Raw genomic sequence first — 230,686 nt, forward strand, 5'->3', positions numbered from 1 at the left:
CACCGTTTCGGTTTTATCTGATTCGCGAGAATCAATAGATGCTGAGCCTTCAAAGTCCCCACTAGAAGACCCAACGATCCGATCATCAAAAGAACGACGAGGAAGTGACTGCACTTTCTCACCGACAACAATGGAATCGGCAGAGTGAGCCGAAAAACGGAGTCGAAAAGTTAATAACGGTGCATCTCGTTTTGCCGTATGTCCCGGTTCTGCTGAGATGTAACGATTGTGCTGCCTGCGGGGGTGAGGTGGGGTCTGTCTTGACCTCCGGTCCGCTGCGCTGCTATCGAGAGAATCCAACGACGCGCTCCGACGTGTTTCCATTGGCTAACGTTTGATAGCAACTTAGCGATGCTTGACTGGTACAACCCTTCCCTTCACCGCCCTGCCTGCTGGACCGCAATACTAATCACAGTATTGTTGGCCGGTTGTCGCAGCGATCCACATCGCGATCTGTATGAAGATCAGATGGCGAGCGAGATTCGCGTGCTGGAGGATCAGTTGTACGAAGCGGACTATGAGAACAAAGTTCTGCGGAATCGATTGTCGCGCAGCGAAGCAAAATCTTCCCATTCGTCGAAGCAACACTCCTCTGCAGATCCTCAGACCGACTGGGGGATCGCCGACGTCTTACCAAAATCTGGTAAAAAATCTTCTAAATCCGATGAATCGGCTGAAGATCTTGGGGCGACTTTATTGACACCTCCGGGTGGGCTGCCCGATCAAACCGATCGCGATGAGATTAACGACCGCCGTATCGAAACGCCGGGTCGACGGGATGAAGAGATGCCTGGCCCGTCATCCGGTCTTGAGCCACCTAGTTTGGATTCGCTTGATTTTCCTGATGTTGATTTGGGCGAACCGATTCCGCCGCCAGGTCCTGACGCACCACCCGAGCCTCCCATGGGCCAGATTCCATTGCCGAGTCTGAATCCACCGGAATTGCCCGAACCCGTTGCCCTATCGATCAATCCTGTTTTCTCCGGAGGCCACAACTTTGATAGTGATCCCGAAGTGGATGGCGTTTATTTGGTGATTCAGTTTGTCGATGACGATGGCAAAGTCCTTGATTTGAGTGACATGGATATCGATGCCGATCTGTCGGTCGTCTTGCTGGATAGTGAAGCCGAAGGAGACGATCAAACAACTCAGATTGGTCGCTGGGAATTCTCAGCCGAAGAGATCGCTGCGATGCGACGAAGTTCGGTTCAGGACGGAATTCATGTCGCGATTCGCTGGGACGAAAAGCATCCCAGCGGAGACCAAATTGCCGCCTTCGTACGGTTGGCAAACGGGGACGTAAAATTAGAAGGCGAGTCACGCCTCAGTTTGGTCGGAAAAGGCCAAATCGCCGGCTGGGCACCGCGAGGCAAAGAAGCGACCAAAAAGAAGTAGCCGATTGTCGCCTTTCGCGCCGCGACGTGCGATAAATAAGTTGCGAGTAAGGTCGCAGTCAGCCGAGTTCTGAACTCGCTACGGCAGCGAGGATCCGGGAACTCGGCCTGCAGTCCCTTGCTTACGCAGCGGGTTGGGATTTTTGTCGCTTGTCACGCCACGGCAATCCGCCAGCTTATAAATCGCACCACCCCCGCGAAAGGCAACACACTAAGCTCGCGTGAGCTTCGTGATCCGGCCCGTTGACACCCATTCCGCGACATAGATATTGCCGTCGGCATCGAAGCAGGCATCGTGTGGATGGACGAATTTGCCTTCTTCCCAGCGGCTTTCGTCGCTACGGATTGCAAACCCTTTTGATTTTTCTTTATCGGTCAGAATTCGTTGGCGATCTTCGCCAAGCGTCGCCACGGTATTGAAGTCACCGTCCAACAGGGAAACACGCGCGACCAGTTCCGGGATCATCAGCAGGTCGCCGTGGGTATCGGCGTTTGCGGGCAGCCCGAAACCGTCAATCGTGCGTTGGTGTTTTTCGTCCATGTCAAAGGTTTGCAGGCGATTACTGGCTCGGTCGCAGACAACCAGCAGTGGCGATTCTGGATTGCGTTCGTCCAGCCACAGCCCGTGAGGCGTTTGGAACTTGCCCGGTTCTTTGCCGGGGCCGCCAAAGCTGGAGACCCATTTTCCATCCGCGTCGTAACGGTGGATATAGAAACTGCCGTATCCGTCAGCGAGATAGAAACCGCCATCGGGTAGGAATGCAAAATTGGTCGGCAGGAAGCGATCGCGTCCCCATATCTTTTGAGGATTGGCTGCTTCGGCTTCGGCGTAGTGTTCGCTTTGAATTGGGGCGTATTGTTGCCAGACAATTTCGCCCTTGGTAGTCAATTTGGCGATCGTTTTTGCCTGCTGGTAAGCCGCCACATAGAGGAACGTTTCGCTGCCTTCTTGGCGGGCTTCAATTCCGTGCCCTCCTCCCTGAAACATTTGACCGAAGGCTCGGACGAACTTGCCCTCAGCATCGAAGACGAATATGGAGGGATGGTCTGGTTCGGAGGCCATTCCTTCATGAATAATGTAGACCAAGCCATCGGGAGCCACCGCGACGTTATGAGTCGTCTGCCAACGGAAAGAATCAGGCAGCTGCGCCCACTGGTGATTAAAGTGAAACTGGTGGTCTCCGCTGCCGGTTATCTGTTGGGCTGCGGTTCGTTTGCTGGTCAGGATTGCGGGGCCAGCAGCGGCAACGACGGCAGTTGAGTGGATGAATTGGCGGCGAGAAATGGACATGGTGGCGAGTTTCCCTGGATTGCGATAACTTTTCGGTTCCGCAGGCGTGCGGGTCGGTTACGCAAAGCCTATCAGAGGCCAGATCGAAATCCAAATTCGCGAATCGTTAAACAAAAGCAAAGTAATGGCCAACGACTTGCAGCCGAATGAATCTTTTCCACCGTTCGGTCTCTACCGGATCTTGGCCGTTTCTCCTCAGGTAGCGGTCGGGGATCCGGCTAAGAATGTTGAATATCTATGGCAAGCAATCGAAGGCCAACCGCAGGTCGATCTTGTGCTCTACCCCGAATTGGCCATCACCGGGTATAGCTGTGGCGATCTGTTCGCACAGGATGCGCTTTTAGATGCCGCCGTTGAAGCCCTTTTTGAACTAGCGGAAAAGACCGCCCATCTGGATTCACTGATTGTCGTTGGTCTGCCCATTCAGGTTCAGACATCGCTGATGAATGTTGCGGCGGTGATCCAAAAAGGGAAACTGCTAGGAATGGTCCCCAAGCAATTCCTGCCGACCTACGGGGAATTCTACGAAGGGCGATGGTTCCGCGCAGCCGATGGGTCGGAGCCCGATACGTTGACAGTGAACAACACTTCGATCCCGTTTGGACGCGATCTGTTGTTCCGGCATGGAGACGCCGTGCTGGGAATCGAAATCTGTGAAGACCTTTGGACACCGCTGCCGCCCAGTAGCTTCCAAGCCGTTGCGGGGGCAAACGTGTTGTTGAACTTGTCCGCAAGCAACGAGGTCATCGGCAAAGCGAAGTGGCGACGCGATCTTGTGACCAGCCAATCGGGACGATGTGTGGCCGCGTATGCGTATGCGAGTGCAGGACCTACCGAATCGACGACCGACCTTGTCTTCGGCGGGGCCTGCTTGATCGCCGAAAATGGTCAGGTACTGGCGGAATCGCGTCGAGTCGGTGACGGTGGTCCGATCTGGAAAGGGGCGGCTCATGTGATTGCCGATGTGGATTTGCAGCGGATTCAACATGACCGCCGAGTGCTCAGTTCCTTTGATGATGGGCGCAGTCGCTTGACGCATCCCTATCGAACGATCGAAGCGACGGGCAACCGAAAACCCTCTTGCGACGACCTACCCTTGCGTGAGATCGTTTCCCAGCCGTTTGTTCCGGCGGATCTGGCGGACCGTGAAGAACGCTGTGCAGAGATCTTCGGAATTCAGACCGCAGGTTTGGCGAAACGGGTTAGTCGCCTGCCCGAATCGCTACCGTTGATCATCGGCGTTTCCGGAGGCCTTGATAGTACGCTCGCGTTGTTGGTGGCGGTTCAAGCTTGTGATCAGTACGGTTGGTCGCGAAAGCGAATCCATGGTTTGACGATGCCCGGTTTCGGGACCACGGTGCAGACCGAAGAGAACGCGGTTCGCTTGATGGACGAACTGGGGATTGCGACTGAGCGGATTGATATTCGGTCGCTTTGCCTGCAGTCATTCCGGGCCCTGCAGCATAAACCCCTCGGGATTGAAATCGATGATTCGACCACGATCGATTCGCTGCAATCCGAGTTGCAGAAAACCCCTGCGGATGCAAATGATTTGGTGTTCGAAAACGTTCAAGCTCGTATTCGAACGTTTTTGTTGATGAGCCGCGGGTTCGTTTTGGGAACGGGCGATTTGTCGGAACAGGCTCTTGGCTGGAGTACGTACAACGGCGACCACATGTCGATGTACAACGTCAATACTTCAATCCCCAAAACGCTGGTTCGCTATTTGGTAAGGTTCGCCGCCGATCATATGGTGGACGATACCGCGTCGGATTTATTGCATGACATCGCCGATACGCCCATCTCACCAGAATTGCTTCCGCCGGGCGAAGACGGACAGATTCGGCAGCAAACCGAAGACAAAATAGGTCCGTACGAACTGCACGACTTCTTTTTGTATAACGTCATCCGAAACGGATTCTCCCCCGAGAAGATTCGTTACCTAGCGGCCCACGCAGAGTTTTCGGAGGCCTACAGCGAAACGCAAATCGAGGAGGCTTTGCAAACCTTTTATCGCCGGTTCTTTGCCAGTCAGTTCAAACGGAGCTGCGTACCGGATGGTCCCAAAGTTGGTTCGGTCAGTCTTTCGCCAAGAGGAGATTGGCGGATGCCAAGCGACGCAGACCAAGGACCGCATCGCTAGGAAAGCGTTTGGACCGCGTCCCAAGCGAGCTCCGATGAAGAATTTTTAACGGCTAAACGGCCATCGACGATGGCTGACCCCGGCCCAAGGCTTGGCCGAAAGGGCGCAGCGCTGGCAGGTTCAGCTGCGAAAAGGCTCGGATGCGAGAAAGGCTCCGTGCCTGGCGGCACGGAGGACGTTTTGATTCCCAGCGTATGGAGCATACGCCTAGAATTGTGAACCTAACGCAGAGGCGGCTTATGCCGCGACCCGTCCAGCCTGTTGGTAAAATTCGCCGATTTGCTTGACGACCGTTTGCTGTTCGGCTTCGGTCAGTTCGGGGAACATTGGCAGGTTGAGGATTTCGGCACAGGCGGCGTCGGTTTCCGGCAACGAGACTTTTGCGAAAGATTCGTTGCGATAACATTCCTGTTTATGAACGGGAATGGGGTAGTAGATCTCGGTGCCGATGTTTCGTTCACTGAGGAACGCTCGCAGCGCGTCGCGGCGGCCTCCGCCGACTCGGATGCTGTACTGGTTCCAGACGTGGTAGCTATTTTCGGAAGCGACTGGCGATTGGATCTGATCGCTATCGACGACGTCTTTTAGCAGTCGGGAGTAGCGGTCTGCGTTTGCCTGACGTTTGCGAATGGCTTCGGGAAGCTGCGCAAATTTGACTCGCAATACAGCGGCTTGGAAAGAATCTAAACGGCTGTTGATTCCGACAACCTGGTGGTAATAGCGAGGCCGCATGCCGTGGCCGGCGAACAATCGCAAGCGGTCGGCGGTCGCGGGGTCATTGGCGCTTAACATTCCGCCGTCGCCCATGCCGCCAAGATTTTTAGTCGGGTAGAAACTGAAGCAACCGACGGTTCCCCAGCTTCCGGCCGGACGGCTGTGGTAGGCTGCCCCAATTGATTGTGCAGCGTCTTCGATCACAGGAATGTTGTGCTGTGCAGCGGTTTTGCAAATCCGATCGATTTCGGCACATTGCCCAAATAGATGGACTGGGATGATCGCTTTGGTCCGCGGTGTGATCGCCGCTTCAATCGCGGCAGGATCAACATTGAAGGTGTCTGGACGAATGTCCACAAAGACCGGGGTCGCACCAACTCGGGTAATGCAGCTGACCGAGGCAAAAAAGGTGAAACTGGGAACGATGACTTCATCGCCAGGGCCGATGTTCAGCGCTAACAAGGCCAGCAGCAGGGCGTCGCTGCCAGAGGCACACCCGATTGCATGGTCGACCTGAGAAAATGAAGCAATCTCTTCTTCTAACTGAGTAACATCCGGGCCAAAGAGGAATCGACCGCTGTCGACAACCTCCTGTAGCGCTTCCAGAAAAGCTTCTCGCAGCGGAGTATTTCCTCTAGCTACATCCAGAAGTGGTACGCTTGTCGTTCCATCAGACATGTGAATCCCCTTGCCAATCCATGGCTAGCAGACATTTTATTGGTGAATATTGCCAAGTCGGAATACCGAGGCGAGTGAACATTACGCGTTTGGTCCCCTTCCGGTCAAGATCAGCCTTGTCGACCGCCTGTCCGTTGCCGCATATCATGATGGCTCTCCCTAAAACCCCCTTCCCTGGAGTCTTAAACGTGTCTCGATTTTCTCTGGTTTCCCTGCCTTGCGTGAGTGGTTCGTTGCGGACATCGCTCACCGCGTTTGCTGTCGTGTTTTTTGCGGCCTTAGGATGGGGGCAAGCCGAGGAGACTCAAGAGGAAAAGAAGGCCCCTCCCGTGGGGGTGCTTGCTCCGAGCGGAGATGCCGTGGCGATGACTCCCGAAGTTAAAGCGGCCATCGCCCCGTTGTTTAAGCGAATTCGTGACGCCAAAACCAATCGCGTGGTCGCCGAAATGGAATTGACGGCCGCGATCAATGGAGAGCCGGTTGAAACGCAGGCGGGCACTTATCAGATCGTTTCGGCAGGACCCAACCGGGTCTCCGCCATCTTGAAGACGACCGACGAAGAAATGCAGATGGTTGCCGATGGCGAGAAACTTTATTTCGCTCCCCTCGCTACCGCCTACGTCGAAGCAAAGTTGCCCAAATCGTTAGACGCGTTGGCCAGCGATGTGAACACGCCGTTTGGCCCTTTTCCCGAATACATCCTGTCGCTCTCTTTGGCTGGCGTTGACGCTTTTCCCGCATTCTTCCGAACCGCAGGCGGGATGGGAATCAGTGACGGGGAGCGTGAAGAATTGCCCGGGACTCAGCGAATTCATATCCGCCGTGGCGACGGCGTGGTGATTGATTTGTGGGTCCAGAATAAAGAAGAAGCCTCGCCGGTTCGGTTGTCCGTTGATATGACGGGCATGCTGCAAAGGATGAACAATGCCAATATCCCCGAAGGGTTCACCTATGTTTTGACGGTCAATTTTAAACGTTGGGAAGTCGGGGCTGAAGTGAAGGATGAGATGTTCCAGTTCAAACCGAATGCGGATGCCGAAAAATTTGATTCGCTGGACGCGTTGATCGCCTCTCTCTCGGGCGTCCTCGATCCCAGCAGTTTGGTCGGGACTCCCGCTCCAGAATTCACGACCGAGGGTTTGGATGGAAAGCCATTTGATCTCAAGCAGCATCGCGATAAACAGATTGTTGTGCTCGATTTTTGGGCGACTTGGTGCGGCCCCTGTGTCCAAGCACTTCCTAAAATCATCGAAGTCACCAATCAGTTTGCCGATAAGGATGTCGCCTTTTACGCGGTCAACATCGGCGAAGAGAAAACGCGAATCAATGACTTCCTTAAACAACACAATATCGCGCCATCGGTGCTGTTTGATTTGGAGGGGGAAATCGCTCGAGCCTACGGCGCCAACGCGATCCCACAAACGGTTATCATCGGAAAAGATGGGCGAATCGAAGCGATTCACGTCGGGTTCAATGAAATTGAAGCACTCGCCAAAGAATTGACGGCGGAACTGGAAACCCTTGCTGCCGGAAAACATCTGGCAGAAAAAGGCGAAGCGGGTGAAGCCGCTAACCCACCGGCCGCTGAATAACAGCGATGCTTTGTTGGACCCTCACATCGCATGCGGGGTCGCCAACGAATTGTTTTTGCTTGTGCTGTATTGCTTGTTCTAATTGCAAAGAGATTGCCGTGGCTAAGAAAATGGGAATCACGACGGCGGCTGGGTTTTCTCGCCGTTTTGGAACAGGCCATAAAGCGGGTGCAGATACTTTGATGTTGCTTATGGCTGAGGCCAAAAGTGGGTCGACACGGCACCGGCAAGCGATGTTGAATTTGATCGAAGGATTAAAAGAAGGACAGACGCTTTCCAAATCGATGCGTGCCGAGAACGGCTATTTCCCCAAACTAATGGTCTCCATGATGGAGGTCGGAGAACTGACGGGACGCCTGGAGCGAACGATGGCAATGGTCGCCGACCATTACGAACACCGCGTAAAAATGCGGCGGCAATTTTTAACCTGGATCGCTTGGCCGTTGATTCAATTGCTTGCCGGGGTGTTTGTGATTGCGATGTTAATCGTGATCCTGGGCGTCCTGAAACCGGCCGGCGGCGGGGAAATGCTGGATTTCACCGGATTGGGCCTGCGTGGGTTTTCGGGGGCTGCGATCTTCCTGTTTTTCGTGGGCCTGTTCTTCGCCGGAATCGCCGGGATCGTTATTGCCATCCGCAAGAATTTCCTCGGCTGCCATAACTTGATCCCGTTGTTCTATATGATTCCTGTTCTAGGACCGGCAATTCGGACAATCACTTTGGCAAAGTTTTGCTGGGTGCTGTCGCTGACTTTGGATACAGGGCTGGATGCGATTCGGTCGGTGAAGTTGGCACTCGATAGCACCGGTAGCGATTACTATCGCGGCGGGATTAAGCCGGCGACCGACGCAATCCAAAAAGGTCAAAGCCTTTCCAAATCGCTGCGAGCCGCGGACGTTTTGCCGGATGAGTTTTTGGTTCAGGTCGAAGTCGCCGAGCTATCGGGGACGGACGCTGAATCGATCGGTTCGCTTGCCGTCGAATACGATGGCAAGGCAAAGATGGCAATTAAAACGCTTAGTGGCATCTTGTCAGGGGTGATTTGGCTTCTGGTGATCGTCGTGTTTGTTGTCATGATCATGAACATGTTGATCAATATTAACAGTTTCCGAAACGATGCCCTGCAGCCTATTTAGTGTCGCCTTCTTTTAGGAAAGCGAGCAAGTCGGCAAACGCTTGGTCCTGCAGCAGGTCGGCGAAGTTGGCCGGCATGAGCGAGCGACCGGTTGGTTTTTGGAATTCGATCTCCTTTTTGGAAAGGGTTTGCACCTTTCCTGCTCCATCGATTAAACGAACTTGGTTTTCGCTTTCCTCTTGAATCAGACCGACCAGTACGCGGCCATCTAGCGTTAGAAAACTGGTGGTTAGAAAGGCTTTGTCAACATTTCGGTTTGGTGTCAGGATGTCTTCGAAAAGTCTCTCCTGCGGCCGCACGATCGCTCCATCCAGTTGAGGCCCCAGGACGGTTCCCGTGCCTCGCAATTGATGGCAGGCGGCACAGTGCTGTTTGAATAGTGGTTCGCCAGCCAGTGGGTCGCCTTGCAGTCCTTGGATCGTTTCCATACGCTCCATGAACGCTAGGTTTGACTCCGATTCACTCGATTGACCGCGCGTGTGCAACGCTTGTGCGATCGCTTTTTGAGGATCTTTTAAACGTGGTTCCAGTGCGGACCAGACTTCTGGATTGGCGAACACCTGAGCTGTCAGCGAACCGGCGTCCCCCATCTGTAAAATTCTCTCCGTGGAACCTCCCTCTTGGACCCATCGCAAAGCAAACAGAGTTTGCCCCGCTGTGCTTTGGTTTGCGGTGATTTCTCGGCAAACCTTGTCCATGGTTTCGGAATCGTTTTGCAATATCAAAGGCAAGCTGGCAGGCGTTGTCCATTGAATGGCCCATGGCGAGGACGGGGCGACTGCGTCTGCTGAATGGGTCAAGACTGCCTGTAACAACGCTTCAAGGACCAGCCGCGGGTCCTTGCTCGTCTGCATCTGTGAAATGGCGCGAGCGATGGATAGGCGAAAAAGTGGCGGGTAGTTGGGCTCTTCTAAGGCCGCCTGCAGCGTCGCCAGTTGGGCTTGGTTGTTGTCGGTGGAGGCGGACCGTACCATCCACTGCAGGTCGGTTTGAAACGTTTCTAAAGTATTAAAAGTGTTCAGCCAGGCTGGACGGAAGTCCCCTACCGCAAACCATGCATAGGCGTTGCCGGAATCTCCGTCGATTGCCTCGATTTGGACCATGCGGCCGGCTAGCGAGTGAGTGTCCCAGCGTACCTTTTGGGCGATGTCGCTACGCGGAGGATAGGCCTGTTCCAGGACTTCATTTGTATCGGCGTCGACCAAGCGAATTTCGTTCAGACGGTGTGCAGGTTTTGCCGGCGGACCACGATGCCCGGCAATCAAGAATTCGATCATATCGGGAGCCGCAAAGGGGCCGGTCGCCTGGATTCCTGTGTAGGATTCACCAAAAGGGATACTGCTGCTGACCCGCACGGAATCTCCGCTGGCGTTTTGCCGCGGCTGAACCGGCCAGTGGGTTCCGCGGTCACTGTGCCAGAATACAGGTGGATGTGAAGACAGTAGTGAGCGTTCCTCGCGGTGAATCGCCCAGCGATGCTTTGCCAGTTTGCCCGACCACGTCCTCAGTTCGGGTGCGGGAATGGATTGTCCAGAATCGATCGTGTTCCAGATCAAATCCAACCACTCTTCTTGCAGTGCCCAGTCCTCTCCCGCGATTCGCTGAGCGACTTGCACGCAATCGGCCAACCGATCGGAAGTTGCGTTTTCGGCGACTTGTCGAAACAGGTTTCGCGTCCGTTTGTTGACAGGGGCGGCCGCTAAGTAATCCAAGAGTAATGCCGCAGCGTCGGAGGTATCGACCGCTGGTAAAATGTTTGCCAGAGCGTCTTTTTCGGTCGCGGTTAGTTGATCGAGCCAAGGGTATCCCTTTTCTTGATCGCTGGAATCCTTCAATCGACTTGCCACTGCAATCCGCACGCTTTGTCGACCAACATGATCGGCTCTATCCAATTGATGCAGGCGTTTTAAGAGGGCGGGAACGTCATTTAGGTCTCCGTGCTCTCCAAGACGTTCGGCAGCCAAGCGAGCCAAGTGCGGGTTGGAATCTTTTAGGTATTCTCTTGCCAGAAGAGCGATTTGATTCGATCCCTCAGCAGCCTGTAAGTTCGCCATTTGCTGGCGAGCAATCTTGTTGTCTTGTGCCGAATCGCTGGTTGGCGTGGAGGCCGTCTTAGAATCACCGACGTATCGAATCTGCCATATCCGCCCACTGGTTCGGTCGCGACCGGGATGTTCAAGAGGGACTTCGTAGTGTCCGATGATGCGGTTGTAAAAGTCGGCAACGACGATCTGGTTTTGTGGGCCGATTTGGATATCAACCGGTCGAAACCAAGGGTCGTCGGAGGTCAGGAAATCGGGCAACTCTATCCCCACGGCGGTTGCGCCGCGGTATTCGATGGCATTTCGATTTAGACGGCTGGTCATCACGTTGCCACTGATCATTTGCCCGCGAAGTGGCACTATTGGCGAATCGGGTGAGATGTACGCGATCCCTGAAATGGCGGTACTGCCATGCAGGTGATCGACCATCGGAGGCAGGAAACCCAGACCATCATGCGGCCTGCCGAAACTTGGATAGTAGGCGCCTTTGACCAGTTGAGTGATTGGCTTGCTGTGGCAATCGGCGGTATAGAAATAACCCCAGTCGTCCTGGGTCATCCCAAATGGATTGACTTGCCCATGCGTGTATTGCTCCACACGGCTGCCATCCGCTTTGAAGCGAAAAGTGTTGCCTGAAATCAGGGTAATCGATTCGCCGTCCGTTCCCGCAATCGTCGATTGATTGTTGAATCCGTGGCAGGCATAGATCCAGCCATCGTTGCCATCGCGAAGTGCATTGACCATCCCGTGAGTATCGCGTGTTGTATCAAATGGTCCCAAGACGATTTCGCGTTTATCGCATCGGCCGTCTCCGTCGGTATCGCGCAGGTACCACAGATTGGGAATGCTAAAGCAGAGGCATCCGTCGCCGTATGGCAGGACACCGATTGGAATGTTTAGGCCGTCGGCAAACGTGGTTTTACGGTCCGCCGTCCCGTCGCCGTTGGTATCTTCTAGGATCACCACCGCGTCCGCCGTTTGTTCCGCTTCTTGGTCCGGATTCGTTGACGGATAGGGGTAGAGCGAACTTTGAGTCACCCACAGTCGGCCTCGTTTATCGAAGGCCATGTTCAGCGGTTTGGCGATCTGAGGCTCTGCAGCAAACAGATTGATTTCGAAGCCTGCCGGAAGGTGAAACCCAGCTTGTTCCTCCGCCGGGGAGCGCCAAGGGGTGTCGCGCACGCCCAGTCCATAGCTGGCGGCAGGCTGTGCGGGTTCCGCTGCAGCGGAAGTGTTTGCGTGAGCTTGCTCGGACTGAGCCGTGGTTGAATGACACCAAGCGAGCGAAAGGAACAGGCTGGCAAGCAACACAAACAGAGGAGGGACGTGCATGTGAAGAGACTCAAGGATCGCGGATCAAAAAGGCGGGAGTAGCAAAACCACGCACCTTATTGTAACTCCCTTGGAGTCGCAGATTGTCCATCCGCAAAACTCCCAACCCGCTCTCTCGATGCAACTTTTGCGAGGAGCGTGAAATTGATTGTTGACGCATTGCCGGTTCGTCCACGCTCTGGCGAGCGTCGCTACGGTGCTCACGTAGCTGCCGTCGCCTCGTAGCCGCGTCTCTCCGAGACGTGTGATTTATAAGTAAGCGATTTGCAGCTCTCCAAATGGAATCGGCCCCATGCCAGCTTGCCTGGCATGAAGCAAAGATTTGAAGTTAGATCAGCTGTCATATGTTTCAAATAACTCCGGCCTGCGGTTCGGCTTGCCGCTTTCAGCGGCAAGCCGAACCGCAGGCGATACGCTGAGGGTAACCGCTTCTAATTTCAAATCTCTCGTTCCTGTCGGATAAACCGACAAGGGGACGCTGCGCCAGGACGTTTAGTTAGTCAATGTTTGCCACACCACTGCATTCCGCTAGGAAACCGCTAAATCATAAATCGCCCCGTCTCTCCGAGACGGGGGCCTGTAAGCACCCAGCCGCTAAGGCTGTTTAGCCTTTCGCTCCGCACAAAAACGCTCCGCGATGCAACTTTTGCGAGGAGCGTGAAAACGATTGTTGACGGATTGCCGGTCGATCCACGCTCTGGCGAGCGTAGCTACGGCGGCACTCGCCGGGCTGCCGAATCCGCTACGCCTGGAACAGCTTGAGCGTTTCCTGGGAGACCGTTTCGTCGATCAACGCGACCACGATATCGCCGGGGATCAGTTGGTCGGACGCTTTGGGGACTTTGACAAAACCGTCTCGGTCAATCGCTGCGACCAAGCAGTTGCCCGAAAGAGGAAGATCGCAGAGTGGTTTCCCGCTGACCTCGGAGTTTTCCAGAATTTCTAGCTCGTAGACGCCAATCGACCCGTTGGGCAATTTGCTGTGGCTGATCACGGATCCTTCGTGCAGGTGGCCGAGGATCTGCCGGGCGGCGACGTCGCGTTCACTGACCGCGAGGTCGATCCCCAGTTTTTCCACCACGTTTGCGTAGTCCGCACGTCCGACGACCGAGAGGACATGCTTGGCCCCTAATTCTCGAGCTTCGACGCAGGCCATGATGTTGTTTTCGTCGTTGCCGGTGCACGCGACAAACCAATCGGCTTTACCGGCTCCTTCGTCCTCCAGAATCATGCGACGATTTGCACTCGCGTGAAGGACGGTGATGTTTTTCAATTGAGTGCTGAGGTAGTCGCAGCGCTCGGCGTCTTTTTCTAGCAGGATCACGTGGAAGTGATGTTCGCCCAGAGATTGGGCCAAGTGGTATCCTGTTTCGCCTCCGCCGGCGATCATGATCACTTGCTTGCGCGGAAAACGTTTCTCTCGATCGAACAGGTCGTGGGCATCGGCAACGTCGCCTGGCATGCCGATCAGGCTGATCTGGTCACCCGCGCGAGGTTCGTCCCCTGCACTGGCGATCCACATCCGGTTTTCTCGTGAAATCGATCCGACGCGAACTCCGCTGGGAAGTTTAAGGTCGCTCAGTTTTGTGCCGACGGCCGGGGCGGATGCGGCGACTTCGATTTCGTAAACGACCAGTTGCCCACGGGCGAAGTTTTCCAGGGGAATGGCTCCTGGATTACGAATCGTTCTAGCCAGTTCGGTCGCCGACAACTGCTCCAGGCTAAGCAAGCGGTCGATTCCGAAGTGACGTTGGTAATCGAACGTGCTGAGGTCTCGGAATGCCGGGGCGTAGACTCGTGCGACCGTCCGGCGGGCTCCTAAAGCCTTTGCCATGCTGGCCGCGACGATATTGACTTCGTCCTCTCCGGTCAAAGCTAAGCAGATGTCCGAAGCCGCCACGCCGCATTGAAACAAGACGGTGCTTTGCGACGCATTTCCTTGGACGGCACGTACATCCAGTTCGGCGTTGATACGACGAACGTTTTCTGCATTTTGGTCGACAACCGTTACGCTGTGTCCCTGCCGGCAGAGGATGTCGGCAACCCAGGTTCCGACGGTGCCAGCACCCAGAATCATGACGTGCATTTAGGAAACCAAATAGCCGATGCCAAGAAGGATTAAGAAAATAACGCCCATGAAACTGGTGATCCAATACGCCGTATAAGCGGCGTGTTTAAGGATCAATGTCATGTCTTCATGCCGCGTCGCTCCGTAGACGAGCGAAATCGAAACCAGCAATGGGAGGTAGTACAGCAGGTACGTCGGGGAGATCGACATCATGAGGACTTCTCCGTTGAATTAGGGCTTGGGGTCTCGTCTTCGTCCTTCGCGGCTTTTTTCTTGCGGCCGCTGATCGGGGTCGATAGCGGGCCGGAACAGGCATCGTAGATCACCAGGATATTTAAGATCCCCGCGATCATTGTGTACCAAGTCCCCATTTCGTAGCCTGCCCCTTGGCGTGCGTACCATGCGGACACTTCGTCAGCCGATTGTTCCATAACCGGGCGGCGTGGGGGGGCCATCAATCCTCCAAACAGAGGTTTCCAGTCAGGGTCGGTGGCGTAACTGAGCGGGCTTCGTACGCCGTCGCCAAACTGTTGGGTGGCGTTTTTCATCCGGTAGCCCTCGATCAGGGCGGGCATCGCAATCGCACCGGCGCCCAGTTGGCAAACGTAATGCCAGCGTTTGTCGCCAGGAATCCATGATGCGTAAACCACGTGGGCTCCACCGACGATAAACCCGACCACGTAGGTGGTCAGGATGCAGGCCATGTAGAGGACGCCTTTTGCATAGCGTTTTTGATAAAAGTGCCCTGCCCCTGGGAATAGCCAAGCCAGGATGCCCGCAACAGCAGGATTGCGGAGGTCGATCGGAATTCCGTCAACCTCTATCTTGCTCGGATCGGTTTGCGACATCGGTTTTAAGGGGCTCTGAGGGGGGTGGCGGGAGTCATTTACCTCGCCCATCTTAGCGAAACAGCCGATTGGGGCTAGATCAGCGGAAAATAGTCGCGGTTCGCTAGGAAAGTGCGGGTGAATCTCCAGTAGATATTAGAGCGAAAACCGACAGTCCAAAAAACGACAGCCCGTTTTATAAAGGGGCGCAGCCCAAGCGATTGCGAGAACACTCTCTCAGGCGTTTGCCCTTACTATCGTGTTTCGACCGGCATCAGGCGATCTTGGCCTGGTTCTGCCACTTCGCTGGGCTCTTCTTCGACCGGACAGGCAAACGCTCGCTTTTGACCTTGCAGCAGGATGACCAGCCCTATCGCAGAAGTGGCTCCGAAAATCGCGATGATTGGCAATTGGTCTTCCGGTGACGCAGCACTGATCCCGGTCGAAATGATCGCTCCGGCCCCCAGCTGAAAAAAGCCCAGCAGGGCCGAGGCACTACCGGCGTTCTTGCTGAACGGGCCAATCGCCAATGCCGCAGCATTCGGGTTGGTGATCCCAATGCAGCCCAAGAACCCAAGCATCATAGCCAGGGTTCCCGCCAGTCCCAGGATTCCCGCAAGACTCCCCGCCAGAAACAACAGGGCAAATGCGACTTGGGCCGTGAGGAACCAACGGAACAGTTGTTCGCTGGAGTAGCGGCGAAGGAGAAGCACGTTCACTTGGCTGGCCCCGATAAATCCTGCTGCCAGAAACGCAAAGATCAAACTGTAGGTGGTGCCTCCGACGCCGAACCCGTCCATAAATAAAATGGGGGACCCCGCCACATACGTGAACAAGCCAGCGAACGAAAATGCACCGGCTCCGGCATAGGTAGAAAATCGTGGGTGCCGAAAAATCGACCAATATTCGGCAAAGATCGGTCCGGGCCTAAGCACAATGTCAGGGTCGGGCGTGTGCCCCTCGGGAAGGAGTGTCAAAACCAAAGCCAAAATGCCTGCGACGATTAACGCCAACGCATAAAACGCCGATTGCCAGCCTGCAAACTGAATGATTAGGCTGCCGATTGTCGGAGCCAGCAGCGGGGAAACCGCGATGAACAGAAATAGGCGGGACAACACGCGAGCCGCTTGATTGCGTGGGAAGAAGTCACGCACCATTGCGATCGAAGCTACCTGAGCGACACATCCCCCCAAGCCTTGGATGAAACGCAGCCCAATCAATGCGTTGATGTTGGGGGCAAACGCACAGCCTAACGAGGCGATCACAAACAGGCTTAACCCAAACGTCAGCGGCTTCTTGCGTCCGAATCGGTCAAGCAAAGGTCCGTAGATGATCTGCCCAAGTGCCAACCCCGTGAAGTAACTGGATAGAGTCAGCGCGATGGTGGTGCTGGGGACGCCAAATTCGGCTGCAAGTTCGGGAAACGCGGGCAGGTAGACATCAATTGCAAACGGACTGACGACACTTAAGGCCCCAAGCAGCGAAATAATAAACAGATCGGATCGTTTGGCGGGCAACTTCGGTACCTGTATTTTAGCTGCGAAAGAAGCAAACGATGGCGATGAACGGGCAACCGCTGGCAAGTCCGTAACGTATTTGGAAACCGCCTATGCAGGTAGAGGGCCGAATCGAATAACATGACGGTTGCTTTTAATGTTCAAATCACCATCCCCGCCCACCAATCCATCCGATCCCCCAGGTCACCATGTCGCAGTTCAAGCTGAGTAACCTTATTGCCGCAACCTATACCCCGCTGAATGCGGATGGTCGCTTAAATCTTCAGCAGGTAGGGCCGTTGGTGGAGCATCTGCTCGGTAGCGGAGTCACGGGGCTGTACGTCTGCGGCAGCACCGGAGAAGGGATGTCGCTCAGCTGTGAAGATCGCCGATCGGTGACCGATGCCTTCGTCACCGCGGCTGCCGGCCGAGTCCCCGTGATCGTTCAGGTGGGGCACAATAGCCTTGACGATGCCAAGCAGTTGGCAGCCCATGCACAACAGGTCGGCGCCGACGCGATTTCCGCGACCTGCCCTTCCTATTTCAAAGTCGGAACGGTTGGCGGGTTGGTCGACAGCATGGCCGAAGTCGCGTCAGGAGCCCCGGAACTTCCTTTCTACTATTACCACATTCCGATGCTGACCGGATCCAAGATCGACATGGTTCCGTTTTTGACCGAAGGGGTCGCACGGATCCCGAATCTGGTCGGACTGAAATATACCGACACCGCGCTGCATGAGTTCCAGGAGTGCTTTGAGTTGCAGGATGGGCGATTCGATGTGGTGTGGGGCTGCGATGAAATGTTGTTGGGCGCCTTAGCAACAGGAGCGCAAGCGGCGATCGGCAGTACCTATAACATCGCCGCACCGTTGTATGCCCGCCTGATCGAAGCATTCGAAAAAGGAGATCTGCAGGAAGCCCGTCGTCTACAGGGGCTGTCGATCCAAATGATCCGCACCATCAACCTGTACCCCTTTCATCCCGCGATGAAAGCTGTCCTTAAAATGAAAGGCATCGACGTAGGAGGCTGCCGGTTACCTCAAGGAAAATTGACTGCGGAAGAAGCCAAGTCCCTGCAAAGCAAACTTCAGTCGATAGGCTTCTTCGATTGGTCCTAAAATAGGACAAGCGATTGGTGTCCCGGCCAGGGAAACCCCTTTCCTCATAGCCACCCCAAGAACCCCGTAGCTACCTTCGCCAGAAGGTGGACCTGCGAGGTTTTCCACGCTCTGGCGATCCTCACTGCGAGATCTTGCGGACTCCGGTTACCATAGTTGCTTGGGCCGTTTGGCTCCTTGTTGCTGAAGAAGTTCAAAAAAATGCCAAACCTGTTAGTGGTCGTCTTTCAATGGCTGGCACCAATCGGAGAGTCCAAAACCGCGTCTGGCATGATCGGTCTCGCGGCATTTCCCGAAACCAACCGCTCAAACCCTGGTAAACGCACCATGCATTCAACAGCCTTACTTGTTCCTTTCCTACTGTTCGCCACTGCTGCGTTGGCACAGCATCCGCAGATCCCGGTGGGCCCAAATGCGGACCTTGGTGGCGTTCTTCTCATGCCAGCTGGCGACGAGTGGAATCGCGATGTGTCAAAAGACCCGGTCGATCCACGAAGCGACGCCATCATTGCCAAGATCGGTGCTCAGACGAGGCTGCATGAAGACTTCGGTCTGATCTGGAAGGGGGCGCCGGGCGGCATCCCGTATTACGTGGTCAGCGGTGACCAGCCCAAGGTGCCCGTGGCGTTTGCCTATGCGGGCGAAAGTGATCCAGGACCCTATCCCATTCCGCCAAATGCTCCTATCGAGGGCGGCCCGGAAGGGGCTGGCGACCGTCATGTGATTGTCCTGGACAAAGATAACTGGCGTCTTTACGAGATGTTTCACGCGTTCCCCATCGACGGCGGTAAGTCTTGGAAAGCGAGTAGTGGTGCGATATTTGATCTGAAAGATCTGAAGCCGCGTCCCGCAGGCTGGACTAGCGCCGATGCTGCAGGGTTGCCGATCCTGCCTGGCCTGGCTCGCTACGATGAACTTTGTGTGAAAAAGAAGTTGACGCACGCGTTGCGATTTACAGTGAAAAAGTCTCGCCGCGCCTACGTTTTCCCGGCCTCCCATTTCGCGAGCAAACACAACGATCCAGATTTGCCCCCCATGGGCATGAGAGTGCGACTGAAAGCGGATTTTGACACTTCCAAGTTCAGCGGCCCGGCGCGAGTACTCCTCGAAGGATTAAAAACGTACGGCATGATTCTGGCCGACAACGGTGGCGACTGGTTTGTCAGCGGCGCTCCCGACGATCGCTGGGTGCATGATGAACTGACCCCAATTCGGCAAGTCAAAGGCAGCGACTTCGAAGTCGTAAAAATGGGGCCGATGACGATGCGGTAGAGTTTTTTCACATGAAAAGCACTACCTTTGATTTTTCTTGCCAAACTCAACGTCTGTGAACTCCATGTCCCACCTGCTCGCACCAAAACGAATCATCGCGTACCACTTGCGCGGTGTGGCAGCGGTCTGTTGTCTGCTGTTTCTTCTTTGTCTGGGCATAGGTCAACAAAGTCTTGCCGCAGCCCCACCGGTATGGCAGCCTTTCGGTCCCGGTGGTGGCGGCTGGATCGAGGATGTCGTGTCCCATCCAACGAATCCACAGGAAGTCTGGGCGATGACGGATCTGAGCGGCTTGTTTCGCTCGCAGGATGCCGGCGTGACGTGGCGGAAGATGTCTTCGGACGTCGAGCGTGGTGTGGTGGCTCGGAAGCAGATCGTCTCGCATAACCGGCAGTTTGCCATTGATCCCACCGAGCCGAACCGAATGTACTGGGGTGTGTGCGGCATGATCTGGAGTAGTCAGGACGGCGGTGTGAGTTGGCAGGCCTCGTATGGCAATCCGCCTGCTCCGGGGAATGACAAGCGGACCGGCGTCGGTCACGCGATGACGGTCGCGAATGATGGGACGGTATTCGCGCTCGATCATGAAAGTGTGTTGCGTACGTCCCGCGATCACGGCGCAACTTGGAGTGAACTAACCAAGCCGCCGGTGGCACAGAATAGCAGCGACACGCCCGCGTTTCCTTTTTGCCTTGCCGATGGCACGTTATGCGTCGCCTGTCGCCCATCCGCGGGGCTCGCGGTTTCTAACGATGGTGGCAATTCTTGGTCAACCAAGCTTGCGACCAGCATTATCCTGAATGCATGTGCCGCACCCGCGGGCACCGGGCATGATGGCACGCTCTATGCGTTTGATTCCACGGGACGACTGCATCGCAGCGAAGATAGTGGCAAAACATTTGTCGTGATCAAAGAGACCCGGCATCAATGGAAACCCGGGCTCCGCTTCGCCGGAGGCTTGGCGGTTTCCAAATCAGGCAAGGTCATGCTCTGGGCGCTCGGCGAGACGGTGGTGAGTATGGATTGGGGGGAATCATGGACTCGGCATCGTATCGAAACAAATTGGCAGCGAGGCAGTTACGCTGGCATGAATCGGTATGCCTCGCCGGAAGGCAAGTGCAGTGCGCTCGCGGTCACTGCCGATGGAAACGTTTGGTTGAAGTGCGACAGCTCGTTGATGTGTCGGAGCACGGACGATGGTGTGAGCTGGACGGGTAGCACCGAAGGGCTGCAAGTGCTCTGCTATTTCCAAGGTGCCGCCGTGAGTCCCCATTCCCCGCACCAAGCCATGGTCGCAGCCTTAGATCAAGGTGTCTTCAAAACCAGTGACGACGGCAAGTCCTGGCAACCAATGCGAATTCAACCGGAGTGGTGGGATGACAAGTGGCAGAATCACGACGGTAGCGTCGTTAAAGCTCACCCGACGAAGCCGGAGACTTGGTTCGCCATCATCCATGGCCATGGCGGCACTCGGCATCCCCGTTTACATCGTACCGATGATGGTGGCGAATCCTGGCGTCTCGTTCTTGATGTGAAAAAAAAGTTCGGCGGCGATTGGGGTAGATGGCTGAGTGATGCCGAGATGGGGGATCTCTGCTTCGATCCCATAAACCCCAATATCATCTATCTGTCTAATTACCAGCTTGGTGTCTTGCGGAGCGAAGACGGTGGCGCGACGTGGGTTCATACGCTCAAGGCAAAGAACGGGCTCAACCTGGTGACCTCCCCGAGCGGGCAGCATGTTTATCTGCAATGCCTGAAACGTAACGGACTTTATGCCAGTCACGATCGTGGTCTGACCTGGGGCATCACTTATGCCGCAGATGGAGTCGACGGTCTTGCTCATCACCCAACGGATGAGAGCACGCTCTTTGTCAACGATGGACAGCACGAGAATTACTGGAGCTACAAGGGGCAGCGGCCCTCGAAGCTGCTCAAAAGCACTGACGCAGGGAAGACTTGGAATGAGCTCGCCCGGCTGGACGGCGGTCCACTCTACGTCGATCCCGTGAAGCCCAGCGTAATGCTAACCAGCACACTGCATGGACGCGGAATTCTGCGCAGTACGGATGGGGGAATGACGTGGCACGAATTTCACTTCGACGCCCCCAGTCACACGACACGCGGCTTCACTTACGGCGGCCTGCCCGGCAGCGTGCTGTACCACATGTTTGGGAACATGGCACGAACAACACAGCTTTATAAATGATCCGGTAGAGCTAGTGATCGCGCACGATTCAGCCGTTTGAAACTGGTGTTGGCTAGTTCGAAATTCTCAGAATTTTGGCTTTTGTTCGCGACGTCTGATCGGTGTGCGTGATGGTGTTGAAGCCCAGCAGTTCTTCGCGGTTTCGGCTCTTGTTCTGGATCGTTCCCCTGAGCGGGGGGCGGGAAAAGCGGCCATCGAGAATTGCCTGATTCCTCTCGAATCTCGGTGAATATCTGTTTTCTTTGGCCCTCGGCGTCTGCCAATCTCGCACTGCGGTACGTAGAGGCTCCCTTCGTGGGGGATCGCTAATCGAGTTCGACAGCTTGATTCGTTACGTTGTATCCCTGGTAGTCCTGGTTGCACTGCTTGGTTGACGATTGACCGAATTTTCAAATCACATCACCCAACCTGAAGGAACTCCAAGATGATCCATCGCTTCAAGCCGAGGCTTTTGACTCTGTCCTTGATGCTCGGTTTGCTCTCCTTCGGTTCTGGCTGCGGGCCGAGAGGCGAAACGATCCCTCAAAAGGTCGTTCAGGCAGTGAATCCCGATCACTTTGTCGAGGAAAGCTTGGTCGAGCCGATTCGGAAGGAGATGCGGACACTCAGTGACGGGAGCCAAGCGGAATGTTATGTGATCACCACCAAAGCCGTTCCTCCGGATCATCCGCTCGGTCCATGGGCACCCAAACACGTGACCGATGGCGAGGATAAAGGGGGTATTTGGATCAAGGATGGGCACGTCTACAACGTTTCTGGTGAATTTGTCGCTCACCTGGATGAGCTTTACGATGATCCTGAATGGAATTTGGTGCGGGAAGATGGAAGCATAAAAGTGACCGATACGGAAGAGGCTTTCAACTTGGCCGCGCGACCGAACGTTGATCCTCGTTACGAAAATTACGCGGTCGAGTGTCCGCCGGATGTGGTTGAGTGGAAGAGCTACCACAACGTGTACGTGATTCCAGTGAGCCCGGTTTATCGATCGGTCACGACCGATTTCCATCGGGTCGGCGACGGACATTCCCCAGTTGGAGTCGCGTTCAACGGCGTCAAGTACGATCCGCCAGCACCGATTCACATGATCATCAAAGCTCACACGATCGCGCCGTTTGATCATTCAGGCGGACACGTCAATCCACACGCCGGGTACCACTACCATGCTGCCACGGGGAAGACCAAAGAGATCGAGCAGTCGGACGGGCACTCACCATTGATCGGATATGCGCTGGATGGTTTTGGCATCTACGCTCACTTGGACACCGTCGGCAAGGAGCCAGAAGGCCTGGACGAGTGCAGCGGGCACTACGACGACGTTCGCGGCTACCACTATCACGCCGGTGCAGCAGGAGACAACCAAATCATCGGTGCGTTTCGAGGTATCGCAGGATCCGCCGAAATCGTCAAACCGAAGTGAGCCCACAGAAAAGGGGTCAGGAGCGAATGGCACTTAATCCGCGTAAGTCCTATGCTTCACCGGGTTTGTAGTCGTGGCGTGGTTTCTGCATGATCTTTGGCCGTCGCTTGAGCACCCTGGGTTCGTAGCGATCCGGACGGTTGCCGACGACGTGCTGCAAGCAGCAGCGATACAGCACTTCGCACAGTTCATCAACGTTACTGATCAGACCCAGCACCGGCAGCATGTCCGACACCGTCGTGAGCGTTGACTTGAAACTGATTTGCCAAGGTTGCACGTCGCCCTCTATCGCGACCTCGGCCATCACGCCGCGGATCAGATTGTAGGCGAGCATGTGCGCACGAATCTCGTTGCGAACGCGATGCGGTTTCTTGCAGCGCAGATGTTCCATTTGCATGATCGTCTTGAGGCTTCGCAGATTCAGCTCTGCTTGCCATCGCCTGCGAAACAGAGTTGCGATATCTTCTTTGGTGTAGTTAGTGTCATCCAAAAGCGACGTGTGAACGATGATCTCGCGTGTTCGAAATCCTGTGTTGGCAATACGAATCTTGATCTCGCGAATCGTGATGAAGTCGGGATACGTTTTGTACTCCTCGACGCTCATCCAAGCCGGGCGTAATGGCTTAGCGATTTGGATTGAGTGGTCGTCTTTTCCGTATCGAATGCCGGTCCGAAAGTCGCTCCTGCGCATTGGATGTTTACGAACGACTACATGCCCGTCGCGCTGCATGACTCGCGCCATTTCGAACCACCCCGCATACGCGCGATCGGCAAGGAAAACGTCGGTTTCTTCAATGATTTGATCGATCTGCCGAAATAGACTCACTTCGTGGGTGAGCTTGCCTTTGTACCGTCCCGTCGCCATCTCCAGTACGACTCCAGTGGACAAAGCGAACAAGACAACGCCGCGCAGGATCGGGAATCCACAGCCTGGTGCTTGGCTGGAAAGTTGCGGGTATTCGGCCTGGTTGTCACGCGTGTTCGCCATCGTGACGGTCGCACCATCGGCGGTGATCACTCGGTGTCCTAACCACAGCCAATGATTAGGAGCCTTGGCTTCGATTGCCTGTCCGCTGGACGTTACCAGGCGATGCATCGCAGACTCGTCGAGTTTGTCACGGGCGATGCAGTATGCACCGGTCTGCGCCGAGCATGATCGTTGACGATTGGCGACTCGATAGGTGATCAGCTTGGTGACTGCCGAGACACAACCATGGTGGATGCTCATTACTTGCGATAAAAACACCCACAGGGTCACCGAGGTGTTGTAAACTCGAGCCGCGTCCAGAATCGAGGTTGCCTCACCAAAGGCCGACGCGATAGTCTCTTTGGAGAGAAGGGACGCGAAGTACAAGTCGCCGCACTGGCGAGCGTGATGGACTCGATTGCGAAACGAATCAAACGATTGATAGCACACAGGGGGCTTCCTTGCTTGATGTGTTTGGGAGGTTAGATATCCAAACTCATCGCAGGTGAAGCCCCTTGCTGTCAATCGATGCTAACGCCTGACGTACCAACAACTTGTCGCGGATTAAGTGCCATTCGGGTCAGGCCTCTTTGATTTGACCGGTTTATCTGTCTTGCACGCAACCTCATGCCGTCGCGTTCGCGACTCTTAAGGTGCTAGGGGGCATGTTCCTGGGACTTGCGTCCCAGGCTTTCGCATGCCGTCGCGTTCGCGACTGTGCCCTTTCGAAGAGAATTGTATTCGTGGTGAATAAGTGCTTCGCCCATATCACCCACAAATTCTTCTGAGGAGGCCATTTTTATTGTTTGTCGATAGGTTGAACGCAACGCTTTGCGAGCCGAAGCTGCTTTCTCTATGGCCGATTTCGCGGCTTCCCAACTGGGGCGATCGAGTCAACGAGCCGCTTACGCAATCCGAGCTCGATGCGGTTCGTTTGTCAGCGCAGCGAGGAAGACTGCTGGGCGATGAAGGCTGGGTAAATACCATTGCCAGACGGCTCAAACTCGAATCAACAATGCGCCCCCGAGGCCGGCCAAGAGTCCGTTTTCCCAAGCAATCTCAAAACAAAGAGGCCTGACCCCTTTGATCGCACCCGAATGGGCTACCTGCTGTCGTTCCTGCCGGGACTGGTGCGCTCGGAAGATGGGAGCTGAACTTGGTTGGTTTGTATAGCGCAGCTTGCGAGTGGATGATGGCATTCGCGTAATTGGTGTGATTCGCGGGCAGGATGTCTGAGCTCCATTGCTGCCGCCCCGCGGGGGTTTTGGTGGGCTTCGGGGTGGACTCACGCCACGGCCAACCTGCTGTGATCCCTGCCGGGACTTGGACGCAAGGGCTGGCTAATTCTGTCGTCGCTTTTCGACTTTGGTTTGTATCCTCGGTGCTGTTGGGACTTGCGTCCCAGGCTCTATCCTGCCATGGCTTCGCCATTGTGCGGTTTGCGAGCTGGTTAGCCAGTGGCCAAATCTAAGATCAGAAAAGTGGGCAGGACTCTTTTGCGTTGGTTCTGCGAATTGCCACGGTTCAATGCGTGGTAGATCGCGTTTGCCTCGTCATTGTGTTTGGGGCTTGGTGTTTTTTTAGGGATAGAAGGCCAGGGGGGATTCCGCAAAGAGTTGTGCCCCTTTTCCTGGCCACCGATAGTTGTTACTTGCAATTTAGTTCGTCAAAACAGACAATCAATTTCCCATCCACTCATCCCTTCAAGAAAATGCAATCATGCAGAATCGCTGCTCTGCGACGCATCGTCGGATCAATGGACGCTCCGAATTTTGCGGCAAAATCCGTCATGACTTTCGCTCTTCAGGATTCTGGAAAACCATGAATCACGTTTTCACGAGTATCGTCTTCTGCTTGCTTTTTGCAACCAATGGTCTGGACGTGTGGGCGGAACCGCCGAGTCCCCAAACTACTGTTGCAGAGGATTTGCCTGCAGCGTCTCAAAAAGCGCATGTGAAAGGTGACGGTGGCTTAAGCTTGACGTCGCAGAAACCGAACATTGTGCTAATCATGGCAGATGATCTCGGCTACGGCGATCTTGGTTGTTATGGTCAGAAATTGATTTCGACGCCGCGAATTGATCAATTGGCCGCCAGCGGAATGCGGTTTACTCAAGCCTATGCGGGTGCGCCCGTTTGCACCGCATCTCGAAGCGTCCTGATGACAGGTCTGCACAACGGACACACCCCTGCTCGGGATAACGTGCCACACTACAGCACCTACTTTCAGGAGGACGACGTCACGATTGCAGAAGTCCTCAAGCCTGCCGGTTATCGCTGCGGCGGAGTGGGCAAATGGTCGCTGGGAGATGCCGGGTCCGTGGGCAGAGCGACTCATCAAGGGTTTGATTCCTGGTTCGGTTATCTCAATCAGGACCACGCCCACTATTACTACCCAGAATACCTCGACGATGACGACGGCAGGTTTGAGCTGACCGGTAACGCGGCTTCAAGAGAACACTACAGCCATGACCTTCTGACCGATCGCGCCCTCCAGTTCATCCGGGAATCTCAAGCCAGTCCGTTCTTCCTGTATGTCGCGTGGACGTTGCCACATTTCGCTGCCAAAGATGAAGACCCTGACGGCCTTACCGTTCCCACGACAGCTCCCTACTCCGACCGAGACTGGGATGAGCGTTCCAAGAAGTATGCCGCCATGATAAACATGCTGGACAGCGATGTGGGTCGAATCCTGGACCTGCTTAGTGAACTGGAACTCGACGAGAACACCTTGGTCATCTTCACCAGCGACCATGGTGGCCATTGGTCTGTGCCCAAACCACTCAAAACAAATGGGGCGCTTCGTGGTTACAAACGGGACCTGACCGAAGGTGGCATTCGCGTTCCCTTTATCGCGCGCTGGACCGGAACCATTTCCGCCAACCAAACCAATCAGGAAGTGATTGCGTTTCAAGATATGTTGCCGACCTTCGCGGAATTGGCCGACGTAAGTCCGCCGCAGGGCATTGATGGGATTTCCGTCGTGGATGTCATGGAGGGCAAAAAACTCGATTCGACGCGTGAGTTTCTCTATTGGGATTACGGGCACTGCCGAGCCCGTTACGATCAGGCGGTTCGCTGGAAAGATTGGAAGGGAATTCGGCAGGGAGCGGGAAGTGATCTCCAGCTCTACGATCTCGCGAGCGATGTCTCTGAATCCCACAACATCGCTGCGAACCATCCCGAAATTGTGCGGCGGATCGAAGCCATGATGGAGGGCGCTGTGACGCCCAGCGAGCGATACCCCATCGGAAAACGATACCGCGGCGGACCACTGTGGACTCGCGAAAAATGATTGGCTCGACAAATCGCCTCGGCATCCCCATCCTGATTTCAGCATACGCATGCTAATGCGGGTCACCTGGGTGCGGTTGGCTTCGTTCTTTGGGACGCCGAAAACGTGTAGAGAACTGGGGCTTGTCTCGGATCATCTCTTACTGAGTTCTGCCTGGAGGTTGGAAAAGCAACGATTGCGAAATCGCTGAGCCCGTGATATCTTCCCGGCCATGCTACTCATTCACTCGATCCATCCGGTATTTCCAGTCTTCGAGGTACTCACGGCGCCAGTTGCTGACGGTTTTGGCTCCAGCCCGGTTGCTGGTGGATAGGCTGGGATCGGGGTTATCGGTCCAGTAGTCCTTACCGTGCCCGGTTGCTACAAACGCGCCGCCCCAATGCGGCGATGTGGGGTCATCGGGGTTGCCGCGAAGCAAATACAAGAATGACGGCGTATCACCCATCTTGATATCGTGTTTCTTCTTAAAAAATAAATCTCCAAGCGATCCGTGTCCCTTCACATTTTGTTGGATGAAACTTAGGTTGCCCCAGTCGTCGTCCTGCAGTCCGCCCATGTACATGCCTCGGAATGAAGTGTCGCTCTCGATCCACCACAAATCAGTATGATTCTTGAACAGATAATCTCGCGCTGCTGAGTCTTGCGATGTGTTCCAGGAGCCGATCGAATAAACGCGGATATGGCTTTTGATCGAGGGATCGTCATGGATTGCCTGAGCCACGTCGGTGATGCTTCCCCACACGAGAATCCACAGCGGCCGTTTATCCGCTGCATGCGCCCGCTGGATAATCCAGCGCGAGCCGTCCGTTGGTTCGCTCCAACCTTTTTGCGATGCTTTGTCGAGCGCGCCCTGCTTCACGACGCTACGCAACGCATCCGCAGCGGGGTAGGCTTTCGAGTGGCTTTTCAGATGCGAGTAGTCGTTGGCATAGGCATCGATCACTTCCAATATGTGCTTGGCACGCCCGGCTTCAGGCGGAGATGAAATCAAGCCCTCCACATCAATGACGTCAGCGTAGAGAAGCAGATGTATTAACGATTGAAAGTCGTCCGGATCGGAACCGCCAATATCCGACGAAATAACGACACGCGGCCGGTCGCCGCTCAAGGCGCCGCCCGGCGGTGAGGCTGACACCGACGCGGCAAAATGAATTGCGATAACAAAAAGAAAAGTCAGCAAAGCGGTCAGATGATTCAGGTTGGTCTTCAATGCAAGCTCCTTGATGCGGTTTCTATCTGCGTCTGCTTCCTGCAGAATAGTGTTAATGACGGGACAATCCCATCCGTCAGATTGATAAAGCCCAGACTCGTGGGGGGACTTCATGGACAGTGCATTCGTCGGAATGTTCTTCGACCAAAGCACCGTCATTTTGGAGGTGAATCTTCGTGTCTGAGCTGTCGAAACGTAGCATGGCATTGGCGAGTTTCGCTTCATAAATAGCATCGTCCATTCTCTATCCGTTCCCCTTCGGGGCTGGCGGAGAAGGATCGAGTGGGGGAAGCATTCAGGTAGCTGCCAGTTGTTGTATCGATGTTGTACCGACCGGGACGAGTCCGACAGAAACAAACAAGAGTCGCCTGAGCGGAAATCGTCAACTTATTTATCGCACGTCCCGGGGAGTCAGGCTACGGTTGTGGGGTGTCTCGGACGATGCGGAATCCGGTGTAGACGCTGGCGTCGGCCGCTTCGGCATAGGTGCGGGTCGAACTGCGAACGGCGGCTGGAGCACATGTCCATGCTCCGCCCCGAATCACTCGCCAGTCACCGTACTTGTGCTGATCCGTTTTTTCGGTGAAGTGCGGATCACGAACCAACACGTCGTCACGCTGTTGCCGCGGAACGCCGTCAAAATAACTTTCATATAAGCCACCGGACCAGCGGTCGCTGCACCACTCCCAAACATTGCCGTGCATGTCGTGCAGGCCCCAGGCGTTGGCGCGGTAGCTGCCAACCGCGGCCGTAAACACCACTCCATCGCCTTGGTTTTCGTCTAGTTTGACGGCGCGTTGATAGCGAGTCGTGCCGGGCTGAGCGGCTTCCAACGCTGCGTCGGCCACGTTGGCGTGTTGGTAAGCTTCGTCGGGGTCTTGTCCCCACGAATACCATGTCGAAGTCCCACCGCGACAGGCGTATTCCCATTCGGCTTCGGTCGGAAGTCGGTACGTGGCGGACTCTTTGGCCGATAACCACTGGCAGAACGCCTGAGCATCGTTCCAGCTGACGACGACGACCGGGTGTTGATCGCTTTGCGGGAATCCGGGCGACTGCCAGGTGATCTCGGCCGACTTATGAAAGCGGTCGACATAATCCTTCTCGTCCGGAAAGCATCCAAGCCCCCCGTCGCTGCGTTCCGCATCGGTCTGGTAATCGGTCGCTTCCACGAACTCGCGAAACTGAGCCACGGTGACTTCGCGGGCACCGATTTCAAACGACCGGCTGATCGCCACACGTTGCGGCGGAGTTTCCGCGTTGAAGTTCTGGCTGGTGCTGTAGCGGTGCGCCAAATGGAAGCGGTGGTCGCGGCCATTACGGTTGTCGAAACCTCGCATGTATTCACCCGCGGGGATTCGCACCATCTGCATCCCCAACGCGTTGGCTTTGCTCGGTTTGCCAGCGTCGTCGGCGGTGGCACGCGAAACTGCAAGCGATACCGTCAGCGGCGCAAGCAGCACGACGATAAAGGGAAGAGCAAGTTTGGGAAATTTCATCAAACCACCAGTTCTCCGATCGTTCCTCGACTGTCTTGGAACGGCCCTTCGACGGTGACGCCCATCTTTTCCAGCATCGTTTGCCACAAGCTGGACAGGGGCGTGTTGTCGTTCAGTTTGAGATGCGTTTGGTGGCGTATGCCCAGTCCGCTGCCGCCGGACAGTACGGTTGGCAATTGATCTTTGCTGTGGCCGATCCCCATACCGCTGGAGAAGCCCAGCATGGTGTGATCAAGCAGGGTGCCGTCGCCGTCGCGGATCGAGGCCAGGCGGTCGAGGAAATACCGCCAGTGCTGCATATAGATCGTGTCGACCTTGGCAAGTTCTTCCAGGTTCTTGGGATCGTTGCCGTGGTGAGTTAATTCATGGTAGCCCTTGTTAACGCCAAATTCCGGGTAGACGCCGCCGGCCAGTTCGGTGCGGACGACATACGAAACGACGCGTGTCGAATCGGTTTGATACGCCAGTGCGATCAGGTCGTACATCAGTTTGCCGTAGGTGTCGTAGACAAATTTGCCGTTGCCTTCGGGAGCCACCACGTGTTCGTAATCGCCGTAGCCTTTCAAGTCGGGTTGTGGTTTGGGCCGGTCTTGCCAAGCGATTTCACGACTCAGCGTCTGTTCGACTTCACGGATCGAATGGAAGTACTGGTCCAACTGGTGGCGATCGGCTTGGCCTAGCTTTCCTGTCAGCTGATGGGCATCGGACAACACGGCATCCAGGACACTGCGGCGCTGACGAAATTCGTCACTTTGTTGCGCTTTTTGTTGTTCGCTGGCCGGGCGGAACAACTGGTTGAAGACGGCTTGTGGGTCGTTCTCGGCGGCCAGCGGAACGCCTTGCCCGTTCCAAGAGATGGTGGCCAGGATCTGGCTGCCGAATCCTGTGCCGCGTTTGACGGACAACTGCAGCGAGGGGAACCGCGTCTGTTTTCCATGCAGCTTTGCAGCCAGTTGATCGGGCGAGATGCTTTGCTTTTCTCCGATCGCGATCGAGGTTGCAAAGGGATAGGCACCGCCGTGTCCACCGCCTTTTTCGAGGCAGGTTCCCGACAGCACTGTAAAGTCGCCGCGGTGCGGTTCCAGCGGCGTCAAAATCCGCGACAGCTTGGCGTCGTTGCCGTAACCCTGCGGGTAAAACTGCCGCATGTTCATTCCGGTACCGAAATAGAACATGCCCATGCGAGGCACGGCCTTCGGCGTTTCCGTTGCCGCTCGCGCCGTTCGCGGCAACATGGCTTCCAGCCAAGGCAGGGTCAGACAGGTACCCGCTCCACGAAGAAACGTCCGACGTTTGAGCGGCTGAAATTTTAAAATGTTCATTTGGTCGCGAACACCTTGCTGGTAACGAGGGACTTGATCAGCGTATGGAAAGTGTCGTCGCCGCGGGCCATCGTGTCGGTGGCCCGGGAGAGCGTTGCGTCGTCGGATGGTTCGATCGGTCGACCCAACGCATAGATCAGCAGTTTCTCCGCCAAGGCTCGGCGAAACCGATCGTCTTGTTCGAGCAAATGTGCGCGGAATTCGACGAAGCTCTGAAATTCGGCTCCGTTGGGCAACCGTCCGCTGGGATCGATCGCCGGCCGGTCGCCACCGCGGAAGTTTTCGCCGTCTTGCAGTTCACGCCAGGCACCGATGACATTGAAATTTTCCAAAGCCAATCCGTAGGGGTCGAGCGAACGGTGGCAGATCGCACAGGCATCGATCTGTTGATGTTGTATCAGGCGTTCGCGAACCGTCAGGTTTTGCCCTCGAATGTTCGGCTCGATCTCGCCCACATTGGGAGGCGGCGGGTCCGGCGGATCGTTAAAAAGAACTTCGCGAACATACATAGCGCGAGCAATCGGTTTGGTGCGTCTGCCATCTGAACCGGCCTGATGAACTCCCGCCATCGCCAGCAAGCCACCGCGAGGTGAATCGGCGGGAAGAGGGACCCGACGAAACGCATCACCGTTTACGCCGTCGATCCCGTAGTGTCGGGCCAAGCGTTTATTGATCACCACAAAGTCAGAATCGATGAAGTTTCGTACGCTCAGCTGTTCCTGCAAAATTGTACGGAAGAATTCGAGCGGCTCGCGCACGACCGCGTCGCTGAGCGCCTCGTCGTACTCGCGATAAAGGTATTCGGCCGGCGTGAAGGACAGGAAAGTGTCGGTCCGTAACCACTGCCGTGCGAAGCCATCGACAAAACGTTCGGCCTTCGGGTCGGCCAACATCCGATCCACTTGGGCTGAAAGTGTGGCCGCATCATTCAAACGGTTCCGCCTGGCCAGTTCAAACAGCTCGGCGTCCGGCATCGAACTCCACAAGAAGTAAGAAAGCCGGGAAGCCAGTTCGTAATCGTTTAGGGGCCGAGGAGGTGAGGTCCGGGCAGCGGTGGCGTGGTTCGCTTCGACGATGTACAGGAACTTGGGCGACGTGAGTGTCGTGGCCAAGCCGACACGGATGGCTTCGTGAAACGATTCGCCCTGTTCCAATTCCGTAGCGACGACTTGCAGGATGGGGTCGGTCTCCTCGGGTGCAATCGGCCGTCGCCAGGCGAGAGGCAACAGGCGGGCGTAGATCGCTCGCGCATACTCAAGGTCCTCGGTCGCATCGTCACCGCGGAACAGGACTTTGGTGTGGCTTTGGGGTGGCCACTGATCATACAGCGGACCCTCGACTTCCAGATAATCCAGAAACGCACGGGGGTATGTCGATACATCCAGCTTGTCCGGATCCGGCGTCGAGCGATCCCCGCTCCAGCCCTCGGCGACTTTGCGTCCGTTGATCCGCAGGACCTCGGCGAAATCGCCTGTTTTGCCCAGTTCCGAGTTGCGTCGGATAAAGTTTTCACCTGGCCGTTGGCTCATGTGTAGACCGGTAGCATTCAGGAGCTTTACGCTCAGCTCGCCGCCCAGCGTATCGCGGGGGACGACGACCGAATAATCTTGCGGCTGATCGATGGGAGCCGTGATATCGACTTCCATGATTGCTTCCATCGCATCGTCGGGGTGGCTTTGCGTGACTCGCAGCCGTGGCGGCTGGCCGTCGGCTCCGGGGACCCCCCCAGCGCGGAGCGTAAAGCGATAGAAGCCGTTGGTCGGGGCGACGTTATTGCCACGCTGGCCGGGGTAGTTCAGCAAGCCGAACGAGCGTGTGTTACCTTCGATCAGTTCCAGCCCACCGGGTACGGGAGTCATTCCTAGGCGTCGGACCAAGTAGCGAATCGCGCGGCTGTCCGCGATATCTTCGAACTCCAGTCGCATCGTTTCGGTGGGGTATTCCGGCGGACCGTCCACGATTGCGCGGTCGGCGATGCGACGGGCAACGCGGTAGTAGTTGGTCATCAAGGAGGGATCGAGCAGCAGAGCCGAGCTGACTTTGTCAAACCCTTCTGCGGTGCCTTCCGGTGGCAGCACATCCAAGGGGCTTTCCCCGACGGGGAATTTCATCGACAACAGATCGGCGACGCTGTGCGTGTATTCGCGCCGATTCAGCCGTCGCATTAGCACTCGTCCGCCCGTGCTGCGTTGAGCATGTTCGGCGGCTCGCAGTTGCGCGGCGATCCAGACCGATACCTGTTCGATGGCTGCAGCGGGAAGTTGTGGCTCGTCGGCGGGAGGCATTTCTCCCAGGTGGATCATGTTCCGCACTTCGATCCAGGCCGCCGCATTGTCACGACGGCTGAAGTCGGCGGTCAGTTCGTCGACTCGCAGCTTCCCCTGAGCCTCCTGCGGCCCGTGACAGTCCATGCAGTACTGCTTCAGGAGCGGCGCGATTTCGTCGTCGAACGTGGTCGCGAATGCCGCGGGAGTGCACAGCAACGCGGCAGCTACGAAGAGGATTCGATCGAGCATCGTGAAAGCTGGATTCAGGTAGGAATATAAATAGCACGAATTCGGGTACCCGGAGGTATCGTCAGTATAGCCCAGGGGAGTTGCTGAGATGAGCTAATCACCCGTCCGGTGTGGACATCTTGCGTAGCTTGCCAGAACGCGTTCACCCCAGGTTCCGTACCACGTATAACCACCGCGGCGTTCGCTGCCGATCTCTTGGAGGTCGTATTTCACCCCGCCATCGCCATCGCGGTCGCTGCAGCCCGAAGGTTTATCAAGGGGTGCGTTCCGATTCCGGGAGGTGGGCAAGGTCTGCCAGTTTGCCGAACATGATTCGATCGGAGGAGCCGCCGTGGTCGCTTTGGGAAATGGTCAGCCAGATCGTGCCTTCGTGTTCATGGCACGTGGGGGATTGGAAGGACTGGGAAGTTTCGAAGCGATACTTGCGTTCCCATGTTTTGCAATCTCGCGAGACGTCCAAGTTGAAGACGCTGCGGTAGCACCCTTCGATCCGCGTTGCCTCCTGCCAGCCGAGGTAATGGACGCCGCTGAATTGATCGAAGGTGGGCTTGGAATAGAGGCCCTTCTGCATGAAGGGCCTTTCTTTGGCCACGTCCCAGGTGGTGCCATCCTGGCGGTTGGATCGCTGCTGTGGGCATCCAAGTCCCCAGAGAGTTCTGGGAGTTCTGAGAGGTCGTCAGTTGCCTGCGTAACTGGTGTCCGTTAGATAGTTGAAATCCGACGCTGAATCCTCGCGAAGTTGGGGCCACCCACTTTTCAGAAGCGACGCCAAGTTTGCCTGACGGTTATTTGCTGCATTTCGAAATCGGGCGTTTTCAATCGTTGGGTGGCCCCAGATTTCAGCCCCAGGTTTCCAGGTCGGATAGACGGCTTCACTGACTGCTCAGATCGGACCCCCGGAGCACTCATGACTAGGAGCGAATCCACTCGGGCTATCTTCGGCCTGACCGTCTTTGGAAACACCCCGTTTTTGATTCCAGCCGAGGTCGCTGCTGCGCCGACATGGGAGAATCGGATCCGAATCAGCCCGATGATCGGTGACCGCATTCTGTGAGGAGCGGATCGAAGCCTGGGGCAACCGTACTTGTCGAGGTCGTCGCTCATTTGGTCGGGAACGTCTCTTCGGAAAGTTAATGCGAGGGAATGGCGTTTTGGGAATCGCTACTGGATGTATTCGTTCGCCGGATGTGTGCAGGGCAAAGTTGTTTTCAGCAATTCAGTCGCATCACCTGTTGTCCTGTCGGTTCATGCAATTTCTCTTCCATCAGTGTGAATCCACACTTCGCATAAAAACCACGGCCAATCGTGTTTGAAACAAAGACTTCGACTTCGAGTTCTTCGTGTAGGGCTTTTGCCTTTTCCATCAGCGACGTACCAACTCCCGTTCTCTGAATCGAGGGGTGGACGAAGATGGCACCGATTTCGTTGCCAATTAGTGCAATGAAGCCAATGACTTGACCCTCGCTCTCGAACACCCATGTGTCGGCGATGGGAAGATAGACGTTGGGTATGTTCTCTCGTTCCGATGCAAGGAACTCTTGCGTCAAGAAGGGATGAGCGAGCTCGGATGCGGCCGCCCAAGTTTCCAGTAGGTCGTTCAGGTCACTTGCTTCGTATTTCCGTATCATGCATGACCTTTGTTGAATCGAATCGGCTGTCCAGTTAGAACATGACAAGGAGTTGCGTAACAGGTTCACGTTTTAGAAGCGAACCTTTTTGCCGCTGGTGCATTTATGCTGGTTCTGACTGTTTCGGTTCGATCATTGGAGGGTAGCAAAATGATCTCGCCTTCTGAAACCGCTTTTGCAAAGGGCGACAAAACGAGATCCGTTCTGATGCCGAAATCAGTGTGGGAATCTCTGATGGCTCTTCGTGATGATGCACCATTAGATGCACCCGTTTTTAGCAGCCGCAAGAAGGGACATCTCTGCGAGTCAGCCGTTTGGCGAGTTGTAAAAACGGCGACGAAACGTGCTGGGATTCCAAAGGAAGTAAGTTGCCATTGGTTTCGTCATGCACATGCGAGTCATGCCTAGGATCGTGGTGCTCCGATTCACTTGGTTCAGGCAACGCTAGGTCATAGCAGCGTTGCGACAACTGGAAAATATTTGCACGCACGGCCATCAGATTCCAGCGGCAATTACCTTCCGCTCGGTTAACACTCGCTTGATTTCCAGAACAAATCAATCCCTTTCTGGAGATCAACATGAATCAAACGACTTCCATCGCTGACGGAAATATTCTAGCCGTCAAATCAGCCGCTCAAGATGCAAATGCCGTTCAGAATGCGGTTAATTTAATCGCCATTATTGGCTGCTTCCACCGTCACCTCCTTGCCCTTCGACAAAGTGGCTTGAATGACGATGATCTCAACAATCATCCGGTCTCACTTGCCTTTGTCAGCAAGCTCAACAGCTTGTGCCGGATGAAAATTGAACGAGAGATGGCGGCATTTTCGGCCATCGACAGAATCGCTGAAGGTAAGTCCGTCGAGTACGAAGTGCTCCCGCTCTAACACCCGCTCGTTCCTCCGCAACAGCAATACAACTTTTGTAATGGAACATCGGGCAATCTGCATGGCCACGACCTGACCGGGGTTTCCGACCGACGCATAGACGGGCATGAACATAATGACGTTTCAAGACTGGCTGGCGATTCGGGAAGGGTTGTGGCCGGGCGACGACAAGGCAGTGGAAGGTTTGTCGAAGTTGCCCCAGCCCAAACCAAAGAAACTACCGCCACGCAAGCCGCTCACGCAGGTGGTAAGTCCGGGCAAGCCACAGGTGCGTCCCGTGCTGCCGAAGCTTTCAATCGGACCAATGAAAAACGGACGACCATGATGGTCGCCCGCTTTGATGTTTTCTTCTTTGCTTGGTCCGATGCGTTAGGTAGTTGCGAGTTGCTTCTGCTCACGACGGCGGCGACGAGCGGTACCGACACAGGCGACACAAGCACCGATGCCGAACAAAGCGAGGGATGAGGGTTCAGGAACGGCTGCGGTAGATAAACGCAGGTTTGGTCCCAACGCTCCAATTATTCCTGTTGTTCCTGTACCTGTACCTGTGAAATTTGGCATAGTTAACGTAAGCCCATTACCGAAGTGCTGAATGGGAACACCAAAGACAATCCCACTAATAGTGGTCGCTGTTGCGGGGAACCGGAGGAGGTCACCGCCGGTCGAATTGGGTTGTACACCACCGATTACATAATCACCCAAACCTAAGTTTAGAGTCGCTATATCCGTTATCAACCAATTTCCGAATCCGCTGGTTGACGGTTCGATGGTTGATCCGTTCGAAACGAAGGTAGAAGCAAGCAGAGAGCCACCTCCTGTCCACAGCCCAACTTCATGAGGGCTGTTTAATCCATCCCCCCCCTCGTCCCACCAGGCCAATCCATCCACCGCTACCGGGGCAGTGACCGAGAATGTGAACCCGACGGTGTAGTCACCGGCGCCAAACATTGTTGAGCCTCCGGCGAAATCAAGGATGACCCCCGCCTGCACCTGCCCCGCCGTGGCGATCAGCACCGTCACGCACGCCACCGCCAATTGAATTGTTCGCATCATCTCGCTTCTCCTTGTTGTAGGTCTAGGAAGTTGGCCCGCTCCAGATCCGGCACCGGTGGCGTCCCCTCCTGGGGAGGTACTCTGCCATGCGGTGGGGTGGGGGTAAGCGTCCAACCGGAAAAATCCGCAAAATCTTCCAGCCCTGCGAAACTGTCCCAACAGCAGAGAAAAGTGTAGAGACTCTAGCCGAGGAGTCCGCAACGAAGCTACAGCACTGCGAGGCACTGCCCGATGAAGGCGTTCTCCCAACCGAGTTTGAGCACGTCGATGTCGAGTAACACCCGCTGGTGAATCATCAGAGCCGACAACACTGGCCGCAACAGCATTCACAAGCGAGTTAGATCAACAATGACACCAATCGAAGCATACGAATACGCATCAAGCTGGGGATCTTTCGCGAGAAGTGGCGACCCCGGTGCTTGCATGTACGGATTTAATTCAGACTGTCGCCCTCAATCCGAAGAACATCGTCAAGACGTTATCAATTGCATGAAAACATGCCGATTGAACGTCGTCGAACGACCCGAGAATTTTGACGACGATGAACTCGAAAAGATGGATGCCTTCGTCGAATTCATCAGCAAAAGAAACGGCAAAGGCAAATCCGCTGGATCGTTCATCACCGAAATTGGCCTTTGCGGATCGGGCACTTGCTGTACCCATGGCGGCAATGATCTGGAAGGCGAAATGCTTTCGGATACGAACGACTGCAATCGTTCAGGTGATGCCGAACTCGCTTGCAAATATATCCTTGACAACTACAAGCCCGAATTCCGAATCGAGCGGCGAGTCGGCGACGTTTATCAAAATGTCATTGCCTCCAAAGAGGAAAAGCTTCAAGTGTGTCGTGAAATCTACGGTGGAAGTGATACCAATTTCAACGATGAAGATAACGCAAATCTTTATCTGGTCTGGGCGGCTGCTTCCGATCTGGAAGCAATGCAAGAGGCGAAATAACACCCGCTTGAAAAACAACAACAGAGCCAAGGTTAACCCCTTGGCTTTTTTCTTAAACACACAACGGGGAAAGCAATGAGCAAGCGGTTATTTAGTTTAGGGAAAATTGTTGCAACGCCCGGTGCCTTGGAATTTCTGGAACGTCATCTGCTCGCTTCTAAGTCGCTTGAGCACTTCAAGCGGAGCGCTTTGCCCAAGTGAAGCTCAGTTGATACTAGCCAGATGTCGCCGTAGGGTTGCTTCCCTGTATGGCAACTCAATCTCTGGCAATGGCACACGACTTACAGAAAAGCCGTGTTCATTCAATGGCTCAATCGGAATTCTCTGACGTTGAACAAGCTCCTGTAGTAGCCACTCAGGACGTTCGTCTAAGACTGGATTTGGAATCGGGACAGGACTTATTCCCTTCCTCAGATTGTCTGCAACGGCGTTGCTGCTGTCGTTCCATCGCCCCCAGAAATCAAACACTTCCTTGAGTTGCTGCTTCACCCTGTCAACGTCCACGGACGACCATGAGCGGTTGAACATGACCACCCGATTGTCGCTTCTTGTTCCGACTCTTGCAGACTGGCGACCGTGTATATCTCGGTAGGTGCCCTTGCTCTGCCTGCTCATTTTGTCACTCCCCCTAGGCCGGTTCCGAATCGTTGCTTGTAGCAACAAAAACGAGGGCTGGTTTTCAGGTAAAGCAGGCGTAATTGCGGTAAGTGCAACAAAAAAGCCACGTTACGAAAATCGTAACGTGGCTTAAAGTGGAGGATAACGGACTTGAACAATCAGCAAAAACGCAGTGTTTGAGCAACATCCAGGGTAGCGCGGCACGAAATGCGGCACGATTCGACAGTGAAGCCGCCGAATTGCTGACCATTTGGGCATCTCTAAACCACGAGCAACGTGCCGACCTGCTGGCGGTCGCCCGTGGGCTGACATCACGTCAGCGGACGTAGGCTGCTCGATTACCACGGCGTGTTGGCGCTGCGTCCTGCCAACACGTCGGACACCACCCAGGACGCACACGGAGACTGCACGATGAACAAACCCGTCCACGTCACCCACACTGACATCGAGTCTTTCGCTGCGTGCGATCCGATGGACAACTCGCCCGGCGATGCGTGCCTCCTGACCACAATCGGTAGCGTCGAGGTGTCCGCGATCCCCACCGCCGATCATCGCGGCCTGATGGTGACGATCGAGGAACCGCTGGAACGAGTGCTCGAGCTTGGATTGAATCATCCGATTGCGATCCGCAATGCCGTCTACGCAGTCGTCAACGCAGTCGTCAACGCTATTGGTGAATCACTGCAGTTCTCAGGGATGGGAGCTGACGATGACGTGCCGCCCTGGTACGAGTTTGAGGCGTTGACGCAGTGGAATGACGACTGAGCCAACCTTTGGGATGCTGGACGTGACGTAGCCGCCTGGGACGCGTGAGCATGGCCCAGAGTGGCGACTGGCTGACCTGACATGTTGACATGGCCATTCGATGACATCGTGTCAGTAGATCGACCGGGCAATCATTGACGCCATGTCAGTAAGCGACGAGGCGTTGCCGGGAATTGTCGTTCGGAAACGATAGAAAGCTCGAACGGTCGGAATCGCCTGGGTAAGCGAGCAAAGTCTTCGCGGCGTCTTGGCTGATGCGAAACTAGAACGGCCCAGTGTCGCACCAAGCGGCCTGCGGATCTCGATTGAGTCCCTGCGGCCGGTTGAAGAGTTGTCGTTGCCTCGGCCCGGTGCGAACCGCCGTGTCGTCTGCGACTTCATCAACACCTTCCAGGAGCCACTTCAGTTTGCGGGGAATCTTGGGAAACGAGCGGCAGTCATTCGCTGACATCATGTCAGTGGATCTCGCCAGGGGGCCCCATCGCGACAGGGATTTTGACCGACGGTCGGCTGTTAATACCATGACAGTAGGTAGTTACCTTCTGTATCGCTCGTGAAAAATTTTAAAAAACACGCACGTAAGCATAGCCTCAAAGCCACTGCTAGCCAGACGACAAGAGCCGCAGGCGTCGCCGATCCAAGGCAACTGCACAGACAGTTCTGTCAACGAGTCAGTGAATCGCTAACTCCCTGTCGCCAAGTCAGTTTCGCGTCTATGTACGCAAGCCTTTTACACCTTGTATGGTGATGAGCAGGCAATGAGCATCACCTCGAAGCGTATGAACCCGACCTGACTCGCCAGTCGTATTGGCATCGCTCACCGCTTTCGGCTGGATAGAGCCGGACACGATTCAGCGCTTCCCATCCACCGAGCAGACCAAATTTGCGACACGGAGGAGTTATCCTCCCAATCTCTTTCAGATGCAAACCGGGGCAGCACTAGAACGGTGCAGAGCTTTTCACGTGTCCTAAGTCATTTGAGTCCGAACGAACTTTTTTGCTGATCCGGTCTATGAAACAGTTGGATCTTCAACCGTCATATGATGGCAGGACGGCGGAACGAATTAGAGCCGCCTTATGACTTATGACTCGAAGGGCGAGCAAATCGCCACCTATTGATCTGATCGCTTATCGTGACACTGTTCACCCGTCTTTTCCGGGCTTTTGCAAGACACGACTCGTCGTTGGCTTACATCGTCCTGAGCCATAAGCAACTCAGACAAAACGCTGCCATAACGTTTAGCTACAGGGGCAGTACGATTACGTATGCCCTCACCAGCAAGAATACGAATAACTTGGTTTCCATTACTCATTTAGCTTTTCCACGTTTTTGCATCCTCGAATCCGCATCAGCAACAACAGCAAGCACGGTACCAAGATAGTCCGAGAACGCTTTCATTGAAAGCGTATCGGGGCCGGAAAACCTTCTCTTTAGCGAACTAACGTACAAAATACCGACAGTTTGCTTTTGCTTTCTATCCACTACGTTAACCGGTGCGACCATCAAAAACTTTACATCCGGCAGCCCATCTGTCTTCGTTGGATGCCATATTTCATCTTCGATCGCGGTCGGTATATCGGGGATCAGGAAGACGCCCTGAGCGTCCTTCTCCCTAATTGCCTTTGCTAAACCTGCGCTGACGGGAACCGGTTCCGAGTTAGTCTTTCGGGATTTTTCAAATCCTGTTGACCTCGCCACGGTCGTGAAATTCTCGCCACTTTGGTCAAGTAATCGCAGCGCGCACCGAGTCGAGTCATCCGCAAACTGGTGCCGATATATTGCCGCAATTTGGTTTACAAATTCATTTAGAACTCGCTGCAACGCGTCACCGCGAGCTCTTTTGGACGCTTTGACATCCGTCAAATTCGGCAGTTCATCTCGAAACTCGTGGCAAATCGCATGTAAGCGTTCGCTGCATCGAATGTAACGAAGGAAGAAGATGCGAGTAATCCATAGGCACGCAATTAAGCCTGCCCCCACCAGTACGATTGTTAGGGCCGCATGCCAATTCATCCATTTCAATGCCGCAGCGGCAAAAATCAACTTACCAGAAAATAAGCTGAACAATCCACGGTAGCGAGTGAGCATACCCACTAAACCCGCGATCCAGGTCTTGTCAGGATCAATAGTTCGAACATGCTGGGGGCGCTTACTTGGTTTAGGCTGCGGCCACACGGAAACCTCCTGGCAAATTGAAAAAAAATACACGGGAACAACAAGTCTGAATACACCCCTAGCTCCTGCCTGCCGAAGGAGCAAACCTCCGTTTTCTCAATTTGCTGCACATATCTGTTTTCGCATAGTTCGCCTTTGACCAATGCCTCCGTTTCAAATTCCAGAGCATGTCAGCGCTCCTTTCGTTGAATTCCACGTTTCGCCAAGGTGGAGAGGATTTCCACATAGCTCTCTGCGGATAAACCTCCTGAAACATGTCCCTGCAGATTTCGTGACATCGTGTCATCAGAGCCTTTCCGCTGCCGAACCTGCCACGTACTGCCCGGTAGCTTGGGGGTCCTTTGGGGGGTACCTTATGTGGTCCGGGTGTCTGCCAATTGGCCTTTGGCAGACGTAAAACAAGACAGATCGTGGGGGCGTCCTACCAGGCACCTCACCTCTGTCCCACCCGGTGTTACCTGGTAGGAACGCACGAAATGGCACACCCTGACGCATCCGCTCCACGTTCGCCCAACTTTCATTTCCTCACAAAAGTCGATCCGCTCTTGGCCGATTTGGGCTTAAGGGCCGAGCGGTATGCGCTAGAAGACCCAGTGACGGCCATTATGAAGGTGCGGCAGCTGGGTGAGTTGTTGGCCCAGTCCGTGGCGGCAAAATATGGCATCGACACGACCGTCGATTCGCGTCCCAAGGATCAACGTACGCTCCTTGACGAGTTGTTCCGGTCCCGCGCGTTGCCAGCAGACATCAACAACCTCTTTCACGAGATCCGGAAAGAGGGCAACCAAGCCATTCATGCAATCAAAGGAGACCAGGGGCGGGCGATCACGGTCCTGCGTTACGCCCGGCAGGCGGCCGTATGGTTTTTTCGAACGCACTTCGACCGTGCGGCTAAGCTTGGACCGTTTGTGCCGCCACTGCCGAAATCGGACACGTCCGATGAATTGAAACGTGAAATCGCTCGGCTGGAAAAGGAGTACGAAAATGCTTCGGCCGCTCTGGAGCGTTTGAAAGACCAAGCTGCGGACGAACAGCAATTACGCCAGCTAGCCGAGGATGACCGCAAGCGAGCCTTTCAGGATCTCGATGCCGCGATGTCACTCGTTGAAGAGGAATTCTCGGCTACGCAGGCACGGATCACGGAACTGGAGAACCGACTGGCCGAGACTTCTCAGACAGCCAAGCCGACTCAGTCTGAAACCCAACAGATGGTCGAAACCGGCCAGCAAGTGGCCGACGAAGTGCTCTCGGAGGCAGACACTCGAGAGCTGATCGACATTCAACTACGAGAGGCCGGTTGGATCGTTGATTCCAAAAACCTTCGCTACAGCAAAGGAACACGCCCGCAAAAGAATAAAAACACCGCCATCGCGGAGTGGCCCACGTCCAGCGGCCCGGCGGACTACGTGCTGTTCATCGGTTTGGCCCCAGTCGCCATCGTCGAAGCGAAACGGAAAAACATCGACGTTGCTGGCGCTATCGCTCAAGCCAGACGATACAGCGGGGACTTCGTCATTCAGGGCACTGACATCGTGTCACCTGGCGGACCTTGGGGAGACTGTAAAGTCCCATTCCTGTTCTCGACGAACGGGCGTGGCTATCTGAAACAACTCAAAACCAAGAGTGGCGTCTGGTTCCTCGATTCACGACGCTCCACCAATCTCCCGCGTCCATTGGTCAGTTGGTACACCCCGGAGGGTTTGGGGCAACTGCTCTCTCAGGACATCGACGAAGCCGAGCAACGGCTGCAGGTGGAATCTACCGGGTACCTTCCGCTTCGCTTCTACCAAGAAGAGGCCGTCAAGGCAGTCGAGAGGGCCATTTCCGACGGCGAACGAGAAATGCTGCTCGCGATGGCAACCGGTACGGGCAAAACGAGGACGTGCATAGGCATCTGCTATCGACTGATCAAAGCCAAGCGTTTTCGACGAATCCTGTTTCTTGTCGACCGAACCAGCCTGGGCGAACAAACGTCCGACGCGCTCCATGATCTGCGCATAGAGAACAATCAGACATTCGCGGACATCTACGACGTGAAGGAACTGGGGGACCTAACCCCCGACCAAGACACCAAATTCCATATCGCCACTATCCAAGCGATGGTCAAACGGGTCTTGGGATCTGATGACACGGTGTCAGCTTTACCAGTGGACCAATACGACTGCATCGTCGTTGACGAATGCCACCGGGGCTATAGCCTCGATCAGGAACTAAGCGACAGCGAACTCGGCTTCCGTGACGAAACGGACTACATCTCGAAGTACTCCCGTATCCTTGAGTACTTCGATGCCGTCAAAATCGGGCTGACGGCGACCCCGGCTGTCCACACGACCGAAATCTTCGGTGGCACCAGCGGCATGCCGATCTACCAATACAGCTATCGACAAGCGGTTCTCGATGGCTATCTGGTGGATCACGAACCACCGCTGCAGATCAAAACCAGGTTGGCGCAGGATGGCATTCAGTTCCAAGTCAACGAAGAGGTCGCCGTCTATGACAACCAAAAACAGCAGCTTGAACTATTCAATACCCCCGATGAAATCGTCCTAGAAATCGACAGTTTCAATCGCAAAGTCGTCAACGAGAACTTCAACCGGGTGATCTGTAGGGAACTTGCCAAGCACATCGACCCCAGCTTGCCTGGAAAAACGCTTGTCTTCTGCGTTAGCGACATGCATGCAGATATGGTCGTTTCGGAACTGAATGCTGCTTTCAAGGAGCAGTATGGCGAAATTGAAAACCAAGCTGTTTTAAAGATCACCGGCAAGGCCCATAAACCGCTCCAGTTGATCCGCCGGTTCAAAAACGAACGGTATCCAAGTGTCGTCGTGACAGTCGATTTGCTGACCACCGGGATCGACGTTCCCGAGATTTGCAATCTTGTCTTCCTACGACGCGTCCGGAGTCGTATTCTCTACGACCAAATGCTCGGACGAGGCACAAGGCTTTGCTCTAGCCTTCACGGGCTCAACGATGATAAATCCTGCTTTCATATCTTCGACTGCGTCGAACTCTATTCGTCGCTGAAGTCTTACACCGATATGCAGGCAGTCGTCACGAATCCCAACATATCGTTCAGCCAACTGCTGGACGAACTGGCCAGCGTCACCACTGACGAGCATCGTCAAACCATTAAAGAACAATTGATCGCCAAACTTCAACGAAAAAAACGGTCCCTGAAAGGCAGCAGGGCGCAGGTTTTAGAAGAAAAATCGGGCAAGAACCCCGAATCGTTGATCGAGCAGATTCAAAAGGCAACGCCCGATGAAATCGTGGAATGGTTTGCCGACAAAACCAACGTGGTCGAATTCCTCGACCAGAAGGCAGGCGGGGGCGGTACCCGTTTCTTCGTTTCCGAGCACGAAGATGAAGTCGTGTCAGTCGAATCAGGCTTCGGCAAAGGCAACCAGCGGCCCAAAGACTACCTGGAAGAGTTTCGCGAATTCGTCACGGGGCACCAAAATGACATCGCGGCAATCAAGCTGTGTGCGACCCGCCCCAGGGACCTGACACGGCAAACCCTCAAAGAACTGCAGATCGAACTCGACAAGCAGGGTTTCAGCGAAACGCGTTTACGGGTTGCCTGGCGAGAAACCAAAAATGTCGAAATTGCCGCGACGATCATCGGCTACATCCGAAACGCGATTCTTCAGGCCCCGCTGGAGCCCTTCGAAGATCGTGTCAACAAAGCCATGACCGCGTTGCTGACATCGCGTCAGTGGACTCAGCCGCAACGAAAATGGCTCGATCGGATCGGCAAGCAGTTCAAAGAGAACACGCTTGTAGACCGAGACGCATTCAATCAAGGGCAATTCAGAGAACACGGGGGCTTTGATCGCCTGAACAAGGTTTTCGACGGTAAACTCGTCGAATTACTCGGCCAGATCACCGATGAGATCTGGGGGCTTGCTGCCTAGCCAGCTTCCACGGTCCCCTGCCACTACCCTTCCACATGACATCGTGTCACCCCAACAAGCGTAAATGAATACCCAAGAAATTGTCGCCAAGCTCTGGAGCATGTGCCACGTCCTCCGCGACGATGGCATCACCTATCAGGCCTACGTCACCGAACTGACGTACCTGCTGTTTTTGAAAATGATGAAGGAGACTGGCCAGGAAAGCCAACTTCCCAGTGGTTATCGCTGGGACGACCTCCACAGTCGCGAAGGGGTCGAGCAACTGAACTTCTACCGTGAACTGTTGGTTCATCTTGGCACTCAGCCCACCGGACGTGTTCAGGCCATCTTCAACAATGCCAACTCGTCACTGAAGAAGCCCAAGAACCTTCTTAAACTTGTCACCGACATCGATGCATTGGATTGGTACAGCGCCCGAACCGAGGGACTGGGCGACCTGTACGAAGGATTGCTGGAAAAGAACGCCAGCGAGAAGAAATCGGGCGCAGGCCAGTACTTCACGCCGCGGCCCCTGATCGAGTGCATGGTCAACTGCATCAAACCTCAGCCGGGCGAGATCATTCAGGATCCGGCGGCCGGCACTGGCGGCTTCTTGACTCACGCGGACCGCTACATCAAAGCGAACACCGACGACCTGTTTGACCTGGACGAGCAGCAGCAGCATTTCCAGAAGCACGACGCGTATCACGCCGTCGAACTGGTCGACGACACTCAGCGTCTGTTCCTAATGAACGTCATGTTGCATGGCATGGATGGGAACTACGTCTCCGGCGACACCATGGGCTCGGCCGGTCAGCAACTCCCTGACGCCGACCTGATCCTCTCGAACCCTCCTTTCGGCACCAAGAAAGGTGGTGGGATCACGCGAGACGACTTCACCTACCCGACCAGCAACAAACAACTCTGCTTCCTCCAGCATATCTATCGCGGTCTAAAGCCGGGAGGTCGTGCGGCAGTCGTCCTGCCGGACAACGTGCTGTTCGAGGAAGGCGTGGGCACGAGAATCCGCGTTGACCTGATGGACAAATGCAACCTGCACACAATCCTTCGGCTCCCGACCGGCATTTTTTACGCGCAGGGCGTGAAGACGAACGTGCTGTTCTTCACACGGGGCCAAACCGACACTGGCAACACGAAGAAAACCTGGATCTATGACCTGCGGACTAACGTCCCCGTCTTCGGCAAGCGGACACCCCTGACACTGGGTCACTTCACCGAGTTCGAGAAGTGCTACGGCAAGAAAGCGGACGGCAGCAGCAAGCGAACCGAGAAGACCGGCGGAAAGAAAATTTGCCCCGCCATCAATAAAGACGACACGATCGACGAAGGCGAAAACAGTCGTTTTCGACTCTTCACGCGAGACTTCGTGCGAGAACGAGGCGACAACTTGGACATCAGTTGGCTGAAGGACGACAGCGGCGGCGGTTCGGGCGATGAGCTTGCCGAGCCAGCCGAGATCGCAGCAATGATCCGCGAACGCCTGAGCGGGGCGCTCGCCGAGATGGACGCCCTGACCGAACTGTTGGAGCCAACCAAATGAGCCAACCACATTCCCTTAGCCCTCCCCTTGAACTGCAGGTCGCTAGCCGCCTGTACACCCCTGTTTGCCAACCCTCAAACCTACCGACAATATGGGGGCGAGAATGAGCCACCTGAATGATGAAGTATTGTCACCAAGCAATTCGGTCGAGGTCGCACGAAACGGCGCTAAGGGTGCCAGTGGAGATGCGTTGCCGGATGGCTGGGAGTGGGCGACATTGAAAGAGATCGTTAAGTCGATCACGTATGGCCATACCGCGTCGGCCTGCCATGAGCCAGTCGGCCCTCGTTTCTTGCGAATCACAGACATTCAGGGTGGTGGAGTTGACTGGAGCTCTGTGCCCTACTGCGAATGTGACGAGGTTAAAAAGTACGGGTTAAAGAACGGTGACATTGTGATCGCCCGAACAGGAGCTACGACAGGAAAGAATTTTCTTATTGGCGACCTCGGCGAACCGAGTGTTTTTGCCTCCTACCTGATTCGTCTTGAGACATTGGAAGATTTCTCAGCGGAGTTTCTCAGCAAATTCATGCAGACGCCGTACTATTGGCAACAAATAACGACGGTCAGCAAAGGGTCTGCTCAACCTGGCGCGAATGCGACAATCCTCTCTAAGTTAGCGATTCCCGTTGCCCCTCTCGCCGAACAGTCACGGATCGTATCGGCGATCGAGTCGCTTCAATCGCGTAGTTCGCGAGCTCGGGAATTGCTTTCGGAAGTCGGGCCGCTGATCGGTCAGCTTCGTCAGAGTGTGCTGCGAGATGCTTTCAGTGGGAAGCTGACTGCCGACTGGCGGCGGCAGAATCCCGCCCCCTCCGGTGAAACGGCCCGCGAACTTCTCCTCCGCATCCGCACCGAGCGAAAAGAACGCTGGCAATCCGAGCAGCTAGCCAAGTACGAAGCCAAAGGCAAACAGCCCCCCAAAAACTGGCAGGACAAGTACAAAGAACCCGATCCAGTAGATGAGTCAGATCTGCCTGAACTGCCGGACGGTTGGTGCTGGGCGCGGTTTGAAGAAGTCCTCGAAGAACTACGTAATGGTCTGTCACCCAAGCCAAAAGAAACTCCGCCGGGGATTCCAATCCTCCGTATCAACAGCGTCCGGGCAAGAACCGTCACGCTCGATGAAGTCCGGTACCTCGACGGAGCGGAGGAATCACTCCCAGTGTACCGACTTCGGGACGGGGACCTGCTTTTCACCCGTTACAACGGAAGCATCGACTTGCTCGGAGTCTGCGGGATGGTGCGCGACCTAAACGAAAAAGAACTGCTCTATCCGGACAAACTTATGCGGGTGCGATTTGGACACGATCTAATCCTGCCTGAGTTCATCGAGCTTTATTTCGCGGCTCCCGATGCCCGCAACCGAGTTACCGAAAAGGCAAAGACTACTTCCGGCCAACAAGGCGTTTCCGGCGGCGACATCAAGGGGCAACCGATTGCGATCGCACCAGTTGAGGAACAGCGAGAGGTCGTTCGGCGAGTTTGCGAAATGATGGAACGCATAAACGAGTTGGAGAATGGTTTAGCCTCAATTGAATCGTCGCTGACGGAACTGGATCAATCCATCCTCTCGAAAGCGTTCCGCGGCGAGTTGGTCCCGCAGGACCCGAGTGACGAACCGGCCTCCGAACTCCTCGCCCGCATCCGCAAACAACGCCAAGCCACCAAAACCAAACCCAACTGACAACGCGTCACCTGCCGTGCCTCGCATCCCAGGTTTTCAGATCGTCACTTATCACCGTGAACCTGAGAAGCCTTCGATCGCTGGGGCCCTGGTAGCCAAACAGAAACCTTTTTCAAGCAATTCCGAAAGGTGAGACGGCTAGCTCCCGTCGCGGCTGGCGAATGTCATAGTCCCATAGCTGTGGCCTTCGCCTGCCCGCCTTTCAGCAAACTATGGGGTTCCGCGATGACCCAAATTGATCCGACCATCGACTGGAATGCGGTACGGTCCTCTGCCTATGAATGCTTGGACGCGACCTGGAATCTGGGGTGCTGGGCAGATCGAGCACTAGATGACGACGACCAGAAACACCCAACACTACTGCACTTGGAGGTGATAACGAGAGCCGCAACCACTTTCAAAAAGTCATCTCTTGTTCTTCTCCCAGGGTTCCCCGGGGCGTCTAGTGATTCCGGAAAGTACTCACCCATCTTCGATGCAATCCAACTGGCGACGGCGAGTATCGAGTCTAAACCCATTTCCTGGTTCTCCGAAGTAGCGTTTGCCTCCGCGCACGAAGCCGCATTTGAATTACTGCGGCGGGCGTTGATCCGGGTTGAAGACACAATACATGCTATAGGGCTTTCTGGCATCGCAGAGATTGAAGATTTCACTGGTGCTACCCTTCGAGCAATCCTTAGGGCAATCAGCTCATCTTCCGTTTCTCAACCGGCTCTTTCCTCCATTGAGGTGAATCAGCTGCGTGCCTGGATTGATCGGGAATGGGCGGCAGTCGTTAGATTCGGTGACACTGACGTGGTGACAGTGAATGGCCATTGCGGTTGTCGCGTAGACAATCCCGAGCCGAATGAGACGGAAACCATCATAGGAGTGTCGCTCCACGATGCGATGATGCATCTCGACGATGACGCCGAGGCGGCGAGCGCAGAAGTGAAGCGGTTTTCTAAATCAACGCACGAGGCGCCAGAACGCGTAGGCAAATGCCCCCATGACGGTCGCAGATATCTACACAAAGTCGATGATTTAGTTCGATGCATGAAAAATTTCTACGGGTTGAATTCTAGCGAAACCAAACGATTGAGAGCATTCCTGAAGACGAAAACGCGAGAACCATTGACAAAGTAGTTCGATGTTGTTCGACCTAGTTCGAGCAGCCTAGCCGTATGGTTTGATGAACCCATCGTTTCGATACTCACTCGATGGATTACCTCATGAACGCATACGTTCTCGAAATACTCTTTCCGACCGGATGGCGTCGGTCAGGCGAATTGCATTGGCGTTACGCCGACGCAACAGAGGCCGCAACTGTCGCCGTCTACCAGTCCGCTGCTCGTGCTGCCCGCGTCCTTCCGGTCCATGTCCTGGCAAACGATGTATTTAGCATCGAACGTCCTGCCAGCACCGGTATCGCTGACATGGAGGACCTAAGCGATGAGTAGCATTGAGATTCTTACAGCGTTATCCGATGACGACCGCGCGTCGATCATCACCGGCGTCGTCGCGGCTATCAGGCCGCTGCTCGATACCCGCCTTGAGCTGGTTTTCGCTGACACGGTGTCAGTGATTGGGGGCGTCAGTCCGGCAACGCTTGATCGGCTTCGAAAGTCGTGGCAACTGCTATCGGTCAAGACCGGGAACCGTCGGCTTTGTCGGGCTGCTGCGGTCATTGCTACCCCAGAGTCGATGAACATGGAGGGCAGTGGAAATGCGTAGCACTTCTGCAATTCAGCCGCAGTTACTCAGCGAACATGATGCGGCGAAATGGCTGGGCATCTGTCAACGGACGCTCTGGGGACTTAGGGCAACCGGCGAGATTCCGCACGTCCGGTTAGGCCGAGCGATCCGCTACGACGTGGCGGACCTATTGCAATTCGTGGCCCAAAACAAAAAAAGGGGTGTCGATCATGAATGATCGAGCAAAAGTGGAAACGTTGCCACCCACCTCAACGATAGCTCTATCATCGCTTGTGGTTGACGAACGCTTTCAGTCGCGTGCAACGATGGACCCCGACGCGATCGCTGAGTACGTCGAGGCGATACGCACGAAGAAATGCTGGCCGTTCCCACCGATCAAAGTGGTTTCCCAGTTCGTCGTCGATGGGTTCCATCGTGTCGAAGCGGCCAAGCAGGTAATCGCTGACACGGCGGCACCGGCAGTGCTACGCAAGTCGCTGCAGAGCATTTCGTGCGAGCGTGTACCCGTCGAGACAGTAAGCGACGACGTGCCCGCCGTGGCCTTGCGTCATGCATTAGCAGCGAACCAGACGCATGGGTTGAAGCGAACCAGCGAAGATAAGCGACGATCGGTTGAATTGGCGATTAGGCAATGGCCCGACGAATCGAACCGCGCGATTGCCAAGCTGACAGGGACGAGCCACACGTTTGTTGCGACCGTGCGCGGTTATCCGGAAGTGGCAACGTTGCCACCCTCAGAATCGCTGTGTCTTGCAATTCAAGCGCTCAGTGTGGGCCAAGGTCTGGAATGTTTTCATTACGACGACCAAGGCGAACTAATTGGGAACACCGTGATTGCTTACTTAAATCCAGACGATCCCTTTCATTGCTTCCAGGTCGCCGACTGGAACGGCCGACAAATTGCCTTTTCCCAATGGGGAAGCATTAATCGCGTACTTTGGGCGTTACGTCAACTGCGGTCTGAGCTAGAGGCAATGGAATTTGAACTCACGGAAAACGCCAGACCGTTGATGGAAATGGCGTACAAAAGATGGCGGGCCACATCACCCAACAAAAGTCGGGAGGCCGGCACATGATCCGACACTCCCGAAAAATTGGTGACGATGCGACCCGTCGACCAAATGATAACAACTCGGAACGCCAAGCCAAGACCATCAACCTGTTGATTGATGTGAATGTCAATTTGGATCTTAGCGGGTTTGGTGTCATCACCGGAACGATGTTTGCGAACATCCGGCAGGAGGTGACCGATGACAAATGACACGAAGTCAGCTAGCCCGCTGTCACGTAGGCTCATCCGCGGTTCGACTGCCTTCGACAAGATCGTCAACGGAATCAAGCAAGGCAAGAAAGACAAGCTGTTTGACTGCGGTTATGCACTACGCGGAATCGAGATTGGTCCTGGCATCCTGACCCTTATCGGGGCACCTCCAGGTCGAGGCAAAACTGCCTTGACGATGCAGGCGACCTACGAAGCGGTCCAGCGTGAACCCGGGTTACATGCGGTTGTCGCGTCACTAGAAGTGACAGAGGAAACCCTCATAAAACGCAGGATCGCGAAAGAAATCGGAGTATCGTTCGAGGCAGTCAGATTCAACAGGCTGACAGATCGTCAGCGAAGTAAGATCGCTGGGCTGAGCAAATTTCGCGAGATGTTGGACTCGATCGACTTCGTACCGGAGTCGGCTTGTGGGCTTGGCGATCTGAAGACGCTAATGACCGACAGAGTGAAACCGGGACTGTTGGTTCTTGACTACATCCAGCTATTCGGAAGCGAGATGGACGACCCCAAAGCAAGGGCCGCGTTGACCATGGCGACCGCACGTCGCTTCTGTGCGGAAGGCTGGGCCGTCGTGGCGGTGTCGGCATTCAGCCGGAATCAGAGCATCAGCGGACGTTCACGCACCAAAGGAGCCAGTCTTGAGTCCTTTCGCGATTCGTCTGCGATCGAATACTCGGGAGCCGCTGCCTACGCACTCGATGAAGCGTCGAACTGCAAAGGAGTCGACCCGCCGCCGATTCGGCAGATGAGTCTTCGGTGTTTGAAGAATCGCAATGGAGAATGCAGACACATCAACCTGTGGTTCAACGGGCCACAGCTGTCATTTTCTCGGGACGAACCAGACACTGACACAGTGTCAGCGAACAGCAGTCCGTCAGAGTCGCAAGGAGGTGTGTTTTGAGCCGTGCGAAACCACATCCGAGATCGAACAAGGGAAAGTCTGCCAAGCGCTGGGCCACTGGAGATACGCTCTCTGACCTAGTGCTGCCAACACTTCCCAAGCCGTCTCACTGTGCGATTCTCTTGGTGTGCTGGTTACATGCGAAGATTGGCGACGATGGCAAGACGATCTTTGATCTAACGAAGGAGCAGATTGCCACACGTTGCGGACTAAAAGAATCGACTGTCAAAGGACTCCTCCGAGAACTCGAAACCGGTGGCGTGATTCGCACGCGGAAGGATGGGTGTAACCAGGGTGGACGATCACTGGGTTCCGAGCGGATGATCACCTTTGAGCCATACCAGGAACCAACCAAAGGGGGGCGCCAGTGACCCCGTTTGCAGCAAGAAAAGGGGTGCGCCAGTGCTCCGGAACAGGTGCGCCAGTGCTCCGAAACAGGTGCGCCCAGGGTACCCCTCTCAATGTCAATGTCATTGCGTCACGACATTCGTGGTCGCTGCGCTACGAACGCCTTACGCTTACGAATCCACGAGATACTTGGATGGACGATCGTTGATCGGCACGAGTGCGAGGTGGACTAGTGATCCGGCACTCGCGCGGCGCAGTGCTGTTCTCCAACGGCGCGAATAACCACCTGGCAGCAGCGCTGACGATTGAAGGCGTGAAGTGCTTTGCCGGGTGAAGTGCCACCCCAGATGTACGTCCCGCACTGTCACGATGTCAGTACCGACCACACTAAAACCACTCACGTTCGCTTGCCTTGCGCGGCGATCAACACATACAGTAACTGTGCCGCGGCTAGGACCGTACATCCGAAAGCCAGCTTCCCGAACTGGCCTGCCGTGGCGATTTTTCATTCGGGACAAAGACGGGAGTTGAATCAATGGCATCTATTGGCAATGACGCTGGCGGGCGCAAACGTATTCTGTTCTACGCTCCATGCGGAGCACGCAAGACGATCCGGCTGGGCAAATGCTCGAAGAGTCATGCGGTCACGATGAAGACACGAACCGAACAGTTGTTGGCCGCAACGATCACGGGTGAGATGAGTCGCGATCTATCGTTTTGGGTTGCCGAGTTGCATCCGGCCACGCGAAGCAAGTTTGAAGCGGTGGGACTTCTGGAGTCACTGGATCCGGAGCCGGGTAGCGAGGAAGTGTCGACGACTTTGGACGCTTTTCTTGCGGACTTCATGGATCGACGTGGACCGCGCATGAAACCAGCGACACGGGTTGTCTGGGGGCAGGTGATGGCGTTGCTGCGGGAATACCTTCCCCAAGAAATCTTGCTTCGTGACGTGACGACCGGTCACGCGAAGCAATTCGTCGAGAGTCTTCGTGAGCGAGGCCTGGCATCGACGACAATATACAAGCGGGTTGGATTTGCCCGTCAGTTCTTCGAGGACGCATTGGACTGGGAATTGATCGAGCGGAATCCGTTTGCGAAGGTGACAACGCGTCAGTCATCGAAGAAGTCCAATGTCCATGTGCCGATGGAGACAATCAGCAAGGTGTTGCGTCACTGTGACGAGACTTGGACGCTGATCGTGATGCTGAGCCGGATCGGTGGGTTACGCTGTCCGAGTGAAACGCTATCGCTAAGGTGGGGAGATATCGACTGGGAGGCCGATCGAATGCACGTTCCCGAATGTAAGGTCGAGCATCACGAGGGGCGAGGTATTCGCGAGGTGCCGCTGTTCCGCGAGTTGCGTTCGTTGCTGGAGGTTACTTTCAAGGCTGCCACGATCGAGGGCAAATATCCATCACCTGATGCCTTTGTCGTCGACAAGCCCGCGTATCGGGCTGCCGCAAAGCGACCGGGCGGATGGGCTAACGCGAATCTGCGGACGCAGTATTTGAAGATTATCGAGCGTGCGAAGGTCGAGCCGTGGAAGCGTCTGTTCCATTCGATGCGTGCCAGTCGTGAAACCGACCTGCTGGCTGAGGGCTATCCAAAGCACGTCGTCTGTGCGTGGATGGGCAATTCGGTCGCGGTTGCTGACAAGCATTACAACCTTGTCACCGAGGCTGACTTCCAGAGAGCAGCCGGGCTCACTGACAGCGCGGCACCAAATGCGGCACGATCGGCCGGAAAAGCGGCACGAAATCCGGCACCGCAAGAAGCACGCACCGAGCACGCAGGAAACGAAAAAAGCCCGTCTTTTCCAAGTTCAAACAGCGTTGAACGCGAAGAAAACGGGCTTTCCGAAGTGGAGGATAACGGACTTGAACCGATGACCTCCTGCATGCCATGCAGGCGCTCTCCCAACTGAGCTAATCCCCCTTAAGGTCGACCAAATGTTAGCAGTCGGCTGCCTGGGTCGTCAAGCGTCCTTCGGTTCTGATTTTGCGGGTTTTACCGGAACTTGGTGAATGGGGCTGCGGAGACTATTCTGCCTCTACGCACTCTGTTTTGTTTTCTTTCGTTATTGGATAGCGGTTACATGAATCCCACGGCCCCCGATTCGGATGTCCAGGTCGGTGCTGGCCGTGCAAAACGCATCGCGATGACTCTGGTTAAATTTGCGATTCCTGCAGCAATCCTAGCGTTTTTGCTGTGGAAAATCACTCCAGAGCAGTGGGAACAATTGACTTCGCAGCCGAAAAACTACCCGCTTTTGGCCGCTGCCCTGCTGGTCGCCTTGGCGGCGATGTCTCTTTCGTTCGTCCGCTGGTGCGTCCTGGTTCGCTGCCAAGGCATTCCACTATCGATGTTGGAGGCGTTTCGGCTGGGGGCAATCGGCTATCTGTTTAGTTTTGTTTCCGCTGGCAGTGTTGGTGGAGATCTGTTTAAAGCGATTTTTCTGGCTCGCCGTAGTCCTGGTAAGCGGGTCGAGGCGGTCGCTTCGGTGGTTGTCGACCGTGGATCGGGGTTGTACGGATTGGTGCTGATCGTCTGCGTCGCCTTGCTGGTGACGGCTCCCCATGCCGAAGGGGAGGACGCCGAGCGACTGCAAAGTATCGGACGTATCTCCACAGGGTTGCTGCTTGTTGGCAGTGTCGTGTTGGCAGGCCTGGTGCTGGGAGGCAAACCGATCGACCGGATGCTAAAGTGGTTGGAATCGTTGCCTGGAGTGGGAGCCGTCGTCGCTCGCGTCGCGGAACCACTCCGGTCTTTTCATGCTCACCCCTGGGGATTTTTGCTGTCGCTGGTGATGAGTGTTGGAGTCCAGTCGATGATGGCGATCAGCATGTATTTAATCTGCCGTGGGATGTATTCGGCTGAGGCGAATCCACCGACTTTGGTCGAGCATTTTGTGATCGTTCCCGTCGGCATGTTGGCTTCGGCAATCCCGATCGCCCCGGGGGGGATGGGAGTTCTGGAAGCAATTATCGATTGGATGTATCGCGTCGTTCCGCTTGTGCCGACTCAGGCTTCTGGAACCGTCGTGGCCCTCGTCTTTGAAATTGTCAAAATCGCAATGGCCGTTTTAGGGGTTCTGTTCTACTGGACCGCTGGGCGTGAAATCAAACGTTCACTTGAAGCGGCTGAACAAGAGGCGTTGGCGGCCGAGCAAGCGTCCGAAAACGATGGCGAACCGGCAGCGGAGTAAGGACTGAAGCACTCGCTGCGGCGTCGCTACGTTCGCCAGCGCGTGGTCAAGTGAGCATTCTCTCCGTTTGGTGACGGTAGCTGCGATTGTTGGGACGCGATCTGACCGGTTATTTCTCCCAAATTCCCTACGCCGTTCTCGCTGGCGTCCGTTCCTGAAACGGATGTCCCATTTGTCGAAATGAAGCCTCGGCGATTTTCGGCTTGGATGTTATAACGGTTCTCGCAAATCTTTGGTTTGTTTGTACTTCGTTTATGTTTGAGTGAATGTCATGGATGTTGCGTTATCATCAAAGTGTCTTCCTATCTTTGATCGAACGGAAATGCGGTATGGAGCGGTGCTCGCTAAGGACGGTGATGTTGAGGTTCATTTCATTGGAGACCAGGGAGCACGCGGGGTTGTGGTCGGAGCTGGCTCAGGGGGTGACGACGTCACGGTGGCCGTCAGCTTTGCAGAATTAGAAGAAGCCAGCCTCCTGGGGGTCTACTGCGAGTGTTCCTTCTTCCGAAACGAAGCTGGTTGTAGGCACCTCTGGGCATTCTTGAAAACTATCGAAAGCAAAGTCGATCTTTCGTTTCCTTTGGGCTTAGAGTTTTTTGAAGCAGAGCTTTGGGAAATTGAACAAGGGAAACCCTTTAGCCAATCTAAAAACCGGAATTCTAATCCGACCAAGATGGCTCCTTGGCGGCAGCAGTTGCTAAGCATCTCGCATTCATTGGCCAGGAGTCATGACCACGAGCAAGTGGATCGTTGTGCGGAAATCTTTGCTCAAAGTCAAACATGGTTTGTGATCAATTTAGCGAAGCAGGTTGATTCTCCAACGCTTCGTCTCCGGGTGTTTCGTAGCACTCGAAAAAAGAATGGCGAGTGGGGCAAGTTAAAGCCGCAGTCGATAAGCTTGGAGGATTATTCGTCGTTGCCCGATCCGGCCGAACGGGCAGCGTTTGAATTGTTAGAGGCGGATTCAGGTTACTCCAGCGGATACTATTCTCGGTTCACCGCCAGAAGTGAGTTTGCGCTGCGTGAAGGAGTTGCCGCATCTGCGATGGAAGCTTTGGCGGCGACCGGACGGTTGGTCTGGACGTTGGACGCATCTGGCAGTCCCGTCGACCCGCAAGTTGTACGCTGGGATTCGGGAGCAGATTATCGGCTGACCGTTGCGATTGAACCGCACACGGGTGACGATGGTAAAAATCGAATCCGAGCACGCCCCTTTTTGCAAAGAGCCGAAGACGAGCAGGCGGTTGCGATTTCGGATGTGCTGGCCGCTACGGATGACGGAATCCTGCTGCTTGCCGATAGGGCCTGTACGGTGGACGCCAAGCAAGCGTCCGCGATTCGTCGTTGGCAATCGGTCGGGACGATCGAAGTACCGCAGAGAAGTCTATTGACTCTGCTGGATGAAGCCGTCAAGTGGACCGGTCTGAAGTTGCAATTGGATCCTGAATTGGATGTGACGGATAGCACGCCCGTGCCGCGGCCTTCGGTGCGACTGTCTAGCCAGGCTGGAAGTGCAAACTGGTTGGAAGCCCGTTTAGAAATGATCTATGGCGATGTTTCTTTCGACTATCAATCGAACGAAGGTTCTAATTGGGATCGGTCCACGAAAAGTTTGGTTCAGCGAGATCACCAAGCCGAAGATGCGTGGTTGGAGTCTTTGGACCCAAGTCATTTTCGCTTTAGTGGATTGGGAACGCTGGAGATTGCTCGTAGGCATTTGCCGGAATTGGTGCGTCACTTGACCCAAGCGGGTTGGCAGGTGACCGCCGATGGAAATGTCGTCCGCCGCGCGGGCAGTTTTAATGTCTCGGTGGAGTCGGGGCAGGATTGGTTCGACCTGAATGCGTCGGCCGATTTTGATGGGCAATCGGCTTCATTGCCCGAACTGCTTGCGGCTTTGAAGAAAGGCCAAGACTTTGTCGTGCTAGACGACGGGTCGCATGGAATGTTGCCTGAAGAGTGGCTTTCCAAGTTTGTTGGTTATGACAAAACGGGTGAAGTCGATGAGGATTCGATTCGCTTCGGAAAGAACCAAGCGCTGTTGCTGGATGCCCTGCTGTCTGACCAAGAAGATGTCTGTTTCGATCGTGCTTTTCAGGCGTGGTGCGACAAACTGAATTCATTCTCGGGGATCGGTCCCGCAGCCGCTCCAGAAGGGTTTCAGGGTGAGCTTCGCGAGTACCAACAGTTGGGGCTGGGGTGGTTCCACTTCCTGCAGGATTTCTGCTTGGGAGGCTGCTTGGCCGACGATATGGGGCTGGGCAAAACGATCCAGGTCCTGGCGATGTTGGAAGAGCGGCGAGCCAGCGGGAACGCTGCTTCTCCGTCATTGATCGTGGTCCCCCGCAGCCTGATTGTGAACTGGCTGGAGGAAGCGAAGAAGTTCGCACCGCAGTTGCGTGTGTTGGACTACACGGGGACGGACCGTGCATCGCTGGCCGATCAGTTCAAAGATGCGGACGCGATCGTGACGACTTACGGCACGCTTCGAAACGATATCGTTGATCTTCGTGAACACCCATTCGATTACATGATTTTGGACGAAGCCCAAGCGATCAAGAACCCTCAATCACAGGCGTCCAAAGCCTGCCGGTTGGTTCGGTCCGAGCATCGTCTGGCGATGACCGGGACCCCGGTTGAAAACCACTTGGGGGATTTGTGGTCAATCTTTGAATTCCTGAACCCCGGAATGCTTGGTCATACGGTCGGTTCGGTCTTCGCAAATGTGGACTCCGATGACAGCGAACGCTTAGCCCATGTCGCCAGTTCGCTTCGTCCTTTCATCTTGCGGCGTACGAAAGAGCAAGTGCTGACCGAGCTGCCAGAGAAAACCGAGCAAACTCTGTACTGCGACATGGAACCGAAGCAGCGGAAACTGTACAAGGAACTGCGTGATCATTACCGCGATCGCTTGGCCAGTAAAATCAAACAAGATGGTTTGGCAAAAAGTAAGATTCAAGTCCTTGAGGCGTTGTTGCGATTGCGACAGACCGCCTGTGATCCGCGGTTGGTGAACCCTGAATCGCCTATCAAAGGGGCGAAAATTGCTCGCTTGATGGAGCAGTTAGAAGAGGTGGTTTCCGAAGGGCACAAGGCGTTGGTCTTTTCACAGTTCACGTCGCTGCTGTCTCTGGTTCGTCAAGAGATCGACCAGCGGGGTTGGACCTACGAGTACCTTGACGGAAAAACCCAGAAGCGAGGCGACCGCGTCAAACACTTTCAAGAGGATGCCGATTGCCCGCTGTTCCTGATCAGCCTGAAAGCGGGTGGACATGGTTTGAATCTAACAGCTGCCGATTACGTTTTCATTCTTGACCCTTGGTGGAATCCCGCCGTCGAGGCTCAGGCGATCGATCGCGCCCACCGCATGGGGCAGACGAAGCCAGTTGTCGCGTACCGAATGATTTGTCGTGAAACCGTCGAAGAAAAAATCGTCGATCTGCAGACCTCTAAAAAGAAGTTAGCCGACGCGATCATTTCACAACAGAAGAGTTTGGTAAGTGATCTGACGAGCGATGATTTGCGAATGCTGTTCGAGTAGGCCTGCTTACTTTTTATACCATTCCAGGTAACGATCCAGTTTCAGTTTTTTTCTGGCACTGTCGCTGGTCATGTAGCGGACGCTTCCAAAGATCGGCCGTTTCGGCCCCCAGGCTCGATCGTAGCGACCCAGAGTCCAAAAGATCCCGCTGTAGGAATTCGGGTCGCGACCATCCAGTGCGTACTTGTTGTTCAGTTCCACCATGATCGCCAAGGCTTCGCGTGGATGCTGGGTCCAGTGGAGGATTTTCTTGCCCCATAACATTCGCAAGTAATTGTGAATGATCCCTTCTTGCCTCAGTTGTCGTTGGGCAGCGTTCCAGAGTTCATCATGGGTCTGAGCCGTTTCGAATTCTTCCAGTGTGTACAAGTAAGGGCGTGGATCGTCAGCATGTTCATCGAGTGTTTTTAGGGCCCAGTTCGGTAGGGTTTCGTACTGGTCATAGGTGTCGGGGTGCCGGTGGGTCATGTTGAATCCCATTTCTCGCCAGGTGACGACTTGATCCAGATAGGCTTCAGCCGCTTCGGACGTTCCCCAGAAACCACGATTCTTGCCGTTCGCTTCAGATAGTTTGGAGGGATTCCAGTCTTCTGCATCGAGGACGTCCGCAACCACCTGGTGTGCCGAGATGTGTCCAAAATGAAAGTAGGGGCTTAGCCCTGATGATGTTTCGGGCTGGTCGGGGTGGTTGCGATTGTCCGCATAGCCAGCGATCGATTTTTTGAGGAACCGATGTAAGTGCTTGTTCGCGTTTCGGAAACCGCCGGCGATTTTGCTGGGAGCTACCGAATGATCGATCGGGATCGATTGGAGCCCGCCGCTTGCGAGGAGTTTAGGAATATCGGCTGGGGGCCATCGTTTTTGAATTTTGCTTAATGCGTCTGGTTCTAATTTTGGCAGTTGTTTCCGCAGCAGCGGGTTCGGAGATGGCATGTGGGCAAGGTGATCAACGATCGTTTTCTGCATCCATCTTCGGTAGCTGTGCGCTACGGTAAACGTCCTTTCGGCGACGCTCAGCGGCATCACTCCATTGCTGTCCACTAATTCGAGCGATACCGGGGTCCGGTCCGCAACCGTTTTGATCAATGTGGGAAGGAAAAATGAGGGGTAATCATCCGTGATGACGGTGCAAGCTCGTTCTGCAAGCTTATGGAAGAGAGGCGTTCCCTTCCCCGGGGTTGGTTCGACGTATGGATAGTAGGTCACCGGTCGGTCGGCGAATGCCTTCTGGTTGTCACGCATCCCTTCGATGATAAAGCGGTGCATGCGGTCATTGGCCCAGCGGTACCGTGCTCGCAGTGGCTCAAAGATAACCAGTGGTTTTTTAAGTTGGCTGGCTTGCTGGACCGCGTGTTCCAAGGCGAAATTCCAGCCAGGGCGACGAAATGCGACCATCCAGTAAAGGACGTATTCGCCATCTGGGTTCAAACCTTTTGAGTTGGCGAGCCGTATACGAACTGCAGGGGTCTTCATCAATCTTCGTTATAAAGGTAAGGATGTGGGGCCGGTTGCTGAGGCAGTCCGTATCGAAATGACACCGGGAGCGATTTTTTCTTCTGCCGGCGTACCTGAAAGTTCAACCTACAAACCTTATTCTAGAGCCCTGCCAATTCCCCTCTGTGGCGAACCTCTTTGATTTCTCGGATATTTAGTTTCTCATGCCCAAACGTCGTCGCTGGAATTGCTTGCTGTGGGGACCGTTATTGCTGATTGCAGCGGTTGCGGTGTTGTATGTCGTGGGGACCTCGTTGTGGTTGTCTTGGGGATCCAAATCCTACGCCCCTCGGTTTGCGGACCTCATGATTCCTCGATTGATTGATTTGGTCGTTCTGGGATGGCTCTTTTGGATAAGTTCTGCAATCGGCAGTTTCCTGAATGTGGTCGCTTATCGGCTGCCTTTAGGGCGAGGTGTCGGCGGTTTTTCCGGTTGCCCTTACTGTCAGGCTCCGATCGCGGCTCGCGATAATATTCCTCTGTTCGGGTGGTTGGCGCTGCGGGGGCGTTGCCGGACCTGTCATTTGCCGATCGCTAGCCGGTATCCGATTGTGGAGACGGCCGTAGGGTTATCGATGTCGCTGGTCGGGGTGATGGAGCTGTACCTTGGCGGGGTTAATTTGCCGTACGTCACGACGCATGGTTTTTCGTTTGGGATCGCTCATCTGCCCAATGTTTGGTCTGAACCGTTTGCGATTGGGATCTACCATATGTTGGCCGTTGCTTGTTCGTGGGCTGTGGGGTTGATTCGCGTCGATAGCGTTCGCTTGCCTGGTCGGTTGATTGGGTGGTGTTTTGCGATTGTTGCTTTGCCCATTTTGGTTTGGCCACCCCTGCAGATTGTTTCCTGGCAGGTCGATGTGGAGTCAGGCTGGCAGGCGGGCGGTTACGTGTCAGCGATGCTGCGAATTGTGACAGGGTTGGCCGCCGCCGGAGTACTCAGTCGAGCGCTTGGTCGTTCTTTAACCCCTGCCGCTGATATCAAGCTGGATCCGCTTGGTAAGCAGACGGTTCGCCTATTAGATTTGATTGTGATCATGGCGCTGCCCGGGATGGTGGTCGGTTGGCAGGCGTTGTTTGGGGTAACCTTTTTGGCTTGTCTGATCGCGATTTATCTGCGGCGTTATTTACCGACGCGAGACGGATTGGCGCGCTTTGCCGTCGCGATGCCTGTCGCTCTTTGTTTGCAGTTGGCTGGCTGGCGATGGCTGGATGGAAGTCCCTACTGGCCTGGGACCCATGCGCTTCCAATCGTGATGATTGTTAGTTTCTTCGCCGTTTTGGTCTGCGGGCTATGGCTTCGAAATCGCCCCGCGCCGCCTCAGCGGGTGGGCCTGCAAAGCGACACGATCACTGCAGAAGCCGAGCAGGAAAAGGAGTCCAGCGGCGAATCGGTCTGATTCTGTCGCCTTTCGCTCGGGACGTGAAGTTTATAGGTGACCGTTTCAACCCTGCCCATCGGAGTCTGAGTGCAGTGCTTTTAGCCCAGCGGGCGGCAGATACTTGCCGTTGGCGTAAGCCAACGGAAACCTAGCGAGCGTACGCATTAAGCCCAGCGGGCGACAGACAAGGATGGTTCTGTCGCCCGCTGGGCTTTCCTTTTTGCGTTACCCACTCCGGCGGCTCGCGCCGCCGGCAAGTATCTGCCGCCCTCCGGGCTACGTGATCACTCGGCCCCATGTAGGATCGTCAACTGCTGCAAACCCTTCGTTTATCGATTTCAACCCTGCCCATCGGAGTCTGAGTGCAGTGCTTTTAGCCCAGCGGGCGACAGATACTTGCCGTTGGCGTAAGCCAACGGAAGCCTAGCGAGCGTGCGCATGAAAGCCCAGCGGGCGACAGACAAGGATGGTTCTGTCGCCCGCTGGGCTTTCCTTTTCGCGATCCCCGCTCCGGCGGCTCGCGCCGCCGGCAAGTATCTGCCGCCCTCCGGGCTACGTGTTCACTCGGCCCACGGTAGACCCGTTAACTGCTGCAACCCCTTCGTTTATAGATTTCACATCCCCCGCGATAGAACGCTCACAGGAAAGCGTTCCGGACGGACGGTTAGGCGATAATGTCGTGAACGATTTCGCCGTAGACGTTGGTTAGACGGAAATCGCGGCCGCCATATCGGTAGGTCAGCTTGGTATGGTCGATGCCCAGCAAATGGAGGATCGTGGCGTGGAAGTCATGCAGGTGGATGGCCCCTTCGACGGCCTTGTAACCAAGGTCATCGGTTTTGCCGTACGTCAGCCCCCCTTGAACGCCTCCGCCTGCCATCCACGCGGTATAGCCGTCGGCGTTGTGGTCACGGCCGATGGTTTCCTTGCCGGATAGAATCTGGGTTTCAGGGGTGCGACCGAATTCGCCTGTCCAGACGACAAGGGTGTCGTCTAGCATTCCTCGTTCGGCTAGGTCAGCCAGCAACGCCGCAATCGGTTTGTCGATCGTTTCGGCTTTGGGTTTGAACTTGTCCAGATTGCTGTGATGGTCCCAGCCACTTGAGTGGACTTCGACAAACCGCACGCCCGATTCGACCAATCGGCGAGCAAGTAAACATTGGCGGCCAAAATCATCCGTGTTTTTTGTGTTGACTCCGTATCGGTCCAGGGTCCCTTGTGTTTCCTGTTCGATGTCAAGGACTTGAGGGACCGCTTGCTGCATGCGTTCACTAAGCGCTAACGAATCGATCACGCCTTGGGCTTCGGTCGTTTGGTCTAGCAGTTGTTGGTTCATCATCTGCGCCAAATCCAGAGCCTGTCGCGCTGCGTCCGGGGATTGAAGATTTCCCGGTGTCAGGTTCTGCAGGTTTGCACCCTTGATCCCCTGCCCGTCCCAGCCCAGGCGAGTCGCTTGGTAGCTGCTAGGCAAAAAGGCGCTGCCGTAGTTCGAGGGCCCACCAAAGGTTCGTGTCGGTTTGATGGTGAAGAAGCCGGGGAGATTTTGGTTCTCGGTTCCCAGCCCATACAGCACCCAGGACCCGAGTGACGGGCGTTGGAATTGGAATTCGCCGGTATGCAGCAGTGGGATCGCCAGCGGGTGAGCGCGGCTGTTCGTCTGCATGGCGTTTAGCATGCATAGTTGGTCGGTCTGTTTGGCTAGGTGTGGAAAGGCTTCGGAAACCCACATTCCACTTTCGCCATGCTGAGCGAAATCAAGCAGAGGGCCAAGCAGTTTCTTTTTGCTCTTCCCCTGCTTTCCGTTCGCTTTCCTTAGTTCCGGTTTGTATTCGAAGGATTCGAATTGCGAAGGACCGCCGTTGATAAACAGGAAAATCACCCGCTTTGCCCGCGGGGTGAAGTGAGGTTGCTTTGGCGAGAGCAGACCGGCATCGCTTGAGGATGGGGTCATGCCGGTTGCCATTAGCGATCCCATTGCACAGGAACCGACCTTAAGCCATTGCCGACGGGAAGCGAGTGACGCCGAGGAGGGATTGGTCATGACGGAACGCTGGGTGAAAGGAATGTTGTGGGCAGTGGGTGACTGTCAGTATCAATGAATGTCAACTAAGTATCGGAACTCAGCCGTTGTGAATAGCGTTTGAAACCAAGCGGCCCACGCCGTGTTTTCTGCGTCGCTTTCCGTATCCTCTTGTGCAGCGGTACGGATTTGATTCACCAACGCCAAGGCTGCGGTGGCTTCCTGCGGATGTGGTTCACGGCCGAGAGACCACAACATTGCAAGCCGCACCCGCTGCGCATCATCCGACACGTTGGACGTGGCAAGTAAACGCTTGGCGGCCGCCTGTGATTGTTGGTTAACGAATGGCGAATTGCGGAGGTAAAGGGCCTGAGCCGGTACGTTGGTGACGCTCCGTTTGCCGCTTACCAAGCTGGGGGAAGGGAAATCAAACAGGTCGAAGATCTCGGGCACATAATCGCGGACAACCGGCAGGTAGACGCTGCGATGCTGGCTGTCAGGTTGGATTTTGGCGGTTGGGATTCCGCGGACCATTTGGTCGCCAAGTCCCGTTACGGTGGAGCCGGCGGGTCGATCGTTTTTCAGTTCGCCACTGACTTGCAGGATCGCGTCGCGAATCACCTCGGCTTCCAGTCGCCGTGGGGTTGCACGCCAGTAGGTTTTGTTGATCGGATCGATCTGCACGTTGTCTGGGTCTTTGTAGCTGCTTAGTTGGTAGGTTCGGCTAAGCATGATCGATCGAATGATCTGTTTTACCGACCAGCCGTTTTCCATGAACTCAAGAGCCAGGTGATCAAGTAGTTCTTGGTTCACTGGGGTTTGGCCGATCAAGCCAAAATTGTCGACGCTGGAAACAAGTCCGCGGCCAAGCAAGTGATGCCAGGTCCGGTTCACCATGACCCGTGCGGTCAACGGATTTTTTGGGCTCGCGATCGCCTTGGCCATTTCCAATCGCCCGCTATGTTCGGGTGGGATGTCAAGCGAAGCCAGGTGTGGAATCGCGGTCAAGAAGTTGCGAGGTACCGATTCCCCTTGATCACGATAGTTGCCTCGGATCGCTACCTTTGTGTCGGCCGGTTTGCTGCGATCGCGGGCACTCATCGCATAAGCTGGACGTGGAGGTTTATTGGCCTTGTTTTCTGCAATCTGTTTTTCGATCGCGGCCGTTTCTTCTTTTAGTTTGGCGGCGTTTGCTTTAGCTGTTTGAAAAGCGGCGGTCGCTTCTTCCAGTCCTTTGGTCGCTTCGGCCGTTGGGCCTGTTTCTAATGTTGAAGTTTCTGTTTTAACCAGTTTATCCGCGGTCGCCTGTTTCTCGGACGCGACTTTTTCCGCTTCGGTTGCTTTGGTTCGTTCTGCTTTTTTTGTCGCCAAAGACTTTTGTAGCTCGGCCAGTGCAGCGGCGTGTTTTTCGGCGGCCGCGTGTTTGGCTTTGCCGTTTTCACCGATGGGGATAAGGTCGGTTGGGTTGTTGCTGTATTTCTGTTTGATCGTCCCGTACAGCGGTTCGGTGCTGAGGAAAATCCCTGCCAGCGCGTAGTAGTCGGTCGTTGGGATGGGATCGAATTTGTGGTCATGGCAGCGTGCACAGGCAACGGTCATCGCCTGAGTTGCGCGAAAGACCGTGTCGATTTGATCGTCAACAATGTCCATTCGGAATCCCGTGCCACTTGAATTGTGACGTTTGGGGCCGAAGGAAAGGATGCTGGAAGCGATTTGCCGTTCCGTTAGCAGTTCCTCCGATTCGTTGCCTGTGGGAGGGATTAAATCGCCCGCAATCTGTTCGATCAAAAAAGTGTCGTAAGGTTTGTCGCGATTGAAAGAATCGATGACGTAGTTGCGATAGGGCCATGCGTGGGGGTAGGTGAAATTGAACTCCATTCCGCTTGATTCAGCGAAGCGGACAATGTCCAGCCAATGCCGTCCCCAACGTTCGCCGAACTGAGGCGATTGCAGTAATTCGTCGACGAGTGTGGCAATCGGTTCTGGATTGTCGCCAGTGGCGAACCGCTGGATCTGTTCGGGTAGTGGAGGAAGTCCAACCAGATCGAAGGTCATGCGGCGGACCAATGTTTGGCGGTTGGCGTCCTCGACGGGATGAACGCCTTCGCTTTCCATTTTGGCCAGCGTCCATTTATCGATTGCGGTGCGAGGCCAATCCGCATTCTTAACCGTCGGTGGCTCCGCTCGCAGTGGTGTTTGAAATGACCAGTGCTTTCGGCCTTCGGCAAGCCGTTCTTCTTTCGCCGTAGGCCCATCGTCGCGGCGAGTATCAGGGGCTCCCAGGCGAATCCATTCGGTGAAAGCCGCGATGGTTTCGTCGCTTAGCTTTTCATCGGGAGGCATCGGAGAGACGTCTTCGTCTTGCCGGATCATCTGCAGCAGTAGGCTTTTGTCGGGATCGTGAGGGATGATGACCGGTCCCGAATCCCCGCCGCGCATCATCCCTGTGGGCGAATCGAGCTCAAGGCCCACAGCAATATCCTCAGCGTCCTTGGCATGGCACTCGTAACAGTGTTTGGCCAAAGCGGGGGCGATCTGTTTTTCAAAGAGAGCTTGACCTGCATCGGAATCGGCAGCAGGGTCAGCGCCCCAGGCGGGAGACCAACCGACGATTGTCAGGAGTGCAGTTAAATAAATCCAGCGTCCCATGGTCTTATGGACTCATTGAAGTGGGAGAGTGGTGCGCGATGAAAATAACAACGAAAATCGGACTGCGGTGAACCATCCAAAGGAGGGTTTACCACCCGTTTCGAAGCAGCGTCTGAGGTGGGAATTCAAGGTGGGGAGACTCGCAGAAACCGTTCGCGACGCCACAAAGTGAGCGATAATCAAGAAAACGGTAAGCGCAAGCCTGCACCCAGACTACCGTTTGCAGGCGATGGTGTCAAATTTCGCCACGGTCAGAAGGCTCGCCAAAAGCCGGGGAGAGTGAATGATTAAGTGTCGCTTTTCGCGGGGACGTCGATTTTAGAAGTGCCGGATTTCGGTAGGGGGTACTTTCCCGTCAGAACGTAAATGGCTTTAGCGCAAGGATCCTGCTCGACGCGTAAGTTTGGAAGTTGTGCTATTCCGAGTTGGCTACTTTGCTCCCGCTAGCACTGCGTCCCCTCGTCGGTTTACCCGACAGGAACGAAAGATTTGAAATTAGAAGCGGTCAGCCTCAGCGTATCGTCTCTGGTTCGGCTTGCCGCTGAAAGCGGCAAGCCGAACCAGAGACGGGAGTTGTTCAATGCATGTGTTCTAATTTCAAATCTTTGCTTCATGCCAGGCAAGCTGGCATGGGGCCGATTCTGTATGGAGGCCTGCGAGCACTCGCTTGCCCTAGGGCGTCACGGTAATGTTGGGACCGGATTCAAGCTGCACACTTATCTGTTTGCAGGGCTGGGTTTGAAGCCATTTTACAATCGGTCCCGCTTCTTTTTCAAAATCTTGTGGCGACCAATTTAGATAAAATGTCGAATCCGTTTGCCGCAGGGTCAAATCTTTAAGCTGAAGATTGGCCTGCGCTAATGCCTGTGCATCGGACATCAATTTTGCGGCAACCGCTTCGGATTCGGTTGTGCACTTGAGCGTAATCGTCGGAGGTTGCGAGTTATCTCGATCGGCGAACGGCAACGTGTTGGGCGTCACGAAAACATCCGTCGTCAATTTGAGCGGAACAGGTAGTCCCACGTCATAGGTAAGTTCAACGAAATAGGCGGTCCAGCCTGCGGATGGCTCGTCGACGCTGCCCAGGTACGAACCGTCGGGTTGGGCGGTAAGTCGCTTGCTAGTGTACTTGGGACCAAATGTTTCCAGTCTGAAGTCACGGGCTTCCGGGTTGGTTGCTTGCCACAATCGTACTTCTGTCGGCGCATCGTCTGGAGAAACCTTGATCACTCCGTCGCTTGTCACCTGCCAGGAAAACTGCGGTCGCTCCCGATCGGCGACGATCATTGCATAGAAAGCAATGACGGATTCTAAAGCGTCGCTGTCATCCATGCTGTGATCTGTGTTGGGAACGTACCGCAAGTGTTTTTCGCCTTGCAGTTCGGCAAAATAGAACTGCGACGAATCGGGCAGAAAGAACTGATCGCCAGCTGCGTTGAGAATCAGCTTGGGCATTGTTAATCGATGACGATAAAAGTATGGATCGACCAGCTGCAGCAGTTCGTCCATCCGCGGGTCATCCATTTTCTGCATGATGTTGTGCTGGACGTAGTCGCCAATCGAAGGTGCCCAGTAGCCGTACGCGGCAAAGTGATGACGCAATGATTTGTTGGCATCGAGCACATCGATAACGATGGGGATGATGGCGACAACCCGATCATCAACGGCACCGGTCAGCCAGGTCGTCCAACCGCGTTTCGAGGCTCCTGCGACCACGAACCGATTGACGTCGTGATCGCCTATTTGCTTGGCCACCGCCGTAATCGTGTCCATCGCTCGGGCGGCGCTCTTGACCATTGCATTGCGCGCGAGCCAGCGGCTTTCCCCTGTTTTCATGAACTGTGCCCAGGTGTAACCGATCAGGTCGTCCTCTTTCCTCTCGACGCCGTCGCCATGAAAGACTAACCGTTGATTGGGAACCATCCGCAATTCTGTCACAACGGTTCCGGTCGCCTCGGCGATCTTAATGGTTTCCGAAGAGGCTGATGTAGGTGGCTGGCCACCGTTGCGGCCTCCGGCAATCATCAGGAATCCAATATCGGATCGCACTTTATCTGGGATCACAATAGTGACCCAGTGTTGCCATTTGGGCCGATCGACTTCCTTTGGGGTTAGCCAAGTTTGTGAAACCATGTCGACAACGACGGTCGTCGTGTTTTCGTTTTTGGTCGTGCTGACGATGTTCCATTCAAACGCAGCGTCCGGTTTCTGGACGTAAAGGTCCAAGTCGGTTTGAGCGGGAAGTGCGGTGTGCGAAGGTGTCGCAGCCTGTCCGCTCAGCGCTTCCTGGCCAAATGTCGGAATGCTGCCAGCAAGTCCCGCCAGTGCGACGCAGCATGCCGAGAAAATCATCTTCAGAGGAGGTGTCATTTAGTGAAACACTTAAGTGTGATTGGATTTGTTGCATGGGCTAACATCACGCGGTCAGCCACCCGGGTGCCTCGGCTGCCTAAAGCGCATAGGGAGGCAGCGTGGTCGTCGTTTCATCGATGACTGCGGATAGGGACGTAGCAGCTTTCGACGCATACTTTCCCTTCAGTAAGTCTGGTCCCGGTTCCGCGGTGCCCATCATGATTTCAGTCTGAGTCGGTTTCTTCGAATCATCCGGCCACCGCACGGTCACAATGTACTTGCCGGGGGCAATCCCCGGATTCATGTCTGAAACCAGCGAGAAAGTTCCCGAGGCGTCCGCAACTCCTGTCGCCGTGGACTGCTCAGGGTTTTCCGAGTGGAACATAATCACGGCTCCGGCAGCCGGTTTTCCTTTGACCGTAATGGAGCCGGTAACGGGCAGCAGGCCGTGCGAATCACCGCAGCCTACGAGACTGCATAAAAGCAGAAGGCCGAGGGACGATCCGTTTCGAAAGAATCGAGCAATACTATTCGTTAGCATATAAGAATCCCAAGTAAAATATTTGAACTCCAGCACGCTTCGGCATAACGCTGCTAAACGAAGTGACAGCGTTGTGCGTGGCGCACGCTTACATCTTTCCCCAGCGAGCGGGATTTCCGTTGCGGGTATTGAATTGGCCCGAGTTCCGTCGGGCCAATGAAGTGGGGCCCTAGTCCAGCGATACGACCTCGCCACCGTCGCGGGTTACCAAGCTGCCAAACACGGTGGCCGAGGTGGTTTCCGAAACAAATCGCACCGAGCCATCGCCCAGCACCACTTGGACTCCGCCGGGGTGAAACGCGTACAAACCGTTAAGGTTGTAGACGTTGATTGCCGAGCATCCCGGTTGCTCGGGGTCCGCGATTGATGCTCCGCTATAGCCGCGCAGTTGCCTGGCAATGTTCTGATCACCGTAGTATGAATTTAAAGTCAGTCCGCCATCCAGAAGGGTGCTGCCCGGCGTGCTTTTGTTTCGGAAGTACAGTTTTTGGCGGCCTGCTTGTTCGCCGAAAAGAATCGTGTTGGATAGGCCGTCGGTCACTTCGCTCATTTTGATAGACCACTTACGTTCGAGGTCTGTCGATCCGAGCATGCCATTGTTCGTAGAAACGTCTGGCATCCCCGCGCAAACTGCAAGGGTTCGATGCAGTCCGCGAATTGGCGAATAGTCTGTTCTCGGCGCGTTAAAGGATCCGCCCGGCAACCCGATCGATTCGAAATAAGTACCGTAATCTCCAGGGGGATCGCCCGGCGTGGATGGGCAGAGGTAAGCCGTTACAGGCGTGAAAGCACCAGGGTCCAATGTCCCCCACGGTGCGGGCATGTTGATCGGATCAAGATAAGATCGTTTAGGGTCGTACAGGTCGTAAAGGCTTTTCTGCTCGAGGTACGGCAGCAGGTGAAGCAGGGGGCCATGGGCTGCGTTTTGTCCAAGCGGATTAGGGGGGCTTGGGTAGTCTGCCGCTGCAATGTCTTTGCCCCAAGCCGGCATGTATTTAAAGGTGGACTCGTGATTGTGGATGGCCAATCCCATTTGTTTGAGATTGTTGGAGCACTGCATTCGACGAGCGGCCTCTCGTGCCGCTTGCACTGCCGGAAGAAGTAGCCCTACAAGAACTCCGATGATCGCGATCACGACCAACAACTCGACAAGCGTGAACCCAAACCTTCTACGATTATGCGTCAGGGGAAGCATCTGGAAACCTTTCGAAAAGCAACGGGAAAAGCATTGAATTGAAAAGCGCAGGAATTAGCTGCCGACACGCGACCTCCGATGCGCCGCGATGGTCATATCATACCAAGCGTAGGTCTCGGTCAGGCAATTTGCTCACTGCTCCAGAACATTAAATACAAAACACTACACAAAGTACTCTGAATACTCATAAATGCGTTTGGTATATGCAGGTTTGGTTAAGAATGTGTTTTGAAGAGTGTGCAAATGAATAGGTTCGTGTTCGTCCCAATCGCTAATTAGGACGATTGAGCCTTCTCGTTTTGCGACGAGGACTTGGCAGTAAAAGTTGTGGGACAGGTTCTTGCGTCTGTGTTCTGGCGTTTGCGAAGTCAACCGATCGACGGGCTTTGGCGAAGTGAGTTGTTTCGTGGGCCTTGCCGCTCCGTTGAATCAATTTGCTGCTTCAGCGGTTTGCAGTTGAATTGCCGTTGGCGCAAAGTATTGGAACCGTTCGCGAACGTGATCCCATTGCAATGTGTTTGTTCCGTTGGTCTTTGTTTGGTGGTTTAGCGATGTGCTTTGTCTGCGATAAAGTGAATGGCCTCTCCGCTACGGATCGTTAGCTTTATCTTTAATGTGTCCTTGTCGGACACGGTTTGGTTGCGGATGGCGACGTGGGTTCGTGTTTTGACTTTCGGATCGTGTTGGTATCGCCTTGCGGTGTAGTGGTTGCTGGACCCGAGGAAGTCCAGTGGTACTTCGATCGTTCGCGGTTGGTCACCGTTCATGGCTCCAAGGAACCAATTGTTCCCGCTCCGCCTGGCGATCACGGCGAATTCGCCAATGGCACCTTGGAGTACTTTTGTTTCATCCCATGCTGCGGGAAGTTCACGGTAGAATTCCAGTTCAGGCTCCTGGCCGATGATCCCTTGCCCGCTGGTTGGGCCATTGGGTTTGGATGCACTGGGGCGATCGTACCAATAGAGAAACTGCCACGGGCTGTAAAAACAGACGCCTTTAGCCAGTTGGTAGGCGTGGTTCGCGTTGCGGGTGACGCGGTTGTTGAAATAGCAGATCGTGTGGTCGCCCGGGCCCGCAATCATTCGCGTGAATAGGATACGCAACGTTTGCTCGTTGGAGGGAGCCGTCTCGTCGCCTCCGATTCCTTCCTGGGTCATCAGGTTCGGGTAGGTTCGTTCGTATCCGGTGGGGCGATACTCGTCATGGATGTCGACCATCAGTTGATGGTCTGCCGCTTTGCGGACAGCGTCATGTAACCATGTCGTCCATTCTTGCGAGCCCACGTTGACGAACCCGTATTTGACTCCCGCGATGCCCCATTCTTGGTACAGGTCGAGCACTTGGTCCAGCTGTTTTTCTAGGCTTCGTCGGTTGACATAAACGATGATTCCAATCCCTTGCGCTTTGCCGTATTCGATCACGCCGCGCAGGTCGAGCGGGCCAGCGGAGCGTTTTGGATCCAATGTCACGGTGGTTGCATCGGACGAATCGTCGTACTCATGTCCGTACCAGCCTGCATCGAATTCAACGTATTGCAATCCGTTGGCGACAGCAAAGTCGATGCACGCTTTCCCGCCGGTCGTGGTTAGCGTCACTTCGCGAATCACTTTGCCGGGACGGATCCAGTCAGTCTGTTCGATCGCACACGGATCGTTCAGGTTTAATGTTAGGAAATTATTGTTCAGCAACTGTGCAGGTGAATCGGCGACCATCACATACCGCCATGGCGTCGTTACGGTTTCGTCGCATTCGACCTTGCTTGCCAATTGAGCTTGCAATGCGTTTTCGGCATTGTCGATTGGCTGTAATCGCATGCGGGCATAATCGACCAGCCGCGCTTCGCCGATTGCAATATAGGAATCTGAATCCGCTGCCAGTACCAGCGGCCGTTCACAGTTACTTTTTACGTTTTGCAAATCGGTCTGTTGATAGATCCCCTGTGCCGTGTAAACAGGCCAGCATGGATGGTTTCCGGTGAACCGAAATTCCGTTAGTTCCTGTTCGATCACAAAGGGTCCCAGGCCTGCTTGCTTGGGGACGTGGTAGGCGAAAGCGACCCCTTCGTTGTAAGCTCGAACGCGGATGGTCAGGCGCCGCGGAGGAACTTGCGTATCGATCAGGTCGATTTCTGCTTGTCGGTAATGATCACGTACCGAGGCGCGTTCTCCGTAGACCGTTTTCCACGTTTCGTCATGCTCGGTGTTGCGGATGGCAACCACACGAAAATCGTGATCAAGGTCCGGTGCATCTTGTAATCTTAGCCCTAGCCGCGAGTCGGCGATGATCGTCTTCCCCGCCGCTTGAACCGTGTATTGCAAGAGTCCTTCCGAGCTATCGATTTGAAGGCTCAGTCGGCCGTCCGGAGAACGAACTTCGATTTGCTGCGCTGGTGTTGCCGTTTGAGCCTGTGTGGCCGACGCGTGCGAGGCGAACAGCCCGCAGACGATAATCCATGCAGTTACAAGACCAGCGCCATGCATATGAAAACCTATCGTTGCAAGATGGGGAATGGAAAGTCGCCTTTCACCACAAAGGTAAAAGGCGATCCGTATGCTTTTGTCCGTTCGAACCAAATGTTTTTGGTTTCGAAACCGGATTTACTCAGTGATTTCAAAAGGAGCTAGTTCGTTGTCTTCGGCTGAGGAGACCGTAATCTCCAACCCTGATTTTTCGAAATCGGAGTACTTCGCGGGGACAAAACTCTTTTCGGTCACACTGCCAGGTTCGCGGATTTCGCTTACCACGTTGCCGGAGCTGTCGACCATAACCGTTTTCTTGACCGCTACGCGGTGCGATCCTTCGGTCAGGCCATCACCGGCGTCAAACGTCATCGCCTCAAAACGTCCTTCGGCATCGGTTACCGCGGATCCGGCTTTCCCTTTGGGGTCGGTTGGCTGAAAAGTGACGGTTGCCTGTTCGAGGGGTTTGCCATTCAGGATGACTTGACCGGAGACGGGATAGACGGGAGGGCGATCGCGAGTCCAGCGATCACCGCCACCATCACAACCAACGGACCAAGCCAATGGCGCGACCAGCATCAGCAACCCGGCAAGCCGGGGGATTGCAAACTTCGACATCAAAAAACCTTGTAAAATAAATCGCGAATGGGATAAGGAGCAGGCTTACAACTGATTCACTTCGCCACCGTCGCGAGATCCCAGGGCACCCCAAACGCCGTAGGGCGAAGGTCCCGAATTGGTGCCGGGCAACGAGAGGTTTCCGGTATCGATCGTTTCTGCGATAAAGCGAACCGAACCGTCTGCGAGCACCACTTGGACGCCACTTGGGTGACGGCTGGCGGAGGTGTAGATGCCTGCACCGGCTTGTGAGCTGCAGGTTGCTTGGTTGGGTGGAAGGACGGTTGTGACTGCACAATAGCCAGGCCGTCCATCCTGCCAGCGTTGACCATGGCAACGAAATTGTGCAATCACGCTTCCGGAGGTGTACTGGTTGTTTACAAGGTACGCACGGCAAGCGAGCGGATCCGTCGTCGAATTCCCCACTGCGCGTCCAAGTCGCGCGCTGTTGGGGGCGACAATGATTTCGGACATCGCAAGCGTGTTGCTTAAGCCGTCCGTGATTGAGTTGAAGCCGAGGTAGCTTAGGTATCCAAACAGTCCACGCATGTTCTGGTCGGCGCGGCTGGAGTCGACCGAAATCGCATAGTTGTCACCCATGTTTAAACCGTAGTTCAAAGGTGAGTACATGGCGTTTCGGTCGGGACCCGTCGATGAGAAAAGTCCATCCGATGGGCAGACCAGCGGAGAAATTTCGCCGACATAACCTGAGTTGGCATTGCTATGCCAAGCATGGTAGCCACCGCTGGTGATCTGATCGTAGCGAGGTTGCTGTTCCATGTACGGTAGCATCCCCACAAAAGCGCTCCAGCGAGGTACTCCGGTTGCACTGCCGCCGGTCCAGTTCGGGCCACCTTGGCGAGCCGGCATGGCATGGTACGTGTCGTGGTAATTGTGCAACGCGATTCCGTGTTGCTTTAAATTGTTTCCGCAACTCATCCGGCGAGCGGCTTCACGCGCGGCCTGGACGGCTGGCAATAATAAACCAACCAAGACGCCGATAATGGCGATCACAACCAATAGTTCGACCAAGGTAAAACCGCTGCGTTGTCGCGGTTGGATCGGTCGGTCTTCCGTTTTGTGTTTGCAGAACATCTGCGATAACCCCTGTAAATAAATGAAACTAAAAGAATGGCGTAAGCCGATCGCTAGAAAGCCGCAGTCCAATCCGGTGAAGGCGCGCGTGCACTGCCCAATTACGAAGGCAAACGCTACCTGCGAGTGGATTGACTGGAGTGGGTGTTGCTTCTGGTAGGTGCAGTCAGCTTCGGATGTTGCATGGGGAAAGGAACTGAAAGAGGGTCGTTGAACCCCCTCCCGCGTTTTAAAGGATACTCCGCCCTTAATAGGTGGTCAAATGGGTGTAATTGCCCGCAAGCGGGAGAAGCACGGATTTCCCTCACGATTTGCGGTAAGAATTACCAGAGCGAGAAATCGCAAAATCAGTGGAAACATGACCTGCAAGTGGGAAAAGAGCTTCCCAGAAAGGGGCGTGGAGCTGGCTGGGGGGCGCGGTGGATCGCGGTCGACCGGTCCTGAGCTATCACACTCCTCCGCGATGGTCCCAGCGCTACTGCAGCGTCTGTGCGGTTTGGACCAGTTCGATGAACTCTTTGCGGAGTCCCCAGGGATCTTCGCCGAGAGCCGATTCAGCGACCTCTTGGACGGTGGAGAGCGTCCACTCCCCTGCGTGCGGGCTGTTGCGTAGGAGCATGCCAAAACTGGCGACGGCCGCGGCGAACTGGAAATCCGTGTCGCAGGCGGCAAATTCGCTGGTTTGGTTACTGACAGCGATTTCCTGCAGCGTGCTTTCATCCGAATCGGGAAGTTTGTAACGAAGTTTTAACGTTAGCAGTTCGCCCGACTTTGCATCCGACGTCGCTTCACTTGGCTGTTGGTATTTCAGGGGGCCAGCGTCCGGAAGGTCGGCAATGGTATCGGCGCCGGCAGGAATGATTTCGTACAGAGCGGTGACGGTATGCCCTGCACCGATTTCGCCAGCATCCTTTTTGTCGTCGTTAAAGTCCTCGCTGTTTAGCATCCGGTTTTCGTAGCCGATCAAGCGGTAGGCGGCGACTTCTTGTGGATTGAATTCGACTTGGATTTTGACATCCTTGGCGATCGTCACCAGCGTACCGGATAGCTGCTGAACGAGGACTTTGCGCGCTTCGTTGATCGTATCGATGAAGGCGTAGTTTCCATTGCCACGGCCACTGATCTGTTCCATCATCGAATCGTTGAAATTGCCCATTCCAAATCCGAGAACGGTTAATTCAATCCCGCTGGCCGATTCGGTTTCGACAAGGTCCAGCATCTGGTCGGTGCCAGTTCGGCCGACATTAAAATCGCCGTCGCTGCAGAGGATGACTCGATTGGTTCCTTCCTCGGCAAAATGTTCGCGAGCCACTTTGTAGGCAAGTTCCAGGCCTTCGCCTCCGTTGGTGCTACCACCCGCTTTTAGTCGCGACAGCGCGTTCAGGATTGTGTCCGCTTGGTCGGCGGGAGTGCTGTCTAGGACAAGTCCTGCCGCTCCGGCGTAGGCTACGATGGCGACGCGGTCCTTCGATCCCAGTTCGCCCAGCAGTAGGCGAAGCCCGCGTTGCAGCAGTGGCAATTTGTTTGGAGCGTTCATCGACCCGGAAGCGTCGACCAAGAGGACCAGATTGCTCTCGGGGCGTTTGCTGTTGCTGATTTCCCGACCCTTGATCGCAAACCGAGCCAGGTAGTGTTCAGGATTCCAGGGGCACTTTGCGAGTGTCACTTGGGTTGCAAAAGGATCGTCAGCTTTCTTGCCGGGGGCTTCGTATTGATAGTCGAAGTAATTCACCAATTCCTCGATGCGGACCGAATCGGGGCGAGGAAGGCGATGGTGATCGAGCAGGAATTGACGGACTTTGCTGTAAGAGGCGGTGTCTACGTCGATTGAAAAGGTGCTTAGCGGGTGATCGGTAACTCGCTGAAACGCGTTTTCTGTGATCTTGTCATATTTGTCGCCGCCTTGCCCTGCCCCTGTGCCTTCGTCGGGTGCAGCCATTCCAGCTGCGTCCATTCCAGGCTCGTTTAAGACGTTGGCCGAAGGATAGTCTTGCGTCTCCAAATCTGAATCCGCCGGCGACCCTTCCGTGGCAATTTTGGCAGGTTCGCTCCGACCACAGCCGATTGCAAGCAATAACATCAACACGCTCGCACCGGCCAATATCTTTTGTGACCGGGGAAATGGACGTGTGCTCATGGATCGTCTCCGACGTCAGGCTGGATTGTGACAAGGCCCTCGCATTACGCGATGATATCGTGGATCGGGGTGCCGTGGTCAATTTCTAGCCGTTTTCGTCCTGGGATTTCTAGCTTTCTTGAATCCAACCCCAGCTGATGCATGATCGTGGCATGGACATCGGTCACGTAATGCCGGTCTTCGACAGCATGGAATCCGATCTCGTCGGTGGCTCCGTGCACAACGCCTCGTTTCAGTCCGCCTCCGGCCATCCAGACGGTGAACCCAAAGATGTGATGGTCGCGGCCGTCAGCACCTTGAGAGCCCGGTGTGCGTCCGAATTCCGTGGCGAATACCACCAGCGTTTCGTCCAGCAGGCCTCGTCTTTGCAGGTCGGCCAGCAACCCGCCAATCGGTTGATCGACGGCCAGGGAGTGTTTGGTGTGGTTTGCTTTTAGGCCACCATGAGCATCCCAGGCTCCGGCCCCTCCGCCGCCATGCTGGATCTGGATGAATCGGACGCCTCGTTCCACCAAGCGGCGGGCGGCAAGAAGTTGCATTGCAAAATCTTTGCAGTGCGGTTTGTCGATCCCGTAAAGGGCTTTCGTTTCGGCGGTCTCTTGCGAAAAATCGACGACCTCAGGGACCGATTTCTGCATTCGGAAGGCAAGTTCATACGACGCGATTCGAGCCTCCATCGCTGGGTCGGCCGGGAACGCTTTCCCGCGATGAGCGTTTAATTGCTCCAGCAGTCCTTTGCCAATCGCCCTTGCTTCGGGCGGAAAATCTTTTTCCGGTTGGCTGTAATCCAAAGGATTGTTCGGATCGATTCGCAGTGGGACGGCATCATGCGATGGCCCTAGGTAGTGCCCGTCCCGTTTGTTCCAGTACTCGCGTTTACCGATTGATATGAATTGAGGCAAGTTGTCGTTCAGCGATCCCAGACCGTAGTGGACCCATGCCCCAAGTGTTGGGAAATCGCCATCGTTGCGATGTCGTCCGGAATGAAACTGAGTCTGCGCACCGTGGTTGCTGTCGGTCGTCCACATCGAACGAACGATCGCGAGGTTATCGGCTTGGCTGGCGACATGAGGGAACCAGTCGCTGATTTCGATTCCGCTTTCGCCATGTTTTTTGAAACCGACTTGCAGCGGGTAAAGTTTGTTGCGTTGGTTGCCGTTTCCGTCGGGCGCAACCAAGCGTTCCAAAGCAAGTTTCTTAGGGTCTTGAGTATCTGCAAACGGCGTTTCCTGGATCGTTTTGCCGCCATACTTGGTAAGCATCGGTTTGGGGTCAAAGCTTTCCATTTGGCTGACCCCGCCGTTCATGAACAACCAAATCACATTTTTGGCTTTGGGAGCAAAGTGAGGTTGCCCGGTGGGGGGAGACCAGTTGGTTGAAGCCCCCTGGCTATCCTGTTCAAGTAGAGCGGCAAGCGCGACCGCCGAGAGGCCTTTCCCGATGTCGGCGAGGAAGCGACGGCGTGGTTGTTGAGGAAGGAGCATTTCGGAAATCCGTAGGGTGCAAATAGTTGATCGCGAGGGTTCAGTAGCCTTCACTCTCCTAGGTCAAGGAAGGTGAAGAGCGTGCTGTATTCAGTCTTTGCGCTACTTTCGTGGAGCGAAAGGCGACTCTCTGGGCTCGGGTGTCCTGTTTATCTCAGCGTGACAAAGTCGTTGTGATTGATCAGTACCCAAACAAGGCGAGCTCGAGCCTTTTCGGCCGAGCCTTCGGGCAAGGCTTGCCATGATTCGAGGGCCGCTTCGCTGGCTTCGATTTCATTTGAATCGGCGTCGATCCCGAGGACTTGCTGGAACGCTTTGTTGATGAAATCGGCCGGTTTGTCTTCGGGTTGGCTTAACTTTTGAGCGATTTTTTCCGCTGCTGATAAAACAAATTCGCTGTTGCTAAGTGCCAACGCCTGTTGCGGCACGATGCTCTGTTCGCGTAAGTAGCAATCGGTGACCAAAGCTTCATCGAACATGGTTAAGAACAACGCGCGTTGGTTGTTCGAATGAAAGAAGTAAAGGCTTCGGCGTTTCGATTTCTCTTGCTGGGCAGCGGGGATCGAAGGCCCGCCGATGGTTGCGTCCAGGTCCCCGGCAAGCGACAAGATCGAATCGCGTAGCACTTGCGATTCCAGCCGGATTGAACTTCGTCGCCACCAATACTGGTTGTCAGGGTCGATGGCAAGGTTCGCTTCGGCGCCCGCAACGGTCGACTGCATGCGGTAGGTGGAAGACTGCACGATCAGGCGGTGGAGGTGCTTCATACTCCAGCCGCTATCGATCAGTTCACTAGCCAGCCAGTTAAGCAGTTGTGGATTTTTCGGAGCCGATCCATTGCGACCGAAATCGAACATGCTGGCGACCAGTGGATCGCCAAAGTGGCGAGCCCAGATGTGGTTGGCAGCGACTCGAGCGGTTAGCGGGTTGCGGGAGTCGGTGATCCAGTTGGCAAGCGCCGTTCGCCGCCCGCTGCTGGTGGCTGGGAACGCGATGGGGGGATCGTCTTTCCCGGTGTGCTGGAATCGGGTCGGGGTCCAGCGAGCTCCAGGGATCGGGGTGACCTTAGCGTCCGCTTTGATCTCTTCTGTAAGCGCGGCTTCCGCTTGCTTAACGGCCTTCTCTTTTTCCGTCTGCTTTTTGGTCAACGCCTCTTTTTTGTCTTCGCTGGCTTTGGCAAGTTGACCCTGGGCATTCAGTAAGGCGATTTTTGCTTCCAGTAGTTGAACCTGTTGTTCTGAGCGAATCGCATTCGATCGATTTTCTTTCAGGGTTTCCTCGCTGGCGTTGTCCCACTGGCTTTGCAGGTAGGCGATTCGCAGTTTCAGTGAGGCATACTGAGCCTCCGCCAACGATGCGGCCAGCACGGCACTTTCTGAATCAGGCGACGCTTCCAGTTTCGCAATCGCTTGTTGCTGTTTGGTTTCGGCGGCCTTTAGGTAGTTTTCCTGCACCCAGTTTCGGCGGTTTGGCTGCCACGCTTCGGGAGGAAGTTCGACCGTTTGGATCGGTGGAACCTCCGCAGCTGAATCCATGCCTGTTAGGAATTCTGGCATTCCGGGGGCGATGACCGTCGATTTGTCAGGGTTCCCCTCTTCGCCGCGAATAAGGCGGTAGGTCGGTGCGTCTTGGATCGCATCAAAGGCTCGGGGGATTCCGTCCTTGCTGAAGTCGGTCTCTCCGGGGACCATGTCTAAACGGACTTGGTAGGGTTCGAAGAAGGCGCGCAGTTTGTAATATTCGACCTGGGTGATTGGGTCGTATTTGTGGTCGTGGCATTTTGCACAGTTAAAGGTCAAGCCCAGGAAACCCTTGCCGACATGTTCAACGGTTTCTTCCATCCATTGGTTTCGATTGAATAGAAAAAAGTTGCGAGCCAAATAGCCCGACGCGCGAAGCGATTCGATGTCGTTCGGTTGCAGTTCGTCGGCTGCCAACATCAACCGGACCATTTCGTCGTACGGTTTGTCTTCATTCAGGGATTCAACGATCCAGTCGCGCCAGTGCCACATATGTCGTTGGCTGTTTCGTAGCTGTGCGTTTAGTCCCCACCAGTCACTAAAACGCCATACATCCATCCAGTGCCGACCCCATCGCTCGCCGTGCCGAGGATCGTTTAGCAATTGTTCGGTCGCCGCTTGGTACCATTCGTCGTCGGAGTCTTGGGAATGACGTTCGAATTCCTCTGCGGTTGGGGGCAGCCCAATCAGGTCCATGTAAAGCCGACGAATCAGCGCCGTCCGCGAAGCTTCGGGTTGTGGTTTGAGCCCATGCTTTTCGTGGCCCGCTGCTACAAAACTATCGATCGGATTTCGCACCCAGGATGTATTGGCAACCTCAGGAATCGGTGGGCGGGTGATCGGTTGAAAGGCCCAGTGGCTTTCGGGGTCGGCTTCGGGTTGTTCGTTTTCAGGAGCCTTGGCCCCTGCTTGAATCCAGTCCTTTAGCCACTGCAGGTGTTCGGCGGTGAGTGGTTCGCCCTCGTGTTCTGGAGGCATGCGCTCGCTGACGTCGGCGGTCGAGACCCGTTCGATAAGTGTGCTGTCAGTCGCGTCGCCCGCGGTGATGATCCCGCCGTCCAGCATCTGAGCAACCGTGTCGACTCTTAGGCCCGCTTCGTCCTTGAGTGCGCCGTGGCAAGAGAAGCAGCGTTCCCTTAGCAACGGTTTGATCTTGGTTTGGTAGAGCTCCGAGGGATCGGCTGCACCGCTCGGGAGGGAGCACGTGGCAGCCGCGATCAGCAGGATCACACGGGTAGCGGTGGGAAGGTGGGTACGCTTTAGCACTGGCTTTTTCTTTGTTGGTTGATGGAGGGACGCTGCCAACAATTGCACACCAGGAGCGGATGCTCCGTGGCGGCCGGAAAGGTGGGGAAGTCTGTGCAGGAATTCACAAGGCGGGAAACTTCATTCTAGTCGATGGAAGTCCTATCGGCATGTAAAAAAATAGGATTTAGTCTTCGCTGGGGACGCGTTTGTGTCGGGGGCCTGCGGTCGTTGAACGTATTTGGCTGAGGATCGGGTGGTTGTTGCAAATATGGTGAGAAAGCGATTTTCTTGCTTCCCGCCAGTCTTTGTTTATCAACGCATTCAAGATGGATTGGTGTTGCCGAACGGTTTCTGTCGCTGCGGCTTCGTCGTGATCTTCCCACTGAAACAGCAGTTGGTAATACCGGCCCTGTCGCTCGAAAAAATCACGTATGTATTGGTTGCCCGCTGTGGTTATTAGGTATCCGTGCAGGGATTCGTCCACCGTCGGGCGATCGCCGCTTGATTTTGCAAGCGAGTTGGCTGCAAGCATCTTTTTAAGGACTTGCGTTTCCAGTTTGTCTTTCGCTAGGTCCAGCGCCTTTCGCTCAAGAACCTCACGCACTTCGATAAAGTCTTGAAGGTCCTCTTGCCGGAATGGTCGCAGTAGCCAGCCATGGCGAGGAATATGGTCAAGCATCCCCTCTCCGGCCAAGCGATGGAAGATGTGTCGGATCGCGGATCGGCTGATGTCGTATTTCTCCGCACTCAGTTCTTCGCGAAGGTAGATCGAATCCCCTTGCAGGCTTTGCTGGACCAGGTCGTTGGCGATTTCCTGGTAGTAGTCCCTGGGAGGTGTCGGTAGTTCGACCTCGCTCCGGCCTTGGGCAGACGTCTGCGGAGTCGTCGCAGGGGCTAGTCGCCGATTGGCTCCCTTTTTCAGTAACCCTTCCTCCAGCAGTTCCGCGATCGCGGTGCGGACCGGAGTGAAGCTGACTTGGTAGTGTCCGGCCAACGAGCCGAGCGTCAGCGGCATCGGTAAGGCTTTGCCCGATCGAAGCCGGGCTGCTAAATCGTCTTTGATGTAATTTGCGATCGACATGTCTCCAGTATAGTTGTCTTTGTTGCCAAAGGCAAGTATCTTGGTGCCAAAGTCAAATCTTGCTTCGAGGAAGTGATGCCGCGGTGCGATGTCTCTTGCGTACAGTTTGTCCCCTTTCGCTCCGCGAGAGAGCGTTCAATAAAGCTGTTTTTGCGGAGTGAAAGGCGACAATCGCGAAACCGACAGCCCGTCACGCGGCGGGGTGAGGATTTGCGTTCAGGATAAAACAACGACTGAAATTAAAATTAGAACAACAGCCCGGATGGGTTAGAACTGCATGAAAATTACTGGGATCGAAACGGTTGTCTGTCACGCTCGGATGCGGAACTGGGTGTTCGTAAAAGTTCTTACCGATCAGCCGGGATTGTTTGGCTGGGGGGAAGCGACTTTGGAGTGGCACACTCGCGGAGTGGTTGGTGCCATCGAAGATTTGGCCGAGCTGGTCGTTGGCGAGGATCCGACGCGAGTCGAGCATCTTTGGCAGATGATGTGGCGTCAGCATTTCTGGCACGGCAGCGGAGTTGTTCGTTCGACAGCCATCGCGGGAATCGATTTGGCGCTGTGGGACATAGTGGGCAAGTTGCACGGAGTCCCCTGCCATCAGTTGTGGGGCGGGCGAGTGCGTGATTCGATTCGGTTGTATTGCCATCTTGGTGGCGGGAATCTGGACAGTTTTTATTCCACGCCTGTCGATAATGCGAAACGTTTTGCCGAATTGGCGTCGGAAGCGGTCAGTGAGGGCTTCTCGGCTTTTAAGTCGATGGCGGTCCCCCCCACAATGCCTCTGGAAGGTTTGCAGGCCGTCAAGTCTGCCGAAAGCTGCGTCGCCGCGATGCGAGACGCGGTTGGCGACGACATCGACATCATGGTCGATTGTCACGCACGTCCTTCGCCAGCGATGGGAATGCGTTTTGCCAAGGTGTTAGATCCTTACGGACTTTATTTCTTGGAAGAGCCCTGTTGGCCGGAAAGTATTGAAAGTTTGGCGGCCATCAATGCGGCCGTGACCACTCCGATCGCCACGGGTGAGCGGATGACCCATTTGGCTGCCTTCCGCGATTTGTTTGCGGCCCGCGGTTGCGAAATTTGCCAGCTTGATTTGACTCACTGCGGTGGATTTACTGAAGCTCGACGGATTGCGGCCCTTGCCGATGCCTATCGCATCGCCCTTGCACCGCACAATCCACAGGGGCCCGTTAGTACGGCTGCGTCGATTGAATTTGGTTTCTCGCAGCCCTCTTACATTATCTGTGAATCGGTTCATAGCGATGTTCCCTGGCGAGAAGAAATTGTCCAGGAAGGGTTTGTCGTCGACGCCGCCACACGTACGGTTGCCCCCAACACCCGTCCTGGGCTGGGGATTTCGATCGACGAAGATGCCGTAAAGAAGTATCCGTTTCAACAGGAGGTTCCGCAGCGAGTCTTTTATCGCGATGGAGCCGTCGGTGACTGGTAAGACAAACCTTATGCCTCAACCCAAAGTATTTGCCCACGCTGCGTTTCGTGGTCAGTTCGGTGTCGCCCGTGTGGATATAACGCCTCCGGTCGGCGTCTATGCACGCAACTGGGGCGCCGCCAAACACGACGTTGCGGAGTCGATTCACCGTCCTTTGAATTTGACCGCAATGGTTCTCTCGGAATCGGCAGACAGCTATCCGTTGGTTCTCTTGGATGCGGACTTGGGCTGGTGGAAAACGCCGCAGACTTTTCGCTCTTTTCAGACATCTCTGCTGGAGAGGTTGCAGCTATTGCCGTCGCAGTTGCTGTTCGCGCTTTCTCATACCCATGCCGGACCGCCATTGATGGAGGTCGACCCCTCGTTGCCGGGCAGCGAACCGTTGCAGGCCTGGATGGATGGGTTGCTCGATTCAGCGGTCACGGTTGTACGTGAGGCTTTGGACGCCAGTCAGCCTGCAAACCTTGAATGGCACGTCGGCAAGTGTGAACTGGCGAATGTCCGTGACCTCCGTGATCCCCAAGATGGGAATGATCGGTATCTGTGTGGATTCGATCCCGAGGGAAAACCTGACGATACGCTGTTGGTTGGACGCGTGACGGATCCAGCTGGTAAGACGCTGGCGACGCTGGTCAATTACGCCTGCCATCCAACCACCTTAGCCGCAGAGAATCGAGCCATTTCGCCCGATTATGTTGGAGCGATGCGCGAAACAATTCAGGATGTAACCGGAGCCCCCGCATTGTTTTTGCTTGGTGCGTGTGGGGAATTGGCTCCCCGTTATCAATACGTTGGGGACCCTGAGGTCGCTGACCGTCATGGACGACAGCTAGGGTTCGCCGCTTTGGCAACGTTGTCCGATATGGAACCTCCAGGAACCGAATTAGCCTTTGCGGAAGCTCTTGAATCAGGGGCTCCGTTGGCTATTTGGAAGCACCGTCCTGGGACCCCTTCAGCGAAACTTCGCGTCATCCAGCGGTCGGTTGAATTACCGCTAAAGGATTGGCCTTCGGCTGAGGAACTTGAGGATCAACGTGTCGCCTGTACGGATCGTGCGTTGGAAGAACGCTTAAGGCGAAGACGCGACATTCGCCGCAGTGTCGGCAATGGATCGGTATTTAGTCTGCCCATTTACTGCTGGCAGTTTGGGGATGCGGTGTTGGTCGGTTGCTGTTGCGAGCCCTATTCCTGCTTGCAGCAAGAGCTGCGAAAGCGTTTTCAGGGAACGACGGTTGTGGTGATGAATTTGGTTAACGGATCGCTGGGGTATTTGCCCCCTGCCCCGTTGTACGATCAAGATATTTACCCTGTCTGGCAGACTCCGTTTGAACGTGGGTCTTTGGAACTAGTTATTCAAGCGATGACGGGAGTGGTCGAAGATGTGCTCAGCCAGTAATCAAATCTTGCAAGGCGTTTTGCCTGTTTTACAGACGCCTTTCACCGAGGAAGGAGAAATCGATTTTCCGGTGTTGAGTGCGGAAATCGATTGGGCTTTCCAGACGGGAGCCGATGGAGTGGTCGTCGCGATGGTAAGCGAGATCCTGCGGATCGGTTATCGAGGCCGTCGGGAGTTGGCCGAACAGGTCTGCCAGATGGTCGGGGATCGTGGGACCGTGGTCATCAGTGTGGGCGCCGAAAGTACTGCGGAAGCGGTTGGGTTTGCAAAACATGCAGAATCGATTGGGGCCACTGCCCTGATGGCGATTCCCCCGGTCGCTACCTCCTTGGGGGCGGAGGCAAGCCGTGCCTATTTCGCGGCAATCGCAAACAGTGTTTCGATCCCCTTGGTCGTGCAGGATGCGTCGGGGTATGTGGGCGCGTCGATCGACCTGTCTGTCTACCTTGATCTGCTAAAAGAGTTTGGTGCGGAGCGAATTCTGTTTAAGCCCGAAGCAAGTCCGTTGGGCCCGAATCTGTCAAAGCTTCGCGATGCAACGTCGGGGAGTGCACGGATCTTTGAAGGTTCCGGTGGCATTCACTTGGTGGACTGCTACCGTCGAGGCATTGTCGGGACGATGCCAGGCACCGATTTGTTAGACGGGATCGTTGCCCTCTGGAAAGCGCTGCAGGAGGGTGATGAGGATCGGATCTATTCGCTGTCGTTGCCGATCAGTGGTTTAGTAGCCCTGCAGTTGCAGGCAGGATTGGATGGGTTTTTGGCGATTGAAAAATATCTGTTGAAGCGACGAGGCCTGTTCCCAAACACCTTGCAGGTTCAACCGGTCGCTTGGGAGTTAGACGAGGAGACGCAGGCGGAAGTCGATCGCTTGTATGCTCGTATGCAGGCAAGTCTTTAAATGGCAACGCCGGCCACCCAAATTCGATATCGTGCACTCGCTTGGCTGGCCGTTGCGGCAGCCCTTGCCTACCTTTGCCGGAGTGCCGTGGGGGTCGCCGAAAGTACGATCCGCGCCGACCTGGGTTACAGTTTGACGCAGTCGGGCTGGTTCATGGGGGCTTTCTTCTGGACCTATTCGCTATTCCAGGTTCCCAGTGGATGGCTGTCCGAACGATTGGGAACTCGGATTGCGCTCAGCCTGTTCGCATTCATGTGGTCACTGGCAACTTTTGGGATCGGAGTCGCTCCGCTGTTCTGGTTGTTGATTGTTGCTCAGTTGGTCATGGGGGTCGCTCAGGCCGGAATCTTTCCCGCTTCGTGTAATTCCATTGGGCACTGGATGCCGCTGGGGCAGCGATCGACCGCCTGCGGGATATTGGCAGCGGGGATGCAGCTTGGGGCAATTATTGCCAGCGGGCTGACCGGGTTGTTGCTCGCCCCTTTGGGGTGGAGATTTGTTTTTGTCGGCTATGCCATTCCAAGCGTTTTATGGACCGTCGGTTTCTATCTGCGGTTCCGTGATCAGCCTGCCGACGATCCACGCGTCAACGATGCCGAACGAGCGTTGATCGGGCCCGAACGAGCGACCGCCAAGAGCCCCGAGAATCAAGTCCAGCTGAGTGAGTGGAGCGAACTGCTGGCGATCATTCGTTCGCCGGTGATGTGGTGGCTGTGTGGGCAACAGATTTGCCGCGGGTCGGGGTACATGTTCTTCGCAAGTTGGTTTCCCACGTTTCTGCAGGAGACTCGCGGAGTTTCTGTTAGCGAGTCCGGGTATTTGCAAGGCTTGGTGCTGGCAGGAACACTGGGTGGCAGCTTATTGGGCGGAACGCTTACGGATTGGATTTGGCGCAAGACCGGTAGCCTGCGGCTTAGCCGGAGCGGAGTTGGAGCAACGTTTTTGGCCGCCTGTGCGATCCTGATTTTAGCCGCGTGGTTTGTTCAAAACGCAATGTTGGCCGTTGTTCTGTTGGCGCTAGGTTCCTTTTTGGCCGCACTGGCAGGTCCCTGTGCCTTTGCAGCAACGATCGATATTGGAGGCGCAAAGGTTCCTCAGGTCTTTGGCGTTATGAACATGACAGGAAACTTTGCAGCGGCCGCTTGTCCCGTACTGGTCGGTTTGCTCTTCCAGTGGACCGCAAACTGGAATTTGGTGCTGTTGTTGTTTGCTGCCGTCTACCTCACCGGAGCAATCTGCTGGGTGTTCGTAAACCCGAAGAAACATATCGATGCGTCGCTGTAACCTTGTTGCCGTGACCTTAGGGTAGGTCGCGACTAAACGATTTCGCAAAGCACGTTTGCGAGACGTTCGTATTGGTCCACTTGGTTGTAGATCTGGGCGGAAATGCGGAAGCATGGCAGTCCGCTGGATAGCTTGAAAACCGGGACTTCGATCTGGTGCTGGTAAAACAATTTGCGTTGCAACGAGACTGCATCGGCTGGACAGAAGGAAGCAGCAACTGGCAGCGGGATGGTTGCCAGGCTGCCCAGCATTTCTGAGGGGGCGGGAGAGGAAACGTTCAGTTTCTGCAGCAGCTGTTCTCGGCCGGCGAGGACTAGTTCGTGATTTGTCTGTTGCAGTCCACTTAGCCCTCTCGGATGTAAGCTTGTTATGAAATCGATCGCCGTTGGTAGGCTGAGGACCGGCGAAGGGTCGTAGGTCCCCGTCCAGGCAAATTCACTCTCGAAGCGAGACTGGGACTCGGTATCGGCGTTGGCTCCGTGGCTGATGATCGCCGGCCGAACCTCTTCTTGAAATTCAGGTTTCACGTGAAGAAATCCGGATGCCTTCGGCGCGCACAGCCATTTGTGATTGTTGGCCGTATAGTAGTCTGCGTTGATTTGCTGAAGATCGACCGAGAGCATTCCAGGGGCGTGTGCACCATCGACTAGAACTCGGATGCCGTCGCGATGGGCTCGCCGAACCAGTTCGTCGACGGGGAACACCAGTCCCGTTGAACTTGTGACATGGTCGACCACAAGCAACCGAGTCCGTTCGCTGAACATCGATTCGATCGACGCGACGACTTGCTCTGGCGATTCGACAGGGAACGGGATTTCTGCGACCTTAACGACGGCTCCAAAACGTTCGGCTGCAAAGCGAATCGCATTGTTGCATGCGTTGTAACCATGACTGGTGATCACCACTTCGTCGTTCTTCTCAAAGGGAAACGACCGGACCACTGCATTGACGCCTTCGGTAGCGTTGCGGATCAAGGCAATGTCTTTGGCGGGGGCGTTGATCAGTGCTTGTAAAACAGAACGAACGTGTAGAAGTTTTGTCAGCAGCGTGCGCTCGGGCGCCAGGAAATCGATAGGGTCTTTTTCAAGAAGGTCAATCCAGTCTCTTTGAGCGTTTAGGACGACCGTCGGGCATGCCCCAAACGACCCGTGATTAAGGAAATCGATGCGAGGGTTTAATCCCCAGTGTTGTAGGTTGGATTCAGGCATCGTGTGCAGTGCTTTAAGGAAGGGGGCATCGGCGTTCGCTCCGCGCTGGACGCTGTTCGTCTAGCCTGTTTTGGTGCGTGCGGTCAGGTTTTTGGGGGAGATGCCATAGACCCGTTTAAAGGCTCGCGAAAACTGAAACGCGTCCGCGAATTCCATTTGTTGAGCGACCTCTTTAACCAACATCTCTTCGTTCATCAATAGGCCGGCCGCGTAGTTCATTTTTCTTCGTAAGAGGTATTGGTAGGCGCCGAAGTCGGCAAACCGTTTGAATAATCGCGAGAGGTAAACTGGCGTTACATCGGTCTGAGCTGCGATCTGCTGGATGGTATGGAGGGCGAGGAAGTTCTCGTCGATATGGCGACGGATTCTCTCGTACGTTGCATACGACCGGGGGCGATCGTTCCCTTCTTGGGTGCGCGATTGTTTGATCTTTAAGAAGAGTAGTTCGGTGATCGTTTCGCAGATGCGGCTCGCTTGGCTCCCTTCGCTGGAGGCCTCTCGAAGCAGGATTTCAAACAGGTCGGTCAGGTGGTGCGGCGAATGGATGGCGATCGGTTGATGGGCATGCTGACTGGTTAACAATCCTGATTCTTTAAGGAGCCCTACGACACCCGTTCCGACAAAATCTAGATAGTATTTTCGCATCCCGTTGGTCGCTTGATTGCGAATGGAGTGCGAGGTTCTGGGGCCGTAAGAAAAGAGCGACCCAACCGATAAAGGGTATTCCTTGTTTTCGACGGTCAGCGTCCCCTCCCCCTCGGCGACCAATTCGATCGCATAATAAGGGAAATCGGTCCGTTCGACGAAATAGTCCGGACGCATCCGTTCGACACCGCCACAGACGATCGCCAGCGGTAACTTGCGATTTGGGTTCAGGTTCAGAAAGAACCGCCGCGCTTCGGTGACCTGCTGGGACACAAAAGCCGGAAGGGGGGCCGGAGGCTGGCTGTTGCTCATGTGTTAAGGTTAATAATTGACATGCAGAAGTCAACTCCAGCTATTCGTTGTGGTCTTCTTCCCCGGCACAATAGAGGAGCGGATTCAAGGAAACGATTTTGGTCCTCGCCGGCGATGCGAGCGGTCTGGTGCGTGAGAATCGCCGTGCGGAAGGACTCTCGCCCTGCCGCGAAGGGGGTGGGTGCGGGATTCGTTTTGTGCGATTTGCTGGAGGACCTGCACGCCAGGGGGCGGGCTTGCCAACCGAACATTCTATTCTCTTCTTAAGGCCTGATACCGATGGAAAAACGACCTCTTGGCAATACCGGTATGGAACTCACGAAGCTCTCTTTTGGAGCCTCTTCGTTGGGGCAGGAGTTCCGTAGCGTTGATTTGAACGAAGCGCTTAAGTCCGTCCGCGTTGCCCTTGATTCGGGAATGAACTTCATCGACACCGCAGCCTATTACGGTCGCGGAATGAGTGAAGTGCTGTTGGGGCAAGTGCTTCCAGACGTTCCACGCGATCAGTACTACCTGGGAACCAAGCTTGGGCGTTTTGCGCCAAAGCATTTCGATTTCAGCCCACGCCGCGTTGAAGAAAGTATCGATATCTCGCTTGAGCGGATGAAGCTGGACTACTTGGATATCGCTTTGTTGCACGACATTGAATTTGTCGATGTCGACCGGGTGATTGAAGAAACGTTGCCCGCACTGCGGAAGGAAAAAGAAAAAGGAAAGGTTCGCTTCATTGGGGTTAGCGGCTATCCCATGAAGATCTTTAAGGAGGTTTTGGCGAAAGCAGATATCGACGTGTTGTTGACCTACAATCACTACACCCTGCAGAACGACATGGCGACCGAGTTGGTTCCCCTTTGCAAAGAGAAGGGAGTTGGGCTGATGAATGGGGCTCCGTTTGCAGCGCGCCTGTTGACGAACGCACCGCTTCCCGAGTGGCACAAGGCGACGCCTCAGGTTCGCGAACTGGCGAAAAAAGCGGCTGAGCACTGTGCTGGTAAGGGCGTCGATATCGCTCAGTTGGCCTTGCAGTTCACGATCGCGAATCCGGACTTTGCAACCTGCGTGACCGGTTCAGCGAATCCGCAGCGAATTCAGCAGTGGGTGGAATGGGCCGCATTGCCACTCGATGAGCAATTGCTGTCCGAAGTTCAGGCGATTCTCCAGCCTGTTCACAACTGGTTCCATATTGAAGGACGCCCCGAGAACAACGATACGCCCGCAAAGGTGTGAGGCCGCGGTTTAGTGATTTCGTCGAATCGCGACAAACGCTAAATCTATGGCTGGCCTGCGCGTTTTAGTGCAAGCATCAAAAATCGATCCAATCCATTTACCGAATGAAAAGTGAGTAGTAAGCGATGAACGATAAACAGAAGTGTGTGACTCTTGGGCTGGCTCCTAGTTTTGGTTTTGGGGACCGGATTGGTTTGGCGACGCCGGGGCATGTGGAGGCGATGAAACGGTCGGGCAACGGGATCCTGCCGATCTATCCTCAGCAGTCGATTCGCGAAATGACACGCACTCAGCGTTCCGCACAGGATGTCATGGACGACGCGATGAATGGAGCCGCGGCAGCCGGTTGGGATGGGCCGATCGGAGCCGATGCGGATCACTTGAAAACGTCGCAGGACGTCGATGTTACCGCAGCGGTCGGGTTCACCTTCTTTACGATTGACCCTTCCGACGATGTTGATCAGAAAGCGGACGACTATGACGAAGCAACCCTGCGAGAAAAATTTGCGGCGGATCGAGAATCGTCGCCTTGGTTCGATAGCTATTTGGGTAAAACGATTTCCTTGCCCAGTGGAGCGACCATCGAACTAGATGAGCAGTCTTGCATGCGAGCGGCTGTTAAATATGGACCAGCGATCGAACGTGCGCTCGGCTTGGGTGAGTACATCAAATCGGTTCACGTAAAAAAAGGAGCCGACTACGAAATCGAATTGTCGGTCGATGAAACCGATCAACCAACAACGCTTGCCGAACATTACATCATCGCCGATCAGTGCATTCAGGGCGGAATGAAGTTGGTTAGTCTGGCTCCACGCTTCATTGGCGAATTGGAAAAGGGAGTCGATTACAAGGGAGACGTCGATGCCTTGGAGGCTTCCTTGAACGACCACGCGGCGATCGCTGAACTGTTGGGCCCGTATAAATTAAGCCTTCACTCGGGATCGGACAAAGTGTCGATGTATGGAGCTTTGGCTCGGGCAACGAAAGGACGCTTTCATGTGAAAACGGCCGGAACAAGTTATCTGGAAGCGCTCCGTGTGGTTGCACGGCACGATGAAGCGTTGTTTCGCAAAATTGTTCAGTTCGGACGGCAGCACTACGATGTCGACAAAGCGACCTACCATGTTTCGGCGACAAACGATGCGGTCCCCGCCGATGATGGGCTGGACGCGAAGCGTTTAGAACAGGTTTACCTCGAGTGCTGGGCGGATGTTCCGCAAGGCAAAGGTTTTACCGAGCCCGGACGTCAGATTCTGCACTGCACCTTTGGTTCGACGCTAACCGATCCAGAACTCGGCCCCGCAGTCCGAAGTGTTCTGGAATCGCACCCTGATACCTATACCGAAGTTCTGGCCGATCATTTCAGTCGACACTTGGAAGCGTTGACTGCAGGTATGTAAACTGGCAATTGGTTTTCGCACGATCGCAATCGATCGTGCGGCCCTATTCACCAGGGTGATGATTCTTTGTGAGGCCGCAGCCAACGTGGCTATAACTGTGAGATTACAAATGTCTACGAAAATGGTTGAAATGATCGACCAAATCAATGCGTTGAGGATTGTGCCTGTCGTTACGATTCCTAACGTTGATGTCGCCGGCCGGATGGCCGATGCACTTTGTCAGGGAGGGCTTCCCTGTGCGGAAATAACTTTGCGTACCGAGGCGGGGTTGGCCGCGATTCAGGAGTTGTCGGACCGGCCAGCCTTTTTGGTGGGAGCGGGGACCGTGCATAACGCTGAACAGGCCCAGCAAGCGGTGGATGCAGGAGCCGATTTTATTGTCGCGCCTGGATTCAATCCGAAAACGGTTCGTTGGTGCTTGGACAATGATGTGCTGGTCATCCCGGGGATTTCATCTCCGACCGATTTGGAGATGGCCTTGGAGTTCGGTCTGAATGTGGTCAAGTTTTTTCCCGCCGAAGCGCTTGGCGGGGTACCGATGTTAAAAGCACTATCGGGTCCCTACCCTGGCATGAAATTCATGCCTACCGGAGGAATTCGGCAAGACAATCTGCGTGAGTACCTTGATCTGCCTCAAGTCATCGCTTGTGGTGGTAGTTGGATGGTGGCGGAGGCGTATTTGGCTAAGGGCCGATTTGAATCGATCGTCGATCGGACGACCGAAGCTGTTTTGTTAGCGCGAAATGGTAGACCTTCGGACTTGTAAATAAAGCGATTGCCCGGGCCGATTAAGATGATGAATGATCGCTCTCGATTCATACCTTCTTTTGAGTGTTTTCTTATGAGTGTTAAAACGCGTTCCCGGAACCTGCTGTGGACAAGCGGACTGCTCGTATTGATTATCGCTAAGGGACAGGTGTTTGCTGAGGATTCGACAAGTTCCTCTGCGGTCAACAAGCCGAACATTCTTTACATCATGTCCGATGATCATGCTGCTCATGCAATCTCGGCTTACGGTGGGCGACTGGCGGAGGTTGCTCCGACTCCGAATATTGATCGCCTTGCCAAAGAGGGGGCGCTTTTTCAAAACGCCTTCTGCACGAATTCGATCTGTTCGCCTTCGCGTGCATGCGTCTTGACCGGCCAATACGATCACATCAACGGCGCTTTTGATTTGGGAGGCAAGGTCGATCCGGGCAAGCAGATGCTTGCCATTCAAATGGGCAAGGCTGGGTACCAGACCGCAATGATCGGCAAGTGGCACCTCAAGTCAGAGCCCGCTGATTTTGATTACTACTGCGTCCTGCCTGGGCAAGGTAAATACCATAGCCCTGAATTCCGAGTTCGCGGCGATCAGGAGTGGGGAAAAAATACCGTTCAGTATGAAGGCCAGCATTCGACCGATGCGATCACGGACATAACGATTGAATGGCTGCAGGAAGGACGTGATCAAGAGAAGCCGTTCTTCTTGATGCATCACTACAAAGCGCCGCACGATTACTTCGATAACGCGGAACGGTATGAGTCCTATCTGGCAGACGTCGCCATTCCCGAACCCGAAACTCTCTGGACGCGAGACCCGAAATTTGGATCGCTGGCAACTCGTGGAGCCTACAACGAACTGGTCCCTCACATCGGGACTTCGATCGGGGGGCGGAATCCAAGGCGTTCTTACCTGCAGGATTTGCCGACATTGTATCCCGCGGAATTTCCGCTGAACTTTGATCCCGCAAACCACACGGCCGAAGAGAATACGCGTTTGGCCTACAACGCTTATCTCAAAAAATACCTTCGCTGCGTCAAGGGAATTGATGACAATTTGGGGCGGTTGTTCGCTCATCTAGAAAAGACGGGTGAGCTGGATAATACGATCATTATCTACACCGGTGACCAAGGTTTCATGTTAGGCGAGCATGATTATCAAGATAAACGTTGGATGTACGAAGAATCCCAGCGGATGCCGTTTCTGGTCCGGTATCCCGCAGCGATCCCCGCGGGCCAACGTTTGGACAGCATTATCGAAAACGTTGATTACGGACCGATGATGCTCGATTTTGCGGGAGCCGATATCCCGCAGGACGTACAAGGACGTTCTTTTCGCAAGCTATTGGAAACGGGCAAGGAGCCAGCTGATTGGAAGCAGGAGGCATACTACCGCTACTGGATGCATATGGCTCATCATGACAATCCTGGGCATGTTGGAATCCGCACCAAGACTCATAAGCTGATCTATTTCTACGGTTGTAACTATGACGGTGGCTATCAGACTCCGCCCGGCTGGGAGCTGTATGATTTGGTCAATGATCCGTTTGAAACACAAAACCTATTTGCTGATCCAGAACAGCAAGATCTGGTTCAAGAATTGAAGGCCCGCTTGGCAGCGACCCGGTTGCGGGTCGGCGACGATGGTTCCCACTACCCCAAGTGTGAAGCGGTGTTGCAAGAATTTTGGGACTACGATGCCGCCGACCAAGCCAAGGCTAAAGAGTTGTCGCATCAGTTCCTGAAGCGTCGCCTGCAGGAACTGAAAGAGGGCAAGCGAAACGTGCGAACGATTCACGGCCAATAGCGGCGGTTTACTTAAGCCAGGTCGAGAAGTGTTCGCACATCATGCCGTTCAACGTTTGCGCCAACGCCGGGTCGTATCGAGGACCGATATCGCGCATGAATGCATGCTCGCCATTCACTTCGTGCCATGAGAACGAAGTTTCGGCAGCGGTCATCGTGTCGTAAATCAGCCGTCGACCTTCCATCGGAATGTGCGGGTCTTGTCGGCCCCAAATCATCATCATTTCGGCTTTGATTTCTGAAATCCTAGCCAGCGTGTTGTCGGCCATCCCTTTGCCTAGGCTGCCCTTGTGGATGTCGGTGGCATAGAAGCAGACGGCTGCTTCGACCTCTGGATTCATCGCGGCACGGAACGCGAGGTGGCCTCCTAAGCAGATACCGACCGCTCCTGTTCGTCCGGTGCAGCCTGGGTCTTCCTTGAAGAAATCGATGACCGCTCTCGCGTCGGCATCGTAATGGGCCAGTTCTTTGGTCGTCTTTAAATCGTTCCCGCGTTCGGTCCCTACCGGATCATACGCGAACGCTTCTCCCGGTTCGGCGAACTCGTGATAGACGTCCGGGACCGCGACCAAGAAACCATGGCCGGCGATCATCGCTGCCGTCCGAGCGATCGGTTCAGTCATCTGGTAGATCTCGGCGAACAAGATCACGCCTGGGAATCGACCTTCACGTTGAGGCCGAAACAGGTGCGTTCGCATCGGTCCACTGGCGGTAGGCAGGTCTACGTGGGAGAGAGGTTGGATTCGCATTCTAAAGTGGTTTTGAAACGAGTTTGAAAGGAAAGAGAGCAGGCGTAGACGAACGCCTGGCTAGTAGGGGCAGTTTTGCCCGAAATCGAATGAAGGTGCTGAATCCTTGCAATCGACTGTCGGTTTACGCTGCCGTTGCCGCGCGGCGATTGGCGAAGCTGTTAACTGGGAAGTTTTGTAGCTCCCGCACATGGAAGTGATTTATGAAAGCGTTCTTCTACGCAGCAAAGCTTGGCAGCATCTATTTCTATTTCTTTTTCTTGCTTGCCGCCTTTTGGCTCACTGGTTTCCATTGAGGTTTTGCCTCAGGTTGTAGGGCAAGTTGTGCGCGGAGTGCGGTAACGGTTTGCGGATTGTCCGCAGCGATGTTTTTGGTTTCCAGTGGATCCAATTGGTAGTCGTATAGTTCGACTTCGGCCGTTTCTGGGCCTGCCGCGGCGACTTTCCATTCGACCATTCGGTATCGCGGACCTCGAATGGCTCGTCCGATTTTCCCGCCACGCGGGTAGACGTGAGTCACATAGGGGCGAGCGTCGTCGCTGGGAGATTGAACCACATTTGCAAAGCTAAGCCCGTCGATCGAATCCGGTTGTGGCAGACCCGCTAGCTCGCACAAGGTCGGGTAAATGTCAACGGTTTCGACCATCGCATCGGTTTTGACTCCGCTGGCCTTTCCAGGGGCGGCAACGATTAAGGGGATCTTCGCGGCCTGTTCATAGTTCGTATGTTTGCACCACATTCCGTGGTCCCCAAGATGCCAGCCATGATCGCCCCATAGGACCACCACCGTGTTTTCGCTCAGTTCCAATTGATCGAGCGCGGAAAGGACGCGTCCGATTTGAGCATCCACATAACTGGTCGCCGCGTAGTAGCCATGGATCAAGTGACGAGTGGTCTTGGCGTCCACTTTTTTAAGGCCTTGCATGTCACTGTAATTCATCAGTTCCCCACCACGAGTCCCTGCGAAACTGGGGGCATCGACCGGAGCTACCTTTACTTCGGGCATCGGCAGTTGGTTTGGGTCAAACAGATCCCAGTACTTTTTAGGGGCGACGAACGGAAGGTGCGGTTTCGCAAAACCGACGGCTAGGAAGAAGGGTTGGTCTTCGTCTTTTTGGTAAGCTTCCAGGCGGCGGATCGCTTCGGCTGCGATCACTCCATCGCGGTACGTATCGTCTGGGACATCGGCAGATTCGGTGGAGGGCCCACGTTTCTTTCCCTTCGCGTCCGGTTTTATCGCGGCAACGTTTTCAGGATCTGCATAACTGACCGCTTTGCCTCGCCAAAACGGCGTGCTCCATGACCGTTTGTCATCAATGTTCCCATGACCGATATGGTAGATTTTTCCCAGGCCTGCAGCATGATAGCCAGCCTTCTTAAATCGCTCCGTCATCGTGATCGCATCGGGGGCAGCTTTTCGAAAATGAGTTGGCAGGTCGTAGACTCCGATCGTTTGTGGACGTAGTCCGGTCATCAGGGAGTTACGGCTTGGGGCGCAGACTGCTTGGTTGCAGTAGGCTTTTTCGAATAGCACTCCACGCTGTGCCAATGCATCGATGTTTGGGGTTAGCGCTGCGGAGTCACCATAGCATCCAAGCGTTGGTTTTAAATCGTCCACGCAAATCAGCAACACATTGGGCTTTGCGGCTTCAAGATTCTGGGGCACCAGAGCGAGAAGCATCGCGATGAAGAAGATCGCTGGAGTCGGATTCATGAGAAGCATTCCGCGTGAGGTTTGGTGAATGAGGGGCAATACGCGAGGGGGCCGGGGGTCGGAAGCGAGTCGTCTTGAACGAAACAAGCGGTAATCGTAGTCGCGAAAAAGAGAGGCTTCACGCCACTATATTAGCTGGAAATGGAACTCAGCCGGGAGGCCTGAGGCGTACACGCTAAAACGTTGCCCTTGCCCCAATCAACGCCGTTTCAAAAAACGCGTGCTCCGGTGTGACGAATCCGGTGTTAGCGGGCGGCGTCCGCGGTCGCTTGTTTGTGTTCCAGGCGGCGTCGGTTGTAGGCGGCGATCGTTTCCTTTCGCCGTAGGACACCAAGGATTGTTTGCGGGTCTTCGGGGGCGACAACCGGTAATTCGTCGATGTTCAGCGAAGTGAATCTTGAAAGCGCCGTATTCAGGTCGTCTTGCGGCGTGATCGTGATCACCGGGGTGCTCATCACATCTCGAGCATTCGCGATTTCCCAGATAACATCATCGTATAGGTAGGAACGGACGTCATCGGAAGAAAAGATGCCGACCAACTTCTCCTGTTTATCGACCACGGGAAAGTATCGCTGCGACGTCTTTGCCAGCAGGTGAACGATTTCGTTTAGGCTGGTCGATTCTTGGATCATCCGCAGTTTGCGATGATGCTGGTAGACATCTTCTACGATCATTCCTTCCAGCACATCAACGATAAAGTCGCCCCGGTGGGCTGGCGAATCCAGTCGGGTCGGCACCTGCTTGGCGTATAGGGTCCAGGGACGCATCATCAGAAAGCAAAGCGTCGATACCCACATGGTCGGCAACAGTAGTTGGTAGTTCCCGGTCATCTCGGTCACCATCAAAATGGTCGAGAACGGGGCTCGCGCACAGCCCGCAAAAAAGCCGGCCATTCCCACCACGGAAAAGGCGGCGGGTTGGGTTACGAAGTAAGGTGCAATCCCCTGCAGCGTCTTGCCAACCGCCCCACCAATGCAGCCGCCGATCACGAGCGACGGGCCAAAGACGCCCCCGGAACCCCCGGAACCGATCGTCAGCGAAGTTGTCAGCATTTTGATAAATGCGACAGCCAGTAACGTTGAAATCGCGATCTTCTCGGGCGCCGAAAACGCGGATTGCAGCATCCCGTAGCCGCCGCTGAGCACGGTCAATAATTGGGGGTTCTTGCCGCCCGAATAATAAAGTCCAAGGCCGACCAAGCCGGCGAGGAATGCACCGGTCGCCGTTTTGACGTACAGAGGAAGACGGATGTTCTGGAATCCTTGCTGGATCCAGTTATACGATTTGATGTAGAGGACGCCGGCTGCGACCAAGACCAACGCCAGCAGGCCGTAGGGAATCAGCTCGAGTGGCGAATTGAAAACGAACTGAACTTCATCGCCAAAAACCGGCACAAATCGAATTTCCGGTGGAAGCGAAAAACAGAAGACCGAGTAAGCGATTGTCGATGCGACCGCCGCTGGAATGATCACGTCCGATTCGAACTCGGCGTCGCGGTACAGGATTTCTCCGGCAAATAACGCGCCGGCTAGTGGAGCTCGGAAAATGGCTCCGACGCCCGCGCCCATTCCGGTGGCCAATAGGATTCGTCGGTCGCGGTCGGATAGGTGTAACCGTTTCGCAAGCCAGGAACCGATTCCCGCACCGATTTGAGCAATCGGGCCTTCTCGGCCCCCGGATCCGCCGGTACCCAAAGTGATCGACGCCGTGATGATTTTGACGATCGGGATCCGCGTCGCGATATCTCCACGCTTATTGTGGTAGGCATCGATCGTCGCATCGGTTCCCGGACCAGCGGCCTCGGGAGCAAACCGCCAAGTGAGCCAGCCGGCGACCAGTCCGCCAAGGGTTAGGACTGCCAGTAGGCCAAGCGGGGCCAGTTCGCCTTCGACATCGGGCAGTGGTGAATACTGTGCTTCGGCCTCGGTCATGATGAATCCGGCCGCCCGATTCAGTGCGAAGTGCTGGGCAGTGCTAATCATCGTTTCAAACAGAATCGCCGCCAGCCCCGCGAGCAACCCGATCAGCATCGCCAGCAGCATCCATTTTCCCGCGGCTGGCATATGAAAGCTACGCATCGATTGATTCCTGTCGTTCCCCTACTCCGATTATTCAGAATCTTTGGGGACGTTTTTGGATCTCCCTGTGATCGGGATGGATAAGGATGTTTTGAGGATAAGCCAAACGGGAACGCCTGCCTACCGACGGCCCCCGCGCAGCTAAGTTCGATTGGAAAGGTTGCCCGTTTCATCTAAACAGCCATTTTTTTTCCGCCAGCCAAGAAAAGCCAAGCGCGGTCGGTTAGAATCGATATCCCACCCAAATTTCCTACGGGACCTTCCAGCAAGAGGATTCTAATGCTCCCTCCAAGTCGTCGATCGTTTCTCAAGTCCGCTTCGATTGCAGGTGCCGCAGTTGCCCTGCCCGCTCTTCAATATTCACGCGTTTATGGAGCCAATAGTCGGCTAAGAATCGCCAGTGTTGGAACCGGCGGAAAGGGCTGGAGCGATTTAAACGGAGTCGCGGCCAGTCCTGAAGTCGATGTGGTGGGGCTCTGTAATATCGATTCATCGAAGGCCCATCTTGGGCAGGCCGCCGAAAAGTATAGCGCTGCCCGTACCTATGCAGATTGGCGAAAACTGTTAGACGAATCCAAAGACATTGATGGGGTAATGGTTTCGACCCCGGACTTCATGCATGCTCCGATTTCGCTGGCTGCAATGCAGTTGGGGAAACATGTTTTTTGCCAAAAACCGCTGACACACACCGTTTTTGAAGCTCGCCAAATGCAATTGGCAGCCAAAAAATACAAATCGGTTACACAGATGTGTAATCAAATTCAATCGCATTCGGCTTATCGAACCGCGGTGAACATCGTGCACACCGGTTTGATTGGGAAAGTCAAAGAAGTGCACTCTTGGCAATCGGGTTCGCCCAGTTGGCCAAGGCATATCCCACGTCCAGCCGGCAGCGATCCTGTGCCTGCGAGTGTCGATTGGGATTTGTGGCAAGGGGTTGCCGCAGAACGTCCCTACAAAGCTGGGATGTACCACGCCTTTCAGTGGCGCGGTTGGCAGGATTACGGTACCGGTCAATTAGGTGACTTCGGATGTCATATTCTTGATCCTGTCTTCAAGTCGTTGAAGTTGGGCTCTCCTAAGAAATTGACGGCTCAGGCACCGGGGCTGTTCCCTGAAACTTGGACCGACTGGGCCACCGTCCATTACACTTTCCCCGGAACCGAATATACCGTGGGCGACGACTTGTCTGTCACGTGGTATGACGGAGTTGGTGTGCGGCCACCTCGCGAGAAGTTGGCAGGGATTCCTGAAGGCTACAAACTGCCAGGTGCCGGTTCCGTATTGATTGGCGAAAAAGGGACATTGGTGATCCCTCACGTCGCGATGCCCAAGGTCTTCCCCGAAGCCAGTTTCCCAGCCGACAAGGTTCCTGTCGTCGAAGGTGTTGATCACTACACGCAGTGGGCCGACGCCTGCCGCGGAGTGGGCGAGACCACCTCGCACTTCGATTACGCTGGTCCACTTACCGAAACCGTATTGCTGGGCACGATCGGCATCCGATTCCCAGAGCAGGAATTGGAGTGGAATGGTGAAAAAATGGAAATCACCAACTTCCCACAAGGCCAGGCATACATCACCAAGCCTTATCGCAAGGGCTGGGAACCAACCTGGATCGCCTAGCACGTTCAGTACTAAGCCAAGCGTTCACGGTTTCCAAGGGAACCGTGAACGGTAGGTACCGGGACGTACGGTAAACAAGTTGCCAGCGAGTGACGCGATGACTTCACCCTCTCTTTTTAGGGAGGGGTGAATCTGCCAGCGGAAAAGATAGGGCTAGAAAACCACTCGCATCTTGCCAAACCGTCAACAATTCGTGTGCGGCCGAAACCAGCACACAGATATCGTAGGCACGGCGATCAAGTTTGCGGAGAACGTATTACTTACTTTGCGTTTGCACGTTTTGAGCGGCGACGCGCTCCACAAGCCGCAATTCCCATCACGCTCAAAATAGCCAGCGAAGTCGGTTCAGGAACCGTAGCCGCAGAGACTGCTAGGTTTTCGACGGCAATGAATGTTTCTCCGGTGGTAGCAGAATCAAATAACGGGGTGCCACCGGTGACCACTGAGGAATAGTCACCGCCGAAATAGTCAATTCCCGCGGTTAGTGGGTTGGGATAGATTTCGGCCGCATTGGCTTTCCAGGCAGTAGTTTTGGCGGGGTCAGCTGGGGCCGTTAACCGCATATTGCTTCCAAGCTTTTCAAGAATTTTGTTTATCGTTAGGTTCTCGGCAGGAGCGTTAAAGCCTTCGCCGATCAAATAAACGTTTCCACCAGCATTGAAGAAATCAGCAATCAGTGAAATTTCTGAATTGCTGAATAGCCCGTCTCCACCGGCAACCACCCAGTCTTGACCCGACGGGATTCCACTCGCCAAAGAGCCTTCGGTAAAATTAGCTGCACCCGCTGCGGCAATCATTTTGTTTTGAGTTTCGCCCACGTAAGACGTTAGGCCTGCGGGGCTGGCAAAAACTTTTTGTCCACCAAACATATTGGCATAGAAGTCTTCTAGATTGCTGCCGGAATCGTCTAAATTACTATCCCCGCTAAGGACAATCAGTCCTGCTTGGCTTGTCGAAGCCGCCAGCATCAAGATGCCTGTCAAAAGGACATGCGCATATCTCATACTATTCTCCTGTTCAGTTGTGGTGAAAGTCTGTTAGCGTTTCTTGCCCACATACCCCATCTTCTGCCGACTTGTAATCCTACCCCTGCCGGTGGGCGGTTGTAAGTGCCCATCTGACAGGTTGAGTTAAAGAAGGCGCCCTTCTGTTTAGCGAGTGAACTCGCTTCTTTGACTAGTTCTTGAAGGCTTAAAAGGGGGGCTTTGGTTGCGAATGCCGCCATAAGGTTGATTAGGTTGGCAAAACTTTATCGCTTGACTATCCGGTGTCTAGGCGTAGCGACAATATGGAGGCAGCGGAACCGAGGGGAGAGACAGGCCCAAGTCACTTCAGTTTTCTCTTTGGTTGGGAAGACGCTTGGTCAGCCCGTTGAGCTGCTAGCTTTTGATTTCCTCGGAAGGGGGCAAACGGTTGGTGGATCGTCCGGGCGGACGCCATGAGTTGGATTCTAGTTTGATCCCCAGCGGAGGGGCATTCTCTGGTCTGTGGATGAACCATTTTGCGAACAAGCTAAACCGTGCTTCTGTAGAAGCTGATTCGTGACAGACCGATAGCGGGGGGAGGGCTGGCACATCGCGGGCCCTGTTGCTATTGATCTCTGCCGGAAGGCGATTTCCCAAATTTGTAAAGCGAAACCTAATGCGATCTCTTGCCATTTAGCGTCATGCGACTATTTGTTAGCAGAGGGTTGATCGCGGCAAGTGGCGGGTTAAGTTAGGCAGTAAGGAACGTTCGGGATCCCCCGAAATGACTGTTTCCCTGCCTTTACCCCCACCTACCTATAGGGTCTCCCACCTATGATCTTTAAGTCACTCGCTGTTGCTGGCTTGTTAACTTGCATGGTCACTCAGACCGCGTCCGCCGGCTTTATTTTGTACAATATTCGCAACGGAGCTTCGGGCGCCGCGGGGGTCAGCGGGCTTCCCAATGGACCGTACGATATTGCAATCACCGAAGGAGGACAAAAAGTTGGCCTTGGATCTTCGGACATCGATGGTTCCAAGCTGAAGAACATTGGCAACCTGGCAATCACACGGACAGACGATAGGACTGGTATGGCAGCGGGCCCTTTCTCCGCGCCTTACCTGAATTTTTGGATTACCGACGGAACGAACTACGCCGTCGTAGCCAACGAGCCTTCCAATGCAGCGTTTCAGCCACTTTTCAATAACGGCTACGACTTGACCTTTGCCGATCTCGCTGACAAGACCGCAAAGGTCTTTGAGAACGCCGACACATCTTGGTTGCCCAATAATGGCGTCGGGCTGACTTTCGCCGACCTGGGGGAATTGGTCATTCAAGCTCCTACCATCGCTGAATTAGGCGTCGGTTGGGCCGGACTTGGTACTGGGGCACCTCGTGAGCTAGGAACCAATGTTGCATACGGTGTGAACTGGATATTCGGGGACACTTTGGAAAATTATGTTTCCGGGGGCCCAGGGTATGCAGTCAGCAGCCCTAGTGTCACGGCTGCTGTTCCTGAGCCCAGTTCATTGGTGATCGCCTGCTGCGGATTGGTAGCTGCCGGCGTGAGTTTTCGCCGACGCAAGCGTGCTGCCGTCGCAGCGGTTTAGTCGTTGCAAGGAATCGTAGAAGCCCGTCTCAGTACGGCCTGTCGATTTAATCCAAAGCGGCGAAAGATTGTAGCCTTTCGCTCCGCAACGGCGTAGCGTTAATTAGCGTAGTGGACGAGGCAACGAGTCCTGCAAAACGGGACTCGTTGCCTCGTCCACTACGCCAGCAATGAACTTCTAGCGTGGGAGGCTTGTCGAGCTCACGGCCTGAGTATTTTCTCCGAGTCTCCGAGTCTCCGAGTCTCCGAGTCTCCGAGTCTCCGAGTCTCCGAGTCTCCGAGTCTCCGAGTCTCCGAGTCTCCGAGTCTCCGAGTCTCCGTGTCTCCGTGTCTCCGTGTCTCCGTGTCTCCGTGTCTCCGTGTCTCCGTGTCTCCTAATCATCCAGCAACCTGATCCGCTTTACGTCTTAACCCCCAGCTTTCTGCTCGATCATCAGCTTGATCATGGCCCTGCAGAAATCGGGGAGGTCGTCGGGGCGGCGACTGCTGATGTGATGCCCGTCGACGACGACGCTTGCGTCTTCGAATAGGCCGCCGGCGTTGATCAGGTCGTCTTTGATTCCAGGAGACCCCGTGACTCGGACTCCGCGGTAAACGTTCGCACTGATTGGGATCCAGCCACCGTGGCAGATCGCTGCGATCGGCTTTTTCTGCTGATCGAACTCTTGGACCAGGCTTAAGACTTTCGGGGCTCTGCGGAGTTTGTCTGGCATGAAGCCACCGGGGACAAGCAACGCGTCAAAGTCTGTCGATTCACATTCCGCGATCGCGACATCCGATTCGCATGGATACCCGTTCTTGCCGGCGTAGGTTTGGTTCTTGGCGGGGCCAGCAACGGTGACGCTACAGCCCTCTTCGATCAAGCGTAGCTTGGGATACCAGAGTTCAAGGTCTTCATAGATTTCGCCCACGAAGGCAAGGACTCGGCAGCCCGCTAAACGTAGGTCTGTTTCGGTATTGGTCATCGATTTTCTTGTTTTCTAGTGCTAGTCAATGCGGGCTGGAACTGATTAACAGCCTTCCGCTTGGTCGATGATTATAGGCCGGGATCGCGGCGAGGGGATTTGTAAGAAAAAACGCCAGCGGTCGCTGTTTCACGCATCAATACAATGCCTGCCGAATCCGTCCACCGTGGAAGGCAGCAATCAATAAGTGACGGTTTCCGAGTGAGGTTACAAATCAGCGACGCGCCTCGTGCCCCCGCTACAGTAATGGAGCGAGAACCACCGTCTGGCGAGGGTGGTGAGGTAGCTACGCTCGCCAGAGCGTGGACAGGCGGCAATGCGTCACGGGTAAATTTCACGTCCTCCCCGCAAAAGGTCGCTCGACGCTCGCGGCAACTCACACCGTAATCATTATCTCGGTTAGACTATCCGCAATGGGTTTGGCGGAAGCATTTTTGAATACATCACACAGTCGTCGAGGGCTTAGAGCATGGTTGGTTTAGGGATTGGTTTGGGCGTCGTCGTCGTCTTTGTGCTAATGATGGTGATGTACGGTGTCGGCGTATTCAACACACTGGTCTCGCTGCGGGAAAGGTACAAAAATGCGTTTTCTCAAATCGAAGTGCAGCTTAAACGGCGATATGACCTGATCCCCAACCTGGTCGACACCGCAAAGGGGTACATGAAGCACGAGTCCGAGACTCTTGAGAACGTCATCAAGGCCCGAAACGCGGCATCGGGTGCCGTTCAGGCGGCCAGCGCCGCACCTGGTGACCCGGATGCCATGAAGGGGTTGATGGGGGCCGAGACGGCTTTGTCGGGGGCAATGAGCAAGTTCAGTGTCGTGATGGAAGCCTATCCGGACCTCAAGGCCAACGAAAACATGATGCAGCTTTCCGAGGAACTGACCAGTACCGAAAACAAAGTCGCGTTCGCTCGCCAGGGCTATAACGACGCGGTCACCAGCTACAACGTGGCTCGGCAAAAGTTCCCTGCGATCGTGTTTGCATCGATGTTTGGACATCCTGAGAATGCCGAGCTCCTTGAATTCAAGGATAGTGCTGAGTTCCAGGCAGCTCCCAAGGTATCTTTCTAGCCCATCCTCTTTTGAAATGGACAGGCAAATTTGTCGAGTGAATTCCTTGGAACTGGGTTTCTGACGAGATGGACTTTTTTGAACACCAGGATCGGGCGCGCCGAAATTCCAAGAAGCTCACTTTCCTGTTCATTCTGGCTGTGATTGGAGTTGTCCTCTCGGTCTACGTACTGCTTGGCCTCGCGGTCACAGGGTACAACGTCAAGATGGCCGATCAGGATAAGAACATTGACCTGATCGCGTTGCTTACCAACTGGCAAATCCTGCTGACGGTTGGGGGAGGCACGTTGTTACTGGTCGGGGGGGCAAGTGCCTATCGCATTTCGTCGTTGCAAGGAGGCGGACAGGTTGTCGCTTCCAGTCTGGGTGGACGTCCCCTACAGCAATCCACCACCGACCGTGACGAACGTCGCGTGTTAAATGTGGTTGAGGAAATGGCAATCGCTTCTGGGATTCCGGTCCCTCCCGTATTCCTGCTGGAAGAAGAGGGGATCAACGCTTTCGCGGCCGGTTATACCCCACAAGATGCCGTCATTGGCGTGACACGAGGGTGCGTGCAGACCATGACCCGCGACGAACTTCAGGGGGTGATGGCCCACGAGTTCAGTCATATTCTTAATGGTGACATGCGGATGAACATCCGCATGATTGGCTACATCTACGGCATCATGGTCATTGGATTTATCGGCTGGCAAGTTTTCCGCATCGCCCTCTATTCGGGAGGATCGCGGCGAAACAATAAGGATTCCAGTCCGATCCCGCTGATCGTGATCGGTGGTGGGCTGATTGCGATTGGGGCCATTGGAGTCTTTTTCGGAAACTGGATCAAAGCATCCTTCAGCCGGCAACGTGAATTCCTGGCGGATGCATCGGCGGTTCAGTTCACCCGTAACCCGCATGGGATTGCTGGTGCATTGATGCAGATCGGCGCCAGTCCCGTTCATGGTGAAATCAAAAATCCCGCCGCTCCCGAGTTCAGCCACATGTATTTCGCCACCGGCGCGACCACGATGTTCTCTGGCTTGTTCGCGACGCACCCGCCACTCGAACAACGAATCCTGCGCATCGAGCCTCGCTGGGATGGCAAATTCCCGAAGAGACGAAGTCCAAAATCGGTGGTCGCTGCATCCGATGCGAGTGCCGAGAAAGAAGAATCAAGGAAAAAGAAAATCGCAAAAGGAGTGACCATTCTGGCTGGTATTGAAGCGATCGGGCAACCGACGCCTTCGCACCTGTCGCTGGCACATAAGTTGATTTCTGAAATCCCCGACGCAATCAAAGAAGCAAGCCGTAACCCGTACGGTGCGCGAGCGGTTTTGTATGCGTTGCTGCTGAATCGGGAGCCCGTTGCCCGGCGGCAGCAATTGGCGCAGCTTGAACAGCACGCGGAACGTGGTTTAGCAAAAATGACCGAAGCCATTGCGGCGGAAATTTCGAAACTGGATGAGCAGCATCGCTTGCCGCTGGTCGACATGACGTTGGGGGCGCTCAAGTCACTCTCGCCAACTCAGTACAATGGGTTCATGGCCAATCTGGACGTTTTAATCAAAGCGGATAACAAGATTGAGCTTTTTGAATGGGTCGTGGTTCGCGTTGTCCATCATCATCTGGGGCCACCTGATCGCTCGCGGCCTAAGTACCACTCGCTGGAAAAAGTCTCCGCTCAATGCAGCATGTTGCTCTCTTCGCTGGCTTGGGCCGGTCAAGGCGAACCCGCTGCAGTCCAATCCGCCTTTGACGCGGGGGCTAACGCGCTGAACGTCTCTGGTTTGACGCTCCTACCGCCAGATAAAATGAGGCTTTCGGAATTGGGGAAGGCGCTGGACGTTCTGGACCTTGTCGACATGAGTCTGAAAAAGTCGTTGATCCAGGCATGTGCAGAGTGCATCGTTGCCGACCATCAAGTCACGGCTGGCGAAGCCGAGTTGATGCGGGCGATCGCCGACTCGTTCGGCTGCCCGATGCCACCGTTGTTTCCGCCCGGTTCATGATTTGATTATGGGAAATTACGGTGACTTTGTTAGCGTCTTAGCCGAGCCGACGCTGCAAAAATCGATGGCGTTAAATAACGTGTCTGATGGTAAGCGTCATTCGGCTCAGCGCCCGTTTCACCGAGGTATTTACTGAATGCTGCCTTACGTCGTTCCCATGCTCGCGTTCCTGCTGGTCCTTCAACTGGAAGGGGTTGCACCTGCGGATTTCGCCTTGTTGCTGTACGTGCTGCGTGTAGTGGCTCCGGTCGGAGCTTTGGCATACTTTTGGTCCCAAGGCTGCTATCGCGAATTGCGATTGAAGTTGAGTTGGATGACAGTAAGCGATCTGCTTGTCGGGGTGGCATTGGCCGCGATGTGGATTCTGCCTTACGTGTTGTTTCCGCAGCTTAGGCCTAGTGGTGCGGATGCCGAATTCGATCCAACGATGTTCGGCGTCGCTTGGGTATCGTGGGTTCTGGCGTTGCGAATGATCGGCTATGCGATGGTCACGCCGGTAATGGAAGAACTTTTCATGCGCAGCTTCGTGATGCGTTACGCCGATGTTTACGACGGCGACCAGGATTTTCGCAAGCTGCCCCTGGCGAGGTTTACCTGGCGCAGCTTCATCGTGGTGGTCGTCGTCTTTATGGGCACGCACATGATGTGGGAGTGGTGGGTCATGTTGCCGTGGGCCGTACTGACGAACCTGTGGTTCTATTATCGAAAAGATCTGTTCGCGATCATCGTGGTTCACGCCGCGACCAATGCTTCGATCCTGCTGGCGGCAATCTTTGCCAGCGACCTGTTCTCTGACGGCGTTGGCGGCAAGCTGTCTCTTTGGTTCCTCGTGTAAGACCGATGATCTGTTTTCCCGGGTCGGCCGGGGCGGCCACTAACTTGTGTAGCCAAAGGCCGTACAATAGGAGTGTTTGTTGCTACGGAAGAAGCGGGAAATATCGGTCGTCGCTACACTCGCCAGAGCGTGGAATCCACCTTCTGGCGAAGGTAGCTGCGTTTTAGATCCGACACTTGGATTCTGCTCCTTCCTCGCTGACATTCATTCGTTCCAAGTCCCCTTTTGGATCCAGGCCATGCCCTGCCAGCACCTACAAGAATTGTTTGATCTGTGTAAGAAACACGATTTGCACATCGCCGGTCGCGATGCGGTGAAGATCGTGTGCCGACAATGCGAACAGCAAGAGGTCTGCCCATCGTCATTGACCGATGGCGAGCAGGTCATCACCGAGATTCGGCAACCGATGGCGAGCCGAACGACCGATACAAAAACGGTTTCGGGCGACTCTTGATTCTTCGTTCTGGCATACGGTTCGGCAGCTTGGGCCGCTTCGGTTGAAGCCGTGCAGAATTCGTATGTGGCGAACTTTCAAGGCAGTTCATCGAACGTGTAGAACCGTAATCCCCGTTCCTTGGCTTTGCTGAAGAGACGGGCGAGCGCTTCGGGAGTCACGAAATTGCCGGTGCCCGTTTCAGAAATGCCGTGCGCGTACAGCACGATGATCTCTCGATTCTTTGCGGCTCGTTCAAACGCTCCGTCTATCTGCGCGTACGTGCGATCGGGCTGCGATGGCGTGTGGTCGATGCCCTTGCCGTAAAGGCACCCACGTTCAGCGATTTCTGCTGCCGGGACAAAAAATGTGTTGTCTTCACTTAAGCGTTTGTCGGCAGCGATATTCTTGCCCGTTCGCAAGTGCCGAAACACTTTCAGCAGTGCCTCGTCCGTCGCGGCATTGTTGCGGCTCATCGGATATGCAAACGATACCGGAGCGACGTCTGCTGCCTTGAATTCTTTCAGCTGCGGATGGATTTCACGATGTAGAAAAGCTTCCGGCGAGGCCTCTTTGAAATACTCAACCGCTTTTAGATGATTGACACTGTGCGACCCGATCGCATGCCCGTGATCCCTCAGTTGTTGAATCGTGTCTCGGGCTCGGGCATCGATTGTACCGCTGATGAAGAACGTCGCTTTGACTCCATATTCGTCGAACAATGGCAACGCCTTGATCCAGTCCTTGAAGTTGCGGTCATCGAAGGTCATCACGACACCCCCTTCGGTTAACGTCTTTGGCGTACGCGAAAGACGTTGATTCGATGTCGGCGGCGCATCGTCGCCTGCATAGGCAGGCGTCGATAGAACGGCCACTACCAGAGCCCAAGCGAATCGATGCACCAGGATGTCCTTCAACGGTTTACGACTTCACGCCGATGTTGATATAAGCGTGAACGTGCGGGGCGCCGCGGAAATGCCAAACCAATGACGGGCCTTCGACTCGCCAAATATCCCAGACGCGGTCATCGTCGATGTCCTCTTCTTGATAGAAGGCCATGTGCAGCTGATCCATTCCTCCACTGCTTTTCAGGATCTCCATCACCTCATCCACGTCGTCTTCTCGATAGGGCGCCAGCAAGACCTTTAGAGTCGATTCGACCAGCTCTTTTTGGTCACTGGCAAGTTTGTTGACGGCGATCCCTGGAAAATGGCCGCTAGGTCCTTGCAGTTGCACGGCCGATTCTTTGGGAGCCTTCGTTTGCAGTGCCAGTTTGGCTTGATCGGCATCCAGAGCCTGGAAAACTTTATTCGTCTGCTGGGTTTGGTAATAGAAGAGGTTGTCAGACGGAACTTCTTCGCCATGCCCATAAACAATCGGGCCGCCGAAGGCCGCTTTGTCGACTCGGTTGCCGTCGGCTCGCATCGTGAGGTGCCGTCCGGTCATTTCAAATTGGAACTGGTCGGTGCCCGGTTCGCCAAACAAGGCGAAGCTGTAGTTTTCCATACCGGCGTCGTCTTCATCCATCTGTCGGATCAAACGTTGGTAACCATCTGCGGAAGTGATGTTGCGCACGATCTGGTCGATCAGCGTTCGCTGTTGCTTGGAGAAAAGATCGTCCCCAATGGTCGCTTTGGTGATGTGCCAGTTCGGATTGATTTTACGACGGTCGGCATGATCAAACGGTCGCCAGACGATTTCTTTCTGTTTATCTGAGAGCGAGCCGTACAGTTCTGCGACGAAGGTCTCGGCTGAGGTTTCAGGCGATCCTGCGGAATGAGCAAACCGAGCGTCGAAGAGGCCGACTGAGGCAACCCCCGCGGCGACGGTTCCACCAAGTTTAACAAAGTCTCGCCGAGCAACTCGCTGGCCATCGGGACGATTCATGTTCATCGTAAAGCTCATAGAGGGAGTGAGGGAGGATCATGGCGGGCACCGCCAAAAAGTAACGGTCGAATCACTCCAACTTACCAAATCCGCCAGCAGCACACACGATTTTGCAGATTTCGGGTCGACCGGAGGCTGCTGTTAGGTAGGAGGCCGCTATCGTAGGCCAGCGTCTGGATTGGGGAGCCGCAAGGAGGTTAGCCGGCCGACGCGGGTTTTGATGTTGCGCTTTTGGGAGTTGGCTACTTAGCTTCCGCCGGGCTTGTCCCGGTCTGGGGCAACACCTGGCAGCTACCCCCATGCCTCTTTGCGATTTGGGGCTGCGGAGAAGCGGCCATGGTCCGGGAAAGTTTTTAAGTTCACCGCCTTTGTGTTTCTCTTGGCATTTATGGCTAAAAAAACACATGCCTGGCCAGTGTTGCGTTTTAAAGCGATCGCAATAAGCAATGACAGAAAACGTGACCGATGGGTCTTCCTTTCCCCTCTTCTTGATTTAGGGGCTTGGGTCCGTCACATTAGGGGACTCTTCTTCGCTGCGCTACAGGGGCTGTTCGTATGCTGGCTAGACTTAAAACTTACACGTTGCTGGGGATCGAGGCGATTCCGGTGGATGTGGAGGTCGATCTCTCTCCGGCCGCATTGCCAAAAACGATCCTGGTCGGCTTGCCAGATGCCGCGGTCAAAGAAAGTGCTCATCGCGTGGAGCGGGCCTTGGTGAACAGCGGTTTTGTTCGGCCTCAGGATCGAGTGGTTATCAACCTTGCTCCGGGTGACTTGCAGAAACAAGCAGCTGGTTTTGATCTGCCGATATCCTTGGGCGTCCTGGCTGGCAGCGGGCAATTGCAATCGGATCTGTTTGATGACTATGCGGTGATCGGTGAGCTTGCACTGGAGGGTCACACGAGACCTGTCAAAGGAGCTTTGTCGGTCGCGATCGAAGCGGCGAAGCAGGCAGGGCTGCGAGGGTTGGTTGTCCCTACCGCAAACGCATCGGAAGCGGCGGTGGTAGAAGACATCGATGTGATTGCCGTCGACACACTGGCCCAAGCGGTCGGGTTCTTTTCGGGTGAATTGCCGCTCGATCCAACTCCAAGTCGAATCCAGCAGTTGTTCGCGGAACTCTCGCAGTACGATCTCGATTTCGGTGACGTCCGAGGCCAAGAGATGGGTAAGCGAGCCCTCACGCTAGCCGCCGCTGGAAGGCACAATTTATTGATGTTGTAGCCAGTTTGCCTTCGCTAGCGGAGGTCGTGTATCTTGTACCAGACGCCAACTGTCTGCAATAATGCTTTAATTTCTCCTACTGCAGTCGCCGACTCAGGCATAGAATGCCCCGCAACCTCAAAAATGTAAAAGTCTGCTTCATTCACTCGTCGTACATCAAAGACATTAGGGTGTTTCTTAAGGCGATTCATCAAGGCAAGCCGTTTTGTTTTGCTAACTTTCGTAAGATCAACTTCAAACTGACAATAGGGTTTGGTCGATGTCATTTCATCGTGTTCAATTGACATGCCTAATGCACTTGCAAGTGTGGCAGGCCGGTTTACCTTAGCGTCCGAAAGTTTCCGTATCATCTGTAGCATTTCATCGATTTTGTCTTCCTCAGTTCGTTCAGGTGGGCTGACTTCTTCGTCAGGCTTGCTTGGCACTGCCTTGATTTGCACTTCCAATTTTTTCCACCAAATTTCAAACGCGTCTCTTAGCCGCTCGGGTTCTAAACCGGTTCCGTCCGGCAGTTCATTATTTATCGTCTGCACTAGTGAAAGCGTATCTTCTCTCGTTGAGTTTGTGTGTTGAAATTGTCCTAGCGGCTGTGAAATATCTGACGGTTCTAATTCGTGCAGGTAGGTGCAAACGTATGCGGATGACAATTTCGACAATGCGCCTGCCTCAAATAAAATCCAGGGTGCATTCAAATTCTCCGGTGTTAAACAAATGATGCCCACGGCTGCCGTCTCAAGTTCTTTAGCTATCTGCACGTTGCCCCGCGCCCCCTTCAAAATGTCCTGGGATGATATAAACGGACTCACAGATTGGATTACGCTCGGCAACCAATCTCGTAGGGCCGTAGCAATATGTTTGCTCCGTGCTCCAGACCAACTAATAAAGATTTTCACTCTTGTTACTCCAGGTGGTGTGTGATTGTTCAACTATAGCACACCAATATCTGACAAATTACTGTATTTCTTCAATTGCTTCCTGCTTTAAACTCCTCCCAAAGACCATTCAGGTCCGGCAACGTCCGCTCCACCGACATGCCCTTGCCGTCCTCGCCCCGCAGCACAGCTTTGCCGGTCGCAAGGCTGCCAGGTGGCACCAGGTCCTGTCTCTCGCCCGTCCTAAACCGCACCCGGCAAAACCGGCCCTCCCGCGACATGCGACGGCCCAGGACGTACTGCGCAAACCCCTTGGCTTGCTTGCGTGGCTTCAAGTCCAGCTCGTCTATCAATTCACCAATCCTGTCCACCTCGTCCCAGTCTGTGGAGCGTCGCGCATGTTGGCGACGGGGGCCGCGTGGCCCGTCCGTTACCTCGCCAGGCACCATGCCGCCATGCAGGCCTTTGTCGTAGGCAGCGGCAAAGCCGACGGGATAGATGGTGATTGTGTCGACAAATTCCCTCAGGTGGGCGTTTAGTTTAGCCCGTACGTCAGTTGCGTCGTCTGGCGCAATTGCAGCCCGCAAGGTGGCAATGTCTGCCTGCCACCGCTTTAGCGTCGTGGCGGTAGCGGTCAGGCGGTCTAACGCTGCCTTGTCGGTCGCAATCTGCGTTTCTATGACCGATTGCTCCGTCTCTAGTGCCACGGCCCTTTCCTCGTATTTATCACGCATCGTCTGGGACGGCGTGCGGGCAATTTGTTCGACCAAATTGTCTAATTGCTGCTTGGACTCGCCAAGTTTTGCCTGTCCAGCACTGATTCGCTGCTGCAGTGCCTTTGACTCCGACGACTTGGCCTTGTTGTCTGGCAGCACGTCAGCAGGTCGCAGCAGGTGGCAGTTGTCCAGCACGCACGTCAGCACCTCGTCATAGCGGACGCTATGGTAAGGGCAGCCCAGTTGCCGCCGTGCCCCGTCACAAACCAGCCCAGGTTTGGACCGCTTGCCCTTGTCCGTGTAGTGCATGGCACGGCCGCAATAGCCGCAGACAACAAGGTGCCGTAGTACGTTGCTAAACCGTCCTGTCCGTCCACCTTTCCCACGATTAGTGTCAAGTTTCTTCTTGACCGCAAAGAAAAGCTCCTCGCTCACTACCGCTGGGTAATACCCCTTTATTGGTTCGCCGACCGGCTTGCGGGGGCCGTCTCGCTTCACATGCGGCTGGTACTCGCCAATCACTGCCCGGTTGTTAAGTATCTTTTTGATGTAGCTGCTGCGCCAGCCGTTCCCCTGCTTGCCTGCTGCCTGGTCTGCGCGACGTACGGGTGGTGGTGACCATGTCGCGGTTTTGTTCATCTGCCGTTCTATTTCACCATTGCCTAGCCCGTCTCGCTTCATCTCAAAAATGCGTTCAATGGTCTTCGCTGCCTCGGGGATTAATGCAAACCTCGTCCCGTTGTCCGCAGTTGTCAGCCAAGCGGGGGCGCGCGACGTGACCATTTTCCCAGTCTGCCTGGCGTCGTCAAACGCCCGGTTCCGCGACGCCTGGATCAGGTCTGACTTGCGTTTCGACTCCGCTTGTCCGCGCTGGATGCCAAACAGCAATTTTATCCATGCAATATCGTCCTTGTTGCCTGGCGCAAAAGTGTCCTCAGGTTCAATTGTTTGCAGCGTAATCCCGTTGTCCCATAACTTAAAGCAGATCTCCTTCAGCACCTTGTCTGTTTCCTCGCGGCTCAAGCGGTCAATATTCTCGACCAATAGGATGCTTCCCCGTGGCACTTTGCCCGCTTCGATGTCATGCAAGAAACGTCCTAAGTGCCCTTTTTTTCGGTGGGTTCCGCTGTAACCAGATAGCCCTCGGTCAGTTTGCGTTTCGTATAGTGTCAGCTTGTTTCGTGCTAGCCAGCTTGCAGCCAGCTGCTCCTGGCGTTTTTCGCTGCTGCCAAACTCCTGCTCTGGCGTGCTGAACCGTAAGTAGCTGTAGACGCGCGGCTTGGCCTTAGATGCTGCCATCAATGTCACCCTGTCAAAAAAGTGTCACCCGTTAAGAAGTAGAAGGGGGCGGCTGGCCTGTCCGGGTGACGGGCAGTAAACGGCCCCACGCGGGTAATTAGTCCGCGTGGTGCCGCCCCCAGGGCTACAGGCGTGTTAGCCTGTCTGCGTCCAGTCGATCGCTGCCATAACCAACGGTCCGTCGTCGCGGCTGTGCTGGGCTGCCTGCTGGCTGTTGTGGACTTGGCCAGCGTCGGCATGCCCGTAGCCCCAGTCTGGCAGCAGCAGCGGTGCCTCGTCCGACTGGCCGCGTACGTTGGCAACCACCTCGTCTAGCTCGCCTGCTGCGTCTGCATGCCCATCGGCTCGCATTGCATAGGCAGCCCCTTCCAGGTAGTCAGCAACCAGGGGCGTGCTGCTGCCCAGGTTGCCGTGTGGCTGCGGTTGCTGTTGCGGCCAGCTGCTTGGTGCGACAACGGGCATCGCGTCGTGGCTGGCCCCCTGGTGGCTGCTGCAGCCACAGCCGTTGTTGGTCGGTGGACCAAAATCCATCGTTGGCATCAGTAGCGGGCTTTCGTCGTAGTCCATTTCGCTTTCCTTGTTCATCTGTAAAAGGCCGCAACCGTCAACAACCGCACACGCGCCCTTGCCTGTTACCAGCAGGGCTAGGTGGTCGGGTCGAAAGTTGGTGGCCACTTTGGTAAAACCAGCGTTCCCCTGTCCGCCATAGTTGGCTGAGGGGGCTGGTACGTTGTCTGTAAACAGACCAGTGCTCACTTCCATAGGCTTGCCTTGCTCCAATGCCGTCAGTACCGACGGGGCAAGCTGCCGTAGTCGCTCAACCTCCAGCCAGGCCTCCGCACGCAACTTCCGGTGGTCCCAGTGGGCGTTTCGGATCATGCCCACGGTTTGGGACGTTCCTACCTCAGCAACCGCCACCGGCACGCCACCTATTGCTGGGTGGCCGACCGTCACTGGCACGCCGTTCCACTGCCCCGGTCGCTTGGCAAGTTCTTCCTTGGTGTAAAGCAGCGCGCCGCCGCTGCCCTTGTGGACGCCAGGCACCAACATTGCCACCGGGGCAACCAGGTAATCCTTGCCGCCTTCGGTCGCTTGACGGACGTATTGGTTGTGGACGTTGTGGGTGATGGTTTCCATCTGCTTGGCCTTGGGTTGGTTTAGACTTTGATGTTAGATAGTTCGGTCTTGTAGGCCTCTTCTGCGGCTGCCCGCTTTGCCTCTGCTTTGGCCTGTTCTGCTGCGTCGGCCCGCGTCATGCCTCTGGCTGCCAAGTCCGCGTCCTCTAGCGCCACCTCAGCAGCCGCAAGTGCCTTATTGCTCGCCCGCACCGCATCCCTGGCAGCGGTCAACCTGGCAATGTTGTCAGCTGGGTCAGGGTGCGTGCCTGGGTTGTGGGTAAGCGACTCCTTCAGGTCATCAAACGCTTGCGTCTGGCGCTTGACGGCCAGGCGGTGGTATTGGCAAATGTTGGCGTAGCGCTCGCGGTCGTCCTCGGGTGGCGGTTCCATTTGTCCAAATCCGTAACGCTCATATTCCCGCCTTGCCCCCGTCGCGTAATAAAGCCACGTTCCCCCGCCATCAACTGGTTTGCCATTTTCCTGTTCAAACCATTCGATTCGTGCCTGTGCTTGGGCCTGGGCTGGGTTTTGGTTTGGCAACATCTCATTTCACCTTTGGTTAATTGATCTTCGGTCTAAAACATCGCGCCGACTAGGCGTACTGGCTTACTGGTCACAGCGGCAACGCCTGCCACCACGTTTGCTAGGTCGTCGTGGCCGCCGCGTGGGTGGTCAATAATGTCTTTCCCGCCAGCACGCGTCCGGCGTTCCAGGCTGGCCAGTTGGTCCAGCAACTTCGCTTGGTCCAACAGCTCAACGCAACCACTGCAAAGCAGCGGCAGCAGCTCGGTGTAAAGACCTGACTTCGGCTGCTCGGCGCGTTTGTAGCGGATGCCGTTACGGGTAAAGGCGGACGACACAAACTCCGCAGCGTAATTGTCACCTGTGACGCGCCTGCAGCCGTAGCGGCGTAGGTCTACGGCCATTGCGTCAACGACTGCCGACGGGTTAAAGGGTGGAGACCAGCTGCGTGCATAATCAATCACCACGTTCTGCTGTTCTTTGTGGGCAATCGCTAAAGCGGCGTCATCACCACGCCCACCAGACATATCAACAAAGGCCGTGTATTTCGTGCCCTTTCTAGGCATCCGCTCACTGCAGCCCTCGATTACCAGTGGGTCTAGTACGGCCCTGGTAATGTAGTCCGCAACATCATCTCGCCATTCGCCTAAGTACTCGCTCCGTGCTGCGTGCTTATCCTCAGCAAGGGCCGTTACCACCACGTGCTCGGGCAGTGTCGGGTTCATCGTCCGGCTGCTTGCGTTCCATACCAACACCTGCCCCTTCGGGTTTGCATGGTGGCGGACGTACTGTTGCCAACACCACCCTTTGCGTGCGTATGGGCTGCTAATGCAGACCAGTTTGCCCCCGGTGGTTGCCAAGGCAGGCCGGATCGCTCGCATCAGCTCCGTATCCGTTCTGCTGCGTGTCTCGGCATCAGTGCCAAAAAAACAAGCCTCATCAACCACCGCAGCTAGTAGCGTGTACCCGCGTATCGTTCGGTAGTCGCCCGCCAAGATTTCGATGCGTGTGCCGCACCGCAAGGAGAAGCCGCTTTTTGTCTCCCTCTCCAGTTCCCGCTTAAACAGCGGCGTTTCAAATATCGCCCGGCAGTAGTCGCGCACGATGCGACCCTGGGCCATCGTCGGTGCCACCACCGGCACAACCCCACGTTCCCCGGGTGCCAGTCGCGTGTAGTGACCAGCCAGCACCGCCTCGTATGCCGCCACCGTGGCGGCTATGCGGGACTTGCCGCTACGTCGGCCTGTTAAAAACAGGGCCGCATCGAAGCCACCAGGCGGCAGCGTGTTGACGTTGCGCCCCGTGCAGTCGGCAACAATGTGGCGTGCGGTCCTGTTGACGACCGGCAGGCCGTACAGCGTCCGCAGGGCGGCCAGCCAAGGCTGCCAGCTGGCCAAGTCCGTACCGATAAAGCTGCCAAGCAGTTGCGGGTCTTTGATTGCCTCGATGATGTTCATGCTTGGCGCTCGGCAAGGTAGGTTTGCAAGTCGGTGGTGTCCTTAATGACGCGTTCCAGGCCCAGGGTTCGCAGCAGCCCCAGCAAGGCGTTCGACATTTGGGTATACACGCCGTGGTCAAAGGCCCCGGTCTCCGCTGCCGTGCATTCCATCGTTTCAAGTTGTACGCTCATAAACACAGCCCGCTGGCATAGTAACTCCTTCTGGTAGCTGTCGGCCCCGGTGTCGTCCGCCAGCGTCTGGTAACGGTGGCGTACCTCCTTCGCAATGCCCGTGCGACCATCAATCATTTCCCAAAAACGTGGGACGAAAGTGGCCGGGACAGCAATCTCTTTCAGTCGTTCCGGTCGGCGTTTGGCCATGGTGTCTTGGTGGTGTCGTGGTGTAACTGGGTGGCAGTTGGTCGGTAGTCGTAGTGTGACCAGGGGCGTTCTAGGCGAAGTCACGGGGGAAGGTCAAACCTCTCAGGACCTGATTCCGGGCATTTAGGCAAAACTATTTTGTAGCAGCCAAGTATCGGGCCACCGTGGCCCGTGACACGCCCATAGCAGCGGCCACCTCGTGCTGCGTTAGCCCTTTGTTGCTTAGCCGCCTGGCCTTGGTGGGGCTGGCTTTGCGGTGGCCTGGCTTGGTCCCCTTGTACTTACCTTGGGCCTTGGCAACCTGGATGCCCGCTGCCTGCCGTTCGCGTCGTAGCTCCTGCTCCATCTGCGCGACACCAAGCAGCACAGCTGCAATCATTTGTCCCACCGTGCCGCTAAAGTCCAGCTGCTGGCCGACGGACACTAACCGTATGCCTGCCTTGGCCCAGTCGGTGATGGTGTCTATGCCGTCACGCATGGACCGACTTAGCCTGTCCAGCTTGTAGACCACCACCGTGCCCACCGTGCCGCTAAACACGTCCTGCTGCAGCTGCTTAAAGCCGGGCCGGTCCAGGTGGTCGCCTGTGTCCTGGTCGACGTACCAGCGCACAGCGTCCGCGTGGTGGCCGTGGTTGTTTAGCCACTGTTGGACCACGGCGCGCTGGCCCGCTTCGTTTTGGCCTGTGGTCGATACGCGGATGTAGACTGCGATTAGTTTTGCCATTGCTCTTGTCCTCTGGGGCAGGTGTTTGTTCGCGACGTGACCAAACAGGGTACAGCTCAGATGCAACAAGAAGCTAGCCCTCCGGGGCCCTGGTATTTGCTAGGGTTTTGCAGGTCCTGGGCGTCTGGGTGCAGGGCGACCCTATTTGCTACCAGGGCAGGTGGTGGGCTGCTGTCGGTGGCAGGCATTTGCGGGTAGGGGCAAAAACCGCATCAAGGGCGGGGGCTGTTCCTCGGGCCCCTCTGGGCCCCTGTGTTGCTTGTCGCCTGTTACCCGTGACGGGATGTGGGTGGTGCTAGGGGTTACCAGCTACGCATTGGCGGGTGTGCTACGTGGTGGCAGTTGGATTTGTTGCCGCCTATTCATCGCGTGTTGTGCGCTGCTAGCTACGCGTTGGTGGTGGTGCCTGTTACTGGTGGCGCGTGTGCAGTCATTGCGGGGCAAGTTCCAATCGGTGATAATCCGCTGCAACCGTTATCGCCCGTTATCCCTGCGGCGGTGGGGACAGTTACCATTTATGCCAACGAAGGAACTTGAATGACAAACCCGGCCAGAGCGTCAACACAATACGGTGATTGCGCTGGAACGATTTGTGTGGATGGATTCAACGGACTTACTATCTTCGATCTAATCGAATCCTCGGCAGCACCAAAGGGCTACTGGCCGGTCGGACTTCGCATTTATGGATGGGGGACCGAAGGACGTGATAGGGATGGCCAACCACCGAAGCTTTCCGCAAAAGTACTCTGCGTTGACACAGACCAGGTCGGGACTGGCCCCGACAAAATCCTTAATTATTGTCGCAATAACCCGGAGCTTCATACGTTTGAATTCGACGCAGAGATTGACATTCTTAAACTCCTGTCGCAGCTAAAGCGATTGGACATCGTCCTGTTGTCCAGGGTTGTTGAGGATGCTGAAGTCAGGATCCAGCCGGTTCAAGATTAACAGCGACGCGCACCGCTACCGGCTACGCGTTGCAGGCTGTGTACCGGCAACCACGGCCGGGCTGCCGGCCGGCGGTCTAGCTATAGCCCTGTCTCGTTGCGCTCGACGCCGTCTCGCGGCCGTTCGGGGCTGCCCTGGTGTCATCAGACCCTCGGGCTGCTTGGTGGCGTCCTGGGGCCAATAAAAAAACCGCGGCGGTGGTGGTCCGTTGCGGGGCGTGGTGGTGGCATTATGCGTTGTTAAAAAAGTCCGCAAACCGGGCTTGGTTGTCACCGTAGGCCAACCGCTCCAACCAACGGGCCCTGGTGTTGGCGTACTGGACCCGGTCAATGTCAAATTCCAACGCAGGCCCAATACCGCCCACGTAGTCGTCTCCCAGGTACATCAATAGGTAGTCGCCCTTGGCTGTCGCCTTGGTGTAGCGGGTGTGGTGGATGTGTCCCTGGTGCTCTGGGAACATTGGACACCACCGCAGGCTAGGGCCGTCGCCGTCGTCAGGTAGCCATTTTGCAGCGGCAAGCCAAAAGTCCCCGCTGACAGGCCGCAGCAGGCCCAGCACCGCGCCACCGTCTAGCAGCTTTGTTAGTAGTTCATCCGTATTCATTTGTTCTAGATTCCAATTGGTTGCAAGGTTGGCAAAAGTAAAAGCCCGCCCCGGTAGGTCCGGCGCGGGCTTGGTCGTGGTGTCGGTTGGTGGCGGCGGTTACGCGATGGCGTCGGCAGCCAGGCCCAAAAAGCCACGGGCAGCGTGGTGGGCGTTCTTTAAGCAAAACTTCGACTCCACCGGGTTTGGCTTCCCGTAGGCCGCATCCAGCTCCGCAACCATTGCGTCTGTAACGCCTGCCGCTAACCCGTGCTTGGCAACGACGACGCCCGCAAGGTAGGGCCGCGTCCGCATAGGTCGGACGCCGGGCAGGCTGGGTGGCCCTTCGTTGGGTGGTGTCTGCCTAGGTGCGGGGGCGGTGGTGTCGTCGGTCGTTGCGGCTACCTTGGGGTTTTTGCCAGCCTTGTCCTTGGCGGTGTAAAAGGCCTTGGCCGCGTGGGCGTCGTCAAAGGTTTTAGTACGTCGCTGCCCTTTGCTTCCCCAGTCGTAGCTCACGCTCACGGTGGGGTCTGGTGTCGCTAGTGGTTTCTTCTTTCCCATCAGTCTTGGTCCTTGGCAGGTGGTTTAACCTGGGCAGCTGGGTTGCTGTCCACTGCATTGACTCTAGACAGCATCTGGTGCGGGAGCAACTCGATGAACCGGAGCAGGCGGCTGGTTTCTGGGATAAAGTTTTTGGGGGCGTGCGGCTGGTAAGGACGGGGCATGTGGCTAAGTAGCCAGGGCAGCCAGGGCAGCCAGGGCAGCCAGGACACTAGGGGTTTACACAATGCGCCCAACGTGCGGCTATTGGCGTTTCGCGTTGCAATTTACTGCACTAATTGTGCTGGTGGCCCTCGGCGATAGGTGAAAATGGCGCACCCCAGCGACGGACCGTCGACTCTGGCTTTCCTAGCACCCTCGCAATTTGCCGGTTACCCATTCCAGCCAATCGCATCCACCTTACCTTTGGCTCTGCCTCCAGTCGCTCACGTTTCTTGCTTCCTGGTTTCGATTTGCGTGGCCGCCCGCCGCTACCACCTTTCGCGGCTTGCCCAATTTGTGACAAATGGCGATTCTCTTCTTTTGCGCTAGCACGCGGCTCAAGGTGTGTGACCAGCGTGACGCCATCAGCTATGTGCATTAGACCCGCTAAAGTGTCTTCATCAGCTTGGACGTGCTGGCAGGTACGCGCGCCAAAGCCAGGCTGGCGTACAAACCGGTTTGGTGTGACAGCCAGTAACACAGCGTCATGGTGCTTTGCCAGTGCAACCGACGAGCGTAACGACGACAGGTCCACGCCGCTGCCAATGCGTTTGTCTACGGCAACAACCTTGCCGCCCACCGTAGTGACTTGTGCGCGCAGATAGGTTTCGTGGTCGTCCAGGTGGCTCTTCTGTCCAGCGGTGCTGACCCGCAAACGCAATACAACCTGCATGCCGGGTTGGATAAAAGTAAACGGTTTAATCGGCGTGCTAGCAGCCCTCGCCAGTAGAGCACGCTGGCGTCGTGCAGGGTTGCGGCGTCCGCGTTTCGGTTTGATTGTATTCATAAATTCCCAATGTGTTGCGACTTGGGCAGCCCCGGCCGTCCGGCGCATTGGGACACGCGGACGGCCGGGGCAAGGTGGGGGATCAGTCCCACAAACCCATAGTCGGTCAGTATTAGCTATCGTCGGTAATTGTCAATTCAATGGGGGCATGACTGGGGCCAAAGCCGGTGCAGGCAAACTGGCGACAACCTGCTGATGATCGGGCCGCCAGGGAGCGGAAAAACGATGTTGGCGAAGCGATTGCCGACGGTTCTGCCGGAATTGGTAGCCGGTGAGTCGATCGAAACGACTCGAATCTATAGTGCGATTGGGCAGTTGCCCGCCGGTCAGCCGTTGCTTGCCAGACGGCCCTTCCGCAGCCCTCATCATACGATCAGTGATGCCGGCTTGGTCGGCGGAGGCAGTCCACCATCGCCGGGAGAAATATCGAAAGCGCACAACGGGATCCTTTTCTTGGATGAACTACCCGAATTTAACCGCAAGACGTTGGAGGTGATGCGTCAGCCTTTAGAGGATGGAGTCGTTACGATCAGTCGAGCGCTTCGAAGCACGACGTTCCCAAAGGACTTGCCAACTCTTGCGATACAGGAACCGCCCACGCTGGGAACGATTCGGCACGGAAGTAAATCACCCCGCCCCGTAGCTTGTGCGACGACCGCTTGCCGCATGGAACCCGCTCGATGTCAACGTCAACCCGCTCGATAAACTGCCCTAGCATCTCGGCCAATACAGGGGGATCGTATTCGGTGCCCACGATGGCCTCCAGTCGATCAAGCCAACGGATAGCGGAATCAATGCGTTCCTCTGCCCGTGCAATCTGCTCTGCGGCTGGGGCGGTTGTTTTTGCCAGTCGGTCGGTCAGCGTGTCGCGTTCGTCTTGGATCGTCCTAACCCGCTTCTCGACCAATGGTCGCAAGTCTTCGGACGTCGATAACATCGCGTTGACTGCCTGCTCAAGCTCGCCCTCTGTCTCTGCCAGTCTTTGCCGGTCGGCTGCGCGGTTGCGCTCAATGTCCCCGCTGCCTTCTAGCAAGATTTCCCGCATCTGGTCTTTGATGGCTTCACGCTCAGCGGAGCCGAAAAACTTATCAATGAACTCGGTACGGATCGCTTTAAGGATTTCCCCTAAAACCAAATCCTCCTTAACGGTTCGCCGCTCGCATGTCCCCCGACTGTTCTGGTAGTCGATGCAGATATAGCGTTTCACATTCTCGCCCTTGGCAGACGTACCGCAAAGACGCGAGCCGCAATTCTTGCAAAACAGCAACCCGGTCAGTGCGTAACGGTTTTTCGACTTCGGGCCGGTCATGTTCTTGTTCTTGGCTTTGCGTTGATGGCATCGGTCGAATAACTCTTGGCTTACCAATGGCTCGTGACAATTCGTGATAACCGACCACTCGCTTTCCGGTCGGTTGATGCGGTCCCCACTAGGGGAGCCGTACGGCAGATACTTCGATGCGGTCGACTTTCCGTAGGCGAGATGTCCCCGGTAAACAACATTGTTCACGGTGTGCCGTATGGACTGCTGCTGCCAGTTGTTCCCCCGTCGCGTCTTGACTCCCTGCGATGTCAACCACGCCGCGATTTCACGATAGGATTTCCCTGCCGCGTATTGCTCGAAAATGGCCTTCAATATTCGGACTTCCGATGGCTTGGCGGGAATCAGCTTGCCGGTCTCGCTGTCGACTTCATAGCCAAACGGAGCAAAGCCACGGGTCCAGCGTCCCAGTTTCTCAACTCGGTCTTGTCCACGGCGGACGTTTGCGGATAAGTCGCGTAGATACTGCGCCTTGCCCATCTGGCTTGCCATGTAGCCAAGTTGCCCCGTCAACGTCGTCCAGTCGATGGCCCCGGCGGTGGTTGTGACAAGGCTAACTCCTGCGCTGCGTAGCGGCTCGATCCACTTACCGGCTTCAATAAGATCGAACCGGCCGAACCTGTCTTGGTCCCAGCATAGGATAGCTTCAAACTTTCGCGTTGAACCGTCCGCAATCATGCGACGGAAACCGGCCCGCTTCTCGGTATTATTGCCACTTACCCCCAAGTCCTCGTAAGTCGCAACGATTTCATAACCATGCTCGATGGCAAGTTTCGCGATTGCTTCACGCTGCTGCTCTGGGCTCGTTTCCTGCTTGTCCGTTGACATGCGGACGTAAGACGCTGCCGGTGTTTGCTTCGGCTTTGCGACCATGCGACACTCACTTTCTCGGTAGTGGTGATTGATTCTCGAAAATTAAATAGGGCAACCAGTCGAGAAACTGGCTTTCGGCATGGGTAATTAGTCCGCGCCTAGCCCAGCTTTAGTTATCGCTAAGCCGGGCGTAAAAAGCAAGTAAAGCAACCGCCTGTCTAGGCACTAGCGGAGCCAGTGTCAACTTCTCAGGCCGATGAAAACAACGGGAGTCGCACAGAAGGGGCATCGGGACCATAAAAAAAGCCAAGCTTTCGAAAGCTTGGCTTTGGATCGAACGTGACTGCAACCAAAAAGGCTGTAGTTAAAGTGTGCGCACATTTGATTGCCCTTGACCGCGTCTCAATCGTCGCACGTGATGTTCAGCATGGCGTAGATAATCCGTCGTCAGAGAGCGTCCCCCCAACGACGAACTACCTCTGAGCAATCCAAAAGTGCGTACGCCCTCACCCGCTTCGATTTGTTGGATGCAGGGTCCGGGGTGACGTTGAGATGGGCTTTAATCCCATCTTCCTCAACGAACCTTGCTTGAAAGCCGCTATTTTTAACATCTTGATAAAGCAGCCTTATTATCCCATATGGCTGCGGCCCCCACTTTTTGCTCGCATACTCAAGTGCTGCATCCGCATCGTGTTTACGCTCCAAGAAAGCAGAGAACGGATTTTTCTTGTAGTAGTTGGAGGCAGCATTATTTCGATCCTTAGACCAAAAGTTGGAATTGGTAACTATCCAAATCAGATGATCTTTAAGATCAGGCTCCTCTCCCTGGACGCACACTCAGTCACCGCCCCGTTACCCAAGAAATTAGCGAATTCACCTTCTGGTCATCTTCAATCGTAATCTCGCCTTCAACAGGCTCAGCCCCATTTCGATCCCAGCAAATATAAACCGGCTGGCCGTTAGCTATGTCGAATTCAATCTCAAGGCTTCGGTCGTCAACGTGCCACTCGAGCTGGACGCCCCCGTCAGAGGTTGGATTCGCTTTTGGCACGGGATAGCTCACAGAGCGTCGGCAAAACATCTTAGCGTAGCTAATGCAGTCACTATTCACTGCGGAAGCGCCCTGGCCATCCCAGTTTTCATCCATTGCCTGGATTTCATCTAGCCGCCTTGCAAGCTCTTCTTCTGCGCATTGGTCATAAAAGCTACCGCCCGACAACCAATTTGGTTCAGCCGCTTGCGGGGCAGTCTGGGTAATTCTTTCGGTGGTTGTTTCTGGCATATATGTGGTCCCTTTGTTTCTGCACTTTCTCTATTTAAACTCAAGAGTCCAAGCTTCTTCGAGAAGTGTCCTTAATTCTAAAACTGCGTTCGGAAAATACTCTGCAGCATCGGCAAGCATTCTTGCGTCCGTGCCTAGCACTTCGCGATTTCCAGTCGCTTTAGTCATTCTATCAAACTGTTCCAAGCCAATTGTCTGGCTTATCCCTTCACCAACTTCGAATTTAAGTCCGATTGTTCTTTTTGCGACTTTCTTCCCCCCCACATCAGAAGGAAGTTTTCTTAAAGGAGGGATACTGCCTTCAGCAATAGTGCTTTGATAGCCCACGTTTGCGCCCATCGCAAAAACAGGCGTCTCCGGGAGTGTACGCAAAATCTTCGCAAGCACGTTACCGCAGTTAAAATCTGAATCATGAGTGGAAACCTCGATCCGATGAGGTTCGAGCGTCAACCACGCCCCCCCCAAGTTTACTCGGAAGCCGGGGCGAGCAAGCGCAAATTCAATGTTCCCTGGCTCTTTCTTTGCAACGCCACACCGCACTATCCAAGGAGGAGTGAAAATGTGAATATTGAAAGTGCCGATAGCCACCGCATTCGCAGAATCAAAGACGAACGGGTTCACGATCTTGCCAAGCTTTGTGATTGGGGATGGAAACTAGTGTGGGTATCCCGGAATAGGATAGACCATGTTCATGCCAACGGGTTCACTCTGCGAATTTTTGCAAATGTTACGAAAAATGCAAGGCAGCGCCAATCGGATTCCGCTGGGAGGTGCAACCGGATAAGTGTCGCTTGTGTGGGAACTACCCTCTGGTTATCGGCGTAGTTCCTACCGAAGTTCTTGCTAAAACAGTCATTCATTCTACTTAAAGCAAAAAGCAGTGACGGTTCTGTCATAAATGAGTTACTTTTACTGGCATATTGGTAAAGTTTCCCCTAGTCGGAGGAACTCTCAATCTAGTTACCATCCAGCCAAATGCCAGAAACTTGCCCCGGTATCTTGCTCGACACTGAGTTCGTTTGAGTCTGCTTAGAATCTCTTTTGTCTCACAGGCTTTTCTATCTCGACTGTTTTTTTGGCAGGCAGCTAGCAAATTGGCGACGCTCGGGATTTTCAATAGTCATGCTCGACTCAGTTCCCGACAGCCAGCGACTTGTGTGGAGCGGACTTAAGTGACCCTGAACCAACGTGAAGGGCAATGAAAAAACAGCCGATCCAAAACGATAGCCAGGGGGCAGGCTGACCTACGAATCAAAACCGGCTGCATTATCCAGTCTAACGGGGGGATGGATGCGAATGCAAACCTATTAATCGCAATCGTCTGTATCGGTGTCGACAACGGGAACGGCAACCGGGGCTGCATACGATACGCGAGAACCGCCGCACCATCGCCTAGCACGCTCCGACTCGGTCCAGGTCGCCCTAATAGCTGCGGCTCGTTCTGCGATCTCCTCGGGCGTCGGAACTTTCGCCGGGGTGAAATCGCGGCGGTGCCCCTTCTGCTCGGTCGATGATTCGCTTGCCAACTTGAATACCAGCCTTGCGGAAATAAGAAAAGGCAACCGGCCCGCCGCCCCAAGGGGATTAGCACGACGGACCAGCCACCGGGTAGGATCACTCTGCCAACGCCTTAGCCTGGATGGCCTCATCGTTCTTCGTGAGTCTCTGGATTTCAGCTTGGCATGCGGCATGGACGAATTGCCAGTCTCCGAGCTTCACCGTCGCGATCGATTTATCTTCGGCGGCTGGAATCCTGCGGCGAATGTGATCCTCTGCAAGCGATAGATTGTGTGCGTTTATATCGACGCACCGCTTTGCTTCTGCTAGAGCGATTTGCGCTGCCTTCATTTGCAGCGAATTTAATAGCCGTGCTTGCCGCGTCTTAGCGGAAGCTAGGTCAACCAACTTGCTCTTGTCGGCGGCGGTCAACGCAACCGCCATCGTGATTGCTGAGATCTGCTTTGCTATTGGCCGCTTGGAACGCTTGTTGGCTTCGCAACGGATTTCAAGTTGTGTGTTCAAGTCCGCCAACGCCTGCAAAATCTCGCCTCTCCGCTGCATCGCCTTACTTGTCGATGTCTTGCCAATCAGCAATGCGTCAACGTGCTGTTCGTCCAGCTTGTCCAGTTCGCTTTGCAATTCATCAGCGGCGGCGGAATGCTCGGCGGCGGCTGCGTCGCTGTCTGCATCAAGCCTCTTGGCAATATCTTCAAGTTCGCGAAGTCGTTCCTTCTTAACCTCGGTTTCGGCAAGTTTTCGCTTTAGCTCCTGGCGATGTGCTTCGCGACGTTCTTCGTCGATTGTGTATAGATTGGCGTTCATTCTTGTCCTCTCATTAGTTGTTTGATTTCGTCGCCCGTGACTCTTCCATGAATAAATAGACGCTTTGCAATCCGAACGATTGCGGCTTCGTGATCCCGAACGATTTCAGCAGCAACTCGGCGGGCAAGTTTGATTCGCCGTTCCCATTGCTCTGGGTACTGTTCCACGCCACCGATAGCCCATTCTGCTAGCGATCGGTCGTCGCTTTTTGCCGTGCGCAACCCGCCTTCCACGTCAGCGAAACCACACGACCAGACGAAACTCCGGTCTGTGCCCTCGGGAAATTCGGCGGTTGCGATGTCCTGATAGCTCGCCTGCGGTGTGTCGGGCGCTTCGTGATCTGCTGCCAACGACTCCGCTGCTGGTCCTGCGGCAACCATGAAGGCGTGAGAATCCGGCGACAACTCATCGACGTGAGCCAAGCCGCCATCCGCTACTAGCAAGATTCCACCGACGCGACCGCCAAGGATAATCCCCGCTGTTCCATGCCCAGACTCGTGGAGGCAGATGGTGAATCGTTCGTCACTACGGTTGATAGTCATAATCGCAATCGTCCTCCCAAGGTTTGTTTTGTTCGCGCTCGGCGGCGGCTGCGGCGGTGTCATTCATCCTGTTAAAGAATGCGTCCCAATCGAACTCCTCTTCTGGCTCGACGGGGGCAAACTGCGATTCGCGATTCCGTAGATACTCGATGCCTTGGGCCGTAAGTGGCTCGCCGCCCATACCGATGTCTGCCTTGATTTTGGCCTTTGCGGGTGCGTGAATCTCAACCGTCCCGCTTCCGCCTTGAACGTGCTTGATTGGCGGGTAGTGGCCGTTGACCGCCTTAAACTGCTCGGGGGACTGCAAGGTTGATGTCCCGTTAAGCTTCTCGGGCGGCTGTGCCTGGGCGTCTCCGGTGATTCCGCGAATCTTGTTTTTCAGTCGTTGAAACATCTGTCTTCCTTTCGTGTTTGAAACTCGGGTGTAATATAGTGACCGCGCTACCTGTTCCTGCCAAATCCTGGCAAAGCATCCTCTGGCGGCTCGATCGAAGCTATAAATCTGCCACTGCATGACCTGCAGACGCATCTGCGTGTAACGCTCCCATCACCTTCGGCTTGCGAGCGAATGATAATCGGCTTGGTCGTCAAGCAGTTTGGGCAAGCGACCGCTTGCACGAACACGATTGGACATTCCGACCAACCTGGCGTTGTGTTGTTTTTCATCGTGTTGCCTTAGCGGTTGATGGATTCGCGAAGTAGATCGTCGATGTACTTTTGGGATCGCCACGGACCAAGCGTTAAAAGCCAACGAGTAATTCGCTTGTAGCAGTAGCTCCCGTCGCTGCCCGGCATACCCTTTCGGATCCAATCGGATACGGTGCTGCGCTCGACTCCAAACGCCCTTGCAACATCGGCTTGTGTGCTCAGGCGAAACCTGTCGTCTGTGGAGCCCTCAGCGGTCGCCTGTCGCGTCGTGGCGGGCTTCGGGCGTTCGGTCTTTGGTGATGCCTTGCGCGCCGTCCTGGGGGCGGTGCGGGGCTTGTTTGGCTTGGCTGTCATGTTGTTGTGTTGGTCCGGATCAAATAGCTGGTGTGTAAAAGTATTGGAGTGGGTAGGTTGGCACCTGCGTAAATAGCTTTTTCCTAGGACCCGCATGTGGGGGATAGGTACGGCATGGACTAGCCTCCTGTCGCCCTGCCTAACGCATTGTCTGCCGTCCGCGACTCAGTTGTCGCCGCCACTCCGTTGCGTGCGTGTGCGTGGCTGTGCGTCGCTGCTCGGTTCTGTCTTAGGCGTGGTCTCGATGTTAATGCAGGTCAAGTGGTAGCCTCGAAGCGCTGCCTTCAGCCATCTGCGAAGTCCTCTCAAAGTCTTCTTGTGATCGGCCCCCTGTTCTGGCCTCAAGTGAATGATGTAAGTGATTCTGTCGTCCATGGGTCTGTCCTTTTTCCTGTGTTCTTTATGTCAACGTCTACACAACCTCTTAAATCCCTGGTTTTTTGGGGGTTATGTAGACGTAGACGCCTGACCGACTCGTAAAACTCGCTTTGGTGCTCCGCCTTGTTCGCCCGGCTCGTAGGTATGCCATGCCGCTATCCTCGCCCGCACCATTTGGGTTCCGATCTCATTCGCTGCGTCAGTGTTCACAATTGAACGCTGTCCTTGAACCAGTTCTCGCATGGTGCATTCCCCGTTCTTGGTGCGAGTGATCCAGTCGGCCAGCGCTCGGAGCTCCCTGGTTGCATCGTCGTCGTCGATCGTGGCGTATAGACGCGACGCTTCGAATTTGAACCATTCCACCAACCCGATAGCGTCCTGCATCGTCGAAGCGTCTACCGCAACCTCGATGTCATCGCCAGCGTTTACCTGTTTGACGATATGAATCAACAGCGCCAGTCGTGGAACGTATCCCAGCAGTTTCGACCATGCGGCTGCAGAGTCTCCGGTAAGCTCCGATTGCTCTTGATGGTGGTAATTGAAGAACGTGATGAACTCTCGCTTTGCAGTCGCATCCAAGCCGATGTAATGCGGTTCCGATACGCCGTCTGCAAACTGGATCCCTTGCAACGAAAGGAACAAACGGTCAACCGCCTGCTGTGTCGACTCGCTGACTTCTTCGTCCGTCCAGAACTGCGACTTTCTTGGCGGGGAAGCGATAAGAAAACGACTTGCCATCCCTGACGCGCGATGTTCTCGCCCCATCGCTTTCGCCAAGACGGACGGCTGAATCCCGCCGGTGATCGAAACCAAAGCCGTCTCGACAAACGTCGGTCGTGTTCCCTCGCCCTTTCGGTCAACGGTCATCGACTCGCCGTCGAACATGCTCAACCAGTGCGCTTCGTCCGCACCCTGCGACGACTTGTAAGCGTTGAATCCTCCAAGCCATCCTGACAGTTCATCCCGCTGCAACAGTAGCCCTCTCGGGTTCTGCTGTAACAACGGTGCAAGTGCCTCGACGGTCGTATCGCTTACCACCACTCGCTCCGGCTGCGGATATTCCGGCTGCTCTGGTGGCGGTTCGCTCGACTTTGAACGCTTGTGTTCCTTGATAGCTGCGTCGTACTGCTGTTTCTCTTGTTCGTAGCCATCCAACGCGACCGAATGTTCGTCAAGCATCGCCTTTTGTTGTCGCTGAATCGGTCCCTTCGCGACCTTGAACGCCGGGGACTTTGCGGTCCCGCTCTCACCGACAATCATGGTCCAGATACAGGCAGGAGGCGTCCAACCTTTTTTGACTACGATTCTCGCTGTGTTGCCGATCGTCGCGCCGACACAGCTTAGAAGCGGCAGTGCAACGAAAGACTCATCGCAACCGATCGCCTTTGCCCCCTCGGTCACCAATTCACGCAAGGGGCTCGGCAGCTTGTGGGCCGGGAAAAGCTGGTAAGCGTCTCGCTGCACGGCAGGCTCCGGTTCAGGTTCATCAAAGGAACCATCGCGAAGGTACCGCTTGATAGGTTCGGCATGCGGCTTTAGCTTTCGGTGCCAATCTTCCGCTATGCTGCCACCCAGCTTCAATGCTTTACCATCCAACTCGAACGTCACTCCGTCCGCCTCTGCCGCGTTCATTGCAGCCATCGCTTTCCTTATAGCGTCCATGTGGGAGCCTCCTGCGTCATCGAATTAGCGGCTCGCAGCATCGACAGGTTTATCTGTCGGACGGCAAGGTCTGCTGGACGGATCTCTTCGACAGTCCCGGTCTTTCGCAGCATGCCGGGGAAATAGATGTCCCTGTATGGCATTGGCAGAGAGAGCTCTAGAAAGTCCTCGGCAGTGATCTCGCCAGCGACATTAGATGTGGCGGTCATGTTGGCGATGTGAACGTCGATGTTCTCGCCGAAAACCTCGATGTATCTATCGGCATGGGTGACAATCAAAACTTTTTGTCGTTGCTGACGTTTGGGTGCAAGCCAATTTTTCGGCTTGCCTGCCTGCGTTCGATCGTCCATAATCTCTGTGTTCCTTGTCTGTCTGACTTGTGAAAAATGATGCCGGTTGTCGTCGGCTGAAAACTCGAAAGCGTCCTCAGTTACTAGCTGCAGGGCGTTTTTCGTTGTGCGGCTGTCGCAAGGCTTGGCCCTCTCGCGGCTGCTTCGGTCAGTAGCCTGCGGATGCTCTCCGCTGTGGTAGGCGATGTCATTTACTCACCTCCGTCTCTTGCGGAAGTGACAGCAACAACACCGCGATTGCTCGGGCCTGTTCTTTGGTGATGGCTCCGCTCATTTCGGTCCCCCGTTTGGCTTGGTCGGCCTAGTGAACCGAATAACGATGCCAAACTGCTTTTCAAGCAGCCGCTTTGTCGATTCAAGCAGCGGCTTATCGCCAGCGACATGGGCAGCGTTCGCCACAGCAACTAGCGAACTTGGTGAAGTGTTTCCTTGTGACATTGCAACCTCCTATTGGTTACTAATGCACCGAACCGGACATGCAACCGGACATGTCCGCGCATAAAAAAACCGTTTCCTCTAGAGAAAACAGTTAAAAAGTTTTTTTAGGGGTGACAGTGTGCGCCGCTATGTCCGCTTTTCGCGAAGGCTTTTTTTCGCTTCTTCCTTGGCAGATTGCAGCGCTTTCCACGTTGCTAATCGCCTGACAGTCCGTTCGTTGACATCAAGCAACTCAGCCCATTCCTTTGCCGTAAATTCCCTCCGTCGCGGATCTGCGTCCAGTAAAACCAGCATGCGTTCATCCGCCGTGCCGAAGGTGCCTTCCGTCTCCTTTTCATCGTCCCCGTTCGGGTAGCCGCCCCTGGTGCTTTCGTTAGCCCGTCTCGCAATCGCCCATGACTTGATCGACTCAGCCACCCGATTGTAATCGGCGAGGCTGAGCGACTCACCTACATTTGCTCCGCTCGCGAGCGCGGCGGCTCGCCACTCGGTGTGATGACCAAGCGGCGGCAGTCCCGTCAGCGCGGTCCACTCTCTATTCTGCCTTCGGTGTAGGTCAGCAAGCCTTGGGTCGCTCGCCATCGTGCCGTTCATGTAGTCGCCATGACTGGTGATGAACTTCAGTTGTGATTCCTGTGATTCAAGGGGGTCGTTTTTCGCCAGTCCAGCGAAAGCTTTAATTTCCTCAGTGATCCAGGGGAAAACATCGCGGAAGATTTCTAGTCGTTTTCGCCAGATTGCTTTACTTTGCGTTCGATACAATTCTGTGTACTGGGCCTGCTGCTGGTCCGTTGCTTTCTGCCGCTCTTTCATCGTCTCACCTTTCGAAAAACGGGGTTCGGTCCGACCGTCGCGGTGAGATGCGAAAGCCGAACCGAACGCGCGGGTAATTAATCCGCTCCCGGTGTTGATGGCTGACAACTCGCCAGCCTATGAACCCAATAGTAAGTCTACGATGCAACCGTTAGGCTGCCAACGCTACGGTAAACCGTATAGCAAATGCTGGTTTGCTGTGTTCGTTAAGTTGGCAAGTCGGCACCTGCTGACTTCATGTTAATCGCCGCTGCGAATCCGTGTCCCTGCGGGTACCGAAGTGATCCAAGGCGGAGTTGTAATTGCACTCCGCCTCAGATTGAACGCTACATGGGAAAGATCTCGGGACCGCTCATGGACCGGATCGATATCCATATTGAAGTCCCTGCGGTTCCTTTTGAAGAATTGTCCAATGGTTCAAAAGGGACGGACAGCGAAACGATGCGAGTCCAAGTCAATCAAGCGCGCGAGATTCAGGCGGAGCGGTTTAATAAATCGGTGACGCGTTACAACGCGCTGATGAGTAGCCGTGATGTGCGGCGGCACTGTGCGCTTGACCGGACATGCCAAAATCTGCTGCGGCATTCCGTCGAAGAGATGGGCTTAAGTGCAAGAGCCCATGACAAGATCCTCCGAGTCGCTCGGACCATCGCTGATATGGAAGCAAGCGAAGCGATCACAGAGCCTCACCTGCAAGAAGCCGTCAACTATCGAACGCTCGACCGCGATCTTTGGACGTAGGGACGAGCGGTATTTGAGTGTCGTCCTTCGCTCCGCGAAAGTAGCGCATGGGCGCGTTCTTTCGTTGGGGGCGTGCGATTTACAAGCGGAAGGTTTGCAAGCGAGGGCAGGCCCCATGCCAGCTTGTCTGGCATGAAGCCAAGATTTGAAATTAGTTCGCATGCCCTCAAAAGCACGCAACCGGATCGAATTGCCGCCGCAGGCGGCAATTCGATCCGGTTGCGATAGCCTGGGGGTAACCTACCTCTAATCTCAAATCTTGCGTTCCTGTCGGGCGAGCCGCCGAGGGGGCGTGGTGTTCGGACGTCAGCACGGCTGCCAGTTGCAGCCTCCCGCGGCAAGCCTGGAAACGAAACTTGCGGTATCGAAACCGGTTGCTGCTTACGTCGTGGCGACTAAGCGGCTCTTCTTTGGTTGGCGCTGTAGTGCTGGTTGTCTTGGTAAAGATGTTCGCGGGTTGGGGGCATGCCGGAGGGTTCTTTCTTGGCCTGCTTTTCTACTAGGACTTGGTAGAGTCGAGCTCCTCCGTTTTTGAAGGCTAGCGAACAACCGGTTAGGTAAAGCAACCACATGCGGTACTTCTCTTCGCCCACGAATCCGATCGCCTCTTCACGGCGTTCGTGCAGGCGTTGGCTCCATAGTTTGCAGGTTTGCATGTAATGGTTTCGCCAGCCTTCGACGTCGGCGACTTCGAATCCGTTGCACTCCAGCGACTGGATCATGTGTCCCACGTGGTCCAGTTCACCACCCGGGAAGATGTACTTGTTTAGCAGTCGGCGTTCGGCGTTTTGGCGGCGGAACTTTTTCATTGTTTCCTTCGCCGGTCTGGTGATTCCATGCAGCATGAAGAGCCCGTGTTTGGGCATCAAGCTGTTGACTCGCTGCACGAAGCCGTTGAGGTTGTCGATGCCGATGTGTTCGTACATGCCAATCGATGCGACTTTGTCGAACTGCCCTTCCAGGTCTGCGTAGTCTTTCAGTTCGACCGTGACTTGTCTTTCAAGACCTTGTTCACGAATCTTGTTTTCGGTGTAGCTGACTTGGTTTTCCGCTAGGGTGACTCCGTGCGCCTTTACGCCGTAGTGTTTCGCGGCGTGGCAGAGCAGGCTTCCCCAGCCGAAGCCGATGTCCAGAAAAGTCTCGCCCGGTTTTAGCTGCAGCTTGCGACAGATCATGTCCAGTTTGTCGAACTGCGCTTGCTCCAGCGAGTTGTCCCAGTCGGTGAAGTAGCCGCAGGTGTAAACCATTTCTTTGTCGAGGAACAATTCGTAAAAATCGTTGCTGACGTCGTAATGGAATTGAATGAAGTCCTTGTTTTCGGCTTTTTCTCGTTTTCGGCCGGTGATGTCCCCTTGGTACTCGTGGTCGACATCGACGTTCTTGGCCGATTCAAACAGAAACGGAAGCAGCGAACGAAAAAGCGTTGACTTGCGAATGTTCCTCGAACGTTTGCGGGAATCGCGAACGTAGAGCGCTTCGATGAATGTATGTAGGTCCGCACCGTGGAAGCCGATGTGGCCTCGGGCGTAATGCTTTAGCAGGTTTTCGGGCGTGGGGCGGCGGACGAGTGATCCGATCACTCCCGGACCACTGATTGAGAGATGCAGGTTCGGGTCGACGTTTTCTCCCAATGGGATCATTCGGCCGTCCCATAGTTTGACCGAGACGCGACTGTTCAATTGACCGGCGAGTTGTTCGATCAAGTGCTGTGCGGCTGAGAGTTGTTTTTCGCTGCGACGGTCGCGTCCGAACATGGTGAGGTTCCGTGTGTCTGACCGCTTTGGCAGTCGCTGGGAATGTTGGCCGGGAAAATTTCCAGGGGTTTCTTCTTCTCGATTGGTGGAAATCGATGGATTCCCCTCCTTTAGCAGGGGGCGGCGGCAGAACGCAATATCGATTCTGAATCCCAGGTTTTTGAAAAGAATCGAAATTAAGCCGTAGACAGTTATCCCGAAACGAAGTTTAATGTTTATCGACCGATGGTCGATAAATAGCCGACCGGTGGTTGGTAATCCTTTGAGCTGTTGTGGAGAAAGGAAAATCATGGGGTGGCAGCGAGCCAGGCAACCGGAGCAAAAGAACGCGCGGATCGCAAGTATTTTGCTAGCTGCGGGCGAATTGTTTGATGAGCGCGAGGTGACGGAGGTTTCGATGCGGGACATCGCAGCACGCGCCGGCATGGGGAAAGCCAGCCTGTACCACTATTTCAAGACAAAGGAAGAGGTTTTCCTTGCGATGCATGGCGACGAGCTAGTCCTCTGGCTAGAGAGCCTGGAGCGTCGTCTGGGCCGAATGCGATCTCCGACGCCTAAGCGAGTCGCCGCGGCACTTGTCAAAGAGCTGCGGGATCGGCCTCGGTTTTGTCGGCTGATGGCGATCCTTTCGTCGGTTCTGGAACGGAACTTGTCCGATCAGGCGATCGCGGATTTCAAAGAATCGTTGCTGATACCAAAAGAGCGATTTGTGGCTGGGATCCAGCAGGCCTTGCCTGCCCTAACGGATCGTGAAGCACGAGATTTTCTCTTTCAACACCATGCCGTCGTCGCGGGAATGCGGCCCATTGCCTATCCAACCGAGCAGATGGCGGCGGTTCTAGAAGAGCCAGAATACAAAGATTTTCGGATCGATTTTTTTGGTTTGCTGGAGCAAACATTTATGAAATTGTTACAGGGATCTGTGGAGGATTCGGTTCGTGGAAAATAAACATCGAAAACAAGTCCGATCAGGCATGGTTCATGGACTGTGGATTCCCATTTTGGGTGGGTTGCTGGCGCAAAGTATCGGGTGCAGTAAACCGGTGCGTGAATTCCCGCCGAAGGCTCCACAACCTGTGACGGTGATGTCATTGGAAAAACGTTTGCCGCCGGTCTCCTATTTCGCTTCGGGAAGCGTCAAATCGTGGAAGAACGAAAAGATCGGCTTCGAGGTATCCGGACGGGTTCAATGGGTTTTGGAGCCTGGTCAGGACATCGACGGCCGAGTCTATGACGCGGACAAAAATCTGATTCAGAAGGGGACTCCTCTGGCTCAGATCGATCCGGCCCACTACGTCATCGCGGTGAAATCGGCCAAGGCGAATCTTGAGATGGCCGAAGCGAAACGGGATTCGCTGAAAATCCGCCTCGAAGAGTCTTTGGTAGCTGACGTGCAATCGGCCGAAGCCGAACTGGAGCTTGCAGGAATTGAATTCGAGCGAGTCAAAGGACTGAAGGAGCAAAACGCGATTTCACAGGCTCAGTTCGACCAAGCCCGGATCCTGCAGAAGACTCGTCAGGCGGCTTTGCGTTCATTGGATGCGAGCAAGCGGCAAACAGAGACGGAACTGAAGTCGGCGGCAGCCGAAATCGAGGCTGCCAAACAAGCTTTGCTGGATGCGGAACGGGATGTGGAAAACACCACCTTGTATGGTTCCTATCAGGGACAGATATCCGAGGTGATGGTCGTTCCCGGGAGCGTGGTGAATGCCGGGGACCCTATCTTAACTTTGCAGATGACCAATCCCATTAAGGTTGAGGTGGAGTTGTCGTCGCAGCAGTCTAGGCAGCTTCGTCGCCGTCGTGGTTTGCCGGCCTCTTTCCGGTTGCCCGATGGATCGATGCGGCACGAAAATGCGTTTGTGTACAGCATGGATTCAAGTGCGGATCCGACCACGCGGACATTCACGATGACTCTGCTGATGCTGAATGAGAAATCGAGCACTTTAGGATCGACGGCGGAGGCTCCTATGGGAGCCGTTTACTCCGAGGATATTTGGCCCCTGAAATTGAATCGCATGATGGGGACCCCTGAAAATGTGGTCCTGGTCGAGGAGCAATCGATTGTGCATGAAGGGGACCAGACCTTCGTTTACTTGGTGACCAATACGACGCGGAGGGATCTGTTTCCGGAGGTCTTGAAAGTTCGCAAGCAGATGTTGGAGGAGTTAGATCTGCGTGTGCCGTTTCTTGGTAACTGGTTTTTCCGATCGGTCCAATTCAAAGACGATGATGGGAAAACGATGCCGGTCGACGAGGACTGGATCTATGTCGGCACCTTGGAGGGAGGCGAAGAGACACTGGCACATTGGGACGGCGAATCGGTGGTCTTGAACAGCCACGCCCAGTGGATGCACCGCCCCGGAGATTTGGTTGCCGTGAATTTGGCAAGCGACCAAGCTGAGGAAGGTTTTTACGTCCCTATTGAAGCGATTTACGAAGAAGCCGAACAATGCTACGTGTTCGCGATCCAAGATGGGAAAGTAAAACGTTTGCGAGTCGATCGCCAAGGGACCAAGAATTTGGATGCGGGAGCTTTGTTTGAAATTCGGTCCCCGGAACTGGTCAGCGGAATGGAGATCGTTGTTGGCGGAATCCACTTTTTGCGCGATGACCAACCGGTGCGAGTGATCGCCAAATTCGACGCGAGTTCGCTGGAGCCTACCCAAGTCGCTACGGAGGCACTGTAACGCAATGTCCTTGCCCGCAATCGCAGTAAAGTATCGGCCCATTGTCCTTTCCGTCGTGGTCTTGGCCATGGTTTGGGGAGGGATCACCTATCTGACCATTTCACGGCGTGAAGATCCTGAATTCACGATCCGGGTTTGCGTCGTGTCGACCACGTGGCCGGGAGCTCCGGCCGAAACGGTCGAGGAATTGGTGACCGACAAGATCGAACAGGAACTGATCAGTATTGAAGAGGTCAAGTTGACTCGGTCGACGACGGTGACCGGTCAGTCAACGATCTTTGTCGAGCTGGAGGATAATGTTTCACCGGCCGACATTCAGAACGTCTGGGACAAAGTTCGAGCTCGAGTCAATTTGGTCTCGATGCCGTCCAGTTCGGTTCGTCCGATTGTGAATGACGAGTTTGGGGATACGTCCGTTCTATTGTTGGCGGTCCATCAAACGCCTTCTCATCAGCGTGAGCAGATTCGCGAAGAAGATCTGTATGCACCCCGGCAGTTAGAAATTTATGCGGAAACCCTGCAAGATTCACTGCGTCTGTTGCCCGGGGTTGCCAAGGTGGAGATGTTTGGCGAGTTAAACGAAGCGATTTATATCGAAACCGATTTGGCGAACTGGTCGCAGCTGAAACTGACAACGGCTGAATTGGAATCTTTGGCTAGGGATCGCAACATCATTGAAGCGGGGGGCGAGCTGGATACAAAATCGGGCCATTATGCGGTGCAGATCGGCGGCGAATTTAATGCCGTGCGCGAGATCAATCAGATTGCCAGTACGGTCCGAACGGCGGGCGGAGACAACAGCGTTCCCCTTTCGGAACTGGGGCTGGCGGTGACTCGATCGGTAGAAAGCCCTGCCAGCTACATCTGCCGCTATGGAGAGACAACGGGTAGCACTCCCGCAGTGATGCTGGGGATCACGATGAAGTCGGGTGCGAATATTATCGACGTTTGCCAAGCGGCTAGGGATCGCGTCAATGAACTGACCGAAGTGTCGCAGCAGTTGCCACCCGATATCGCGGTGACGCCGGTTTCCGATCAATCCGAAAGCGTTGCGAAAAAGATTAGCGATGTGATTGTGAACGTGATTGAAGCGGTTCTGATTGTGGTGATCGTGGTCTACATCGTGGTCGGATTTAGGACCTCGTTTGTGATGGCTGCCAACATTCCAATTGTGGTGGTAATCGCGATCGGTATGATCACGATCGCCGGAGTTGAACTGGAGCAAATTTCACTGGCGGCATTGATCATTTCACTTGGTCTGTTGGTCGACAATGCGGTCCAGGTCTGTGATCAGGCTCGTACGAATCAGATGGCTGGGATGAAGCCCTACGCAGCGGCAATCGAAGGAGCCAATACCTTGGCGATTCCGATGTTGGTGGGAACCCTGACAACGATGGCCGCTTTTGTGCCGATGTTGTTTGCCTTGGAGGGGGGCGGCAAGGAATACGTTTACAGTTTGCCGGTTACCGTTTCGACGACGTTGGCGCTCAGTTGGCTGTTGGCGATGACCTTGTGTGTCATTCTTGCGGGGATGATCATTCGCGCACCTCGCGAGGGTCAGCATGGTTCGCCGGTTGTCGATTTGTTCTCGCGAATGGCGCGTCCGAAATTCTTGCCGCAAGCGTGGGGCCGCAGCAAAGGAACGGACGTTCATCACGAGAATCTTGCTTTCCGGATTTATGGTCGTTTAGGCCATCTTGCGGTTCGTTGGAAATGGGGGACTTTGGTGGCAACCCTCGGGTTGTTGGTTGCAATTATGACCCTGCCGGTCAGTTCCGAATTCTTTCCTGATGCGGATGGGACTCAGTTCGCTGTTAAGGTTGTGCTTCCTGAAACGGCAACCATTGAACAGACCGATCAGACGGCAAAGAAAGTCGAGGAGATTATTCGTCGTTTGAGTACCGAAGGCGACGGCGCGGAGCGACTGCGATGTTATCGAACGATGGTTGGAGGAGGCGCATCACGCTGGCATCTGGGCTGGGAACCTGAACCGAAGAATCGGGCCTTTGCGGAGATTCTTGTCGCCACGACCGGAACTGCGGTGACCAAAGAGTATGCCCAGCGCGTTCGAGAAGTGGCGGAACGCGGTGACCCCGAATTGGGCCTGAGCCCGATTGTGGGGGCTCGGGTCGTTCCTGTTCGATTGGCGCTTGGGCCACCCGCTGATCCATTGGTCTTTCGGATTTCGGGTTCTGGGTTCGCGGACCCGGTGGTGCTTCGCTCGGCGGCAAAACGCCTGAAGCGGATCGTCAACGATCAACCCGAAACCTGGGATGTGAATGATTCCTGGGGAGGCGACGGGTTTCAGGTTCGTGTGCGTGTCGATCCTGATCGAGCGGTGTTGGCAGGGGTTACCAATTCTCAGGTCGCGAAGACCTTGCATTCGTACTATTCGGGCCTGCGTTTGACCACCTTTCGCGAAGGGGATCATGAAGTGCCGATCTATTTCCGCTTGAAGGAAAGTCAGCGGCAGACGGTTGGTGGGTTGCAGGAGTCCTTTGTTGAAGGGGATCGTGGCAAGGTTCCGTTGGCGTCCTTGGCCGATTTGGATGCAACCTTTCAACTGGCTCGGATCGAACGACGCAATATGAATCGAACCATTGAGGTCAGTTCGCAGATGGAGCCGGGAGTGACGGGGAATGATGTCGTCTCTCGAGTGCTGCGGTCGAACGAAATGAAATCGCTGGAGGACAATCTTCCCAACGGATACTGGATCGAACCGGGGGGTGCGTTCGAGGAGAGTGCGAAAGCGGGCGGGCAGATGATGACTTCGTTTGCGACCTCGTTTGTGTTGATCGTGTTGTGTCTGATCTTTCAGTACAACGGTTGGGCGAAGCCGTTAATCATTTTGTCGACGCTTCCGCTGGCACTTGTAGGTGCTTGGCTGGGATTGTTCTTGTTTGACAAGTCCCTTGGATTTATGCCGCAGTTGGGGATTCTTGCTTTGTTCGGGATCGTTTTGAACACCGCGATTATCTTTGTTGAATTCGCCGACATTCTGATTGCTGAGCGAGTCGGTAAGAAAGCCGTTGAGGGGACGGCGGGCGGACCCTGCGGCGGTCTGACCGTTGGGGAGTTCCGAAGTTGTTTGATCGATGCAGGGAAGCAACGGATGTTGCCCATTTTTCTAACGACCGCAACCACCGTCGGTGGGCTGATTCCATTGGCCCTGAGTGGTGGGCCGCTCTGGGAAGGGCTGGCCTGGTGCATGATTGTCGGGTTACTGTTCACAACCGTTTTGACGCTGTTTGTTGTCCCTGTCTTCTACGCGATTCTGGTCGAGTCCTTGGGGGTCAGTCCGGTCGCGTTAAGCTCGGTGCATGACTAGCCGTTTGTTCAGTGGATTTGGGGGAGGGATCTTAGTGGCGGGGCGAAAAACGGTTAGTTGAACGGGCGGGGGGTATGGACTATTCTGATTGGGAATGTGCGGGCTGGTATAACTAGGAAGTCTGCGAAGATTTAGTCCCGTCTGTGTCACAAGTAATTGGATCCATGAAACGGAATAAGCAAATGAGACGTCGTCCACTACGTGCTGAAGCCCTGGAAAATCGCAACCTTTTGGCCGCTGGATTTGGCATCGAGCACAATTTCGTTGCCCCGGAAGACGTTGATGGCAGTGGCGGAGTGACCCCTACGGACGCTCTTCGAGTCATCAACGGTTTGAACCAGCAGGTCCGTGGGGCTCAGGGTGAGTCGCTTGGAGAGGGCGGGATGATCGACGTGAATGCCGATGGCATGGCAACCCCGAGTGACGCATTGTCCGTCATTCAGTACCTGAATCGCTACGGCATCGACGCGGAAAGCTTCGCCAGTACGGTCAATCTTGGCGATCGAATTGAGCACTTAGAATCAGCGCTCGAATCGGCTAGTTTGCCCGTCTGGATGGGCCTTGAACGTGCACAGAGTGTTTTGGATGGATTGCGTGAAGGGATCCTTCCTGAATTGAACCAGTCGCTGCGCTCGGAGGTTTTGCAAGGGTTAAGAGTGGCTGGGGTGCAGGACGAACTGGCTGGCGTGCTGTCTGCACTTGAGTCGGCAGGAATCGATCTTCCCGGGCTTCGTGATGCCATCACCGATTTAACTGGAGCTGTCTCCGGCGGAAGCAGTGGTTCGGATGACTCAGCCGGTAGCTCGGATTACCCAGCCGATGGTGAGGGGTATCCAATCGGTAGTGATCATCCTGGCTGGGGGATTGTGTATTGTTTGAAGACTGGGAATCCGGTTGCACCTGATGTTGGGGGGGACACTGGTTCTGGATCCGAAGATTCCGGCTCGAGTGATTCCGGGGATCAGGGTTCCAGTGATGAAGGAAGCCAGGATGACAGTTCCAGCAACCCACTCGATTTGAATGAGATTCTATCTGGCAGTTTGTCGAAAGCTCTGAGTGCCATCGAAGGGGCCATTGGGGGAAGTGTTCTTGGTCAGTTGGAAGGTTTGGTAAATCGTTTGGGTTCAGTTGCCGGCTCTTCCAGCCCGATCGATTCGGCTTTGGATCAGATTTTTGGCGACAATGATTCGGTCCAAGAAGTCCTGTCATCCCTTCCTGATAGTTTGGACCGGATCGGCGATCAGATCGCCGACGCGGTGGATCAAGGAATCTTCAGCAACCTAGACGACGTCGTCGATCAGGTGGCCGCAGCAAACGCTCGAACCGAGGCTATTTTGCAATCGGTCGGCAGCTTAACCGGCGACATTGGATCGGTATTGGATTTCGATCTGGATGATTTGATTGCTTCGCTCCAAAATTCGGATTTGGATATTGACGATTTGGTGGCGGAAGCCGAATCGCTATACGGCCAGTTCATTGATTTCTTGGAAAACGCAGGCGTTTCATCGGAAACGATCCAAGTCGTTACCAATAGCCTGGAAAATGCTCTAGAGCATTTGGCCGGTCAGCTTCCCTATGGTTTGCTTGATCAGATCTTGGGTAATCAATCGCCGCAAACCGCGTAGGCGATTTTAAGTAGAGTGGTTTTTCCATATGAAAAATGAGGGCTTGCACCAAAGTGCAAGCCCTCATTCGTTGAATCACCCATTTGCGCGCCGTTTGGGTAGCCGTTACGCGTTTAGGTTTTCCGTCACGTTGGTGCGGTAGGCGGCGACGGCTGGTAGCAGTCCAGCCATTGCCGCGAGGCCCAAGATAAGCGGCAGGATGTATAGCTCGTAGGTTGACGTCGTAAATAGTCCGGGACGAACGCCGGTTTGGGCTTCGATGGTGCCCCCAGCAATCCAGATCCCTACGTGGGCAAGCAGCCATCCGCAGGCACCACCGATGGTTGCGATCAGTAAGCTTTCCACCAAGATGACTCCGGTAACGGTGTCACGTCTGGCTCCCAGAGCCCGCATGACCGCGATATCTTTTTTGCGGTCATTCATCGAATTGTAGATGCTGACCAGAACGCCTACGGCGGCAACCACGCAGGTGATGATGGTAATAACCATCAGGGCTTTCAGCAGCGGCGCGACGATCAGTTCCATCAGTTTCGTGATCTCGGCGATCGGTGCAGCGGCTTGGGCATAGATATCTTCGTTGATTAGGTTCTGCATTTGGGGGCCGTAGAGCGGCATGCCCGTTCGGACCAGAATGCTTGTTACTTCTCGGTTGCGGATGGGGAGCGGTTTGAATTTTGGAGTGCCTTCGGTAACAACTTCTTCGCCGTCGGCCACCACGACTTCCTGGTCTTTGGAATCGTCGACGGCTGCGACCACTTCGGCTTCCGCTTCGTCCTCTTCCATTGGCTTGGCATGTCCGTCCATCAGGTAGAAACCTTCTAGGTTGACAAAAGCCGCCCGGTCGTTGGGGGTGCCCGTCGGTTTCATGACTCCGACGATGGTGAAGCCCAGATCGTGTCCGTGCCCGCTTGGGTCACCGTGTGTAGGGAAGAATTGGTCGCCGACACCGACTTTCATTTCTTCTGCAACGCGTGAGCCGACAACCGCTTCGAAGTAGCCATTTTCTTCCGAGTTGTATTCGAAGGGGCGGCCTGCTTGGAATTCGAATTCTTGGTCAACGTCCAGGCCGTGCCGCAGGTCCGCAAAGAATTGTGGGGTGGTGCCGACGACTCGGAATTGACCGAAGTAATCTCCCAAGGCAAGCGGGATCGCGAACCCACCACGCACATAAGCGCTGAAGGCTCCGTCTCGCTCGCCAAGTTCAGCCGGCCCGCCGTAGAGTGCAACCTGTTCGGCCCGCTGTTCTTTGGTCATGAATTCCATGTACTGCGTGTAGGGCAGATTTTCGATCGGTTGGCTGAGGTAGTAGACCGAATTGAGAGTTAGCTGCAGCGGGCTGCCTTCTGCGCCAACGACCAGGTTGTAGCCGACCGATGCGTTCCTTTGGAACGCATCGGAAACGATCCCGTAGACCGCCAAGACGGCGACCGTCAACGCGACGCCAAGGGCGAGCGAGAGGGTGGTCAAAATGCTGGAAAGCGAGCGTTGCTGGAAATTACGCCAGGCGATTTGAAGAATATTCATGACTGAGATGCTCCGGTCGCTGCAGCGAATGCAACGTTAATGTCAGCGAGATTTTCCACTCGATCAAATTGGTTGGCGACCTCCATCGAGTGGGTCACCAGCAGCAACGCGACCTCTTCGTCTTGGCAGGTCTGACGGATGAGGTCGATCACTTGTTGTTGGCTGGCGGGGTCGACGTTCGCGGTCGGTTCGTCAGCGAGCAGAAGTTTGGGTTTGGACGAGAGGGCTCGCGCGATTGCGACGCGTTGCTGTTGGCCAACGGATAATTGAGCCGGTCGATGGTTTTCTCTGTCGGACAAACCAACGCGATTGAGTAGTTCACGAGCGCGGCCGATGTCGTGTCGTCCGCTGGCGAACGACATTCCCAAGCGAACGTTTTCCAGCGCCGTAAAACCAGGTAGAAGATTGAAGGTTTGGAAAACGTAGCCCAACATCGCGGCGCGGTATCGATCACGTCCCGCTTCGCTTAACTCGGTCAGTTCGATATCGCCGACACGGACGGATCCTGCATCCGCGGTCGTCAGTCCTGCAATGACATGCAGCAGAGTCGTTTTGCCGCCGCCGCTACGTCCGATCAGGACCGCCTGTTCGGCTGCCGCGATCGCGTAATGAGGGATATCCAGCACTGGCATGCGACCACCGCCGGGTTGGTCAAACGACTTTTTAAGTCCGTTGATGTTGAGCATCGGATCGATGGGAGTTTAGGTGGGGGGATGGTAGCGGCGAGAGGCCACTCGGTTAGGCGTTTCGTTTTTTCCGCGATGCCACTAGGTGGCTTGCGGCGTGTTGATTGTCGCCTTTCGCTCCGCGAAAGAACGCTCCCTTAAAGCTACTTTCGCGAAGCGAAAAGCGATAATCTTTCTCCGCTTTCGATTAAGTCAACAAGCCGCTTACGCGGTCCTGCTGGCAAGCAAATAAACGGCTGCCTATCGCCGCCGCATTGCACGTTGGAGGCCCCGTTGGGTGTCTCGTTCTTTAATCGTTTGTCGTTTGTCGTGCAGTTGTTTCCCTTTGGCCAATCCCATCACGCATTTCGCGATCCCACGTGCATTGAAGTACACACGCAGCGGAATCAGGGTAAGTCCTCGTTCTTTGGCTTTGACCGCAAAGGCTTCTCGTTCGCGGCTGTGAAGCAACAGTTTGCGTGGGCGACGCGGGTCGTGGTTCCACATTCCAGCGTTGGCATAGTGGCTGATGTCGGCGCCGATCAGCCACAGTTCATTTTTTTGGAAACGAATGTAGGCTTCATCCAGCGAAAGCTTGCCATCTCGCATCGCTTTAACCTCGCTGCCCATCAAGATCATCCCACATTCAAGGGAATCGATGATCTCGTAGCGATGTCTCGCTTTTCGATTCTCCGAGACAATGGTGGTTGTCGGCTGCTGGCTGGAAGCCTTCCCTTTTTTGCCACTGGAAGCGGACTTCTTTGTGCGATTCTTTTTTGGCATCGGGAGGAATGTCTGGAGCACGGATCAAAGGGACAAACAATCGATTGTAGCTGCCGTGGCACGGTTCGCCGACATCCCTCACTACGGAGGCTTGTCGGGGGTGGTTCGGTTTTTCTTTAATCGGCCTGTTTTGGTGTTCCTTTGAGTTGCCCGGAGGCCCACCCTTCGAGTTTATGGTTTGGGAGGTTACACTTATGCTTAGGAAAATTGTTTAATTCCTGCTGATTTTTCTTTTGACTGCTCCTTTCACGCCGAGAAATCAATGGCTTTTCGTTTGCCAGTGGTAGCCGAACCTGAAATGCCCGCCGGGACAACGACTTCCGCTTCCGGGCGGTTGCCGCGTTGGTTGAAACGCCCTGTTCCCAAAGGAAACCTGAATCATAAAACGTCAGGTTTGCTGGAGGAATTGCGTTTGGAGACGGTGTGCGAGAACGCAAAATGCCCCAATCGGATGGAGTGTTACAGTCAGCAGACCGCCACTTTCATGATTCTAGGCAACGTTTGCACGCGGCCATGTGGTTTTTGTGCCGTGCATCGTGGACGTCCTCCGCAGTTGCCTGAAGCGGACGAACCGGAACGGGTTGCCGAGGCCGCCTATCGACTGGGGCTGAAGCACGTCGTGATCACAAGTGTGACACGCGATGATTTGCCCGATGGGGGGGCTGAGCATTTTTACCAGTGCATTCTGGCGGTTCGTGAACGGACCGGAGCAAGCGTGGAAGTTTTGACTCCCGATTTCGTGCAGTGCAAACCCTCACTGGACCGCGTGATCGAAGCGGTTCCTGAAGTATTTAATCACAATATGGAAACCGTCCCCCGTCTATACCGTCGGGTTCGTGGCCCCAAGAGTGATTACGCCTGGACGCTGCGGATGTTGCAGCACGTTCGAGAATTGAATCCTGTTGTCAAAACCAAAAGCGGATTGATGCTGGGATTGGGAGAAGAACGAGGCGAATTGTTAGACGCTCTGGCTGATTTGCGAGAGAACAATGTCGATTTCCTGACGCTCGGACAATATTTGCAGCCCGGCGAGAAATATTTGCCAGTGGTTCGCTATGTTCCACCCGAAGAATTTGAAGAACTAGGCGATATCGCCAAGCAAATGGGCTTCAAAAAGGTTGCGAGTGGGCCTTTTGTACGAAGCAGTTACCATGCTCGTGACATGGCGGAGACCGAGTAGCACAATTGCGCCGCTTCCCTTGAGTGCCCGGGCGGTTTATCCTAGCCGATTGGGCCTGTCAAGTTTTTTGTACGGTATTTTGTGTCGCGGCCCACCGGGACTGGCGATGAGCGAATTCCTTCTGCACTACAAACGGCCGGACCCAGCCACATGGGTCTACCTCTCGTCATTTCTGACGATTGGGCTGTTTTTCGTTTTCCATCGCTTCTGGAGCATCCGTAATCTCGACATCTTGTTGCTGATCATGTTGGCACCAGGGTTGTTGATGGTTTATGGCGGACGCCGAGACGCCTTCCATGCCAGTGAACTGGTCGCCGCTGTGGAAGGATTGGAAGCCGGGCGTGAAGAGGCGGCGATGCTGCCGCCGGGGGAAACCCCGTTGAGGGAAGTGGATGATTTGGTCATCGCTTCCGAGTCCCAGGAGATGTCGGTTGAGCTGCCAGGGACCGAATCGCCAATGGTCGCCCCTCGCGGGACGATGCTTGAAAACGCAGAACGCGTGAGAGCCTTAAGCGATCAATTGGAATTGTTCGGTGAGCATGAAGCAGGAAACCGGCTGCAGCTGCGCGGATTTATTTGGCTGCTGGGAATCGAGATGCTGATCCTGCTGCGGTTGCTGCTTGATTCTGCAATGGTCCGGCGCCCTCTGCTGGCCCCTAATCTGACGACCGGCGGGTTGTTTTTTATCGGTGGATCGCTGCTGGTGTTTTTGATGGCCAACGTGGTCACAAGTACTGCTAGGCAGCAGCGGGAATTAGGCCCAGAGATGAGTCCCGCTGGTTATCCGCTGATCCAGGCGCTGCCAGCGCTTCCAATCCGAGCGGACGCTTATGAACGTTTGGACGCGCCGATCACTTCTGAGTTACTGGCGTCCAGCGAACCGCCCTCGATCTCTTCATCCGTGTTGGCTCGGGTGCTGGTGATCTTGGCCCATATTGCGGTTTTGGTAGGGATTGTGTTGATCGGCTATCGCCACTTCGGAAACCTACGTGCTGGAGCGGGGTGTGCGCTTTTGTATTTGCTGTTGCCTTATACCGCTCAGATGACCGGGAGGGTGGACCATGTCCTGCCGGCGGCAATGTTGGTTTGGGCGGTCTTGTTCTATCGGCGACCGCTTGTTGCTGGGATCTTTCTGGGGCTGGCTGCTGGCTTGGTTTATTACCCGCTGTTTCTCTTGCCGTTGTGGATCGGTTTCTATTGGCAACGTGGACGAAAGCGGTTCATTGGGGGCGTGGCGATAACGATCGGTTCGCTGATGTTATGTCTGACGCTGGGCGGATGGTCGGACCTTGGTGACCGAGTTCAACAGATGTTTGGGTTGTGGTTACCACGTAGTGAAAATCTGCTGGGCGTTTGGGGGCTGGGGTGGTTCCCGATCTGGCGACTACCGGTTCTGGTTGCGTTCTTGTTGCTGTCCGGTTTTTATGCCGTTTGGCCGGCTCAGAAGAATCTGGGGACGCTGATTAGTTGCTCGGCAGCGTTGATGGTGGCGTCCCAGTTTTGGCATGGTTATGGAGGAGGGATGTATATCGCTTGGTTCCTTCCCTTGTTGTTGCTGACAATCTTCCGTCCCAATTTGGAAGATCGAGTCGCCCTGAAAGTAATCGGTGGAGCAAGCGTTTCTAGCAATCGTCGAATATCAGACTCACAGATCGAGGCCGCGTAGGTGGACAACAAGGAAGTTTCTGCATCAGCTATTTCTGGCTGTCAGGCAGCCATGCAACGTTATGAAGACCGCTTGCAGGTCCTGCAGGAGTCGCGTGAAGCCTGTAAGCAGGTCGATCGCCGTTGGCATATCGCTCGTTTGTTGGCTTTCTTTTCGGCGCTGGGGTGCCTGTTTTTCGGGTATGTCAGCGAAGGCTTGGCCCCTTTGGTTTGGATCGGTTGGGGATCGGTGATCGCCTTCTTGGTCATCATCACCCTTCATCAACGGGTGCGTGATGAATTAGAAGAGATTCGTCGAGCTCGTTCGATTGTTCGGCGTTTGCTGTCGCGTTTGCAGCGTCGCTGGGATCGACTGCCTCTTTGGGAACCGAGCGAATCGTGGATGGAATCCCATGGCGTTTCGGCCGATGTCGCCGACGATTTGGACCTGTTCGGTCGAGGATCTCTGTTTCAATTGGCTTCGGTTGCATCGACGGGGCCGGGATTGCGCACCCTGGCGAAGTGGCTGGGCGGTCCGGCTGAAGGAGATTCTGCCGATGCACGCGCCGATGCTATCGAGGTTCTCGCGCCGCTGCGTGAGGAACGCCAGACTTTTTACCTGCTTGCCAAACGAGCCGCCGATGGAACGGCAGAGCCGGATCGATTTGTCGAATGGGCGGGGGGGGAAACCTTCCTTGATAGTCGACGCTGGATGCTCACCTGGGCTCGGCTTTCACCATTGGTCTTTGTTGGCGTGTTTATCGTCGCCGTTGCGATGGGAAGCTTGCCGGTGCTGCTGATTGGATGGGGAGCCGTTGTCGGTATCAACGTCCTTTTGACAGTGCTGCAGTTGGGACCCGTTCAAGATATTTTTTCGGTCGCTTTAAGTGGTCGCGGGGACGTCGAAGGTTATTCGCAGTTGTTTGCCACCGCGGAACATTTGCCCGATTCACCGGAAAGTCTTGCTGCGATTCGCAAAACATTGGTTAGCGATCCAGACCGCAGTGCGGTTGCCGGAATGCGTCAGTTGCAGACGGCCGCATCGATGGCTTCCCTGCGGCATTCGGGGATCCTTTTTATTGCCTACGTGATCCTGCAAGCGGTCGCGCTGTGGGATGTGCATGTTCTGGCAGTGCTCGAAAAATGGCAGGCCAAGCATGGGCCGCAAGTGACAGATTGGTTCTCGGCTCTGGGGTCGATGGAAGCTTTCATGTCGCTGGCAGCACTCCGCGATGAGTATCCTGATTGGGGGCGAGCGACTTGGCTGGATGCGTCGCAGGCGGGGACGGTCGAAGCCGAACAACTTGGCCATCCTCTGTTGACCGATCAGGCGAGGGTTTCTAACGACGTTTCGATCGGTCCACCTGGAACGGTTCTGTTGGTCACGGGATCGAATATGTCGGGCAAAAGCACAATGCTCCGCTCGGTCGGGTTGAACGTGATGCTTGCCTCGGCAGGAGCTCCGGTTTGTGCAAAAAAATTCCAGCTTCCGTCGCTTGAACTATCGACCAGCATTCGGGTTCGAGACAGCGTCCGCGAAGGTGTGTCGTTTTATATGGCGGAACTGAAGCGGTTGCGGGCGGTGGTTGAACATGCCCGGCGGTTGCAGTCGATGCCCGAACGCAGGGTGCTGTATCTGTTGGATGAAATCCTTCAAGGGACCAATAATCGAGAGCGGCAGATTGCCGTTGCTCGGGTTTTAGGGCACTTGATCGATACCGGTGCGATCGGAGCGATCAGCACGCACGACCTTGATTTGGCCGATGATCCACTTCTCCAGAGTGTGGCAGAACCGGTTCATTTTCGCGAAACGATCGAACAGGATGCAGAAGGACGCGATACGATGACGTTCGACTACGTCATGCACCGCGGAGTCACTCCGACCACCAACGCTTTGCGTTTGTTGGAAATGGTCGGGCTGGGCGAGAAGAAATAGCCGACCGGAAAATGCCGGATTCTTAGCGACTGGTGAGCGAACATCATGATTTTTCATCGAATAGGCGTGTCTCTAAGACGTTTTCTAACTTCTCCGCTCGCCAGCCTGTCGGCAGGTTTGCTGTTCTGGATTGGGGCCTGCGGGCTGACCGCCCAGGCGGATGACTGGCCGCAGTGGATGGGGACGCATCGCGATAATGTTTGGCGAGAAAACAACATCGTTGAATCGTTTCCCGACGATGGACCGTCGGTCGTTTGGCGAATCCCCGTTGCAGGCGGGTATGCAGGCCCAGCGGTCGCGAATGGTCGGGTCTATGTGACGGACTACGTTACCGCGGAAGATGTGCAGACCGATAACTTCAATCGTGAAACCTATTCAGGCACCGAAAGAGTACTCTGCCTGGATGAACGCGACGGGCGATTGATTTGGAAGCATGAATACCCGGTGACGTACGGTATTTCGTATCCCGCCGGTCCACGCTGCACGCCAACGGTCGATGGCAACAACGTCTACACGTTGGGTGCGGAGGGAGATCTGTATTGTTTCGATGCGGCGACCGGAGAGGTTCTTTGGAATCGATCTTTGCCAACGGATTACGATGCAAAAACTCCGCTATGGGGATACGCGGCACATCCGCTGATCGATGGCCCAAGATTGATCACGTTGGCCGGAGGGAAAGGCAGTCATGTGGTGGCACTGGACAAGCAGACCGGCAAAGAAATCTGGCGACACGGAACGACTCGCGAACCGGGGTATTCCCCGCCAACGATTATTCAGGCAGGTGGAAAACGGCAGTTAATTTTGTTGCATCCCGAGGCGATGGAATCGGTCGTTCCCGAATCGGGGCAACCTTATTGGTCGGTTCCCTACACGGCGGATAACGGATCGATCATTATGTCTCCGGTACAGTCGGGGGATCTGTTGTATGGCGGTGGATTCAGCCGCCGTAACTTGCTGGTCCGGTTATCCAAGGATGGACTGGCTGCTGAAACGGTTTGGCAGGACGAACGTAATAAAGGATTGTCGCCGGTGAATGTACAGCCCTTCGCCGAGGATGGCATTTTGTACGGAGCCGATCAGGATGGCACGTTCTACGGGGTGCAAATCGAAACCGGTGAGCGATTATGGAAGTCGACCGCCCCCTTGGATGGTAAACGTCCGCTAAGGACCGGCACGGCAATCATGGTGCGCAATCAAGGACGAGTTTGGATGTTCAATGAGCGGGGAGAATTGGTCATCGCGAAAATGACTCCCGCGGGCTATGAAGAAATCGATCGCGCGAAAGTGATCGAACCAAGCAATACCGCCGCGGGGCGATCCGTGGTTTGGACCGCGCCGGCTTGGGCAAACCAAAGCGTTTTCATTCGCAATGACAAAGAGTGCATCCGGGTGGATTTGAGCGCCGACTAAATGCGGATGTCGGATGGTTGGAAAACGTGGCGAGCATTGGTCGTTTGTGAAGCCCATCAAGCGATGGCATCGGCGGCCGCCCAGCGGATTCAATCGAGACCGCGCTTCTGAAAAAAGTGAATTCTGCAGACGGCGTTCGTCCTTCCGCGTTGCTTGAATTTCGTAACTGAATGGTGGACCGATTCTCGTTTTAAGAAAGCCAACGTGGTAATTGCTCGCAGTGAATTCGATGTCGTAGTGATCGGCGCCGGTGCGGCCGGAATGATCGCCGCAGCGCGCGCCGCGGAAGCGATGCGTTCATCGCTGGCATCTTCTTCTTCCGGCGATGCTTCGGTGCTGTTACTGGAGAAAAATCGCAAAGCGGGTGCCAAAATCTTGATGTCGGGTGGGACCCGCTGCAATTTGACCCATGACTGTGGAAACGCAGGAATCATGGAAGCCTTTGGGAAATCGGGACGGTTTTTGCGGCAGGCCCTCGATCAATTATCACCTCAGGCAACGGTCAAAATGTTTCATGACCTGGGGGTCGCCACCAAAATCGAATCGACCGGTAAGGTCTTTCCCAAGAATGATCGCGCGGTGGAAGTCCGCGATGCGTTGCTCCGCGACGTACACGCTCAAGGCGTGCAGGTTCGGTTGGGGGCGGGCGTCCAAGGCCTCCAGCGTCAAGAAGGCTGCTGGGAAGTGCAAACGGATTCGGGAACCGTGTCTGCAAACAAAGTCATCGTAACGGCTGGTGGTCGCAGTTGGCCAGGCTGTGGGACGACTGGTGATGCTTACGAGTGGTTGTCGCAATTGGGGCATTCGATTGAACAGACTCGGCCCGCTTTGGTTCCGCTGACCGGTGGGGCCGATTGGTCCCGCGAGTTGAGCGGGCTAACATTGCCTGAAATCGGTTTGGAAGTCTGGGCGAGTGCGAAACCGCATTCATCGACCGGTAATGGCGGCCGACGTAGCGGGAAAAGGAAAAAGCCCTTGATTCGACGTGAAGGAGGATTCTTGTTCACGCATCGCGGTTTTTCGGGACCGGCTGTTATGGATGTGAGCCGTTATTTGACGACACCCGATGGGGTAACCGATGACCGACTGGTCATCGATTTGTTACCAGCGATGTCGACCGCTGCGGTCGAAGACTGGATCGCGGATATCAAACGCAAAGGGGGCGGTCAGACGCTTGCCAATGCATTGACCAAGCTCCTCCCCAGTCGGTTGGCTAGTGCGATTGCTCAGCTGGCCATTCAGGGAACCGATGTTCCGCGAGCGGGTGCGGCGGATCAGGTTTTCCCGCTTGCCGAATTGAAACGAGAAGTTTGGTTAAGGCTATCAGGGTTCTTGAAGCAGCACGAATTGCCGGTCCACGGTTCACGAGGATTCGAAAAAGCGGAAGTGACAGCCGGCGGGGTGCGGTTGTCCGAAGTCGATCCGCGGAGCATGCAAAGCCGTCTGGTGGATGGTTTATATATTGCTGGAGAAGTGCTTGATCTAGATGGATGGATTGGCGGGTATAACTTTCAGTCCGCGTTTAGTACTGGGGCTATGGCAGGTTTAGCGGCTGCGGAGTCGATTCGGAATGGAGAACATTGATGTTGGAATTGATCGCTCAAGGACCTCGCAGCAGTGATCGCTGGAGGCGTGGATTTCCCACCCCAAAAGACGGGAGCGGGTTGCCTGCAGCGGTAACCTTGGGACGTGTTGAAGGGACATGGAAAACCGATTGGGACGATCGTATTTCGCGTCAGCATGCGGTTCTTGCGGTGCAAGCGGATGGCATGGTCAATGTTCAGAAGTTGCCGACCGCCCAGAATCCCATCTTTTTTCGCGGTCAAGAACAGGATCGGTTTGCACTCTCTGCGGGCGAGCATTTTGTCATTGGGCGAACCACGTTCACGCTTGCTCGTCGCACGGCGGCCCGACCAGCGGCCGGACCGCTGGAAGTCACCGAGCATGCTTTTGATCGAGAAGCCCTTCGTCGTCAACGATTTCGGGACGCGCCTAAACGAATCGATATGCTCAGTCGCTTGCCCGATCTAATTTCGGGCAGCAATTCCGATTCGGAATTGTTTGTGCGCGTGGTGGGGATGATGCTGCAAGCGACTCCGGGCGCCACCATGGTAGCAATCGTCTGCGTGGATGAAGATCTTGAGGGCGAATCGGACCAGGCCGACGTTCAGGTTCTTCATTACGATAGCCGATCAACGGTTGATCAGGCTCCAAATCCTAGTGCTCGCTTAGCCCGCTCCGCCGTCCAACGCGGTGAGAGTATTCTTCATCTGTGGGGCGGAGCCGGTCGGAGGGAAGGTCAGGCGGGCGCTTACACCGCTAGTGAGGATGTCGACTGGGCGTACTGTGTGCCGATTCTGGCAGAATCGTGCCGGGGTTGGGCGTTGTATGTAACCGGGCAGTTGGACGTGACCGGAGGGACATTCCTCGAGCAGTCTTTGATGGCGGCCCCTTTAGACCTGCAAGATGATGTGAAATTCACCGAATTGGTCGCTACCACGATGGGGAACCTTCGTCAGGTCCGCTCGCTGCAACGTCGGCAGGCGGGGTTGCGACGATTTTTTGCTCCTGTCGTGATGGAGGCACTGGCAACACGGGATGCCGACCAGGTGCTGGAGCCGCGGGAAGCCGATGTTTCCGTTCTGTTTTGTGACCTGCGGGGATTTTCGCGTCGAAGCGAGGAAGCTTCGGACCATCTACTGGATTTATTGAATCGAGTGAGCGAAGCGTTGGGCGTGATGACGCGTCACATTTTGGATCGTGATGGGGTTGTCGGCGATTTCCATGGGGATGCGGCGATGGGGTTTTGGGGCTGGCCGCTTGATCAGGTCGATGCACCGGGGCGAGCCTGTCGTGCGGCGATCGCGATTTCGGAAGAATTCCTTGCGGCCGCTACCGGTGCAAATCGCCCGATGAGTGGTTTTCGGTGTGGTATTGGAATCGCCACCGGGCGAGCCGTGGCGGGACGTATCGGAACCATCGACCAAGTGAAAGTAACAGCGTTTGGTCCTGTCGTGAATCTGGCCAGTCGTCTGGAAGGGATGACCCGACCGTTAGCGGCAGAAATCCTGATCGATGAAGCGACGGCCGACTTCGTACGCAATTCGGTTCCGTCTAGTTTGGCGCGGGTCCGCAGGCTGGTGCGTGTCCGTCCGGCAGGATTTAGTGGAGCGATTGACGTCTGCCAATTGTTGCCCCCCGAAGGTCCGCAGTCGCCACTTGCAAACCGAGATCTATTGCAATATGAATCCGCTCTTGATGCACTCATTTTGGGACGTTGGGACGAGGCTTTTGCGGCTTTGCATGAAGTGCCGGCTGAGGATCGAGCCAAGGATTTTTTGACCGCGACGATCGCACGCCACGGGCGAGTCGCCCCCACCGGTTGGGACGGCGTGATCGATCTGCCAAAAGGATAATCAGGATGAAAGTATTGGTAACAGGATGCGGGGGGTTTTTGGGCTCCAATATTGTCCAGCAACTGCTTCGCCGCGGCGATCAGGTCAAAGGGCTTGGGCGAAGTGACTACCCCGAATTACAACGCGCTGGAGTCGATCTGGTGCAGGGCGATGTGCGCAACGCCGCGATCGTTCAACAGGCTTGCCAGGGGGTCGATGCGGTCATCCATACCGCTGCAAAAGCCGGGATTTGGGGGCCGTGGAAAACCTATCACGAAATCAACACGGTCGGAACCGAAAACGTGATTGCGGGCTGCCGGAAAGCCGGGGTTAAAGTGTTGGTGTATACCAGCAGCCCAAGCGTAACGTTTGACGGCGAAGATCAAACAGACGTCGATGAATCGGTTCCCTACCCCCAGCATTGGTTGTGCGCTTATCCACAGACCAAAGCATTGGGTGAGCAGGCCGTTTTGGCGGCTCATCAGCCTGGTGATCTGCACACCGCGGCTCTTCGTCCCCATTTGATTTGGGGTTTAGGGGATCCGCATCTGTTCCCGCGGTTGGTGGCACGCGCCAAAAGCGGGCGTTTGCGGATCGTTGGAGATGGCAACAATATGATCGATACGGTGCATGTGACCAACGCTGCGGCCGCTCATTTAAATGCACTGGATCAATTGACGCAGTGGGATGATCCCGACGCGGGAGGCAAGGCGTTTTTTATCACTCAAGGAAAACCGGTCAATTGTTGGGAGTGGATCGCTAAGGTTTTAGAGGTTCATGGCGTGACGCCGCCGACAAAGCGGATCGGTTTCGAATCCGCTTGGAAAGCGGGCGCCGCTTTTGAGAAATTCTACAAATTGTTTCGGATAAAGTCCGAGCCGCCGATGACGCGATTTGTCGCCGCACAGTTGGCGAAGGATCACAGTTTTGATATCTCGGCAGCTCGTAAATTGCTCCGTTATCAGCCGACCGTTAGCGACGAAGAAGGGCTGTTGGAAATCGCAAAAAGTTTGGCTTAGATCGGTTGCAAATGGGGTCCTTTCAGCGGGCATCAAAGGAAGTAGTGGTAGATTCCTTTGCTGGCCCACCAAACGATGCTGGTCACGGTTAGCCCACCAAAGACGAACAGTTCAGGAATGATTGTGCTGGTTGGTGGTCTTCCGATCTGAATCCGAATGCCTTGATAGATTCGGAGCGGAATCAGCAGCAGTAGGAATGCGAAGGCCAGGGTTCCGGCGGGATGCATTGTCAACGCTTCCTGCCAGCGACCGTGTGCGGCCAGGATGAAACTGCGGGTCAAGCCACAGCCCGGGCAATCGATTCCGAAATTGCGTTGCATGCCACAGGTTTCCGGAAGAGCCGTCTGCAGCCAAGGGAGACGAACAATCGCTGGCGGTTCGTATTGCAGGAGGGCTGCGGCTAGGACGATCATCGTCAATCCGACCAGCCATGCAATGACGGTGCTCATTGCGATTGGATTCGCCGCTCGCACTATTCTGGATTCGTTTCGTTAGCGGCTTGAGCAGCCTTAAATTCGATCAGTTGGCTGATAAGGTCGGGATCGCCCAGCCCCAGAGCGACGGCCTTGGTCTGCACAGCAATCGCTTCTTTCAGTTCACCGACCGCAAAATGACAGCGAGCCAGTGTGTCCAAGTACATCGCACGGTCCGGTTGAAGTTCTAAAGATCGGAGGCTGTATCGTAACGCTTGTCGTTTATCGCCTGCGGTGTTGGCAACCAGCCATGCATACTGGTTTAACGCCGATGCCAAGTTTTCGCTGCTGGCAGCGTCGTTGTCTCTACGATGGTTATGTTCGCGGGACGCAACAAATTGTTCGTATGTTCGAGTCATTTTTTCGAGCTCGCGATTCACTTCCTTTTGCCACTCTTCGTCCCCCTGCAAGCGAAACATGGCGATGACGATATCCGCATTCAGTTTCGACGAAAGCAGTGCTTTGCGGTATAAAGCCTGAGCTTCCTCTATCTTCTTTTCCTGGGTTGCCAGTTTTCCCTTTAGGAAATCGATCCGGCTATCTAACGCGGTTGGCCAGATTTCGACGCCTCGTAATTGCCGTTCGTATTCTTGGTCCTTCCGTAGACGTTCTTGAATGGGCAGCAGAGCATCGATCGCGGCTTTGTACTGCCCTAGTCCTTGGTGCATCCTGGACAGGTCATCCCGCGTCGTCGCCGAAACGATGATTTCGATGTTCAGTCTATCAACGATGTGTTGGTATTCACGAATCGCCCATGGGAACTGTTGACGTGCTGCCAGCCAAATCGCGATCTCACGGTGGCGAAACGCGAGGTTTTCCTTATCGTCCTGCGTCATCTTTTCAGATTCGATAGAATCCTTCAGTGGCAGAGGAGCAAGTTTCACAGCCCGTGCCGCGATGGCTTCTGCTTGGGAATCGTTTCCTCCGTTTTGATAGGCTTCCGCGGTTGCGTACAGCAACAGTGGTTCCTTCTCAAAGGGGACGGGCTTCTGTTGTTGCATCTGTTTCACGACTTCAAAGAAGCGATGGTCCAGGGCCCAGGTGACCGCATCGATCAAAGCGGTGCGGCCAGGTGGAATCAGGTCAAGCGATTGCAACGCTAAGCGGTTTGCTGTTTCGGTATTGCCAGCAAGAAGAGCCCGCTGGGCACAGGTTCGGATCAGTTCTAGAACCGCATCGTTATCGGTCTGCAGGTCACGGCGCCCGTCGGCGAGGGTTCGTTCACTTTCGATCAGCTGTTGCCATCGCTCCGCGTCATAGACGCCACGTCGCAGATCATCCGCGTAGGCTCGGAGCCATACCGACGGTGACCGTTGGTTGGCCCCTAAGATAGAGAGGATTGTGTTGGCAGCTTGGTTTCGATCGGATTCGCTGGCGTCTTCTTCCTGTTGCATCACCAACAGAGCGGCTTCGCGGCTGATCCGTTGATTGGATTCGAAACGAACAAATCGACAGAGAGCGGCCAAGCCCGCTCGATTGGGAATCTGAGCCACGCGTGTCAGCATGGTCTTCTGTTCGGCCTCGTTCTGAATGTTCCCGTAATCGGCCAGGATTTCGCGAACTTCAAGAGAATCCGAATCGGACGCCCAGCTCACTTGCAGGCTACTGACCAAGTGGCGTGCCGCGATAACGACTTCGCTGTCTTCATGGGCGCTCGCTTCGTGGAGCAGATCAAAAGCCATCAAGCCCATCCGGCGGAGCTCCGTTTCGGCTCGAGCACGTGCCGCGTAACTTTCGTCTCCCAGACGCTCGATCCATTGCCGGATTTCGTTTTGTTGGTCGGTTTCTGCCTGGACCGCCTCGGCGGAGGGCGAAAGATCTTGACCCATCCCAGGGCCGATGGCGACCAGAAGTAGGGCTACAGGCAATCCGAAACGTGATAACATCTTTTGTTTAAGCCTGGCTCACGAGCATAGAGGGTCCGAAGTGCCGCGCTATCCATCCGATTGAAAGCACCGGTCGCTTCGGGCATTCATCAGTATATCGTAAACCGGCATGTTGGCTGAAGTAAACTGACCTGTGTCGTCTGAATCCCCCTCCGTTTTCTACGTCTGGCATTCTATGTTCCCAAGAATTCGAATCTCTGACTTGTTTTACCAACTTTCGAAGCCGCGCCGGCTATCGTCTGGGCAGGCGAGTCTTCTTCTGGGGGGCCTGGTTTTGGGGGCTGCCGTCGGTTTTTTTCCAGCCGTCGGTGAAGGTGCGGAGCCAGCAAATTCCCCAAATCCCCGAAGGGATGTGGCTGCGCTGCAGGATTTGTTGGACGAAGTTTGGGACGCCGAACTGGTTGCCGATCCGTTGCTGGCGACGGATGCGGCGGATCCACGCGGTCAGGATCATCTGGCCGATGATAGCGTGGAAGCGATTTCGGAGCGTACGACGCAGCGGGCCGAATTTCTGAAACGCTTGGATGGGTTGGACGCTCAGGCCTTGCCTGGACCGCAGAAGATCGAGCTGGAGATCTTAAAACGGAGGTTGCAAGGGCAGCTGGACCAAGTCCGGTTTTCGGCCCATTTGATTCCGATTACCAACCGTGAAGGGTTCCACATTACCTTTCCCGAACTTCCTCGAATCATGCAGCCAAAATCCAAGTTGGATTTTGAAAACTATAATTCACGGCTTGCGGATTTTCGACGTTACGCGGAGCAACAGGTAGCGCTTCTGCGATTGGGGCTTGAGCGGGGCGTTACACTTCCAGCGGTCGTGCTTCGCGAGGTAGACGATCAGATTTCGCCTCATGTTGTGGACGATCCCGCAGAGTCATTGTTGTACCAGCCCTACAAAGATCCGCGACCTGCCGGAATGAGCGAAACCGAGTGGGACACGCTTGCCGCACAGGCAATCGATGCGATCGAAACGAGCGTGGTTCCAGCCTATCGCGATTTTCAAAAATTCATGCGGGAGGATTATGTGCCCGGCTGTCGAGGGTCGATTGCGGCTCGGGCACTCCCCGAAGGGCAGGCCTATTACGCCAATCGAGTTCGCTGGTTCACCACGATCGATGTCTCGGCAGACGAAGTCCATCAGATCGGGTTGCAGGAGGTCGCTAGGATCCGCGCCGAAATGGAAAGCGTTCGTGAATCGGTTTCGTTTGAAGGCGATTTGGATGCGTTCCTAACCTTTCTGCGAACCGATCCACAATTCTACGCAAAGACGCCTGGAGAGCTCCTGCGGGAGGTCGCTTACATCCTGAAAAAAGCGGACGGAAAGCTGCCCGAATTTTTCGGAAAACTGCCTCGGACTCCGTATGGGATTCGCGAAGTCCCCTCGTATGTGGCGCCGCAGACGACCAGTGCCTACTATTGGCCTTCGTCGGCAGACGGGAAGCGAGCTGGGTTTTACTACATCAATACCTACAACCTTTCCGCTCGGCCGCTGTATCAGTTGGAATCGCTTTCGATGCACGAAGCGGTTCCCGGGCATCATCTTCAACTCGCTTTGCAGACGGAGATGCAGGACCTGCATCCGATCCGCCGTTACAGTGACTTCACCGCTTTCATCGAAGGGTGGGCGCTCTACTGTGAATGGTTGGGGAAAGAGATGGGATTTTACACCGACCCTTATCAAGAATTTGGACGGCTGAGTATGGAAGCTTGGCGGGCGTGTCGATTGGTTGTCGACACGGGGATTCATCACAAAGGTTGGACCCGGAAGCAAGCGATCGATTTCATGACGGAGAATACCGCACTCAGTCGACATAACATCGTGGCGGAAGTCGACCGTTACATCGCTTGGCCAGGCCAGGCGCTGGGGTACAAAATGGGGGAATTAAAAATCCGTGAATTGAGAGCCAAAGCGGAGCAGGCACTGGGGGACGATTTTCAGATTCGTGATTTTCATGATCAAGTTCTCGCCGTTGGTTCCATCCCGCTGCCAGTTTTAGAGCAGCGAATCGATGCCTGGATCGCCGCACAAAAGCAGTAGCGACCCTCCGTTACAATGGACGCCGGCGATCTGCGTGGATGCCGCCCATTCACTTTGCCTGAGTACCCGTTTCGCGACCCCTTTGATAATAAGCTTGAAATAATCATGAGACGTACCCTGCCCTTCATTTTGTTGACTGCTGCGATGATATCGATTCCCACGGCTGCGATGGCTCAGAAAGCGAAAGAGCGTTTTGCTGCAAAGGAGTACAAAGATGCCGACGACAATCAGTTGTTGTATCGAATCCTGAAACCGCAAGATTACGATCCAAAGAAGTCTTACCCGCTGGTGATTTTTTGGCACGGTGCTGGTGAACGGGGCGATAATAATACCAGCCAGTTGGTCCATGGGATGGATGATTTTGCAACCGATGAAATGATGGCCAAGTATCCAGCGTTTGTCGTTGCGCCGCAGTGCCCTACCGGAGAACGCTGGGTAAACGTGTCGTGGGCCGCGGATTCTCACCAAATGGAAGAGAAACCCTCCGAATCGATGCGGATGAGTTTCGAATTGATCGACGCACTGCAAAAAGAGTTTTCAATCGATGCCAATCGCATTTACGCGTGTGGGCTTTCGATGGGCGGGTTTGGAACTTGGGATGCTTTGCAGCGACGGCCCAATCAATTTGCTGCGGCGATTCCCATCTGTGGAGGCGGAGATACTGCGGAAGCGGCAGAGTTGGTGAACACGCCGATCTGGGCGTTTCATGGCGGTGCCGATACGGTCGTCAAAACCCAACGGTCCCGAGATATGATCGAAGCGATCAAGGCTGCCGGAGGAAAACCGAAGTACACGGAATATCCAAACGTCGGACACAACTCCTGGGCGCAAACCTTCGCCAATCCCGAAGTCTATGATTGGTTGTTCGCACAGCATCGCGAATAAGCTGTCGCACAGCCTGCCAGCCTGTGAACAGCGTCCGTCCAGGACGGACGCTGTCTTTAAGATTTTCACTGTTCAAGTGAAAGCGATAGCGCCACCAACAAACTTTGAAGTTTGCAGGCAGGAAGCCTGCGTTACTTGATTTGTGTGATTGCGATCCCTTTGTTTTTTACTAGTGCCAACAGGGCTGGCATGTCGCCGTATTTGGCGGCGCCCGGTGTGAATTCTGGGTCCCGGTAAGATTTCAAGTTTGCAAAACGGAAGTCGTTGGCCTGTAGTTGCAACTCTTTCGCTTGTGAATCGCTGACCGCCAATGCGGCTGCGGCAATTGGTTCGGCGCCCGATGTGGCCGAGAGGATGACCTCTCCGGATCCCTGTGCGTAGGCCAATAGGGTTAGCACATCGTGGACGCGATGGACAAACAGGGATGGGTTGTACGTAAACGTATAGCCTGCATATTGCCGTGGATTGGAGACCACGCGTTGTTGCTGCGTGGGATTCCCGTCCTCGGTAAATTCGCCCTGTCCTAGCAAGTCAGCCGCTAGGATGGTGGCTCCCTGGTCAAGCCACTGTTGGGCTTGCTGGCTTGGGGCACCTTGCTCGTTCAGCAAACTTGCTTTGCCGTTGCCGTCCAGCCACAGAACGGTGGTCCCGTTTGGCTTCGATTTTGTTGAACGTAATTTGACCACAGGGATCGATTCGTCTTGGGTGGTCAATCGAACCAGCATCTTTTCAAGTTTGGCATCTTTCAGCGAAATCGTTTCGACAGCGTCCGATTCGATGGCATCCTTGTTGGGCAATTTGCGGCCGATGATGGTTTCCCAAGCTTTGCCGACCAACGCCTGGAAAGGCTCGGGGTTCTCCGCTGCATTTTTTAGTAGCGGCTGGATCTTCGCCTGGGCTTGTTCGGTAAGGAAACGGGTAACCGCTTCTTCATGTTCCGGTCCACCGGCTGGTGCCGGGTGTTCATCGGTCCAGACGAGGGCCTCTTCTTCCGTAAGCCCTGGCCAGTCTTCTTCGACGATCGGTTCAGGAAGTTTCAGCTGGAGATGTTTATTCATCCAGTGGTACATCATCGCCCGCGAGACGTAATTGAAGTTATGCGGGAAGTAGGTGAAATCGCGGCACAGCACATTGTCCTTTTTGCCATACAGTTGGTAGACCTGCTGAAGTTCTGGATAGCCATCGGTCATCATGTCGATGGTCCAGTCGTCGGCCGCTGTCATCGCTTGAGGACGCGGGGCCATCAGGGCGGCTAGTTCAACGTTGCCGGATCCGACTCGCAGCAGCGAGCAGTTTTCGCAGGTGCATCCACCTTGCATCGAAACGCTAACCATCCCATTCGGAAAGGAAACAATCGGACGTTCATCAAGGGCGCCCAGTAGAATCGTTTGGGTTCCTCCGCCACTGTTGCCGGTAACCGCTAGGCGTTTTGGATCGACTTCGGGTAGTTGTTCAAGGAAATCGAGAGAGCGGATGGCGTTCCAAGTTTGCATTCCCATGATCGATTGCAAACGGGATTCGGCTTGAACAGTGAAAAATCCCCAGCCCCCGTCTTCGCTAGTTTTTCCGCCTGCATAGCGGTCGCGAGGTTCTCCGTAGCGATGGGCCAGGTCATAGGAGAGCTGTTGGCTGTCGGCGTACCCAATCATGTCGAAGATGAAAACAACGCAACCCATACGAGCGAGTTGGGCACAGCGAGCCAATTTCGGACTGCGACCGGAATCTTCGAATCGCTCTTGTCCTAGCGTGATCTTCCTGCGGACATCTTCGACGCTGTACATGTGCATTCGCCCACCATGTCCGTGGGGGCAAAGGATTCCCGGGACCTGTCCGTTAATGGTTTCAGGACGGAAGAGGAATCCGGAGACAAAGTGTCCGGGGATGCTTTCGAAGTAAACTTTTTCGATCGAAAAACCATCGCGAGCGACCGCCCCGTGGATGACGGGATTTAATGGCGTCCGCTCTGGCATCGGCCATAGGCCGGTTGCGATTTGTACCTGTGTGCGAAGATCTTCCGCACGCGCTTCCCAGGCTTCCAGCGTTTTCGGGGGATCAAAGTGAAAATGACCGTTCAGGTCGGTCAATGGTTGACTGCGACTGTCTTTGTGGACCGCATCGCCAGAGACAACTTGTGTTTTTTGAAAAGCGGGCGTTTCCCGAGCCGATTTGGTTGCTTCCTGCGCCATCGCCAAGTGGGCGGGGGCTGTCAATGCAATTGCGGTTGGCAAGAGAAGAGCCGCTAAGGGATATCGAAGTTGCGGCGGCCAAGACAGTCGTTTCATTGTTGGTTTCCTGAAGGGGAGGAACTTAGGAGGGATTCCTATTGTATCCTTCAAAAAACCAAGCGGGGGCGTTTGGGGGATCTGGCCGATTCTCAGCGTTGGCTGATCAGTTGGTCCAGTTCCTTTTTCAGTTGGGGCAGGATTTCGTCGTACCCAAATGCACCAATCGATTCAGGCCCTCGCTTTAGATTGACGACTTTAGGGCCACACCACAGCCCGAGATCTGCGTCGTCGGTTTCGCCCGGACCGTTGACCCGGCAACCCATCACGGCGATCGTGATCGCGTATTGTTGTGCGTAGCGGGTCATCTCTTTGACGTCGGCGGCCAGTTCAACAAACGCTTCGTTTTCGACTCGGCTGCAGCTTGGACAGCTGATGATGTTCAGCTCGTTGGGATTCAGCTGCACGACGCTGCGAACGCGACCGGCGGCAATATCGTCCAGGATCCCCTGCCCTGCGGCGATTTCTTCCGGTTTGCGATTGTTGGGGACGGTCAGCGAAACGCGAACCGTATCGCCGATGCCCGTTCCAATTAACTGCTCAAAGGCAATCCTGGTTTTGATGATACCGTCGGGAGGCAGCCCTGCTTCGGTGACGCCAAGATGCAGTGGGATATCGGGGCGTGCTTCGGCAAATCGGCGGTTGACGTCAACCACTTTCGAGGGATCGCTGTCCTTCAGGGAGACGACATAGCGGTCGAATCCAAGGGAGTCGACGAAGGCACAATGTTCCAGAGCACTTTCCAGCATGGGCGTGATCGAATCGTCCGCGTCGTATTTTTCCTTTTTGGCAGGGTCGACGCTTCCGCAGTTCACTCCAATCCGAATGGCACAGTCATGGGCTTTCGCTTGGTTGATGATGAATTCAACCTTTTCCTGCCAGGGACGGTCTTTTTGGTGATGGTAAAGATGCCCAGGGTTGTAGCGAATCTTGTTGACGTGAGGTGCCACCAATTCGGCCAACCGGAAATTCTCTTGCAGGTCGACTGCGAGGTTGGCCTTCGTTAGTTTGCGAATTTCCGCCAGGGCTTCTGCATCCTTGGGGCTGTCGACCGCGATTCGTACGACGCCTGCTCCCGCTTCATACAGGGCGTTTGCCTGAGCTGCCGTCGCTGCGACGTCTTGGGTCTTGGTGGCCGTCATGCTTTGCACGGCGATCGGATGACCTGCACCGACTGCAATGGTGCCGATACGGACGGAGCGAGTCGGATTGCGTTCGATGGTCATGCGTCGTTGGGGAAAAAGTAGAGTCAATGGTTGCCGGACGGAGGATGCCACCCAGTGCAAAGCAGGTTGAAGGCTATTCTAGATGGATCGTCATTTTTTGGAAACGTGACCGCCGTTTGACTTGCGAAGTCGCTGGCTGATTCGATCAAGGACTTTGCGATCCTCTTTGGGAAGCTGGCTGTAGCTGGTTTGCTGTAAGCGATCCAGGATTTCGTCCAAGCGGTCTGCATCGACCGCTTCGAGGATCTCTTCCTCGTGCGCCGCTTGCAGTTTTCGGCGGTTCTTCCAGTCCTGCCACGATTGGCGAATGGAGACTTCTTTCGAAAGGTCGCCAAGGGTTTCCAACGGTTTCGAGCCGTTGCCGGGATCGGCAGGGCAAGCGAGAAGCGTGTGGCTGATGTTTGCTGGGAGCGGGGCACGGCGGCCGGCCCAGCAAGCGATTCCGATAAAAATCGGCCATGGCCAGCTTGCGATTGGCTGTGAAACGGCGGTGGTGTCGGCTGCCGAAGTGAATTGCCACAGCAGCATAAATAGCCCTGCCATGATCCAAAAAATCGCAAAAATCCCAAGCGTTTGCCGGACGGTTCGTGTTCGCGACCATGTGGGATGCCGCTGGACGAACAGGTCGACCACCGCGATCAATGCTTCTCGGCCGTGGCAGCCCAGCAGGGGAAGCGTCTGAGCCGTCGCATGAATTGTCAAAACCCAAATGCAGGCGATCAAAACGGCCGCTGCATTCAGATTCCCTGTCAATTCCGGTGGAAGCAAGCTAATTCCCTGCCAGCCGATTCCGTGAGGAGGCATCACGGCTAGACCGACGGCCAGACACATCGTCAGGGCGGGAATCGCAATTCCCAGCTGCAAACGGAGCAATGCAGGGGCGTTGATGACTCCCCAGCCGCCGAGTGCGTGCAACGAAACCTCTGCCGGAGTGACTCCAAAGGCTTTCGCAATCCAGACTCGCAAAGCGGCCTGGAAGCAGGCGCTGCCAACAATCGCGGCGGCGACGATCCCAGCTAAAACCGGTAGATCACCATCCCCTGGGCGGCTTCCGAACCACCAGCCGCCGACCAATACGGCCAAGCAGGTCAGCACAAGGCTCCAGCTGACGCGGACGCGGACTGCACCCCAGTGCCCAGCAGGCAGGGGACGCACCCAGTTTTCAAGACGCTTCGTGGTTGGCCGTTTGTGGGGGGGATCCGATCGGTTGGTCACGCCTGGCATCAAGCTCGACTCGCGGAGTGAAAGGAAGCGGTGGTTGCTTCCATTCTACGCAGGTTAAGCGGACTCTGTTTGCCGATTGCGGCGTAATTGTCCACATGCCGCATTGATCTCGCTTCCCTTTCTTTGTCGGAAGTGCACGTTGACCCCCGCTTTTTCCAGCGTTTCCCTGAAAATTCGAGTCTGTTTGCTTGTCGGCGTCTTGTAGGGTAACCCCGCGACCGGGTTGTAGGGGATCACGTTTAGTAAAACGGGGCGTCCTCGCATTAGGCGGGACAGTTGTTCGGCACACCGAACACTATCATTAATTCCGCCCAGCAAAACGTATTCGAACGTCAGCCGACGACCACTCGATTCGAAATAACGGTCCGCGGCATCCATCACCGGACGGACTCCGATTTTGCGGTTCACTGGGACCAGTTGAGTGCGGAGTTCATCGGTCGGGGCATGCAGGCTGACGGCCAAATTGTAGGGGACCCCCTGTTTCGCCAGTCGGTCGATGGCCGGTGGAAGGCCGACGGTGCTGATCGTGATGCGTCGCGGACTGATTCCCAGGCCGTCTTGGCTGCGAGCCCAATCGAGTGCGGGGAGGACTCGGTCGAGGTTGGCGAGCGGTTCTCCCATTCCCATCATCACGATATGGCTAAGCCGTTCGTCGTCGGGCAATCGAGCCTGCAGGCGAAGCATCTGCTCCAGTATCTCGCCGTGCGTCAGATTGCGGTCGACGCCGTCCAGCCCGCTGGCACAAAAAACACAGCCCATTGCACAGCCCACCTGGCTGCTGACGCAGATGCTGCGGCGAATTCCGTCCATCAGCAGGACGCATTCGATTTCTCCGCCATCGGCCAGCCGTACCAGTAGTTTTTCGGTTCCGTCCGGCGAGATCTCTTCTTTGGCGATACTTCCGCGAAAGATAACGAATTGGCTATCCAAAGCCGTGCGAAGAGCCGCTGGCAGGTCGGTCATGCTGTCGAAATCGGTGGCTCGTTTCTGGAAAATCCAATTCCAGATCTGGCGGCCGCGAAAGGGTTTGTGCCCCTGCTCGGAAAGCCATGCACCCAGTTGTTCACTGGTCCAATTCAGTAAATGCTCACGACCGTCCGCGGTAGAGGAAGGGCGTGAGACGTCGGATGGGTCAGCAATGGGAAGCGATGGCATCGGTTGGCAGCATAAAAGAGGAGGATGCTCTAAAATGTATCGTTTGCTGTTACCTTACGTCACCCTGAAAATCTTCTGCAGGAATTCTGCCTGATGCCAACTTCGTTCGATCAGACCGCCGCACTGGACCGTTTCCTTCAACTGACGGCTATCGAAGGGGCCAGTTGCAATGAGAAGCAGGTGGCAATGGAAATTGTCCGGAGGCTGAAAGCTGCTGGAGTCCCGGATCAGGCGATTCAGTTTGATGATGCTCATCAGAAAACGCGGCGGTTGGGGCAGGTTGGGAATTTGATTGTTCACCTGCCGGGGACCGGACCCGGACCGACCACCCTGTTGACCGCTCATCTAGATACCGTTCCGGTTTGTGTTGGAAGCCAGCCAACGGTCGACGGCGACGAGGTTTATAGTGCCGCCCCCGGGACAGGTCTAGGAGCCGACAATCGAGCTGGCTGTGCTGTGATTTTGACCGCGGCGCTGGCTCATCTGGCAAGTGAAACCCCCGTCCCTCCGCTGACGCTCTGCTGGTTTGTGCAGGAAGAAATCGGCTTGGAAGGATCGCGGAACATGGATGCCACCAAAATTGGGGCTCATGATCGCGCGATTAATTTTGACGGGGGAACGGTCGAAAAATTGACCATCGGCGCTATCGGAGGGGAACGAATGGCGATCGAATTTCGCGGTATCGCTTCTCATGCCGGCGTCGCCCCAGCCGACGGCGCAAGCGCGATCGTGATGGCCAGCAAAGCGATTGCCAGCTTGTATGACGAGGGGTGGCTGGGACAGGTGGAACGCCCCGACGGCGGCCAGGGCCGTTCAAACATCGGAGTTTTTCAGGGGGGAGACGCAACCAATGTCGTGACGCCCAAAGTGCTGCTTCGCGCTGAAGCCCGCAGCCATGATCCCACCGTCCGAAACGCCATCGTTGCCGCGATCCGGCATGCCTGCGAAAAAGCGGCTGCAGAGGTTTGTAACGCTGCCGGAGAATCGGGCAGTGTCGAATTCGAATCGCATGTCGATTATGAAGCGTTTAAGCTGGACGAATCGGCGGCGTCGGTTCGTGCTGCCCGATCGGCGCTGGAGGCGGTTGGTCGTTCGCCGCAACTGACCATTTCCAACGGAGGGCTGGATGCCAACTGGATGTTCTTGCACGGTATTCAAGCCGTCACGCTGGGGTGCGGCCAGCGAAATGTCCATACCGAAAAAGAACGGTTAGATATTCCAGACTATTTGGACGGTTGCCGGATCGCAATCGCTTTGGCAACGGGGAATTATGCATGATGAAAGATGACGACGAGCTGTGCCTCTGCTTTCATGTCAGCAAGCGAAAAGTGGTCAACTATATTCGTTTGCATAAGCCCAAGGTAGCAAGTCAGCTGAGCGAATGTTTCGGAGCCGGCACCGGTTGTGGCTGGTGTCGTCCCTTCTTGCGAAAGTTGATGCAGGATGCTGCACCGGAGACGGTGGAGCTGCCCGATTCAGAAGCCTACGCCCAGTCACGTAAAACCTACCGAAAGCAAGATTCAGAGTAACGGGGCATAAAAGCGCGCAGGTGCAAACAGAGTTCCCAGACACGCAAGCAAAGAGGCACCATCAAACCTGAAAACCTCAATATTTCTTGAATTGTACAGCAAGGACTGCTATCGTCAGGAAACAACAGCTCTCCGTGTCTCCGTGTCTCCGTGTCTCCCACCTCCCACCTCCCAACTCAAAACTCCCAACTCAAAAATGCCCGATCCTGCTCGAGAAAGTTTGCGACGTGACTTTCTCGCTCGAGCGGGTGGTGGAGCGGGGATGTTGGCGCTGGCGACGCTGGCGGATGCCAAACCGAAACCGGTTCTTCGGCAGCCTCGCGCCAAACGTGTGATTTGGTTGTTCATGCATGGTGGCCCCAGCCACGTCGATCTGTTTGATCCGAAGCCGGCGTTGATCAAGCACAGCGGCAAACCGTTGCCTGACAGTTTTGGCAATGTGATGACCCGCCGCAATGTCGCCAAGAATCCGTTGTTGGCACCTTTGCGTCCGTTTCGGCCGCGTGGCAAATCGGGGCTGGAAATTAGCGATTTTTTACCGCATACCGCCGAACATGCGGATGATCTGTGTGTGGTTCGTTCGCTGCATGGCGAGAGCGTGAACCATCCGCAGGCGGTTTATCAAATGAACACCGGCAGCGTCCTGATGGGCAACCCTAGTGTGGGGAGCTGGGTCGCTTACGGTTTGGGTTCCGAAAATGAAAACATGCCAGCGTTTATCGTTCTGCCTGATCCAGGGGGCGGTCTGAAAGGAGGGCCGCCGGCTTGGGGAAGCGGGTATTTGTCGGCTGCCTACCAGGGCGTCACGATGCGTCCGGGGAGAACTCCGATTCTGGATCTTCGCCCGCAGCCGGGCGTTCAACCGGAACAGCAGCGAATCGACCTGCAACTGATCGATTCATTGAACAAAAGGCATTTGCAGAATCGAGATTTCGATGATCAATTGGCCTCGCGGGTCAAAGCCTACGAACTGGCTTTCCAGATGCAGGCCGAAGCGCCGCAGCTGGTTGACCTTGCGGACGAAACCCAGTCGACGCATCAGATGTACGGAATCGACCGGCCTGAAACGAAGGAATTCGGTCAACGTTGCTTGTTGGCTCGCCGGATGATTGAAAGTGGGGTTCGGTTTGTGCAGCTGTATTCGGGGGACACCAATGGATGGGACGCTCACGCCGACGTCGATAAAAATCATTCCGAGTACTGCCAGAAGACCGACAAACCGATCGCTGGATTATTGGCCGACTTGAAACAACGCGGACTGTTCGAAGATACGTTGGTGATCTGGGGCGGCGAGTTCGGACGGATGCCGATGAGTGAGCAGGGAAAGGGACGAGACCACAATCCATGGGGCTATTGTGCTTGGCTGGCAGGCGCCGGAATCCAAGGGGGACGTGCTTACGGTGCGACCGACGATATTGGATTGCGAGCTGTTACCGACAAAGTTCCTGTGCGTGATTTTCACGCGACGTTGCTCCATTTGCTGGGAGTAGATCATTACGATCTGACCTTCTTGCACAACGGACTGGATAAGCGTCTGACCGGGCCTAGTGATGCGGAAGTGGTTCATGCTTTGATAGGAAATTCCTGATGGCCGGTTGTGCGATTCCGCGTTTTTGGGCGTGCGGTTTTCTGTGCAGCCTGTTTGCCCTTTTTTCGGGTATTGGATTTGCGGAAGAACCGGCGACCGAACCTGACTACGTTGAACTTCCGATCACGGCCGAGGACCGAGAGCACTGGGCCTTTTTGCCTCGGCTGAAAGTCGACCTTTCCGGACATCCTCGCCATCCTTGGGCGATTAATGAGATTGATGACCTTGTCTATCGAGAACTGGAGCGAGCTGAATTAATGCCTCAGCCCGCGGCGACGAAACGGGATTTGATTCGTCGCTTGAGCTACGACCTTACGGGGCTGCCGCCGACGGCGGAGGAAATCGAAGCTTTCGTAACCGATCCGCATCCAGCGGCTTATCTGCGTTTGGTTGATCGTCTGTTGGGGTCGCCTCGATACGGTGAACGCTGGGCGCAGCATTGGCTTGATCTGGCACGGTTTGCCGAAACCGATGGATTTGAACATGACAAAGTCCGCGGCGAAGCTTGGAAGTATCGTGACTGGGTGGTTTCGGCGTTGAACGCGGACATGCCCTACGACGAATTCTTGACGTTGCAGTTGGCTGGAGACGAGATTTCGCCGGACGATGATTCCGCGGTCACGGCGACGCGGTTTTGTTTGTCGGGGCCCGATATGCCAGATATCAATTTGACCGAAGAACGGATGCATACGGTCTTAAACGAAATGGTCTCGACGGTTGGTGAAGTGATTTTGGGTTTGCAGGTCGGCTGTGCACAGTGTCACGACCACAAATTCGATTCGATTAGCCAGGCTGATTTTTATCGATTGCGAGCGATTTTTCGGCCTGCGATTCGCTTGAAAAAGAACGTGTCGCTTTCGGTGTTTCAAGAGGACCCCGCTTTCGCAAAACCAAGTCATTTAATGTTGCGAGGGGATTTCCGCCGCCCTGGCCCCAAAGTCCAACCGGGCGTGTTGAGAGTGATCGCCGAAGACCTTGCGGATTTTCAGCCTACGGTAACCGACAAGAGCAAGGGGCTGCGGACCGAGTTCGCAAAGTGGCTTGTCGATAGCAGGAATCCGCTGACCGCGCGAGTGATCGTCAATCGTGTTTGGCTGTACCATTTCGGACAGGGGATCGTGACCACGCCAAGCGACTTTGGGGTCACCGGTGAGTACCCCAGCCACGATGAATTGCTTGACTGGTTGGCTGACTATTTGATCGAGCAGGATTGGAGTCTGAAGGCTCTTCATAAAAAGATTGTGACCTCGGCAACCTACCGACAGCGAAGTTTTTTGCCGGCGGACCGATCGGATGTGGAACTGGCAACTTGGCAGCGGTCACTTGAACGGGATCCATCCGGTGCGTTGCTTTCGCGGTATACGCGATGGCGACTGGAGGGGGAAGCGATTCGAGACGCGATGTTGTTTTCCGCGGGCGGTTTGTCCTTCGATACGGGGGGCCCGGGCGTGCGGCCTCCGCTGCCCCAGGAATTGCTCGAAACCTTGCTTAAGAAACAGTGGGATGTGACGGAAGATGTGGGCGAACATCAGCGGCGCAGCTTGTATGTTTTTGCCCGTCGTAATCTGCGTTACCCCATTTTCGAAGTTTTCGATCGTCCCAGTGCAAATGTCAGTTGCCCTCAGCGGGGAAAATCAACCACCGCACCTCAATCGCTGCATCTGCTGAATTCAAGCTTCTCGTTTGAAATAGCCAATCAACTTGCCGCATCGATCGCGGCGGAACAGGAGGAGCCTCGCGAGCAAATTGCTGTCGCGTTCCAGCGAATCTTGGGGCGTCAACCAACTCTGGCAGATTATGATGATGTGGATCTTTTTTGGAATCAGCATCATCCGTTGGCTGGAAACGACCCCAATCTTCCGCTCGCTCATCTCTGCTTGGCGTTGTTCAATTGCAATGAGTTTGTGTTTGTTGACTGATTGTTTGCCAAGCCTTTCCTTTTGACCATGATTTTTTCGACGCCCATGTTTTCATTGAATGTTTGTCATCGGCTGAGCGAATCCTCCCCATCGCCCAGTCGTTCCTTGCAACCTTTTTCGGCTCTTTCCGTTTTTGCTCTGACGGTATTTGTTCACTGTTTTGGGGCGGCGACCGAAAGTTGTGCAGCGCCAGCCGACCGGAGCGATCGGCCAAACATTCTTTTCATTCTGGCGGATGATTTAGGATGGCGGGACTTGAGTGGTGAAGGTTCAAGTTTTTATGAAAGTCCGCATCTGGATGGCCTAGCCGAATCGGGGATGCGTTTTACGCAGGGTTACGCCACCTGTCAGGTCTGCAGTCCTTCGCGGGCGAGTATTATGACGGGGAAATTTCCGGCTCGACACGGAATTACCGACTGGATCGGGGCGGCGTCTGGAACGAAATGGAAGCGGAATGACCGAATCCTGCCCTCTGAATACCAGCACCAATTGAATCAAGAAGAGACAACGATTGCGGAAGCTTTTAAGGAAGCGGGCTATCGAACCTTTTTTGCCGGTAAATGGCATTTGGGCGACAAGGGGTCGTTCCCGGAAGACCATGGTTTTGAAGTCAATGCCGGCGGACACCATCGAGGCAGCCCACCGGGTGGATATTTCTCTCCTTACAAAAATCCAAAATTGAGTGACGGTCCTGCCGGAGAATCGTTGCCAATACGTTTGGCGGACGAAACCGTCACGTTTATCGAGCAGGTTCAGGAGGAAAACAAGCAGCCGTTTTTCGCGTTCCTTTCTTTCTACAGCGTGCATGGACCGATCCAAACGACGCAACCGTTGTGGTCGAAGTACCAGCAGAAAGCCAAGCAGGCAGACGATCCAGAATCTCGCTTTCTTATCGATCGAACTTTACCGGTTCGGCAGGTCCAAGATTGCCCGATCTATGGAGGGATGATCGAATCGATGGACGATGCGGTAGGTCGGGTTTTGACCGCGTTGAAACGATTGGGGATCGATGAAAATACGATCGTCGTGTTCACTTCCGACAATGGAGGTGTTTCGTCGGGCGATGCTTACAGTACCAGCAACCTGCCACTTCGCGGCGGCAAGGGACGGCAATGGGAGGGAGGGATTCGGGAACCCTTTTTTATTCGAGTTCCCGGTTTAACAGAGGCGGGGGCTGTAAGCGATGTGCCGGTCACTGGAGCCGATTTCTACCCCACGTTACTGGACCTTGCAGGGGTACCACTGATGCCCGGTCAGCATGCGGATGGGCAAAGTTTAAAACCGTTGCTAAGTGGAGGCGATATTGCGGAGCGGCCACTCTATTGGCATTACCCGCATTATGGAAACCAGGGTGGTGAGCCTTCATCGATTCTTCGCCAGAATGAATGGAAGCTGATTCACTACTACGAAGATGGACGTGACGAACTTTACAATCTTCGCAAAGATCCCAGCGAGCAAACGGATGTCGCAGCGGAGAATCGGCCTCGGGTGCAACAGATGAGCAAAAAATTGCAAGATTGGTTGCAGTCGGTCGGGGCTCAGATCCCCCAGGCAAACCCAAATTTCGACGAAGCCGAAAAGAAGCAATGGCATCGTCAGATCAAATCGATGCAGTTGCCTCGGCTGGAACGAAAGCACGCCGAGTACCTCGAAGAAAATTTCCAACCAGGAAAAGACTGGTGGGGAAGTCTGGTCGACCCTTCTTAGCGGAAACCGCAAGATTGCCGGGGCGGCTCGCGTCACCCTTCTTAGCGGCACGGCGCAAGCCGTCCGGCCTTTTTGGGAGTGGGGGATCGCGCGATTGCCGGGCGGCTCGCGCCGCTCCGCTAGGAAGACAATGCACCGCCCCTTCTTAGCCGTCCGGCCTTTGTCGGTTGGGGGAGATCGCGCGATTACGGGCGGCTCTCGCCGCTCCGCTTTGAAAACCGGCCGCATGAAGGTAAAGAAGGCGGCCTGATGCGGTTGCCCGGATTAAACCGTTTCGCTGACGGTTTCGGCAACGGCTTCGATGCCTTCTGGCTTGGCGGTTCTTCGCCGGGCACGTTTGCGATTAGGTTTGGCCGTCCACTCTTTGGTCATCGCTTCAAAGACTTGAGGCGATTCGTAGCGAACGATGTTCTTGTTTTCGGGCATCGGGCCGACAAGACCGCGAAAGATTGGCATTCCGCGAAGGGCGAGGTCGGTGCTGCAGTCGTCGATGCCGATTTGGGTGTGCGACTGGAGAAGTGGATCGACTGTTGGGTAGTCGCGAATCAGCAGGGAACCATCTTCAGCACGGGTAACGACCCGAAACGTGTCTTTTTTGGACATCGTACGTCCTTTGGGAAGGGGCAAAGGGAAGCAATGAATTACCCCCGCATGACGATGACGTTTGCCACTAAGGCGAGGCATCAGGGCTCACGGCCGCGACCACAACAACCGAAGGCTCGGATTGTGGAAGGCTCTCACGAGGTGCCGGTTGTAGGCAGGACGTGATCGCGGCGAAGACTGATGATTTGGGAAGACCTCAAGAGGCAAACGTCATTCGTCAGTGCGGGGTTCTAAGGATGTTCTTCGACACCCCGAGCCCCGAACGCGAAAAAACCATTGCCGCGCCGCACGGCGGAAACATCACGAAGAAACGGTGCAAACGGCACCGTGTCTTCTAACCTCGAACAATTTTGGCAAGAAACCAATTTGGAGCTTGACTACGAGAGAGTCGTTATCGGAGGTTGTCCCGTTCGACCACTTGGCGAGCTTCGCCGGTCGCTAGGACCACAAGTGCATTCTGCTGCGGACGCCCAGCATTTTCAGCGACTCGGTCAAATGGAACGCCATAACACGCATACGCGCCTGAAGAGGTGTCCATCACATAGACGACTGCGCCCGCTCCTAACGGTTGGTTCGATCCGCCTGGAAATTCAGCCAGTCCGGTCACCATGATGTAGCCGCCACCCTTCCCGCCACCAGGAAGAACGTCTTTTACATTGGTTGCGAACGAAGCACCCATTCGCCCAATGCGTGGGTAAATGACGTGGCACTGCAACAAACCCGATTCGTGATCGAGCATGAACAAGCCTTCTGCTGACTTGCCGACGGCTCCCGTAGCAATCGTGAAACTGCCGTTGGTGTCGCTTGCGGTTGCATCCAGCATCAGAGGCGCCGGATTAAAGCCCGGAGCCGACTGCTGACGCCCCATCCACAATCCGCCAACAAAAATTACCCCAGCCAACACCAAGCCCAGGCCACCGACGATCGCTCGCTTTAGCGGACGGCAACAGGTTGTCGAATTATCGATGCTTTTCAAGGTTCTCATTGGTTCCATCAATCAGACTCCACGCGATTGGTTGCATTGTTGATTGTTTGCATTTCAGACCAGCTTGTTTCAAAACAAAAGTCTACCTCTGATTGTACGCGATCGCGTGGAACTTTACGATTGGAACTTGAATTGACCTGAAATTTTGGCACTTAATGCAAGGATTCCTCATGGGCGTGAATGCTCCTCTAAACCGCAAACTTCGCATGGGCTTGGTCGGAGGCGGACCGGGTTCGTTTATTGGGCGTGTCCATTCGATTGGGGCCTGCCTTGATAATCGTGCCGAGGTTGTTGCGGGAGCCCTTTCAAGCAACCCCGAACGGGCCAAGCAAGGGGCGGCCGACTACAACATCGATCCTGATCGAGCCTACGGGTCCTACGAGGAGATGTTCGAGGCGGAAAGCAAACTGCCGGATGACACGCGGATCGATTTTGTGAGTGTCACGACTCCGAATCACACGCATTTCGATATCGCCAAAGAGGCGGTTGAAGCGGGATTCAATGTGATTTGTGATAAACCGATGACTTTTGATCTGGCTCAAGCCGAAGCATTGCAGGCTGCGGTCGAAGCGTCCGACGTCGTCTTTGCCGTTTCGCATAACTACACCGGCTATCCGCTCATCCGCCAGGCTCGAGCGATGATCCAGAATGGAGATCTGGGCGAAATCCAAGCGATTCGAGTCCAATACATCCAAGGTTGGTTACGCGACAAAATCGAGGCCGAAGACCAGAAACAAGCGGCTTGGCGAACCGATCCGACCAAGAGTGGTGCGGCTGGGGCTTTTGGCGATATTGCCACCCACGCGTACAACCTCGGGCGATATATGACCGGGCTGCTTCCCGACCAGATCAGTTGCCATCTGAAAACGTTTGTTCCTGGACGGGCCCTCGATGACTATGGGACCGCCGTGATCCGCTACGAAAATGGATGCCTGGGAACGGTCACCGCTTCGCAGATTAGCCATGGCCGCGAAAATGATGTGCTGATTGAAATTGATGGGACTAAGGGATCCTTGCAGTGGCGACAAGAAAATCCCAATGAGATGTACGTGCGGGCCAATGGCCAGCCGCACAAGATCTACACTCGCGATCCAAACGCTCCCTACATGACGCCAGCGGGGGCCGCAGCCTGCCGATTGCCGGCCGGCCATCCTGAAGGCTTTTTCGAAGCCTTCGCAAATATTTACGGTTCGGCATTTGACGCGATGATCGAGCGGGCCGAAGGGAAGTCGTTTGAAAAACGGGATACCATTTATCCGAACGTCTATGACGGCGTCGAAGGTATGTTCTTCATCCAACAGTGCGTGGCAAGTAGTCAGCAAGACGCCGCTTGGCTGTCACTGAAACATGCCGCAGCCCGCCGGTAAACCGGTTGGTTTCGTACGGGGCGAACGGATCGCGCAAATCAATTACGCAAATCGATCGCGCAAATCAATCGCCCTGTACAACTTCACGCTCCAAAGGAAGGGTGAAGCGAGTGCAGCACTTACTTCTTTTCTGACAATCGGATTTGAATGAATTCTTTGCCTGTTCCACCTGCCGGATCGGTTGCTGCGATTTTGCCAGCTGCCGGTCAAAGCCGTCGATTTTCGAAGGCTGGCGAAAAAAAGGTCTTTGCTCGTTTAGGGGCATGGCCGGTTTGGCAGCATGCGGTCGAACGCCTGCGACGATCGCCTGCGGTGGGGCCGATCATCATCGCGATCGCTGATGAAGATCAGCCGCTGTGGGACCTTGAACGTGAAACGCTGCAGCGGCTGGGCGTCCTTTTATGTGCAGGCGGGCAGGAGCGATCCGATAGCGTCCGCGAAGGTCTCCGGTTAGCGGCGGAATCTCCCATGGTGGCGATTCATGATGCGGCCAGACCGTTGGTCCCCGATGCCGATATCGCGGCCGTCATCGCCGCGGCGTGGAAGTCGGGGGCGGCTCTGTTGGCGACTCCCGTTCGCGGCACCTTAAAGCGTCAAACGCCCGAATCGGCCGGCTGTGTAACGGTCAGTCGCGAACACCTTTGGGAAGCGCTCACTCCACAGGTCTTCCGAACCGAAGTGTTGCAGTCTGCATACGATCGCTGGCAAGGACGACCCGTTACCGATGATGCTCAATTGGTGGAACGCAGTGGAGTCGCGGTTGAAATGGTTCCGGGGTCGGCCGTGAATTTGAAAATCACCCAGCCCGAAGACTTGCAAGTCGCTGCCGCCTTATTGGCTGCAGCAGCGGTTTAGTACCCGAACCCGATTTGCAATAGAAAGGTGTTGTTGGGGTCAAAATTGTCAGCCGGATTGTACTTGTATTCGACTTCACGTCCAAAAACGTAGCCGACTTCTGCAAACGCGGTACGGCGACCCATGCGAATCAGATCGCTGCGTCCCCATTCCAGACCAAGCAGGACGCGGTAGTCATTCATGTCAACCGAATCGGTTCCTCCGGCGGCCCGTTCCACGGTCCAGGTGCCACCTCCGAATTGTCCCGCCACATACCACCAACTATCGTAGACCCCAACGGTGCGAATGTAGTGCGATAGTTTGGGGCTGGGGAACGTGATGTCGTATCGCGAGTAAGGATTCGGTTGCCACAGCAGCCCACCGGCGGGGAGCAGTTTGATATGGTTGCGACCTGTGTAGATGGCACCCGCTTTGATGGTGGCCGTCGGCGACAACTGAAAAACGCCCAACGCTTTCCCCGCGATCCGAAAGCTGTCGGAATCCATCGTGTCAAAGTCGGTGAAAACGCCAAGACGCAAGCCTAGGTCGAGCCCTGCCAACTGATTCGGGTCGGATTTCCAACCAAAGTCAACGAACGCATCGTAAACGCTGCCTGGTAAATCGGCGTTCCCGCCGGACGCCCCTTTGGGACCGCTTAACATATGGAGCGAAAACGAGGGCAACACATACAGGGGCTGGTTGCTGTAACAGAAATTCGGGAATGCCATCGCAATCGAAGTGTCGATTGAATTGATCCCCAAATCATCGGCACTATCGCCTCCACCCAGCCAAGCATAGCGGGCGCGGGGGCCTTGGAATAATCGCAGCGGTGCAGGGATTCCGTAGGGGCTGGTCGTTCCGTAGCCGCTTCCCGTTGAAATCCCACCAGGGCCAAACACTCCGTTGGGAAACATCGTGGTGGGGGCGCTGTTCGGATAGGCCGAAGGTGGGTAATAGGTTTGTGGGTAACCGCTTTGTGGATTTTGCTGCGCGTACGCCGGGGGTGTTACCGAGTATCCCGCGGGAGCCCCGCCGCCAAAGGCCGGAGCTCCAGGCGGTTGAGAGGTTCCAAAAGTGGAGGTCCCGGGGGCGGGGGCTCCGTAGCTGCTGGTCCCAGCAGCGGGAGCACCAAAAGGAGCTCCGATGTCCGAGAAGAACGATCCGAAACCGCTCTGGTCTCCCGTGGCTGGCAACTGCGGCGGAGGTGAAACATTGCGCAAATTGCCCGCTCCGTTACCCGTTTGGTACGGGTCGAAGATGGGGCTGCCGAGCGTGCTGGATGGAGGAGCGGGCGTCGCGTAGGTATTTCGAGGCGCCACAGGGGCCAGTTGTGTCTGCGGGGTTAGCGTCGATTGTTGTCCGCTGAGCAGTGTTTGAAACGCGAGTAGGATTCCGCACGCCCAAAGGCGTACCGATTGCAGAAGGGCGAAAGGACGCCGAGGATCGTTCACGATTGGACTCCTCCACCCAGAATTTAAGGCAAACGGAATAAGGACGGAAAGGTTTTTGGTTTTCTGGCGAAAAGCATTAAAGAATAGGAGGTAACGATCCGGAGGCCTTCCGGTCAATGCCAAACGGTTGACTTTCAGCGAAACCCTTTGGGAGTTGTTTCCCATGTGCCCGATGGGGCTGGTTAGAATGAGGGGCTAGTCGCAGCCCTTTTCTGCAGCAACCGGACAATTGAAAAACCATGGTTCTTGATGACTTCTTTCGGCGGCCGTTCGTCAAGGTAACGCTGTTGCTGCTTGCTTGCATTTCTTGTCCGGACGTTTCGATCGCGGCTACGCCGAAAACTACTTTGCAGTCGTTTGTGACGAAACATTGCTCGGCCTGCCATGATTCGGATGCCAAAGAAGCGGGGTTGGACTTGGTTGGGCTAGCCGGTGCGGATCCTTCAAGCGAGGGCCTGTCCGCTTGGAAGCAGGTTCGCGAGGCAATCCTTCAGCAACGGATGCCTCCCAAAGGTGAAGAACGCCCCGAGGAAAACGAAATCGCTCGATTTCAAGCGGCGATCCTGGAGCACGCGTCCCAACTTCCCGCCGATCGCTATGCCTCGCTCCGCCGATTGAATCGCCGTGAGTACGAAAACACGGTTCGTGATCTGCTGGGAATCGATGCCTCGCTGGTCGATCTGTTGCCCGAGGACGGAAGCGTTCAGGGATTTGACAACGTCGCCGACGGGTTAAGCATTTCGTCGGTCTTGATGGAGCAATACTTGGAAGCGGCGAATCACGCTTTTGACAGCGTCATCCGCAGAATCGAGCCACTTCCCGTGGAAACACGCCATGTCCGCTTGTTGGATGTGAACGACAATCAAGAATCGGTGAAAAAGAAAAAGGGGGGCGTGATCGAAGTCGATGGAGCGCTGGTGAAGTTCACTCCGGGGTGGCCGCCGGCTCGTGTCGATCCCGTGCATCCGATTGAAGATGGGGTGTATCGATGTCGCGTAGCGGTGTGGCCTATCGATCCCAGTGATCGAACGTTGGCCGTCGCGGTTTATGTGGGCAGCCTGTTTGGAACGGAAAGCCGTCGCTTCATCGGTATCTTTGACGTCACCGGTTCAGCCGAACAGCCTCGGATTATCGAATTCACTTCCCCGATAGAAGAAGGCCATTCGATCCATGTGCTGCCTCGTATTTGGCCCGAACACATCACTTACCGCGATAAGCATGAACCTCGTCCTGGGGTGGCCATTGCCTGGGCAGAGACCACTGGACCGCTTGATCAAGATTTTCCTTCGCTTGCTCAGCAGCGTCTGTTCGGCGATGTCGATTCAATATCTTTGGTTCCCGCTGAAACGGTTTGGATGAGGCATCGCAAAGGTGTTCAGCGGCATGTGGTCGATTCTTCGCAACCCCGGCAAGACGCTGAGCGGATCCTGCACGATCTGATCCCCCGCGCATTTCGCCGTCCGGTAAGCGATGAAGAAATGCAGCCGTTTGTGCAGTTGACGCTTGATCGTTTGGAGGCGGGCCGGACGTTCGAACAAGCCGTCCGCTCGGGCGTTACCGCAGTCCTCTGTGCGCCTCAGTTTTTACTTCTCAATCAGCCCCCCGTCGCCGCCGGTCCCAGTGCTCGGCAAACGTGCCAGCAGTACAACCTTGCTTCAAGGATGTCCTACTTCTTGTGGTCGACCATGCCCGACGACCGGTTGTTAAAGCTGGCTGCAGCCAATCGATTGATCGACCCAGAGGTTCGGAATGCGGAAGTCGATCGGATGTTAAAAGATCCCCGCAGTCAGCATTTCGTCCAGAATTTTACCGGCCAGTGGCTCCGATTGCGGGAAATCGAAGATACAACGCCCGACACGAAACTCTACCCCGAATTCGATCCGCTGCTCCAAGAAGCGATGGTGCAAGAAACAACGCGATTCTTTCGCCATGTGCTTGATGAGAACCTAAGTGTTCAGCAGTTCGTTGATTCCGATTTTACTTTCTTGAATGAACGTTTGGCTAGGCATTATGGCCTCTCTCTGAAGGACAACCCTGCCCTTCGTGGACATGAGAATTACGAAAAGGTCGCGTTGCCGAAAACGAGCGTTCGCGGCGGCGTGCTTGCTCAGGCAAGCCTGCTAAAAGTGACAGCGAACGGAACGACGACCTCGCCAGTGACACGTGGTTTGTGGGTTCTGGACGGTTTGCTTGGGCAGGTGATGCCGCCACCGCCGCCAGGGATCCCCGCAGTCGAGCCGGATATTCGCGGGGCCACAACCATTCGCGAACAAATGCGACTGCATAGCGGGAACCAATCTTGTGCGAAATGTCATCAGTGGATCGACCCGCCAGGGTTTGCTCTGGAGGAATTTGATGCCATCGGTGGGCATCGGGATTTTTATCGCTCCATTGGTGAGGGCGAAAAAATCAGCGGCCCCAAGCTCAGCTATTTAAAAGGGCCGCCGGTGATCTCGTCGGTATCATTGCCCTCGGAACAAACGGTTGATGGCTTCCAAAATTTCCGAGCGATGTTGGCTTTAAACCCACAGCGAATCGCAACCTCGCTAGCGGCCAAGTTGTTCGTGTATGGAACAGGGCGGCCGGTTACGCTTGCCGATCAAGGGACCATCGAAGCGTTGGTCACGCAGTCGAAAGCAGAGCCGTATGGTTTAAAGTCGTTAGTGAAGTCCGTGGTCAACAGCCCAGGGTTTGTCGACCCTTAGGAGGGGACAAAGCCAGCGCCGTTGTCGATTCCTTAGTCGGTGGAGTTATCCAAAATGAAGAAATCATTGCCACGTCGTACGGTGCTTCGCGCCGGAGGCATCAGCGTCGCGCTGCCGATGTTGGAATGCATGACCCGGTCCCCCGCGGTCAACGCGGCAGCCGCTTCGCCCCAGGACGACGATCCGAAAACGGCTGATTTGGATGTGCGACGGATGCTTGCCATCGGGGCTCCGCTTGGAATTCATACGCCCAACCTTTTCCCCACCAAATCCGGACGCGAATATGAGGTCACTCCGTATCTGAAACCGTTGCAGCCATACCGGGACAAGTGGACGGTTGTTTCAGGCTTGATGCACCCCGACGTCGATGGCGGGCATCCTGCAGAGAAAAGTTTTCTGACAGCGGCGCCGCATCCGGGACACCCCAGTTTTAAAAACACGATTTCTGTCGATCAGTTTGCAGCCGAACAGATTGGTTATCGAACGAGGTTCTCTTCGCTAACGCTGGCCAGTGATCGTTCGGGTCTGTCGTACACCCGGTCCGGAGTGCAGATTCCATCCGAAACCCGCCCTTCGCGATTGTTTGCCAAACTCTTTCTAGAAGGGACAAAAGAGGAACAAGCGACTCAGTTGCGAAGAATCAAAGACGGCCAGAGCGTGATGGATCTGGTGCGAAATCAAACCGCTCAGGTCGCCAAACGAGCCAGTCGTCAGGACAATCAGACTTTGGATCAGTACATGACCAGCGTCCGTGAACTGGAACAGCGGTTGGTGCAAGCCGAAGATTGGGCACAGCGGCCCAAGCCGATCATCGATCAGAAACCGCCCACCGATGTGCAAGATCGAGCTGATTTTGTCGGTCGGATGCGGCTGATGTACGAGATGATTTTCCTTGCGTTTCAGTCCGATTCGACTCGGCTGATTACTTTTCTTGGAGCCGGCGGCAATGAGGTGGTCAGTTTGCCCGGTGTCGAAGATGGCTGGCACAACCTTAGCCACCACGGACGGGATCCAGAGAAGCTGGAGATGCTAGCAATCATTGAATTGGAGGAATTCAAGTTGTTTGGTGAATTGCTAGGGAAACTGGATGGAGTTCGGGAGGGCGAGCACACGTTGTTAGATCAAACATCCATTTTGATGGGATCCAACCTCGGGAATGCCTCCAGCCACAATAATTCGAACCTGCCAATCATCGCCGCCGGTGGTCGATTCCAGCACGGGCAGCATTTGGCCTTCGATCCTCAAAAAGGACCACCACTGGCGAATCTCTTTGTCAGCCAACTGCAGCACTTAGGTTTAGAAACCGATCGTTTTGCCAACGGAACGGGGACACTGACCGGTATTTAGGTCGTCTGGCGATGGAAGCCGATCCCGCTAGAGCCCCTGGGGACGAGCGATTTTGCTAGCTTGCCCTGGAGCCCTCCAGATCCCCTTGGCGGGGAGGGGGACAAACGGATCGCCGGGAGGACTGAACGGTCGGATTTGTGGTAAACCGCTGTTTTTAGGTTCAAATCTGGCTTTACTTCTGGCTGTCAGCAGGCGTACGATCGCGAATTATTGTTCTTGTGAAGTGCTAGGAATCTAATCTCATGTTCGGACACGGACGTCCGTTGCGCGATGCTATCCAACCGGCTCCCATGCGTGGAGCGTGGTGGTTGGTTGTTGTTCTGATGCTGGTCTGTGCGGCCTCACGCCCCGCAGTTGCTAGTTCTCCAGAACGAGCCACCCGGTTACGGGTGACTTGGTCGCTCTCTCAACCATTGCAGTTTGCTTCGACGCTGGATGTCGAACAAGGCGTTATCAGCGCCCCTCGAAACCTCTGTTTGGCCGCAGGAACGACGGGAGCAATACGGCTTAGCGATGAGGGCCGCCGCGTGATTTTTGCGCCGCGAGGTCCGGTCGAATCGGGAGGGATGGATATCCATGTCAAGGCATCCCCGGACGCTCGTTTGACGTTGCAGTTACAGGTGACTGCGGGCGCCGCAGGGGCGATGCAGGCAAATCCCTTGCAGGCAAACGCTTTGGTGACGAGGCCCGAGTCCACGAACCACGCTGGTCCAGCGCTCTCCAAAACCTTTGCGCTGGAAGATTGCTTCCAAACTCCGGTTTCGCTAGAGATCCCCGGAGTCGGAACGGTTTACATTCGCCGGATGCATGGTGATTCCATCCATGCTGATTTTGATCGCTCCCATCTGGTCTTTCAAACCGGTGAAGTCGCTCCGCTTCAGTTATCTGTCGATCCCGGAAAAACGATTGCCGCTGGCGATTCTTTAGAAGTGATTGCGACGATCCGCCGGTTGCGAACCGGGCAGAATGTCAACGAGTATCGTTGGCAGGCAAACGTGGATGAAGCTGGAAAACTGCCTTTGATCGAAGTTGCTGATTTCGCCTTGCCAGCGGATGAAGGTGCCTACGATATCGATTTTAGATGTGTCCGTCAGCGGAAGCCTGGTCTGGCAATCTTGCAAGGAACTGCTGTGGGACTTGGTGGCGAAGATTCGCTTGCCGAAAGCACGGTGCAAGTCGTCGTCGTCGCTCCTCAGCCCGCTACGCCAGATGACAAGACTTTTCAGACGATCGGAAAGATCGAACCGCTTCGTCGTGCTTGGACGATTCAACGAATTTTGCCCAGCATGCCTGGTGTTCTGTCGTCGGCCGATGCTCCGATGGTCAGCGGTCCTTTGGGGGAAGAGCTGCACGCGGGAGAGCCTGTCGCTGTTTTGGCACCGGACGCTTGGTACGCTTGCCCTTTGCCGGTAGAGAGTATGGGACGTCCCCACGTTATCGTGGTCCGCTACCCTCGCAATCAAATCATGAAGCTGGGCGTGAGCGTGGTCCAGACCGATGCCGCTGGCAATCTACCTCCCATCGGAGTTGATTCAGGAGTCGCGACGTCGGTTTCTGTGGACGCGAACACCACATCACAATGGGCCGAACATCGGATCGTTTACTGGCCACATGATCCGGTCCCGTATTTGGTTTTGACCAACCATGATTCAAACGAGCCCGCACGATTTGAATCGATCCAGGTCGAGGCAGGGCCTGCGTTGTTAAGTGCCGGCACGACTTTCTCGAATTCGACGGCACAGGCCCGTGCGAGTGGCCGGTTAGCTGCCTTGTATTTGGACAAGCCTTTACTGGCAGAGTGTTTTGGCGACCGAGGTTTTTATGACGAAGCCGGAGCCGTGGTCATCGAGGATTGGCAGACCTTTTTGGTTGCCGCTCGTCGCTTGGCAGACTATTTGAAGTGGGCGGGATACAACGGGATCATCCTGACCGTATCGAGCGAAGGTGGGACGCTGTATCCCAGTCAACAGATCGGCGCGACTCCACGCTTTGACAACGGAGCCTTTTCGACTTCGGGGAAAGATCCCGTTCAAAAGGATGTGCTTGAATTGTTGCTGCGAGTTTTCGATCGGGAAGGTTTGCGAATTGTCCCGGCTGTTGAACTGGCGACGCCGCTTCCGGCTTTGGAAGAAAAGATCGCTGCGGGGGACGTTGGCTTGCAGCCCGTCGACGCCCTGGGCCGGCCTTATGTGATCGAAGCAGCGACGAAAAGCGGATTGGCACCTTATTACAATCCACTTCACCCCGATGTTGGAAATGCAATTGTTGGGGTGATTGGCGAACTGACACAGCGATATCAGCAACATGCTTCGTTTGCGGGCTTAGGGCTTCATCTGGGGCCTCAGACCTATGTTCAGTTGCCGCCAAGCAAATGGACCCAAGATCCGTTAACCCAGCAGCGGTTTCTGGCCCAGGCCGCCGGAGCGACCGTCGATCCGGCTAAAGCAACCGCTTGGATCGCTGGCGATGGGAAAAATTCTTTTGATGCGTGGCGAACCAATGAGCTGATGGGGTTGTATGCTCGCATTGCAGAGGCGACCGCAGGCCGCCATCTACTACTTTTATCGGCGGATGGAGCATCCGATTTAGCAATTGCCAAAGAAGCCGGGCTCGACTGGGAACATATCGGACGTTTGCCCAATGTCGTTCCTCTGCGATTGATCCGTGAATCGGTTTTTCGAGATGTGGTCCAGCAAGCGAGTGACGCGGCTCAAAATGAAGACGCTGAGTGGGATCAAATTTTGGCGAAAGGGCCGCTTTCCGGTGCGATGGTGTTTCGTCCGCCGTTGGAAGTTCGAGCTCGCTTTTCCTCAGGAAGGCCTCACTGGAATGAACAAAAACGTCCGCACCGTTTCGTGCATGCCATTCCGGATGCCGATCGATACCGACAGCGGTTGGCGCGGTTGATGAAATACCAAGATGCAAGAGTCATGGCGGTGGGGGGCTGGACCGTCCCTTGGGGGCAAGAAGAAGCCTCTCGCGATATCCTGCAAGCGTTTGCGTCGCTGCCGGATGTGGCGATGCATAGCGTTCAAGCAAGCGGCGAACATCCAACGTGTGTGCAGATTCGACAAATTATTTATTCGGACCAAGTCGCGATTTCCGCGGTGAATGTTTCCCCTTGGCCAATGAGCATCGATGTGGAATTTGGTCGGCCGATCGCGGGTGAATCATTGCCTATGGGAGAGCCGTTGACCGGAAAAGGAACCCATTGGCAAACCACTTTGGCTGCAGGAGAACTCCTTGCCGTCCGCATCCAAGGGCGCAATCCCATCGTCCGCTGGAGCGAACAACCGGCGCACGGGGAAACGTTTGTGCGACAATTAGGAGAACGTGTGCAGGAGCTAGCGGCCAGGGTCGCAGTCCTGGCCTCTCCACGGATTTATCCGGAACTACAGAATGGCAGTTTCGCGGAACAGACGCCCCGTTCGATCCCAGGCTGGATGCATGCTCAACACCCACCGGGCAGCATCCAAGTGGCCGACATCGGAGCCGATGACAATAAAAGCGTCGTCATGACCAACGCGGGAGGAGGGACGGCTAGGACTTGGATCGTAAGCACTCCGTTTAAAGTGCCTGCGACCGGACGGCTGGCGGTTTCGTTGCAGGTCCGTGGCGATGTCCTGAAGGAATCTCAACCGGTTCCGCAAATTCGAATCGGAATCGAAGGTCGCGCCCGCGGGGAACCGCTGCGGCGGAGCGTTACGCTTACGCCTGAATTGAACGGAGAATGGCAAACCGCACCACTGTGGCTGGAGGTTGCCGACTTAGGGCAGCAGGAAATCGAAGAGCTGCGACTGACGATCGACTTGCTGACCCCCGGTCGCATCTGGATCGACAACGTCAAACTGTACGATTTCTTTCTGACCGATGCCGAGAAATCGGCGGTGCAAAATCAAACCTTTTTGGCCGTTCAACGACTTCGCCATGGCGATTTAAGTGCGGCCGCGAAACTGCTGAATTCACACTGGGGCCAGTACCTGATGGGGCTTCGGATTCAAGATCGGACGCTCCCGCTATCGGGGGAACCGCAAGTGACAACGCCCATGCCTGTGCCCCCAGTTGGTATTGCAGAGCGTTTAAAGGGCTGGTTACCCTCGCCGTTAAGATTCTAGTGAGTGATGCGCACGATCAGATAGACTAGTACTGGGCCGGATTGAACTCAAAGGGAGCTTATCGCTATGCGTCGTTGGGTCAGTAGAATTGCCACCACGCTGCTTCTCGTTGGCCTAATGGCGGCGTGTGGCTTGTACTGGGCGTATCGTCAGACGCGCTCGGTCCCCGAATTCTATGCCCGAGCTCAACGTTCGGTCCCCGAAGATGCTTCCCAGGTAAGCCGCGAACTGGAACAGCAGGTCGAACAGTTGCAGGAAGACGTGCAACGCAAAGGGGGATGGCAGGCCGAGTTTACCGATTCGCAAATCAATGCCTGGCTGATGCTGATCCTCCCCGAAGAATTCCCGAAATTGCTTCCTCGAGGCGTTGAAGAACCACGCGTCGTTATCGAACAAGACAAGATCTTGTTGGCCGCTCGGTATCGAAGCAGCCGAATCGATACGGTCGTTTCCTGTGAAGTGCGGATTGAATTGACCGAAGAACCGAATGTGCTGGCTGTTCGAATTCAGAATCTGCGTGCCGGAGCCCTTCCGCTGCCTGTGTCGAAATTTGCAAAAGGGATTTCCAGCGAAGCGGCCAAAAGTGATATCGAAGTCCTGTGGGATAAAGATTCTCTGGATGATTCGCCCGTCGCTTTGGTCACCGTTCCCAGTGACCACAAAAATTACGTCAACGCACCGATGATTATCGAATCGGTTGAACTGTCCGATGGGAAACTATCGATGATGGGACATACCGGTCCCGATGCGATTCATGCGTTTGAACCACAAGGCCCCGTTTATCAGTTGGCGGCTTTGGAGGTGATTGGTGTTCGCGATGGCGGAGTCTTTATGGATAGTTTCCAGTCCAAATCGCAGCCGTCGATGTGATCCGCCGCCAAGCGTTTGAACACGAAAATTTGATCGCAGCTCACGGTCGATTTAGACGCTTCCTGTAGCTGGAATTCGATCTGATTCGCAGTGTCGCCGAGCCGATCATAAACGCCTGAACGGACTCGCTGCACGGTCCCTCGGTTTTTGGAAACCGGACCTTCATAGTCAAGGTAGGCCAGGCGGTGAATCGGCAGCGATAATGCCGGCACCGCGGGACCATCCAGTTCGGGAAGCGTCTCGACCGCCCAGGTTTGCAACCCGAGGGCGGTTTCAAACATCACATCGAAATGAGGCCCGCGACCTTGGTTGGCAGGCAGTTTGTGATGCAGGATGACGTATCGAAGGGATGCCATTGCGGTCTTTATAGCCAATGGGTTTCCTCGGCGTCCGGATTCTCTCCCGCATCCAGAAAGGCAAGGTCTTTCTCGCGGAACCAAAGCGGAAGGAGGGCGCGAACGGGTACCAAAAAGGCAATGAAGACCGGAAAGAGAATCTGTAGGATTTTGTTCGGGCTGATATTCACCGCACACAGAACCAGCAAGCAGACAACTTGCACCAACGTGTAAAGATGGATCGTTCGCATCGGGACACGACGTGTGTAGTGCGTCACCGGGTACATGGCACTATCCATGATCCACAGGTTAACCCGTTCGAGGAACTGCACCCCTCGCAGGGAGATAACCCCCATGAACAGAAAGATCCCATACAGGGTTGCCATCGGGATGATTTTGAAGAGTGGTAAACAAAGCAAGGATGCGGCGACCAGCAAGTGGATTGCCAACGCGGTCAAACGGTTCTCGTTGACATGCACGATCTGTTCTTTGGTGGTGCCATTGCGAAGGGTCACTTCTTGAACGTTTGAAAGTGCTCGCACGTGTGCAAGGGAGCGAACGGTTGCCGCTCCCAGCCAGGGAAGTCCAAACAGCGAACAGACTCCGATCAAGCCGCCTGAAATGGCCAAATCCCAGTGGTAGGATTCACCCTTTTGCAATTTGTTCTGAGGGTTGTTAATCAGGCGTGCAGTGATGTTCTGAGTCAAATAGATCAGGACCGTTGCCAGCAGCGCCGGGCCGATTGCCGCGAATCTTGCCCACATGGGAACGCTTCCGAAATCGACCAGCCAGGGGCGGCCGGACGTCGTCCCGAATGTGGATTGGACCTGCAATCGATCGAGGGCTACCTCATCGCGTAACCACCAAGCGATTGCCGCCATCGCTGCTAAAGCGATCGTCGGACCAAAGTCTGCAAGGAATTCTCGCATCCAGGGAACCAGGAAATAACTGCGCCGCAAACCGGCCAAAGACATCGCGATATAAAAGGTCCCCAGCGTTAGCAGTAACGCAAGGAAGGCTGAGTCATGGGAAGTCATCTCGTCTGCAAAGCTGTCCTGGAACTGATGCACGATCGCTTTGCTTGCTTCGTAGATGAAGATCAACGACATCAATACGGAAAAAATTTCATCGGTAAACCGCGTGAAATATTTCATCAGGTTGCTGGCATTGGTCACCGCCAGCAAGATGGTAAAGAGGGCCGTCCAAAGCCCGATCCAGCCATACACGCCAAGAAAGTGATCGGCCAAATCCATGTCTTCGCACAGCCGGAATAGGATCACTGTAAAAATCAGTATCTGTCCCACGCCGCCAAGAATGATCAGCGGTTGTCCGGCAAAAAGTGCATAGAAAATCCCGCAGCCGGCGGTGGCAACAAGCATCTCGATCGCGCCGATCTGGCCGCCCGTGTAGTCCCCCAGCACCCCGCCAAACGTGACCGCTGGTGCAAGGCAAGCAAAGAACATAAACACAATCGAAGCGACACATTTGCCTTGAAACCCCGATTTGAAATCGTCGATGTAATGGGGGATGCGGCGGCGGAGGTCGGCAGCGATCCCTGCAAATGGGCGCCCGCCAACACGCAGGCCTGCACTGATTTCTTGGGTCGGGGGCGCAGCCCTCAATTCATGCCGCTCGACATGCTGTTCGATCGCGTCCAGAACCGCTTGTTGCGATGTGGCTTGAGCCGCTTGGTATCCGAATTCGTTGTCCGACATCAAACGTGCGATGTTCGACATCAGGTCTAGGTGAGCCGATGTTTGATCGGTCGGCCCAATCATGACAAACAGAAACTGAGTCGCGACCCCGTCGGGAGCCCCAAGGTTGACGGGGTGCCTTAAGCGTACGAACAGAAGCGTCGGCTCGGCGATCCGGTCGTCGTACATGTGAGGAACCGCACAGCCATGCCCAATGACCGTCGAATCTTGCTGCTCACGATTGCGAAGTCCCTCGGTGACAACGTCACGGAGTTCTTCTGCCAAGCGACCTGATTGGACCAGGTAATCGACCGAGGATTCCAAAATGTCTGGCATCGAACGGCCAGCCAAATTCAATAGGCAGCTACCTTTTGAGATCGCAAGATGGATCGATTTCATTTGTTTCTAGATCGCTTGAAGGATCGACCGAAAAGAAGTTACCGAGCTTCAAGTCTAGGGTACGCCTTTGGAGGGCGATGGATTTAGACAAGGTAGCAGAAGCAATGCCCGCTAAAACTCCGCGAACGGGGGTCTAAGGGGTGTGTGCTTTCACTTAGTGAAGGCGAAGATGTCAAAATCAACAGCCCGCAAGGCTTCTAAAAAGATTGAAGCGGAACGGCAATCGCCGTTCCGCTCAATGGGTAACTTCTTGTTGGAGGATCCCTACACGTTTGGGGCTGGTATTAGTTAGTTTTAAAAGAGACTAAGCCAGCATACGTTCAAGTTCTAGTAGGAAGGGGGCTTTTTCGTCGGTTAGGTTCAGCTGTTACCAACGGCTTCTTCATCGGCGGTCGAATCTTCGGCCGCCGATTCGGTTTCACCTGCCGCATCCTCTAAAGGACCCGCGAACCCACCAACCTCCATCACCTTTTGGCGAATGCCTTCACAGATTTCCGGGTTTTCAATAAGGAAATTACGGGCTTTCTCTTTACCTTGTCCGAGATAGGTATCGCCAAGTTTGAACCAAGCTCCACTGCGAGAGACGATTTTGTGGGTGGTTCCCAGGTCCAGAACGTCTCCTTCGTAGCTAATTCCGTTGGAGTGCATCATGTCGAATTCAGCGATCCGGAATGGCGGAGCGACCTTATTCTTTACGATTTTCGCTTTGACCCGCTGTCCGACCTGTTCTTCGCCATCTTTCAGGGCCCCCGTTCGGCGGACATCGATTCGGCAAGAGCAGTAGAACTTGAGGGCTCGACCGCCCGGAGTCGTTTCGGGACTGCCGAACATGACTCCGATTTTTTCGCGAATTTGGTTGATGAAGATGACCGCACATTTGCTTTTCGAAATGGCTCCGGTCAATTTCCGCATCGATTGGCTCATCAAACGAGCTTGCAGGCCAACGTGGCTGTCTCCGATTTCACCTTCCAGTTCCTTTTTCGGAACCAGGGCTGCCACCGAGTCAATCACGATGACATCGACCGCGTTGCTTTTCACCAGCATTTCGCAAATCTGCATCGCTTCTTCACCACTGCTGGGTTGGCTGACAAGCAATGTGTCCAGCTCCACGCCAAGCTTTTTAGCCCAACTGGGGTCAAACGCGTGTTCTGCGTCGATGATCGCTGCGATTCCTCCCTCTTTTTGGGCCTCGCCGCAGACGTGCAGGGCGAGGGTCGTTTTACCGCTCGATTCCGGGCCGTAGATTTCGATGATTCGGCCGCGAGGAATCCCTTGACCGCCAAGGGCCATGTCCAGGCTAAGCGAGCCGGTCGGAATGCCGGGAATCGACAGGTTCGAATTGGCTCCCAAGGGCATGATTGCCCCTTTGCCAAAGGCGTTGTCGATCTGCTCGAGGGTCGTTTTTAAGCCCGGTTCTCGTTCCAGCAGTGCTTTCAGCTTGGGGTCCGTTCCGGCCGCCTTGGCTCGACTGGAAGCCCGAGTGGTGGTGCTGCTTGTTTTGCTTTTCTTAGCCATCTTGCCATCCCTATACTTTGTGGAAATTTGAAAAACCGAACTGTATTCCGAATCGAATTACCGAATGGTGAAGCCGTAGGCGGCACGAGTCGGAAATTCTTCCCCATCTTCCCTTCCTGACAACCCTCTTGATTTGCTAGGTGGACAACCGAATACTAGCGTGTCAGGGGGGTAAGGGCAACTGGAAACGGGAGAAAGTGGTTTGTGTTCGCTTGATAGGAATAGTATTCGCGATTGCTTGGACACCTTAGGTCAGTGGCCTAAACAGGGTTCTTCGCAATCGATACGATTGAAGATCGTCGCAGTGCGCTCTTACTTATGCTTTTGTTCTCAGGAGAATTGAATCGTGCCAAAATTGACCGTCGAAGGCGTAGGGACATTTGAAGTGGCTGAAGGAAAGAGGCTGGTGAACGCTTTGATCGATGAAGCGGGTACCGACCAATTGCATGCTTGTGGCGGTGCCTCGCGATGCACGACCTGCCGCGTTGAATTTGTCGAAGGCGAACCCGACAAACAGACCGCTGCCGAACGGGAAACCTTGCAGGCTCGTGAAGTGACGGAGCCCGGGGTTCGGCTCAGCTGCCAAATCCTCTGCGATCACGATATGACGGTCCGCCTGATCAGCCGCCTGGAAGGGAGTGGCCGCAAAGACCAAGGGGGACGCCCCAGTGATGAAATGCAGCCCGAACCACAGTGGGTATCCAAATCCGAGCAATCTTCATGAGTGAACCCATCACTTCGGTAGCCTCGCTAGACAATTTGGAAGAACGGGTGCCCGCTGGCACCGAACGTTTTTTTCGGTTGACGGTTTCCGAAAGTTACAACGGAGTCATGGTCCGCTTGCCGATCGTTATCCGGCGGGCTCCGAATCCCGGTCCCACGGTCTGCGTGACGGCCGCGATCCATGGAAATGAGATCAATGGAACCGGAGCGATCCGCCAATTGATCCGTGAAAGCCCCTTCGAATTGACGTCGGGGATGTTGATCATGATCCCGATTGTCAATGTCCAGGGGTTTGAAGCCTACAGCCGATACCTGCCGGATCGACGTGACCTGAACCGAAGTTTTCCTGGCTCCGCGTCGGGCAGTATGGCTTCTCGTTTGGCAAACAAACTGTTTACCGAAGTCGTTCAGCGGTGCGATTATGGGATCGACCTGCATACCGCATCGGTACGCCGGACCAATTTCCCTAACGTGCGAGGCGATTTCAGTGTCCCCGCCATTCGGGATATGGGAAAAGCCTTTGGGTGTCAGTGGATGCTGAACAGCCGCGGCCCCCTGGGATCCTTTCGCCGTGAAGCGATGCGAGCCGGCGTTCCGACGATCATCCTGGAAGCGGGGGAAGTCTGTAAAGTCGAACCGTCGGTCCTGGCCGTCGCCGTACACGGCGTCAGCAATGTGTTGTCGCATCTGGGAATGACCGATCAGCCGGGCGCAGAACTTCCGCCGCAGCAGATCATCAACAAGACACTTTGGGTGCGAGCGGAACGGGGTGGATTCCTGGAATTCCATGTCTCCCCTGGCGAAGTCGTACGCAAGGACCAACCGTTGGCAACCAATAACAGTCTGTTTGGTGCCGAACATAATGTTTTGGTCTCTCCGATCGATGCGGTGGTTATCGGAATGACTACCCTGCCTGCGGCGACGCCCGGAGAACCGGTGATTCATCTTGGCCAGATTCCGACCGAACTAGCCAAATCGATCACGTCGCCGAAAATTGAATCGGAGTCCGATCCGTTGCACGATCAGGCGATGGAAGATTTGGCGACCAACATCATGGTGACGTCGCGCGAAGAAGATGTCGAAGATTAACCTCCAAGTGGTATGAAGATGTTGTCAGATTCGGATATGCCAAAAGGCATCGATACGGTCCCCTCCCCTGCCCTGTTGGTCGATCCTTCGATCGTTCAGTCCAATCTGCAGCGGATGTTGGCGGTGGTGCAGAACCAGCCCACTCGCCTCCGTCCGCATGTGAAGACCCACAAGATGTCGACGGTCGTCAAACGGTCGGTGCAAGCGGGGATTCAAAAGTTCAAGGCAGCGACGACCGCCGAATTGGCGATGGTCGCAAAGGCGGGAGGGACCGATTGCTTGCTGGCCTACCAACCGGTCGGCCCCCGGCAAAACGAACTGCTGGAAATTATGAAGGCGTTTCCCAAGGTCCGTTTTTCGGCGGTGGTCGATAATACGCAAACCGCAGAAGAACTAAACACGCTCCTCGTCGCTGACAAACAAGAACTGGATGTCTACATCGATGTCGACTGCGGGATGCACCGCACGGGTATTCCCTGGGGATCCGGTTTGGAGCAACTGCAACACTCGCTAGCGGAACTGCCCGCCCTGCACTATCAAGGCCTGCACGTCTACGACGGGCACCTACATCAGTCAGCGCTCGCGGAACGGACCGATGCCGCGGAGCTGATTTTAGAAGAAATTCAAAAGGCATTGCAGCGCTATCCGGATTCGAAAGTGATCGCCGGCGGATCGCCGACCTTTGAGTTTTGGGCTCAGCAGGCAAACCAGAGCCCCGTCGAGGGACGCTGGGAATGCAGCCCCGGCACCATGGTTTTTTGGGATCGTGGGTATGGGAGCAATTACCAGGACATGGACTACGGTATCGCCGCAGTCCTGCTGACACGCGTGATCAGTCATCCCGGCGAGCGGTTGATCTGCGTCGACCTGGGGCACAAGGCAGTCGCCAGCGAAATGGCGTTGGAGCGACGAGTCTATTTTCCGCAATTGTCCGCTGCCACATTTGTCGGCCAAAGTGAAGAGCACCTAGTGCTGGAAACCGATCAAGCAGCCTCGTTGCCAGTGGGGACACCGTTAATCGCGTTGCCAACACACATCTGTCCAACCGTAGCCTTGCACCGGCAGGCATACTTGGTGGAGGACGGAAAAGTAACCGGCGAAACTTGGACCGTCGACGCCCGAGACCGCTAGCCCAGTGCCATCGACGTTCGTAACGCAGCATCGCGAGCGGTTTATTGATTTAGTGATAGTCGCCTTTCGCTCCGCGAAAGAACGTTCCCTTAAAGCTGTTTTCGCGGGGAACGTGCGATTTGTAAATGAAGAAAGTCTGGCTCCCCTCGCCCCTAAGCGAGCTCTTTGGTGCGGAATAAATCTCTACTAGCTGATTGCGTGATCTCTGCCTCTTTTTTTGATTTAGTGGAGCTCGCTTGGGGGAGAGGGGCTGGGGGAGGGGGGGAGATTTCCAGTCGGCGATTTTGCAGCGAAGACGCGGTGAACGCCTCGAATTTCAAGCGGTTATGTCACACCTTGCCGAGCGCTGTCGGCCCCTCTCCCCCAGCCCCTCTCCCCCAAAACAAGCCTTTGAATCGTACTTAATTGAATTAGCTGGCGAACCGTTGCTCCAGTATCAAACCTGTTTTGAGCGAGCTTGTTTTGAGGGCGAGGGGAGCCAGACTTTCTTCATATATAGATCTCATCGTCTCGGAGAGACGATGCTACAGGGTTGAATCTCATCGCCTCTCGGTACGTGCGATTTGTAAATAAAGAAAGTCTGGCTCCCCTCGCCCCTAAGCGAGCTCTTTGTTGCGGAAGAAATCTCTGCTAGCTCATCGCGTGATCTCTGCCTCTTTGTTTGATTTAGTGGAGCTCGCTTGGGGGAGAGGGGCTGGGGGAGAGGGGGAAATTTCCAGTCGCGATTTTGCAGCAAAGACGCGGTGAACGCCTCGAATTTCAAGCGGTTATGCCACGCCTTGCCGAGCGCTGTCGGCCCCTCTCACCCAGCCCCTCTCCCCCAAAACAAGCCTTTGAATCGTACTTAATTGAATTAGCTGGCGAACCGTTGATCCAGTATCAAACCTGTTTTGAGCGAGCTTGTTTTGAGGGCGAGGGGAGCCAGACTTTCTTCATATATAGATCTCATCGTCTCGGAGAGACGATGCTACGGGGTTGGGTCTCATCGCCTCTCGGTACGTGCGATTTCTTAATAAAGAAAGTCTGGCTCCCCTCGCCCCTAAGCGAGCTCTTTGGTGCGAAATAAATCTCTACTAGCTGATTGCGTGATCTCTGCCTCTTTTTTTGATTTAGTGGAGCTCGCTTGGGGGAGAGGGGCTGGGGGAGAGGGGGAGATTTCCAGTCGGCGATTTTGCAGCGAAGACGCGGTTAACGCCTCGGATATCAAGCGGTTATGCCACGCCTTGCCCAGCGCTGTCGGCCCCTCTCCCCCAGCCCCTCTCCCCAAAAACAAGCCTTTGAATCGTACTTAATTGAATTAGCTGGCGAACCGTTGATCCAGTATCAAACCTGCTTTGAGCGAGCTTGTTTTGAGGGCGAGGGGAGCCAGACTTTCTTCACTTATTCTTTTCACGCCCCCAGCGAAAGGCAACACTATTCCGGCGAACCAGGCTAAATCGACAGCCTGCAAGCTGACGAGGGGACGCAGGGCCAGGGGCTTAAGTGGTCAACCGTTGTGGTACTAGAACTCCCGCAGAGCGTTCTAGCGTAAGGTAGCCGCCAGTAACGGCACGGACCGCGACAAGCCCAGCAGAAGCAAACATGCCGCGATTGCAATTCGGCAAATAGGTCCATTCTGAATCGCACGTCTACATAGGAAAGTGAAGAGAGTGCATCCCTTCCGCGGAGGCGATCCACCGCCGGACAACGGTCATGAACCGTTCAGCCGAAAGCTCAAGGTCATGGTAGGGATTGGATACGCAAAAGAGAAAGCAGATTGCAAGTCAGCCGAGATCGAAGCAACACATCCGGCAGAAAACCAAGCGATAGTGGCAGATAGGGGGCAGGGGCACGCGTGCCCCGAAATCTCAGCAGCCAAGAGTCGAGCAGCGATTTTACAGTGCTCCGGTGTCGGCCACCGGAGCGCGCTGACAAAGCCCATCGCTTGGCCCAGGTTCCTCCCGCGACCAGAATAGCACGATTCTCAAAAACGTGGAGGAAACGGAAGTTTCCGACGCGGTGGGTGCAGCAAATGCAAATGACGATTTGCTCCGAGGATTGATCGGGATTTGGGACGGCGTTTCGCCCGAGATTCGGCAAGCTATTCTTGTGATCGTGAGGCAGGGAACAAGCCACAAAGACGCCTAGGCCATGCGGGCTCTCGAAGCTCACATGACACACGTCAGGCCAGCATTTGCTCTCCGCACAGGCGGAACAATTTGCTCGAATCCAAGGCTATTTGCCGCCAATGCTACTCATTGAAATCGACGTCATATGCGACTGGACCGCGGAAGTTGAAAGCGATCTTGAAACGAACTCGACTGTCGTAGATCACTTCTCGCCACGAGTCATCTAAAAAATTAGTTTCGTGGGCAAATAGCAACTCATGAGTCTTGTCGCATTTAATGAAGCACGCGGTTGCAAGCATGTTTCCGATTCGCCCATGAAATATCTCGTCCAAAGGGAAATGATGCTTGCGTCGCTCTGACACTGTAACACGTGCCGTAGCTAATTCAGCAAAAAAAAGTTGTGCTTCCTTGTGCCCCTTCATTATGTACACCTGCCTGGCATGCATCAGCTGGGCGTCATAGTTTTTGTCGCCGGGAGTAAACGCCCGCCTCAAGTGGTAAAGGAGATCCTGTTCGCTCGCATCCGGCTTTTCTCGCAGGATACAGCTCAGCAGAAAGTGCAATCGGGGTTCGTGTTCGTTATAGGAAAGAGCCTTTCGCACAATGGTCTCGGCACCTTTGTTGTCTCCAGAACCGAGTCTCGCGCGAGTGAGGCTAATCGCAACGTGCAGGTTTTTGGGATTGGCATCAAACGCTTTTTCTAATGTCGACAGCAATCGCTCGGTTTGGCTCAAGAACCTTGCTAGCTCCGCTTCTGTAGAAAGCAGGAACTGCTCATTTGGATTGGCTCGCTGAGGTGGTGCCGGTTTTGGGGGCCACCGGGAAGCTTGCGCCGCTCATGCGGCGGCTTCGTACTGTGTCGGCGTGAGGTAGCCGAGAGATGAATGTCGGCGATCGGTGTTGTAGTACTGGATGTACTCAGTCAACTCGCGTTTTGCGATCGCCATACTCAGGTATTCGGCCATACCCATTTCAGTCTTGAGAGTTCCGAAGCATGATTCCATAAATGCATTGTCGTAGCAGTCGCCCGCACGACTCATGCTCTGTCGCATTGATGCACGAGAGAGAATTCCACGATACCGCTTTCCTGCATATTGGCCACCACGGTCAGTGTGGTGAATCAATCCTGCCGAAGGCTGCACAGCTCGAATCGATCGCTGAAGAGCTGTCACAGCGAGTTGTTCAGTCATGTCATCGCGGAAATCCCATCCAACAATCCGGCGTGAATAGCGATCCATCAGCGTGGCAAGATATCCAAAACCAATACCATCGACGGGAATGTACGTAATGTCGCCTACCCAAAGTTGACCAAAGGTGGTCGGTTCTAGCAGATCCAGCAAAAGGTTAGGACTGTACCCAAGCCGATGTCGACTTTCGGTGGTTCGCGGCTTAAACGATTTCGGCTGAATCGCGCGAAGTCCTGCATCTTCCATGAGTTTTGACACTCTGCGACGGCCGCAATGAATGTCCATTGTCTTCAGTTCCTCAACGATTCGACGGCTGCCATAGCGGCGTTTATGCTTTCGGAAGACCGCAGTGACGATCGGCAGTAACGCGGCATCAGACTCATCGCGCTCCGAGCCTCCGGAACGCTGCCAGGCTTGAAAGGAAGACCGATTGAGCGATAGGAAATCACAGACCTCTCGCTCGGATGCTATCTGCAGCTGGACAATCGACGCGGCAGCGGGATAGATTTCGGCTACTCGTTGCGGCCGAAAATGATTAACGCTTTTTTTAAGACGTCGCGCTCCCGCTCGACGCGACGCAACTGATTCTCCAGCTCTTTGACCCGATCATCCATCGCGTCGGCCACCGGGCCTGCGGCTGTCAACTGCTGCTGTTTCCACCGACGGACGATGGTTGGGCAGGTAATGCCCAGACGTTCTGCCACCGACTTTGCGGAGTGCCCATCGAGGAGCATTTGAACTGCCTCTCGCTTAAAGTCTTCATCGTAAACCCGTCGCGTTTTTGCTTTCTTGGCCATCCATGATCCCCAGGAGCTTGTGGTTGATAGTCATACCAAATTTTTAGCTTCCTGGTGGCCCCCAAAACCGGCACCACCTCACGCTTGTGTTTGGCAAGTTCGGTCTCAAGTGACTTGAGCTGTCTCGCCAAGGATTCGTCAGACGTATCTTCGGTGGCTAAGGCAAGCTTCAACTGCTCCATCTTTATTTTGACTAGCGTGTTGCGTGAGTATTTGGTGTACCCAGAGCGGGCGACAAGAGACCGACATGCTTCATTTGCTTCTGAAAGGTATTTAGCCTTGCGCAACGGTGATCGCTCATTCCGCGCTCGATTGAATGCTAACTCGGCAAAACTGTGAAGTATCGTCGGATTATTGGGGGCGAGCCTCTTGGCTTCAACAAGCAATGTCTCTGCCTCTTTTAGATGTGGTGACGGATGCTTCATCTCGTACAGCGACTGCTGATGAATTACGACTGCATCTTTCGAGGATTTCTCACAGGCAATGTCATAGATCAACCTTGCGTCTGCTCTGTTCTTCGAGAGCTCCAGAACAGTGCGATGGTTTATGAGTTGGTAGAAGGCCTCTCGATCTGCCGAATAGTCCAGATCAAGAAAACGAAGGCACTTCAGCACAGCCTCAAGACGTTCAGTGGCGTCGTTGATCGCGTCGTGATAGACCATGTCAGCGATTTGCGAATGCCGAGCTACGTAAGAATAATCCCTGCCATTGTCGCCACCGATGACACGCACAATGCGTTCCAGGGGAGCGAGGAACCTATCGGAGAATTCGGCGAATCCCACGCCGTGTATTCGGGAAATCAGTCCCGCCCTGACTGGTGTCTTCAAACGGTAGAGAACACAGATTGTCTTGTAAATTTGGCGTGCTTCGTCCGGTTGCACTCCTCGGAACTCGTCACAGATTATTTCACGAAAGCTGAGAGCGTGAGTTGCCTCATGCAAAGCGACAAGAAGCTGTCGTCCAGAGTGTTCGCTGAACTCCTTGAAACGCTCTTCCTCGGATTTTGGCTCTAACTCCCCCAAACACTTATGTGTATCAAGCAACGATAGCAAGCCTCGTATTTCTCGCTCAGAAAGGTAGGTGAGTTCGTAATCTTCATCGACTAGTTCCTCAAGCTCAAGACGTCGTGAGTTGAACTCACTCTGGCGAACGCTACCGACCACGAGTATGTGAACCCCTGCATCCGAGGCATACTCAAGCAAAGTGGTTAGCTCACGATGCACACGCAATACATCATCGACAAAGAGTACAATTTGCTCTTGAATTGCTCGAGCGATTTCGATGACCGCACTAGGAGTTAGCTCTCCAAGCTCTTTCAAGAACAGACACGGCATCTCAAATTCACGTGCGATCTCCCAGGCAAGCCTTTTCATTGTGATGGACTTGCCTGATCCAGCATGCCCTTTTAGCAGAACGAATGATGCATTTGGGGGTTCAGACGAAGCTATTTGGTCTACAACATGCCGTTCGAGAATCGTGTCCGTAATTCGTCTTCGCACATCTAGCGATGCGTCAATGGCCCCCCAACCGTTATCGGCGGCTTGGTAAAAGCTCTCTGGTTTTACCGTATCGACGGACTTGATGTCGTTAACGACATCGACGTCAGCTTCTATGAAAAGCTTTGCGCGTTCAGAGAATTTCTCTCCTGGAGGAAGTCGTGAATTTAAGTAGTTGTTCGGTTCTGAGTGGGACGCGGCGACTATCCCTCGAAAAACTGACCCGACGCTCGCATCAAGCTCGCGCACGAAGGAGTCGAAGTCCATTTTAATGGCGGTTATTCTTTTCGATTCCCAAAGACTTACTTGCTCGCTGCGAAAACCAGGGCCGACGAGATAAAAACGCGGGCGGCTTGATCGCATCTCCGAATCGAGCTCATTTAGCAACCTTCTCAAATCCTTGTCCTGGAGACTGTAGCCAACAAAAAGTACAGGGAACTCGGATGCCCATTCTTTGAGTCGGGAAAAAAGGCGATTGCGATTTTCCCGAAACTGTTCGTATTGATCGGACGTCAATATCAGGGGGAGACTCTCATCGTTGGGGATTGAGAGACACCCGTGAAGCTTCATATACGCGACTGCGTTGCTCGCTTTCAGCTTTGTTTCGATAGGATCTCCGTCTCGATAGATCGGCTTCAGTAGCTGGACCGGATTTAAAGCCTGTTCATATGCACGCTCTAGGACCAAATCGTAGTTTGTCGTCGCGATTCCGTGCCAACGAAAGGAAGCTAGCTTCAAATGAGAAGGCGTCGGCTGAAAGCGATTGAAAAAGTCAGCGACAAAATTTTGCACCTTACTGAAGTTATGTTGGCTGATCGCGAGTTCGGCAACTTCTTCAAGCCCAAATCCGACGTAATCGTTACTTAAAAACTCTTTCGCCAGGATATCCGCGAGACCTTGCCCGGTTGGAGGTTTCTCGCCGTTGGGGAGCTGGCAGCTCATGGATGCTCCAGCACCCAGAAATAGCACAGCATTACCAGACTCGACCTCGTTTTTTAGTGCGTTCGTAATCTCGCTCATTTTTTCCTCAAAGAATATTGGTGCATTTTCTATTTTGCGCGTTGAACTGTCATTTTCATAGCGTCGGCCATGTGCCGCGGCGACGGAGCAGGAACAAAGCTATGGAGGAAGCAACGTTCCGCGAACGCGATTAAGATTTCCATCGGGGGAAGAAAACGTACTGGGGATGAAAAGACACGCGGACTCCTTGTCAAACATTTAGAGTCGGTTTCACTGCTCCGGTGGCCGACACCGGAGCGGGTAATGAGTGCCTTCTCTCAGTGGCTGGCACCTTGGGGGCGACCGATTACAATTCGGCGAAAGGCAGTTGCTTGGATGGATCTGTGTTCTAGTCCGCTGAATCGTTTCTGCCATTACTTCGTAATTGAAATAGTGAGACTTGTGTGGATTTTCCCGTAATCGTGACAGCCATCTTTGGAGCTTTTGTCGTCTTTGGAGGAGTCATGGGCTATGTCAAAGCGGCAAGCAGGGCGTCTTTGATCGCGGGCAGCATCACTGGCGGACTCCTTCTGCTCTCCGCGTTTCTAATTTCGAGAGGCAGCACCGCAGGGACCATTCTAGGGTTGGCTGTTTCGCTGCTGTTGCTTAGCCAGTTTGCCCCTTCACTGCTGAAGAAGTTCAAGGTAATGCCAAACCTGTTGATGGTCGTCTTGGGATGCATCACCGTCGGCACGCTGATTTTCAGTTTTTTCAAATAGGTTCCAGATAGCGGCGGGGAATCAAAGCGGTTCGAGGAAACTCGGCACCGCCCATTGCCTGCTGGAAAGCAATGGGATCCGACCTCGCAATGAATTTGCAGCACGCGATTAACCTAAATGCGGCGACGCGAACTGGTAGCCCGGAGGGCGGCAGATACTTGCCGGCGGTGTGAGCCGCCGGAGTGGAGAGCGCGAAAAGAAAAGCCCAGCGGGCGACAGAACAGAACGAGAAAGATATTGGTGGCAAAAAAAACGATAATTGCTCTACATTTCCCGCTACGGACGTGCAATTTGCAAATGCCCGATTTGCAATCCTCCAAGCCACTTTCGGCGGCAACAGGCTGAGCGCGTCCGCCTCTATTTCTCGGGGAATCCGACCTCGGCGACGCCTCTTGCTCCACTTGGCAATTGGGCGGTGACGTTTACTTCGGTGATCGGGTAACGCCCGGGGACAAACGTCTGGTTGCTTTTGGTTTTGAAAATCCCCTGCGGTAAGACAAGGGTCTCGCCCGATTTAAGCGGCGATGCCTGGTAGAGAAAATACTGCCCGTTCAGATCTAGTGTCAGCAGCGGAAGGTCGAAATCGGCCGTGTTTTCGACCACGACGACTTCGGTCAATACGGCGCCTCGGCCCCCTAGGGCTTCAACGGGCCTCCGATCTAGGGTGACTTGCACCGGAAGCGGATTGTCGTGACCGCTGCCATAGAACAGAGAGTAAAGCACCAGTAGCGTTAGGGTTAACAATGAAGCTCCCATCAGCGAGAGCGTGAGGGCTCGAGACGAAACTTGCGGTCCAGGACGCATGCGAGACTCAAATCAACCGGGGACAAAACTGGGAATACGGAGTATATTCTCCTAACAAACAGTTTAGTCCTCCTTTCCCCATACTGGCGATAGGGTGCTTGTGGCTGTTGTTTCCATCCGTGTCTCCATTTTGTTTCTGGGCTGTGAATTTTTGGGTGTCGCCTTTCACTGAGCGAAAGAGGCGTCCGCTGATGTTGCTTTTGCTACGCAGAAGGAACGCTAGCGAAGTCGGTCAACTTAAATTCACAGTCGATTTGCGAACGGGGACGCCATTTCCGTGGTTTCGAATCTTGCGACAGGCCTGTCACACGTCGGGTTTCGCGTTTTCTGCTAAAACTGAGGAAGTGGCCAAAACAATAGTCCGCTGGCGATGTTCCTTACATTGGTTTGAATTTCAATGACGATCCTGCGAAGCTCGCAAATTCGATCTTGTTTCCGTTCGCCCCGGTTTTCCCTGGGAGGATTGCTGCTGGGGCTGGCGATTGTCGGTTGCAGTTCTTCGGATCGATTGGTGGAAGAGCCCGGGGATAACCCCGATTCGTCGATGACGCAATCGGCTCAAACACTTGCTTCAAATAGTCAGTCGGGTAAAACGCAGGGAGGCACGGCCGCGGCTCCAATTCCTGCTGGCCCCTCTTCTGCTGATTCGGCGTCGGCTGGCCCGACCTCGCCAGCGCCTGATCCGCCTTCGGTTGCCGATAACTCGGCGTCGCGGTTGCAGCTGCCAGCGACGGAAGATCCCAAAGAGCTGGTGTTGTTTCTGTCCGAGGTCGACCGAAACATGCAACTGGTGGCGACATTGCAAACCGATTTAAAGACCAACGCCGGCGTCCAGAAGGAACTGAAGCGATTGTCGCAACTGAAGTTGGAAGCATCTTCTAGGCTTGCCGAAGATGGCAGTTTGCCTCCAGAGGCCCTGAAACAAGGCAAGCGAGGAAAATTGCAGGCTCTTTCCCATCTGGTTTCCCTGGGCGATTTGCAGGCGGTACCTCAATTGAAAGCGTACGCAGAGGAATTGTCGCAGAGTACCGACCCGACGTTGGCGGTGGAAAGTCGATTGGTATTGGTCGGATTTGCGATGGAGGATCTGCAGTCGGCCGACGATCCGCAGCCGGTCATCGATTTGATGCAGCAGTTAGCAAACAATGCGACCGTTTTGGACATGCCAGCTCTGATGACAATGGGACAGGCCCTGACCGGTCTGAAGCAGTACGGCTATTCGGCTGCGGCACGAGAAGTTCGCGATTTGATGGTGCGCGCTTTCGAAAAACATCCCGATCCAAACATTCAAGCGCTTGCTGCGGATCTGGCGGGTTCCGAACGTTTTGATGTGATGGATGCACTCCGCCGAGATCTAGAGCAAGATGAGAACGTGACGGTTGCCCAGTGGCAACGGGCCGCGCAGCAACTGGTTCAAGAAGGGGCCGACGTTGCGGTGCTAAGATACCTTTCGGAAGCGGCTTTGCATTTTGAGGTGACTTCTTTGGATCAGTTTGCGAACGCGACTTACGAAACGATTCAGACCGGATTTGAGAACGTTCAGGATCCGATGCTGCGTGATGAACAACAGCTTGTTCTTCGTATGCACAAAGCCCGTACGGACATTATCGGAAAGCCTCTACAGGTCAATTTGCCGGACACTTCAGGAGCTGTCTTCGACTGGCAAGCCTATCGCGGGAAAGTGGTTTTGATGCCGATCTGGGCTGCCGAGCAACCGGAATCGATTTCGGTATTTCGTCAGTTGGAAACCCTGCGTGACAAGCATCGCGATGATCTCGCCTTGGTCGGCGTCAACGTCGATTTTCAAGACCAGTCGCTAAACCATTTTGAACGTGAAGTGAAACTGGATTGGCCTAGCCTGAGAAGCCCCGACCCAAGGCAACAGGGGATCGAAAATCCGATCGCGATTCAGACCGGCGTCACCTCGTTTCCATTTGTTGTTCTGATCGATCGGAAAGGAAACGTTTCCGATCTGTTCATGACCAACGTAGGGATCGAAAAAGCGGTCGAAAACCAGTTGGCGAAATAACTAGCACCTCGCTGTTTGCCACCATCAAGTTTCTTAGCGGCAGGGCGCGAGCCGTCCGGCCGGGCGTTGGGTTTTTATGAGCTTCGTGCCGGACGGCTCGCGCCGTTCCGCTAAGAAAGTAGACCGCATAGAGCCCAAGCCGCGCTCGCCCTCAGCGAAGCAGTACTCGTACTCCCTCCTCACCGGCAAGCAAGTTTCGCGGCGGGCAACCCCGTCGTAACCTGCTCAGCCATACACCGTGGAATGCTTCTCTTTAACCCCGCCTAAAGAGATTTCTGAATCTGTTCCGCTTGCAATTTCAATGCGGCGTCTTTGGAGTTTTCTCTGATCTTCTTTAGCAAGGCTTCGATTTGAGGTCGGGCCAAGTTGACAATCCCCTGGTCACTGGCCAGCATCGCCGCGATTCGCACAAGACCGCGGTCGATCGCTTGTTGAGTATCCGAATCGGCTGCGAGCATCGATAGTGGGATCAGTAGCTGGTCCGCAAGTTGGCAGCGTCCTTGGCGGTTCTTTTGATTCTGAATCGATTGAGTCCATGCGGGACGTTGCTCGACACGTTGGATGGCTTCGTTTAACGAAGGCAATTCTTCCCCGGTACTCTCCAGCATGGCGTCGATTGCCTGAGCCGCGTTGGGCGATTTTGAACCGATCAGCAATGTGGCTTTTACAATGTCCGCTAAAGCTCCGGTTTGACGGCGGACTTCGATTTCGGCCAGCCATTGTTGATAAAGATTTTCGGGAATGTCTTGTTCGGCCAGCAAACCAAGCAGGCTGGCGGGAGTGATCGATGTTCCTTCCGTTTCTGCACCGATTGTGGGAATGACCATCAACGTCCAAGGAACCGTCGGGTCGGAAGATGCAATTTGGTCGTAGATAGGATCCAATAGTGCCAACCGCTGTTGGGGATCGGTCGCCGCCAAGATCGCAGTCAGTTCTGCAAACGAATCTCGCATGGCCTGAGCCTCGATTTCAGGTAATCGATTTTGCAGGCTGTCAGGCTGGAAGTTTCGCAATTGGGCCAGTAACGGAAGCATTGCTTCGATCGCAATCGACGTTTCGCCAGCGTCCCGAGCGGCGGCCGAGAGTGTCAGCCTTGTTTGCATTCGCTGGATGCCAATCGATGATTTTTCAACGTCTTCCGATGGCAGGTTTCGGACGACTTCCATCAGTTGCATTGCGGCGGAATCACGGACTTCCGATTGGGCGTGTGCGATTAGTAAAACCAAGCTGGCGGATAGGAGGTCGTTGTCGCTTGCCTGTTCCGCTGCAGCGCTGACTTGCTGAAGCAGTGCGATCCCCGCAGGCCGCGTCGCTGGCGATTGGATGGCCACATTGGCAACGCTCCAGGCCATCATCGCAGTGGGCAACGTCGGTTGCTCCTGCTGCATTGCTTGTTCAATCGCAGCAAGTGCATGACGTTCTGAATCGGTGACGGTTTCAGGGGCGGGTCCCACCCTACGGATCGCCGCTGCCAGTAGGTAACGAATGCTGTTCTCCGCCAAGTCCGCTTCGTCGTTCGATCGGTTTTGCCACTGTTGATCCAACTGCAACAAAGCTTTTCGACCTTCTTCGGTTTTCGACATGTGGTCGATGGTCCAGGTCGCTAGAGACGTTTGCCATGGTCCTTGCTGGATCCTGGGACGAAGCGTCAGCAATGGATCGATCGTCTTGTCTGCCGCGCGGGGTGAGTCCGGTGAGAAAGCAATTTCTAGATACTGAATCGTTTCGGTTTGCTGGCTGTCTTGAGCGAGTCGTTGTTCAATCGTCTGTGAGCGTGGGATCCCAAATCGTTCTTTCGTTCGCCATGCATCGAGAGGAAATCTCAGTTGTTCAAACCGCAGTGCGATCGCCTTTCCTTCGCTGGTACGCTGTTCGTCGGTCAATTGTCGTCGAGGGACGGCTTGGAATTCTTCCAGCAACCAATTTCGTGCCTTGGCAATATCGTGTTCTTTTAGAAACGCAAACCCACTGGCGGCGACACCGCCGGCGGTTCCCCGGAATTGGTCATTCAGGTTTGATGCGTCCCGTGCGGTTCGGTAAATTGCCGCGGTAAGATCTTGAGGGAAATCCGGGATCGTTTCGGTAACCTGTGCTAATTGCCAAGCCCAGGTTCCTGATAGCGCACCCTGCGGGTTTTCAATGGCATTTCGAAGGGTGTTTACCGCATTCGGGTCTTGTGGTTGCAAGATCGCCAGCCAGCCACTGGCGATCGCTTTTGTCGATGGTTCTGCGACGGCAAGCTTGCTGGCCTTGGTCGCGATCTCCGCTAATTCAGGACGTTGTTGTAGGCTTTCGAAAATCGGATTCAAACTTCCGAAAAAGTGGCCATCCGCATTTGGTAAACCGGTCTTCCAAACCGGAGCGTCGGGCCGGAAAGATGCCTGTTCGGCAAAGAAACGTTCGATCGCTGGCTGGGCAATTTTGTTCGCATCCTCTGCCAAACGATTCTTTTTACGCAGTTCAAGCAGGACCGCGCCAAGTTGTTCGACCGTCGCCCGGTGAAGCATCGCGGCTTGGAATTTGCGTCCCTCTTTCGTCGGCGATTCGATGCCTTGTGGGTCCATGTCAAACAGGCTCTTCAGCCCGGCGGCTGAGACCGTTGATAGGTCACACTGAGTGATCGCGTGGAAGACTTGATCGCACTGTTGGGCTTGCTGCGCGGCTTGAATAAAGGCTGTGAATTGCGGTTCAATAACGCTCGCATCCAGAGCCATTCCATTCAGGAAATGCTCCAGGGCGGCGGTGAAGTTGCGCTGGGCAGCAAGTTTTAAGGCGCTCTCAAGTTCGATCGCTGCGTCGCCTGAATTGATTCGCCGGTCACGTAGTAGGCGTTGTTGTTGGGCTTTTAGTTCGGCTGCACGATCAAGGTTCCCCGCCATCGTTTCCAGGACAGCCAATTGTTCCACAAGCGAAGGAACATAGGGATTGCTGGCCAGTCGCTTCTCTAGTTGTTCCGTTACAGCGGACAGCCGCTCTGTTTGTTTCAGGATTGCGGCAGCCTGAGGTCGCTCATTTGCATCCGCGATTCGGAGCGCGTCGTAGGCAGCTTCGCTGGCAGCCTTTAAATCTCCGTCTTCGAGAAAGGTTTGTGCTCGCTGCAGTGGTAGTGGGTGGTGGTCGGCGGCGGACGTGGTCAGCGAAAGAAATTGATCGGCCAATGGATCTAATTTCAATCGTTTCAGCTGGCCGGTGATGATGCGTTTGGTTTGTGGGTCGAGGGCCATTTGGCGAAGTGCTTGACCCGCTTTTTGCCCTCGGACTGGATCGTCGGTATAGCCTGCCAGCCGGAGCGCCGTGATAGCCTGCAGACGTAGCAAGACAGGATGCTTGGGATGGGCGTTTTCTAGCCGTTCAATCGCTTGGTCGTGTTGCTGAAGTCGTTCGAACTGCAGGCCACTGGCGATCTGAAGTTCAGCATCCATCGGGAATTGGGCGGCCAGGTCGGCTAGCAGCCGCGCCGATTCTCCTCGATCGGGTTTCGCGATCCAGTTTTGCTGGGCCGCAGCGAGGGCTTGTCGCAGTTTTTGTTCGTCCTCCGGTACTTCTGGGTTGGGTGCGGTTAACAGCCGTCCGATTTCGACTGTCACGTTTGGACTGACCGAATTGAGCAAGGGGATGCAGGCCGCGGCCAAGGGGCGACCGAGTAACGGAGAAGCCGCGTAGGTCTGGTTATCACCATCCAGCGAGACGCGGGCCAGCGGTTGATTCCAACGTTCCGGGAAATCGGAACGAACGCGTCTCGCAGCCGCTTCGGATGCGAGCATGGTCGCCAGGATTTGAAAACGATCTTCGTTGGAAACCTGTTCCGTTCCTGAAAGGACGTTCGCTAGTTTTGCATTGATACGGTATAGCTCGCCCGCTTCGATCAGACTGGAACGGTTTATGTGACGTAGTTCCGAACGCCATTGGGGAAGTTGATCCAGGATTGCCTGAGCGGTCCCCTCGGCCAAGTGAACATCGATTGCAGCGGCATACTGTGACACCTCGCTCGGTCGTTTCAGGGGCGTCAGCAAACGGTCGGCGGATTCTGGGTCGCCAGCGATGTCATATTCTCGGCTGACCGTGATGATCGTCGAAACATCCTCACTGTCGATCATGGTGCTTTCCAGCCACTGCAATTGGGGCGGGCTCAAAGGCCAATGATCCGCAGAGAAATCGGTCTTGCGGCTACCGGTACCGCTGGCGGCAGCTCGATGCCGGATGACTTCCAGAGCGAATTTTTCGCCGTTTGGATCTGCCAACTGTGCAAGTCGAAAAACAATCTGAAAAGCGAGTTGGTGATCCTCGGGCCGCGTGGAGAGTGGCTCGCTGGGATATTTCTGGAAATAGATTCGACAAGCAAAATAGGCTTCCCAGAGACGGTTCGGGTCCAAGCAGGATTCGATGCCAGCGGTCGTGGCCAGGGGCCCCAAGAGGTCGCTTAACGATTGCTGGGAGGATTCTTGTTGAACCTTGATTTGGGTGGCTAGCACCTTGCTAAGAAAATTCGTTTGGTGTGAGTCCAAGTCCGGCAGGCCGGCTGCAAACATCCCCCATTCATGGTGCGGTAGCGGAGGCATCGCAGAAATCACGATAGCTTGTTGCAAAACCGCTTGTTCGATCGGAACATTCGATGGGGTGTTGTCATCAAGGAGCGGCTTGAGCGCCGCGATCGCTTCTGCCGGAGCCGGTTGGTCTTGATCGAGTCGTAGTAGGGCTAGGTACAGACGTACCGTGTGAACGTTCGGGTTCACTTCCAAAGCTCGTTGGCATACCTTTGCGGCGGTTTCTGGATGCCTGTTTTCGATCAATCTGCGCAGAAGCCGTTGCAGTTGAAAATCGTCTTGGCTGCCGGCCAGCTGCGACGCGCGAGCTAAGATTTCGGGGAAACGTCCGGCACGAACTTGTAGATCGGTCCACTGGCGTTCGGTCTGCGGGCTGGGATCGCTTTCCAGCAAGGCTTGGGTTAACGAAAGCTCTTGTTCCAGGTTTCCACTACGCTCGGCTAATTGGACCATCCATCGCAGCAATGGAATGTCGTGAGGGCGTTCGATCTGTTCAGGAAGCAGGGTTTGTAATGCGTTCCCAGGATCACCGGCGACTTCAAGAGCTGTCGCTAATTGCGAGGCAAGGTTTGCATTCGCATGAGCCTCTTCGGCGAATCTAGTGCGAAGTTGTTCCAGCAGTTGCGGAAGTTGTTGACGACGATCATAAAGCGGCGATAGGGCTGCGATCGTATCCAGTTTCGCATGTTCGTCCTCAAGCAGGTCCCACTGTTTCCAGTAGGTTTCGATCGCTTCATCGGTGCGGAAGTCGCGTCCAAATTGATTGGCCAGCTGGCCGAGTGGTGCGGGGCTGCGAGGTGCCGCCGAAACGGCTCGGTTCAATGCTTCATAGCCTGCGGCCGATTGGTCGGTTTCAAAGCAATGGGTTGCAAGTTCCAGCCAGGGATTGGGATTGTTTGCTTGTTGTTCGGCCACCTGTTTCAGGATTGCGGTCGCTTCTTTGGTTTGTTGCAGCCGCATGTGCAGGTCAGCGATTCGCGGCAACGCGATGGGGGCAATGCGAGGGTCCAGTTGTTGCCATCGGAGCAGCGTTTCGATCGCCAGCGGAAGTTGCTCCGTCTGTTCGTACAGCTGGGCAAGCCGCTCAAGTAAAGGGCTTTCTTCGACGGGGCGTTGGCTTGCTGTTTCCAAGGCCTCGATCGCTTCGAACGGCCGTCCGGCGGTTTCTAGCAGGGTTGCATAGCGGAGGATTTCCGTGGGCGGTGCCGACGATAGATCGGTTGTCTCACGGGCCGTTTGAATCATGGTTGGCAATTGATCAAAAGCTTCTGCCCAGGCAATTCGTGTTTCCCATACACGATCGATTTCAACTTCGGAATCGGCTTCCGCTTGGGCCGCATCTAATTGTTCAACGACCGTATCGTTTTCGCCTGCGGCCAATAAACGGCTGGCGATGGTCAGTCGTTGCTGAAGGATTAGTGGTTCGGACTGGCCGGCGCGGAGGAACGTTTTCAGAGAAGCATCCAGATAGCCGAAGCGATCTTGGATCTCGGCTAAACGAAGCAACGCGGTGGCGCTGTTGTTGTCCGCCGTTGCGATTCCCTGCCATGCTTCGAGGGCTTTTTCAGGTTGGTTCCGGTCATCGAAGAACTGTCCTAGTTCTTCATGGAACAGAGAGTTTTTTGGATCCAGTTGAATCGCCAATCGGAAGCGAGATTCGGCTTCCTGGAATTTTTCGATTCTGGCTAATCGATCCGCAACCTGGATTTGAATCAGTGCATCCGACTGACGGTGATCGGCTAGCAACTGCCAGGTTTTCGCAGCGTTGTCGCGACGTTGTTCCAGGGGGAGTTCATGATCTTTTAAAAGCGCGTCGCCCCATTCTAAAAATGTGTCGGCAGGGGCTGCGGGCTGGGCAGCTAGTACGGCCCATTGTGCAGCCGCTTCGGCCCAGCGGTTCTGGTGTTCTAATGTTTCGATCAACGTTTCGCGCACGACCGTGTCCGCCGGAGATCGCTGTAATAAGGTGCGGAGCGTTTGTTCCGCTGCGGCATACTGCTGAAGCCGGTTTTGAACCTGCCCTAGACGTTTTCCCCAGTCCAGGTTTTCAGGGTAGTCAACCATTTGAACCGCATAGAAATCGGCCAATGCCTGGTAGCCGCCGTCTGCGAGCAGCATCGCTTCCAGTTGGTCTTGAATTTGTTCGGCAAGCCAGCTTCCGGGACGAACCTGGGGAAGCAGTTCAAGCAGAGTTTGTTTGGCTTGGTCTGCCTGTCCATTGCGTTCTAGCAGCCTGGCGGTAGTCAGGCGGAGGGGGATGGCTTCGACAGGAGAGACGATTCCGGCAAGCTGTTGGTATTGATCAATCGCCGCTGCCAGTCGATCTTGGTCGACCATCACCTTGGCAATCCGGGCAAGCACGCTGGGATCCTGCGAGAAGGATGTGCGCAGGTCGGACCAAACGGCCTCGGCCTGGTCATCGTGTTGTTCGAGGTAGAGCCACTCCCCTAGCAGCAGGGCCATCGCAACTTGCTCACTGCGCGAAGGGTTGCGGGCGAGAGCTCGTCGCATAGCGTCGATGGCACCTTTGCGGTCGCCTTGTTTTCCCAGCAGCAATGCCAGTTGATAACTAGCGGTCGGATTGGACGGAAGAAGTTGTTCGGCTTGCTGGATGATGGTGGTGGCGTTTGCGGTATCGTCCTGCCGCAAATGAAGCAATCCAAGCAGCAGCCAGCGTCGACCCGCCTCAGGGCTGTCGTCATCCTCGTCGGGACGCAGGTCTTGCAGTACGGAATCAAGTGTTCCCGCACTCAAGTGATGCGCATAGTAGCGATCCAGAGCGGTCCCAGGGGCGGGCCGGCGAAGCAATAATTGTTCGTACCGGTCTGCGATCGCAGCTTGTTTCGCCGCCTCGGCGTCGATTTGAGTCGCTGGTTGGCCAAAGGCTAAATTGCCAAGGCTTGCTGCGGCAGCCCAAAATATCAACAGTATCCATAAAGCAGGCGTGCGAGAAATCATGCGTTAGCGTCGATGCGAGGCGGGATCGGATGGAGCGGCGGAGGGTCAAAAGGGTCGATAAGGATCGCGGTGACGCCCGGAGGCGGGTGACACTATCATACCATGCCGATTCTTTATCCCTAGGTTGCGGTAAAGTAGCGGCAATAGACGCAGGGATTTTCCGCCGAGGCCGCCCCAGGGCTCGCTAAAATAGCCTGTTTGTATTGATATGAAAAACAACGACGGATAGGAAAGCGATGTCTGACTTGGATTTGCGAATTACGGAACTGGAAATGCAGTTGGCTCATCAGCAACGGATTTCGGAGCAGTTGAATGAAGTGCTGACCACGCAATCGATGGAGGTCATCAAGTTGACCCGAGTGGTGCAGCGACTGGAAAACCAATTCCGAGAACTGCGAGAAACCCCGCGAGGCGAGACCGACATGCTGGACGAAAAACCGCCCCACTATTGAACCACCCTCAGCCCCTCATCTGGCGATCGACTACGATTGTCGCCCGTCGTTTTTTTGAGCATTCACACCTTTTTGATTTTGCATTGAAATCCAATGAAATTCTCGATGTTGTTACTCGGTGCCTTATGGCTTGTGTGCTTCCCACAGGCGTCGCACGCCAAGAGCCCAAATGTCGTCATCTTGTTGGCAGACGACCTGGGCTATAAAGATGTTGGTTGCTATGGCGGTCCTGTGAAAACTCCTGCGATCGATGGAATCGCTTCTCGGGGAATGCGGTTCACCGATTTCTATTCGGGCTGTGCGGTTTGTTCCCCTTCGCGAGCCACTTTGTTAACCGGGCGACATCATATTCGTGCGGGAGTTTACAGTTGGATTCACGATGCCAGTCAGGATTCCCATCTGCTTAAACGTGAGGTTACCTTAGCGGAGATTCTTAAGGAGGCGGGTTATGCGACGGCTCACGTCGGGAAATGGCATCTAGGATTGCCGACGGATGAGCGTGCCAAACCGACACCCGATCAGCACGGTTTCGACTACTGGTTTGCAACCGAAAATAACGCGATTCCTAGTCACCGGAATCCCGACAATTTCATTCGGAATGGGCAAGCGGTTGGCGAACTGGAAGGTTACTCCTGCCAAATCGTTGCCGATGAAGCTATCCGCTGGTTGGACAACCGAAGCTACGCCAGCGAACCTTTTTTTCTGAACGTTTGGTTTCACGAACCGCACGCGCCGATCGCTGCTCCTCCTGAAATCACCCAGACCTATGGTAAAGAAACGGATAAAGCCGCCATCTACTCGGGAACCATCGACAACACGGACAAAGCAATCGCCAGGCTGCTGGAAAAACTGGCTGAAATCGACGAACCCGAGAACACTTTGATTATCTATGCGTCGGACAATGGCAGCTATCGCAATGACCGAACGGGCGGCCTGCGTGGTAAGAAAGGAGTCAACTGGGAAGGAGGGATTCGCGTCCCCGGTATCTTCTCGTGGCCCGGCACGATTCCCGCTGGAACCACGGCAACGGAACCTGCAGGCTTGACCGATGTGCTTCCCACAGTCTGCGGCTTGTTGGGCTTGGCGAAACCGGAGGGCGTTCACCTGGACGGTTCCGACCTCTCTCCAATCCTTACCGGAAAAACCGGACGGTTCTCCCGTCATCAACCACTCTTTTGGCACCTCCAGAAATCACGCCCGATTGTTGCGATTCGAGACGGAGATTACTCACTGGTGGCCGATCCAGACTATGAACTTTCCACCAACAACATGTTTCAAGAAGCGTGGATCCCGAGTATCAAAAAGGGTGGCTATACCAATTTTCAGTTGTTCAATCTTCGCAAAGACCCAAGCCAGACGACCAACATTGCCAGCAAGGAACCTCAGGTCCTTGACCGGATGAAAAAACAGCTGCTAGAAATCAATGCCAGTATCATGGCCGATGGCAAAAACTGGTAGCAACCATTACCGCACTCCATTTAGTTTTCCCTTCCCTGCTTTAAACAAAAGTAATCCAATGATGCGAACCATTTTCGGCTCTCTTGTGTTGGCAATGGCCTTCGGCTGTACGCCCACTAAACCAACCCCTTCAACGCCAGCAGACGATAGCGCCCCTGCCGTGGAATCGAGCGACGCCGCCTCCGCCGAAAACGATGGCGATGTCTACATCGTTGATGTCCGCAGCCAAGAAGAATGGGACGGGGGGCACATTGAACAGGCCGTCCACATCCCACACACCGAAATCGCGGACCGGATCGGTGAAGTCACCTCTGACAAAGATGCCAAGATTATCTTTTACTGTGCCGCTGGTGGCCGTGCTGGTAAAGCCAAGGACACTCTAGAAGACCTTGGGTTTACCAATGTCGAAAACGGCGGCGGCATTGATGACATGAAAGAACGAGACGGGATTTAATCCAAGCCCGATCAGATAAAGCGACTGTGGAAACAGATCGGGTAACCCTTGTGTTCCCCCCCCCCCGCGACCATCCGCTTGCTTGGAATCGACTTCCTTCGAATGGAAGAAGATTTGATTGCATCCGCAATTCCTGAATCGCCCGAGCCACTTGCAGCATCGGGCGATTTGGCAAACGCCGCCAGGTTTTAGTGCCTGGCGAACTTTCTTAGGACCACGTAGAACACGGGCGTTAGGAATAGGCCTAACAGCGTCACCCCTAACATTCCACTGAACACTGCAGTCCCCAGGACGCGACGCATTTCAAAGCCCGCTCCGGTTGCGATCAGCAGCGGAATGACCCCTAAGATGAACGAAAAAGCGGTCATCAAGATCGGCCGTAAACGCAAGCGGCATGCATCGACGGCTGCTTGGAATCGGTCTTTTCCTGCGTCTTCTTCGGCTTTCGCGAATTCAACAATTAGGATCGCGTTCTTACAGGCCAGCCCGATCAGAACGATGAATCCAATTTGAGTCAGGATGTTGTTGTCCATCCCTCGGAACCAGATTCCGACGATGGCAAACAGCAAGCAAAGTGGAACAATCAATATGATTGCCAGCGGAAGCGACCAGCTTTCATACTGGGCCGCAAGCGTCAGGAAAACGAATAACACTGCCAGCGGAAACAGGAAGATAATCGTGTTGCCTGCTTGGCGTTCTTGGAATGCGATATCGGTCCATGCATAACCGAATCCGGCGGGCAGATTTTTGTCTGCCAGTTCCTCCATCGTCGCCAGCGACTGTCCTGTACTGAATCCGGGAACGGTGTCCCCGTTGATGTCGGCTGCTGGAAACAGGTTGAATCGAACCAGTCGGTCGGGACCAACGGTATGTTCGACTTCGACAACGGATCCTAGGGAGATGCTGTCGCCGCGGGCACTTCGTGTCCGCAACCGAAGGATATCGCTTGGTTCGTCACGGAATTTTGGTTCGGCCTGTGCTGTTACGCGATAGGTTCGTCCCAAGAAATTGAAATCGTTGACGTACAGGGATCCTAGGTAGACCTGCAGCGTTTCAAAAATATTGCTGACCGGAATGTCCAGCATTTGTGCTTTCGTCCGGTCAACATCCGCTTCGATCTGCGGAACCGCAACGCGGAAGTTTGAAAACACCTGAGCCAGGCCGGGTTGCTGATTCGCATCGGCAAGCATCGTCCCAACGACTTGATTTAGTGTTTCGACACTTGCGCCACTCTTGTCCTGGATATACATCTTGTAACCACCCCCACGTCCGATCCCACGAACCGGCGGTGGTTGAATCACGAAGATCTGGGCTTCGTTGATACTTTGGACTTCACGTCGAAGGTCGGCGATGATCGAGTTCAAATCTCGCCCGCGTGCCGCTCGTTCCTTTGAATCTTCTAAAGGCAAAAACGTAACAGCAGCATTGGGACTGATCGTAAACGTCGCTCCCGACAGACCGGCGATCCCAACAGCATGTGCGACGCCATCAATCTCTTTACCGATTGCTGCAACCTGTTTGGTCACTTTGTCGGTACGCGACAGGGACGCCCCATCGGGCAAGCGAATGCTGACGATCAAGTACCCTTGGTCTTGCGGCGGGATGAATCCAGATGGGACCAACCCAAAGCTATACCAGGTGCAAACCAGCAGGGCTGCATAAATGACCAAGCAGAACGACGTTGCCCGAACCAACCTTGAAACGATCCCGGCATAAACATTGCCAGCCATGTCAAACGTCCGATTAAACAATCGGAAGAACCAACCAAACAGGAAGTCGATGACTTTGGCAAAGCCTCGTTTTTCGGCCCCTTTGGGCTGCAGCAGAATCGCACAAAGTGCAGGACTAAGTGTCAGGGAAACAAACGTTGAAAAGACCGTCGAAATGGCGATCGTCAACGCGAATTGCTGATAGAACTGCCCGCTGATACTAGGCACAAACACGGTCGGAACAAACACGGCAATCAGTACCAGTGTGGTCGCAATCAATGCCGATCCAACCTCGTCCATCGCCTTGTGGGTCGCTTCCCGTGGGGATAACCCTTTTTCAATCAGGCGTTCCACGTTTTCAACGACCACGATCGCATCGTCAACCACGATCCCAATCGCTAGGACAAGCCCGAACAGCGATAGTGTGTTTAGGCTGACTCCCAGCGACTGCATGGCTGCGAAGGTCCCGATCAGGGAGATGGGAATTGCCACCACCGGAATGATCGTCGGCCGCCATCCATGAAGGAACATGAAGACTGTAAGGACAACCAAGACGGTCGTAATCAGCAACGTCTCAAAAACTTCAGCGATCGATTCTTCGATAAAGTCGGTTGGATTGTAGGCAATTTGATACCCCAGCCCTTTGGGGAAATCTTTGCTCAGCTCGGCCATCGTCCGCTTCACTTCGGCTGCGGAATCGACAGCGTTTGTTCCAGGTCGCTGATAGATTAACACGGCGACGGCAGGTTTCCCGTCGAGGTAGCTCAAGCGAGAGTAATCTTGGGCTCCCAGTTCGATTCGAGCGACGTCGCGCAAACGCGTCACGCGGCCTTCTTCGCCACGCTTGACGATAATGTCGCCGAACTCTTCTGATTCGATTAGCCGCCCATGGGTCATCACGTTTAATTGAAACGCGCCGGTATCGTCGGTAGGGGGTTGCCCGATGACTCCTGATGCGACCTGAACGTTCTGTTGACGAATGGCTTGGACGATGTCCCCAGCGGTCAAATCGACGTGGGTCATTTTCTCGATGTCCAACCAAATACGCATCGCGTATTCATTCCCCCCCGCGATCCGGATATCTCCTACGCCATCCAGTCGCATCAACGCGTCTCGCACTCGCAAGAAGGCATAGTTGCTGATGTACAGCTGATCGCGACTGGTATCGGGCGACTGCAGATGGACCACCATCAACATGTCCGGAATCAGTTTTTTAGTGGTCACGCCGATCTGACGGACCGAATCAGGAAGTCGCGATTCGGCGATCGCTACGCGGTTTTGCACAAGCACTTGTGCATCATCAAGGTTCGTCCCCAATTTGAACGTGACCGTCAGCTGCATCGTCCCGTCGGCACTGGACGACGATTCCATGTACAGCATGTTGTCGACGCCATTCATTTCCTGCTCAATAGGCGTGGCGACGGTATCGGCGATGACCTGAGGCGTCGCACCTGGGTAACTGGCACGAACGACAATCGTTGGCGGAGCTACTGGAGGGTACTGCGAAACAGGCAGCGTGAAATAGGTGATCCCTCCAATAAGTAAGATGATGAATGAGAGGACCGAAGCGAAGATCGGGCGTTCAATAAAGAAATGCGGAAACTTCATTGAGGCACTCCTTTATCTGTATCGAGGGTTTCAACGTTAGCCTGTTCAACGCCAGGGGTCAGGGCATCGATATCCGGAATACCTTTGATGTAGGGAGCCGGGATGGAATCCGGTTCGGAACTTAACCACTCACTTTCGGGAAGCGGTTCATAGGAATTTGGAAGTCCATCTTCGACCGCTTCGATCACACCTTGTGTTGCCATGGTTGGAGAACCGGGGCGGGCTTGAAGGAGCCCCTCAATGATTAGGGATTCGCTTCCGTCCAGTCCCTCTCGGACGACGCGCAAACCATCGACGATCGGCCCTAGTTGAACGGGACGCAGAACGATTGTTTCGTCTTCGACGATATAGACAAATTGCGTCGATTGATCGGTCCCGACTGCGGAATCAGGGATCAGCACCGCTTCATACGCCGAACTGCCTGGGAGCCGAATTCGGGCGAACATCCCTGGAAGGAGAACTTCATCTTTGTTTGGGAAAACGCATCGAGCCCGCATGCTTGCGGTATTGGCGTCAAAGCGATTGTCGACGAAATCCATATGTCCTTTGCGAGGGAATCCCCCCTCGTCGACCAATCCCAGGAAGACGGGATTCTTGGCGACCCTTGAACTCTCTCGCCGTCCCGACATCGCCAATCGAATGTACTTGAGGACCTCCTGCTCATTCGTGTCGAAAGTGCAGTAGATCGGCTGGACCGAAGCGATGGTTGTCAGCAGGGTCGACGTCGCAGTGCCACCGCTGACCAGGTTTCCGCGGTTGACGTTTTCACGGCTAATCCGGCCGGTTATCGGTGCATAGATACGGGAATAGCTTAGGTTCAGCTCCGCCGTTTCAATCCCCGCTTTTGCCGATTCAATGGCCGCTTTTGCACTGGCGATTGCCGCGCGGCCAGCGCTAAGGCCCGCTCGGCTGACACCCGCATTTGCTTCGGCCTGCAAAAGATTGGATTCCGTTTGGTCCAGTTCTTCCTGGCTGATTGCGTTTTGATCTTTCAGCTTGCGGGCTCGTCTGACCATCGCCCCCGCTAGTTCCAGTTGGGCATCGGACTGTGCTTCCTGAGCCGTTGCTTCCTCTAGCTGGGCTTCGGCTTGGAGCAATTGTGATTCGGCTTGCCGCTGGGCTGCGATCGCCCCCAGTAATTCCGCTTCGAACGGTCGGGGATCGATGACAAATAGTAGATCGCCTTTATTGACGATCTGTCCTTCATCAAAGTGAATGGATTGCAAATACCCGCTGACCCGAGCTCGGATTTCGACGAAATTAACCGGTTCTAGCCGACCGATGTAAGCGTCCCATTCGACAATTTTCCTGATGACCGGTTGTGCGACCGTGACCGGCACCCGTGGGTCCTTAGGGGGGCGCTCGTTCGCTTTTTGGCAACCGAGCGACAGGAGGGTGATAACAGGCAGCAAAAGCGTGCTTGCGAATTGGGGTTTGTTCATTCGATGATTCTCTCACTGGCAGATCAACCGACCAGTTCGCGCGACAACTAAGGAAAATGGCTTGGTGTTTTCTTGGGTGGGAAGCATGTCGTCAACCAGCAACGACAGAAGTGGGAGAGATCACTCTCCGCAGTTGGGAAAACCTTGTATGTGCTTAATACAGGATTCGTCCGCCATCGCTTGTGGCTGATAAGCAGCCCTACAAGCGATGAACGATCAAAATGAATTAGCCTCGATGAAAATGGACGTGTTTCCAACCATTTTCATCCTGATGCCAAATTCTGGTTTCTTTACATGACGAGATAGAGGTGTTCCCGTCGCTTGTGGTTCGCTGTGTCATCCGAACATAAGCAATGACCGCTGAATCTCCGATCAGCCGCACATGTGGGCTGCAAAGGCTGGTGGTAACTTTATCGGGGGTGCCAGAACCATCGGCTAGGTCAAAGAAATGTTTGTGAAACGGCATCCCTTCCAACAGGTTTTCGTTGGCTTCGGGCTCGAAACCGGTCAGGTCTGTCGCACATAATTCTTGGTAGGTTTTCCAGTCGGCTCCGGTAACCGAATCCAGCAGTTGTTGTGTCCGCTGGATGATATCTTGTGCAGCCGAATCGGCAGACGGGACGGGGGGCATGGAAGAATCCTAAAACAAACGTGAAATGAAAGGTGCGAAGCGAGGGAAACCTAGCTTGAACACTGTAATTCAACGCCGATTTGGTTTCACGTCAAGTGCCCAATTTTACAACAAATGGGTTGAGATTTCGGCTAAGATCAAACGCTTCCTCCCTACAACCCTCCAAAGGAACGCGATTCCACCATGTTGAAATCTGCCCGCCTTGATCTTTTCCTTTCCGGCGTCCTTGTCGTCGGCCTGTTGTTTAGTTTTCCTACGACGTCGTCTATCGCTGCAGAACCACAAACCTATGACGTTGTTATTTACGGGGGAACCTCGGCTGGGATCGCTGCGGCCGTTCAGGTGCGAAAAATGGGGGGGACGGTCGTCGTCATTGAACCATCCCGGCGGATTGGAGGCTTGACCACCGGAGGGTTGGGGCAGACCGATATCGGTAACAAAGCTGCCATCGGAGGTTTGGCACTTGAATTTTACGAACGAATCAAAGCCTTTTACGATCAGCCCGATAATTGGAAGTGGCAAGCAGTCGACGAGTACCGATCGGGGGGGCAAACCCGCAACGGAGCCAACGAGAAAGCGATGTGGACCTTTGAACCACATGCAGCCCTTAGTGTGATGGAGGACTGGGTTCGCGAGCACGATATTCCCGTTGTCTATGAACAGCAACTTGACCGTACAGGAATTCAGAAATCGGGCGAGCATTCTCAAGGGGCCATCATGCAGGGGGGACGCATTACGTCGATCCGCATGGAAAATGGTCACACCTACCGAGGCCGTGTATTTATGGACGCCACCTACGAAGGCGACCTTTTGGCGGCGGCAGGAGTTGACTACACGGTTGGGCGTGAAAGCAATGCTACCTATGGCGAAACCCTAAACGGCGTCCAAACCAAACAGGCACGCCATCACCAGATCGTCCCGGGTGTCGATCCATACGTTGTTCCCGGGGATCCTTCCAGTGGTCTGTTGCCTGGGATCGATCCTGCCGGCCCGGGAATCGAAGGGGATGGAGACCATCGCGTTCAAGCCTACTGCTTTCGAATGTGTTTGACCGACCACCCCAAAAATCGAATCCCATTTGCAAAACCGGATGACTACCAACCACTGATGTATGAGCTGCTGTTGAGGAATTACGAGCAAGGCGAACGAGGCATGTCATGGATCAATTCCTCCATGCCGAACCGAAAAACGGACACCAACAACCGAGCAGGGTTTTCGACCGATTTCATCGGCCAGAACTATGACTACCCCGAAGCGACCTACGAACAACGCGAACAGATCATCGATGCCCATCGAAGTTACCAGCAGGGACTGATGTGGACTTTTGCAAACCATGAACGTGTCCCCGAGGCGATCCGTAAGAACTTTGCCCGCTGGGGAACATGTCGCGATGAATTCGAACGTGAAGACGGTTGGCAGCAGCAGCTTTACATTCGTGAAGCACGCCGCATGCTTGGGGATTACGTCATGACGCAACATCACTGCCAGGGACGTGAATCGGTTCCGCGGCCGATCGCACTGGCTGCCTATACGATGGATTCACACCATGTCCAACGGTTTGTGACCGAGGACGGATTTGCACGCAACGAAGGAGACGTTCAGGTTGGCGGGTTCTCTCCCTATCCGATTGATTACGGATCGCTTGTTCCTAAGCAGGAACAGTGTGAAAACCTGCTGGTGCCCGTCTGTCTGAGCGCTAGCCACATCGCTTTTGGTTCGATTCGTATGGAACCTGTCTTTATGGTGCTTGGGCAAACTTCGGCCACCGCCGCGATGCAGGCGATTGCCGCAAAGGTACCCGTTCAAAACGTCGACTACGACCAACTACGTGAACGACTGTTGGCGGACGACCAAGTCTTGATTTGGACCGGACCGGTAAAAACTCCAGCGACTTCGCTAAATTCGAAATCGCTGAAAGGGATCGCGATGGATGAAGCAGAAGCCAAGAAGGTCGGGTTTGTCGGCAGTGGCAACCTCATCGGACCTTTTGTCGACGCGGGCTACGCCCATGATGAAGACAGCCGCAAAGGGGAGCAGTCGGTCCTCTTTCAGATCGATATCCCCAAAGCGGGGCGATATGACGTGCGAGTCGCTTACTCAAGCCACGCTAATCGAGCGACCAATGTTCCGGTGACGATTCAGCACACCGGTGGTCCAACCACAGTCCTTCTAAACCAACGCAAGAAACCGACTTCGGCGCCGTTCGAAACGGTTGGAGAATTCGATTTCGCCGCCGGAACCACCACGGTCGAAATCAGCAACAAAGGCACCAACGGTTATGTATTGGTCGATGCCATTCAGTTGCTCCCGATTGAAAAAGCGTCGAAACGCTAGTCCATGACACGGACTTGACTTACGTTGAACCGTGGCGACCACTGTCGGTCGCTACCTGTCACAACCTGCTTAGTAGAATGATCATGCATAACATCCGAACGTGTTGGCTCGCTTCCCTCGGTGCGGTACTTCTGTTTTTTACGTCTGCCTTCGCCGAAGAAAAGGATTCTGAAACGCCCAAAAGTGCCCCCGGGATTCGCGTAGGCATTGCCGAGGCGGATATTACGCCGCCAAATGATTTCCCCATGGCTGGGTATTACCACGAGCGGCTGTCGTTGGGGACTGTCGACCCGTTGAAAGCGAAAGCGATTGTTTTTCGCGACGACGAAACGAGCGGTGTTTTGGTGGTTTGCGATCTTATCGGAATCACCACGGACTTGGCTGGAGAAGTTCGCAAACGCATTTCTGAACAGACGGGCATTCCCCGTGAGCATGTTGTCATCAGCGCAACCCATTCCCATACCGCTCCGGCTTATGCAAAAGAGCTGTATCTGTTTCTGGGGGACGAAAAGCAAAGTGAATCACGTGCTTCCTATATCGAAAAATTGATCGCAGGGCCGGTCGCGGCCGCGGTGGATGCTTTTGAGAACGCGCAGCCTGTCGTTTTAGCGAGCGGCGCCGCAATCCAAGAGACACCGGTTTCCTTCAACCGTCGCTCTGTATTACGCGACGGTAGTGTTCGTACTTGGCTGCCTCGCAGTCATTCGGAAGTTGTTAAGGCGGCAGGGCCGATCGATCCGGAAATCGGTCTGTTGGCGATCCGTTCTGCTGATACGAACGAACTGCGTGGAGTCCTCAGCAACTTCGCTTTGCATTTGGATACGCTTGGGGGAAGAAGCTGGAGTGCCGACTACCCGTCCTTCATCGAACGAAGTCTTCGCCAAGGCAATCCCGATGACCTCATTTCGATTTTTGCTGCGGGAACTTGCGGTGATATCAACCACAACAATCCTGAAAACTCCAAACGTCTGTCAACCGAGGCGATTGGGAATGCGTTGGCAGAATCGATTCGCGGCAAGCTTGCCGACTTGCAGCCGATCGCTAACCCGCGGTTGGCTGTCCATTCAGAAACGCTTTCATTGAAATTACAGGATGCGACGTCGGAGGAAGTTAGGCGGGGTGTGGAAATCATCAACCAAGTGAAGAGCGGTGGCAAAGTTGATTTTTACGACCATGTCACCGCACATAAAAAGATCCGCCTGGACCACTATCGACACCAGACCCCGTTCGTGAATCCGACTGAATACATAACTTCAGGACTCAGTCGTTCGCTTGCTGGAATTGGTGATTCGATACCGGTAGACGTCACCGTGATGACTCTGGGCGATGACCTAGCCATTGTTTGCTTGCCCGGAGAGGTTTTTGTGGATCTAGGGCTTGCCATTAAACAGGCCTCGCCGTTTCGCAATACAATCATTGTCGAATTGTCGAACGTTGTTGAATTGATTTATGTTCCGCATCGTGCAGCCTACGCAGGCGGCAGTTACGAAGTCACTAATTCGACCACGGTTCCCGGCAGCGGAGAAAAATTGGTTGAAACCGCGGTCAGTCTGCTTCGCAAAGCCGCCAACGACAAACCTTAGCACGCGGCGTTAGGAAACGGCAGCGACCGGTCGAGCCAGCATCGACAGTTGTTTTCCGTCGTCGACGACTCGTATCCCAATCTGTTCAAAACCAGCTTTCCTGTGAAATTGCAGGGACTGGTGATTGGGAGGTTCAAGCGTGACCTCCGCGCAGATCGTGGAGGCATTGGTGCGAACCGCATGGTCTTGCATCTGAGAGTAAAGTAGGCGTCCAACACCCAGGCCGCGACATCTCTCGGATACCACTACCCTGTCGATGTACAGAAAGCTCTTAATACGTGCGGAAAACCAAGCGTAGTTGTCATTTTTGTAACTGCTGTTGCTCTCCATGCCCAGAATAAAGGCAACCACCTGGTCGTCGATTTCAACACTTCGTTTCAGCGTGCTGATTTCGTAAAGTTCACCAAACCGTGTAAGGTCCATTGGACTGGTGACATCAACTACCGCTTGGTTAAGCGATACGACAACCGAAGCGTCTTCGGTCGTCATTTCTCGGATGTTGATTTCGGGCAAAGATAGGGTCCTATAGACCGGCGGGAGAGGGGCAACGCATTGAGCGGCGTAGGAAATTTGGATTTTAAACAACGTGAATCGATGTCATTGGTTTTCCGTGTCTCGCTGCGTTGCAGCCTGATCGATCCAGTTTGGAATCGGAATGCTGCGCGTGCGGGCGATCATCAGTAAAACGCCTGCGGCAATCACAAAAATTGGAATTTCGATGTCGGGCTGAAGTCGATTCGTTTGGCGGAGCACCGACAAACCGCTGGCGAGGATAAAAAACGGTCCGATCACTACCGTAAATTTGTCGAACCCACCGACGGCAAACGTTAGCAGTCCGATGACCGCCAACCCTAGTGTCCATACCCAGTCAATCTCGGGAGCAATTCCGAGCGTTGATAACAGCCAGCCAGTCCCAATGGTGATTAAAAGAACGGGAAGAAGTAGCGACTTCTTTTCGGGAGACATTGAGCTACCAGGGGGAATGAGTCGTCGAGAAAATTCTAACCGCCAGTTATCTGCGTTGACGGTTTGCCGCTGCCCACGGGGAAGTTAATCGACCCTATCTTCGCTGTCGAAACATCGGTCTTCCTCGCACTGGTCGGTCGGTTGGTTCTCCGTTGCAACCATTTTGCGTTTGTCGCTAAGGAAGTGGATGCAGTCTGCGCGAAACCAAACGTACCCCGTACCGATGGTAACCAAACAATATAACACGATTGTCGTTGGAGAGGCTCCTGCGTTTAACAACCGCGGTGTGTCTAGCAGACGGTCACCGGAAACCCAAGCGAGTGCGAGGTAACAGCCGTTTGCGATCAGGCAGAAATCGGCGATGAACCACGCCCAGCGTCTCCTGAGGACGGCGGCCACTAACAGCGGAATCGCAACGCCGACCAGAGGTCCGCTCCAAAGCGTGACCAGCGGATGCGGATCAGGAGAGTGCAGGCTGTAGGGTAGATGCCAAGGGACAATGTCATAGTCAATCAGCGTTGCGCCGCAGGCCATTCCCCCGACAATGTGTCCGCACTCGTGCGAGACGGCCATCACGCTCCAGGAGGCAATGAGCAACAATGCGAATAGCAAGATACGATTCGTCATCGTTGCTCCTGTGGCGGCCATTGCCCAGTGCGTTGTTGCAAGAGTGCTGCCGCTGCTGGCTACAACGCATGGGAGATTTGAAGCCGCTCTTGTTCGCCTTTACGCCTGTTGCCCATTACTCTTGGGCAACGGGCACCAATCCTTTTTCTTTATCGGACTTTGCGAGAAAGAGAGTTCCTCGGTGGCGTCCAGCGTCGGATCTTGGTCCGGTCGCAATCAAGAAACGATCGGGAGCAACGCCCACAATTCCTAGCGAACAAGCAAACGAGTAGCGTCCAATCATCTGGAAATCTGCATCGGTCTTCAGCAAGGGGGTCGTCTTTCCATAGCAGCCGAACCACCAAAAACCGTCATGAAATGTTGCGGTTTGAATTCCTAGCATTGTCCACTTACTATCGATGACATGCTTCTTTTGGAAGTTGAAGTCAGCATCGTACTCGTAGACATAGTTCTCTTGGATCCCGTCCGGCAATCCGCCCACGACGTAGAAGTGGCCATCGCGGACACCGATTCCACCGGCTCCATGAAACGCTTCTTGGGTTTCGTGTTTCGCAATCAAATCAAGCGACTTTGCATCGTAGACATAAACCCACGAATCTGCGTTCCCTTTTGGATCGTTAAATTTGCCCAGGTTCACCGCTACATAAATGCGTCCTTCGCTGTAGCATAAATCGCCGTGATGACTGGCAACCGGAATCTTTTTTGAAATGTGGCCGGCGGCATCGGTTTTTACAAGCTGGGTAGTGAAGGACCAAAAAATAGATCCTTCATCGTCAACGCAAACCCCTTGCAGGTGGCCCGGGTAATCGCCTTCACATTCGGCACCTTTCAGCAACGCTTCTGTAGCGGGATCCGCTAGAAGAGTGCTGGGGACTAATAAGGCGATCGTGCAAACCAAAGCGGGCAGGAAGCACTGGCGAAAACGATTCGATATGCGGAAGCAAGTAGACATGGAGCAGAGCCGGTAGGGAAAGTATGGTGGGAGACAAAGCCGTTCGCGATTTTGTACGAAGGCTGCGTCAGACGTCTGACTATCTTACTAAAGGAAAGAGGGCAAAGTGCCTAACCAAGGACGCTTCATTAAATCTTCTTTCTCGTAAACCATCGCGCCGAATGTCGCGAGGATTTCAATGCGGCGGCAAATCCTGCAAGTTTTGGGGGATCCGATGGGGACGTTCAGTCCTCGACGAGGATCGCGGATAATACCTGAGCATAAACGCGGTGTCCAAAATCATTGGGATGATTGACCCCATTTCCTGTCAGGTCCGAATCGTTTTTGCGTTTTAGCATCTCTTCCCAAACGCTTGTCATGTCGGCTAATGCGATCCCGGGGGTGACCAACGCGGCTAGTTGATCTCGGTACTGTGGAAACAGGTCTTGGTTCAGTCGAGGCCAATCACGGTTGCCCAGCATCGTCGCGATAAGAACGAATTCTGTTTCGGGCGATTTGCTGCGGATCTGGTCAATCATTTCCTGAATGTCTTTTCCAAACGCCTCTGCGCTCCGGCCTGCTGAATCGTTCATCCCAAACGCGATGATGACCAGATCGGGTTCCGCTTCGACGACTTTGTCTACCATGGTGACGCCCCAGTTCGCGGTTTTGCCACCCACCGATAGGTTTGTTAGCGAGACATCGGTCTGGTAATGCATTCGCAAATGTTGGGCTAGCAGGTCCTGAAAGGGTGGTTGAAATGGAGCCCCGCCTGCCCAGCCCGAGGCATTGCAACCGGTTGAAATGCTGTCTCCTAGTAGGACCATCGAAACAGGTTTGCCAGTCTGCAACTTCGCGAGGGTTTTAGGCAGCGCCTCGGTTTGAAATGGAGGCATTTTTACGGGCCAGTTGTTGCTCGCCTTTTTGTAGGTCACCATCGTTTGCAATTGATGGTATTCCAGCTTTGCCCCGAACATGATTTCGCCATTTCCATCTCGATGCGTCAATTTGTGAGGCTGAGAATCCGCGGGGCGGCGAAGTGCATCCGGAATCACGGCGACAATTTTCGAATCGGCTGGAACCGTGATCTGTGATTCCCCTTTCTGGAATTGGTAATCGATGCCGGCTTCGTACAGAATTTTTCCGGACGCATCACGAATTTCCAAAATCTCTTCTGCGGGAAACAGCAATTTGCCTTCTGCCGTTTCACCGTTCGGGGCTTTCAGGAACAGAACCGATTCGCCTCGGACGATGTCGTCCTGCCAAAACGGACTAAGCAGTTCTGGAGCGTATTTCCAGTCGGGGGCATCTTCTGCGTGAAGGGGCTTTGACGCCGCAAGGAAGCTGCAAAGGATTAGACCGATCATCCAAGAAATTTTCATGAATCCGCTCGAGAGGGCAAATTAGTTGTCGTTTTAGGTTGGCTCTATGTTAGCGAGAAACCGACCTTGGGGGCTAAATGTCGATTTGAAATCGCCTGCCAACACCATAATCGGTTCGCTTGTCCGGGACCCGAATCTTCACGAAACTGGCATTGGGGCGTCCTGTCGATTCCGAAATCCTGGGCATTTGCGAGATCTTTGGGCAGATCATGCGGGGGGCTCTGCTGGGAAGGGATTCCATCAGCGGGATCCGCCTTGAAAATTGCCTTCAGGGAATCGTGTGCGAGAGGGCTGGCGATCGTTTATACTTAGAGCTTGAGGCCCCTCGCTCAACAGAGTTTGACAGCTATGTACGTCGATGTATTTTCGCTGCCACAGCACTGCCCACCAACCGGATCCCCACTCGTCGCGATGCGAATTCCCTGCTCCGTAATCGATTCGATTGCGGGTTTATTGTGCAATGACATAAACGGGATGTCGGTATCGACGCCAGTGCAGGCACCATGCGGCGTGCAGTCACGCTCTGGATATAGAACTCAAAACGGACTGTAAAGCTCATGCGCCGCACCGAATATTCAAGCCTGGCTTCCAATCAGAGTGCCCCTTGTCAAAGCGGGTGTCGACGGTTCGTGCGGATTGTTAAAGCCGGTAAAGTTGGCGGACTGGGCAGGAGTCTGTGTGCCGCAGTTTGCGTCGTGTTCCTCTGCACACCTTGTGTCGGCGCCGAAAAGGAGCCGCCTGCTTCGCCGGATCCACCGAGTGAAAAGCAGATCCAATTTTTCGAAACCAAAATCCGACCTCTCTTGGCGGACCACTGCTACGAATGCCACGGGGAAGAATCGCAGGAATCGGATCTTCGTGTGGATACTCTTTTAGGGATGCTGAAGGGAGGGCTTGCTGGTCCTTCGGTTAGCCCGGGGAAGGTCGATAGCAGTTTGCTGATGACTGCCGTCCGCTATCAAGACAGTGACCTTCGAATGCCCCCCGAAGAAAAATTGTCCGATGCCCAAATTGCAGATCTAGCGAATTGGATTGAAATGGGGGCACCGCATCCAGACAGCAGCACGACTCA

General features: G+C 54.9%; 172 protein-coding genes, 1 tRNA gene and 2 pseudogenes (1 of these 175 cut by a window edge). 83 read left to right on the forward strand and 92 right to left on the reverse strand.

The window, feature by feature from the left end; translation table 11 throughout:
* Nucleotides 1-351 precede the first annotated feature (351 nt).
* Nucleotides 352-1,395, forward strand: coding sequence for a hypothetical protein (locus FF011L_RS02440; protein ID WP_145349952.1), 1,044 nt, complete (start codon nt 352-354; stop codon nt 1,393-1,395).
* A 210-nt stretch (nt 1,396-1,605) separates the two neighbouring features.
* On the opposite strand, the gene FF011L_RS02445 is transcribed toward FF011L_RS02440, so the two are convergent.
* Nucleotides 1,606-2,685 carry an NHL repeat-containing protein gene (locus FF011L_RS02445; protein WP_145349954.1) on the reverse strand — a complete coding sequence of 360 codons (1,080 nt, stop codon included), beginning with the start codon at nt 2,683-2,685 and terminating at the stop codon, nt 1,606-1,608.
* A 124-nt stretch (nt 2,686-2,809) separates the two neighbouring features.
* Between FF011L_RS02445 and FF011L_RS02450 the strand changes: the two genes are divergently transcribed.
* On the forward strand, nt 2,810-4,828 hold the full coding sequence (locus FF011L_RS02450) for an NAD(+) synthase (protein WP_145349956.1): 2,019 nt from the start codon (nt 2,810-2,812) through the stop codon (nt 4,826-4,828).
* A 237-nt stretch (nt 4,829-5,065) separates the two neighbouring features.
* On the opposite strand, the gene FF011L_RS02455 is transcribed toward FF011L_RS02450, so the two are convergent.
* A complete protein-coding gene (locus tag FF011L_RS02455) occupies nt 5,066-6,220 on the reverse strand; it encodes a DegT/DnrJ/EryC1/StrS family aminotransferase (RefSeq protein WP_145349958.1) in 1,155 nt (384 codons plus the stop codon).
* A 188-nt stretch (nt 6,221-6,408) separates the two neighbouring features.
* On the opposite strand from FF011L_RS02455, the gene FF011L_RS02460 reads away from it, so the two are divergent.
* A complete protein-coding gene (locus FF011L_RS02460) occupies nt 6,409-7,812 on the forward strand; it encodes a TlpA family protein disulfide reductase (protein ID WP_218932971.1) in 1,404 nt (467 codons plus the stop codon).
* Between the two features lie 98 nt (nt 7,813-7,910).
* Nucleotides 7,911-8,948 carry a type II secretion system F family protein gene (locus FF011L_RS02465; protein WP_246109680.1) on the forward strand — a complete coding sequence of 346 codons (1,038 nt, stop codon included), beginning with the start codon at nt 7,911-7,913 and terminating at the stop codon, nt 8,946-8,948.
* Here FF011L_RS02465 and FF011L_RS02470 read toward each other — a convergent pair.
* The 5 genes from FF011L_RS02470 to FF011L_RS02490 all read right to left on the reverse strand — a co-directional run bounded on the left by FF011L_RS02470 (nt 8,941) and on the right by FF011L_RS02490 (nt 16,733).
* Nucleotides 8,941-12,321 carry a PVC-type heme-binding CxxCH protein gene (locus FF011L_RS02470; RefSeq protein WP_145349961.1) on the reverse strand — a complete coding sequence of 1,127 codons (3,381 nt, stop codon included), beginning with the start codon at nt 12,319-12,321 and terminating at the stop codon, nt 8,941-8,943. The two genes, FF011L_RS02465 and FF011L_RS02470, sit on opposite strands and share 8 nt — an antisense overlap.
* A gap of 742 nt (nt 12,322-13,063) precedes the next feature.
* Nucleotides 13,064-14,407, reverse strand: coding sequence for a Trk system potassium transporter TrkA (gene trkA, locus FF011L_RS02475; protein WP_145349963.1), 1,344 nt, complete (start codon nt 14,405-14,407; stop codon nt 13,064-13,066).
* On the reverse strand, nt 14,408-14,602 hold the full coding sequence (locus FF011L_RS02480; RefSeq protein ID WP_145349964.1) for a hypothetical protein: 195 nt from the start codon (nt 14,600-14,602) through the stop codon (nt 14,408-14,410).
* A complete protein-coding gene (locus FF011L_RS02485) occupies nt 14,599-15,237 on the reverse strand; it encodes a DUF6677 family protein (RefSeq protein WP_145349966.1) in 639 nt (212 codons plus the stop codon). The genes FF011L_RS02480 and FF011L_RS02485 overlap by 4 nt, the downstream gene beginning before the upstream one ends.
* A gap of 233 nt (nt 15,238-15,470) precedes the next feature.
* The gene (locus FF011L_RS02490) at nt 15,471-16,733 is read right to left on the reverse strand and encodes a multidrug effflux MFS transporter (protein WP_145349968.1); all 1,263 of its coding nucleotides are present in this window, start codon (nt 16,731-16,733) and stop codon (nt 15,471-15,473) included.
* A gap of 188 nt (nt 16,734-16,921) precedes the next feature.
* Here FF011L_RS02490 and FF011L_RS02495 point away from each other — a divergent pair, with 188 nt between their 5' ends.
* From FF011L_RS02495 to FF011L_RS02510, 4 genes are all read left to right on the forward strand, one after another.
* Entirely contained in the window at nt 16,922-17,830 is a 909-nt protein-coding gene (locus FF011L_RS02495) for a dihydrodipicolinate synthase family protein (RefSeq protein ID WP_145349970.1), read from the forward strand.
* 201 nt (nt 17,831-18,031) lie between these two features.
* A complete protein-coding gene (locus FF011L_RS02500) occupies nt 18,032-19,102 on the forward strand; it encodes a hypothetical protein (protein ID WP_218932972.1) in 1,071 nt (356 codons plus the stop codon).
* A gap of 64 nt (nt 19,103-19,166) precedes the next feature.
* The gene (locus FF011L_RS02505; RefSeq protein ID WP_145349972.1) at nt 19,167-21,311 is read left to right on the forward strand and encodes a WD40/YVTN/BNR-like repeat-containing protein; all 2,145 of its coding nucleotides are present in this window, start codon (nt 19,167-19,169) and stop codon (nt 21,309-21,311) included.
* A gap of 424 nt (nt 21,312-21,735) precedes the next feature.
* Entirely contained in the window at nt 21,736-22,728 is a 993-nt protein-coding gene (locus tag FF011L_RS02510) for a YHYH protein (protein ID WP_145349974.1), read from the forward strand.
* A gap of 49 nt (nt 22,729-22,777) precedes the next feature.
* Here the strand turns inward: FF011L_RS02510 and FF011L_RS02515 are convergent, their stop codons facing one another.
* Complete coding sequence (locus FF011L_RS02515; protein ID WP_218932973.1) at nt 22,778-24,145, reverse strand: IS4 family transposase; 1,368 nt, start codon at nt 24,143-24,145, stop codon at nt 22,778-22,780.
* Nucleotides 24,146-25,516: 1,371 nt separating this feature from the next.
* Here FF011L_RS02515 and FF011L_RS02520 point away from each other — a divergent pair.
* On the forward strand, nt 25,517-26,989 hold the full coding sequence (locus FF011L_RS02520; protein WP_145349978.1) for an arylsulfatase: 1,473 nt from the start codon (nt 25,517-25,519) through the stop codon (nt 26,987-26,989).
* A 214-nt stretch (nt 26,990-27,203) separates the two neighbouring features.
* Here the strand turns inward: FF011L_RS02520 and FF011L_RS02525 are convergent, their stop codons facing one another.
* The 7 genes from FF011L_RS02525 to FF011L_RS02555 all read right to left on the reverse strand — a co-directional run bounded on the left by FF011L_RS02525 (nt 27,204) and on the right by FF011L_RS02555 (nt 35,164).
* Entirely contained in the window at nt 27,204-28,358 is a 1,155-nt protein-coding gene (locus tag FF011L_RS02525; protein ID WP_246109682.1) for a DUF1593 domain-containing protein, read from the reverse strand.
* 257 nt (nt 28,359-28,615) lie between these two features.
* Complete coding sequence (locus tag FF011L_RS02530; RefSeq protein ID WP_145349980.1) at nt 28,616-29,698, reverse strand: formylglycine-generating enzyme family protein; 1,083 nt, start codon at nt 29,696-29,698, stop codon at nt 28,616-28,618.
* Nucleotides 29,698-31,020 (reverse strand): DUF1552 domain-containing protein, encoded by a 1,323-nt coding sequence (locus tag FF011L_RS02535; RefSeq protein ID WP_145349982.1) that lies wholly within the window; start codon nt 31,018-31,020, stop codon nt 29,698-29,700. The genes FF011L_RS02530 and FF011L_RS02535 overlap by 1 nt, the downstream gene beginning before the upstream one ends.
* Nucleotides 31,017-33,536: a DUF1592 domain-containing protein gene (locus FF011L_RS02540; protein WP_145349984.1), complete on the reverse strand. Its 2,520-nt coding sequence runs from the start codon at nt 33,534-33,536 to the stop codon at nt 31,017-31,019. The genes FF011L_RS02535 and FF011L_RS02540 overlap by 4 nt, the downstream gene beginning before the upstream one ends.
* Before the next feature lie 93 nt (nt 33,537-33,629).
* Nucleotides 33,630-33,824, reverse strand: coding sequence for a pectate lyase (locus FF011L_RS27180; protein ID WP_391560906.1), 195 nt, complete (start codon nt 33,822-33,824; stop codon nt 33,630-33,632).
* Nucleotides 33,790-34,107, reverse strand: coding sequence for a hypothetical protein (locus FF011L_RS02550; protein WP_145349986.1), 318 nt, complete (start codon nt 34,105-34,107; stop codon nt 33,790-33,792). Before FF011L_RS02550 ends, FF011L_RS27180 begins: the two co-directional genes overlap by 35 nt.
* Nucleotides 34,108-34,744: 637 nt before the next feature.
* A complete protein-coding gene (locus tag FF011L_RS02555) occupies nt 34,745-35,164 on the reverse strand; it encodes a GNAT family N-acetyltransferase (RefSeq protein WP_145349988.1) in 420 nt (139 codons plus the stop codon).
* 234 nt (nt 35,165-35,398) lie between these two features.
* On the opposite strand from FF011L_RS02555, the gene FF011L_RS27185 reads away from it, so the two are divergent.
* Nucleotides 35,399-35,572, forward strand: coding sequence for a tyrosine-type recombinase/integrase (locus FF011L_RS27185; protein WP_391560952.1), 174 nt, complete (start codon nt 35,399-35,401; stop codon nt 35,570-35,572).
* A gap of 170 nt (nt 35,573-35,742) precedes the next feature.
* On the forward strand, nt 35,743-36,051 hold the full coding sequence (locus tag FF011L_RS02565; RefSeq protein ID WP_145349990.1) for a hypothetical protein: 309 nt from the start codon (nt 35,743-35,745) through the stop codon (nt 36,049-36,051).
* Nucleotides 36,052-36,420: 369 nt separating this feature from the next.
* Here the strand turns inward: FF011L_RS02565 and FF011L_RS02570 are convergent, their stop codons facing one another.
* Nucleotides 36,421-37,104: a PEP-CTERM sorting domain-containing protein gene (locus FF011L_RS02570; protein WP_145349992.1), complete on the reverse strand. Its 684-nt coding sequence runs from the start codon at nt 37,102-37,104 to the stop codon at nt 36,421-36,423.
* A 348-nt stretch (nt 37,105-37,452) separates the two neighbouring features.
* Here FF011L_RS02570 and FF011L_RS02575 point away from each other — a divergent pair, with 348 nt between their 5' ends.
* The 3 genes from FF011L_RS02575 (at nt 37,453) to FF011L_RS02580 (ending at nt 39,444) form a co-directional block, all read left to right on the forward strand.
* Nucleotides 37,453-38,061 carry a hypothetical protein gene (locus FF011L_RS02575; protein WP_145349994.1) on the forward strand — a complete coding sequence of 203 codons (609 nt, stop codon included), beginning with the start codon at nt 37,453-37,455 and terminating at the stop codon, nt 38,059-38,061.
* A 794-nt stretch (nt 38,062-38,855) separates the two neighbouring features.
* Nucleotides 38,856-39,008, forward strand: a complete 153-nt coding sequence (locus FF011L_RS26135) for a hypothetical protein (RefSeq protein ID WP_218932976.1) — start codon at nt 38,856-38,858, stop codon at nt 39,006-39,008.
* 82 nt (nt 39,009-39,090) lie between these two features.
* Nucleotides 39,091-39,444: a hypothetical protein gene (locus FF011L_RS02580; protein ID WP_145349996.1), complete on the forward strand. Its 354-nt coding sequence runs from the start codon at nt 39,091-39,093 to the stop codon at nt 39,442-39,444.
* Between the two features lie 1,309 nt (nt 39,445-40,753).
* Here the strand turns inward: FF011L_RS02580 and FF011L_RS02585 are convergent.
* Nucleotides 40,754-41,653 (reverse strand): GAF domain-containing protein, encoded by a 900-nt coding sequence (locus tag FF011L_RS02585; RefSeq protein ID WP_145349998.1) that lies wholly within the window; start codon nt 41,651-41,653, stop codon nt 40,754-40,756.
* A 443-nt stretch (nt 41,654-42,096) separates the two neighbouring features.
* Between FF011L_RS02585 and hsdR the strand changes: the two genes are divergently transcribed.
* The 11 genes and pseudogenes from hsdR to FF011L_RS27190 form a co-directional block, all read left to right on the forward strand.
* Nucleotides 42,097-45,537: a type I restriction-modification system endonuclease gene (hsdR, locus tag FF011L_RS02590; RefSeq protein WP_145350000.1), complete on the forward strand. Its 3,441-nt coding sequence runs from the start codon at nt 42,097-42,099 to the stop codon at nt 45,535-45,537.
* A 64-nt stretch (nt 45,538-45,601) separates the two neighbouring features.
* The gene (locus FF011L_RS02595; RefSeq protein WP_145350002.1) at nt 45,602-47,077 is read left to right on the forward strand and encodes a class I SAM-dependent DNA methyltransferase; all 1,476 of its coding nucleotides are present in this window, start codon (nt 45,602-45,604) and stop codon (nt 47,075-47,077) included.
* A 103-nt stretch (nt 47,078-47,180) separates the two neighbouring features.
* Nucleotides 47,181-48,764 carry a restriction endonuclease subunit S gene (locus tag FF011L_RS02600; protein WP_218932977.1) on the forward strand — a complete coding sequence of 528 codons (1,584 nt, stop codon included), beginning with the start codon at nt 47,181-47,183 and terminating at the stop codon, nt 48,762-48,764.
* Nucleotides 48,765-48,989: 225 nt separating this feature from the next.
* A complete protein-coding gene (locus FF011L_RS02605; RefSeq protein WP_145350006.1) occupies nt 48,990-49,889 on the forward strand; it encodes a hypothetical protein in 900 nt (299 codons plus the stop codon).
* 86 nt (nt 49,890-49,975) lie between these two features.
* The gene (locus tag FF011L_RS02610; protein ID WP_145350008.1) at nt 49,976-50,203 is read left to right on the forward strand and encodes a hypothetical protein; all 228 of its coding nucleotides are present in this window, start codon (nt 49,976-49,978) and stop codon (nt 50,201-50,203) included.
* Complete coding sequence (locus FF011L_RS02615) at nt 50,196-50,477, forward strand: hypothetical protein (protein ID WP_145350010.1); 282 nt, start codon at nt 50,196-50,198, stop codon at nt 50,475-50,477. Before FF011L_RS02610 ends, FF011L_RS02615 begins: the two co-directional genes overlap by 8 nt.
* Nucleotides 50,470-50,676 carry a helix-turn-helix domain-containing protein gene (locus FF011L_RS02620; protein ID WP_145350012.1) on the forward strand — a complete coding sequence of 69 codons (207 nt, stop codon included), beginning with the start codon at nt 50,470-50,472 and terminating at the stop codon, nt 50,674-50,676. Before FF011L_RS02615 ends, FF011L_RS02620 begins: the two co-directional genes overlap by 8 nt.
* Nucleotides 50,669-51,535 (forward strand): ParB N-terminal domain-containing protein, encoded by an 867-nt coding sequence (locus tag FF011L_RS02625; RefSeq protein ID WP_145350014.1) that lies wholly within the window; start codon nt 50,669-50,671, stop codon nt 51,533-51,535. The genes FF011L_RS02620 and FF011L_RS02625 overlap by 8 nt, the downstream gene beginning before the upstream one ends.
* Nucleotides 51,532-51,720 (forward strand): hypothetical protein, encoded by a 189-nt coding sequence (locus tag FF011L_RS02630; RefSeq protein ID WP_145350016.1) that lies wholly within the window; start codon nt 51,532-51,534, stop codon nt 51,718-51,720. The genes FF011L_RS02625 and FF011L_RS02630 overlap by 4 nt, the downstream gene beginning before the upstream one ends.
* Nucleotides 51,710-52,642: a DnaB-like helicase C-terminal domain-containing protein gene (locus tag FF011L_RS02635; RefSeq protein WP_145350018.1), complete on the forward strand. Its 933-nt coding sequence runs from the start codon at nt 51,710-51,712 to the stop codon at nt 52,640-52,642. Before FF011L_RS02630 ends, FF011L_RS02635 begins: the two co-directional genes overlap by 11 nt.
* A gap of 1,045 nt (nt 52,643-53,687) precedes the next feature.
* A pseudogene (locus tag FF011L_RS27190) lies at nt 53,688-54,611 on the forward strand (tyrosine-type recombinase/integrase); the annotation flags it as partial.
* 241 nt (nt 54,612-54,852) lie between these two features.
* On the opposite strand, the gene FF011L_RS02645 reads toward FF011L_RS27190, so the two are convergent.
* Nucleotides 54,853-54,925: transfer RNA gene (locus FF011L_RS02645), tRNA-Ala, on the reverse strand.
* A gap of 160 nt (nt 54,926-55,085) precedes the next feature.
* On the opposite strand from FF011L_RS02645, the gene FF011L_RS02650 reads away from it, so the two are divergent.
* Together FF011L_RS02650 and FF011L_RS02655 are read left to right on the forward strand one after the other, a co-directional pair.
* A complete protein-coding gene (locus FF011L_RS02650; RefSeq protein WP_145350020.1) occupies nt 55,086-56,195 on the forward strand; it encodes a lysylphosphatidylglycerol synthase transmembrane domain-containing protein in 1,110 nt (369 codons plus the stop codon).
* 271 nt (nt 56,196-56,466) lie between these two features.
* Nucleotides 56,467-59,736 (forward strand): DEAD/DEAH box helicase, encoded by a 3,270-nt coding sequence (locus FF011L_RS02655; RefSeq protein WP_145350022.1) that lies wholly within the window; start codon nt 56,467-56,469, stop codon nt 59,734-59,736.
* A gap of 6 nt (nt 59,737-59,742) precedes the next feature.
* On the opposite strand, the gene FF011L_RS02660 is transcribed toward FF011L_RS02655, so the two are convergent.
* Entirely contained in the window at nt 59,743-61,209 is a 1,467-nt protein-coding gene (locus FF011L_RS02660; RefSeq protein ID WP_391560907.1) for a cryptochrome/DNA photolyase family protein, read from the reverse strand.
* A 185-nt stretch (nt 61,210-61,394) separates the two neighbouring features.
* On the opposite strand from FF011L_RS02660, the gene FF011L_RS26985 reads away from it, so the two are divergent.
* A complete protein-coding gene (locus FF011L_RS26985) occupies nt 61,395-62,630 on the forward strand; it encodes an A24 family peptidase (protein ID WP_145350024.1) in 1,236 nt (411 codons plus the stop codon).
* Nucleotides 62,631-63,276: 646 nt separating this feature from the next.
* Here FF011L_RS26985 and FF011L_RS02670 read toward each other — a convergent pair.
* On the reverse strand, nt 63,277-64,563 hold the full coding sequence (locus FF011L_RS02670) for a DUF1501 domain-containing protein (protein ID WP_246109684.1): 1,287 nt from the start codon (nt 64,561-64,563) through the stop codon (nt 63,277-63,279).
* Between FF011L_RS02670 and FF011L_RS26715 the strand changes: the two genes are divergently transcribed.
* On the forward strand, nt 64,562-64,711 hold the full coding sequence (locus FF011L_RS26715; RefSeq protein ID WP_246109685.1) for a hypothetical protein: 150 nt from the start codon (nt 64,562-64,564) through the stop codon (nt 64,709-64,711). The two genes, FF011L_RS02670 and FF011L_RS26715, sit on opposite strands and share 2 nt — an antisense overlap.
* Here the strand turns inward: FF011L_RS26715 and FF011L_RS02675 are convergent.
* The 11 genes from FF011L_RS02675 to FF011L_RS02725 all read right to left on the reverse strand — a co-directional run bounded on the left by FF011L_RS02675 (nt 64,705) and on the right by FF011L_RS02725 (nt 83,011).
* Nucleotides 64,705-67,281, reverse strand: a complete 2,577-nt coding sequence (locus FF011L_RS02675; RefSeq protein WP_145350027.1) for a DUF1553 domain-containing protein — start codon at nt 67,279-67,281, stop codon at nt 64,705-64,707. The genes FF011L_RS26715 and FF011L_RS02675 overlap by 7 nt on opposite strands.
* 672 nt (nt 67,282-67,953) lie before the next feature.
* Complete coding sequence (locus tag FF011L_RS02680) at nt 67,954-69,651, reverse strand: PhoPQ-activated pathogenicity-related family protein (protein WP_145350028.1); 1,698 nt, start codon at nt 69,649-69,651, stop codon at nt 67,954-67,956.
* 79 nt (nt 69,652-69,730) lie between these two features.
* The gene (locus FF011L_RS02685) at nt 69,731-70,174 is read right to left on the reverse strand and encodes a transthyretin-like family protein (protein WP_145350029.1); all 444 of its coding nucleotides are present in this window, start codon (nt 70,172-70,174) and stop codon (nt 69,731-69,733) included.
* Between the two features lie 169 nt (nt 70,175-70,343).
* Nucleotides 70,344-71,369 (reverse strand): DUF1559 domain-containing protein, encoded by a 1,026-nt coding sequence (locus FF011L_RS02690; protein ID WP_145350030.1) that lies wholly within the window; start codon nt 71,367-71,369, stop codon nt 70,344-70,346.
* A 545-nt stretch (nt 71,370-71,914) separates the two neighbouring features.
* Nucleotides 71,915-73,849, reverse strand: a complete 1,935-nt coding sequence (locus tag FF011L_RS02695) for a glycoside hydrolase family 97 protein (protein WP_145350031.1) — start codon at nt 73,847-73,849, stop codon at nt 71,915-71,917.
* A gap of 117 nt (nt 73,850-73,966) precedes the next feature.
* On the reverse strand, nt 73,967-74,446 hold the full coding sequence (locus FF011L_RS02700) for a transthyretin-like family protein (RefSeq protein ID WP_145350032.1): 480 nt from the start codon (nt 74,444-74,446) through the stop codon (nt 73,967-73,969).
* Nucleotides 74,447-74,491: 45 nt separating this feature from the next.
* Nucleotides 74,492-75,541, reverse strand: coding sequence for a DUF1559 domain-containing protein (locus FF011L_RS02705; RefSeq protein ID WP_145350033.1), 1,050 nt, complete (start codon nt 75,539-75,541; stop codon nt 74,492-74,494).
* Nucleotides 75,542-76,016: 475 nt separating this feature from the next.
* Nucleotides 76,017-77,678 carry a vWA domain-containing protein gene (locus FF011L_RS02710; protein WP_145350034.1) on the reverse strand — a complete coding sequence of 554 codons (1,662 nt, stop codon included), beginning with the start codon at nt 77,676-77,678 and terminating at the stop codon, nt 76,017-76,019.
* Nucleotides 77,679-77,722: 44 nt separating this feature from the next.
* Nucleotides 77,723-79,162 (reverse strand): DUF1501 domain-containing protein, encoded by a 1,440-nt coding sequence (locus tag FF011L_RS02715; RefSeq protein ID WP_145350035.1) that lies wholly within the window; start codon nt 79,160-79,162, stop codon nt 77,723-77,725.
* Nucleotides 79,163-79,311: 149 nt separating this feature from the next.
* Nucleotides 79,312-81,948 carry a PSD1 and planctomycete cytochrome C domain-containing protein gene (locus FF011L_RS02720; protein ID WP_246109686.1) on the reverse strand — a complete coding sequence of 879 codons (2,637 nt, stop codon included), beginning with the start codon at nt 81,946-81,948 and terminating at the stop codon, nt 79,312-79,314.
* A gap of 166 nt (nt 81,949-82,114) precedes the next feature.
* Complete coding sequence (locus FF011L_RS02725) at nt 82,115-83,011, reverse strand: GntR family transcriptional regulator (RefSeq protein WP_145350036.1); 897 nt, start codon at nt 83,009-83,011, stop codon at nt 82,115-82,117.
* Between the two features lie 277 nt (nt 83,012-83,288).
* Between FF011L_RS02725 and dgoD the strand changes: the two genes are divergently transcribed.
* Genes dgoD through FF011L_RS02745 form a run of 4 tightly spaced genes read left to right on the forward strand, consistent with a single transcriptional unit; the run spans nt 83,289 to nt 88,048 of the window.
* Entirely contained in the window at nt 83,289-84,467 is a 1,179-nt protein-coding gene (gene dgoD / locus FF011L_RS02730) for a galactonate dehydratase (protein WP_145350037.1), read from the forward strand.
* 10 nt (nt 84,468-84,477) lie between these two features.
* On the forward strand, nt 84,478-85,863 hold the full coding sequence (locus FF011L_RS02735; protein WP_145350038.1) for an alkaline ceramidase: 1,386 nt from the start codon (nt 84,478-84,480) through the stop codon (nt 85,861-85,863).
* Nucleotides 85,847-86,764, forward strand: a complete 918-nt coding sequence (locus FF011L_RS02740; protein ID WP_145350039.1) for a dihydrodipicolinate synthase family protein — start codon at nt 85,847-85,849, stop codon at nt 86,762-86,764. The genes FF011L_RS02735 and FF011L_RS02740 overlap by 17 nt, the downstream gene beginning before the upstream one ends.
* Complete coding sequence (locus FF011L_RS02745; RefSeq protein WP_145350040.1) at nt 86,765-88,048, forward strand: MFS transporter; 1,284 nt, start codon at nt 86,765-86,767, stop codon at nt 88,046-88,048. It abuts the gene before it with no gap.
* Between the two features lie 32 nt (nt 88,049-88,080).
* Here the strand turns inward: FF011L_RS02745 and FF011L_RS02750 are convergent, their stop codons facing one another.
* Both FF011L_RS02750 and FF011L_RS02755 read right to left on the reverse strand, forming a co-directional pair.
* The gene (locus FF011L_RS02750; protein WP_145350041.1) at nt 88,081-89,256 is read right to left on the reverse strand and encodes an aminotransferase class V-fold PLP-dependent enzyme; all 1,176 of its coding nucleotides are present in this window, start codon (nt 89,254-89,256) and stop codon (nt 88,081-88,083) included.
* A 60-nt stretch (nt 89,257-89,316) separates the two neighbouring features.
* Complete coding sequence (locus FF011L_RS02755) at nt 89,317-90,213, reverse strand: AraC family transcriptional regulator (protein WP_145350042.1); 897 nt, start codon at nt 90,211-90,213, stop codon at nt 89,317-89,319.
* A 279-nt stretch (nt 90,214-90,492) separates the two neighbouring features.
* Here FF011L_RS02755 and FF011L_RS02760 point away from each other — a divergent pair, with 279 nt between their 5' ends.
* The 4 genes from FF011L_RS02760 to FF011L_RS02775 all read left to right on the forward strand — a co-directional run bounded on the left by FF011L_RS02760 (nt 90,493) and on the right by FF011L_RS02775 (nt 95,409).
* The gene (locus FF011L_RS02760; RefSeq protein ID WP_145350043.1) at nt 90,493-91,440 is read left to right on the forward strand and encodes an aldo/keto reductase; all 948 of its coding nucleotides are present in this window, start codon (nt 90,493-90,495) and stop codon (nt 91,438-91,440) included.
* Nucleotides 91,441-91,565: 125 nt separating this feature from the next.
* Nucleotides 91,566-92,840: a tagaturonate epimerase family protein gene (locus tag FF011L_RS02765; RefSeq protein WP_145350044.1), complete on the forward strand. Its 1,275-nt coding sequence runs from the start codon at nt 91,566-91,568 to the stop codon at nt 92,838-92,840.
* A gap of 109 nt (nt 92,841-92,949) precedes the next feature.
* Complete coding sequence (gene eda / locus FF011L_RS02770; RefSeq protein ID WP_246109687.1) at nt 92,950-93,606, forward strand: bifunctional 4-hydroxy-2-oxoglutarate aldolase/2-dehydro-3-deoxy-phosphogluconate aldolase; 657 nt, start codon at nt 92,950-92,952, stop codon at nt 93,604-93,606.
* A gap of 75 nt (nt 93,607-93,681) precedes the next feature.
* Nucleotides 93,682-95,409, forward strand: coding sequence for a sulfatase family protein (locus tag FF011L_RS02775; protein ID WP_145350045.1), 1,728 nt, complete (start codon nt 93,682-93,684; stop codon nt 95,407-95,409).
* Between the two features lie 7 nt (nt 95,410-95,416).
* On the opposite strand, the gene FF011L_RS02780 is transcribed toward FF011L_RS02775, so the two are convergent.
* From FF011L_RS02780 to FF011L_RS02790, 3 genes are all read right to left on the reverse strand, one after another.
* Nucleotides 95,417-96,157: a dienelactone hydrolase family protein gene (locus FF011L_RS02780; protein ID WP_145350046.1), complete on the reverse strand. Its 741-nt coding sequence runs from the start codon at nt 96,155-96,157 to the stop codon at nt 95,417-95,419.
* 247 nt (nt 96,158-96,404) lie between these two features.
* Nucleotides 96,405-97,871, reverse strand: coding sequence for a sulfatase (locus FF011L_RS02785; RefSeq protein WP_145350047.1), 1,467 nt, complete (start codon nt 97,869-97,871; stop codon nt 96,405-96,407).
* Between the two features lie 245 nt (nt 97,872-98,116).
* Entirely contained in the window at nt 98,117-99,949 is a 1,833-nt protein-coding gene (locus FF011L_RS02790) for a chloride channel protein (protein WP_145350048.1), read from the reverse strand.
* Nucleotides 99,950-100,228: 279 nt separating this feature from the next.
* On the opposite strand from FF011L_RS02790, the gene FF011L_RS02795 reads away from it, so the two are divergent.
* Nucleotides 100,229-101,572 carry a Gfo/Idh/MocA family oxidoreductase gene (locus FF011L_RS02795; protein WP_218932978.1) on the forward strand — a complete coding sequence of 448 codons (1,344 nt, stop codon included), beginning with the start codon at nt 100,229-100,231 and terminating at the stop codon, nt 101,570-101,572.
* Nucleotides 101,573-101,832: 260 nt separating this feature from the next.
* Here FF011L_RS02795 and FF011L_RS02800 read toward each other — a convergent pair whose 3' ends face one another.
* Entirely contained in the window at nt 101,833-102,576 is a 744-nt protein-coding gene (locus FF011L_RS02800) for a PEP-CTERM sorting domain-containing protein (protein ID WP_145350050.1), read from the reverse strand.
* Nucleotides 102,577-103,371: 795 nt separating this feature from the next.
* On the opposite strand from FF011L_RS02800, the gene FF011L_RS02805 reads away from it, so the two are divergent.
* On the forward strand, nt 103,372-104,148 hold the full coding sequence (locus tag FF011L_RS02805) for a PEP-CTERM sorting domain-containing protein (RefSeq protein WP_145350051.1): 777 nt from the start codon (nt 103,372-103,374) through the stop codon (nt 104,146-104,148).
* Between the two features lie 406 nt (nt 104,149-104,554).
* Here the strand turns inward: FF011L_RS02805 and FF011L_RS02815 are convergent, their stop codons facing one another.
* A complete protein-coding gene (locus tag FF011L_RS02815) occupies nt 104,555-105,112 on the reverse strand; it encodes a type 1 glutamine amidotransferase domain-containing protein (RefSeq protein ID WP_145350053.1) in 558 nt (185 codons plus the stop codon).
* Nucleotides 105,113-105,581: 469 nt separating this feature from the next.
* Here FF011L_RS02815 and FF011L_RS02820 point away from each other — a divergent pair, with 469 nt between their 5' ends.
* The 4 genes from FF011L_RS02820 to FF011L_RS02835 all read left to right on the forward strand — a co-directional run bounded on the left by FF011L_RS02820 (nt 105,582) and on the right by FF011L_RS02835 (nt 109,467).
* Nucleotides 105,582-106,187, forward strand: coding sequence for a LemA family protein (locus FF011L_RS02820; protein WP_145350054.1), 606 nt, complete (start codon nt 105,582-105,584; stop codon nt 106,185-106,187).
* Nucleotides 106,188-106,255: 68 nt separating this feature from the next.
* A complete protein-coding gene (locus FF011L_RS02825; protein WP_145350055.1) occupies nt 106,256-108,178 on the forward strand; it encodes a M48 family metallopeptidase in 1,923 nt (640 codons plus the stop codon).
* A 136-nt stretch (nt 108,179-108,314) separates the two neighbouring features.
* Entirely contained in the window at nt 108,315-109,013 is a 699-nt protein-coding gene (locus tag FF011L_RS02830) for a CAAX prenyl protease-related protein (protein ID WP_145350056.1), read from the forward strand.
* A gap of 238 nt (nt 109,014-109,251) precedes the next feature.
* Nucleotides 109,252-109,467, forward strand: coding sequence for a hypothetical protein (locus FF011L_RS02835; RefSeq protein WP_145350057.1), 216 nt, complete (start codon nt 109,252-109,254; stop codon nt 109,465-109,467).
* A gap of 77 nt (nt 109,468-109,544) precedes the next feature.
* Here the strand turns inward: FF011L_RS02835 and FF011L_RS02840 are convergent, their stop codons facing one another.
* A complete protein-coding gene (locus tag FF011L_RS02840) occupies nt 109,545-110,363 on the reverse strand; it encodes a polysaccharide deacetylase family protein (protein ID WP_246109688.1) in 819 nt (272 codons plus the stop codon).
* A gap of 4 nt (nt 110,364-110,367) precedes the next feature.
* Nucleotides 110,368-111,339: a DUF3500 domain-containing protein gene (locus FF011L_RS02845; protein WP_246109689.1), complete on the reverse strand. Its 972-nt coding sequence runs from the start codon at nt 111,337-111,339 to the stop codon at nt 110,368-110,370.
* A gap of 549 nt (nt 111,340-111,888) precedes the next feature.
* Here FF011L_RS02845 and FF011L_RS02850 point away from each other — a divergent pair.
* A complete protein-coding gene (locus tag FF011L_RS02850; RefSeq protein ID WP_145350059.1) occupies nt 111,889-112,557 on the forward strand; it encodes a magnesium chelatase domain-containing protein in 669 nt (222 codons plus the stop codon).
* Nucleotides 112,558-112,571: 14 nt separating this feature from the next.
* Here FF011L_RS02850 and FF011L_RS02855 read toward each other — a convergent pair whose 3' ends face one another.
* The 7 genes from FF011L_RS02855 to FF011L_RS02885 form a co-directional block, all read right to left on the reverse strand.
* Nucleotides 112,572-113,450, reverse strand: coding sequence for a hypothetical protein (locus tag FF011L_RS02855; RefSeq protein ID WP_218932979.1), 879 nt, complete (start codon nt 113,448-113,450; stop codon nt 112,572-112,574).
* A 71-nt stretch (nt 113,451-113,521) separates the two neighbouring features.
* A complete protein-coding gene (locus FF011L_RS02860) occupies nt 113,522-115,444 on the reverse strand; it encodes a recombinase family protein (RefSeq protein WP_145350061.1) in 1,923 nt (640 codons plus the stop codon).
* 135 nt (nt 115,445-115,579) lie between these two features.
* Nucleotides 115,580-116,581 carry a hypothetical protein gene (locus tag FF011L_RS02865; RefSeq protein ID WP_145350062.1) on the reverse strand — a complete coding sequence of 334 codons (1,002 nt, stop codon included), beginning with the start codon at nt 116,579-116,581 and terminating at the stop codon, nt 115,580-115,582.
* Between the two features lie 20 nt (nt 116,582-116,601).
* Nucleotides 116,602-117,105, reverse strand: coding sequence for a hypothetical protein (locus FF011L_RS02870; RefSeq protein WP_145350063.1), 504 nt, complete (start codon nt 117,103-117,105; stop codon nt 116,602-116,604).
* A 32-nt stretch (nt 117,106-117,137) separates the two neighbouring features.
* On the reverse strand, nt 117,138-118,541 hold the full coding sequence (locus FF011L_RS02875) for a hypothetical protein (protein WP_145350064.1): 1,404 nt from the start codon (nt 118,539-118,541) through the stop codon (nt 117,138-117,140).
* Complete coding sequence (locus FF011L_RS02880; RefSeq protein ID WP_145350065.1) at nt 118,538-118,903, reverse strand: hypothetical protein; 366 nt, start codon at nt 118,901-118,903, stop codon at nt 118,538-118,540. Before FF011L_RS02880 ends, FF011L_RS02875 begins: the two co-directional genes overlap by 4 nt.
* Before the next feature lie 133 nt (nt 118,904-119,036).
* Nucleotides 119,037-119,627 carry a recombinase family protein gene (locus FF011L_RS02885; protein WP_145350066.1) on the reverse strand — a complete coding sequence of 197 codons (591 nt, stop codon included), beginning with the start codon at nt 119,625-119,627 and terminating at the stop codon, nt 119,037-119,039.
* A 537-nt stretch (nt 119,628-120,164) separates the two neighbouring features.
* On the opposite strand from FF011L_RS02885, the gene FF011L_RS02890 reads away from it, so the two are divergent.
* Nucleotides 120,165-120,575, forward strand: coding sequence for a hypothetical protein (locus FF011L_RS02890; RefSeq protein WP_145350067.1), 411 nt, complete (start codon nt 120,165-120,167; stop codon nt 120,573-120,575).
* Between the two features lie 229 nt (nt 120,576-120,804).
* Here FF011L_RS02890 and FF011L_RS02895 read toward each other — a convergent pair whose 3' ends face one another.
* The 3 genes from FF011L_RS02895 to FF011L_RS02905 all read right to left on the reverse strand — a co-directional run bounded on the left by FF011L_RS02895 (nt 120,805) and on the right by FF011L_RS02905 (nt 122,707).
* Complete coding sequence (locus FF011L_RS02895) at nt 120,805-121,179, reverse strand: hypothetical protein (protein ID WP_145350068.1); 375 nt, start codon at nt 121,177-121,179, stop codon at nt 120,805-120,807.
* Between the two features lie 99 nt (nt 121,180-121,278).
* Nucleotides 121,279-121,719 (reverse strand): hypothetical protein, encoded by a 441-nt coding sequence (locus tag FF011L_RS02900; protein WP_145350069.1) that lies wholly within the window; start codon nt 121,717-121,719, stop codon nt 121,279-121,281.
* Nucleotides 121,720-121,993: 274 nt separating this feature from the next.
* Nucleotides 121,994-122,707, reverse strand: coding sequence for a helix-turn-helix domain-containing protein (locus tag FF011L_RS02905; RefSeq protein WP_145350070.1), 714 nt, complete (start codon nt 122,705-122,707; stop codon nt 121,994-121,996).
* 225 nt (nt 122,708-122,932) lie between these two features.
* Here FF011L_RS02905 and FF011L_RS02910 point away from each other — a divergent pair, with 225 nt between their 5' ends.
* Nucleotides 122,933-123,412: an ATP-binding protein gene (locus FF011L_RS02910; protein ID WP_246109690.1), complete on the forward strand. Its 480-nt coding sequence runs from the start codon at nt 122,933-122,935 to the stop codon at nt 123,410-123,412.
* Between the two features lie 409 nt (nt 123,413-123,821).
* Here FF011L_RS02910 and FF011L_RS26720 read toward each other — a convergent pair.
* The 12 genes and pseudogenes from FF011L_RS26720 to FF011L_RS02965 form a co-directional block, all read right to left on the reverse strand.
* Nucleotides 123,822-124,898 (reverse strand): annotated as a pseudogene (locus FF011L_RS26720) (recombinase family protein); the annotation flags it as partial.
* Nucleotides 124,899-125,679: 781 nt separating this feature from the next.
* The gene (locus FF011L_RS02920) at nt 125,680-126,120 is read right to left on the reverse strand and encodes a hypothetical protein (protein ID WP_145350072.1); all 441 of its coding nucleotides are present in this window, start codon (nt 126,118-126,120) and stop codon (nt 125,680-125,682) included.
* Nucleotides 126,121-126,150: 30 nt separating this feature from the next.
* Nucleotides 126,151-126,741 carry a hypothetical protein gene (locus tag FF011L_RS02925; RefSeq protein WP_145350073.1) on the reverse strand — a complete coding sequence of 197 codons (591 nt, stop codon included), beginning with the start codon at nt 126,739-126,741 and terminating at the stop codon, nt 126,151-126,153.
* A 686-nt stretch (nt 126,742-127,427) separates the two neighbouring features.
* A complete protein-coding gene (locus FF011L_RS02930) occupies nt 127,428-127,646 on the reverse strand; it encodes a hypothetical protein (protein WP_145350074.1) in 219 nt (72 codons plus the stop codon).
* A gap of 88 nt (nt 127,647-127,734) precedes the next feature.
* Nucleotides 127,735-128,442: a hypothetical protein gene (locus FF011L_RS02935; RefSeq protein ID WP_145350075.1), complete on the reverse strand. Its 708-nt coding sequence runs from the start codon at nt 128,440-128,442 to the stop codon at nt 127,735-127,737.
* The gene (locus FF011L_RS02940) at nt 128,439-128,984 is read right to left on the reverse strand and encodes a zinc metalloprotease (protein WP_218932981.1); all 546 of its coding nucleotides are present in this window, start codon (nt 128,982-128,984) and stop codon (nt 128,439-128,441) included. Before FF011L_RS02940 ends, FF011L_RS02935 begins: the two co-directional genes overlap by 4 nt.
* A complete protein-coding gene (locus tag FF011L_RS02945) occupies nt 128,968-129,378 on the reverse strand; it encodes a hypothetical protein (RefSeq protein WP_145350077.1) in 411 nt (136 codons plus the stop codon). The genes FF011L_RS02940 and FF011L_RS02945 overlap by 17 nt, the downstream gene beginning before the upstream one ends.
* 773 nt (nt 129,379-130,151) lie before the next feature.
* Nucleotides 130,152-130,361 (reverse strand): hypothetical protein, encoded by a 210-nt coding sequence (locus FF011L_RS02950; RefSeq protein WP_145350078.1) that lies wholly within the window; start codon nt 130,359-130,361, stop codon nt 130,152-130,154.
* Between the two features lie 72 nt (nt 130,362-130,433).
* Entirely contained in the window at nt 130,434-132,026 is a 1,593-nt protein-coding gene (locus FF011L_RS02955; protein ID WP_145350079.1) for a YfjI family protein, read from the reverse strand.
* Nucleotides 132,014-132,376, reverse strand: a complete 363-nt coding sequence (locus FF011L_RS02960) for a hypothetical protein (RefSeq protein WP_145350080.1) — start codon at nt 132,374-132,376, stop codon at nt 132,014-132,016. Before FF011L_RS02960 ends, FF011L_RS02955 begins: the two co-directional genes overlap by 13 nt.
* Before the next feature lie 270 nt (nt 132,377-132,646).
* Entirely contained in the window at nt 132,647-132,814 is a 168-nt protein-coding gene (locus FF011L_RS26150; protein ID WP_218932982.1) for a hypothetical protein, read from the reverse strand.
* A 126-nt stretch (nt 132,815-132,940) separates the two neighbouring features.
* On the reverse strand, nt 132,941-133,627 hold the full coding sequence (locus tag FF011L_RS02965) for a hypothetical protein (RefSeq protein WP_145350081.1): 687 nt from the start codon (nt 133,625-133,627) through the stop codon (nt 132,941-132,943).
* Nucleotides 133,628-133,864: 237 nt separating this feature from the next.
* Between FF011L_RS02965 and FF011L_RS02970 the strand changes: the two genes are divergently transcribed.
* On the forward strand, nt 133,865-134,368 hold the full coding sequence (locus tag FF011L_RS02970) for a magnesium chelatase subunit ChlI family protein (protein WP_145350082.1): 504 nt from the start codon (nt 133,865-133,867) through the stop codon (nt 134,366-134,368).
* A 395-nt stretch (nt 134,369-134,763) separates the two neighbouring features.
* On the opposite strand, the gene FF011L_RS02975 is transcribed toward FF011L_RS02970, so the two are convergent.
* Complete coding sequence (locus FF011L_RS02975; protein ID WP_145350083.1) at nt 134,764-136,122, reverse strand: SAM-dependent methyltransferase; 1,359 nt, start codon at nt 136,120-136,122, stop codon at nt 134,764-134,766.
* Between the two features lie 211 nt (nt 136,123-136,333).
* Between FF011L_RS02975 and FF011L_RS02980 the strand changes: the two genes are divergently transcribed.
* The 4 genes from FF011L_RS02980 (at nt 136,334) to FF011L_RS02995 (ending at nt 143,765) form a co-directional block, all read left to right on the forward strand.
* Entirely contained in the window at nt 136,334-137,071 is a 738-nt protein-coding gene (locus FF011L_RS02980) for a TetR/AcrR family transcriptional regulator (protein WP_246109691.1), read from the forward strand.
* Entirely contained in the window at nt 137,061-138,812 is a 1,752-nt protein-coding gene (locus FF011L_RS02985; RefSeq protein ID WP_246109692.1) for an efflux RND transporter periplasmic adaptor subunit, read from the forward strand. The genes FF011L_RS02980 and FF011L_RS02985 overlap by 11 nt, the downstream gene beginning before the upstream one ends.
* 4 nt (nt 138,813-138,816) lie before the next feature.
* On the forward strand, nt 138,817-142,140 hold the full coding sequence (locus tag FF011L_RS02990) for an efflux RND transporter permease subunit (protein ID WP_145350084.1): 3,324 nt from the start codon (nt 138,817-138,819) through the stop codon (nt 142,138-142,140).
* 182 nt (nt 142,141-142,322) lie between these two features.
* A complete protein-coding gene (locus FF011L_RS02995) occupies nt 142,323-143,765 on the forward strand; it encodes a dockerin type I domain-containing protein (RefSeq protein ID WP_145350085.1) in 1,443 nt (480 codons plus the stop codon).
* A gap of 105 nt (nt 143,766-143,870) precedes the next feature.
* On the opposite strand, the gene FF011L_RS03000 is transcribed toward FF011L_RS02995, so the two are convergent.
* The 3 genes from FF011L_RS03000 to smpB all read right to left on the reverse strand — a co-directional run bounded on the left by FF011L_RS03000 (nt 143,871) and on the right by smpB (nt 146,737).
* Nucleotides 143,871-145,289: an ABC transporter permease gene (locus FF011L_RS03000; RefSeq protein ID WP_145350086.1), complete on the reverse strand. Its 1,419-nt coding sequence runs from the start codon at nt 145,287-145,289 to the stop codon at nt 143,871-143,873.
* Entirely contained in the window at nt 145,286-145,975 is a 690-nt protein-coding gene (locus tag FF011L_RS03005; RefSeq protein WP_145350087.1) for an ABC transporter ATP-binding protein, read from the reverse strand. Before FF011L_RS03005 ends, FF011L_RS03000 begins: the two co-directional genes overlap by 4 nt.
* A gap of 240 nt (nt 145,976-146,215) precedes the next feature.
* On the reverse strand, nt 146,216-146,737 hold the full coding sequence (gene smpB / locus FF011L_RS03010) for an SsrA-binding protein SmpB (protein WP_145350088.1): 522 nt from the start codon (nt 146,735-146,737) through the stop codon (nt 146,216-146,218).
* Between the two features lie 262 nt (nt 146,738-146,999).
* Here smpB and lipA point away from each other — a divergent pair, with 262 nt between their 5' ends.
* The 7 genes from lipA to FF011L_RS03045 all read left to right on the forward strand — a co-directional run bounded on the left by lipA (nt 147,000) and on the right by FF011L_RS03045 (nt 157,321).
* On the forward strand, nt 147,000-147,917 hold the full coding sequence (gene lipA, locus FF011L_RS03015; protein ID WP_145350089.1) for a lipoyl synthase: 918 nt from the start codon (nt 147,000-147,002) through the stop codon (nt 147,915-147,917).
* A gap of 106 nt (nt 147,918-148,023) precedes the next feature.
* Entirely contained in the window at nt 148,024-149,583 is a 1,560-nt protein-coding gene (locus tag FF011L_RS03020; RefSeq protein ID WP_145350090.1) for a DUF2029 domain-containing protein, read from the forward strand.
* Nucleotides 149,584-149,634: 51 nt separating this feature from the next.
* Nucleotides 149,635-151,497, forward strand: coding sequence for a MutS family DNA mismatch repair protein (locus FF011L_RS03025; protein ID WP_145350091.1), 1,863 nt, complete (start codon nt 149,635-149,637; stop codon nt 151,495-151,497).
* A gap of 66 nt (nt 151,498-151,563) precedes the next feature.
* Nucleotides 151,564-152,907, forward strand: coding sequence for an outer membrane protein assembly factor BamB family protein (locus FF011L_RS03030; RefSeq protein WP_218932983.1), 1,344 nt, complete (start codon nt 151,564-151,566; stop codon nt 152,905-152,907).
* A 204-nt stretch (nt 152,908-153,111) separates the two neighbouring features.
* Nucleotides 153,112-154,491 (forward strand): BaiN/RdsA family NAD(P)/FAD-dependent oxidoreductase, encoded by a 1,380-nt coding sequence (locus FF011L_RS03035; protein WP_246109693.1) that lies wholly within the window; start codon nt 153,112-153,114, stop codon nt 154,489-154,491.
* Nucleotides 154,491-156,323: an adenylate/guanylate cyclase domain-containing protein gene (locus tag FF011L_RS03040; protein ID WP_246109694.1), complete on the forward strand. Its 1,833-nt coding sequence runs from the start codon at nt 154,491-154,493 to the stop codon at nt 156,321-156,323. The genes FF011L_RS03035 and FF011L_RS03040 overlap by 1 nt, the downstream gene beginning before the upstream one ends.
* Nucleotides 156,324-156,328: 5 nt before the next feature.
* Complete coding sequence (locus FF011L_RS03045) at nt 156,329-157,321, forward strand: NAD-dependent epimerase/dehydratase family protein (RefSeq protein WP_145350093.1); 993 nt, start codon at nt 156,329-156,331, stop codon at nt 157,319-157,321.
* Nucleotides 157,322-157,353: 32 nt separating this feature from the next.
* Here FF011L_RS03045 and FF011L_RS03050 read toward each other — a convergent pair whose 3' ends face one another.
* The gene (locus tag FF011L_RS03050; RefSeq protein ID WP_145350094.1) at nt 157,354-157,770 is read right to left on the reverse strand and encodes a DUF2752 domain-containing protein; all 417 of its coding nucleotides are present in this window, start codon (nt 157,768-157,770) and stop codon (nt 157,354-157,356) included.
* Nucleotides 157,771-157,793: 23 nt separating this feature from the next.
* The gene (locus FF011L_RS03055; protein WP_145350095.1) at nt 157,794-159,680 is read right to left on the reverse strand and encodes a tetratricopeptide repeat protein; all 1,887 of its coding nucleotides are present in this window, start codon (nt 159,678-159,680) and stop codon (nt 157,794-157,796) included.
* 352 nt (nt 159,681-160,032) lie between these two features.
* On the opposite strand from FF011L_RS03055, the gene FF011L_RS03060 reads away from it, so the two are divergent.
* Entirely contained in the window at nt 160,033-161,718 is a 1,686-nt protein-coding gene (locus FF011L_RS03060; RefSeq protein ID WP_218932984.1) for a DUF885 domain-containing protein, read from the forward strand.
* 144 nt (nt 161,719-161,862) lie between these two features.
* On the forward strand, nt 161,863-162,603 hold the full coding sequence (locus FF011L_RS03065; protein WP_145354894.1) for a carboxylesterase family protein: 741 nt from the start codon (nt 161,863-161,865) through the stop codon (nt 162,601-162,603).
* A 131-nt stretch (nt 162,604-162,734) separates the two neighbouring features.
* Here the strand turns inward: FF011L_RS03065 and FF011L_RS03070 are convergent, their stop codons facing one another.
* From FF011L_RS03070 to rlmN, 4 genes are all read right to left on the reverse strand, one after another.
* Nucleotides 162,735-164,885 (reverse strand): glucuronyl esterase domain-containing protein, encoded by a 2,151-nt coding sequence (locus tag FF011L_RS03070; RefSeq protein ID WP_145350097.1) that lies wholly within the window; start codon nt 164,883-164,885, stop codon nt 162,735-162,737.
* A 92-nt stretch (nt 164,886-164,977) separates the two neighbouring features.
* On the reverse strand, nt 164,978-166,111 hold the full coding sequence (gene ispG, locus FF011L_RS03075; protein ID WP_145350098.1) for a (E)-4-hydroxy-3-methylbut-2-enyl-diphosphate synthase: 1,134 nt from the start codon (nt 166,109-166,111) through the stop codon (nt 164,978-164,980).
* A gap of 90 nt (nt 166,112-166,201) precedes the next feature.
* Complete coding sequence (locus tag FF011L_RS03080) at nt 166,202-167,326, reverse strand: hypothetical protein (protein ID WP_145350099.1); 1,125 nt, start codon at nt 167,324-167,326, stop codon at nt 166,202-166,204.
* 63 nt (nt 167,327-167,389) lie between these two features.
* Nucleotides 167,390-168,490: a 23S rRNA (adenine(2503)-C(2))-methyltransferase RlmN gene (gene rlmN / locus FF011L_RS03085; protein WP_145350100.1), complete on the reverse strand. Its 1,101-nt coding sequence runs from the start codon at nt 168,488-168,490 to the stop codon at nt 167,390-167,392.
* 93 nt (nt 168,491-168,583) lie between these two features.
* Here rlmN and FF011L_RS03090 point away from each other — a divergent pair, with 93 nt between their 5' ends.
* From FF011L_RS03090 to FF011L_RS03110, 5 genes are all read left to right on the forward strand, one after another.
* Nucleotides 168,584-169,768, forward strand: coding sequence for a M20/M25/M40 family metallo-hydrolase (locus tag FF011L_RS03090; protein WP_218932985.1), 1,185 nt, complete (start codon nt 168,584-168,586; stop codon nt 169,766-169,768).
* Nucleotides 169,765-170,019 (forward strand): (2Fe-2S)-binding protein, encoded by a 255-nt coding sequence (locus tag FF011L_RS03095; RefSeq protein WP_391560908.1) that lies wholly within the window; start codon nt 169,765-169,767, stop codon nt 170,017-170,019. Before FF011L_RS03090 ends, FF011L_RS03095 begins: the two co-directional genes overlap by 4 nt.
* Nucleotides 170,020-170,215: 196 nt before the next feature.
* Nucleotides 170,216-171,607, forward strand: coding sequence for a DUF1501 domain-containing protein (locus FF011L_RS03100; RefSeq protein ID WP_145350103.1), 1,392 nt, complete (start codon nt 170,216-170,218; stop codon nt 171,605-171,607).
* Nucleotides 171,607-173,526 (forward strand): DUF1549 and DUF1553 domain-containing protein, encoded by a 1,920-nt coding sequence (locus tag FF011L_RS03105; RefSeq protein ID WP_145350104.1) that lies wholly within the window; start codon nt 171,607-171,609, stop codon nt 173,524-173,526. Before FF011L_RS03100 ends, FF011L_RS03105 begins: the two co-directional genes overlap by 1 nt.
* Before the next feature lie 27 nt (nt 173,527-173,553).
* On the forward strand, nt 173,554-175,233 hold the full coding sequence (locus FF011L_RS03110) for a sulfatase (RefSeq protein WP_246109695.1): 1,680 nt from the start codon (nt 173,554-173,556) through the stop codon (nt 175,231-175,233).
* A gap of 264 nt (nt 175,234-175,497) precedes the next feature.
* Here the strand turns inward: FF011L_RS03110 and FF011L_RS03115 are convergent, their stop codons facing one another.
* Together FF011L_RS03115 and FF011L_RS03120 are read right to left on the reverse strand one after the other, a co-directional pair.
* The gene (locus FF011L_RS03115) at nt 175,498-175,836 is read right to left on the reverse strand and encodes a hypothetical protein (RefSeq protein ID WP_145350105.1); all 339 of its coding nucleotides are present in this window, start codon (nt 175,834-175,836) and stop codon (nt 175,498-175,500) included.
* A gap of 391 nt (nt 175,837-176,227) precedes the next feature.
* On the reverse strand, nt 176,228-176,821 hold the full coding sequence (locus FF011L_RS03120) for a hypothetical protein (protein ID WP_145350106.1): 594 nt from the start codon (nt 176,819-176,821) through the stop codon (nt 176,228-176,230).
* Nucleotides 176,822-176,991: 170 nt separating this feature from the next.
* Between FF011L_RS03120 and FF011L_RS03125 the strand changes: the two genes are divergently transcribed.
* The gene (locus tag FF011L_RS03125; protein WP_246109696.1) at nt 176,992-178,188 is read left to right on the forward strand and encodes a Gfo/Idh/MocA family protein; all 1,197 of its coding nucleotides are present in this window, start codon (nt 176,992-176,994) and stop codon (nt 178,186-178,188) included.
* A 147-nt stretch (nt 178,189-178,335) separates the two neighbouring features.
* Nucleotides 178,336-179,043 carry a 2-C-methyl-D-erythritol 4-phosphate cytidylyltransferase gene (ispD, locus tag FF011L_RS03130; protein WP_145350107.1) on the forward strand — a complete coding sequence of 236 codons (708 nt, stop codon included), beginning with the start codon at nt 178,336-178,338 and terminating at the stop codon, nt 179,041-179,043.
* On the opposite strand, the gene FF011L_RS03135 is transcribed toward ispD, so the two are convergent.
* Nucleotides 179,040-180,473, reverse strand: coding sequence for a hypothetical protein (locus FF011L_RS03135; protein WP_246109697.1), 1,434 nt, complete (start codon nt 180,471-180,473; stop codon nt 179,040-179,042). The two genes, ispD and FF011L_RS03135, sit on opposite strands and share 4 nt — an antisense overlap.
* A 239-nt stretch (nt 180,474-180,712) precedes the next feature.
* On the opposite strand from FF011L_RS03135, the gene FF011L_RS03140 reads away from it, so the two are divergent.
* From FF011L_RS03140 to FF011L_RS03155, 4 genes are all read left to right on the forward strand, one after another.
* A complete protein-coding gene (locus FF011L_RS03140) occupies nt 180,713-183,178 on the forward strand; it encodes a DUF1592 domain-containing protein (RefSeq protein ID WP_145350108.1) in 2,466 nt (821 codons plus the stop codon).
* A gap of 54 nt (nt 183,179-183,232) precedes the next feature.
* Complete coding sequence (locus tag FF011L_RS03145; protein ID WP_145350109.1) at nt 183,233-184,525, forward strand: DUF1552 domain-containing protein; 1,293 nt, start codon at nt 183,233-183,235, stop codon at nt 184,523-184,525.
* Between the two features lie 242 nt (nt 184,526-184,767).
* Nucleotides 184,768-188,640 carry an alpha-amylase family protein gene (locus FF011L_RS03150; protein ID WP_145350110.1) on the forward strand — a complete coding sequence of 1,291 codons (3,873 nt, stop codon included), beginning with the start codon at nt 184,768-184,770 and terminating at the stop codon, nt 188,638-188,640.
* A gap of 66 nt (nt 188,641-188,706) precedes the next feature.
* On the forward strand, nt 188,707-189,510 hold the full coding sequence (locus tag FF011L_RS03155; RefSeq protein ID WP_145350111.1) for a hypothetical protein: 804 nt from the start codon (nt 188,707-188,709) through the stop codon (nt 189,508-189,510).
* Here FF011L_RS03155 and FF011L_RS03160 read toward each other — a convergent pair.
* Nucleotides 189,423-189,866, reverse strand: coding sequence for a hypothetical protein (locus tag FF011L_RS03160; RefSeq protein WP_145350112.1), 444 nt, complete (start codon nt 189,864-189,866; stop codon nt 189,423-189,425). The genes FF011L_RS03155 and FF011L_RS03160 overlap by 88 nt on opposite strands.
* Before the next feature lie 8 nt (nt 189,867-189,874).
* Complete coding sequence (locus FF011L_RS03165; protein WP_145350113.1) at nt 189,875-191,938, reverse strand: PTS sugar transporter subunit IIA; 2,064 nt, start codon at nt 191,936-191,938, stop codon at nt 189,875-189,877.
* A 169-nt stretch (nt 191,939-192,107) separates the two neighbouring features.
* On the opposite strand from FF011L_RS03165, the gene FF011L_RS26990 reads away from it, so the two are divergent.
* Complete coding sequence (locus tag FF011L_RS26990) at nt 192,108-192,230, forward strand: hypothetical protein (RefSeq protein ID WP_261342557.1); 123 nt, start codon at nt 192,108-192,110, stop codon at nt 192,228-192,230.
* A gap of 68 nt (nt 192,231-192,298) precedes the next feature.
* Here FF011L_RS26990 and recA read toward each other — a convergent pair whose 3' ends face one another.
* Nucleotides 192,299-193,453, reverse strand: coding sequence for a recombinase RecA (recA, locus tag FF011L_RS03170; protein WP_145350114.1), 1,155 nt, complete (start codon nt 193,451-193,453; stop codon nt 192,299-192,301).
* Between the two features lie 346 nt (nt 193,454-193,799).
* Here recA and FF011L_RS03175 point away from each other — a divergent pair, with 346 nt between their 5' ends.
* Genes FF011L_RS03175 through FF011L_RS03185 form a run of 3 tightly spaced genes read left to right on the forward strand, consistent with a single transcriptional unit; the run spans nt 193,800 to nt 196,396 of the window.
* On the forward strand, nt 193,800-194,177 hold the full coding sequence (locus tag FF011L_RS03175; RefSeq protein ID WP_145350115.1) for a 2Fe-2S iron-sulfur cluster-binding protein: 378 nt from the start codon (nt 193,800-193,802) through the stop codon (nt 194,175-194,177).
* The gene (locus FF011L_RS03180) at nt 194,174-195,265 is read left to right on the forward strand and encodes a succinylglutamate desuccinylase/aspartoacylase family protein (RefSeq protein ID WP_145350116.1); all 1,092 of its coding nucleotides are present in this window, start codon (nt 194,174-194,176) and stop codon (nt 195,263-195,265) included. Before FF011L_RS03175 ends, FF011L_RS03180 begins: the two co-directional genes overlap by 4 nt.
* A gap of 18 nt (nt 195,266-195,283) precedes the next feature.
* A complete protein-coding gene (locus FF011L_RS03185; RefSeq protein WP_218932986.1) occupies nt 195,284-196,396 on the forward strand; it encodes a D-TA family PLP-dependent enzyme in 1,113 nt (370 codons plus the stop codon).
* A gap of 2,230 nt (nt 196,397-198,626) precedes the next feature.
* Here the strand turns inward: FF011L_RS03185 and FF011L_RS03190 are convergent.
* From FF011L_RS03190 to FF011L_RS26730, 4 genes are all read right to left on the reverse strand, one after another.
* Nucleotides 198,627-199,238 carry a tetratricopeptide repeat protein gene (locus FF011L_RS03190; RefSeq protein WP_145350118.1) on the reverse strand — a complete coding sequence of 204 codons (612 nt, stop codon included), beginning with the start codon at nt 199,236-199,238 and terminating at the stop codon, nt 198,627-198,629.
* Nucleotides 199,239-199,340: 102 nt separating this feature from the next.
* Complete coding sequence (locus FF011L_RS03195; protein ID WP_246109931.1) at nt 199,341-200,198, reverse strand: IS3 family transposase; 858 nt, start codon at nt 200,196-200,198, stop codon at nt 199,341-199,343.
* Nucleotides 200,199-200,203: 5 nt separating this feature from the next.
* A complete protein-coding gene (locus tag FF011L_RS26725) occupies nt 200,204-200,425 on the reverse strand; it encodes a transposase (protein WP_246109698.1) in 222 nt (73 codons plus the stop codon).
* A complete protein-coding gene (locus FF011L_RS26730) occupies nt 200,332-203,004 on the reverse strand; it encodes an SIR2 family protein (RefSeq protein ID WP_145350119.1) in 2,673 nt (890 codons plus the stop codon). The genes FF011L_RS26725 and FF011L_RS26730 overlap by 94 nt, the downstream gene beginning before the upstream one ends.
* Nucleotides 203,005-203,387: 383 nt before the next feature.
* On the opposite strand from FF011L_RS26730, the gene FF011L_RS03205 reads away from it, so the two are divergent.
* Nucleotides 203,388-203,702, forward strand: a complete 315-nt coding sequence (locus FF011L_RS03205) for a TMEM14 family protein (RefSeq protein ID WP_145350120.1) — start codon at nt 203,388-203,390, stop codon at nt 203,700-203,702.
* 357 nt (nt 203,703-204,059) lie between these two features.
* Here FF011L_RS03205 and FF011L_RS03210 read toward each other — a convergent pair whose 3' ends face one another.
* Entirely contained in the window at nt 204,060-204,506 is a 447-nt protein-coding gene (locus tag FF011L_RS03210) for a hypothetical protein (protein ID WP_145350121.1), read from the reverse strand.
* Nucleotides 204,507-204,903: 397 nt separating this feature from the next.
* Between FF011L_RS03210 and FF011L_RS03215 the strand changes: the two genes are divergently transcribed.
* Nucleotides 204,904-206,535 (forward strand): TlpA family protein disulfide reductase, encoded by a 1,632-nt coding sequence (locus tag FF011L_RS03215; protein ID WP_145350122.1) that lies wholly within the window; start codon nt 204,904-204,906, stop codon nt 206,533-206,535.
* A gap of 263 nt (nt 206,536-206,798) precedes the next feature.
* Here the strand turns inward: FF011L_RS03215 and FF011L_RS03220 are convergent, their stop codons facing one another.
* Nucleotides 206,799-214,037, reverse strand: a complete 7,239-nt coding sequence (locus FF011L_RS03220; protein WP_145350123.1) for a tetratricopeptide repeat protein — start codon at nt 214,035-214,037, stop codon at nt 206,799-206,801.
* Between the two features lie 236 nt (nt 214,038-214,273).
* Between FF011L_RS03220 and FF011L_RS03225 the strand changes: the two genes are divergently transcribed.
* From FF011L_RS03225 to FF011L_RS03235, 3 genes are all read left to right on the forward strand, one after another.
* Nucleotides 214,274-214,489 carry a SlyX family protein gene (locus FF011L_RS03225; RefSeq protein ID WP_145350124.1) on the forward strand — a complete coding sequence of 72 codons (216 nt, stop codon included), beginning with the start codon at nt 214,274-214,276 and terminating at the stop codon, nt 214,487-214,489.
* 93 nt (nt 214,490-214,582) lie between these two features.
* A complete protein-coding gene (locus tag FF011L_RS03230) occupies nt 214,583-215,947 on the forward strand; it encodes a sulfatase family protein (protein WP_246109699.1) in 1,365 nt (454 codons plus the stop codon).
* 58 nt (nt 215,948-216,005) lie between these two features.
* Nucleotides 216,006-216,401: a rhodanese-like domain-containing protein gene (locus FF011L_RS03235; protein WP_218932987.1), complete on the forward strand. Its 396-nt coding sequence runs from the start codon at nt 216,006-216,008 to the stop codon at nt 216,399-216,401.
* A gap of 188 nt (nt 216,402-216,589) precedes the next feature.
* Here the strand turns inward: FF011L_RS03235 and FF011L_RS03240 are convergent, their stop codons facing one another.
* The 3 genes from FF011L_RS03240 to FF011L_RS03250 form a co-directional block, all read right to left on the reverse strand.
* A complete protein-coding gene (locus FF011L_RS03240) occupies nt 216,590-219,718 on the reverse strand; it encodes an efflux RND transporter permease subunit (RefSeq protein ID WP_145350125.1) in 3,129 nt (1,042 codons plus the stop codon).
* Nucleotides 219,715-221,160, reverse strand: a complete 1,446-nt coding sequence (locus tag FF011L_RS03245; RefSeq protein WP_145350126.1) for an efflux RND transporter periplasmic adaptor subunit — start codon at nt 221,158-221,160, stop codon at nt 219,715-219,717. Before FF011L_RS03245 ends, FF011L_RS03240 begins: the two co-directional genes overlap by 4 nt.
* A 226-nt stretch (nt 221,161-221,386) precedes the next feature.
* Nucleotides 221,387-221,791, reverse strand: coding sequence for a DUF4440 domain-containing protein (locus FF011L_RS03250; RefSeq protein WP_145350127.1), 405 nt, complete (start codon nt 221,789-221,791; stop codon nt 221,387-221,389).
* 183 nt (nt 221,792-221,974) lie between these two features.
* Between FF011L_RS03250 and FF011L_RS03255 the strand changes: the two genes are divergently transcribed.
* The gene (locus FF011L_RS03255) at nt 221,975-224,125 is read left to right on the forward strand and encodes an FAD-dependent oxidoreductase (RefSeq protein WP_145350128.1); all 2,151 of its coding nucleotides are present in this window, start codon (nt 221,975-221,977) and stop codon (nt 224,123-224,125) included.
* 83 nt (nt 224,126-224,208) lie between these two features.
* Nucleotides 224,209-225,708 carry a neutral/alkaline non-lysosomal ceramidase N-terminal domain-containing protein gene (locus FF011L_RS03260; protein ID WP_145350129.1) on the forward strand — a complete coding sequence of 500 codons (1,500 nt, stop codon included), beginning with the start codon at nt 224,209-224,211 and terminating at the stop codon, nt 225,706-225,708.
* Between the two features lie 9 nt (nt 225,709-225,717).
* Here the strand turns inward: FF011L_RS03260 and FF011L_RS03265 are convergent, their stop codons facing one another.
* The 5 genes from FF011L_RS03265 to FF011L_RS03285 all read right to left on the reverse strand — a co-directional run bounded on the left by FF011L_RS03265 (nt 225,718) and on the right by FF011L_RS03285 (nt 229,614).
* Nucleotides 225,718-226,221: a GNAT family N-acetyltransferase gene (locus FF011L_RS03265; RefSeq protein WP_145350130.1), complete on the reverse strand. Its 504-nt coding sequence runs from the start codon at nt 226,219-226,221 to the stop codon at nt 225,718-225,720.
* A gap of 84 nt (nt 226,222-226,305) precedes the next feature.
* Entirely contained in the window at nt 226,306-226,674 is a 369-nt protein-coding gene (locus FF011L_RS03270) for a hypothetical protein (protein ID WP_145350131.1), read from the reverse strand.
* Nucleotides 226,675-226,758: 84 nt separating this feature from the next.
* The gene (locus tag FF011L_RS03275) at nt 226,759-227,301 is read right to left on the reverse strand and encodes a hypothetical protein (RefSeq protein WP_145350132.1); all 543 of its coding nucleotides are present in this window, start codon (nt 227,299-227,301) and stop codon (nt 226,759-226,761) included.
* 115 nt (nt 227,302-227,416) lie between these two features.
* Nucleotides 227,417-228,253, reverse strand: a complete 837-nt coding sequence (locus FF011L_RS03280; RefSeq protein WP_246109700.1) for a hypothetical protein — start codon at nt 228,251-228,253, stop codon at nt 227,417-227,419.
* A gap of 224 nt (nt 228,254-228,477) precedes the next feature.
* Complete coding sequence (locus FF011L_RS03285; RefSeq protein WP_145350133.1) at nt 228,478-229,614, reverse strand: SGNH/GDSL hydrolase family protein; 1,137 nt, start codon at nt 229,612-229,614, stop codon at nt 228,478-228,480.
* Between the two features lie 557 nt (nt 229,615-230,171).
* Here FF011L_RS03285 and FF011L_RS03290 point away from each other — a divergent pair.
* Nucleotides 230,172-230,686, forward strand: the 5' portion of a protein-coding gene (locus tag FF011L_RS03290; protein WP_145350134.1) for a PSD1 and planctomycete cytochrome C domain-containing protein. The gene runs 2,062 nt beyond the window's last position; 515 of the gene's 2,577 nt are visible here — the first part of the coding sequence; it begins with the start codon at nt 230,172-230,174; its stop codon lies beyond the right edge, outside the window.

The sequence above is a fragment of the Roseimaritima multifibrata genome (assembly GCF_007741495.1).
Lineage (GTDB): Bacteria > Planctomycetota > Planctomycetia > Pirellulales > Pirellulaceae > Roseimaritima > Roseimaritima multifibrata.

Coding starts and splice junctions, on each gene's coding strand:
- FF011L_RS03250 (WP_145350127.1), bottom strand. CDS start 221,791: ATGCCCCCCGTCCCGTCTGCCGATTCGGCTGCACAAGATATCATCCAG.
- FF011L_RS02655 (WP_145350022.1), top strand. CDS start 56,467: ATGGATGTTGCGTTATCATCAAAGTGTCTTCCTATCTTTGATCGAACG.
- FF011L_RS02725 (WP_145350036.1), bottom strand. CDS start 83,011: ATGTCGATCGCAAATTACATCAAAGACGATTTAGCAGCCCGGCTTCGA.
- FF011L_RS02555 (WP_145349988.1), bottom strand. CDS start 35,164: ATGATACGGAAATACGAAGCAAGTGACCTGAACGACCTACTGGAAACT.
- FF011L_RS02950 (WP_145350078.1), bottom strand. CDS start 130,361: ATGGACGACAGAATCACTTACATCATTCACTTGAGGCCAGAACAGGGG.
- FF011L_RS03260 (WP_145350129.1), top strand. CDS start 224,209: ATGCATAACATCCGAACGTGTTGGCTCGCTTCCCTCGGTGCGGTACTT.
- FF011L_RS02750 (WP_145350041.1), bottom strand. CDS start 89,256: ATGCCTGAATCCAACCTACAACACTGGGGATTAAACCCTCGCATCGAT.
- FF011L_RS02615 (WP_145350010.1), top strand. CDS start 50,196: ATGAGTAGCATTGAGATTCTTACAGCGTTATCCGATGACGACCGCGCG.
- FF011L_RS03090 (WP_218932985.1), top strand. CDS start 168,584: ATGCCAACTTCGTTCGATCAGACCGCCGCACTGGACCGTTTCCTTCAA.
- FF011L_RS02630 (WP_145350016.1), top strand. CDS start 51,532: ATGATCCGACACTCCCGAAAAATTGGTGACGATGCGACCCGTCGACCA.
- FF011L_RS02565 (WP_145349990.1), top strand. CDS start 35,743: ATGAATCAAACGACTTCCATCGCTGACGGAAATATTCTAGCCGTCAAA.
- FF011L_RS02760 (WP_145350043.1), top strand. CDS start 90,493: ATGGAAAAACGACCTCTTGGCAATACCGGTATGGAACTCACGAAGCTC.
- FF011L_RS02620 (WP_145350012.1), top strand. CDS start 50,470: ATGCGTAGCACTTCTGCAATTCAGCCGCAGTTACTCAGCGAACATGAT.
- ispG (WP_145350098.1), bottom strand. CDS start 166,111: ATGACCATCGAACGCAATCCGACTCGCTCCGTCCGTATCGGCACCATT.
- FF011L_RS02605 (WP_145350006.1), top strand. CDS start 48,990: ATGACCCAAATTGATCCGACCATCGACTGGAATGCGGTACGGTCCTCT.
- FF011L_RS03070 (WP_145350097.1), bottom strand. CDS start 164,885: ATGAAACGACTGTCTTGGCCGCCGCAACTTCGATATCCCTTAGCGGCT.
- FF011L_RS26725 (WP_246109698.1), bottom strand. CDS start 200,425: ATGCTCCTCGATGGGCACTCCGCAAAGTCGGTGGCAGAACGTCTGGGC.
- FF011L_RS02740 (WP_145350039.1), top strand. CDS start 85,847: ATGTGCTCAGCCAGTAATCAAATCTTGCAAGGCGTTTTGCCTGTTTTA.
- FF011L_RS02875 (WP_145350064.1), bottom strand. CDS start 118,541: ATGAACATCATCGAGGCAATCAAAGACCCGCAACTGCTTGGCAGCTTT.
- FF011L_RS03240 (WP_145350125.1), bottom strand. CDS start 219,718: ATGAAGTTTCCGCATTTCTTTATTGAACGCCCGATCTTCGCTTCGGTC.
- FF011L_RS03245 (WP_145350126.1), bottom strand. CDS start 221,160: ATGAACAAACCCCAATTCGCAAGCACGCTTTTGCTGCCTGTTATCACC.
- FF011L_RS02890 (WP_145350067.1), top strand. CDS start 120,165: ATGACAAACCCGGCCAGAGCGTCAACACAATACGGTGATTGCGCTGGA.
- FF011L_RS02495 (WP_145349970.1), top strand. CDS start 16,922: ATGTCGCAGTTCAAGCTGAGTAACCTTATTGCCGCAACCTATACCCCG.
- FF011L_RS02710 (WP_145350034.1), bottom strand. CDS start 77,678: ATGAGCACACGTCCATTTCCCCGGTCACAAAAGATATTGGCCGGTGCG.
- hsdR (WP_145350000.1), top strand. CDS start 42,097: ATGGCACACCCTGACGCATCCGCTCCACGTTCGCCCAACTTTCATTTC.
- FF011L_RS02940 (WP_218932981.1), bottom strand. CDS start 128,984: ATGACTATCAACCGTAGTGACGAACGATTCACCATCTGCCTCCACGAG.
- FF011L_RS02790 (WP_145350048.1), bottom strand. CDS start 99,949: ATGCGTAGCTTTCATATGCCAGCCGCGGGAAAATGGATGCTGCTGGCG.
- FF011L_RS02785 (WP_145350047.1), bottom strand. CDS start 97,871: ATGAATCCGACTCCAGCGATCTTCTTCATCGCGATGCTTCTCGCTCTG.
- FF011L_RS03215 (WP_145350122.1), top strand. CDS start 204,904: ATGACGATCCTGCGAAGCTCGCAAATTCGATCTTGTTTCCGTTCGCCC.
- FF011L_RS02805 (WP_145350051.1), top strand. CDS start 103,372: ATGATCTTTAAGTCACTCGCTGTTGCTGGCTTGTTAACTTGCATGGTC.
- FF011L_RS02735 (WP_145350038.1), top strand. CDS start 84,478: ATGCCTCAACCCAAAGTATTTGCCCACGCTGCGTTTCGTGGTCAGTTC.
- FF011L_RS02900 (WP_145350069.1), bottom strand. CDS start 121,719: ATGGGAAAGAAGAAACCACTAGCGACACCAGACCCCACCGTGAGCGTG.
- FF011L_RS02905 (WP_145350070.1), bottom strand. CDS start 122,707: ATGAATACAATCAAACCGAAACGCGGACGCCGCAACCCTGCACGACGC.
- FF011L_RS02455 (WP_145349958.1), bottom strand. CDS start 6,220: ATGTCTGATGGAACGACAAGCGTACCACTTCTGGATGTAGCTAGAGGA.
- FF011L_RS03105 (WP_145350104.1), top strand. CDS start 171,607: ATGGCCGGTTGTGCGATTCCGCGTTTTTGGGCGTGCGGTTTTCTGTGC.
- FF011L_RS26150 (WP_218932982.1), bottom strand. CDS start 132,814: ATGTCACAAGGAAACACTTCACCAAGTTCGCTAGTTGCTGTGGCGAAC.
- FF011L_RS02820 (WP_145350054.1), top strand. CDS start 105,582: ATGGTTGGTTTAGGGATTGGTTTGGGCGTCGTCGTCGTCTTTGTGCTA.
- FF011L_RS02510 (WP_145349974.1), top strand. CDS start 21,736: ATGATCCATCGCTTCAAGCCGAGGCTTTTGACTCTGTCCTTGATGCTC.
- eda (WP_246109687.1), top strand. CDS start 92,950: ATGTCTACGAAAATGGTTGAAATGATCGACCAAATCAATGCGTTGAGG.
- lipA (WP_145350089.1), top strand. CDS start 147,000: ATGGCTTTTCGTTTGCCAGTGGTAGCCGAACCTGAAATGCCCGCCGGG.
- FF011L_RS02580 (WP_145349996.1), top strand. CDS start 39,091: ATGAACAAACCCGTCCACGTCACCCACACTGACATCGAGTCTTTCGCT.
- FF011L_RS03025 (WP_145350091.1), top strand. CDS start 149,635: ATGCAACGTTATGAAGACCGCTTGCAGGTCCTGCAGGAGTCGCGTGAA.
- FF011L_RS03005 (WP_145350087.1), bottom strand. CDS start 145,975: ATGCTCAACATCAACGGACTTAAAAAGTCGTTTGACCAACCCGGCGGT.
- FF011L_RS03050 (WP_145350094.1), bottom strand. CDS start 157,770: ATGAGCACCGTCATTGCATGGCTGGTCGGATTGACGATGATCGTCCTA.
- FF011L_RS02525 (WP_246109682.1), bottom strand. CDS start 28,358: ATGACGGTGCTTTGGTCGAAGAACATTCCGACGAATGCACTGTCCATG.
- FF011L_RS02450 (WP_145349956.1), top strand. CDS start 2,810: ATGGCCAACGACTTGCAGCCGAATGAATCTTTTCCACCGTTCGGTCTC.
- FF011L_RS03270 (WP_145350131.1), bottom strand. CDS start 226,674: ATGTCTCCCGAAAAGAAGTCGCTACTTCTTCCCGTTCTTTTAATCACC.
- FF011L_RS02550 (WP_145349986.1), bottom strand. CDS start 34,107: ATGCAGAAGGGCCTCTATTCCAAGCCCACCTTCGATCAATTCAGCGGC.
- FF011L_RS03040 (WP_246109694.1), top strand. CDS start 154,491: ATGTTGGAATTGATCGCTCAAGGACCTCGCAGCAGTGATCGCTGGAGG.
- FF011L_RS03145 (WP_145350109.1), top strand. CDS start 183,233: ATGAAGAAATCATTGCCACGTCGTACGGTGCTTCGCGCCGGAGGCATC.
- FF011L_RS02650 (WP_145350020.1), top strand. CDS start 55,086: ATGAATCCCACGGCCCCCGATTCGGATGTCCAGGTCGGTGCTGGCCGT.
- FF011L_RS03155 (WP_145350111.1), top strand. CDS start 188,707: ATGCGTCGTTGGGTCAGTAGAATTGCCACCACGCTGCTTCTCGTTGGC.
- FF011L_RS02980 (WP_246109691.1), top strand. CDS start 136,334: ATGTTTATCGACCGATGGTCGATAAATAGCCGACCGGTGGTTGGTAAT.
- FF011L_RS02970 (WP_145350082.1), top strand. CDS start 133,865: ATGTTAATCGCCGCTGCGAATCCGTGTCCCTGCGGGTACCGAAGTGAT.
- FF011L_RS02995 (WP_145350085.1), top strand. CDS start 142,323: ATGAGACGTCGTCCACTACGTGCTGAAGCCCTGGAAAATCGCAACCTT.
- FF011L_RS02935 (WP_145350075.1), bottom strand. CDS start 128,442: ATGAACGCCAATCTATACACAATCGACGAAGAACGTCGCGAAGCACAT.
- FF011L_RS02870 (WP_145350063.1), bottom strand. CDS start 117,105: ATGTTGCCAAACCAAAACCCAGCCCAGGCCCAAGCACAGGCACGAATC.
- FF011L_RS02755 (WP_145350042.1), bottom strand. CDS start 90,213: ATGAGCAACAGCCAGCCTCCGGCCCCCCTTCCGGCTTTTGTGTCCCAG.
- rlmN (WP_145350100.1), bottom strand. CDS start 168,490: ATGCCATCGCTTCCCATTGCTGACCCATCCGACGTCTCACGCCCTTCC.
- FF011L_RS02865 (WP_145350062.1), bottom strand. CDS start 116,581: ATGGAAACCATCACCCACAACGTCCACAACCAATACGTCCGTCAAGCG.
- FF011L_RS02625 (WP_145350014.1), top strand. CDS start 50,669: ATGAATGATCGAGCAAAAGTGGAAACGTTGCCACCCACCTCAACGATA.
- FF011L_RS02745 (WP_145350040.1), top strand. CDS start 86,765: ATGGCAACGCCGGCCACCCAAATTCGATATCGTGCACTCGCTTGGCTG.
- FF011L_RS02670 (WP_246109684.1), bottom strand. CDS start 64,563: ATGACCCCATCCTCAAGCGATGCCGGTCTGCTCTCGCCAAAGCAACCT.
- FF011L_RS26730 (WP_145350119.1), bottom strand. CDS start 203,004: ATGAGCGAGATTACGAACGCACTAAAAAACGAGGTCGAGTCTGGTAAT.
- FF011L_RS02680 (WP_145350028.1), bottom strand. CDS start 69,651: ATGACACCTCCTCTGAAGATGATTTTCTCGGCATGCTGCGTCGCACTG.
- FF011L_RS02795 (WP_218932978.1), top strand. CDS start 100,229: ATGCTCCCTCCAAGTCGTCGATCGTTTCTCAAGTCCGCTTCGATTGCA.
- FF011L_RS03000 (WP_145350086.1), bottom strand. CDS start 145,289: ATGAATATTCTTCAAATCGCCTGGCGTAATTTCCAGCAACGCTCGCTT.
- FF011L_RS02575 (WP_145349994.1), top strand. CDS start 37,453: ATGACACCAATCGAAGCATACGAATACGCATCAAGCTGGGGATCTTTC.
- FF011L_RS02975 (WP_145350083.1), bottom strand. CDS start 136,122: ATGTTCGGACGCGACCGTCGCAGCGAAAAACAACTCTCAGCCGCACAG.
- FF011L_RS03065 (WP_145354894.1), top strand. CDS start 161,863: ATGATATCGATTCCCACGGCTGCGATGGCTCAGAAAGCGAAAGAGCGT.
- recA (WP_145350114.1), bottom strand. CDS start 193,453: ATGGCTAAGAAAAGCAAAACAAGCAGCACCACCACTCGGGCTTCCAGT.
- FF011L_RS02945 (WP_145350077.1), bottom strand. CDS start 129,378: ATGTTTCAACGACTGAAAAACAAGATTCGCGGAATCACCGGAGACGCC.
- FF011L_RS03150 (WP_145350110.1), top strand. CDS start 184,768: ATGTTCGGACACGGACGTCCGTTGCGCGATGCTATCCAACCGGCTCCC.
- FF011L_RS02570 (WP_145349992.1), bottom strand. CDS start 37,104: ATGATGCGAACAATTCAATTGGCGGTGGCGTGCGTGACGGTGCTGATC.
- FF011L_RS03125 (WP_246109696.1), top strand. CDS start 176,992: ATGGGCGTGAATGCTCCTCTAAACCGCAAACTTCGCATGGGCTTGGTC.
- FF011L_RS02535 (WP_145349982.1), bottom strand. CDS start 31,020: ATGAACATTTTAAAATTTCAGCCGCTCAAACGTCGGACGTTTCTTCGT.
- FF011L_RS03020 (WP_145350090.1), top strand. CDS start 148,024: ATGAGCGAATTCCTTCTGCACTACAAACGGCCGGACCCAGCCACATGG.
- FF011L_RS02520 (WP_145349978.1), top strand. CDS start 25,517: ATGAATCACGTTTTCACGAGTATCGTCTTCTGCTTGCTTTTTGCAACC.
- FF011L_RS02880 (WP_145350065.1), bottom strand. CDS start 118,903: ATGGCCAAACGCCGACCGGAACGACTGAAAGAGATTGCTGTCCCGGCC.
- FF011L_RS02705 (WP_145350033.1), bottom strand. CDS start 75,541: ATGTTCTGCAAACACAAAACGGAAGACCGACCGATCCAACCGCGACAA.
- FF011L_RS26985 (WP_145350024.1), top strand. CDS start 61,395: ATGCCCAAACGTCGTCGCTGGAATTGCTTGCTGTGGGGACCGTTATTG.
- FF011L_RS02500 (WP_218932972.1), top strand. CDS start 18,032: ATGCCAAACCTGTTAGTGGTCGTCTTTCAATGGCTGGCACCAATCGGA.
- FF011L_RS03210 (WP_145350121.1), bottom strand. CDS start 204,506: ATGCGTCCTGGACCGCAAGTTTCGTCTCGAGCCCTCACGCTCTCGCTG.
- FF011L_RS02505 (WP_145349972.1), top strand. CDS start 19,167: ATGTCCCACCTGCTCGCACCAAAACGAATCATCGCGTACCACTTGCGC.
- FF011L_RS03275 (WP_145350132.1), bottom strand. CDS start 227,301: ATGACGAATCGTATCTTGCTATTCGCATTGTTGCTCATTGCCTCCTGG.
- FF011L_RS03180 (WP_145350116.1), top strand. CDS start 194,174: ATGAGTGAACCCATCACTTCGGTAGCCTCGCTAGACAATTTGGAAGAA.
- FF011L_RS02835 (WP_145350057.1), top strand. CDS start 109,252: ATGCCCTGCCAGCACCTACAAGAATTGTTTGATCTGTGTAAGAAACAC.
- dgoD (WP_145350037.1), top strand. CDS start 83,289: ATGAAAATTACTGGGATCGAAACGGTTGTCTGTCACGCTCGGATGCGG.
- FF011L_RS26990 (WP_261342557.1), top strand. CDS start 192,108: ATGTCAAAATCAACAGCCCGCAAGGCTTCTAAAAAGATTGAAGCGGAA.
- FF011L_RS02765 (WP_145350044.1), top strand. CDS start 91,566: ATGAACGATAAACAGAAGTGTGTGACTCTTGGGCTGGCTCCTAGTTTT.
- FF011L_RS02780 (WP_145350046.1), bottom strand. CDS start 96,157: ATGCGAATCCAACCTCTCTCCCACGTAGACCTGCCTACCGCCAGTGGA.
- FF011L_RS03110 (WP_246109695.1), top strand. CDS start 173,554: ATGATTTTTTCGACGCCCATGTTTTCATTGAATGTTTGTCATCGGCTG.
- FF011L_RS02815 (WP_145350053.1), bottom strand. CDS start 105,112: ATGACCAATACCGAAACAGACCTACGTTTAGCGGGCTGCCGAGTCCTT.
- FF011L_RS03140 (WP_145350108.1), top strand. CDS start 180,713: ATGGTTCTTGATGACTTCTTTCGGCGGCCGTTCGTCAAGGTAACGCTG.
- FF011L_RS02440 (WP_145349952.1), top strand. CDS start 352: ATGCTTGACTGGTACAACCCTTCCCTTCACCGCCCTGCCTGCTGGACC.
- FF011L_RS02695 (WP_145350031.1), bottom strand. CDS start 73,849: ATGCATGGCGCTGGTCTTGTAACTGCATGGATTATCGTCTGCGGGCTG.
- FF011L_RS03235 (WP_218932987.1), top strand. CDS start 216,006: ATGATGCGAACCATTTTCGGCTCTCTTGTGTTGGCAATGGCCTTCGGC.
- FF011L_RS03225 (WP_145350124.1), top strand. CDS start 214,274: ATGTCTGACTTGGATTTGCGAATTACGGAACTGGAAATGCAGTTGGCT.
- FF011L_RS02530 (WP_145349980.1), bottom strand. CDS start 29,698: ATGAAATTTCCCAAACTTGCTCTTCCCTTTATCGTCGTGCTGCTTGCG.
- FF011L_RS02955 (WP_145350079.1), bottom strand. CDS start 132,026: ATGGACGCTATAAGGAAAGCGATGGCTGCAATGAACGCGGCAGAGGCG.
- FF011L_RS03055 (WP_145350095.1), bottom strand. CDS start 159,680: ATGTTATCACGTTTCGGATTGCCTGTAGCCCTACTTCTGGTCGCCATC.
- FF011L_RS03220 (WP_145350123.1), bottom strand. CDS start 214,037: ATGATTTCTCGCACGCCTGCTTTATGGATACTGTTGATATTTTGGGCT.
- FF011L_RS02885 (WP_145350066.1), bottom strand. CDS start 119,627: ATGGCAAAACTAATCGCAGTCTACATCCGCGTATCGACCACAGGCCAA.
- FF011L_RS02540 (WP_145349984.1), bottom strand. CDS start 33,536: ATGCTCGATCGAATCCTCTTCGTAGCTGCCGCGTTGCTGTGCACTCCC.
- FF011L_RS03285 (WP_145350133.1), bottom strand. CDS start 229,614: ATGAAAATTTCTTGGATGATCGGTCTAATCCTTTGCAGCTTCCTTGCG.
- FF011L_RS02610 (WP_145350008.1), top strand. CDS start 49,976: ATGAACGCATACGTTCTCGAAATACTCTTTCCGACCGGATGGCGTCGG.
- FF011L_RS02960 (WP_145350080.1), bottom strand. CDS start 132,376: ATGGACGATCGAACGCAGGCAGGCAAGCCGAAAAATTGGCTTGCACCC.
- FF011L_RS02600 (WP_218932977.1), top strand. CDS start 47,181: ATGAGCCACCTGAATGATGAAGTATTGTCACCAAGCAATTCGGTCGAG.
- trkA (WP_145349963.1), bottom strand. CDS start 14,407: ATGCACGTCATGATTCTGGGTGCTGGCACCGTCGGAACCTGGGTTGCC.
- FF011L_RS02825 (WP_145350055.1), top strand. CDS start 106,256: ATGGACTTTTTTGAACACCAGGATCGGGCGCGCCGAAATTCCAAGAAG.
- FF011L_RS02775 (WP_145350045.1), top strand. CDS start 93,682: ATGAGTGTTAAAACGCGTTCCCGGAACCTGCTGTGGACAAGCGGACTG.
- FF011L_RS02690 (WP_145350030.1), bottom strand. CDS start 71,369: ATGCTTCCCCTGACGCATAATCGTAGAAGGTTTGGGTTCACGCTTGTC.
- FF011L_RS02675 (WP_145350027.1), bottom strand. CDS start 67,281: ATGGGACGCTGGATTTATTTAACTGCACTCCTGACAATCGTCGGTTGG.
- FF011L_RS02480 (WP_145349964.1), bottom strand. CDS start 14,602: ATGATGTCGATCTCCCCGACGTACCTGCTGTACTACCTCCCATTGCTG.
- FF011L_RS02910 (WP_246109690.1), top strand. CDS start 122,933: ATGTTGGCGAAGCGATTGCCGACGGTTCTGCCGGAATTGGTAGCCGGT.
- FF011L_RS02445 (WP_145349954.1), bottom strand. CDS start 2,685: ATGTCCATTTCTCGCCGCCAATTCATCCACTCAACTGCCGTCGTTGCC.
- smpB (WP_145350088.1), bottom strand. CDS start 146,737: ATGCCAAAAAAGAATCGCACAAAGAAGTCCGCTTCCAGTGGCAAAAAA.
- FF011L_RS03165 (WP_145350113.1), bottom strand. CDS start 191,938: ATGAAATCGATCCATCTTGCGATCTCAAAAGGTAGCTGCCTATTGAAT.
- FF011L_RS03255 (WP_145350128.1), top strand. CDS start 221,975: ATGTTGAAATCTGCCCGCCTTGATCTTTTCCTTTCCGGCGTCCTTGTC.
- FF011L_RS02845 (WP_246109689.1), bottom strand. CDS start 111,339: ATGAACATGAATCGTCCCGATGGCCAGCGAGTTGCTCGGCGAGACTTT.
- FF011L_RS03185 (WP_218932986.1), top strand. CDS start 195,284: ATGTTGTCAGATTCGGATATGCCAAAAGGCATCGATACGGTCCCCTCC.
- FF011L_RS02830 (WP_145350056.1), top strand. CDS start 108,315: ATGCTGCCTTACGTCGTTCCCATGCTCGCGTTCCTGCTGGTCCTTCAA.
- FF011L_RS02715 (WP_145350035.1), bottom strand. CDS start 79,162: ATGCTCCTTCCTCAACAACCACGCCGTCGCTTCCTCGCCGACATCGGG.
- FF011L_RS03045 (WP_145350093.1), top strand. CDS start 156,329: ATGAAAGTATTGGTAACAGGATGCGGGGGGTTTTTGGGCTCCAATATT.
- FF011L_RS02470 (WP_145349961.1), bottom strand. CDS start 12,321: ATGCACGTCCCTCCTCTGTTTGTGTTGCTTGCCAGCCTGTTCCTTTCG.
- FF011L_RS02800 (WP_145350050.1), bottom strand. CDS start 102,576: ATGAGATATGCGCATGTCCTTTTGACAGGCATCTTGATGCTGGCGGCT.
- FF011L_RS03160 (WP_145350112.1), bottom strand. CDS start 189,866: ATGGCATCCCTTCGATACGTCATCCTGCATCACAAACTGCCTGCCAAC.
- FF011L_RS02860 (WP_145350061.1), bottom strand. CDS start 115,444: ATGGCAGCATCTAAGGCCAAGCCGCGCGTCTACAGCTACTTACGGTTC.
- FF011L_RS26715 (WP_246109685.1), top strand. CDS start 64,562: ATGCCGGTTGCCATTAGCGATCCCATTGCACAGGAACCGACCTTAAGC.
- FF011L_RS02700 (WP_145350032.1), bottom strand. CDS start 74,446: ATGTCGAAGTTTGCAATCCCCCGGCTTGCCGGGTTGCTGATGCTGGTC.
- FF011L_RS02685 (WP_145350029.1), bottom strand. CDS start 70,174: ATGCTAACGAATAGTATTGCTCGATTCTTTCGAAACGGATCGTCCCTC.
- FF011L_RS02485 (WP_145349966.1), bottom strand. CDS start 15,237: ATGTCGCAAACCGATCCGAGCAAGATAGAGGTTGACGGAATTCCGATC.
- FF011L_RS03115 (WP_145350105.1), bottom strand. CDS start 175,836: ATGTCCAAAAAAGACACGTTTCGGGTCGTTACCCGTGCTGAAGATGGT.
- FF011L_RS03280 (WP_246109700.1), bottom strand. CDS start 228,253: ATGTCTACTTGCTTCCGCATATCGAATCGTTTTCGCCAGTGCTTCCTG.
- ispD (WP_145350107.1), top strand. CDS start 178,336: ATGAATTCTTTGCCTGTTCCACCTGCCGGATCGGTTGCTGCGATTTTG.
- FF011L_RS02920 (WP_145350072.1), bottom strand. CDS start 126,120: ATGCCAGAAACAACCACCGAAAGAATTACCCAGACTGCCCCGCAAGCG.
- FF011L_RS03120 (WP_145350106.1), bottom strand. CDS start 176,821: ATGAGAACCTTGAAAAGCATCGATAATTCGACAACCTGTTGCCGTCCG.
- FF011L_RS02850 (WP_145350059.1), top strand. CDS start 111,889: ATGCTGGCTAGACTTAAAACTTACACGTTGCTGGGGATCGAGGCGATT.
- FF011L_RS02635 (WP_145350018.1), top strand. CDS start 51,710: ATGACAAATGACACGAAGTCAGCTAGCCCGCTGTCACGTAGGCTCATC.
- FF011L_RS03230 (WP_246109699.1), top strand. CDS start 214,583: ATGAAATTCTCGATGTTGTTACTCGGTGCCTTATGGCTTGTGTGCTTC.
- FF011L_RS27185 (WP_391560952.1), top strand. CDS start 35,399: ATGGCTCTTCGTGATGATGCACCATTAGATGCACCCGTTTTTAGCAGC.
- FF011L_RS02965 (WP_145350081.1), bottom strand. CDS start 133,627: ATGAAAGAGCGGCAGAAAGCAACGGACCAGCAGCAGGCCCAGTACACA.
- FF011L_RS02660 (WP_391560907.1), bottom strand. CDS start 61,209: ATGAAGACCCCTGCAGTTCGTATACGGCTCGCCAACTCAAAAGGTTTG.
- FF011L_RS03100 (WP_145350103.1), top strand. CDS start 170,216: ATGCCCGATCCTGCTCGAGAAAGTTTGCGACGTGACTTTCTCGCTCGA.
- FF011L_RS03095 (WP_391560908.1), top strand. CDS start 169,765: ATGATGAAAGATGACGACGAGCTGTGCCTCTGCTTTCATGTCAGCAAG.
- FF011L_RS02895 (WP_145350068.1), bottom strand. CDS start 121,179: ATGAATACGGATGAACTACTAACAAAGCTGCTAGACGGTGGCGCGGTG.
- FF011L_RS02595 (WP_145350002.1), top strand. CDS start 45,602: ATGAATACCCAAGAAATTGTCGCCAAGCTCTGGAGCATGTGCCACGTC.
- FF011L_RS02990 (WP_145350084.1), top strand. CDS start 138,817: ATGTCCTTGCCCGCAATCGCAGTAAAGTATCGGCCCATTGTCCTTTCC.